The following is a 230,686-nucleotide window of genomic DNA, read 5'->3' as shown; positions in this document are numbered from 1 at the left end:
TCAGGAGTATTAACACCAATTTTTTAAAAAACTACACAAAAAAATCATCCTTTTTAGTAAAATGAAGTTACCACACAACATTCCAGAAAGGATGATTTTTTATGAGCAATCAATTGATTACTAATGAAAATTATAACACGCAAACTTCCCTTTTTCCAGAGTTCGAAGAGGTGAAACTAGAAATTCAAAATGAGGAAAACCAAGAAAGTGAAAAACAAAAAGAACCTAATCCAAGGCGATTAGCTCCTACTTTCAAACCCTACGATAATCGACAAGTTCAAATGATTTATGATATCGAATCCCTTATTCCACAACATCACGAGGCCCGTGTAGTAGACGAAATGGTTGAAGCTATTCCTGATGAGAAACTGTTTTCTTACTATGTAGGTGGTGGCAGAAGTTCGTATCATCCTAAAATGATGCTTAAAATCATCCTTTATGGTTACTCCCAAAAGGTTTATTCCTGCCGTGGAATCGAAAAATTAGCAAATGAAAGTATCCCCGCCATGTGGTTGTCAGCGATGCAACTACCAGATTTCCGTACAATAAATGAGTTTCGTGGCGGACGCATGAAAGATTTTATGGATGAACTATTCGAAGCTATGATTCACAAGTTGATTGAAGAGAACTACATAACATTCGAAAATTACTTTTTGGATGGCACTAAGATTGAGGCCAACGCCAACAAGTATAGTTTTGTATGGAAACAAGCGACTTCAAATTTCGAAGAGAAATTAAAAGAAAAAATTAAGGACACCCTTCAGCATATCCATGAATTAACGCAGTCGGAAGCACAATCAGAACAAAAAATCACTGAACAAGAATTAGTAGAAGTTGCCGAAGAACTTGAGGAAAAAGTAGAGGCATTAACAGAGGTAATTGATAGCGAAACTGATAAAGACGTTCGAAAAGAAAAAAGGCAAGAACGTAGTCAATTAAAGAAATCAATCAAGCAAATCCGAGAGGATTTTATACCTAGAATGACTAAGTACAAAGAACAAAATGAAGTGTTTGGTGATCGGAATAGCTATTCGAAAACGGACAAAGATGCCACCTTCATGCGGATGAAAGAAGATCATATGAAAAATGGTCAACTTAAGCCGGGATATAACGTACAAATAGGAACTGAAAAACAGTTTATTCTTCACTATTCAATCCATCAACGCCCAACGGACACTCGCTGTTTTATTCCACACATGGAGAAACTAGCTAATTCTTCTCTACCAATGCCTAAAGTAGTGAGTGCAGATGCAGGATATGGTAGTGAAGAGAATTATGTATACGCTGTTGGAGATGAGAAAGAGCAACGATTTGAGTTTCTTATTCCTTACGGAAGTTATATACAGGAACAAACCCGCAAATATAAAAAGGACATCAAAAACGCGAAGAATTGGACTTATGTGGAAGAGGATGACTGTTTTATTTGCCCGAATGGAATGAAAGTTACGTTTAAAAAATACATGAACAAAAAGAATAAGTCTGGCTACGAGCAAAGTTTCAAAATATATGAATGTGAAGATTGTACAGATTGCCCACTTAAGGCACAATGTACAAAAGCAAAAGGTAATCGTCAGATTCATTGGAACACAATCTTTGAAGAAATGAAAGCTAAAGCTAAATCAGCCCTTGAATGTGAAGAAAAGGCCGCTATCTACGCTCAACGTAAAGTTGAAGTAGAAAGTGTGTTCGGTCACATCAAGGGCAATAGGTCGTTCCGCAGATTTTCTCTGCGGGGGCTCGACAAAGTATATGTTGAGTTTGGAATTGTGGCATTAGCCCACAATATATTGAAAGTAGCAGGCTTACGCCAGCTACTTTCAGAGAAAAATCGAAAATCTCAAAAAGGCAAGGGAGAAAAACGACTCGTTTTTCTCCCTTGCCTAATTTTTTAGGACTTATGGGACAGCCCCTTTTAATCTATAGATGAGGGGAGTGATCTTATTTGAAACTCAATATTGGCAATTCAAATCATTGTATTTATGTCGATGAACAAACGAATAAAGGGAGGCAGTTGGTAGCAAGCAATGGCATTCTACACCAGAAGATAACTAATGTCTGGAAGGTTGCAGCAATGCAATTTGCACCTGATTTAATAATAGATATTGGGTCTGGATTTGGAGATGTTCTTTTTTCAACAGAATATCATAAAGAAGCTCGAATAATAGGATGTGAAGCAAACAAAGAGCTGGAACCCTTTCTGAAGAAATCAAGAAAAGAACACCCAAATGCAGAACAGATTAAGCTAGAACACTCGCTTGAGCAACTGCTTGACACTGAGAAAAAGTATCGTAAGTTATTATTTAAAATGAATCTTCATGGAACGGGTGCAAAAGCTCTAAAAGTAATCGAGAATCTTACAAAAGACTGTGAGGAAGTTATAGGAATCCTCGATTTTAACAACATCTATCTTGAAGCTTTTGAAATAAGGGTTGAAGATTTCCTAAGCTATTTGAAGACTCATTTTGATGTATATATTCTTAAATCCACTAGAAAATTAATCAAATTACAGCCGCTTACCCTTCCTAATTTTAAAAAAACCCTTAAAAAGCCCTACATCATAACAGATTTATTGCTCGTTTCAGATGCATGTCTAGTAACTCTATTAGGTTACACAGAATCTATCAACTATTTAGATAGAGGAAAATACTATCTAAAAGATTAAAATGGATCTCATTGGGATATGAAGGACTTTTCGTGGCAATGAAAAGAGTAAAAAGGTTTTCATAAAGGGGATGAAGACCAATTCGGCCTTAATTATGGTGCAAACGATCCTTCATCCCCAAACCACTCTAATAGTTTACAATAATTTTATTCAGTGAAAAGATACCCTTTGGCAACTCCTTACTATAGACAAACCCATCGACTACTACTGAATGATTTTCTTCATTTTTTAGTAGATTAATATCAAACTGAGGAAAGACGATTGTGTCATTTGGTTGGAGCGGGTTTGGATCTACATATTTAATCCAGTATTCTCCGTTCTCCTTGATTTTTTCTTTCCAGTTTTCATGTAAAAAGACCCAATCAATATCGGATTCAATAAAGCTTTGTGATTTTTTATTTGCGATTTTTCCACTTAAAGTACCTGCATTTGTAGGAGAAAGTTTGATACAAACGATTAGGTCATGTAAGGCTTTTGTTCCTGTATTTTTAATCATGAAATCTCCAATAATGGTAATATCATCATCCTCTGTAGTAGGTAAGAGGGTTGAATAAGCGAAATAGGCTTGAATGCTCGCAAAAGCTTCAACAGGCTTTTCTTTTGGAGGCTCAGCTAGATGTTTAGACGAAACGACTTTTTGTTGAAGTTGTTTTGATCGTTTTTTTTCTTCCTCAAGCTCGACTTCAAGCTGTGTTAGCCTTTCCTTTAATTCATAGATTTCCTTCTGATATGTCTCCATTTGTTGGTCCTCAATTGAATACAATTTTTCCTGCAAAAATTGATTTCGTACTTTTTCTTTTTCAATGGTTGCTTGAAGGGATTTCAGTTTGTGCTCGTAGGATATGATTTCGGCTTGATAATGAATAATCCGTTGCTTTAATTGGATACTGTCTTCCTGACGTCCTTGCTGCTGTCTTGGTTTCATATGGTATCCCTCCTCTCCTTTTCAAGTTATGTAAGAAACGTTGAATTTGTGTTTTATGACCATCAAAAATAAACTAGACTGTTGATGATTCAACAGTCTAGTTTAACCGGTGCTTCTTAGTGATGAGCAGGAAAAACTTCTGGACATTGTGGTGGGAATTTTTCTGTTGGACATATTACGACTTCTTCCAGAATTTCTTCACGTGGCTGACAATGTCTAGCTTCAATTTGTAGCTTTACATCAGCTTCTGTTTGAACCTCTAGGCAGAGTGTAAGATTGATATCTAGTTGTTGGATACCTGGTTCACAAATTAATGTTGCATCGCATTCAGCTAATGAAACATGTACGTTTAGGTCTGTTCCTTCCGGTGCACATAATAAGAATGTTTGCGTCGTTGCGAATGGAATTGGAGTTTTTGTCATACAGACAACATGATCCATTTCATCTAGAATCTCAACTGTTATAAAGCCTCTAATTAGAACTTTTACTCTTTGCAGAGTCACTCGCTCACCGTTAGGTAAGGTTACAGTAACCGGTTGGCGTTGCCCGATTTCTTGAACAGTAACCTGATTATTATTTTGGAAACCAGTTTCAATTGGATTGCCCATTGAATCACTTAAGAAGCAATTAACTGATACATTGTTAAATTGGTGTAGAAAATTACAAAGTTCCTCTAGTGTGCGCTCTGTTTGACCATTGCATTTGAATTTTACAGGAAGATTGTTTGTGAATGTTAGATTTACGTCAATTTGGCGAGTGATCCAGTCATATATCTTCCTTGTCAGTATACAAACTTTTTCTTGGTCTCTATGATCGTTATGATGATTATGATCGTTATGATGATTATGATGGTTTGAACTCACTTGAGTGTTCCTCCTTTTTGTTGTAATAACCCTTTGGGTATTGGGGCTACTGTATAGTATGTTTCAGGTAGTCAAGTGTGCTGTGACATTAGCGGAATTTTGCTCATATGATATGGAGAATCAATCCTTTATATAGAGTCAAAAGGAAATTTAGGAGGGGTAAACAATGAATCGAAATTCTAGTAATCCAGTGATTTTGCAACAGAAAATCATCCATTTACAGTCTGAACTATCCAAATATAAATCCATTCAAAAAGAGAAATTACTATTCGAAAATCAAACATTAAGAGAACAAATTAACCAACTACGTTCTGAAAATGAGATGCTAAAACAAAAGTTTGTTTCATCTAATATGCATGAAGCAAAACAGAAAAGATCCGCTGAACCAATTAAAAAAAACGAGAAATCACGTCCAGAAAACAAATCAGTAGGCATGGAAAATGGGTGGTTCTTTCACAATCTCATACATGAGAAGAAGAAAAAATAAGCAGAACGTGGAAAACAATATTCGTTAAACGGACATATACTAACACTATACCAATATATGGAGGAATAAAAATGGATAACAATACTAAGAACAATCCTTCAGACAGCGTTAAGGTTTTTTCTTCCTCTAGTAAAAACAAACCTATTAAGAAAAAGTCTGGTGGCTGTGGGTGTAAGAAAGTACGTAAATAGGAATAGAACCTCTCATCAGTATGAGTGTATGGTGAGGGGTTTAGTTTTTTATATGTTAAGTAGAAACAAAAAAAGGAGTTTCTAAACTCCTTTTTTAAATAGGAACCAATGGACAATCCCCTGGTACTTCAGGAGGTGGACAAATGGTTTTTTCCGTTATTTCTTCTCTCGGGTTACATAAAGCTCCAAATAACTCTACCTTTACTTCTCCAATAACCTGGATACTTTGACAAATTTGGATTAAGATTTGGATTTTCAAGCAATTTGTATACTTTTTTGGATGTGGTAGTATCTTTACCTTACAATCAAAATCAGTGATTTCACATTTAAGCATTGTTCCTTCTGGAGCACAAAGATGCAATGTTTCAAATTCTAAAAACGGGAAGGTACATACCATGCAAACTTTATTTTGGGAATCAAGGAATTTTACTGTAATAAATCCAGATTTCAAAACGGTGATTTTTTGCAAGGTAACCTTTTTACCGTTTGGAAGGGTGATTTCTACGTTTTCTCTAGGGTAATCTTCAGTTTGTTCTTCACATGTAATTGAATTAGGATCAAATGGATTCAGTGGATTTCCTTTTTCATCAGATAGAAAGCAAATGGCATTCATTATATCCACTTCACAAGGTTCTTCCTCGTGTGTATAGTGAATGTTTAACTCAAATACTCCACAGCAACAGCTATCGGAATGCTTTCCATTACAATGGACCTCGATGCGTTTAACCTTTCCAATTGTTCCACAAAAGGATTGCCCTTCACAAATTGAATTTATTTTTTCTCCATTAATAAAAATGTCTAATTTACAACCACAAGAGGAGGTTAACTTAATCTTTACTGTTGCGGTTACATGATCAATCCCGTACCCTTGCCAAAGTAGCGTTTTAGAGGAGGAATTGCATTTAATTTTAAAATCACAGCAAATACAATCTTTGAAGTGATCTTTTTTATGAGGAAATGAAATGACTTCTTTTTCCTTGATTTGAACAATTCGATTCACCCAATCGAACACTTTTTTTGTTCGGATACAATGTTTTTTGTCATTTTGTAGTTCTACTAGTTGCAAGTATTACTACCTCCTTTCGTTCAGACTGGTCTTTTTATTATATGGCTATGGACCATTAATTGTACTAGGCAAAAGCTTCAACCGGATTTTAAATTAACAAGGTTATTAACATGTTCCTCAATTGAACAAATTCATTTTTTATTCGCAAATATAGTAAATAAGCCGTTTCAAATCTTGCAAAGTAGAAATACAAATATATGGATTAAATTATGCAGGAGGTGCGAATAGTGGGAAAATGTCATGATTTTTGTGATTGCAATGATTGCTGTGGAAAACATAAGGAGTTCAAAAAGGAATCCTGTGATTTTGTCAAAGACAAAATTTGCTGTGAATGGTGTGTTCCACCGGGTCAAACGCGAGATGTTTATGTTGCAGCAGGTCTAAATGTATTTGCCTCAGGGTTTGTTTCAGTAAACTGTGACGGGGAAAGCGGTGTACAAGTTAGTTTTTTGAAAGACAGTACCGGAGTTGCAGGACCATTTACAGTGTCTGCAGGAAGCTGTATGACATTTACAGCAGCAAACTTTAATAGAATCCAAGTTTTTTGTCCAAATGTAGCAGGTAGTGTTCCTAACGGAGACCACGATTTCTGCTCAGGAAAAATCTGTGTTACTCCACGCTATCAGGTAAAATGCGACCATCATGAACAAGAGGATTGCGGTTGTCACTAGTTTTAAATTTACGGGTATTGGTTTAAAAAACTCATACCCGTACTTATTTTTATCGTGCATTAATGGGGAGTAAAACCCCACTGTATGAAATAGATAAGGTTAGGAGGTACAAAATTTGATCACGATTAGTTTATGCATGATTGTGAAGGATGAGGAGGCAACCCTCTGGAATTGTTTAAACTCCGCAAAAGATATTGCCGATGAAATTATTATTGTAGATACAGGTTCAACAGATCGTTCAATGGAGATCGCAAGGGAGTTTACTGATAAAATTTATGATTTTGAGTGGGTTGGTGATTTTGCACCTGCACGAAATTATTCCTTTAGTCACGCAACAAAGGATTATATATTATGGTTAGATGCTGATGATGTACTTTTTGAAGAAGATCAGAAAAAATTTCTAGAGTTAAAGCAAACATTAGATCCGTCTGTTGATTCTGTTTCGATGATTTATAATTATGGATTTGATAAATATGGAAATGTAACTTTGAGTTTTCGGAGAAATCGACTCGTAAAAAGAAATAGAAACTTCCAATGGTATGGAGATTGTCATGTGTATTTACAGGTAGATGGTAAGATACTCGATACAGACATTTGTGTTTCTCATAAAAGAGTACATCATTCTACAGGAAGAAATTTAGCGATATATGAAAATAGACTTAAACGTGGGGATACATTTAGTCCACGGGATTATTATTACTATGCAAATGAACTTGATGAAAATGGTCATACAGAAAAAGCGATTGAAAACTATTTGACCTTTTTAAATATGAATGCTGGTTGGGTGGAAGATAAAATCGCTGCATGTGGAAGATTGGCAGATTGCTATGGAAAATTAGGAAATACAGAAAAGCAAAAAGAAGCCCTTTATAAATCCTTTGAATATGATGTGCCACGTCCAGAGATTTGCTGCAAATTAGGATATTTGTTAAGAAGTAATAAGAAATATAATGCTGCTAAGTTTTGGTATGACACAGCTGTCAACTATGAGAGACCAAATGGAAATTGGGGATTTTTTAATGAAGCTTATACGACATGGGTGCCTCATTTAAATCTATGTGTGTGTTATTACTATCTTGGGGAATATGAAAAAGCATATCATCATAATGAGATTGCAAGAAAATATCGTCCAGAAGATGAGAGTGTTATAAATAACAAGAAATTGTTAGAGATGAAATTATCAAAACAAGATATAAGTAACATTGAGGCATAGGTCTAAACCTTATGCCTTTTATTTTTTTAAAATAATTATAGTTATGACAATCGTACATTTTTCTATTAAACATCTTTTATTGGTTGAACGCCGAGACATGCATGAACCTTTTTCAATAGAGTATAAAGAAACCATTTGAAAGAGGTGAAAAATAACGTGTCAGGAATTAGATTTCATAATGATCATGACGATGATTGTATGTGTTCAAAATGTTGTATAAGTGGTCCAAGGGGTAAACGTGGTCCAACAGGTCCAACCGGGCCGCCGGGAATAGCTGGTGCAACAGGACCAACCGGACCAACCGGAGCCACTGGCGCAACAGGAGCAACAGGAGCAACAGGAGCAACAGGAGCAACAGGAGCAACAGGAGCAACAGGTCCAACCGGTCCAACCGGTCCAACCGGCCCAACAGGTCCAACAGGTCCAACGGGTCCGACGGGTCCAACCGGTCCAACCGGTCCAACGGGAGCAACAGGAGCGACAGGAGCAACAGGAGCAACAGGAGCGACAGGAGCGACAGGAGCAACGGGTCCGACAGGTCCAACAGGAGCGACAGGAGCAACAGGAGCAACAGGAGCGACAGGAGCGACAGGAGCAACGGGTCCGACAGGTCCAACAGGAGCGACAGGAGCGACAGGAGCGACAGGAGCAACAGGAGCAACCGGAGCGACAGGCGCAACAGGAGCAACCGGAGCGACAGGTCCAACAGGTCCAACCGGTCCAACAGGTCCAACGGGTCCAACAGGAGCGACAGGCGCAACAGGAGCGACAGGAGCAACAGGAGCAACAGGAGCAACAGGAGCGACAGGTCCAACAGGTCCGACGGGTCCAACAGGGGCGACAGGAGCAACAGGAGCAACGGGAGCAACGGGAGCAACGGGTCCAACAGGTCCGACAGGTCCAACAGGTGCGACAGGAGCGACAGGAGCGACAGGAGCAACAGGAGCGACAGGTCCAACAGGTCCGACGGGTCCAACAGGGGCGACAGGAGCAACAGGAGCAACGGGAGCAACGGGTCCGACAGGTCCAACAGGCCCAACAGGTCCAACCGGTCCAACAGGAGCAACAGGAGCAACAGGAGCAACGGGTCCGACAGGTCCAACAGGGCCAACAGGAGCAACGGGAGCAACGGGAGCAACGGGTCCAACGGGTCCGACAGGTCCAACCGGAGCAACAGGAGCAACGGGTCCAACAGGTCCGACAGGAGCAACAGGAGCAACAGGAGCAACAGGTCCAACAGGTCCAACAGGTCCGACAGGAGCAACAGGAGCAACAGGTCCAACGGGTCCAACAGGAGCAACGGGAGCAACAGGAGCAACAGGTCCAACGGGTCCAACCGGAGCAACAGGAGCAACGGGAGCAACAGGTCCAACAGGTCCAACGGGACCAACAGGTGAACGAGGCCCTACGGGTCCAACAGGAGAATGTGAGTGTCCTTCATGCGACTGTTGTACAGAAGGTATGAAAGCTGTATTACAAACATTAGCAAATAGATCCCCAAAAGTTACAGTTGAAATCGCAACACTCGACCAAGGTGGACCAGGTCAGGGTGATACTAACTTCACTATTCAATCAATCGAAAATGACTTTATTGTTGTAGGAACCTTACAAGGTGGAAGTACTTCTGCATTCCCTATATGTAATGTTGTAGGAATCTCTGCCAAAGATGAGACTACTGTTAATATATTAAACAGCCTAGACCTACCAGACCCAGTTGCTGGTTGTGATTGCTGTGAAGAATCGATGAGTGGATTCTTATCTCGTATTACTGGCAGAAACCTTGATATTGATACCAATGCAACTAGTTTTAATAATTTACAAAATGTATTTATTCGAACCTCAACAATTAATCCTAATATTGGTAATGGTGTTGTTAGAGTAACGGATAATGCTTCTGGTACACCAGGTCAAGTATGGATCTTAAGTCTTTGTGAAATATCAAATGTAGCAAAATTTCCAATTCCGGTACCACCACCAACACCATAATTTTCTGCAAATAAAAAATAGAGCTGATTTCAGCTCTATTTTTTATGATTAGGAATTTAACTCTTTCTTATCCCTAAATATCTATTCCAAAGTTTTTCGATTTCTCTCTTATCCAATGTATTTCTACCATCTGCTAATTTTTCAATTATCGGATTGGAAGAGTATTTATGTTTATTAGTGTTGTAGGAAGACATCATCAGCCCTAAGCACTTTCCACTTTTGTCTCATTCCGATATAGAAAAAAATACATAAACTAAAAGTATCGTAAAAATAAGAGGTGTAAATCAGTGGAAAAACTTAAAATACTAATTTTAGTAAGACCGTTTTGGCACAAGTTTCCGATCCATAAAGTATTTTTCGATACCATTCAAACGATTGGTAAGTTTGCAGATGTTCGATACTGGTATCATAATGGGGATATTTATGACATCATCCATGAATTGAATTTTAAGCCTGATTTTATTTTACATTATGACATTGCATGGGGTTCTGTGCTGTCTCCGAGTATATCAGGCCTGGATCAGATTAATATTCCAAAAGGATGCTTTGTGATAGATACCCACTTTAATACAGCGATTAGAAGGAAGTATTTTGATCAAAACAAAACGGATTTAATCTTCTCAGTTACAAAAGCTTCATTTTTAAGGACTTTTCCAGAATATAAAGAGAAGTTCAGATGGCTCCCATTTGCCATTAATCCAGAGGTTTTTAAAGATTGGCATATAAATAAGGAAATAGATTACTTGTTAATGGGAGCAGTAAATGATCCAGAAGGAAAAACTCCTAATCTTTCAAAGACAGGAAAAGGTATATATCCTTTTCGAGAGGAAGTTCTAGTTAAAATGAGGGGAGAAGAGGGTTTTGTGTTTCATCCACATCCTGGTCTACATGGAAAAGAAGAGATGGGTACATTTATTAATAAGGATTACGCGAAAGAGTTAAATCGCTCCAAAACCTTTTTTACATGTGGCTCTAGACGGGAGTATCCGGTGCTTAAATTTTTTGAAGCACCTGCATGCAAAACTCTACTTTTAGCAGAACCTGTTCCAGATATTTTGGATTTAGGATTTGAAGATGGTGTCAATTTTGTGGCTTGTAACAAAGTAAATGTGCATGAAAAAGCTTTGTATTATATTAAAAATGATGAAGAGAGACAGCGAATAACAGAGAATGGATATAGTTTTATTCACAACCACCATACAAATGACGTTCGTGCACAAGAACTAGTAGCTTATATTAAGTCTTATATTGATGTAGGTCGGACACATTAGTTTCGGCCTATTTTTCTTATTGCCAAACAAATGTCCATACCCTTTCTAGTATATTTTCATACGAATAAAAAGGAACACAATACGGAACCTCTTGGCGAGAACACAAGTGATTAAGTTAAAGGAAAAGAGGGATGACTTTGACTGAAGAAAGTTTAATACCGAACAGTGCCGTTATCGGAAAAAATGTCGTTATTGAAGAGGGCGTCAAAATTGGGGAAAATGTAACAATTGGTCATAATAGTGTTATTTTAGAGGGCACTTTCATAGGGGAAAACGTAAAAATCGGAGCAAATTGTGTACTAGGTATACAGCCGGGTGGAAATGCCAAGATGAGAAAAACAGAGCAAACCCCACAACCATTAACCATTCACTCGAATGTTCGAATTGGAAATCTTGTTTCCATCTACACATGCTCAGAAATAAATGAACATGTTTTCATCGGTGATCATGCGAGTATCCGTGAAAATGTAACTGTTGGAAGTGGTTCGGTAATTGGAAGGGCTGCAATTGTAGAATTGAACACCAAAATAGGCGAAAATTGTACGATTCAAACACTGGCTTATGTTACAGGAGATACGGTCATTGAGGATGATGTGTTTATTGGTCCTTGTGTTTCAATGTCGAATGATAAATACATGGGTGCAAAGGATTACACATTAAAAGGACCACATATTAAAGCAGGTGCAAAAATTGGCAATAATGCAACACTGTTACCAGGTGTAACAATTGGAAATCAGACTATCGTTGGTGCTGGTTCTGTTGTTACAAAGGATATTCAAAATCGTTTAATTGTAGCTGGTGTTCCAGCTGTTAAATTAGAGTTGGGGCATAATGGAGGAAACGATAAATGAACATACCAATGGTTGATTTAACGGAAGAACTTAAATTATTGGGGAATACGATCAAAAAATCTGTACTTGAGGTAATAGAAAGTGGTTCTTATATACTTGGAGACAAAGGGAAGAATTTTGAAAAACAGATTTCCGAATATCTTAATGCAAAGTATTCGGCAGGGGTAGCAAATGGCTCAGATGCTCTTCTTTTAGCATTAGAAGCAATGGAAATAGGAGAAGGAGATGAGGTTATTACCACCCCATTTACCTTTTTTGCTACTGCGGAAATGATTGCACGAGTTGGTGCTACACCTGTATTTGTTGATATTGAACCAGAGACGTACAATATTGATCCTAGAAAAATCGAGGCAGCAATTACTGAGAAGACAAAAGCCATCATGGTGGTCCATTTATTTGGAAAAGCGGCTGAGATGGATCAGATTTTAGAAATTGCTGATAAGCATCAATTAAAAATAATTGAAGACGCAGCACAAGCTATTGGAACTGTATATAAGGAAAAAAAGGTTGGACAAATTGGGGATATCGGCTGTTTTTCATTTTTTCCATCTAAAAATCTTGGTGCATTCGGTGATGCAGGAATCGTGGTTACGAATAATATGGAAGCATATGAAAGGTTATGCTGTTTACGAAATCATGGTAGTACTGAGCGTTATGTTCATTCTCATATTGGGGTTAATAGTCGGTTAGATGAGATACAGGCTGCTGTATTGATTGAGAAGCTAAAAATGCTTGAATTTTTCCTAGATAATAGAAGAGAGATTGCTAACAATTATACTTCAGAACTATCAAATTTGCTTAAGACTCCTCCAACTATTCTAGATCGCTCTCATACTTTTCATCAATATTGTATTCAAACAGAAAAGCGAGATGAGTTAATCACATACCTTGAAAAGAAAGGTATCACTTCTTCAATCTATTATCCAATTCCATTACATTTACAACAAGCATTTCATTTCTTGAATTATCAAAAAGGGGATTTTCCAATTAGCGAAAGAGTAGCCAAAGAGATTCTTGCTCTCCCGATTTTTCCGATGATGACTGAATCACAGCAAGAGTATATTATCTCAGCATTAAAAGAATTTAAGGGTGTTCAATCATGAGTATTGTAAAAATAGGGGTAGTTGGTGTAGGACACATGGGTTCCTTCCACTGCAATAAATTAAAAAGCTTAGATGGTGTTGATTTTATTGGAGTGTATGATTCAGATCATAAAAAAGCAAAATTAATGGCAAATAAGGTAAATGTGGAAGCATTTGAAACCTATCAAACATTACTTCAAAATGTAGATGCTGTAATAATTGCAGCACCGACCAAATTTCATTTTGCTTATGCAGAAGAAGCAATTCAGCATGAAAAGCATGTATTAGTGGAGAAGCCAATTGCTGTTTCCCTCGATGAAACTAGCAAACTAAAACAAATGACAAAGGGAAAAAATCTTATTTTTCAGGTGGGGCATGTAGAGAGGTTTAACCCGGTTTTTCGACAATTAAAGGAACTGGCAATAGCCGATGACATCATCTTTATAGAAGCAAAACGAATAGGTAATTCTGGAAGGATTAAAGATGTGGATGTTATTTTAGATGTGATGATTCATGACATAGATCTTATTCTTAGCCTTGCAAGGTCTCCCATTATAGATATTTCTTCCGCTGGAGTATGCCTCCATGAGAAAGGTAAATATGACTACGTGACTACACTGATAACGTTCGCAAATGGAATAGTCGCATCTATAGTGGCAAGTGATATTTCACAAGAAAAAGAACGAACACTAGTCATCACAGAAAAAGACCGTATGATTAAGACGGACTTTATTTCTAGACAACAATTAGTATTAAAGAACAAATCTGATAAGCCGGTACAGTATCCAACAGAACTTTTCTTAGATAAAGTGGCGATTCCCAATACAGATTCTTTATTGAATGAATTAGAACATCTTGTTGGATGTATTCAGCAGAATAAAAGACCAGAAGTTAGCCTTGAGGAGGGAGAAGCAGCGTTAGATGTTGCATTAAAAATAAAAGCAGATCTGCTCAAACGAAACTCAATTAATTAAAAAACAACCAATTTCTTTTGTGGAAATTGGTTGTTTAGATTATTTCTGTTTTTCTATTATTTCTTCCATCTTTTTAACTAAAAACTCAGCCCTTGCTTTAGTTGAATGATGTTCTTTTATAAATTCATATCCAGCATCTGTAATTTTTTGTCGTTCCTCCTCATGCGTTAGGTAGTATTTTGCTTTTTCAAAAAAGTTGTCTTCGTTAATATCGACAAAATGTTTACCAGGTACAAATCCCAAATCTTCTATTTCTTTAGAGGTCGGTGCCATCAAGAGGGTACGACATGCGGGTACCTCAAAATACTTTTTAATGGGATATTTTAGAATGGAATCACATGTGAAAAATATTTTTGCTTGATTAATTATCCTTGCATAATTTTCTCCTACTACTCTTCTTTTTTCATCAGCAGGTGTAAATGTCCTATATCCCGGATGTTTATAATACGTGAATCCTGGTTCATTTTGCATGGTGGAAAGGATTTTTTGACGTAATGGGTACAATCGATCTATTTTTCCTACTAATAAATAATCAATTGTTTTTGGAAGTTGATAGTCTTTGAATACATCTGTATAGACGTGATGAGGGAACCAATACATTTTATCTTCTAAGGCAGGATACTTTCGTACAAAAGAATCTCGTACTACTGGAAAAAGATATTGAATATTATTATCCATTATAAATTTTCCACGCCCCCCCGTATTCTTATGCGGATCCTCAACCATCAAACCAAAGGGAATTGTTACGTCCTTTATTCCACTTATTAAAGGAGCAGTCATAATATCAAGATCATATAAAAGAATGAAATCAGGAGGAGTTGATAGCTGTGTAAGAATATCATGAAGATTTCCAGGTTTGTGCCAAACTGTCAAATTTGTAATTTTTTCAAGCTCTTTAGACAAATAATAGGGTGATTTATCAATGTGTTGCGAACGGTCATTTGTAATAAAAAGTAAACTAATCATTATCTATCCGCCTTTCATAGAGTCATATTATATGTATGTGGCAGGATGATCTGAAGTGTGGATGATAAGGTGAAAATGAGTACAAAGTCTAGCACGATAAGGCTATTTTTGAATAATTTAATAACATTAAAGCGTTGGTAACCCTTATGAAATAAATTTGCAAAGGAGTAAGAATATGACGCTTAATTCTAATAGTGTGAGCCGTCCTAAAATTGCGGTTTATGGAATTTTTAAGAATGAAGAAAAGTTTATTAAGAGATATTTAGAATCTGTGAAAGATGCAGATGAAATTGTGTTATGTGACACAGGTGCAACCGACAAAACAAATGAGTTAATCGATGAATTTCGTAAAAAAAATCCGAACGCCCCGATATCTGTATACGAAATTTGTGTTTCACCTTGGAGATTTGACGATGCTTGCAATACGGCTATGTCGCTAGTTAGCCCTAAAATGGATATTTGCATTAGGTTGGATATAGATGAGTATTTAATGGAGGGGTGGAAGGAACACCTCATCAAAAACTATGAGCCTAGTATTACTAGATATTATCATAAATTTAGTACGTTTTGGCCAGGAGGTGGGAGAAGCCAACATTGGCATGAACGAATCCACAAACGAATAGGGTACCAATGGAAACTTCCAGTACATGAAATATTGGAGTATAACGGGGAGGAAAAAATCAAACGATTAAATGACTTTTGGATGTACCAAAAACCCGATACAGATAAGTCAAGATCGAGTTATCTACCACTTTTAGAGCAGTCCGTTAAGGAACGGAAGGATGTTTGGAAATCCTGGAGTTTTCTTGCAGGAGAATATTTGAGAGCACGGAAATATGATAAAGCGATTTGGGCTACTGATGAGGCATTAAAATTAGGGGATAGTGATAAAGGGTATCTCCATAAGTTAAAATACATTATTTATAAGTCACAAAACAAAAATGATTTAGCGTTAATTGAATTAAATCAAGCAATCCCTCACTTACCTTACAGACGGGAAATACGGTTTGAAAAAGCAAAGTTTCTTCATCAGCTTGGTAGAAATCTCGAGGCATATATGATGATCAAAGAAGCTGAACAATTGAAACGAAAAATCACAGATTACCACTATAACCAACATGCATGGAATGAAGACTTTGAGAAATGGAAAGAAAATCTATTTGAGCTTGCTAAAAAGGAAGGTCTTGGCAATGAATAAGAAATTAAAAGTGGCAGTATATGCAATCTGTAAAAATGAGGAGCAATTTGTAGATAAATGGATGGATTCTATGCAGGAAGCAGATGTCATTGTTGTAGCAGATACAGGCTCAACAGATCAAACAGTTGAAAAACTTAAAGGGAGGGGGGCAAAGGTGTATTCAATTAAAATAGACCCTTGGCGATTTGATCTCCCTCGGAATATTTCATTGAATTTTGTACCAGAGGATGTAGACGTCTGTGTATGTACGGATTTAGATGAAGTTTTCGAACCAGGCTGGAGAGAGAAAATTGAAAATGTGTGGACAGAGAATACGACGAAAATCAATTATATGTATACATGGAAATTCAATCCTGATGGCTCAAAGGGTTCTACCTTTTGGAGAGGGAAAATTCACCGAAGACATGGTTACAGATGGGTACATCCGGTGCATGAAGTATTATATTATCATGGTCCTGGAGAAGAAAAGATTGTGTGGGAAAGAAGTATTCAACTAAATCACTTTCCGGATAATACAAAATCGAGAGGGCAGTATCTCCCGTTGCTAGAGTTATCAGTAAAAGAAGATCCAGATTATCTGGTTAATTTGTTTTATTTAGGTCGGGAATATATGTACTATAACAAATGGGATGAAAGTATGAAGACCCTTGAGATTTTCTTAAACAAGCCAGAAGCCACCTGGAAGGATCAAAGAAGTGCAGCCATGAGATTTATAGCAAGAGGACATTTGAAAAAGGGAAATACTTTAGTGGCAAAATCATGGTTCTATAATGCGATTGCTGAAGCCCCACATTTAAGAGAGCCATATGTCGAGATGGCAAAGCTAGCTCATTCTGAAAAGAATTGGCCACTCGTGTATGCAATGGTAGAAAATGGCTTGAAGATTACAACTAAAAAAGCCACGTATTTAACAGAAGCTGCTGCTTGGGATTATACATTGTATGACTTAGGGTCGTTAAGCTGTTATTATTTAGGAATGCTAGATAAATCGCTCGATTTATCAAAGAAAGCTCTAGAAATGTCCCCGGAAAATGTAAGGTTACAGAATAACTACACTCTGATTAAAAATGCATTGGATAGAAAAAATCAAAACTAATTGCGTGAACACCATTCAATTCCCCTTAAAAATCAACCTTTCAACGTACATCGAACAATACTCATGAGGCTGTTACACACGTACAGCCTTTTTTGTCATTAAAAAAGGCACTTCCCCTCGGACAAACACCGACGCAACTCTCTCTTCTCTTTCATATTTTATTCTAAAGAAAATAGGAGGTGAGAGAGTTGTTTGGATTTTCAATGGTTCAATTTACTAGAACTCATGGTTCAAAGATGGACAAAAACCTCAGAAAAAACTTAGTGAATTTATATCGCCCATTTAAATGGACACCGTGTTTTTTGCACAAAACACTCGAAAAAATAATAAAGAAAACTAGGAAGTTTCAGGTGATTATCGAGTACACAGATCAAAATGAAGTTCGGACCAATGTAAAAAAAGTGATGGATCGTCATTATGGGTGCAAACTCAACTATGAATTTAAAACAATCCCAAGCTGTTCAGCAACTGTTACAGCAGCTGGTTTAGAGGAACTTTTACAAACATGTATAAATGTCAAACGAGTTTATTTGAATTCGGAAGTAAAAGCTCTATTAAATGTTGCGACACCAGCTGGCAGAGCCGACCGAGTTGTTCGAAATGGGACTGAGCTTACAGGAGAAGGTGTAACAATCGCGGTTATTGATACTGGCATTTATCCTCATCAAGACTTAGAAGGAAGAATTTTAGGATTCGAAGATTTGGTTAATGGGAATGTCGAACCTTATGATGATAATGGACATGGTACTCATTGTGCAGGTGATGCAGCTGGGAATGGTATGGCTTCTGAAGGGAAATATAAAGCTCCTGCACCAAACGCAAATGTTGTTGGTGTAAAAGTATTAGACAAACTGGGTTCAGGTTCATTAGATAATGTAATGAAAGGTGTAGAATGGTGTATTCTTAACAACCAGGATTCGATCAAAACGAAGATTGATATTATTTCTATGTCGCTTGGAGCAACTGCTCAACGATTAAGCAATGAAGATGCTGACCCGATGGTTCAAATCGTTGAAAAAGCATGGGACAGCGGGATTGTCGTTTGTGTCGCTGCAGGAAATGAAGGTGACGAACCAAATACGATTGCAAGTCCAGGTATAAGCAATAAAGTCATTACCGTTGGTGCTCTCGATGATAAAAATACGAATGATGATCGCTTGGATGATACGATTGCTGAATTTTCAAGTAGGGGACCGACAATTTATAATGTTCCAAAGCCGGATATTGTCGCTCCAGGTGTAAATATCGTCTCATTACGTTCTCCCAATTCCTATCTTGATAAGTTCCAAAAAGCGAATCGTGTTGATGAGAATTATATCACCTTATCTGGCACTTCAATGGCTACGCCATTCTGCGCCGGTGTTGTAGCATTAATGATTGAAAATAAAAAGAACCAGAACAAAAAAATTACTCCTGATGATATCAAAAAGGATTTGCTGAAAGGAGCAGATAAATGGAAGGGCGTCGATTATAATACGTACGGTGCTGGCTATATCAATGCACAAAACTCAATCAAGTAACTTTTCTTTTAAAACAGGCTCAAATAGCCTGTTTTTAGCATTTAATAGAGTAATTGGAGGTGTAGGTAACTGAGTAGAAAATTTGAGAATGAAATTGAACGTTTTATGACTGATTATTCTAAAGACCATGAAGATGCAATAGGGAAGTTGCATAAATGGGCTGCAGAAAATGAAAAAGGATTAGGGCAACTGGATAAACAGGCTGGCGGATTTGAGAAAGAACTTGAAACCATGATGGGAAAGCTTGATGGAAGGGTTTTAGAACACGAAAGGGAATTAAACCAGTTGGATACACAGGCTCAGGGATTCGAAAAAGAACTTGAACCAAAAATGGAAAAACTAGATCAATGGTTTTCGAAGAAACAAGGAGAGTTAGAAAAAAAGATGGGGGATTAATTATTTTCTTAATTTCCGCAGTTGCCCTGTGCTCCTGTCCTCACAAAATTAACCTGTAAAACATAGTTTATAATGTACTCTTTTAATGAGGAGGTGCAAAATATGGGCTACGGATTCGGTGGTTGTGGATACGGCTATGGAGGCTATGGTTACGGCGGATTCTACGGCGGATCAACTTTTGTTTTAATCGTCGTATTATTCATCCTATTAATTATTGTAGGTGCTTCTTTCTATAACTAATCACAGCATTCAAAAAGTAGAAGTACGAGTCAATCGGCTCGTACTTTCTACATTTTAAAAAAAAGATAGTTTTTTCCCCAACCTGCGCACCACTTGTAGGCGGGGGTCATACGATATAACACAATGTAAGGAGGCTTCGAAATGGATAATAATTTTTTTAAGAATATTGAAAAGAAAACAGGCGTAGATATGCAGGAGGTATTCAAGCTAGCAAACTCTTTGCAAAATGCAAATTTTAAAGATGAGAATACAGTTCGTAATGTAATTAGAAAGGTCTCTAAAATTGCAAAAAAACCAGTAAATCAACAACTTGAAGACAAAATTGTTAATAGCATCGTAAATGGAAAAGAAAAAATGGACTTTAACACCATTTCAAAAATGATTAACAAAAAATAAGGAAAGGGGTCTGGCGAAATGGCCAGACCTTTTCTGTATATACCCCTATAAACACAAGGCTAGTCTCGAATTTTTATAATAAAACATCAAAACGATACATATGTAATAAAAAAGGGAGGAGGGCAAAAAATGGGCTATATTTTACCAATCAACAATGAACAATATACTCAATATGTACACCGTACCACAACCTATAAAACAAACCAAATGAAACTTCATCAAGTGAATCCGCTCATCTTGAATATAAATGAGCGTTCATACGATCTAAATCATGTTGACAGAAAAACAATGACGAAAAAACAAAGCCAATATATTGAAACCATCCGTGCACAATATACCGGCAAAGGCTTACTTTTTAACGAGTCCATATAAAGGAAGGCTAGAATTCTTGAACGTACAAGCCTTCCTCTTCACGCCATTCAGCGTATAGTAAATCCTTATAAGTAGCTACACCTTGGCTTTTCAATTCCGATTGCAACCAACTTTCCGAAAAACCACTTTCCTTTAAATTTTCTTGAATTAACACGCCATCACTTACCAATGTAATTGGGAGTCGAACCTTTTGTTGGGCCATTTTATAATCTTGACGGGTGGGTGGTTCATATGGAGACTTTTTTAGAACACTGATTGAGCCATCTGTTTCTAAAATGGCATACTCAGCCTCTCTAATTGAAAAAACACCCTTTGAACGAAGTAGATGCTGTAATTGATTAATATCCAGCTTGTTTTTCTTTAAATGCTCTCGAATAATTTTCCCTTTGTGAATAATAATGGAAGGCTTTCCCTCAAGAAATGGTCTTGTCTGGCGAATCTTTTGGGTAATCATTTCAATTACATAAATTAAACATCCCCAAATTAGGATTGCAAAAAGAATTTGAATGATCCCAACCTTTTGGTCGAAAACAGCATTTCCAACCAATTCACCTAGTACAAGTGCTGAAATAAAATCAAAAGCTGTAATTTGGGTTATTTGTGTTTTTCCTAATATTTTTGTAAGGATCAGTAACCCTAAAAGCCCAATTACTAAATCAAAAGTGATTTTAAAAAATTCCAACATGCTCACCTCTCTATGGTAGAATGAGCAGGTTTCACTATAATTATCCAAAAAAAGGATGCCTCATAGCAGACATCCTTTCTAAATTTATAATGCTTTTATCATTGTGACATGCGGAATACCAGCATCCATAAAGATACCTGTTACAGTTTCATATCCTAGTTTCTTATAGAAGTTTTCCGCGTGAGTTTGAGCATTGAGCTTTAATTTTGATATGCCTCGCTCTTTTGCAATGTCCTCCATCTTTTTCATAATCAAATTCCCTGCCCCGTTTTTACGGTGTGAAGCAAGGACACAAATACGTTCTACTTTTCCATATCCGTCTAGCTCACGGAAACGCCCAGCTCCAACAGGTTCATTGTGATCATAAAGGACAATATGCGTAGCTTCATCTTCAAATTGATCAATTTCTTCTTCAAGAGGTACATTTTGTTCATCGACGAAGACCACTTTTCGGATTGTAAAGGCATCGTCTTGTTCTTTGTTGTTAGTTACGATTCGTGCTTCCATGCTGTGTCTAATTTTCCTTTCCTAAACGAAATGTTTCATAAACGGTCCATGAACCGTTTTCTAGCTGATAAAGAAGATGGATGCGGTCAATTTGCTCCTCGTGGTCCATTTTTAACATGCGTAATTGACCATACACATCTGAATGCTCATCACTCGATAACTTTTGCCCAATCGTAATATGGGGAACAAACGCATACTCGGGTTCTCCTGCAAAATAACCAGAGTGAAGGGCATTATGTAGTTTTTGTAATTCTTCATTCGGATCTACTTTCAAATAAATGACATTATTTACAGGGGAAAAGGAACTAACCTTTAAGACCTTTAATGAAAATGGTTCAACCTGTGTAGAAACAGCTTCTAATTCCTTTGTAATATCCTGAATTTCTTCATCGGATGCTTCAAATGCATTTTTAACCGTAAGATGTGGTGGAATTAATGCATAATGTGGATCATATCGTTTACGATACGAGTTAACCTTGTCTTGAAGTTTTTTGGACGGGAAGATAACAATGCCATATTTCATTTTTATTGCCCTCCTTATGGATTGAAAATCAAAACATGAAGTACCAAATATAGTTTTTACGAGAAATAATAACACAATTATATCAAATATCTGAAAATGATAGAATACCAATTAGGTTATTTTAACATTTTGGAAAGGGCTCTTGGCAAATCAGGCTGCCAATACTTCCAAGTGTGGTTGCCGTTGAATTCCTCATAAAAATAGGGGAATCCTTTTTTCACAATGAGGTCATGCAACTCACGATTTGGGGTTAAAAAATCTTCAATATCCCCCTTTGTTGTTTTCACTTCGGTTTCACCCGTTCCTATCACATGATATAAATCAAGGAGGTGTGGTTCTTCAAAATTTTCAACCTTCTGAAGGACGTGTTCATTCACAAGAGGTGATTGCAACATCACTTTACCAAAAGTATGAGGGTATTCGAGTGCTGTTAATAGTGATATAGTCGCTGCCAGTGAATCCCCGATTAGGGCGCGTCCTTGGCCCATTTGATATGTTGGGAACTCTTGATCAAGAAATGGCGCCAGTTCCTCTCCTAAAAAGCGCTTATATAAATGGTGCTGCTCACCATCTGGATGGTATTTCCTACGTCGGTCTGTAACGCTTTTATAAGGAACCCCAATAATAATAGTATTGCTGATTTCTCTTCCTTCTAACAGCTTATCAGCAACCCGTGCAACCCTGCCAAGATTAAAATAATCTCGTCCATCCTGTGCGATAAGAATATTGTATTTATAAAGGGGAGAGTAGGATGCTGGTAAATAAACAATCAGCTCAAGTTCTTCATTTAAAATCTTACTATGTATAGTCATTTCCCTAACAGTGCCCTTATTAACCATGATTTTAAATCCTCCAAATCAACAATTTACACCTTAATTATACCGTTTTAAAAAGGAAAGCGACAGGGAAAATCCCTGTCGCTTTATACTGTATTAAGCAGTTGCTTCATCCATGTGTTTCTTTTCAGATTCTGCTACATAAACCGCACATGCCGCATCACCCGTGATATTGATAGCGGTACGTGTCATATCAAGTAAGCGGTCAATACCGATAATTAAACCAATACCTTCTGGTGGTAAACCAACTGCAGTTAGTACCATCGCAAGCATGATTAAACCAACGCCAGGTACACCAGCTGTACCAACACTCGCAAGGACAGCGGTTAAGATTACCACTAAAATTTGCGATAAAGAAAGGTCAAATCCATAGACCTGTGCAATGAAGATGGTTGCAACACCTTGCATAATGGCTGTTCCGTCCATATTAATTGTCGCGCCCAATGGTTGAACAAAGCTACTGATAGACTCAGGTACTTTTAGATTTTTTTGAGCAGTCTCCATAGAAACTGGAAGTGTAGCACTACTGCTTGATGTACTAAATGCAACTGTCATGGCAGGCAAAAATCCTTTAAAAAACTCGATTGGATTTCGTTTTGCAATTAATGCAATCGTACCACCATATGTGACAACAGCGTGGATGAGTAGGGCAGCAAGTACGATCAAGAAATACGCGAGCATTGCTTTAATCGCAGCATATCCTTGGCCTCCAATTGCTGTTGCAATTAATCCAAACGTTCCATATGGAGCCGTCTTCATAACAAGATTAACAAGATACATCAAGATTTCATTTGCTTGTTCAAACAGATTTAAAATTCCCTTTGTTTTTTCACCTAAAACGGTTAAAGCTAAACCTATAAAAATAGCAAAAGCAATGATTTGAAGCATATTTCCATCATTCATTGAGGTAAAGGGATTCGTTGGAATAATATTTATTAACGTTTCCATAACCGGAGGAGCTTCAGTTGCACCATCGTAGGCTGCACCTTCTGTATTAAATCCTCCACCAGCACCTGGTTTGAAAATCGAGGCAAGTGCAATTGCGATTGTAATGGCAATTGTAGTTGTTGCTAAAAAATAAGTAATGGTTTTGGCTCCAATTCTCCCAAGCTTTTTAGGATCACCAAGTCCTGTAACTCCTAGAGTAATAGATACTAGGACGATTGGAACAACTAGCATTTTAATCAAATTCAAGAAGATCTGACCTAGTGGTACAAAGATATAGGTATTTGCAAATTCAAAAGCAGCGGGTGATGTTACATTTAAAATAAGACCAACAACAGCACCTAATCCTAAACCCAATAAAATTTTTTTAGTTAATGACATAAAAAACCTCCTCAAAGATGTAGTTGAATGTGTGTGTTAGAAGCAAAGGAAATGGTGAATTGCGATGAAAAGTATATTTTTGGAGACACAAAAGGCCACGAGAGTATGGCTCGCGGCCTTAAAGTTGATTTACACAACAATGCTCTCTCCAGATGCTTACGAGGTTAGCTGTCGGATTCGGATGAAGAGTATAGTCCTACCTTAATTAATAAGGATTCACCCCGAGTGCATTTAATTTGCACGTTTTGGTTCCCCCGTTTCCCTAAAAAATGGGAATTCAGCGAATATTAAGTTATATTTTGCCTCAGTATTATAAATATACCTATAAAATGACATTATGTCAATTAAAACGCTTTTATACGTTTTTTATCTTGTTAATAATTTTTAAGTGTTAAATAGAGAATTGATAGATTCTAATTGACAAACCTTCACTACACATGTATATTATATATTATTCTAATACTTTGATTCCGTAGCTCAGCTGGGAGAGCGCTACCTTGACAGGGTAGAGGTCGTTGGTTCGAACCCAATCGGAATCATCATTTAAAAGCTCCACCTTCCTTATTTTTTAAGGGGGTGGAGCTTTTTTATCTTTTCAACATATTAGCAAGTTTGAATATAAATGAATAATGTAAAAAAGTAACCCCAAAGTTTTGGTACATCCCTTTGACTATAGTCTATTTATATAGATAAAATCCCTACATAATAAATGTATTTTCTGAAATCCTTGAAAGGAATGTGGTGGAAATGGATCAGGTTGAACTAAAAGAATATTTGATAAAACTAAGGGATGATGCTCAAACAACCATTGTAAAACACACCGAAAACAAAGTCATTGATTCCACAACCCTTAGTAAAATGAATTTACGGGACTTTTTGGCTGTACACAGAATGGCTCATCCCAATTTAAACAATATTTTACTTGAAAAAGGATTTTTGCCACTTTCATACAGTAGCCCCCATATCATGGACACCTTAAATAAAATCATCCAACACCTTTCTAAGGAAGATTCTATCCCTTATTTAAAAAAGGAGTATATTGAAGTAAACACTGCGAATTCATTGAAAGAAGAGCGTAAAGATAACTTGTTTGGAAAAACAATCAATCAAAAACATATTATGGTTACTCTTGACCGTAAAATGCTTAATACCCCTGAAGTTTTTAACGATTTGCTGCAAGCCGGAATGACAATAGCTAGAATAAACTGTGCACATGATAATTTGACTGTATGGAAAGAGATCATTCAAACATTAAAAATGGCAGAAAAAAAGAATAATGCAAAATGTAAAATTTTCATAGATCTTCCAGGACCTAAAATTCGAATTGGGCCAATTATACCTAGTAAAAATAAAGATGGCCTTATAAAAATAAAGAAAAATGATATTTTACGAATTTATAAAAATGATAAATATATTGGAATTCCTAAAACGGGTAATGAGCCAGCATCGGTTGGAGTTACATTACCGAAAGCTTTACGAAATGTGCGGATCGGTGACAGAGTGTATATCGATGATGGGAAAATAGTTGCAAAGGTTTTATCGAGTACAGAGGAGTATATCGAGGCTAAAATCCTTTTGACAAGAAAAAAAGAAGAAACAATCTATCCCGAAAATGGCATTAACTTTCCTGACTCCCTTGTCCATTTAAATGTACCGGCCGTTTCTGAATCAGACTTAACGATTTTGAAATCCATGTATAAAGACATTGATTTAGTTGGAATTTCCTATATTAATCATCCAAAAGATATCCAAATTGTAAAGCATCAGTTAGACATGTTGACTGATGAAAAAAAAGGTATTATTGCAAAAATAGAAACGAAAAATGCCGTAATCTCATTATCCAAAATAATCTTTGAAGGATTAAATTACGGTTTGTTTGGAGTCATGATTGCTAGAGGGGATTTAGTAATCGAAATTGGATTGGAGCAGTTTTTAAGTGCTCAAGAAGGAATTCTAGAGATTTGCCAAGCTGCCCATACTCCTGTTATTTGGGCCACTGGAGTCTTAGAAAATATGAATAAAAAGAATATCCCTTCAATCCCTGAATTAACAGATGCACATGCAGGGTTAAGAGCAGATTGTATGATGTTTAATAAAGGTCCTTATGTTCCAAATTCGATCGAATTTTTACAAAAGCTGAACGAAATTAACCAAGACCCACAATTTCATCTAAGAAATTCATTGGTATCATTCGTTCAATATGATTTTTGAATTTAAGAGTAACAATGGTCGTAGATTTCCTTCATCTGCCCTAAAAAGTTATTACAAATGAAGCCCATTTTAGATAATTGCCCAAGAATTATTACATTCGCGGAATATATTGTAATTGAAAATATGAGGAGGGATAACTTAGTATGAATGTGTATGATCAGCATTATGTAGGAAATCCGCAGGTTCCAATGATTGATTCAAATGATAGTAGGATTTTTGGAAGACCATTTGGATTCGGAAGACCATTTGGTTTTGGAAGACCGTTTGGCTTTGGATTCGGAAGACCGTTTGGTTGGGGATTTGGTGGACCGTTTTTAGGTGGCGCGTTATTAGGGGGATTAGGGGGATTAGCAGCTGGTTCCTTACTTGGCCCTTGGGGATATGGTGGATATGGAGGATATGGAGGATTTGGATATCCTTATGGGTATGGATTTGGATATCCTGGGTTCTATTATTAATATGTATTGGAGTCGGTTACCTATATTTGGTAACCGACTTAATTTTGCATAAAAAAACCACCCAAATTAATGAGTGGTATCAAACATTTAATCAGTGTATTTAAGCTGTCTTACTCACAGCTTTTTTCATGTCTTTTCGCTTTTTCGCATATTCAGCTGTTGCTGTGAAAAGGACATCAGATGATGAGTTAAGGGCGGTTTCACAAGAGTCTTGAAGGACTCCGATAATGAAACCAACACCAACGACTTGCATAGCAATGTCGTTTGGAATACCGAATAAATTTGATGCTAACGGTATAAGCAACAAGGATCCACCCGCAACACCAGATGCCCCTGCAGCAGAAATCGCCGCTAGTATACTAAGAATAAGAGCTGTTGCAAAATCAACTTCAATGTCAAGAGTGTGAACGGCTGCTAGTGTTAAGACAGAAATGGTTACTGCAGCACCTGCCATATTAACAGTACCGCCTAATGGGATGGAAACGGAATACGTATCTTTATTTAACCCAAGTTTTTCACATAAGTTCATGTTTACCGGAATGTTCGCAGCAGAGCTACGAGTAAAGAAAGCAGTCAATCCACTCTCTCTTAAACATTGAAAAACAAGTGGATATGGATTTTTGCGAATGTAGAAATAAACAATCAATGGATTCACAACAAGTGCAATAAAGAACATACAGCCGAGTAATAAGGCAAGAATTTTACCATATTCCATCAGCGCGGTCAGTCCATTCGTAACTAATGCATCGAACACTAATCCCATAATTCCAATTGGAGCTAAACTAATGATCCATTTTACAACTTTTGTGATTGCATCAGAAACATTTGATAATAGAGTCTTTGTTGTTTCGTTTGCACTTTTTAATGCAATCCCTAAAAGAATCGCCCAAGCAAGAATTCCGATGTAGTTTGCATTTATTAGTGCGTTAACAGGGTTGTCTACCACATTAAATAACAATGTTTGCAGCACCTCTAATATGCCACTTGGAGGAGCAAGGTCTTCTGCACCTGTAACAAGTGTCAGTTTAACTGGGAAGAGAAAGCTTGCAACAACAGCAACAAATCCGGCTACAAAAGTTCCTATCGCATAAAGTCCTATAATTGATTTGATATTTGTTTGGGTACCACTTTTGTGTTTAGATATGGCATCAATAACTAAGAATAAGACCAATACTGGTGCAACTGCTTTTAAAGCACCAACAAATAATGAACCGAAGATGGTAACCCAGCTTGCTCCCTTAGGAACAATCAAAGCTAAGAGAACGCCTAAAATAATACCAGCAAGTATTCGTTTAACAAGGCTAATTTGATTCCATTTGTGAAACATTACTTTCATCTTTTTTCCCCCTTTTTCATAGTTGTTCAAAATGATATTGTAAGAATAATATTTGTAAGTTTAACATGAAAATTGTTAATTGTTAATAAATTTTAAAAAGATGGAAATTATTATACTAAAAAATACTTTCGTTAACTCGAATCCAAAAAAATCCACGTAAAAAATCCTATAGTCCAAGTATAGATTGGATATAGGCTTTATTTTAACATAGATTTTTATTGTTTATCGACTCTAATCATGATAAATCTTTACTAACTATTCGCTCGTTTTTCGATATGCTAATATAGTGGTTTTCAAGGAAGCGTAAGATCCGATTGCAGCTGAACCATAAAACCAACCCATGAAAAGTCCAGCTGCTAGATCGTGTCGATGACTATAAAAAACAGAGACCAGTAATCCAATTATAATAGCAAGTGTTGGAACATACCTTTTCGGTATTTTCAAAAGTATTTTTGAAATTTGTGTGATGATCATGACGAAAGGCACTGCAAATACAGCATCCCAAAAATTTGTATGGATAGTTGGAAAATCCACGTAAAATCACCCCTAAAGGTTAGTAGGTTTGTACAAAAATTCCGTCATCTTCCTGCCATTCTGCTAAGAAGATATCTTTATAATCTGTAACGTTTTGTGATTGAAGCTGATTTCTTAACCATTCTTCATTAAATCCTAAATCTTGAATTTCGTCCCATAATACTTTTCCATCTCGAATGAGGGTTACAGGTACAAAGATAGGTTTTTCTGGGAGGTTAAAATCTTCTACTGTTGTTTTTTGATATTTTGCTTTCTTTAAAATACTAATTTTACCATTTGCCTCGAGAAAACAAAACGCTACCTCACGAACGGAAAATGTTTCGCGTTCGCGAAGAAGACTTTGTAATTGGTTAATGTTCAACCTAGCCTTTTTTAAGGCTTCTTTATCAACGGCTCCGTTTTTGATAAGAGCAATCGGTTTTCCTTCAAAAATTCCACGGAAAAATAATAATTTTTGACCAAGAAACTCAACAGTGAATAATAATAATCCCCAAAGGCACATCGAGTAAACGATATAAAAGGTGTTTATCCTATCTTCGTAGAGTGCATTTCCTAATATTTCTCCGAAGACAATCCCTGCAATGTATGTAAATGGTGTAAGGCGGTTGATGATTTTTCTACCAACAATTTTGACGATGAAAAATAGTAAGAAAAAGCCGGTAATCAGTTCGATTGATAAATGGGCAAACTTCATAAATATTACTCCAATCGCTTTTGTAAATCATTTTATTTATCTCCAAATAATGGTGGTTTATCCCGCTTAATCGTGAAAACAAAAAAGACTGAATCCGTCTTGGATCGCAGTCGTAGTCCTTTAACATATTTTTTGAATTAAATTCGGTGAGTTATTTCGAGGTGAGTTGACTAAAGCTGAGACCTCGTAAGCTTCCATCTCTTCTGCGGCCAATGGTTTGAGTAAATCTGTAACCATTGAAATATCATCAAAAGAAGGGTTAAGCCATAGCTTTTCATCTTCCTTTCGCAATATAACGGGCATCCGGTCATGGATATCTTTCATTAGTTCATTTGGAGTGGTCGTAATGATCGAGCAAGAAAACAATGCATTCCCATCAGGGGATTGCCAACGCTCCCAGATTCCCGCCATTGCAAAAAGCTCATCTGATTTTAATTTAATTCGCATCGGTGTTTTCGATTTATCAGTACCCTTTTTCCATTCGTAAAAGCTATCCGCAATAACGAGACAGCGTCTTTGTCTGAATGCTTGGCGAAAACTTGGTTTTTCGGTAATCGTTTCTGCGCGGGCATTGATCATTTTATAGCCAATCTTTTCATCCTTTGCCCAGGAAGGAACGAAGCCCCACCGCAAATAACCAAGGCGATTTCGTCTACCATCATTGATTACAGAAAGGACCGAATGAGAGGGGGCAATATTAAAGCTAGGGATATATAAATTTTGTTCAATTGTGGCTTCAATATCAAACCGATTGAGAATGTCATCGAACTCTGCAAATAGAGTAAATCGTCCACACATTTCTTATCACACCTCATTATTTATATCTATTGTAGATGGTGGTTGGTATGTAGGTAGCTTTATTGTAAAGGTTGTGCCTTTGCCAATGGCACTTTCAACTTCAATTGAGCCTTTTAACTGTTCAATGATTTGAAAACAAATCGTTAGTCCAACACCCGTTCCTTTGTCTTTTGTTGAATAAAAGGGTGTTCCGATTTTTGACAGTTGTTCTTTAGTCATGCCCGGACCATTATCCGTTATTTTTACCGTGATTTCATTCTCTTTTAAAAAAGCTTCAATCATTAGCAATCCGTCGTTCCCAATCGCTTCAATTGCGTTTTTAATGATATTTATTAGAACCTGCTTAATCTCATCCTTATTCCCATTAATAAACAAAAGTTTTTCAATAGAGGTTTCGACTTCAATATTTTGGATATTTGTATAGGATGTCATTAACTCGACGGTTTTTGCGAGTTCTTCGCTGATGTTAATTAATTGTGTACTACTATTATTAGGCTTTGCCAGGGATAAATAATCATTAATAATCGATTGAGCACGATTTAATTCTGAAAGAGTAATATCAATATAATTTCGCTGTTTTTCAGTAATATTGTCATCTCGAATGATTAACTGTAAAAAGCCGTTTACTGTTGTTAATGGATTCCGAACTTCATGGGCAACAGAGGCTGCGAGTTGGCTGATCACATTCATTTTTTCAGAACGTCTTAGTTCCCTTTGTAATTGGATTTGGTGGTTTAAGTTTTCGATTAGTAGAACTACCAATAAAAGTGTAATCAATGTAACCATTGAAAAAACGGATATCTCTAAGATTTGTTCAGTCAGATCATTTTTTACCAAAGTGATTGTTCTCGTTATAAAAATAAAACAGTAAAGGGTTGAAAGGAGTATCAGTTTTTTATTTAATAGCAAAGAATGATATTTTTTTAATAGAAAATAAAAAATGATGGTAATAACTGAGTAGTTCATTAGGGTTATAAAAAAGACAGAATCTCCAAGTACATGTAAATAAACTAACATAATGATAATGACAGAAATTCCTTGGAATAATCCGATATAGAGAAATGCAACGAATATAGGGATGACTCTGAAATCATAAGAAAAGCCATTTGAATAGGTTACGGGAAATGACATTGTCAACAGAAGGATAATGACAATCATTCCGAATAATTTATTCGAATAGTGCTTGGGTGTAAAGCTATTGTCTTGAATGATCAGTAAATAATATAGAAGAATAGGAAAAATGACGATGAGTACATGATAGAGAACATGCCCAATGTGATCAAGCAATTTTGTGATACCCCCTTAGTCTAAACCTTCTGAATACTACATCATTAAATTCGACATAATCTCTAATAATCCTTCATCTTGATACATAGATATTGAACAATATTTCGGAAAAATGTAAAAGTAATTTATTCAATTCATTATTCTTTTTTTCTTGTTCTGGGTATGATACAACTAAACATATCTTTAATTTTGGAGGTCTAGTATGTTTAAAAAATTATTTGGTAGTAAAGATAAAAAAACTGAGGAAATGCTAATTGCCCCAGTGACTGGTAAAATTCTCGCTTTAGAAGAGGTACCAGATCCAGTATTTTCTCAAAAAATGATGGGAGATGGACTTGCCATTGAGCCGTCTGAAGGAAAAATTGTTTCACCTGTTAAAGGAGAAATTATCCAGGTTTTTCCTACGAAACACGCAATTGGAATTAAAACAGAAATTGGTTTGGAACTCCTCATACATATTGGACTTGAGACAGTGAACATGAAAGGGGAAGGATTCACCACTCATGTAAAAGAAGGAGACAAAGTCGAGGTTGGTACTGAACTGGTCACCTTTGACCTTGATTTAGTAAAAGAAAAAGCTGCAAGCACTATTACACCAATTGTCATTACTAATTTTGATGCAGTTGAAACGTTTGAAAAGATCGGAAGCGGGCAAGCAACTGCTGGATCTACAGAACTTGCAAAAGTAAAGAAAAAATAAGAAAACGGTCCCGAACGATGGGGCCGTTTTTCATATAGTACTAATTGTTTATTTCGTTATGGTTTTACATATATAGGAAATGTGGAGCATAGGATTTCTAAGGAATTGATTAAAAAATGTTAACGCCACTTCTGTGAAGATATCTTTGTGACCCATATCCTAAAAATAAGTCTTTTTACCTAATGTAAAAAAGAGGGTTTTTACCATTTTTCTAGAAAGAGAATATATACAGTAAGCCAATGAGAGGGTATGAAATATGGAGATAGGAAGCAGAATACGTTTCTTTCGAATTCAAAAAAATATGACACAAGAAGAGCTGGCAAACGAGATTATCTCAATTTCTTATCTTTCAAAAATAGAAAATAACCAAACCTCAGCAAGTATTGAGGTTCTCGAATTATTATGTGAACGATTAGGAATCAAGCTGATAGAAAGTGAAGAATACGAGCAATTACGGGAGCTTCATGATTGGTACCACTTAATGGTTGCACGAAAAAGGGAACCAGCCGTCGCTTTCTATGAGTCCTATGAAAGTAAGAATACCAATGATTCAAGGGTTGCCATTTTCTTTGTCCTCTTTGAGTTGCGATATTTTATTTTTATCAAACAATTAGACAAAGCCGAAGCGCAAATTAAGAAAATTGAATTGTATAAAGATATATTTGATATCCGTATGAATTATTTTTATGAAAAAATTGTAGGTCAATTTTATTATTTTAAAAGCCAATTTTCTGTAGCAATAGAACATTTTAAGGTTGCCGAAGAAATTTTAACAAGTAGTGTCCACTTTGAAAGCTGGGAAACGGCTGATTTGTATTATTATAAAGGGCTTAATCATAATCGAATGGGGAAACTAGCCTTAAGTATTGTGTATATCCAGAAGGCACTAGCCATCTATCAGTCTCTTTATGATTTAAAAAGAAGTGCTGAATGTCAAATTTTACTGGGGATCAGCTATGAAAAAATAAATGAATTTGAAATGGCCGAAGAAAACTACTTATTAGCAACAAAGGTAGCTGAAGGCATAAATGATCCATCTTTAATAGGATTGATTTACCATAACCAAGCTGTCCTTTATTCGAAACTTGGAAAATCCACTTTGGCTATCGAACAATTTAGAAATAGCCTCGAGCATAAAGAAGAGCATATGGTCATTGGTCGGCTGCGCTCGATCCATGGTTTAATCGAAGAATATTATAAAATCGAGGACTATGATAATTGCAAATTTTGGCTTCACGAAGGATTTGAAATCGTGGAGAAGCATCAAGATCTAACTGAATTCAACATTCATTTTATCTATTATGATTATTTACTCCAGAATTCTGAAAATCTACTAAAGTTTATTGAAAAAGATGCATTGTCATATTTCGAAGGGATTGGCCATCATCTCTACATTGCATATTATTGCGAGGAACTTGGGAAAATCTATCAAGAAAATCATAAATATAAGTTAGCAAGCTATTATTTTTCAAAGGCAATCTCGTCTTTGAAAAAACATAGTCACCTATATCAATAAAAAATAAGAGTTAAAAAGGAGATGGAAAAATGAAAAAATTAATGCTGTTATTCATGCTTGGTCTCGTAACAATTGCAGGTTATCAATTAACGGAAGATACTGCATTGGTGGACAATGACTACCCAGAGTCACAGGAAGTACAGGCATAATGAAAAAAGCAGCCCGTTTTTAATTTCGGGCTGCTTTCTTCATTTATAAAAAGTGATGATAATTGGAATGGTTGTTCTTGACTTCATCGACTTGTTTTTGAATTTTGCGGGAGTCGGTAGAACGATTCTTTTTTGAAATTCGGTCAGCTACAAAACCTACGAGGAGTAACCCTCCAAAAAAGACTAACAGCCAGCCCCATAATGGCATTTTTTCACCCCCATATTGTAGGGTATGTATTTCGGTCAAATCGATGAAGTATATCAGTGAATCGTAATCTATTTTTAAATGAAAAAAAGCAACGTTCATAAACGTTACTCTTTTGGAACAAATGTAAAGATTTCATGTGTTTCGAAGCTGTCTACTAGTCGGTCAAGCCAAAAATAGTATTCTAATGCTTTATTTAACTTTACAATATCACTTTCGGCTTCGGCTTTAATTTCATTGCTTACTTGCTCGTCCTTTATTAGCTCCTTAAGGTCGGATAATGATTTTTGGATGGCGCTGACATTCATGGAAATACCACTTCTCCACTTTATCGTAAAAAAATCAATAAAGGTTTGATACCAATCTTCCTCAACCTCATATAGATCTTTTCGTATCCCTTTTTTCCACACCTTATCGACCATTTTTAATTCCATTAAGTTCCGAACGGAGGTACTCATACTGGTTTTGCTCATGCCTAACTCTTGTTTCATGTCATCAAGTGTCATCGGCTCATCTTGAAAATACATGAGACCCCAAAGTCGGCCGACAGAAGGAGTTACCCCATACAAATTCATATTTTGAGCGATCGCATCAATTACACGTTCTCGAGCTTTTTCTAGTTTGTCTTCGCCTTGCAAATAGATTCACATCCTACAACAAAGTCTTTAATATATATAGCCTACATATTTGGAGATGGAATGTAAAGGGGAGCTGCTAAAAGGATTATGGAGGATATTGGAGGAATTTTAAGAATAAAGAATGTAAAGTATGTACAGTTTTAACTTTACAAACTTTACGACCGAATATCCCGTTATATCCCTTTTGTGAAATTTCAATATTATTAATACAATTAATAGGTCATAGTTACTAATTGCTTTCTACATCGGTATTTTATTAGCTTTGTAAGAATATCAAATAATTGTTCGGGTTAGATCATCAGGAAAAATTGAGGTGACAGAATGGAAAGTGAAAAACAAGTAAAAATAAAGGTTTCTAATGTAACAAAAATATTTGGACGCTCATCTAAAAAAGCAATCCAACTATTAAAAGAAGGAAAAACCAAGTCAGAAATCTTAAAAAGTACAGGCTCAACAGTGGGTGTGAATCAAGCAACCTTTGAGGTTTATCCAGGTGAAATTTTTGTCATTATGGGTTTATCAGGAAGTGGAAAGTCGACTTTGGTTCGTCTTTTAAATAGATTAATAGAACCAACATCTGGCCATGTTTTCATCGATGGAAAAGATGTCGTCTCCATGAATAAAGAAGAAATCCGTGAAGTTCGTCGAAAAAAAATGAGTATGGTTTTTCAGCGCTTCGCATTATTCCCGCATAAAACGGTTCTCCAAAACACTGAATATGGCCTTGAAATCCAAGGCGTACAAAAGCAAGAACGCTCTCAAAAAGCATTGGAAGCTCTTAAGCTAGTTGGCCTAGAAGGCTATGAACATCAATATCCTGACCAGCTTAGTGGTGGGATGCAACAGCGTGTGGGACTTGCAAGAGCCCTTGCAAATGACCCGGATATTTTATTAATGGACGAAGCATTCAGTGCCCTTGATCCCTTGATTCGTAAGGACATGCAAGATGAATTGATTGAATTACAAGGATCAATGGAAAAAACAATCGTCTTTATTACTCACGACCTGGACGAAGCATTACGAATCGGTGACCGTATTGCCTTAATGAAGGACGGCAATATCGTTCAAATCGGAACCCCTGAAGAAATTCTTATGAATCCATCTAATGAATATGTAGAAAGATTTGTCGAGGATGTCGATTTGTCTAAGGTGCTAACTGCCGGACATATCGTCAAACGTGCCGAAACCGTTCTGGTTGATAAAGGTGCAAGACTTGCTCTTAAAATTATGAAGGATAACGGTTTATCAACTGTTTATGTCGTTGATAAGCAGAATAGGCTATTGGGTGCTGTTAGTGCAGTAGAAGCTTCGAAAGCTGTTGAGCAAAATTTAACCTTGGCAGATGTTATGGAAAAAAATCTTAAAACCGTTGAAACGAGTACATTGCTTGTTGATTTATTTGATGATGTATCACAAGCGACGATACCAGTAGCGGTTGTTGATGAACAAAATCGTCTCAAGGGAATTGTCATTCGAGGTGCGGTCATTGGTGCACTTGCAGGCAACAACACATATATAAATGACTTTGGGGCTGAACAACTCCCTCCAAGTGATGAAAGGGAGGTATTATGATGGAAGGTTTATTACCAAAGCTGCCAATCGCAAGTTGGGTTGATACTTTTGTAGATTGGTTAGTTTCAAACTTTGAATTTTTATTTGAAGGGATTGCAGCAGGCCTAGAAGGATTTGTAGAAGGAATTGTTTTAGGATTAGGATTTATTCCTTCAATAGTATTAACACTTATTTTAGGTGCAGTAGCCTGGAAGATTTGTAATTGGAAAATTGCTCTATTTACTTTAATAGGATTACTCCTCATCGATAATTTAGGCTACTGGGACAATATGCTTCAAACAATTGCCCTTGTATTAACCTCTGTTGGAATATCCGTTATCATTGGTATTCCTTTAGGAATCTGGGCATCACAAAGTAAAACAGTGGGCAACATTGTCATACCGATACTCGACTTTATGCAAACAATGCCAGCCTTTGTATATCTATTACCAGCAATCTTTTTCTTCAATATTGGTGTTGTCCCTGGAGTTGTAGCATCTGTTATTTTCGCAATGCCACCTACGATTCGATTAACGATTCTAGGAATCACTCAAGTACCAAAGGATTTAATTGAAGCAACTGAAGCCTTTGGATCAACAACAAAACAAAGGTTAATAAAAGTGCAAATACCACTTGCCAAGCCTACAATTATGGCTGGTATTAACCAAAGCATTATGCTTGCTTTATCTATGGTCGTTATCGCCTCAATGGTAGGTGCACCAGGACTAGGAGCAGATGTATACCGTGCAGTAACACAGCTACAAACAGGAACTGGTTTTGAAGCTGGTCTAGCAATTGTTATTGTTGCAATCATTCTAGACCGGATTACTCAAAATATAGGAAAAAAGAAACAAGGGGGAAATGCTTAATGTTTAAAAAAGTAGTAAAAGCGTCATTAGCAATTGGATTAACGATAGGACTTGCCGCGTGTGGCGGAGGTTCTGAGGAAACGGGAAATAGTTCATCATCCGCATCCGTAGGGGAAAGTGTAGATTATAAGATTGTTGGAATCGACCCAGGTGCAGGGATTATGAAAGCAACAGGATCAGCAATTGAAGAGTATGGACTTGAGGATTGGACGTTAGTTGAAGGTTCTGGAGCAGCAATGACAGCAGCACTGAAGAAGGCTTATGACAAAGAAAAGCCCATTATCGTCACAGGTTGGACTCCACACTGGAAATTCTCAGCTTTTGATCTAAAATATCTTGAAGATCCAAAAGAAGTATATGGTGGGGAAGAGTTTATTCATAGTATTGGTAGACTCGGCATAAAAGAAGATCTACCTGGTGTGTATAAGCTCTTAAGTCAATTTAAATGGGAAGCAGCCGATATGGAAGAAATCATGGTTGATATTCAAGATGGAGAAGATCCAAAAGATGCAGCAGCTAAATGGATCGAAGGAAATTCTGAAAAAGTTTCCGAATGGACAAATGGTGTAGAAGAAGGTAATGGTGAAGAGGTAACTCTTGCATTAGTTGCATGGGATAGTACAATTGCAAGTACAAGTGTCATTACAAATGTCCTTGAAGACCTAGGCTATAAAGTAACACAACGACAAGTTGAAGCTGGTCCAATGTGGACGGGTGTTGCAGACGGAAGTGTAGATGCTTTCTTAGCTGGCTGGCTACCTGTAACACATGCAGATTACGCTAAAGAATTTGAAGGTAAATTCGAAGACATCGGCATCAGCATGGAAGGTGTGAAAATCGGCTTAGTTGTTCCTAAATACATGGACATTGACTCAATCGAAGACTTAAAAGAATAACCTTTCAGAAAAGGTGATTACTAGAAACTGTACACTCAATTTGGGTGTGCAGTTTTTTTGTAATATGGGTATAATGCAATTGTATTGTACTTTTCTAGAAAAGAGGAACAGATCAATGCATATCAGCAAATTTTCGATAAAACGACCCACTTTTACTTTGGTTTCTATGTTTTTAGTGATTATTTTAGGAATCGTTTCCTTAATGAATATACCATTAAAGTTAATCCCGGATATCAATCCTCCTGTTGGGGTGGTTGTTGCGAACTATTTTGGAGCAAGCCCGAATGAAGTCTCTGAAAAAGTCACAAAACCGCTTGAACAAAGCCTGTCTACATTGCCGGGCTTAAAAACAATGTCCTCGACTTCCCAAGAAGGTGCATCATTGATTTTATTACAGTTTTCGTGGACAACCTCAATTGATGACATTGAAAACGAAATTTTAAGCCGCATCAATCAGACACAAATTACGGATGATGCGGAGGCTCCACGATTTTTAAAATTTGACCCTTCACAGTTTCCGGTCATCCAATTATCCCTGAGTATGGAAGGGAATGAAAAAGGGCTTCAAGAGCTTGCTGAAGGGCTGGTTACTGAGCTCAATAAAGTAGAAGGTGTCGCAAATGTAAATCTGTCTGGTGTTATATCAGAAGAAATAAAAGTGGAATTAGATCAAGAAAAATTAGAAGAGTATGCTCTCACACAAACCGATATTGTTAACATCCTACGGGCCAATGCAGTTTCACTTCCTGGAAATACGATTGAATCTGAAGGGAAAGAGCTTACTACAAGGGTCATTAGTAGCTTGAATTCTGTTGACGATTTAGAGGAGCTTGCGATTACAATTGACCCCATTTTAGGTGAAAAAGTGGTTTTAGCGGACCTAGCCGAAATTAAGATTGTCCCTGAATCACAGAAGACCATTACTCGAGCGAACATGGAGCCCGCCATGCTTGTGAGTGTTCTTCAGGAATCAGATGCCAATACAGCTAATGTTTCGCAGAGCTTTCAAAAGGAATTAGAAAAGAAGCTGGCTCAGAAAAAATATAAAAATGTAAAAGCTGATATCCTATTTGACCAAGGAGACTACGTCAAAATAGCAATTGGCAACATCACAAGTACCTTGTTGCTCGGTGGATTATTTGCCATGATTGTGCTCTTTTTTTTCCTCCGAAATGTAAAGAGTCCACTCATCATCGGTATTGCGATTCCATATTCCGTCATTGTTACCTTTGTGCTCATGTATTTTTCAGATTTCTCATTAAATATTCTCACATTAGGTGGACTTGCCCTTGGGATTGGAATGCTCGTCGATAATTCAATCGTCGTAATCGAAAACATTTACCGCCATTTATCCATGGGAAAAGAGCCAAAGCAGGCTGCTGTAGAGGGAACAAAAGAAATTGGAACGGCCATTATTGCCTCAACCTTAACTACGGTTGCCGTTTTTTTACCTGTGGTCTTTATAACCGGTTTAATTGGAGAATTGTTTACCGAATTTGCAGTTACCATTGCATTTAGTTTATTTGCCTCCCTCATTGTCGCGTTAACTGTGGTCCCGATGTTAGCAAGCCGATTTTTAAAAAGACCAAACGAGAACCTCGAAAAAAGGCGTCAGGCATCAAGAGGAATGCGTTTTTTAGAGAATGCAACAAGATGGTCATTGAGGCATCGCTTCATATTACTATTGGTGACGTTAGTGATGTTTGGAGTAAGTCTATTTGGGCTTTTTACGGTCGGAACGGAATTCATTCCGAAAAGCGATGAGGGTTTTTTTACAATAAATATGAAGCTAGAAAATGGTACACCTCTGAAGGAAACACAAAAAACAGTCAAGGGGATTGAAAAGCAACTAGAAAAGGAGCCAGACGTTGATGTCTATGTTAGCTTAATTGGCTCTACTCAAGAAAAAAGCTTTCGAGGAGGGGGCAGTACCAACGAAGCAGAGATTTATGTGAAAATGGTAGGGGTTGAGGAACGAAAGCGGTCAACCTTTGAATTTGTTGATGATACGAAGCAAAAAATCGAATCAAAGGTTAGCGAGCTTCATCCAGAGGCAGTTGTTAAATTCAATCTACAATCTTCGTCAGGTTCAACACCGAATACTTTGCAGTTCCATGTGAAGGATACAGATAAGGGACGGCTCGATGAAGCAGTAGATAAAATTGCGGATGCACTTGTAACGTTGAAGGATGTTACCAAAGTATCAACAGATGTTTCGAAAACGATTGAGGAGCTTCAAATTACGATTGATAAAGAAAAAGCGTTTGAAGAGGGGCTTGCGCCGGTACAAATTGCATCAACGGTCAATGATGTGACAAGAGGTACACGAGCACTTCAGTTAATCGATCAAGAAAATACGATCTATCCAGTCAATGTCGGCTATAGCCGAGACTTTACTAATCATATTGAAGGCCTTAGAGATCTTCTTTTAAAAACACAAGCAAATACATTTGTTCCATTAGATGACGTGGCTGATATTGCAATTGGTGAAGGACCATTAACGGTTCGAAGAATTGACCAACAGCACGCTGTTCAATTTACAGTGAAATACGTGTCGTCAACCAATCTTGGCGCAATTTCGAAAAAAATTGATGAAAAGGTGGAAGGCTTAGGGCTATCAGATGAAACGGATCTTGTTTACAGTGGTGATAAAGAGCTGTTGGAATCCGCGATGGATCAAATGCTATTAGCATTTGTGCTAGCCTTAACATTGATTTACTTCGTGATGGCTGCACAATTTGAGTCATTCAAATATCCATTTGTGATTATGTTTACGGTTCCATTAATGGTGATCGGGGTTGCACTAGGTCTCTTTTTCACAAACACTCCAATCGGAATAACAGCCATCATCGGAATTATTGTCCTAGCGGGTATTGTTGTCAACAATGCGATTGTGATTGTGGATTATATTAATAGGAAAAAAGAAGAAGGTATGAGTTCGTACGAGGCTATTGTTATGGCAGTAAAAGACCGTACACGCCCGGTGATGATGACAGCCTCAACGACAATCTTGGGTTTGTTACCTCTCGCATTTGGCATCGGTGAAGGCTCGGAAATCAACCAACCAATGGGAATTACCGTCATCGGCGGATTATTAAGTAGTACCCTGTTAACATTATTTGTAATCCCACTCGTGTATAGTTTGTTTGATAAGGAAACGAGGAGGAGGGGTGAAGGGGAATAGGGGGTTTAAGTTTATTTAAGGCATAAGTGCGAGATATGATAGATTTTTGGATATTGTTGGAAAAAACGGTAACATAAGAGGTAGATATGAGGGGACTTATGGGTATTGTTGGAAAAAGTCATGGTATAAGAGGTAGATATGCGAGGACTTATGGATATTGTTGGAAAAGGTCTGGTCTTAAGTGCGATATTTCAGTAGATTTTTGGAAAAATAAAGAAAAAGCTATACCAAATGAGTTAGTTGAAGAGGAATTCAAGCCAAGAACCGATCACCGAATCCTCTTCATAAGCCGGATGAAGAGCAATTCAACCCCAAAAAAATCGCCAAATGCTCTTCATCCCTGCTGAATTCTAAAAAAGTCCACTCTAGCCCAACTAAACCAGCGCTCAACCTACTTCTGCCGCAAAAACTCTAACACAGGTTCAAATGGCTGTTCATCTTTTGCATCAAAATAATGTGCAAAGGGGCAGCCTTTTTCATTGATTCGCTCCATAATCGACTCCAACGGAAAATCTTCAATAGACAAATCATCCGTAATCTCTTCCCAATAAAGTGGAGTGGCAACATACGCCCCATCATTTCCGCGTACTGAATATGGAGCAACAATTGTTTTTCCCTCAGCATGCTGCACATAATCGACATACAGGCGGTTGCCGCGGTTCTTTTTAAGTCTTTCCGTTGTAAAAAGTTCAGGTTCCATTGTGGTTAAATAGTTTGCGATAAACTCTGTAAATTGTCTTGTGTCATCATACGTAAACCGGTTTTCTGGAAGTGGTATATAAATCTGTAACCCTTTATTACCAGATGTTTTCACAAATGAAGTCAATTTAAGACCATCAAAAACTTCTTTTAAGATGGTCGCTGCCTTTTTGGCTAATGGAAAAGCATCACGGGACGGAGGATCCAAATCAAAAACAATCTCAGATGGTCCTTTTGAATAAATCGTTTGAAACGGGATATGAAACTCGAAACTCAATTGATTCCCTAACCAAGTTAGAGTTTTTAAATCATTACAGACAATATAGTCAATTCCTTCAGACATCGAAGTTTGGATAAAGTCGGGTGCATAGTCAGGACAATTTTTTTGGTAAAATTTCTCACCATACATTCCATGTGGATATCGAATGACAGTTAATAAACGGTCCTTTAAAAACGGTAGCATATAAAGAGAAACTTCCACTAAATAGTGGATATACTCAAGCTTTGTGATCGATTTATCTTTCCAAAGTGGTTTGTCAGGATGTGTGATTTCAATCTCTTCAGGTAGAAGCGGTGTTTTTCGCACAAGTTTTTCCCATGTGCAGTCCTGCCACTCTACATCAAACCGGAATTTTGAAAAACTTGGCTGCCGTAGTTGCTCTTTATACAATTCTAAATAAAAGAGTTCGACACAAATACCAGGCTCTACCTTAATAAAGCCAGTAGTTTCGTCAATTGCATTTGCCTGAATAACTCCAAGTAAAGCCTGTCGTTCATCAGGAGAAAGACCATGTGAAAACAAGCCAATCTCATATATTCCATTCTTTCTCATTACTCCAACATGGAAAAAGGCATTCTTTTTATCATAGCCCAGAATAAAAAAGGCGCCAACCTGCCAATTTTTAATTTTGTACCAGTTTGTTGTACGCTTGCCTTCATCCCATGTGCTATCAATCTTTTTTGCAATAATCCCTTCTGCATTAGCTTGAGTTGCGACTGCCCAAATTGAATGAAAATCTTGTTCATACGAAACTAATTGAATGAGTTCTTCATTAGATGGATTAACCACTCTAGGCAGTTTTACATCATTAAAGAGATTATATAACGTAAATTTCCTGTCTTGAAAAGGCCTATCCATTAGATTTTCGTTCCTAAACACCAATAGATCAAACACCACATATTGAGCAGGCTTGGATGCAGATGCTTGAGCAATTTTAGCCTTACTCTTCAATCGTCCTCGTTGCTGAATAAGCTCGAAGCTTGCTTTAAAAGGTGATTCTAATATGCAAAGCTCCCCATCGAAAACAAGTGGTAGGTACGGTTTCATTACATCTGATAGTTCTTCACATTGTGTAATAATCTCAGGAAACTGTTCATTAAGCAGGTTTCCGTTCCTACTAATTAACTGGATACGATCATTGTCCCAATGCAACATTGCCCGGAATCCATCATACTTAATTTCGTAGACCCAGTTTGGTCCAGTTGGGGCTTCAAAAATAAGGGTTGGAAGCATTGGCTTTAGCATCATGTCACTCCTTTATTAAACCACTTTAGAGGAGCCCCTATCATGTACCAACTTTTTTACGAGTCGTTCTAGCTTTTGGTTTTACAGAAGTGCCCTTATCCGTACCTGTTGGTGCCTCTTGCTTTGCTTTTGGCTTTGCATTTCCTTTTGGAGCAGCGGCCTTCTTTGATGTAGCTGTTTCCTTGGACTTTGTCCGTTCAATACTTGCTTGCAGGGCACTCATTAGGTCTACAACATTCGTACGAGGAGCTTCTTTAGAGGTCGTTCCTTCATTGTTATTTATTTTCGATTCGATAAGCTCCATAAGGGCAGTGCGGTATTCATCTTTATACTTTTCTGGATTGAATTCAGTTGTTAACTGGTCAATCAGCATAATGGCCGTATCGAGCTCTTTTTCATTAAGGTCGATGTTTTCAGGGACACCAGGAACTTCAGCGACGTTGCGAACTTCATCAGGGTAATGGATCGTTTCCATCACAAGGCTGTTTTTATAGACACGGATAATTGCCATTTGTTGCTTTGAACGTATTGTAATTTCAGCAATTCCAATCTTCCCTGACTTTTGTAAGGCCTCTCGAAGTAGTGCGTATGCTTTACTACCATTTTCACCCGGTCCCATGAAATAAGAGCGGCTAAAATAGATTGGATCGATTTCTTCGAGCTTAACAAAATCAATAATTTCGACACTTTTATCCTCATGCTCGTCCTTAAGTTCTTTTAGTTCCTCATCACTCAAAATAACAAATTTCCCTTTTACATATTCATAACCCTTAACGATATCCTCTGTCCCTACATCTTTTTCGCAATTTGGACATATTTTTTCATATTGAATGGGGGTATTGCATTCTTTATGAAGATTGCGGAGTTTCACGTCTTTGTCTTCAGTTGCTGAAAAAAGCTTTATCGGGATGTTTACCAGTCCAAAGCTGATTGAGCCTTTCCACATTGTATGCATAAGTTTCCTTCTCTCCTTTTTGTGAGTATTGTTTCCTTAAACTGGCGCTGAAATGATGGTAATATAAACCTGAAGCTATTTTCGAAAAAATAATGAGTAAAAAATATATTTACCCCCTCAAAAAGAAAACCGATGACGTAAACTTTAAATGAGTCAAACATTACAAACGAAACTTGGAATGTAACTGAAAAGAAATATATGTTACAAAGTTTGTCACCTTTCAAATAAAGAGTAGTCTTTGGTATTAGTTCTTTTGTAATATTTTTTGCGTAAGTCTCATAATGTGAAAAATTGTTATTGAATCTCGCTTTCATCTCTTGCTACTATTAACAGATAGTAAAGAGAGTTGAGGTGAAACCAGTGCTGAGCCTATTGTTTAAAATTGGAAAGCGAAAAAGCACGCTGGAAGAAACCGTTATTGAGATTCAAAATGGAAATCAAAACCTACAAAATAAATTAATAGAAGACTATAAACCCTTTATTGCAAAGAATGTGTCTGCCGTTTGTAAACGATATATAAGTGATTCGGATGATGAATTTAGTATTGGACTTATAGCGTTTAATGAGGCCATAGAAAAATACTCAAAAGAAAAGGGTAGTTCCTTTTTATCCTTTAGTGAACTTCTCATTAAACGACGAGTGATTGACTACATCCGTAAAGAAGCACGAGTAAGGAATATTAATTTTATCTCGAATGGCGAAACAGATGAGGAAGGGGCACAATCGAAAATTGAGGCTCACCTTTCTGTCGATGATTATCAAAAGAAAGTAGAGCAGGAACAAAGAAAAGAAGAGATTCTCCATTTTCATCATGTTTTGCAGGAATTTGGCTTGTCATTTCACGAGTTGCTTGAAATCTCACCAAAACATGCAGATGCTAGACAAAATGCGATTATGGTATCTAAGGTTGTTGTTGAAAATGAACAGATTAAACGTATGTTGTTTGAGAAGAAACAGCTTCCGATTAAGCAACTTGAATCGAAAGTAAGTGTCAGCCGTAAAACGATAGAAAGAAATCGGAAGTACATTATTGCAATGGCTATTATTTTATCCGGCGACTATGTCTATTTAAAAGATTATCTAAAAGGGGTGCTCGAAAGTTGAAAAAGGGGATCGTTATGGATGTGAACGATGAATATATTACGATGCTAACCCCTGACGGTGAATTCGTAAAAGCCAAGCATATGAAGGAAAGCTATGAAATTGGTGAGGAGATGACTTTTTTTCCAATCAATGAACGAGTAAGCCATACTTCAAAGCGACGTTTCTTTCAGGTAAAGAAATGGCGTTACGCACTTGCAAGTTCTTTAGTTGCAATTTTATTATTATCTTTATTTATACCTTTTTCATCGAGTGATGAAGTGTATGCTTACATGTCCATTGACATCAATCCAAGCTTTGAAGTGGGATTAGATGAAAACCTTCACGTCGTAAGTCTAGAAGCTTTAAACAACGAGGCAAAAGAACTATTGGAATCCATTCCAGATTGGAAGAATAGCACACTTGATTCGATTACGGAAAAAATCATTCAACATAGTAAAGATAATGGCTATCTTAAAGATGGAAAGCAAGTTTTAATTACAACGGTTGTAGCAGACACACATGATCAAAAAATCGACCAAGAGCTCCAGCAAGGAATTAAAGAAATTAAAGAAGAATATGAAAAAGAGCAAATTGCAGTTACCTCTTTAACAAGTACAGTCGAGACTAGAAATGCTGCTAAAGAAAAGGGTATTTCTACAGGTAAACTTCTCATTAAAGAGAATAAAGTTCCTAAGCCAGTAGAAAAAATGAAGACTGAGCCGGCAGAGCAAGAACAAAATACAAAAAAACAGCAGGAAGACGCCCAGCAACAGAAAGAGCTAAACGAGTTTAAGAACTCTCAAAAACAAAGGGCGGAAGAAGTCCAAGAAAAGCTTAAAGAGAAAAAAGAACAGATAAGAGATAAAGTCAAAAACAATATAGAAAACTCCAATATGCCGGACCATATTAAAGAAAAAAAGTTCGAAAAAATGGATGAAAAATGGGAAGAGAAAAAGCGTAAGCAAGAAGAACGAGAATGGAGACAAGAAGAGAAAAGACAAGGTAAACAAAACAACAAATGGGAACATAAAGGCAATAATGGCAATAACGGTAATCATAATAAGGGAAACAACCATAAGGGCAACAACCATAATGGAAGCAATCATTAAAGCCGAGGGATAACCTCGGCTTTTCTCCATTTTATGAAGTTTTTATTCGCCTTTTAATTGGGATTGTGCTTGTGCGACTAGTCGCTTCGTAATTTCTCCGCCTACTGAACCATTTGCACGGGATACTGTATCTGAACCAAGCTTAACACCAAATTCTTGGGCAATTTCAAACTTTATTTGATCTAAAGCCTGTTCGATTCCAGGAACAAGCAATTTATTACTACTTCTAGCCATTACTCTCACTCCTTTTTAAATGATAGAAAACAACGTTAATTCGTTGTATCTTTAGTATAAGAAGTTTATTAATTTCAATACTGGAAATGCATACTAATCTACATAAGAAACAGGCATGAATTTCCCGCAAATATAAAAAAGTCTTTCAAAATGAGAATGAATTCTTTAATATAGAGGAATAGATTCGACAAAGATGTTAGGGTGAAAGAAAATGTGGAAAAGAAAAAATTTGTACATGAATGAACTGTCACCAGCTCAATTAATTTTTGCGTTTTATTTATTAGCTGTTACAGTATCAGTTCTGTTATTGAGTTTGCCCTTCGCAATTCAGGAAGGCGTTGAAGTATCCTTCATCGATACTTTATTCACAGCTGCAAGTGCTGTTAGTGTAACTGGTCTAAGTGTTATTTCAATTAAAGATACATATACGGTCGCAGGTACGTTTATTTTGATTTTTGTCCTTCAGGTTGGCGGAATCGGGGTTATGACGATGGGAACCTTTATTTGGTTATTATTTCGTCGGAAAATTGGCCTGCGAGAAAGAAGATTAATCATGGTTGATCAAAATCAATCACAGTTATCGGGCTTAGTCAATCTGCTTAAACAAGTAATCATCATTATTGTTGGTGTAGAGTTTTTCGGTAGTTTAATTTTAGGCCTCTATTTCATGCAATTTTTTGATACTTGGCAAGAAGCGTTTATTCATGGCATTTTTGCGGCGGTTAGTGCGACGACAAATGCTGGGTTTGATATAACAGGAAGTTCATTAGTACCGTATGCAAATGATTATTTTGTTCAATTCATTACGATTATTTTAATCATTTTAGGTGCCATTGGTTTTCCAGTATTGGTCGAAATAAAAGATTTTCTTCTTCATAAAAAGGGAAGATATCGTTTTTCACTATTTACGAAGCTTACAACCGTTACGTTTTTATCATTAGTTATTTTTGGAACATTCACCGTTTTTTTACTTGAATTCAATCACTTTTTTAAAGGAATGGCTTGGCATGAAACCTTCTTCTATTCATTGTTCCAGTCGGTTACAACAAGAAGTGCAGGGCTGGCAACAATGGATGTGAACCAGTTTTCAGAGTCTACTTTACTGTTTTTAGGTGCAATGATGTTTATTGGGGCTTCACCGAGCTCTGTTGGTGGGGGAATCCGAACAACGACATTTGCGATAAATATATTGTTTTTATTCAATTTCGCAAGAGGAAATAAATCCATTAAAATCTTTAAACGTGAGATCCATGAAGAAGATATAAAAAAATCACTGATTGTGACGATTTTTGCTTTTTTCACATGTTTTCTCTCTATTTTCATATTAACCATTACAGAGAACTTTACGTTTACTGAAATATTTTTCGAGGTTGCATCTGCATTTGGTACCTGTGGATTATCAATGGGGATTACCCCAGACCTAAGTAAGTTTGGGAAGTTTCTTATTATGTTTCTCATGTTTATCGGAAGGGTAGGAATCCTGAACTTTATCTTTATTATTGGTAAGAAAGGTAAGGATGCAAATTATCATTACCCGAAAGAAAGACTGATTATTGGATAATGAAAGAGCACCTGGATGGGTGCTCTTTTTCAATCATTACCGTAGCTTGTGTCCTTGGATGGATGCATAAAAGGCACCCCTTTAGGTTGTTTTTTACTTTCCAATAGTTCACGGTTTTCAGTTGTGTTCCAACCGATGTCATTTGTCGGATGGACCCACTCGTCACCGGCCATGGTCTCTGGGTCTGTTTCATCGCTCCAATTATTAAGTGGTGAATTTGATGAATTATAAAGGCTGTCCCCAATCACGACTCCATGTTCATTTACAAATGGTTCCTGCATTTTAATTCCGGTCCCTTTAAAGGATGGGGCTGAGATTTGATGAGGCAATGTTTCATCTAAAATAGGTGATTCGATTTCTTCCGTTTGCTTTTTCTCTTTGGTCATTTATATACACCTCACACTTTGGGTTTACGTTAGTGTTTGCAATGACAAGATAATTTATAAAGTGGTGGGCAGACGCAAAAAGGAGAACCTGGACGCAAAATAATGTTTAATCGATGCAAAAACGAGAGAACTGACGCAAATCCGTGAGTTACCCCGAAGCTAATCAATGGCTCTAGAGCGCAAATGCAACGTGGAGGTGGATTTTACCAATTATGGACGACGTATTCATGGTGAAAACTATAGATTAAAAGGGGGGTAACACATGAAACGCAAAGTGAAATTTGATGCTGCGAAAAAGAATAATTTTACACCAAAAGAGAGCATGCCTGATACTGAATTTTCAGCAGAAGCAGATTATGAAAACCCAATGAAGGGTGCAAATCGTAATTCGAAAAAAGGAAACAGTACTGGCGAATAAGAATGCAGAAAGCTGCCGCCACTCAGCGGTGTCAAGTAAATATGATTAACCCGACCCATAGAAGCGATTAGGAGCCGATAGCACGAGGGGCTTGAAAATGAAAAAAGAGTCAGCATGGGCTGACTCTGTCTTATGACACTTTTCGTGAAAATACCTTTGCTTGTCGTTCGATAGGATCAAAGTAAACAAGCAAATACGTATCCTGTTGTATAATTTCTCCTGTTTGTTTATAAGTCTCAAGGTCAAATGGGATTTTTTCAACGACAGTATGCTTGTACAAATCTTTTTCCGCAAGCTGTAATTGACTAAATTCCGCACCTAAATCATTCGGATTCTCCACAATCTCCTGATAGAAGGCCCCTCGATCTTGCTTGCTAACAAAGTCCTCCCACCATGGTTTACGTGGTTTGTACTTCTGATTTCTTAAATAATCATATTTCATGATTGCTTCAATTATAGGTAGCTCTTTGATATTTGAGTCTTGCAGAAAATCGTAGAGACGTTTGAATAAATCCTCCAGCTGATGTCCAATTCGTGACCAGCCACGTTCATCCCAATAGGTCCCAAAGTCTTGGAAGAAATCAAATGGTGTTTCAAAACTATGTGTTACCAGATATTCCACGGTTTCATTCATACGATGGTCATTCCAATACTTCTCGAGCACGTCCTCCACCTGTTTAATTCGTGTAATATCATCAAAGCTCAAAACATTGTTTCCAAGAATCTCATATGGTGAATGATCCATATACTGATAATCATGCTCTGCTGCACGAATTCGTACACCAGTTCCACGGAGCATTTTTAAAAAGCCAAGCTGAAGCTCCTCAGGTCGCATCTCAAATACATCGTTAAAGGTTTTTCGGAAGGAGTGATAATCCTCCTCAGGTAGACCGGCAATTAAGTCTAGATGCTGATCAATTTTTCCACCTTCTTTAACCATCATGACAGTCCGCTGAAGCTTTGCAAAGTTTTGCTTCCGTTTCACTAACTCGTTTGTTAGGTCATTTGTTGATTGGACACCAATTTCAAATCTGAACAATCCAGCAGGTGCATTTTTATTTAAAAACTCAATGACTTCAGGTCGCATAATGTCCGCTGTTATTTCAAATTGGAATACCGTTCCTGGTCGGTGCTCATCAATTAAAAATTGGAACATTTCCATCGCATAGCTTCTACTAATATTGAAGGTACGGTCAACGAATTTGATGGTCTTTGCTCCATGGTCCATTAAAAAGCGAATATCGTCCTTGATTTTTTCACGATCGAAATAGCGCACACCGACCTCGATGGAGGATAAGCAAAACTGACAATTAAAAGGACAACCACGGCTTGTCTCGATATATGTTACACGTTTTGATAAATGAGGAAGATCCTCTTCAAATCGAAAGGGTGTTGGCAATTCTTTTAAGTTGAGTTTATTTCGCTGGGGATTGATCTTTAATCGTTCCTCTTTACGGAAGGCGACACCACTGATTTCATCTGTGCTTTCCCCATCACGTATAGCCGTAAGTAGATCCTTAAAAGTTTCTTCACCCTCACCTATGACAATGAAATCAACCTCTGGAATGCGTTCTAGCCATTCATGCACATCATAGGTTACCTCTGGACCACCAAGAATGATGACAAGCTCCGGATTTATTTTTTTGAGCATTTTAATAACTTTAATCGTTTCTTCGATATTCCATATATAACAGCTGAAGCCAATTACATCTGGTTTTTTTCGATACAAATCAGTGACGATGTTCATGGCTGGATCTTTAATGGTGTATTCCGCCAATTTTACATCAAATTCTGGCGCGGCATATGCTTTTAAATACCGAATCGACAGACTTGTATGGATATACTTTGCATTTAATGTACTAACAACAATGTTCATTCTCTTGCTCCTTAATTGTGATTAACTAATATATTTTACCACATGGGGAGAGACGAACCAAATACCGGAAGTTTTTCTTCGACAAATTAACAGAATTTATTTCAAAGTGTGACAATTTCCTCTATAATAAGGATTAGTGAAAGCGATTTTATTTAAGGTGCTTCAAAAAGAGAGAGATAGGTTAATAAAGGGGGCAGAAGATTGAAGGGGTCAAAAAGAAAAAAAGGGGAAAAGACAATACGTAAAAAGTCACCATTTAAACTAACGGGTTGGTGGCATAACTTAAAGATAGGTTATAAATATGGTGTGGCCTTTACATTTACTATTCTACTATTTTGTTTATCAGCTTTAATTATTTTCATACAGCTCTTTACTATTAGCAATGAAATGGAAGAAGTGAAGAAAAGCGGAGATCAATCAATTCTAATTACTGAGATAGCGAGCGTTTTCAATCAACTAGGAAGTGAGATTAGTATTTACATACAAGACAGCAATGGCAAGCATGTGACGGCCTTTCAAGATTTAAGTAAACAATATGATGAATTATCAGAGGAACTAAAACCGTCCCTCACAACAATTGAGCTTCAGCTCTATAACAAAGTTGGTGAAAATAAACAAAAACTCACTACTTTGTTTGATGATAAAGTTTTTCCAGCTGTTGTATCAGCAGATAAGCTAAGTTCAATTGAATCTAGCCAAGAAGCAGAGCAAATAATTAAAGATACTGTCCGACAATTGGATCAGCTACGGGCCAATATAAAAGTGAAAAGTGATCGTTCGATAACAGCGGCAAACTCAAATGTTTCCGGAACGATTGTCGTTTTACTTGTTTCAATTGTGGCATCAACAATTATTGCCATATTGAGCCTAGTCATTATCGGTCGCAGTATTGGTAAACAGCTCAAAAAATTAGTTATCGTTTCAAATCGTATTGCCGATGGGAACCTGAAGGTCGATGAGATTGATGTTAAAGGACAGGATGAAATCGGGTTGTTGAGCAAATCATTAAATGTTATGAATGCGAGTCTTCGTTCAATGATACGTGAAATAACAACTGTCTCTGACCAAGTGGCTTCAAAGAGTTCTGAATTAATGATTTCTTCAAGCGAGGTGAAGGCAGCGAGTCAGCAAATTGCTTCTACTGTCCAAGAACTGTCAACAGGGGCTGAGGAACAAGCACATTCGTCGACGCAATTAGCAAAAATGATGGAGGAATATGCTGGAAAAATCCAATCGGCTAACCAAAATGGAAGTCAAATTAATGAGTCATCACAAAATGTTTTGGAAATGACGAAAAAAGGTCATGAATTCATGAATGCGTCAACAGAGCAAATGAATAAAATTAACAGCATCATGGAATATTCCGTGGAAAAGGTGAAAGGACTCGATGAACAAACGAAGCAAATCTCTACTCTTGTCAAAGTCATTCGTGATATTGCGGATCAAACCAATCTTTTGGCTCTTAATGCCGCAATTGAGGCTGCTCGTGCTGGGGAACATGGAAGAGGATTTGCTGTTGTAGCTGATGAAGTTCGAAAGCTAGCTGAACAAGTATCTCATTCAGTAAAAGACATAACCGAAATTGTTAACAGCATTCAACAAGAATCGAATTCTGTTGCCCGCGTTTTACTTGATGGTTATAGCCAGGTGGATGAAGGGGCAAAGCAAATTCAAGTGACAGGTCAAACGTTTGAGGATATCCACGGTGCGGTTACCGCCATGGTTGAACGCATCCGGAGCATTTCTGAAAATCTAGAAATTATCGCAGGCAGTACGGTCGAGATCAATTTATCAATTGATAACATTGCAGCAGTTTCTGAACAATCTGCAGCTGGAATTGAACAAACCTCTGCCTCTGTACAGCAAACAAATAGTTCAATGGAAACAATCTCAGATCACTCCGAACTTTTGTCAGATTTATCAAGCAGACTGAATACAATGATTAGTAAATTTAAACTGTAGTCAAATAGCCAGTGCTCGTAGAAGAGTGCTGGCATTCCTTTTTTACAGATTATACATACCAAAATATGAAAAGGTCTAGTAAAATAAATGAAAGAGAAGGGAGCGTTTTTGATGTATAAATATAGTGACATGCAGACGAATATTTTTGGTAAAATTTATATCCTCGCGGGCGAAACTGAGTTGCTTGATATCTCATTATCAGAAGACGACTGGGCCCAGGTTAGTAAAAAATATGATGTTACTTATGCACCTGATGATGAAGTCCTTATTGAAATAAAAAAACAACTGGACGAATATTTTAAAGGGGAACGCAAAACATTTAGCTTTCCAATTAAGTTTAGCGGAACAGCTTTTCAAGAGAAGGTTTGGAATGAACTTTTACATATTCCTTACGGTGAAACTCGTTGTTATGCGGATATTGCAAATGCAATTGATAATCCTAAGGCCGTTCGTGCAGTCGGACAGGCAAATCGTAAAAATCCGATCCCAATTGTTGTACCATGTCACCGTGTAATTGGAAAGGACAAATCACTAACAGGATATACTGGCACAAGAACGGACTTAAAAGAAAAGTTGTTGGAATTAGAAGGTGTGTTTTGATCGGGGCAAGTTTTTGACTTTGCTAAAATCTATAGAATGGAAATAAAGTCGATAGAATCAAATTGAAAACGATAGAATCGAAATAAAGTCGATAGAATCAAATTGAAAACGATAGAATCGAAATAAAGTCGATAGAATCAAATTAAGATCGATAGACCAGCCTATCCGAAAAAAATCCAGTGTGGGCCACACTGGATTTCTTTATAAGCCTCCGGGTATTTGATTTATTGATAAAAATCCGGTCGGCGATCTTGAAAAATCGGAATTTGCTTTCTCACTTCTTGTACCTTGCTAAGGTCAATTTCCCCAACTAATGTTGCGCTTTCTGTATCTGCTTCGGCAATAATTGTTCCCCAAGGATCGATAATCATGGAATGACCGCCAAATACATTATCAGGGTTGCTTCCAACACTGTTACAAGCAACAACATAGCATTGATTTTCAATTGCGCGGCTTAGGAGTAAGGTACGCCAATGCTCGAGGCGAGGAAGTGGCCATTCTGCTACCACGAATAAAATTTCTGCCCCACTTGTTGTATGTGCGCGAATCCATTCAGGGAAACGAATGTCATAGCAGATAACTCCGGCAGCTGGTATATTTTCAATGGTGAAATCACCTTTTGCTTCCCCAGCCTGTAAATATAAATGCTCATCCATGAGCTGGAAGAGGTGGAGCTTACTGTATTCACTGATTATTTCTCCTTCTCGATTAAAAACAAACATTGTGTTTGTTACGCCATGTTCAGTCTTTTTGGCAATCGAGCCTGCTACAATATTAACAGAATATTTTTTTGCTAAATCCCTGATAAAAGCATTCGCTTCATTTCCGTTAACATCGGCAATTTCATCTAATCTCGTTAAGTCATACCCAGTTGTCCAAAGCTCTGGAAGGACAATAATATCGGGTGTATCCTGATTCATTGTTTTTTCGATTTCTTTAGAAATAAGTTCAAAATTTTCTTGCGGTTTTCCAAATTGGATATCATACTGAATACATGCAATTTTTAGATTCATTGAGATCCTCCTCTGAAATGATACTTTACAAGTAACAATATATGATATTAGACTAGTATTTCAAGTATTTTGAAGAAGGTGTATACATGAAAATTTTCGAACAATCTGAAATTCTGCAAAACTTACCAAAACAGTTTTTCGCTTCACTTGTTGCAAAGGTGAACAAGGTTGTTGCCGAGGGACACGATGTCATAAATTTAGGTCAGGGAAATCCAGATCAGCCAACGCCACAGCATATCGTTGAGGCATTAAAAAAGGGCGCAGACCAACCGAAATTTCATAAATATTCTCCGTTTCGTGGACATTCTTTCTTGAAGAAAGCAGCAGCAGAATTTTATCAACGTGAATATGGAGTTGAACTTGATCCAGATACAGAGGTTGCGATTCTTTTTGGAGGGAAGGCAGGATTAGTTGAGATTCCACAATGCCTATTAAATCCAGGCGATATAGCGTTAGTTCCGGATCCTGGGTATCCCGATTATTGGTCAGGAGTTGAACTTGCTCGAGCAGAAATGGCTTATATGCCACTGAAAGAGGAAAATGCCTTTTTACCTGACTACTCAGAACTTGAATCGGAAAAGCTTGAAAAAGCAAAAGTCATGTTTTTAAATTATCCTAATAACCCAACCGGGGCAATAGCGACAAACGAATTTTTTGAAGAAACCATCTCCTTAGCAAAAGAACATGATATTTGTGTCGTGCATGATTTTGCATATGGTGCAATTGGATTTGAAGGGAAAAAACCAATCAGTTTCTTAGCAATCGACGGTGCAAAGGATATTGGAATCGAAATTTACACACTTTCAAAGACATATAACATGGCGGGCTGGAGAATTGGTTTTGCGGTTGGAAACCCAAGCGTAATCGAAGCTCTAAATCTCATTCAAGACCATATGTATGTCAGTTTGTTTAGTCCGATTCAAGCAGCGGCAGCAGCAGCGCTAACCGAGTCACAGAACTGTGTAAAGGAACTAGTAGATAAATACGAATCAAGACGAAATGCCTTCATCGGTGCACTTCAGGACATTGGGTGGGATGTAAAAGCGCCTGCAGGTTCTTTCTTCGCATGGCTACCAGTACCTGAAGGATACACATCTATTAGTTTTGCTGATTTATTACTTGAAAAAGCCCATGTTGCTGTTGCACCAGGGGTTGGATTCGGTGAGTATGGTGACCGTTATGTTCGCGTCGGCCTTTTAACGGACGAAGATAGATTAGTTGAAGCCGCAAACCGTATCAAAAAGTTGAATTTGTTTAATTTATAAAAAATGTATGGTAAGAAAATTAATTTCTGTCGTGACTCAGAGCTGAAGATGGAAAGTTTAAAGAGCTTTATGGAGCTTTTTCCATTAAGTCTTTTTTTGAACTTAAATAGTAAGAATATTCTTTACATTGATCAATAAATATGTTACATTTTTGTTCATTAGATTACGGCCTTTTATATGCATATAATAAAGATATTGAAGGAATTCTTCTATATGAAAGAGGAGTGGAGAAAATGAAAATACGCTATAATTTTGTCCAAAAACCAGATGTGAAGTATTGTGATAACAATTACACCGTTCAACAAGCCCTGCAACTTTTAAATGATACAGGATTTCGCTCAGTTCCTGTATTGTCAAAAGATGGTACTGTTTTTGAAGGATTAATTTATAAGGTGGACATCTTAGAGTATTTATACGAAAAAAATGGAGATGCGAGTGCGAGTATATCTACACTTGTTGAAAGCAAGGATGCATTCATTTACGAGGAAGATTCCTTTTTTAAGACGTTTTTAACGATTCGTCGTCTGCCATTTATTGCAGTATTGAATACGGAAATGGAGTTTCAGGGAATCATCACACATGCAAATGTCATGGATGTTCTTGAGGACTCTTTTGGAATGAAAACGGGTGGATATACGCTAACCATCGCTACGATTGAACATAAAGGTGCAATTAAAGAACTTGTATCCCTCATCAGTGATATCAATATAGATGGCATGCTCACGCTAGATAATGGTGAAAAATATCTTCGCCGCATTATTTTAAATCTACCTGGTTCTCTTGGCGAAGAAAAAATTCAGCAGGTTAAACGAAAACTAGAAGAAAAAGAATTTCGCGTTACACATATCGATCGAATTAAATAAAACAATGCATTGACCTATAAGGATTATCCTTATAGGTTTTTTAAATTGAAAATCATGTCGATTTTTGTAAAATTCTTTTTGTCGAAAAAGCATGAAAAGTGAGGTGTAAGCGATGTCGTACACAATTTTGTAAAATTTTCAAAGAAAAAAATGTCTATTTTTGCGAATCTATTTACATAAATAGTAGATTTTGTAATAATTCATAGAGTAACAACTAAGGTGCATCGACCAAAGGTAGTATGGGTTGGATTACGATAGTTGTATACGACGTTAGTATCTCCTAACGTGTGAATAAAGGAGTGGAAGTTTTGGAAACCAGAGGTGTAGATTACAAACAGATACTATTAGACGAAATTAATAGAAAAAGAGAAGAAATGATCACCATTGCTAATAGTACGGGGTTTACTAGTATTGAAACTATCGAATGTAGTCAAGAACTTGATGAACTTATAAATATCTATCAACGAGCAGAAGCAGCAGAACGAAACCATTCACTTTTTCGTCAGTTTTTAAAGAAAGTTATGTTATTTTTCGCACTTCAAAAAGTCAGCTACAAATCATAAATGGGCAATCTCAAACAATTCATCTATATGGGTTGTTTATTTTTTTGTCAAAATTGTACAAGATGAGCAAAGCATATACTTTCAATCCAAATAAAAAAAGGACGCCAAGTGAGCGTCCTTCAAAATCAAGCATGATTCCATTCATTTAATTTCTGATCGGTTGGCAATAAGAAGGCCATGATCCCAAGCAATGGAAGGAAGCCCATCATGATGATGGTTGGTGTCAATCCAATCGCATCAATAATCGAACCGATTGCGACTCCCCCGATCGCCCCCATACCGAAGGCAAGACCGACGATTAACCCTGACACCATGCCGATTTTTCCAGGCATCAGTTCTTGTGCATATACAACGGTAACAGAAAAGCTTGATAATAAGATAAATCCAATCACGGTTACGAGCACTATTGCGATATGCGGTCCGACAAAAGGCAAGATTAAGGCTAACGGTGCGGTTCCTAATAAGGATGCGATAATGACATTTCGTTTTCCAAATCTATCAGCAAGTGGACCTCCAAAGAAAGTACCAAGTGCGCCAGTTGCTAAGAATAGGAAAATATAGATCTGTGCTTGTGAAATGGTATATCCATATTTTTCAATGACATAAAATGAGTAAAAGTTTGTGATACTTGACATATACCAAGTCCGTGCAAAAACAAAAAGCACAAGGACAACTAATGCTAGTTTAATAGCTTTCATGTTTCCTGGTACTGCAGATACTGCTTTCTTCACTTTCTTTTGAATCTCTACTGTTTTAAGAGTTCGAGCATACCAGCCCGCAATATAGAAAAGTAAACCAACTGCAAGTGCTGCAACTAACGAAAACCAGATAGCCCCAAATTGTCCGAGTGGAACGAGAATCAATGCGGTAATGACTGGAGCAAGAGCCTGACCTGAGTTTCCTCCAACCTGATAAATGGATTGTGCCAATCCACGTCTGTTACCTGCCGCCATGTAGGCAACGCGGGAGCCCTCAGGATGAAATACGGCAGATCCGACCCCAATAAATAGAACCGAAAGAATAATCGTTATAAAGTTAGGTGCAAATGCCAATCCAATTACTCCAAAAAAGGTGGAGGTCAAGCCGATTGGCAAAGCATATGGAAATGGTTTTTTATCTGTATACCACCCAACAACTGGTTGGGCAACTGAAGCTGTCATTTGTAGTGCGAAGGAGATTAATCCAAGTTGGGTAAATGTTAACCCCATGGAACGTTCTAAAATTGGAAACATTGCTGGGATAATGGCTTGAATGGAGTCATTCAGCATATGACAAAATCCGATGATAACTAAAATTCCATAAAGCGTTTTGTTCGCATCTGCTTCTGTACGAGTAGCCTGTGTTTTTGCTGCAAGCATTTTATTTATTTCCCCTTTGTTGACTTACCTATTAAAGGTCGATTTAATCCTTTCCTCTATGAAAAACCTTTTTTCCATTTTTGTAAAGTGAAAATTCAAAAATAATCTAGGAAAAACAAGTTAAAAATCTATACGTTTTATTTTTCGAGTAGCGCTTTACCTTGTTTGAAATTTCTGATAAATTTAATGATAAGACAGTATTCGCAAAGTGAGGAGGAGGCATGACATGAAATATAGAAGGCTAGGTCGCTCGGGGCTTAAGGTAAGTGAAATCAGTTTAGGTAGCTGGTTAACCTTTGGTAAAACAGTAGATGAAAACATGGCAGCGAAAACCGTTCATAAAGCATATGAACTTGGTATAAATTTTTTCGATTCCGCAAATGTCTATGAGCGTGGTGAAGGGGAACGAATATTAGCTAGCGCGTTAAAAGAGTACCGACGGGAATCCTATTGTATTACCACTAAAGCATTTGGTGCGATGGGGGATGGACCTAACGACAGGGGGCTATCGAGAAAACATATCATCGAGCAAGTACATGCAAGCTTAAAACGCATGGACTTAGATTACGTGGATGTTTTTTATTGTCATCGCTATGACGAGGATACCCCAGTCGATGAAACCTTGCGTGCAATTGACGATTTGATTCGGCAGGGGAAGATTCTGTATGCTGGTGTAAGTGAGTGGAGTGCTGCTCAAATTCAAGAAGCGATTGCGATTGCCGATAAGTATTTATTAGATCGCATCATTGTTAATCAACCACAATACAATATGCTCCATCGTGATATCGAGGATGAAATCATCCCAGTTTGCGAAAAGAATGGAATTTCACAGGTAGTGTATTCTCCGCTTGCCCAAGGTGTATTAACGGGAAAATATCGAGGTGGTACGATTCCTTCGGGAAGTAGAGGAGCAAATTCCCAAGTGAATACATGGGTAAAAAACATTATTAATGGGATTGTATCAACGAAAATAGACCGTCTTGAGGAATTTTCAAACGAACTAGGCGTTACCTTGCCTGAATTAGCCTTAGCATGGATTTTAAGACAGCATAATGTTGCTAGCACTCTTGTTGGGGCAACGAATCCCGAACAAATCGAGGCAAATGCGAAAGCGTCTGATCTCGTCCTTGGATTTGAAGAGATTAAGAAAATCGAAGCTATTTTAACTGTGTAATTAATAGTATGCCAAAGCCCACTTTTATGTGGGTTTTTTGTATGGGAAAAAGATTGACCAATTCAAAGTTATTGGATAGGGTTAATACGAAGAAAAGGAGGAAATAAATGTGAATTGGAATGAAGTATACCAAATAGCTAAAGAATGGACATATGAAGCGGGTGAAATTCTTCGAAGAGCTACAAAGGAAAGTCTAAATGTAGAGTACAAAACGTCCGCGGCTGATTTAGTCACAAACAAGGATAAAGAAATTGAGCAATTTTTTATTGACCATATCAAGACGAACTTCCCAAACCACTTCTTTCTAGGGGAAGAGGGGCTTGCAAAGAATCAAGAGTTCAACCCTGAAAATGAAATTGTCTGGATTGTCGACCCAATCGATGGAACAACGAATTTCGTTCATCAAAAAAGAAATTTCGCAATTTCAATTGGAATTTATGAAAAGGGCAATCCTCGGATTGGCATTGTGTACGACCCAATCTCTGATGAGATGTTCCATGCAGTAGCAGGGCAAGGGGCCTACCTTAATGAACAGCCATTATCAAAATTAGAATCCAAAGCATTAGAAGAAGCCAATATTAGTATTTGCCAGTATTGGTTAGTTCCAAATGATAGGGTAGATCATACGATTTTTACTGAAATGATTCAAAAAACTAGAGGAACAAGATATCTAGGCTCAGCTGCACTTGAAATTGTGTATGTAGCTTGTGGACGATTGGAAACTTATTTTGATTTTCGTTTGTCCCCATGGGATATTGCGGGAGGAATGGTTATTTTACAAGAAGTGGGTGGTGTCATGAGGACACTAGAAAATCAACCATTCTCTGTATTTTCACCACAAATAACAGTATTTTCGAATAATAATGTGTTAAATGAGATTTTTGATACTTTACACCATGAAAAAAGATAAATGCTAGTATTCTTGTAATATGAATGTTAATAAATTGTAAAAAATTCAAAATATGTGTTGAAATCCGTAATATTTTAATATATAATGAATGGGGTTTTACTTTTACATCATGTTTAGGAGGAGAGAAAATGAAAAAGTTATTAGCACTATTAATGGCAATTGGTATGGTTTTTGTTATTGCAGCATGTGGCTCCGATGATAAAGACAAGAAGAGCGATGACAATGCAAAAGGTGAGGACAAAGGAAAGACTGAAGAAGTGACTGAATTAACAATGGGATTCATTCCTTCTCAAGAAGCTGACACAATTGCAGACAATGTTAAACCACTAGAAGAGTACTTAACTGAACAGCTTGGAGTACCTGTTAAGGCAGAAGTTATGATTGACTTCGTTGGTCTTGTTGAAGGTATGAGAACTGGTAAAGTTGACATTGGTTTCACAAATCCATTTGGTTATGTACAAGCTAAGGAACGTGCAAATGTTGACGTGTTAGTAAAAGCAATTCGTCATGGATCAGATACATACAAAGCACAATATGTTGCAGCAGCTGATTCTAAGCTAACTTCTGTAGACGATGTTGTTGCTACTGAAGGCTTAACTTGGGCATATGGTGACCCACTTTCAACTTCTGGATTCCTATTCCCAGCTTCTCAATTAATGGAAATGGGTGTTGAAAATCTTGATACTTTCTACAAGCAAGTTGCTGTAGGTGGACATGATAATGCTGCACTTGCAGTATTAGATGGATCTGCTGATTTCGCGACAACTTTCACAGACGTTCGTGACAACTTGGAAAAAGATATTCCAGATGTAAAAGAGAAATTAAAAATTATTGGTTACACAGATGCTATTCCTAATGACGGTGTTTCTGTTCGTAGCGATCTTCCAGAAGACATGAAAGCTAAAATTAAAGAAGCATTTATGTCAATCAATGATAAGCCTGAAGTGTTAAAGGTCATGAATGAAGTTTACACATGGGACGGAATTGCGGAAGCATCTGACGAAGAGTTTGATGTTGTTCGTGAAGTTTACGAGAAATTTAAAGACCAATTAGGAGAGTAATAAAGGCATTTATTCTTATTACCTAATAAAAAGTATAAAGAGAGAGGAGACATCTTCTCTCTTTTTTTAAGAGGATTTTTCTTGAAATTTTGTTGAACAAGTTAATGAACATCATACAAGTAGCAAGTAGATTTTTAATGAACGTAAAGGAGCAAGACAATGATTGAATTTAAAAATGTTTCTTTAACTTATCCAAATGGGCATCAGGGGTTAAAAAATATTAATGTTACCATTAATCCTGGTGAATTTGTAGTTGTAGTTGGTTTATCTGGCGCTGGAAAATCCACTTTTATCAGAAGTATTAACCAATTGGTTAAACCTACTGAAGGAGAGTTAATTATAGATGGCAAGAACACCTTGAAATTTAAGGAAAGAGAACTTAAAAAACTACGTACAAATATTGGGATGATCTTCCAAAACTATAATCTTGTAAATCGTATGTCTGTTCTTCGGAATGTATTGACAGGCAGACTTGGACATATTGGAACTTTTAAAAGTTTATTAGGTCTTTTCTCTACGGAAGATAAAGAGTTGGCATTAACTAACTTGGAGCGTGTAGGAATTGAAGAAAAAGCATACACACGTGCTGACCAACTGAGTGGGGGACAACAACAACGTGTAAGTATTGCACGAGCTTTGACACAAAAGCCAAATGTTATTTTAGCTGACGAGCCTGTAGCAAGTCTTGACCCTCCAACTTCACATGTCGTGATGAGAGACTTAAAAAGAATCAATCAAGAACTAGGGATTACGACCATTGTTAACCTTCACTTTATTGATATGGCCATGGAATATGCTGATCGCATTATCGGGATGAGGGCTGGTGAAATTGTGTTTGATGGTCCTGCATCTACCGTGAATGAAAAAACATTTGAGCAAATATATGGTCGTCCAATTAAGGATGGAGATATGCGCGGGAGTGTTGATGATGAGTAAACAAGTGGACTCCTTGAATAAAAAAATTCCTGTTGTGACAATGCGGGCAAAAGCAACAATTGGAAGTATATTAGCTGTAATTATCGTTTTATATATTGTTTCAGCAGTTTTTACTGAAGCCTATCCGGATGAAATTATAAAAGGAATGCCAATTGTTATTGATTTTATCGTAAAGGATTTATTCCCACCTAATCTAGGTTACGCGGATACTGTGCTTTCAAGTTTAATTGAAACTTGGAATATGGCCTTTTTAAGTACAACTTTATCAGCCATTGTAGCATTGCCAATTAGCTTTTTCGCTGCAGCAAACATTAACAAAAATAAAGTTTTTTATAAAGTTTTTCGTTTCTTTTTAAATATCTTACGTACGATTCCTGAGTTGATTTTGGCTGTTATTTTAGTAGCAATAGTGGGTATTGGCGCATTAGCCGGTGTATTAGCTCTTTTTATCTTTTCAGTTGGTATTCTTGCGAAATTGATCAGTGAAACCATTGAAGCGATTGATCCGAATCCATTAGAGGCGATTCGGGCAACGGGTGGTAATATTGTTCAAGTCATCTGGTACGGTGTATTACCGCAAATTATGCCACATTTTACATCATATTCATTATATGTATTAGAAATTAATGTTCGTGCCTCTGTTGTTCTAGGATTTGTAGGTGCTGGTGGTATTGGTTTAATCCTTAAAAAACAATTAGCGATGTTTAATTTTGACAATGTATCTACAATTGTCATCATGACTTTTATAGCGGTTACGATTATTGACTTTATCAGTAACCGAGTAAGGGAGCGATTGATGTAATGCAAAAAGGAGCGCAATTTTTAAAACCACCAGCAAAAAAAGGACGATGGAAGATTGTCGTTATTTCACTTGTCTTACTCTATTTATATTATATTGCATTTACAATGACAGATTTATCCTATCGTGGATCAGTCTTGAGCCCGATGACCATATTTAAGAGACTTTTCTGGGATCCATTCTTTATGCCAGAAATTCACGCGAAAATTCCTGAATATGCCTATTACATGTTAGAATCTATTCTGATTGCATATGCGGGTACACTTATTGCAGCTGTATTAGCTATTCCATTCGGGTTTTTAGCTGCGAGAAATATTTCAAAGGTCTCAACCATCGGAAAATGGATTTTAAATGGAATTCGTGCATTCCCAGAAATTATGCTTGCAATTATTTTCGTTGCGGCTGTCGGCATTGGCCCTTATGCAGGTGTTTTAGCAGTTGGAATCCATTCCATTGGGATGCTTGGGAAGCTGTATTCGGAAGTAGTCGAATCTATTGATATGAAAGTACTTGAAGCATTAAAAGCAAACGGTGCAAACCGAATTCAAGTGATTTGGTTTGGAGTTATTCCACAAATCATTCCACAGTTTTCAAACTATGCGATGTACCGTTTCGAAGTCGATGTTCGTGCGTCAACAATCCTTGGTATAGTTGGTGCGGGAGGTATTGGTGCCCCATTACTTATTGCATCCATGCAACGTAACTGGGAGCAGGTTGGGATGATGTTAATCATCATTATTATTGTTGTAACAATCATTGATGCAATCAGTGGAAAAATTCGTAGTAAAATCGTCTAAATGTGGAGAAACAGCACTTCTTGTATTGAGAAGTGCTGTTTTATATAAAAGTGTATGTTTTTCGTTCACGCTTAATTGGTAAATTTGTGTATACTAAAGATGGATCCTATACAAACGAGGTAACAAAGATGAAATCTATGACAATTACAATTCTAGAAACGAGTGATGTTCACGGCAATATTTTTCCAATTAATTATGGGAGTAATGAAGCTGCTGGGCTTGGTCTTGCAAAAATCGCAACCGTCATTAAACAAGAGAGAAGTCGGAATAAGAACACAATCGTTATCGATAATGGAGATTTAATTCAAGGAACTCCTTTAACCTATCATTATGTACGATCAAATAGTCATAAACAAAATCCAATGATTACATTATTAAATGATTTAAACTATGATGCAGCAGTCATTGGAAATCATGAGTTCAATTATGGAATGAAAGTATTGCAGCAAGCGATAAATGAATCTACTTTTCCATGGCTTTCTGCAAATATTTTAAATGAAAAAGGGGAGCCTTTTATTGGCAAGCCCTATATCATGGTTGAACTTGAGGAAGGAATAAAGGCTGCGATTCTTGGTGTGACCACTCACTATATCCCAAATTGGGAAAATCCTGAACATATCAAAGGATTAACCTTTGAAGATGCGTTTGAATCCACGAAAAAATGGGTGGATTACATTCGCAATGAAGAAAATCCAGACCTCATGATTGTTTCCTACCATGGGGGATTTGAAGCTGATCTTGATACAGGTGAACCTACTGAAAAACAGACAGGTGAAAACCAGGGGTATCGAATTTGTCAGGAAATTGAGGGAATTGACCTCTTATTAACTGGTCATCAACACCGTTCACTTGCCGGTAAAGTAAACGGTGTGCCGATCCTGCAGCCTAGCTTTAATGGTCAAGCAATAGGGAAAGTCACACTATCACTTACGAAGAATGATGACAGGTGGACGATTTCAGATTCAAAACCTGAACTCATTTTAGTAAGTGAAATAGAAGCTGACGATTGCTCTCTTCAGATAGTAAAAGAATATGAAACTGAAACACAGGAGTGGTTGGATCAACCAATCGGTCAGGTAATTGGAAATATGACAATTGATGATCCATTAAAAGCACGCCTAAAGGACAATGCTCTCGTTGAATTTATTAATAAAGTACAGATGGATGTTGCCAAGGTGTCAATTTCAAATACCGCTCTATTTAATAATGTCACAAAAGGATTTCCATCAAATATAACAATGAGAGACGTTGTTTCCAATTATATTTATCCAAACACGTTAGCGGTCGTACGAATTAGCGGCAAGGACATGAAGGAAGCATTGGAAAGAAGTGCGAGCTATTTTATGCTTGAAAAAGGTGATATCACCGTAAATCCTTCCTTCACAACACCAAAACCACAGCATTACAATTATGATATGTGGGAAGGGATTAGCTATATTTTTGATATTTCAAAGCCAATTGGAGAGCGTGTCGTCAAGTTAACCTTTAACGGTGAACCAATTGAACTAGATGGAGAGTATGATGTTGTCATGAACAACTACCGTGCAGGTGGTGGTGGGGATTATGCAATGTTCAAGGATAAGCCAATTATTAAGGATATTCCACTCGATATGTCAGAGTTGATTGCTAATTATATCCTTGAAAGAGGTAATATCGAAGCCACTGTAGATGACAATTGGAAAGTAATTTGGTAATAAAATGCCCACGGATGAAATATTTCCGTGGGCATTCCTATTTCCGCCTTTTGGCGAGATTATTTTGGCTGTTCGACGTTTGGCTGGATGAGTACTTCAACCCGTCGATTCAGTTTTCGTCCTTCTGCTGTTTCGTTAGTGGCAACGGGCTCATATTCACCGAGGCCACGAGCACTAAATAGTCGCGGGTCAAGCTTTTTATTTTCCAATAAGAGACTCATAAAATTAACCGCACGCATGACACTTAAATGCCAGTTGCTTTTAAATTCATGATTATTCATTGGAACCGTATCGGTATGCCCACTCACAATGATATTTCGGGGTGGGTTCATTACTAATAGTTCCGAAATTTCACGTGCTAGCTTAACATCATCAAGTCTCACGTCAGCACTTCCGGGGTCAAAGAATGCACCATCCTGAATTGTAACGAGCAAACCTTCATCAGCTAAACGAGTTTTGAGACTTAAATCTAACCCATTCTCCGTAATGTAGTTATTAATCTTTTTTTGTAATTCTTTTAGTTCTTCTTGTTCCTGTTTTTCTTTTTCTTTTTCATTATCAATCGCTGCATGATCAATTTCAACAGGTACTGGACTCTCATATTCTAAAAAAGAGGTACCCCCCCTAAAGACATTGTTAAAGGAGCTTGCAAGCTTTTGAAATTTCTGAACATCTACATTACTTGCAGCAAATAGTACAATGAACAGCGCGAGCAATAATGTCAGTATATCCGCATAAGGCACCAACCATGATTCATCCATATGCTCATCGTGTTTTGATTTTCGCCTTCTTCTAGCCATCTATCATTTCACCTTCAGTCAAAACATTCCCGCGGTCTTTATTTGAAAGATACATTGAAAGCTTTTGTTCGATTGCACGTGGTGATTGGCCTTCAAGAACGGATAAGACGCCTTCGATCATGACTTCTTTAATTTTAATTTCTTGCTTTGATTTTTGTTTTAATTTATTTGCGAATGGGTGCCATAGCACATATCCTGTGAAAATCCCCAGCATTGTTGCAACGAACGCGGCTGCGATCGCTTCTCCAAGTGCATCGGTATCGTCCATATGCCCCAATGCAGCAATCAGACCTAAAACAGCTCCCAATACCCCAAGTGTTGGTGCATATGTTCCAGCTTGTGAGAAAATTGATGCACCTGAAGCATGTCTTTCTTCGATTGCTTCAATTTCTTCTGTCATGACATCGCGGATAAATTCAGCACTTTGTCCATCAACTGCCATACTTAATCCGTTTTTCAAAAAGGGATCTTCAACTTCCGCGACTTTTACCTCAAGTGCTAAAAGTCCTTCCTTACGGGCAACAGTAGCCCAATTTGAGAACATTGGAATCAGTTCTTCAACACTTAACATCTTTTTTTCTTTGAAAAGGACTCCGAATAACTGTGGCACCCTTTTTAATTCACTGGTTGGGAATGCGATAGTTACGGCTGCAATGGTTCCTAAAATAATGATCAAAAAGGCAGCAGGATTAATTAATGCTGAAAGTGGAACGCCTTTTAAAACCATACCTACAAATATTGCGATTAAACCAAGAATGACTCCTATTAATGACGATTTATCCAAATTGTATCACCTATGCTTTCATACGTTGTTATGTGAATAGTGTTTAAAGACGCAAATTCGTGTGAATCGACGCAGAAATTTTGCTGTGGACGCAAATTTTCGAGATTCGACGCAAAAATCCGGCTATAGACGCAAAAATGCGTGAATCAACGCAAAAATCCGGCTATAGACGCAAAAATGCGTGAATCAACGCAAGAATTTGGCTATCGGCGCAAATTTTCTTGACTCGATGCAATAATCTGGTCATAGACGCAAATCTGCGAAATATGTTTCGAATCTAAAATTCTACTATTCTTTATATCGACAATCAACGCGAAAATTTTAGCGAAACTTATCAATTTCTCTCGAAGGTTTTGTAGTGGAAAAATTATGTAGGAGTGGTTTACAATGAAAGAGTATACATATTTTCTAATCTCTTATTGAAAAGGGGAACCTTCTATGAATTTTAACGATTTTAAGTATGTCCGTCCTAACATGGACGAAGTGGAGCAATCATTTAATGTCGCGCTCGAAAAATTTAAAAATGCGGCAACACCTGCTGCACAAGATGAAGCAATGAAAGAAATCATTGCGATCCAACGAACTGTTGATACAGCTTTTAACATTTGCTATATCAGACATACAGTTGATACGAATGATGAATTTTATAAGGAAGAACAAGATTATCTTGATGAAATTCAACCATTGGTACAAGGCTTAACTACTAAGTACTACGATGCTCTTGTTCATTCAAAATTTCGTACTGAGTTAGAAAACAAATGGGGCAAGCAGCTTTTTGATTTTGCAGAAACACAATTAAAAACCTTTTCACCAGAAGTAGTTGAAGATCTCCAATTGGAAAATAAGCTTTCATCTGAATATACGAAGCTTGTTGCCTCAGCAAAAATTATGTTCGAAGGCGAAGAGCGCACACTAGCACAGTTACAACCGTTTACGGAATCAATAGATCGTGATATGCGTAAAAAAGCAAATGAGGTGCGTTTTGCATTTTTCAAGGAACACCAAGAGAAATTTGATGATATTTATGATCAGTTAGTAAAAGTTCGTACTCGTATTGCTCATAAACTTGGGTATAAAAATTTCGTTGAGCTTGCATATGTGAGACTATCAAGAACCGATTACAATGCAGAAATGGTTGCAAACTTCAGAAACCAAGTGAAGGAACATATCGTTCCATTAGCGGTGAAGCTTCGTGAACGCCAAGCAGAACGTATTGGTGTGGACAGCTTAAAATACTATGATGAATCATTCAGCTTTAAATCTGGTAATGCTGTGCCAAAAGGTGACCCAGAATGGATCATCGAAAATGGGAAGAAAATGTATGAAGAACTATCTGAAGAAACAAAAGAATTCTTCAATTACATGATTGACACGAATTTAATGGATTTAGTTGCGAAAAAAGGGAAAGCTGGCGGAGGCTATTGCACATACATCAGCGATTACCAAGCACCATTTATCTTCTCAAACTTTAATGGAACTTCTGGGGATATCGATGTGTTAACACATGAAACAGGGCATGCTTTCCAAGTTTACTCAAGCCGACATTACGAAGTGCCTGAATACAATTGGCCAACATATGAGGCTGCTGAAATTCATTCGATGAGTATGGAATTCTTCACATGGCCATGGATGGATTTATTCTTTAAAGAAGATACAGATAAATATAAGTTTTCTCATTTAAGTGAAGCCTTATTATTCTTACCATATGGAGTTGCAGTAGATGAATTCCAGCACTTTGTTTATGAAAATCCAGATGCTGCTCCTGCTGAGCGAAACAAAGCATGGAGAGAGATTGAGAAAAAATACCTACCATTCCGTGATTATGATGGGAATGAGTATTTAGAAGCAGGTGGATTCTGGCAGCGTCAAAGCCATATTTACACGACTGCATTCTACTATATTGACTATACATTGGCGCAAATTTGTGCGTTCCAATTCTGGAAAAAATCAAGAGAAAACCATGAGGAAGCATGGGCTGATTATATTCACCTTTGCAAACAAGGTGGAAGCAAGCCTTTCACGGAACTAGTGAAGGTTGCAAATCTCCTTTCTCCTTTTGAAGAGGGAACCGTACAATCTGTCGTAGGTGAAATTGAAGCTTGGCTAAATAGTGTCGACGACAAGCAACTGTAAAACATGAGGACTGTGGGTGTTGTTCCACAGTCCTTTTTGTGGAAATTTTACAAATAAACTATAGTTTATGCAAAAATCCTTTATAAAGGATATAATAAAAACATCAAACTGAAATTGAGGGTGTTTTCATGATTCATTTAAAGACAAAACGAGAAATTGAATTAATGCGTGAAGCGGGACAAATTTTAGCTGCTTGCCATAAGGAAATTCGCAAACTGATTCAACCTGGAATTACAAGTCTAGAGATTGACAGCTTTGCTGAGGATTTTATTAAAAAGAATGGTGCTACGCCTGAACAAAAGGGCTATAAGGGCTATAAATATGCAACATGTGCATCCATTAACGATGAAATTTGTCACGGCTTTCCAAGAAAAACTCCTTTAAAAAGTGGAGATATCGTGACCATCGATATGGTGGTGAACCTTGGCGGCGCACTTGCTGACTCTGCTTGGTCATATGGTGTTGGAGAAATTTCACCAAAAGCCGAAAAGCTTCTTGATGTAACAAAAACAGCGATGTATAAGGGAATTGAACAAGCGGTAATTGGAAATCGCCTTGGGGATATCGGTCATGCGATCCAATCTTATACAGAGGGCGAAGGATTCTCAGTTGTTCGTGATTTTATCGGACATGGAATTGGACCAACAATGCATGAGGAGCCACAAGTTTTACACTATGGCCTTCCGAATAAAGGATTACGTTTAAAAGAAGGAATGGTTTTCACAATTGAACCAATGGTGAATGTCGGTAGATACCAGACCACTATGGACAAAAACGGCTGGACAGCGCGAACTATTGATGGAAGCCTATCCGCACAATATGAGCACACATTGGCGATCACACAGGATGGCCCATACATCTTAACGGATCAAGATGCATAACAAAGAAAAAGTGTCACATCTGCTGTGGCACTTTTTTGCTTAAAGGAATGTTTCAATTAGAATTGGGAAAATGGAGTCTGAAACCCAATGAAAATAAAGTGGAAAAAGAGTGACAAGCAAGTTTCCGTATAAACAGTATCTGCAATAAAACCTCTTAGTCGTCCCTGGCTCCTCTGCAATCGATGCAAAGACAACTCCAACTAAACTAGAGAAAATAAAAATACCATACCCAAATAAAGAGTCAAACCTCAAATCGAACAAGATAAACCCCAATGACGAGCCATTAAAAAACAAAATCAAAAAAGACATCAATAAAAAAAATCTTGCTACTATGGACATGTTTTCCACCTCAATAATGTATATGAAGCCGAAGTAGGGTAGATGACAGGAGAATTTTTGTGCTTGAATGGAGTTGCTTTGTGATTTATCCAGTGGTTTTTGGATAATATTTGAAAAAGTCCTGTGATAAAGAGTGTATATGGCAAGACTTATGTAAAAGTCTTGAAAAAGTTATGGCATAAAGATAGTTTAAGTGATGACTTCTGGATAATATTTGAAAAAGCCCTGTGATAAAGAGTGTATATGGCAAGACTTATGTAAAAATCTTGAAAAAGCTATGGCATAAAGATAGTTTAAGTGATGACTTCTGGATAATATTTGAAAAAGTCCTGTGATAAAGAGTGTATATGGCAAGACTTATGTAAAAGTCTTGAAAAAGTTATGGCATAAAGATAGTTTAAGTGATGACTTCTGGATAATATTTGAAAAAGCCCTGTGATAAAGAGTGTATATGGCAAGACTTATGTAAAAATCTTGAAAAAGCTATGGCATAAAGATAGTTTAAGTGATGACTTCTGGATAATATTTGAAAAAGTCCTGTGATAAAGAGTGTATACGGCAAGACTTATGTAAAACTTTTGAAAAAGCCAAAAGATAAAACAAGGGAATGTGAACAGCTTTCGATAATTCTTGAAAAATTTCCAAAATTTACTTGTAGGGATCCCTAAAATATGATTAAATAAATCGACTAAATGACTTCTTTAAGAAGAGGGGATAAACACATGATTACAATAAAAAGACTATCTGAATGTACACTTGAAGATGCAGTGGTGGCTTGGAATAAAGGCTTTGAAGGTTACTATTTTGATATGACGACAACGGTTGATCTTTTTACAAGACGGATGATTTTGGAAGGGCTTTCTCCAACACTCTCAGTCATTGCCTATGAAGGAGAGCGACCAGTAGGTCTTATTTTAAATGGGATTCGCTCTATTAACGGTAAAAAAGTTTCGTGGAATGGTGGAACAGGGGTTGATCCTGAATTCCGTGGAAAGGGTGTTGGCAAAAAGCTAATGGAAGCTACACTAGCAATCTATGAAACAGAAGGTGTAGAAGTTGCAACGCTTGAAGCGGTTAAGGCAAATGAAACGGCCATCACATTATATGAAAAGGTCGGCTATAACATTGTCGATGAATTAATTCATTTACAACATACTGGTGAATTATCGAGCGATGCTTTTCTATCCGAAAACAACCAATTTACCTTTACAAAAGGAATTCCAATTGACGCTTCACAAGTCCCCTTTTATAAGGCAATGGTTCCGTGGCAAACGCAATGGAATAATGCACGTGATGGAGAATCACTACTTGCACTCGACGAGAATGAAACGATTGTTGGATATGCCATTTTTAAACGGCTATTTAATGAGGATGGAAAGCTTCAGTCAATTATTCTAATGCAATGTGAGGCTGAACCATCACATGATAAAAAGAAAGACATTGTAAGGGAACTTTTACGAAAGGTATTTGGTCAAAGGGATCTTAAAATTGCAAGAACCGCAGCGAATTTGTCAGTGTCGAATAAAATTTTGCGTGATTTATTAGAAAAAGAAGGATTTACTGTAAAAGCAGAGCAAGTCTTTATGATAAAATAAATTATTAGAATATTCCTACCAATCGAGGTCCAAATAATTGTAAAATGGGGGGAGGTACATGAAAAAAATCATTTTACGCGATGTCACGATGGACAATTTGCTTGATGTCATTCGGTTGAAATCAGAAGATAAGGAGTTTGCTTTATTTGAAAAATGGGTTGCCTCCAATGTTTTTTCACTCGCACAAGCAAAAGTTCAGCCAGATTGGGTAACGAAAGCAATCTATGATGGAACTCAGTTAATTGGATTTACCATGTTTGGACTTGAAAATGAGCGCAATCGCTTTGAATTATGCAGGATTATGATTGATTATAAATATCAAAGAAAAGGGTATGGCACCGCTGCGGTGAAGGAAATTATTTCTGAAATGATTCATACCATGCCCTATTGTGATGAGATTTACTTATCAGTTATTCCTACAAACCAAGCAGCTATCCATGTGTATACGAAAGCAGGATTTACGAAAACAGGAGAAATCATCAAAGGCTTTGTTGATGAAGATGTTTATTGTTTTAAGGTCTAGGGGGGAGTATGAACTTTGAAAGCTATTCTAATTGGAATCATCTCGTCACTATTTTTTGCGGTAACGTTTATTCTAAACCGATCAATGGAGCTTTCAGGGGGAAGCTGGTTATGGAGTTCTTCGTTGCGATATTTTTTTATGCTACCCTTTTTAATTGGGATTGTTCTTCTTAGAGGTAACCTGAAGCAACTGTTGTATGAGTTAAAAACGAACCCGTTAAAATGGATTCTTTGGAGTACAGTTGGGTTTGGACTGTTTTATGCATCGCTTACCTTTGCGGCTGCTTCTGGTCCAGGTTGGTTGGTTGCAGGAACATGGCAATTTGTTATTATCGCGGGCCTCCTAGTTGTACCTTTTTTCTATAGAACAGTGGAAACGGCAAATGGAATGCAAAAAGTCCGTGAACATATCCCGGTCAAAGGTCTTATTTTTTCTAGTTTTATTTTTATTGGGATTGTTTTGATTCAGCTTCAGGAAGCAGATGGGGGCATTGGAATGGAAATGCTCTTAATTGGAATTCTTCCTGTAGTTTTGGCTGCTTTTGCATATCCATTAGGAAATCGAAAGATGATGGAGCATTGTAAAAATGACTTTGACACTTTTCAACGTGTCCTTGGCATGACACTAGCTTCGACTCCGTTTTGGTTAATTATTGCCGGTTTTGGTGCTGCGACTGCTGGGCTGCCTAGTAAAGATCAGGTGTTTCAATCGTTTATCGTCGGGATTTCCTCTGGGGTTATCGCAACCGTGCTTTTCTTTTTTGCAACAGAGCTAGTTAAGCATGATCAAAGTATGCTTGCTGCGGTTGAAGCTACCCAGTCAACCCAGATTATTTTTGTGATCTTTGGTGAGGTTCTTTTATTAAGTGCACCTCTGCCAACTATGTATTCTCTTGTTGGGCTATTGATGATTGCGGGTGGAATGGTGTTGCACAGCCTGTTCTCAAATCGTAAGACACCGATAAAAGTAAATGAATTGGAAACAAAATCAATATAAAAAATGCAGAGCTCAACGTGGCTCTGCATTTTTAATGGGTACATTATTTGATTACAATTTTATTTTCTTCGACCGTTACGTTTAAGCTTGTTTGGTCATCATTTTCCAAAAGAACATCAGTGATTTGGTCCTCAAGCTGTTCTTGGATGACACGGCGTAATGGACGTGCACCAAATGCTGGGTGGTAGCCTAGCTCAGCTAATTTTTGTTTTGCGGCATCATCAACTGTGATGGTTACATCTTGTTCTTTAAGAGTTGCTTCAAGCTCATGTAACATAAGGTCAACAATTTGTACTAAGTGTTCTTTTTCAAGCTGTTTGAATTCAATGATGGCATCAAATCTGTTCAAGAATTCTGGTTTGAAGAAGGAACCTAGTGAATCAAGAATAGATGTTTCCTTATATACATCTGTATCAGCTTTCTCAAAGCCAACCGTAATCTTCTTAGGTCCGCCACTTCCTGCGTTACTTGTCATGATAATTACAGTATCTTTGAAGCTTACAGTACGTCCTTGGCTGTCTGTTAAACGGCCATCTTCTAAAATTTGAAGGAACATATGCTGAACATCAGGATGTGCCTTTTCAATTTCATCTAAAAGGATGATGCTATAAGGGTTACGACGAACTTTTTCAGTAAGTTGTCCTGCTTCCTCATGGCCTACATATCCAGGAGGTGAACCGATGATTTTAGAGACAGAGTGTTTCTCCATGTACTCACTCATGTCAAGTCTGATCATAGCATCTTTCGAACCGAATAGTTCTTCAGCAAGTGTCTTCGTTAATTCTGTTTTACCTACACCAGTTGGTCCGACAAACAGGAAGGAACCGATTGGTCGATTTTTAGCCTTCAAACCAGCACGGCTACGACGAACTGCTTTTGCAACCTTTGTAACAGCTTCTTCTTGACCGATTACTTTTTTCGCAAGGTTGTCAGCAAGATGTTTCATTTTTTGTTGTTCATTTTCTTGAAGCTTACCAACAGGGATACCGGTTTTCTTCTCGATAATTTGTTGGATATTGGTTACATCAATCACATGCTCTTCTTTGTTTTCCGGATTACTTAATTGTTTTTCTAGCAGAATTTCTTGATGTCTTAATTTTGCTGCTAATTCGTAGTTTTCTTCCCCGGCTGCTTTTTCTTTTTCAGCAGCGATTTTTGCAAGTTCTGCTTCAATATCCTTTGGATTTGTGCCTCCAGATGCTAAATTCATTTTTGAACCAGCTTCATCAAGCAAGTCGATTGCCTTATCTGGTAAGAAGCGGTCTTGAATGTATCGATGTGATAATGTTACACAGGCACGGATCGCTTCATCTGTATATTTTACACCATGGAAATCTTCATATTTTCCTTTAATACCTTCAAGAATCTGAATCGCTTCGTCAACTGTAGGTTCATCCACTGTTACAGGTTGGAAACGACGTTCAAGTGCAGCGTCTTTTTCAATTTGTCGGTATTCTTTTAATGTTGTGGCACCAACAACTTGAAGTTCGCCACGTGCAAGAGCAGGTTTTAAAATATTACCTGCATCCATTGAACCTTCAGCAGAACCTGCGCCTACTAAAAGGTGAATTTCATCAATAAATAAGATAATATTTTTACGCTTTTGAAGCTCAGCAATGAGTTGCTTCATTCTTTCTTCGAATTGACCACGAATACCAGTGTTGGCAACGAGTGATGCGACATCTAGTAAATAAACCTGTTTATTTGAAAGCTTACTTGGCGCTTTTCCTTCAGAAATTTGTAGGGCTAATCCTTCTGCAATTGCAGTTTTACCTACCCCTGGTTCCCCAATTAGAACAGGGTTGTTTTTATTACGGCGGTTTAAGATTTCAATAACACGGTGGATTTCCTCGTCACGGCCAATCACTGGGTCAATAAGTCCAGCCTTCGCCATTTGAGTAAGGTTTCGACCAAAATGATCGAGAAGACCTCCGCCATTTCCTCCGTGTTTTGGTTGTGTTTGTTGTTGATTGATTCCCATTTGTTGACCAAAAGCATTGCCTTTAAATAGATCATCAAATGTAAAATTAGGGAAACCGTACATTCCTGAAGGTATTTTCATGTTGTTCTTCTCCTTCGCATAACACTCACTGCAAAGTTGAATTTGTCGCTTGTCATTGTTCACTTGTACGTGCAACTGAACCGTAGCTTCATTTTTATTACATGCTTGACAAATCATAAACAACTACCTCCTTGAAATTTGACTATCTTTGACCAATTTAAGATAAAAGACTGACCCACATCGTGTGGCTTAAATAAAATAGGTCGTTTGTGATGTTTGACCATCTTTGACCTTATGTCTATATTATACTTTGACTATCTTTGACTTTCAAGTAAAAAGTACTAGAAATTTTTGCCACGGTTAACGAAGGAATAGCTCGTCTTAATTTTGGAACTTGTACATATAAATCAAGTAAGACAGAAAAATGAGGTGGCTATTTGTGCGAGGAAATTGGGGGGCAGCATTTCAAATCGGTGCTGTTTATGTTGGAACAATCGTAGGAGCAGGCTTTGCAACAGGTCGGGAAATCGTTGAATTTTTTACCCAATATGGTCTATACGGTTTGATCGGAATCGGAATCAGTGGTTTCTTATTTATATGGTTAGGAACTCGAATCATGATCATCGCAAACCGAATTCAAGCTGATTCGTATAAGGAATTTAATGAATATTTGTTTGGAAAAAAAGCAGGGTTTTTTGTGAACGGATTGATGCTTCTTGTATTGATAGGGGTAACTTCGGTCATGCTTTCGGGAGCGGGTGCTGTCTTTTATGAACAATTAGGGCTGTCGTATCAGCTTGGAATTTTTGTGACGAGTGCACTTTCCATTTTTGTATTGATATATGGGGTCAAAGGGTTATTTGGTGTGAACATGTTTGTTGTACCGATCATGATTTTCTTCAGTGTTGTGTTAGCAGTAGAAGTTCTTTTTACGGATGCAACAAGTTTAATAAGTAAACCTGAATTAGAATCATCAAGCTATAATTGGATGATTTCGCCATTTTTATATGCTGCATTTAACTTAACCATGGCGATGCCAGTTTTGGTACCACTTGCTAAAGAAATAGAACATGAAAAAACATTAAGATGGGGTGGATTGATAGGAGGGGGTGCATTATGTCTGATTTTATTAACAAGCCATATATCCTTGTCGGCACTCCCAAATATTCACACCTTTGAGATTCCAATGGCTGAGGTTATGAAAAACTTCATGGCTGCTTTCTCGTGGTTGTACATCCTTGTGATTTATGGAGAAATCTTTACTTCAGTAATTGGTAATTTATTTGGGCTTGAGCGTCAATTGAAAAATGTCATCAAACTCCCGTCAATCTTAATTGTTTTCGGTGTTTTGTCCATCGCCTATTGTCTAAGCCAGTTAGGCTACGGGGCATTGATCTCTTTTTTATATCCATTGTTTGGGTATATGAGTTTGATCTTATTAATTCTGTTGGCAAGGCCAATGAAACAGCTTTCGAAGAAATAAAGAGGTTCGTAAGGGAACCTCTTTATTTTAATGAACCTCATCAGAGTATGCGAATGATTCTTTTAAGTGACAGGCTAACTGGATTTTCAGAAAGTCTTTTGGGTCATTAAAACGTAAATGAAGAATCTCCTCGATTTTTTTTAGGCGTTGATATAACGTATTAATATGAATGTGAAGATGTTGAGCTGTTTCGTTTATGGACTTATTTAATTTTATATAGGTTAACAATGTTAGTTCAAGGTCATTTTTCCTCGACCTTGCCGTATTCAAGGGCTGAAAAAAGCCATTTATGAATTCCTCTATTTCATTCGTGTCCTGATTAATAAATAACCGATTAACCCCAATACTTTCATAGGTAATGATGCCTGTTTCTTTTTTATTAATTAGATAGGCAACGGACTTCTTTGCCTCTTCATAACTTTTCCCTATGTGATAAGCTCCCTTTTTAGTTGAACCGACACCGACACATACGAATGAGTCGTTATTATTCGTCCAGTTGTGAATAATGGTCGTCAGTCTTTTTATCAAATCATCAACTGAAGTACTATCAGTTAATGAAACGAGCACCATGATTTTATTATGAAATCCATAAATGAGCCTCACCTGTAGAATATTCTTTTTAATCAATGAGATGATACTATGAATATCTGCCCCAAGCTTATATAAATCCTTATAATTCACAAGTTCGATTACTGTAACAAAAAAGGAGTGGGAAGGAATTAAATTGAATTCCTTTCTTTTTGCAATAAGAGCTTCTGGATCTCTACTTTTAATAACCTCATTAAAAAATTCATGCGTCTTCTTATAATAAATTTCTTCTAATGTATGTTTCTTTACAAGTTCAAGGGCTAGAATGGCTCCACCTTGCTCAATTACAATCCGATCAATGATCGATAGAGTAGTAGAATAGGGCAAAATAAAACAACCGAGAAAGATGGTACCATTGATAATGGGATATAAATAGTACTTTTCTTCTTTTGGCTTACGTAATTCTACGAAAACAGGATGTCTTCTCCTTTTAAATATTCTAGAAATCTCATCAACGCTAAAATCATTCTTTTGATTGACTTGATTATGGTACCAATCATTTTCTAAGTAATCATAAAAGGAAACTTTCCCATTTATCATTTTGCCTATTTCTTTTACAATTGTCTTTAACCCTTTATTTTGGAGAGAGAATTTAATAAGGGTATTGTGAACTTCGTTTCTTTTTGAAAGCTCTTGTAATTTTTCATTCACTTCTGTATAAAGGCGTGCATTTTGGATAGCAATGGCTACCTGTGATGCAAAACCTTGTAAAAGTCGTACATCACCTTCAGTAAATCTCCCTTTCTTATCAAATTGGTGTATGGTCATCACCCCGATACGCTGGTCCCCAATAGAAATCGGTACACTTACAATTGCTTGAATAATTTTTCCTTTTGATGATGAATTGATAATCTGTAAGTTTTCAGGAGAAATGGAATGATCGCTCATTTTTTTATAAATCTGTTCTGTAGAATGGTAGATTAATGGTTTCCCTTCCTTAAAAACCATCCCAGTTATAGATTCTCCAATGTTCATTCTAAGTTTTCCAATGATGGGTTCAAATCCAACACTTGTTTTCGTAATAATGATCTCTTCACTAGGCTCATAAAGTTGGAGGTACCCTGCATTTGCCACAGGTATTACGGACAATGCGTTTTTAACAATTTTCTCTAACAAATCATCAAGAACAAGTGAAGAAGAGACAGAGCGTATTCCTTCAATCAAAACATCCAATTCCACATCTTTTGCTTGAATCTGGTTTTTTGCGTCCATTAACTCAAAGCAAATATACAAATAATCCAAATCTCTTTTATCGAAGGGAGATGATATACAGTTGGAGCGAAGGATCACTTGATGCCCATTCAAGTAAGAAAATGAGATATACAAATCTTCCTCACACGTAAAAATAGTGTAGTTGTCATCTTTATTCAATTTTAAAAGGTTAACATTTTCATTTTTTAACGTTCCTTTTTTGTGTAAGAGTTGGAAGGTAGTATCATGAGGTTTTTTAACATAAATTTCATACGAACATTTCTCAAATCCTTTTTCTAAAAAAGAGAGGAGCAGTTGTTTTGTTATCATTCTAACCTCCAGGACATTTATATATAGAAAGTTCTGTTTTTTCTGAATTATATATGTATTATAATACATTGTAATAGTTGATTCGATAAATTACTATAAAAATTAGAATATATAGAATTTCATACTTTAAATATTTTGAATGCGCTTACTTTAAAAGGGGGAATTCAAGAAAAGATGTAGGAGAATTATTTTACACTTGGAGAATATGGAAAAGGAGGATGTTTAATTTGGAAAAAGTATTACAAACGGCAAATAGCTTACCACTTTGGATCTTAGCTTCACTGGTAGTTGGTATCGTCATTTTTCAAGGGATTACTTTTATTCGACTTGCTTCAAAGACAAGTCAATCCGTTGGTATGTCATCAGCAGAGGTAAAGTCTGCGATCAGAGCCGGCGCGATTAGTTCACTTGGACCATCTTTAGCCATCATTGTTGTTGCTATTTCTATGATTTCATTAATTGGTAGCCCTACTACACTAATGCGAATCTCGATTATTGGAAATGCTGCAATCGAAACAGTAGGTGCAAGTATTGGGTCAAAAGCCGCTGGTGTTGATTTAGGATCCCCTGATTATAATTTACAAGCCTTTACGAATGCTGTTTGGGTCATGTGTCTTGGGGGAATGGGATGGTTGTTATTTGTTGCTCTATTTACTAAGTCATTAGGAAAGATACAGAAAAAAGCAGAAGCCAATCCTAAAAATGTAACAATGTTAAGTACCGTTTCTGTTGCTGCTATGATAGGGGCTTTTAGTTACCTTGGTGGAGGAGAAATGGTAAAAGGTCTAAGTCATTTCATTGTTTTTATTGTTGCCTTTATTACGATGCCTCTCATTATATGGATTGGAGATAAATCCCAACTAAGATGGTTAAAAGAATGGTCATTAGGACTGGTAATTATTGTCGGAATGATAGCAGGTTATTTAATTTCTTAAAAAGAAAGGTAGGAGAACTACATGCAAGTGAATAGAGGGGAAAATTTATCTATAAACCAAACTGTACCAAGCACGCAAGAGTCAGCTATGGATTTTGATACCTTTCAATTAAAGTCTCATTTTTGGGGACGTCTAACAATCTGGTCAGTCATAGCATTAACATTACTTGTGCCCTCATATCTCTCATTTGTTCTTGGCTATCATCCTGGTTGGTCCACGATTATCTCTGGGTTTACAGCCTATGCAGCCATCATTATGTTTGTTTGGGTACTAGAACCGATTAGCTATTATCCGGTTTTGGGTGTTTCTGGTACATATATTGCCTTTCTTACAGGTAACATTGGAAATATGTGTCTACCATGTGCATCGGTTGCTCAACGAGTCGTTAATGCGGAACCTGGAACAAAAAAGGGTGAAATTACAGCTGCATTGGCCATTTCCACAGCATCAATCATGAACGCGATTATTCTTATTTTAGCTATTTTAAGTGGCTCATTCATTCTCACGATATTGCCGGAATCCATTCTAAATAGTTTAAGCTTTGTTCTTCCTGCTATTTTCGGAGGGGTAATTGCACAATTTGCAATCAAAAAACCACTGTTTGGTGTAATCGGAATTGCATTTGGTTTATTTGTTAATTTAGGTCCTGTACCTCGTGCTTTCCAAACGTTTGTCTGCATACTCGGAACAGTTGTAGTTTGTCTACTTTTAGAGAAGATCAAAAAACAAGAGAAAAATAAGTAAGGTGTTGGTATCGACTTAGTAGATTTGGAAGGAGTGTGAATCCATTAGTAAATGGATATAACGGATGGGTAAACAAAAAATAGTGCAATCGATAAGAAATGATCAGTCTGAATTTACGGAAATGGCTAAAAAGATATGGGAGAATCCGCAAGTTGCATACGAAGAAAGCTATGCTTGTAACTTGCAAGTTTCAAAATTAAAAGAAGAAGGATTTCGTATTCAAGCATCAATTGGTGGAATATCTACAGCTTTTGTAGCGGAATACGGTTTAGGGAAACCAATCATTGGGATACTAGGAGAATATGATGCATTACCCGGACTTTCCCAAGCCGTTAAAACCGTTCAGGAACAAGTAGAAATGGACGGACCAGGTCACGGCTGTGGCCATAATTTACTTGGAACCGCAGGTGTAGAAGCTGTGGTAGCGTTAAAAAACACGATGGAGGAATTTAATCTAGCTGGTACGATTCGGTATTATGGGTGTCCTGCAGAAGAAGTTTTGTCTGGAAAAACGTATATGGCAAAAGAAGGCGTATTTGATGATTTGGATTGCGCTTTAACTTGGCACCCCTGGACATCAAACATGGTGGTAAATAGGAGCATGCAAGCTATGGTGTCCATTAAGTTTCATTTTAAAGGGATTCCAGCACATGCCGCTTCATCACCACATGCAGGGAGAAGTGCACTGGATGCGGTTGAATTGATGAATGTCGGAGCTAATTATTTACGAGAGCATGTTGTAGACGGCACAAGAATCCATTATGTCATTACAAATGGGGGACTTGCACCAAATATTGTCCCAGAGCATGCGAGTGTTTGGTATTATTTACGGGCTGCCACAAAGGAACAAGTGGAAGACATACTAAGAAGAGTTCAAAATATTGCTAAAGGGGCAGCTCTCATGACAGAAACAGAGGTTTATTGGGAAATTGATGCATTTCCTTATAACACTCTGCCAAATGAAGCTTTAAATGACCTCATGTATGAAAATATGATACTAGCAGACCCTTTAGTGTTTACTGTAGAAGAAGAGGAATTTGCTCAGGCATTAGTAAAGACGATAGATCCTACGATCGTAAAAATGGCACAACAGGCAAACAGTGAAATTCTACCGGTCACCTATCAAAATGATAAACAAACAAAGGGAAAATCTTTAGCTGGTTCTACCGATGTTGGCGATGTTAGTTGGATTACCCCGGTTGGGCAAATCATGACAACTTGTGCCCCAATTGGAGTACAAGTACATACATGGCAGGCAACCGCTTCTTTTGGATCGTCGATCGGTTTTAAGGGGATGCACTTAGCCGCCCAAACAATGGCATTATCTGCGTATGATTTATTACTAAATAAGGATCAAGTACTTGAACAAGCTAAAAAGGAGTTTTCCTTATCCACAAAAGATAATCCGTATGTAGCGGGTATACCTGACAACGTGAAACCACCCAAAAATGTAGAAAAAGTTATGTTGGGTTAAATTAAGAAATACATGGAATAGGAAATCGGAGGATGGACTTTTATCATTCTTCGATTTCCTTTTGTTTTTTAAAAGATGGGGAAAAGCACAAGAAAAAATAAGTTGAACACAAGGTGAGAAAGGATTATTAAAAGGATATTGCGTTTCCACATATATAAGGTTCCCCAAACTACTCCTCCAGCAAATGTCGCTAACAAAAAGAGTGGGTTAAAGGTATAAATATTTGCCGACATATATAAAAGTGAGGAAATGACGATCACTAGTAGCTTATTTTCGAAATGAATTTCAACCTTCTTCTGAATATAGCCTCGCCAAAATAACTCCTCACCAGGAATGATGATGAGAAACAATGCAACAAAATGCCAAGTTAGCTGAGGTTGAACCTTCATATATAAAGCAGCAACATCTGATATTTGATTAGGAAATAGGAGTTCGGAGCCTATTTTACCGATAAAAAAGAGTCCGTACATGAGAAGTCCGGAAAGTATAGAAATCGCTATGTTTGAAATTGAAATGTTTTTGGTATCAAAATGGCCGTATCGGATGGCTGCAATTGATAAAAGGAAAAAGGATATACTGAACATGGTCCAAAATGGAAGGTCCGATAGAAAACTAATGGCGAGTAAAATATGTACAAGTATAAATAGTAGAAAAAAGTTTTTTTGCATGTGTGTTTTCCTCTTTTGGTAAGATGTATCGCTGTTTATTTTATCATGAGTGTGATTTTTTTAGAATAAATATCTGGTGGCGACTCATCCTAATGATGATGATTTGAAAGAAGGAGATGTTCGATATGACACAATCTAAACGCCAACAAGAACGCCAATGGACAGTTCGCAAACAATCCCAAAATCCCCATGGCAAGGTAAAATCATTTGAACAGCTGGCTGAAGAAGCAGGGAAGGATACAAAAGAATAGAATGAAGTTGGCGCACACCTCTGTTATGGGGTGTGTTTTTTTGGGGAGGGCGGATTTCCGGGGGATATCGAAATGGTGTGACTGTGAGAGGGGATTTCCGGTTATTCCAGAAGTGGTGGTGTAAAAGAGGTTTATGTGATGGGTTTTCCTAATTATATCCAAAAGTGTTGTGAAAAGCGAGGTTTATAAGCGATGTATTTCCAAATATATCCAAAAGTGAAGGCGATTAAGTGTCTGGAGACCACCAACTTCCTAAAAAATGGAGCGAGGTGTACGTCCAAAGAGCATGGAGTACCACCAGCCTCCTAAAAAATGGAATGAAGTGTACCTCCAGAGAGCATGGAGCACCACCAACTTCCTAAAAAATGGAACGAGGTGTACGTCCAAAGAGCACAGAGCACCATCAACCTCCTAAAAAATGGAACAAAACGCACCTCCAGAGATCGCGGATGACACTCCCATCCATCAATCTCAAATTTCCAATTCATTTTCGTTGAGAAATATCGGGGACCGAAATATAATTAACCAATGGTATAACTTGAATTGGAAAGAAGGTTCAATATGGAACAAGATGACATGAGGGAATATAAATTAGGTATCCTATACACCACGATTGCCTATATTGCATGGGGGGTACTGCCTCTTTATTGGAAGTTAATCGACTTTGTCCCAGCATTCGAAATACTTGGACATCGAATAATTTGGTCCCTTGTTTTTGTGCTTTTAGTAATCCTTGTTTCAAGGAAAGGGAAACAATTTATAAAAAGCCTTAAAGAGGTTGTAAAAAACAAATTGAAACTAATTGGGATAGTGGGTTCTTCCTTCCTTATTACAATCAACTGGGCTACTTATATTTGGGCGGTAAATACGGATCATATTATTGATGCTAGCCTAGGGTATTACATCAACCCATTGGTTAGCGTACTACTGGGAATCATTGTACTTAAGGAACGAATCCTGTTTTGGCAGGGGATTTCATTTGCGTTAGCTGGTATTGGAGTTCTTATTTTGACCATCCAGTATGGAAGTTTCCCTTGGGTGGCGATTACACTTGCATTAAGCTTTGGGTTTTATGGGTTAACAAAGAAACTTGCAAAGCTTGATTCATTGATAGGTTTGGCGATGGAAACAATGGTGGTTGCACCAATTGCACTTATTTATCTGGCAACCCTATATAAGGGAGGAGTCGATTCCTTTTTAGGATCCACTATTGACGTGCAGTTATTGCTAATGGGGGCAGGGGTTGTAACCGCATTGCCGTTACTTTGGTTTGCGGCTGGAGCAAACAGAATTCCACTTTCTGTGGTGGGGATTCTTCAATATATTGCGCCGACAATAAGTCTTCTATTGGGAGTCTTTCTATATCATGAGCATTTCACAAAGGTTCATTTCGCCACTTTTGTTTTTATCTGGACAGCACTATTAATCTACTCATTCTCAAAATCTAGATTTCTAACTTCGCTCGAACCTAAATTTGTGAAAAATAAATCATTAGGGGCATAAATACAAAAAGGGAGCCGATTATTGAATCAGCTCCCTTTTCATTATATTGTTGTGACAATCTTATAGTTTTTGTGATTAACAACTGTACGACTCTCTAATTCAAGATCTCTATAATTGTCCATATATGTTAAGTCTACGATAACCGAGTTTTCGTTAACCTTTTCGACAATGCCTTTTAGGCCCTCTTTGAACTCAATGATATCCCCAATTTCTGCAATTTTCATCATGTCGCCCTCCATCACATTCTATGAATCTTCAATAAAGTTCATAAAGTGCTTTTATTTACAAAAAATCCATTTTTTTATATTTTGCCTTACTTTTGTTATTATGTAAAGCGTTTTCATAGATATTTTATTATAAAAAATTTGTAAATAATGTGACAAGCCTTCATTATTTATTTATAGTTTGGAAGTAAGCCTTGTTAGAAGGAGAGAATAATAGTGAAAGACGTAGGATTGGTTTTAGAAGGTGGAGGAATGCGTGGCGTGTACACAGCAGGCATCCTTGAATATTTTATGGAACAGGATTTATATTTCCCATATGTTGTTGGTGTATCGGCAGGTGCTTGTATGGCAGCGTCTTACCTTTCAAGGCAAATGGGAAGAAATCGTACGGTTAATATTGATTATGTCAATCACCCAAACTATTTATCATTCCGTAATTTTGTAAAACATAAGCAATTATTTGGGATGGATTTTATTTTTGATGAGATTCCAAATAAACATGTCCCATATGACTATGATACTTTTTATCAATCAAAAGAAGAATTTGTTGTGGGAACAACCGATTGTGAAACAGGGGAACCCATGTATTTTAATAAAGAGGATTATGGAAATGACATGCTTAAGGTCATTCGTGCATCAAGTTCATTGCCATTTGTTGCTCCAATCATTGAATTCAAAGGGAAAAAATTATTAGATGGCGGGATTACAGATCCGATTCCGTTGATAAAAGCACAGCAGGATGGAAATTCAAAAAATGTGGTCATTTTAACTCGAAATCGTGGTTATTTGAAAAAGAAGTCTAATATGACTTGGGTTGTCAGACGAGCTTTTAAGCAATATCCTCACCTAGTAAAAGCAATGGAAACACGCTATAAGCGTTATAATGATACACTAGCGTATTTGGATCAAGAAGAAAAAGCAGGAAGGATTTTTGTGTTTAGTCCAACTGTACCACTAGAGGTAGGGCGCGTTGAAAAAAATCCTGCGAAATTAACAAATTTATATGAACTTGGACTGACGGACGCTGCAGAGCAGTTTGATAAGTTTCAGAAATGGTTAATGGCTTAAGCAAAAAGGTGTCCCTAAAAAGAGGCACCTTCATTCCTTATTTACCTTGCACATCATGTCAGGTCTAGCAAATTTAAAATACTATTGTCCACACGTACAACCAGGCCCATGAGGTCCATGTGGTACCCTCATGTTTGGCGTCATTCCATAACCTTGAGGGGCCATCATGCCAGGTATACCGGCTCCTTGAGGAGTGAATCCGCCCATCATAGGTCCAGCACCAGGAGCTTGAGGTCCGAATCCGCCCATCATAGGTCCAGCACCAGGAGCTTGAGGTCCAAATCCGCCCATCATAGGTCCAACACCAGGAGCCTGAGGTCCGAATCCACCCATCATAGGTCCAGCACCAGGAGTTTGAGGAGCGAATCCACCCATCATCTGCCCAGCACCTGGTCCCTGAGTTTGAAATCCACCCATCATAGGTCCAACATCAGGATCCTGTGGATTAAGATCGCCCATCATTCCATGTCCACCCATAGGTGCAAGTTGCTGTTGACCGCAGGTACAGCCAGGTCCATGTGGTCCATGAGGAATCATTATACTTTGTTGCGCGCCAGGTTGTGCTCCGTACATATTCGGATTCATAAACATTTCGTTTTGGTAATTTTTCATAGAATCCACCTCTCTACAGTATTATCAGGATAAAAAAGTTAGCTACTTTAGTAAGTTAACTTTTACCTACTTCATCATAAAGGCCTACTAGACACTTTCCCCACATCATATGCCTATTGGCGTAATGTGTGTAGAATCACAGGATAAATGGGTATTAGCCTTGTTTCTCTTTCTATGAACTACTATAATTTACAAAGAGGTGCTTACGATGAATGAACAATTTGTAAATGAAATATTAAATAAACTGCGAGATGGAGAACTGAGTGAATATTTGGTGAAGAATGATCAATTTTTAGAGTTTCGAAAGACATTGGTCAAAAGGGAAGATTTCAAGCATTTTCGCGGGATTGCCCAACATGGTGGGGATGTGCTTTATCGATATACGGAAGTCGCGAGAAGCTAATGTGACAAAAGTCACAGAACAAAGGTTGACAAAGTACATAATAATTTAGTAAAATTATCTTGAATTCAAGATAATGAAAAGGGTGGAAAGTATGGAAGCGAATGAAGCAATCAATGTTCCTAACCTCTCCTTAAAATTTTTTGTCATTCTATCTCGAGCATTCCGATCTGTGAATGAGCGGGTTGAAGAGGATGTAAAAGGATACGGATTAAACTTAACAGAATTTGCCGTGTTAGAACTTCTTTATCATAAAGGGGACCAGCCAATTCAGCATATTGGTAAAAAGGTCTTATTATCGAGCGGAAGTATAACCTATGTGGTTGATAAATTAGAAAAAAAGAACTTCCTTCTTCGAAAACCATGTCCTAAGGACCGTCGTGTTACATGGGCGTCCATTACGGAGGAAGGTAAACAATTCATGGATACGGTTTTTCCAAAACACGAGGAGGCAATTGAAGAAATTGTCGGAGGTTTGACTGATTCTGAAAAAGAAGAAATGATGGTTCTCTTAAAAAAGTTAGGTTTTCACGCTGAAAAATTATAAAAGATAACTGAAGTGTATATTACTTGACCTCCCTTTAATAAAAATACTATACTTTCAAGACAAAGAAGAGAGAAATTTATTTAGTAGTTGTTGTGAGAAAGGGAGAATGAATATGGTTTCTAAAGAGGTAAAGAGCCTTCTTTTAAATAAAATGAAAATGATTCAAAAACCAGGCGAACAGGATATCTGTTTAGTTGGACCTGTAACGTTACCTGTTCAGTTAGATGATCAAGTCGTGACATTTAAATGGTATACATGGTTAAAAGTTGAGGATGAAATGGGCACTGAGGAAGTGCTGGATTCCCTTTCTAAAACGAACCTAGCCGCTATGCAACAATCATCTGTGCTTGTATATGGTGATTTTGACACTGAAAATGAGGCCCTTATTCGCATGCACAGTATATGTCATACGGGTGATATTTTTGGAAGCAAACGCTGTGATTGTGGGTTCCAATTGCGTGAATCGATGAGAATGATCGTTTCAAATGGTTGTGGTGCCCTCTTTTATTTAGCCAATCATGAAGGTAGAGGGATTGGGCTATTTTCAAAATCACTGGCATACATCCTTCAGCAAGAAGGGCTTGATACCGTGGAAGCCAATCTTGAATTAGGCTTTAAAGATGATAGCCGTAATTATGAGGATGCGATTCGTGTACTCACGGATTTACGTGCGAAACCTGTTACGTTAATTACAAACAATCCGAAAAAATTAGCTGCATTACAAGAATATGGACTTTTATCTGACACACATATCCCACTTTGGGGGGATATCTCTGAATACAACAAAAAGTATTTAGAAACAAAAGTTGAAAAATCAGGCCATATTCCAGTAAAAGAAAAAATAACAGTCATTTAATAATTCGATTCAAAAGGTAAGCCTAAAACTCTGGGCTTACCTTTTTTATATCAGATAGTTGTATTATCTTTGTTTTTTGTAAAAAAATAGAGGAGAATTGCATAGTCTTGTACTATTTATAATGTAGAGTCTCGTTGAAATGGGGGAAACAGTAGTGGAAAGCTATGGGGCGCTTATTAAAAAGCAGCGTGAATTCTTTTCGACAGGTAAAACAAAGGAAGTTTCTTTTCGAATTGACACTCTTAAAAAGCTTCGAAATCTGATTAAAACACATGAAAAAGAAATTATGGCTGCATTACATACAGATTTAAATAAATCGGAATTTGAGTCCTACACGACAGAGATTGGGTTTGTCTTGGAGGAACTGCGTTATACGTTAAAACATATTGAAAACTGGGTAAAGCCGAGAAAGGTAAAAACAAGCTTAACGGGCTTCGGCAGTAAAAATTATATTTATCCTGAACCATATGGGGTGGTACTGATTATTTCACCTTGGAATTATCCTTTCCAATTGGCATTCGCTCCCTTGATCGGAGCAATCGCTGCTGGAAATTGTGCGATTTTAAAGCCTTCAGAGTTAACACCAAAGACGTCGGAATTACTAACAAAACTGATTGGTGAAATTTTTCAAGAGGATTACATCGCAATTGTAGAAGGTGGAGTTGAAACTAGTACGGCCCTTTTAAATGAAAAAACAGACTATATCTTTTTTACAGGAAGTGTTGCTGTTGGAAAGGTGATTATGGAGGCAGCATCCAAGCGTTTAACACCCGTAACCCTTGAGCTAGGAGGAAAAAGTCCATGTATCGTTCATAAGGATGCGAATCTTCCGTATGCGGCAAAGCGGATTGCATGGGGAAAGTTTACAAATGCGGGGCAAACCTGTGTGGCGCCAGATTATTTGTATGTCCATCATGAGGTGAAGGATGAATTTTTGAAGTTATTAAAAGAAGCAATCCAAGAATTGTATGGGAATGCTCTAAGTGAGAAAAGCCAGTTTACTAAAATCGTTAGTGACCGGCATTTTCAGCGCTTAAAAACCTTTATATATAATAGTGGAACCATTTATCTTGGAGGAGAATCAGTTGCTGAGAAGCTCCTGATTGCTCCAACGGTCCTAACTAACATTACATGGGATGACCCAATCATGGAAGATGAAATTTTTGGGCCGATTTTACCTGTGATGGAGTATGAGGACATTTTAAAAATCATCGATGAAATTAACCAGCACCCAAAGCCACTTGCTTTGTATATTTTTTCAGAGGTTGAACGGGTGCAAAACAAGGTGCTTGAGTCGATTTCCTTTGGTGGGGGCTGTGTGAACGACACGGTTTATCATTTTGCTTCGCCACATCTACCGTTTGGAGGTGTTGGGGAAAGTGGAATTGGGGCTTATCATGGCAAGGGAAGCTTTGATGTCTTTTCTCATGAAAAAGGAATTATGAAGCAAACAACACGATTTGATTTACCATTCCGTTATCCAACAACCAAGCATGGGTTAAAGTGGATAAAAATGTTGATGAAATAGCCGTAAAATGGTTGAGATGTTTGTAAAGTTCAATCCGTATTTTTCCCTCATGTCCATAATTTAGGTAGAATTTTAAGTGAGGATTATTTTTCCATGTGTTTTTTCAGACAACGTGTAGCAATGGCTCTCGCATTCTGCCAATTTTTGGACAATGAATCGAAATATTACAGCTGTTACCCTTCTAGTAGAGACAAAAACGACGACTACTAGGAGGAATATAATATGAAAAACCTTAAAAAGATTGGATTTGCAACAGCCCTAACATTTTCTTTATTAGCAACAAGTGTGAGTGCATCGGCAGCAACTCATACTGTTCAATCAGGTGATACATTTTGGAATCTTGGCATGAAGTATGGTGTATCTGTATTAGAACTTAAGAAAATGAACAATCGAACAAGTGATATGATTTATCCAGGCGAAGAGCTTGAAATTCCAGTATTAGTAACGAATGAAGAGAAAGAATTGCTTGCACGACTTGTACATGCGGAAGCAAAGGGTGAACCCTATGCAGGAAAGGTTGCCGTGGCAACTGTAGTGTTAAACCGAGTGGATTCATCAGAATTCCCAAATTCTATTAAAGACGTTATTTACGAAAAAGCTTCAGGAGGATCATATGCATTTAGCCCAGTGGCAGATGGTTCAATCAATCAACCAGCTGATGAAGAATCAAAACGTGCTGTAGATGAAGCTCTTACGTTTCGTGGACAAGGGAACGGATCTTTATTTTTCTTCAATCCAGACAAGTCTTCAAATCCATTCATGATGTCAAGAGAAGTCACAACTATTATCGGTAATCACCGATTTGCAAAATAATATTAAGGCTAAAGCACCTATTTCAACTACACAGAAATAGGTGTTTTTTTCGTATGCCCTTCATATAGTGAGTATTATACAAAAATATTGAAGGGAGCAAAAACGATGGCAGCAGCTAGGGTGTTATTTTTCGGGGACCCGGGAATTGATGATTCACTTGCAATTATGTACGGATTGCTCCATCCAAATATTGAGATTGTCGGCATTGTACCCGGTTATGGAAATGTTGAGCAAGAACAAGCTGTTCAAAATGTGGCGTATTTATTATCCCTTGCTGGTAATAGAGATATCCCGATCATTGCGGGGGCAAAAGGTCCATTATCTGGAGAATTTACTCCTTATTATCCTGAAATTCATGGGGAAAAAGGGCTTGGTCCCATTCGTCCACCCGATACATTACAAGCGGGAGAGTTATTAAATTTTGATAAGATTTTTAAAATTATTCAAAAATATGAAAACGAACTCTATATCGTCGATGTCGGGCGATCAACCTCACTTGCAATTGCCTTCCTCCTAGGCGGTGAAGTTATGAATAAAGTAAAAGGCATTTATGTAATGGGAGGGGCTTTTTTTGTTCCCGGAAATGTCACTGCCGAAGCTGAGGCGAATTTTTATGGGGATCCGATTGCCTCAAACCTTGTTTGTGAACGTGCACAAAACCTTGCGATTCATCCGCTGAATATTACAATCCAAGCCCTCATGACTTCCGATATTGTTGATACGATTGTCCACTATGGAACTCGCAATCCATATCGCGATTTAATACGTCCCATTTTTGATTATTATTATGAATTTTATAAGAAAAGCGTACCTGGAATTAAAGGTACTCCGTTACATGATGTTGTTGCTTTAAGTGCAATTGTGAATCCATCAATTGTGCAATATGCATATCGTAGGGTCAGGGTAGAAATGTTTGGGATTTTAAAGGGAGTGAGTGTCGCGGATTTTCGAGCAAACCCTGATAAGGAACCACCTAAAGCATTAGACCGAATTGCCTTGCGCTTTGATTATAAAACATTCATTACTGATTTTGTTCAAGTAATGACGATGGGGGATGTAGATAGGTAGTAATATGCAGTCCTTTCGGAGTCCGAAGCAATTTTATAAGAGGAATTAGTGCATTAGTAGTATGAATATTTTTTAAATTTTCGGAAAATATACCCAAGCTTTCTTATCAACATTTGGCATATAATGTGAATAAGGAAGCTTCCATATTTGCCTAAGGTCAAGCATTACTAAATCTGGACTTTAGGGGGTGATGACATGTTGTTACATCTCTTGCTAGCAATCTTTATTGGTGGCTCTATGGGGTTGTTGGGACATGCTAAAAAACAGGGGAAAATCGAAAAACCTCGTGTGACAAAACGCTTCATCTACCTCGGCTTCTTAGAAGAAATGATTATCGGAACCGTTGCGGCAGTTTTAGTCGTAGCATCGAGTGACACAGAATCGATTTTTCGAGTGGTGTTCCTCTCTATTTTGGCAGGTTACGGGGGAGAAAGGATCATGCAAAGAGTTGAATTCGTGAGACGTGCTGAAAGACAAACGGAATTGCCAGTGGAAACAAATCAAGAACAGGAGAGCAATAAGAAGAATGATGCCATTTGATTTAAAACAAGAAAAAAAAGAAAAGCGTGATGTATTCTAATCGACTCTTTTTGCAGGAAATCTGTGAAAAGGGTCATTTTTATGTTAATCTAAGCCTTTGAACTGCTAGAACTAGAGTTGTGTCTATTAAAATGGTATAATCAGAAGCAGTGACATGAAATGGAGGATTTATAATATATGATTACAGTTACAAATGTCGGTTTGCGATACGGTGATCGCAAGCTTTTTGAAGATGTTAATATAAAGTTTACACCGGGAAATTGTTATGGTCTGATTGGGGCAAATGGTGCCGGAAAATCTACCTTTTTAAAAATCCTTTCGGGTGAAATTGAACCACAAACTGGTGATGTCCATATGACACCAGGTGAACGTCTTGCTATTTTAAAACAAAACCACTTTGAATATGAAGAACAAGAAGTCCTTAAAGTTGTGATTATGGGACATGCTCGTCTTTATGAAGTGATGCAGGAGAAGGATGCCATTTATATGAAGGCTGATTTTTCTGATGAAGATGGCATGAGAGCAGCTGAACTTGAAGGAGAATTTGCTGAATTAAATGGGTGGGAAGCCGAATCGGAAGCAGCGATCCTTTTAAAAGGATTAGGGATTCCAGAGGAGCTTCACACGAAGAAGATGGCAGAATTAACGGGTTCTGAGAAAGTAAAAGTATTATTAGCGCAAGCTTTATTTGGCAAACCAGATGTCCTATTACTGGACGAGCCTACGAATAACCTGGATTTAAAAGCGATTCAGTGGCTAGAAGAATTTTTAATTAACTTTGAAAATACCGTAATTGTCGTATCCCATGACCGTCACTTCTTAAATAAGGTATGTACGCATATGGCAGACCTTGATTATGGAAAAATTCAAGTCTATGTTGGAAACTATGACTTCTGGTATGAATCAAGTCAACTTGCCTCAAGAATGGCGCAAGATGCAAACCGAAAGAAAGAAGAGAAAATTAAAGAACTTCAAGCTTTCATTGCGCGCTTTAGTGCAAATGCATCTAAATCAAAACAAGCAACATCCCGTAAAAAGCTTTTAGAAAAAATTTCACTGGATGATATTAGACCATCTTCACGTCGATATCCGTTTGTCGGATTTACACCAGAGCGTGAAATCGGAAATGATTTATTACGCGTTGAAGGTCTAACAAAAACAATCGATGGTGTGAAGGTTCTTGATAATGTAAGCTTTATTATGAATAAAGGCGACAAGCTAGCGTTTGTAGGAAAGAGCGAAATCGCAATAACGACATTATTTAAGATTTTGATGGGGGAAATGGAAGCAGACAGTGGTACATTCAAGTGGGGTGTTACAACGTCCCAAGCTTATTTCCCTAAGGATAACTCGAAATATTTCGAGGGGAATGAGCCAACATTAGTGGACTGGCTTCGTCAGTTCTCACCAAATGATCAAAGTGAAAGCTTCCTACGTGGATTTTTAGGAAGAATGCTTTTCTCTGGAGAAGAGGTCTTGAAAAAGCCAAGTGTTCTTTCAGGAGGAGAAAAAGTACGCTGTATGCTTTCAAAAATGATGCTAAGTGGGTCAAACGTGTTATTGCTTGATGACCCGACAAACCACTTAGACCTTGAGTCTATTACAGCATTGAACAATGGTTTAATTGCGTTTAAAGGTTCCATTTTATTTACATCACATGACCATCAGTTTGTTCAAACAATTGCAAATCGCATTATTGAAATCACACCGAATGGTCTTGTTGATAAGCAAATGACATATGATGAATATCTTGAAAATGCTGAGCTTCAAAAACAAATAGAAGCCATGTATGCGTAATATGTAAAAAGCCGTCTTCCACATGGGAGACGGTATTTTATTCTCTTTCTGAAATGGATGAATCGTTGCCATCTGAGTCATACGTTTTGGATGAACTCACACCAGTATGAATGAATATATTAACACCTGTATTTAATGAACCAGCACCTGCATATGTTTTTCCTGTTGATGTGGGAGAAACATTAAAGGAGTTCCCGGCAATAAGTGTTCCCTCATTCCGATTAATCTCGATGGGACCTAAAAAGATTGAAGCCATATGCTCTGTACCACCTTTCAATTCTACGTAGTACTAGCATATGGCTTCTTCGAATATTATGAAAGGTACAAACCCCTAAAATCAAAAAGATAAGCCATAAAGAGGCTTATCATTTACCCAATAAAGCTAAAATACCCTTAAATATAAGGACGAAAGAAAAGACAATGATCGTAAGGACACCTACTAAAATAAATACTGAATGTAAACTTCCTAAAACGGTATCATAGGCAGTTACTTTAATAAGAGCAAAACCTGCTAAAATACACGCAACAAATAAGAATACAAATTTATCCAAGTGATTTCCCTCCTTTACTACACTATATGTCCCACTGATAGGAAAGTGAGGAAATCAAAGAATTTTAATCATTTTTTAATATTTAGGAATAAATAAGTAAAGTGTGAATAGAATGGTTTTGTTGGAAAGAAGCAAAAAAAGATAGGCTTTTAAAACGGATAGGGTGGGAAAGATGGCATTAGTAAAAAATTGTATCATTGTGTTGTTGTTTGCACTTTTGGTTGTGGGCATGATTTTATTTGGGGTAAGAACAATTGAGGCAAAAGAGAGTCCAACTGTGATGATGACGCCAGAGAACATATATGTTGAAAAAACCGTTCACTTCTAAGGAAAGTGACGGTTTTTTTAGTTTCGTTAACAAATAGAGGCCCTCAAATAAGGACCCCTAAAAAAAGATGGTTATTGTTGTGAACCATTTTTAAGCTGTTGCTGTGCCATGGCAACGAGGCGTTTCGTCATTTCGCCCCCAACGGAGCCATTAGCACGTGCGGTCGTATCTGCACCAAGCTGAACTCCAAACTCATTGGCGATTTCTTCTTTCATTTGATCTAGAGCATTTTCAGCACCTGGAACCAATAGTTTGTTTCTTGCCATGATACATCACTCCCGACTAAGTTTTTTGAGTAACCAAACGATTACTCATTTTTAAGGTGTCACGTAATGAGGAAATGATGCTTGGGAATTACGACCACTTCCTCCAAAAGTGATTATTCTATCTTCATACTTTTTTCCTCAAGCTTCTCCATTTCCGCTTTCATCCATTGGGGATCCAATTTTTCACCAATAAATACCAATGTCGCTTTGTAGTTCATTAGTTCTTTTAAATAAATGGGTGTCCCATAGGAGTATTGGAACAAATAAGTATGATTCGAATGGGTAAACTTTAAATAACCCTTAATTCGGTAAATTGTATCAGGCATCTGTCTAAGCCAATCCTCGAACAAATCAAGGTCGAGTGGATTTGTAAATGTATGGACATATGTTTTTATCTTCAAATCAAGATGGACATGGGCACGTTCATGTGGTTTGCGTTCTGTCTTTTTCACTGTACGAAGATCATCAAGCTTCACGGAAGCATACTTCGTCAATAAGCATCTTGCATCACTGTTAATGGACTGAATTTCAAAAAGCATTTGTCCTTGTTCCATCTCTGACAACTGGTCAACTTTATTAAGTAACAGCACATCGGCGTGTTGAACTTGTTCGCGTAAGAGCATATGCAATTGAGCACTTAATGAATGTCTTTCCTTCCAACGATTCACATCAATTAGGGTCACTATCGATTGGACAAATAATTGATCCGCAAATAGTGGGGACATACAGGCGTCCAGCACTTCTATTGGATGGGCAACCCCTGTTGTTTCAATATAGATCGCATCAAGATCATAGTCCTGTAAAAGTCCTTGGAGATGAACTTCAAGCTGGCCTTGAATCGTACAGCAAACACAGCCATTTAATAATTCTTTAAGAGGTGTATTTTCTGAAACGGCATTTGAATCGATAGAAACCTGACCTAATTCATTCATTACAACCGCTACTTTTCGACCTAATTCTTTTTCTTCGTTCAGAATATTTTGCAATAAAGTGGTTTTTCCACTTCCTAAAAATCCAGATAAGATAAAAACTTCAACTTTTTCCATAAAAACTCCTCATTCTTTTATATGATTACTCCTATTATAACGAATTATCGTGGATAGGGAAGAAAAGTCAATTTGACAGATTTTTTCAATGAACATATACTAGAACTAACAAAATTCGAAAGGAATGGGTAAGGGGCAATGGACAACTAATCTTATTTTGTACCGATTATTCTTATATCGAGTATCTAGAGAATAGGATTACTATGCCCATTTCCATGTCCATTTGTGTAAATTTATACAATTGTACGTTTATTTGTGGTGGGAAAAATGTGTCCTCTCTAGGTACTTACTAGGGAGGTTTTTTTATGACGATTTTAAAAATAAGTGGGGTCCACAAAAGCTACGGAGATAAGATCATCTTAAATCATATTGAATTTGACGTCCAAAGGGGCGATCGGATCGGGATTGTCGGAAATAATGGAGCCGGGAAGACGACATTGGCAAACATTTTAACGGGAAAAATGGAGATGGATAAAGGAAATATCGAAATGCCATCTGGACCGATTTCAATTGGCTATGTAAAGCAAGCTGCTGATGTTGCGCTTCATGACCTTGAGGAAGCAACGATGTCAAAAGATATGTTGAAGCAAACTAGTCAGCTTGGGTTAACGAAAGTCCAAACATGGGATCATCATCGCGGAGCTCACTTAAGTGGGGGCGAGAAGACAAAGCTATCACTGGCAAAGGTTTGGGCATCCCAAACGGATCTCTTATTGCTTGATGAACCGACTAACCATCTTGATTTTAAAGGAGTTGAGTGGCTGATTGAGGAAATGAAGGCTTTTCCGGGCGCCATCATTGTCATTTCGCATGACCGCTATTTCCTTGATCAAACAGTAAATCAAATTATTGAGATTGAGGATGGAAATTCGATCATTTACGAAGGAAATTATACTGATTTTTATAAGGAAAAGGAAAGGCAATACCAAAGTCAGCTCCATCGCTATGACAGTCAACAAAAACAAAAAGAGAAAATTGAAAACCAGCTGAGCAATTTGCAAAACTGGTCAGACAAAGCGCATCGCCAATCGACGAAGCAGGAGGGTTATAAGGAATTTTATCGAGTAAAGGCTAAGAAAATGGATAAACAAATTAAGTCAAAAAAGAAGCGCCTTGAAAGAGAACTCGAAAAAAACAAAATTGAAAAGCCAAAGGAAAAAGAGGAACTCCAATTTCATTTCAAACAGAGTAAAAAGCGGGGGAAACGAATTGTTGAAGTGAACAATGGAGGAATGAGATTTGGCGAGAGGCTGTTGTTTCAAGAAAGCCACTTTTATGTGAAGTTTGGAGAACGGATTGGCATTCTTGGTGAAAATGGCTGTGGAAAGACGACATTACTTCGTGTCATCATGGGAGAATCAACACTATCAATGGGGGAGCTCTGGAAAAGTTATTCCTTAAAAATTGGTTATTTGTCTCAGGATGTAACGGACTTGGATGAATTGAAGACAATCCTTGAATATGTTGGAATCACTGCAAAAGACAAAATGAGTGAAGCACGAACTATTTTTGCAAACATTGGGTTTCATGCAGATAAAATCAATCAGCCCATATCGTCCTTAAGCTTGGGGGAACGAACAAGGGTGAAGCTTGTGAAATTGTTATTGGATGAGGTAGATTTATTAATTTTAGACGAACCTACCAATCACCTTGATCTTGCAAGTCGCGAGTCTCTCGAAAATATGTTGCAATCCTTTGAAGGTTCGATTCTTACCGTTTCCCATGATCAATATTTTCTTGAAAAAATGTGTGACAAACTTCTTGTATTTGATAATGGTGTTATTAAAAGAGTCGAAATGGGGCTAGGGGAGTATCAGCGCAGAGGTCAGATAGAACCGAAACTGGTTACTACACAAAACAATGAAGAAGAAAAGCTGCTTATCGAAAATAAGATTAGTGCGATAATCGGTGAATTGTCATTGTTAAAAAAGGATGATCCAAAATACGAAGAGCTAGATAAAAAACTACTAGCCTTAATGAAACAGAAAAGAGAACTATGAAACATAAAAAAAGTTCAGTGCTTAACAACACTGAACTTTACCTATTTGCTTATGCCCCTTTTTGGACAGGGGTGTATGGGATCTGACGCTTTTTCTGTAATATAATAACGAAAATGAATACGATTATACCCAAACTGCTGAATAAAATATGTGGGTAGATAAGCAATAGTCCACTTATGATTAATAGTGTTCGGTCTAGTACGTTAGTTTCTGTTTGGAATCTGCCGATGATTCCGGCACTTAATGAAACAACGCCGACTACGGCAGTAATGAATGCAAGAATGATTTCAACTAGTGAACCATCTAGCAATAATGCAGGTTCTAGCACGAACATAAATGGTACGATGAAACCGACAATTCCAAGTCGAACGGCTTCTAGCCCCACTTGATTAGGGTTACTATCAGAAATACCTGCTGCTGCATAGGCTGCGACGGCAACAGGTGGTGTAATCGCCGAAAATATGGAGAAATAAACGATAAATAAATGCGCTGACATTAAGGATACACCTAACTCCATTAATGCAGGTGCTGCTAACATCGCTGTTAAAATATAAGCCGCCGCTACCGGCATTCCCATTCCTAAAATAACACAAATAAGCATAGTTAGGAATAAAGTTGGAATAAGCATACCTTCCGTTAAACCAAGTACCACACTGGTTAACTTTCCACCGAGACCAGTTGACATGATACCTGAAATTACTAACCCTGCTGCTGCACACGCGGCTGTAACAGGGATAGAGGATTTTGCACCATCGACCATTGCTTCAAAAATTTGCTTAACACCCATTCGCGTTTTTTTACGAAACCAGCTCACAAAGATAATGGCTAATACTCCATAAAAACCCGTTCTTGATGCGCTGTATCCATTTAAAAGAAAAACGAGCAAAACAACGAGTGGAATAAAGTAGTACCAGCCTCCTTTTAAGACGTCCGATACTTTAGGGATATCCTCTTTTTTTGCCTTTGGTAAATCTAATCGTACGGCCTCAAAATGAACCATGGCAAGTAAGGAGAGATAATATAAAATGCCCGGAATAATCGCCGCAATGACGATTGAAATATAAGGAATCTGTGTGATAGCTGCCATTAAGAAGGCAGATGATCCCATAATGGGTGGGAGGATGCTACCTCCTGTTGATGCCGCGGCCTCAACTGCTGCTGCGAACGAAGGTTTGTAACCAGAGCGTTTGCTAACGGGGATGGTAAACGAGCCCGTCGTTACAACATTTGCTGTCGGGCTTCCAGAAATCATCCCAAAAAAAGCACTTGTTAAAACGGCAACCTTCGCGGCACCACCTCGTGACCTTCCTGCCAAAGCAGTTGACAACTGGAAGAAAAACTCACCCGCACCTGCTTTTTGTAAAAAGGTTCCAAACAGTAAGAACATGTAAACAAAGGATGCTGCAACAGCAATCGGGGAACCCCATAATCCATTAAAACTATAAGCTAAATCTTCAACTACCTCTGAGAATGAAAATTCCCGATGCCAAATCAGTCCACCTAAATGATGACCCCATAGAGCATAGCCGATTCCAATGAATACAATGATGACAATCGGCATCCCAATCGTCCGGCGTGCTGCTTCAATACTTAACACGACAAATACGAAGCCAACTAGTATATCCAAAGAAGATAATGGGTCGACAATCGGGATCCGTTCCGATATTCGTTCAGCATGGATGTTAAAATAGATTCCCGCACCTAATGCCAAGAATGAACAGATATAGTCTATAACTGTTGGTGAAGGGCTTGTTCCACTCTTTTTAGAAAAACTATAATACATAAAAGTTAAAAATAGAATGAGAGATAAATGCGTCGCCAACAATTGAATCGGATCTAATTTCCCCCAAATCACGGACCAAACTTGGAACACCGATAGAATGGCTGCGAAACCTATAAATAAATTGAAATGTGGTCCAGTTAAGTGGCGCTTTTCACCTTCCGTGAAGGCTTTTGGTAAAATGTTTTTAAAGCCCATCATGTTGGGAGCTCCCTTCTAGAATTCGTGAATGAGTCCTTTTTCTTTTAAAAATTTTTCCGCACCTGGATGAAGCGGGACTTTCCCAACCTTACTAAAGTTTTCATCTGAAAGATTTTTAAATTCTTTATGAACAGTACTTAAGTATTCAAAGTTTTCATAGATCGCTTTTGTGACACGATACACTTCTTCTTCTGGTACATCTTTATGAACAATTAAAATCGCTGGCGTATAGACGGTACTCACATCTTGATCTAAGAAATGATAGCTACCTTTTCTAATCGTACCTCGTTCCATTCCCAATTTTTCTGCCACCACTTGAAGGATATTTTGATCTATTAATATAAATTTTAAATCATTCGTTGTGGAGGCTTCTAAAATATCACTAGAAGGAACAGATACTGCATCTCCTGTCGTATCGATTCGATTGTCTGCCATCAATTCAAAGGTTGTTGCCCCACTTAAATGATCAACAGACCCACCCCAAGATTCAATGTCTTGATAAGTTACACCGTATTCTTTTAAAATCGCTCGTGTCATAATTTCACCAGCAGAACCTCTTTGGTCAACAGCGAGTCGAATCGGGGCTTTCTTTTGAATTACCTCATCTAATGAATCAAATCCCACATCTCCCCGCGCAATCAGCTGATAATAGTTAGCAGGGATGACAACACTGATTGCCCGAATATCGGGATACGCTTTTTTATATGGCTCTGTTCCACTGAATGCCGCGTACGCTGTCATAGCGTAAGAGATTCCGTATGGGACAGTATTAGTTCCAACACTGGCAGGGTTTTCTACAATTCCGCCCGGTTCGACCGTAATCAGCGATCCTTTATATTCTCGACGAATCGATTCAGCAATCCCTTCCGTAAAAACAGACCAAGCACCGCCTGTTCGTCCACCGATGATGGTCGTTCGAATATCATCTGAAGTACCAACAGAAACCGCGCCAACCTGATTCATGCAACCTGCCAGTAGTAAACTACTTATTAATAAAATGAAAGATAAAGTCCAATTTCTTTGAAACATTATGTTTACCCCCCAATGGGTGATCTTATTGATTAAATAAATCTACACTCAACTTTTTAAATCAGAGGGATTTCTTGTTTCCTTCTTTTACCTGTAAGCTAATATCAAGGGCTTTCACCGAATGAGTTAAAAATCCTAACGAAATATACTGGACACCTGTTCCGGAGTAGGTTGCTAAGTTATCTAAGGTAATTCCCCCAGAGGCTTCGGTGATAATGCCTATTGGAACTAATTGTGTGAATTCCTTCACCTCTTCTGGGCTCCGATTGTCAAACATGATGACATCGGCACCAGCATTTACGGCTTCTAAAACTTCTTCTGCGTTTTCCGTTTCAACCTCAATTTTTACCATGTGACCGATTTTTTCGCGTACGGCTTGAACCGCTTTTGTAATGGAACCACAGTAGGCAATATGGTTATCTTTAATCATGACACCATCATAGAGGCCAAATCGATGGTTCTTGCCGCCTCCGGAGACGACTGCATATTTATCAAGCATCCGGAGTCCTGGAATGGTTTTTCTAGTGTCACAAATATGAATGGAGGGATCGTTTAAAGCCTCGACACATTTATTTGTGACCGTGGCGATTCCACTCATTCTTTGCAAGAGATTTAAAATGACTCTCTCACCAGTAAGCAGGTGAGCAGTTGGTCCGCTAACAGTTGCAATGGTATCACCAACTGAAACTCGATCTCCGTCAGAAAAACGTTGTTCGACTTTGATTGAAGGATCCAACAAATGATACGCTTCTTTAATAACGGCTAATCCAGAAATAATTCCACTTTCTTTCGCAATGAACACACCTTGACTTGTTTGCTCAATGGGAAAGATCGATTGACTAGTGACATCATGTTCACCTATATCTTCAAGTAAAAATTCCTGTAGCATTTTTCGTAATTTTAATAGATTCATAGTTTGCCTCCTCAACTAAATAAGTTTGATAATAATTTCACAAACTTAGGCATATTCCGTTGTAAATTATCTTTTGTTCTCATGGTGAAATTACATCTGTCTTGTCATCTATATTTACATAATACCAACAGAATATCAATAGTATCATTTATAAAATTTTTGGTTGTTATTGCATGTGGATAGGGGGGAGGAATTGAAAAAGCACCATCGGAAGCTAATCCCTGATGGTGCCATCATTGTTTGTCTAGTTCCAGGCGCCATCGGCTTTCTGGACTAGCCAATCGCTTCGGAATGTAAGATGCACCTTCTGTCAGCGCTTGTCTTATGCTTGGACTTGCACAGGACAAGGAAGGCTTCGGCAGCATTATCATCGCACGAAGGAAATGCATGGCATTTTCGAGGAAGTGCTGACATCGACGTTCGCCACAGGACGTGGCGGTAGTTAGTCGATGTTCCGCTACCAAGGCGCTTTGCACATTTCTTGTTAAATAGCCCAGTTTCCGTTGCGGAAGAGAGGTTCAATTTTGCCATCGGCAGTGATGCCGTCGATATCCATTTCACCTGAGCCTACCATGAAATCAACATGCGTGATACTTGAGTTTGCGCCTTTCATCAAAAGCTCATCACGTGACATTGTTTTACCACCTTCAATACAGAAGGCATATGCATTTCCAATTGCAAAGTGATTGGAGGCATTCTCATCAAAAAGCGTGTTATAGAAAAGAATTTTTGATTGTGAAATAGGTGAGCTATGTGGAACAAGTGCAACCTCACCTAAATAGTGACTACCTTCATCTGTTTCCACAAGACGTTTTAAGGTATCTTCACCTGTTACAGCCTTCACATCAATGATTCGTCCATTATCAAAGGTTAATGTAAATTGGTCGATTAGGCTTCCGCCGTAGTTAAGTGGCTTAGTGCTACTGACAAATCCATTTACACCATCCTTTTTAGGAACGGTAAACACCTCTTCTGTCGGCATATTGGCAACGAACTCAATATTTTGTTCGTTTTCACCACCGCCGCCAATCCATACATGGTATTCAGGTAATTCAACGACTAAGTCAGTGCCAGGTGCTTTATAATGTAATTTTTTGTATTTTTTGTTGTTTAAGTATTCAACTTTAGCATGCAAGGCTGCGTTATGTTCCTTCCATGCTTGAACAGGATCGTCAACGTCAACACGAGTTGCTTGGAAAATAGCATCCCATAATTTTTCGACCTGCTCTTCTGAAGAGAGGCTTGGGAAAACTTTTTCGGCCCAACTTTCAGAAGGGACAGCGATGACAGACCAGCTGATTTTATCAGCCTGAGAGTAATTTCGATATTTTTCAAGTGCTTTACCTGCCGTTTTATTGGCATGGGCTATGCGCTCCGGGTTGACGCCTTTTAATAGGTCCGGATTAGAGGAAATGATCGATAAAAAGGCTGCTCCATTTTCCGCTAGTTCTTCCATTCCTTTTGCCTTCCACATTGGATAGTCAAGAAAGGCCTCATCTGGTGCAAGATCAAAGCGTGTGCGGGTAATCTCGTCATCATTCCACTCAATATATACATTTCTCGCTCCAGCCTCATACGCTTTCTTTACAACTTTCCTTACATATTTTACGGCTGAAATAGGTGCATTTATAAAAAGGTTCTGTCCTTTTTGAACATTAACACCAACGCGAACAGCTAAATCAGCATATTTTTCAAGCATTTGTTCGAATTTAGACATATGTATTCTCCTTTTTGGTGGTGCTATACATAGCACGAATGTAAGTGTTACCTTTCTAGTGTATCAGAACCGCTTCGGTCAGCGAAATACAAATTTAACTTTATTCAGTAGGAGTCTCTACTTTTGTTGGAGTGGATGAATGCAAGAAGAGTAACTATCCAATCCAGGACTGAATAAAGTTAAATGCCTCCGGCGGATGCCACAGATTTTCAAAGGAAGTTTTTCGAGCAGTAAGATCAAAGACTAAAAACGCCACTTCCTGTGGCAACGTCTTTGTGACCCACCTCGTGTGGGCCTAAAAAATCTGGGCGCAAATACGCCTTGGTGTATTTGATTAAATAAATAGGCGAACGTATATTGACATGATGATTGATGTGATTTAATGTATTAAGTGTACTATATGATGTGATACACATAAAACACAATTGACATAGAACAACTGAAAGGGGTGTTTTGCTTGTATTTTCAGTTAGATGAACGAAGTAATACACCGATTTGGGAACAAATTGTAAACCAAGTCAAGGAGCTCATTTTAAAAGGAGTCCTTCAGCCGGATGAAAAATTATTAAGTGTTCGCGAGCTTTCTTCAACTTTACTTGTTAACCCAAACACCGTCAGCAAAGCCTATCAAGAGCTTGAACGACAAGGAATTATCGAAACACGAAGGGGAAAGGGTACATTTGTTTCCGAACAGCTTCCAAAGAAAGTGGATGATGAAAAAGTGGAAGAAATCAAACAAACATTAAAGCATTTACTCGTAGAAGCTTCTTATCTCGGGATAAATAAAGAAACATTTGTTGAGTGGATTGAAAAGTATGTAGAGGAGTTAGGAGGGAAGGATAGCAATGCTTAATGTACAAAATCTTTCAAAAAGCATTGAAGGAGAAAAAGTCTTACATGATATTTCTTTTTCAATTGGCGAAGGATCAATTGTCGGCTTGGTCGGTCGAAATGGAGTCGGAAAAACAACATTATTAAGAAGCCTCGTTGGCATTTTAGATGCGGATCAAGGGGAGGTTGTGTTTCAAGGGAAAAACATCGTGACAAACCCTGAGGTGAAAGGGGAAATGGTGTTTGTTCCTGATTCAAATACCACATTTAATGGCTACAGTATCAAAGAGCTTGTCACTCTATATGAAGCGATTTATGTGAATTTCGATAAACCTTATTTTTATCAGCTTTTACAACGCTTCAACCTTCCAGAAAAGAGAAAAATACGTACCTTTTCACGTGGGATGAAGGCTTTATTATTTATCATTTTGGCTATTTCAACAAGAGCAAAACTGATTATATTAGATGAACCAACAAATGGGCTAGATGCGATTGTAAAAAGGAGAATTCTCCAGTTTTTATTAGAGGAAGTGTCAGAATCAAAGATCTCGCTTCTGATTTCTAGTCATCATTTAGATGAACTCGAAAAAATCGCAGATACCATCATCATGCTAAAGGATGGCGAGGTCGAATCGATCGTCACAATGGAGGATGCAAGACTCCATTATAAAAAGATTCAGGTGGTATTCAAAGAAAATGGAATTCCTGAAGAAATCAAGCAACTTTCAAATATTGAAGTCTTATCTCAAATTGGTCGGGTAAACACGCTTTTAATAAAAGGAAATACAGAAGAAGTAGTATCACGTTTAAAAGAGGAGCAACCATTGCTAGTAGAGGAATTACCCATGTCACTTGAAGACATGTTTGTGTCTGCATTAGGAGGGGATGACATTGTTTAACAAGGCACTTTGGCTAAAGAATTATAAGCAATCAAAGTTTGTGGTGTGGGGGCTTTGGTTGGTTTGTCTTTACTTTCCATATAAACTGAATAACTTTTTAAGTATCGAAGAGAATTCACTTTTACACTGGGATGAATGGGGAAATTCAGAGCCATACACATTTTATTTTGGGAATTTCTTGGAGGTAGGATTGTTTCAAGTTCTTGCATCCATACTCTTGGCCACAGCTTTAATTGGATTAGAACGAACAAATCAAAGCTTTGATTTTACACTAGCATTACCTTACAAGAGAAGTGATATCTTTTTCTCCAAGTGGATATTTGGCGTATTTCATCTGACACTAGCAGTGGCAGTAAGTGTGTTAATCTCAATGTTTGTACTCGGCAATTCTGTGATGAATGAATATCTTCCAATAGCGGCACTCGGGTATTATTTTGTGATTGCTCTTGCCACTCTTATCGGGGTCTTTACGTTTAGTTTGTTCATTGGCTTAATTGGAGCAAGTTTTGTTTCACAATTTGCCTTTAGTTTGATCTTTCTATTCTTGCCATACGGACTATATAACTTAGTGATGCAAGGAATTTCTACTCACTATAGAGCAATTACAGGTGACTTTTTCATAAGAGAATACGGTGGAGTCCCAAAGTTTGGTATTTATATCGAGAATCTTTCATTTCCATTACAATTATTGGACTTTGAACATGGAATAAATGAAATTTTTATTTGGAAACAGACCACATTTTTAGGTGGGCTATCAGTCATCATCATTCCGATTCTTGTAACCATTGTCTCGTTATATTTGCTTAAGCGATTATCCACTCGAATAAAAAGTGAAAACAACGGTAAAATTTTGGCTTATGAAAATATGCTGCCATACCTAAAAGTAGGTGTGTTTATCTGTTTCTACCTATTTGGTGGAATGGTATTTGGCTCGTCAAATAGGTACAATGAACCCCCAAGCCTCTTATCCTATCACCTAGGAGGACTTGGATTCAGTATCATTGCCTACCTCATCCTCACCAAAATAGCAGGCGTGAGAATGCAATTCGGAAAGAAATAAGGGACCAAAGGGACGGTTCTCTTGGCTCCTCGTGGGTAGGTTGCCAAAGGGACGGCTCTTCTGGCTCCTTAAGGAAATAAATGTAAATGTGGGACCGCAGGAACCGTCCCCGTGGTCCCAAAGGAGGGATGAGAAGTTGAAACTGTTAAGGATTATACCGTTTGTTCTCATCATGATGTTGCTTGCTGGGTGTAATAAGGAAGAGTTGCAATGGTATGAAATGGTTGTGTTTAAACCAGTTGAGACTCCAGAAACGATTAATACATGGTCCGCTCAACTACAGTATGTGAATTATAGTGAAATGAGTGAGACGCCTCCAGACATTCTTAAACTTACATACAATGGGGTGGGTTCTCCTGTTCCAAATGAGGTTACCTTTCACATCCAAGGGACTTCGATTTCAGGAGAAATTGAATTAACAGATCATGGCACTGGTGAAGCGATTATCGATCGCGATCAGCTATTAGACTTTCTGGATACGATTATTTTAGAAGACGGCACCATTACAGGGTCAATCCCACTAGTTCTAAACTGGGATGATCTAACAGAAGAAATGACCTTACCCTATTTAACTGCCGTTAAAGATTTTGAGGAAACGACATTGGACAAATTGCTAAAATTTCTTTCGTAAAATGAAACCCTTACCACTCCTTTTTCGTATAAACAGGTATGAAGAAGGAGTGGTTTTTATGTCTAAAAAACCAGAATTAAAGCTGCCGAAAACTTTATTTGAAAAAACAATAGAGTTGCTTTCGATCCTATTTTTACTTGGAATGTATGGGTTTATCATCTTGAATTGGAGCGAGATTCCAGATCGGGTACCGACTCATTTTAATATCATGGGGGAGCCTGATAAGTGGGGAGGAAAAGCGAGTGTCCTCATTCTACCGATTATTGCAACCTTATTATTTAAAATGATGTTTATATTAAGTAAGTTTCCACATATTCATAATTACCCTGTAAAGATAACTCCAGAAAATGCGGAAAAGATGTATAGAATCTCTCGAAAAATGCTCATCACGATGAATTTTTGGCTAACTCTCTTTTTTGCGATAGGCACGTGGGAAATGGTCAATGTCGCACAAGGTAATGAAGGGTTAGGTATGTGGTATATGATTGGGCTACTCCTGTCTATTTTTGGACCAATGGGTTATTATATTTACAAGATGATTAAATAGTTACCAGAGGGGCGGTTCTTGTGGTTCCCAGTTAGGGACCACAAGAACCGTCCCCATGGTCTAATGAAAGTAGGTAAACATCGATGTTAATAGAAATTATTGTCCAGCATGCAGAGGATGCAAAGTTAGCAGAAGAACACGGCGCGAACCGTTTAGAGTTAGTGACCGCGATGACGGAAGGAGGTTTGACACCTTCTAATGGCATCATTAAGGATGTTGTTCAGGCCGTCACTATTCCCGTCCATGTCATGGTCCGTCCTCACGGATATTCATTTACATATTCAGAAGATGACAAGCGGGTTATTTTAGAGGATGTTAAAGTGTGTAAGGAACTTGGCGCAACCGGAATTGTGTTTGGTTCTTTAACTGAAACTGGAGAAATAGATGAAGCGTTTCTTCAAAAAGTGATTGATGCTGCGGATGGAATGAAGATAACCTTCCACCGTGCGATTGATGAAGCGAAGGATATTATTGCAGCCTATAAAACCCTTCAAAAATACAGTGATTCAATTCAAGCGGTGCTAACCTCTGGAGGTGCCCAGAAGGCATTAGAGGGTGTGGAAAATCTCAAGGCAATGTTGGCGCTCTCTCGTGAAAAGCCATCACCAGTCATTATGCCAGGATCTGGACTGTCTCATAATAACATTGTAGAGATTCACCAAAAACTACACGCAACCGAATACCATTTTGGATCGGCTGTTCGTATAAATGGGAAGTTTAGCGAACCAATAAATGGGAATACTATTAAAAAGATAAGAGAAATACTAGGATAAAACAACAAGGATGTCTGGATGTATATTTGGACGTCCTTTTGTTTTGTCGAAAATGGCTAAAATCGATAGAACGGCTGCTAACGTCGATAGAAAAGAATTAACGTCGATAGAATTAAAATAAAATCGATAGAACAAAAATAACGCCGATAAGAAACAAAAAAGACATAACATTACACCCAAATTCCCCAAATAGGAGAGTGAAACCAGTGGAAGTTCTCATTAAACACCTCGAAACCATATGTAACCAGCATTTCTTAAACGAAAAAATCTTAATTGTCGATTCATATATGGTAGGCGAGCAAATTTTAAGACAGTTCACTCAGCAAAACAATCATGCCTTAAACATAAAAATCAAAACAATCAGGGACCTTGCCCTTGATTCAACCTCGAACCAACAAAATCAACTTATGAGCGACACACTTGGAGCTCATTTTGTGCACACCCTATTAACAGAACTTAAGCATAACCTCAATTATTTTCATGAGCTCGAAATCACACCAACCTTAAGCAAAAGCATGTATCAAACAATAAACCAACTTCGTCTGGCAGGATTCAAAAGCAGCACAGTTTCAATCGAACCATTCGTCTCACCCAAAAAAGGCGACGATCTGAAACTTATTTTAGAGGCTTACGAACAGTTTCTTCATACACATAAACTGGTAGATGAGGCGGACCTTTATCGAAATGCACTAGGAAAATATGATTCTCGAAATCAGATCTTCATTCTTCAAAGCAACCTAAAGTTAGCTTTTGAACAGGTGGAATTTTTAAAAACGGCCCTTCCAACAACCTATTTTTATTTACCAATGGAAGCAGTCCGCGGTATTGCTATACCTGAGAGTACACCATTTTCAAAAGTCGTATTTGGAGAAGAAACACCTTTAAGCTATTTATTTGATGTGGAGAATTCACCAACAACTATGCCAACTCTGTCGCTTTTTTCAGCCAAGACAGAGGAAATGGAGCTAAAAGAGGTCATCTACCGAATCAAAGAAAGAGGTATTCGCTTTGATGAGGCAGCCATTTTTCACACGTCAAGCGCCCAATATGTAACCGCTATGTACCACATAGCCGAGCGGTTACAAATTCCGGTCACCTTTAGTGAGGGGGTACCGATTGGGTTTACGAGACCAGGAAAGATGGTGGCTGGAATCTTAGCTTGGATGAAGGATTATTATAGTGTCCAGGCTTTTTTAAAGCTTCTTCAGGAAGACGTGCTCGACTTAGGGGATGATCCACCTTCAAAAAGAACATGGGCAACGCTACTACGTGGTGCTGACATCGGCTGGGGAAAAGAGCGCTATCTTACTCAAATCAAAACTAAACTGAAAGAATCGTCTGTGTCAGAGAACCGAATCCGTGATTATGAATGGATGTTAAAATGGTTTGCGACTACCTTCAACCATATGCAAACTGCCGAAAACAACGATACGATCATTTATCGGGACTTGTTAAAAACGGCCAACTATTTTCTGCAGAACCAATGCAAGGTTTCTTCAGCATTTGACCAAGTGGCGAAAGATGCATTACTTGAGCGAATTGAGGATTTGCTACCATATGCCAATGAATCTGTAGCTAATGCCCACCAAAAATTCGAGGAGGATTTCCTCTCCATTCGTATTGGTCATTCACGTCCTAAGCCTGGATTTCTTCACTTCTCTTCTTATAAAAACGGACTTTATTTGAATCGTGAGCATTTGTTTATTGTTGGGATGGACAACAAGCGGTTTCCAGGGAAGGTAGGGGAGGACCCACTTCTACTTGATACTGAAAGAGAAAAACTAGGACGATTTTTACCGTTGGAAAAAGAAAGACTCAAAAACGACCTTTATTCCATGTTGCAGCTTTTTGCTTCAGCAGCGAAAAATGACATAACCATTAGTTTCTGTAGGTTCGACATAAATGAAAATCGAAATATATCACCTTCGTATTTATTTTTACAATGCTATCGAATTCAAACAGGAGATTTTTTTGCAGATTTTAAGACTCTTCAAGAGAATGTACCGACAGTAAACCAAAACCATCCACTTGAAAATGAAGATTGGTGGTATGAGAAAATCACAAACTCTCAAACCATCCAGCTTGATGAACGATTTTTAGCGGATTTTTCGAATATTACGAGAGGGCTACATGCTGAAAAAATGAGGCAGGAACCAGCTTTTACTGTGTACGAAGGTAAAATTGAAAGTGATACCACAGGGTTTGATCCTCGCAAAAATCCAGAAATCACTATTTCGGCTGGGAAACTCGAGAAAATCGCAAAATGCCCTTATGCCTATTTTTTAGAAAATGTGTTGCGGTTAAAAGTAATTGAAGACATTACCTATGACCCGACAAAATGGTTAGATGCCAAAACAAGGGGAACCTTGCTGCATGAAATATTCGAGAAATTTTATCAAGAAATGAAAGAACGTCCCGACAAGCCTTCCTACACAAAGCATATTGACCTTTTAACAAAGATAGCGAGCGAAAGGCTGAATGAAGTAAAAAAAATGGTTCCACCACCAAACCCACGAACGGAAAGAGTAGAGTCAGAAGAAATCATCGTATCATGTGAGATCTTTTTAAAAATTGAAGAGGAAAATAGTGAGCATGGCGAACCTTTGTATTTTGAATATTCGTTTGGGGAAGACGCACCAGCTGTGATCGAGCTACCTTCTGGAACGGTACATGTCAGGGGAATCATTGACCGAGTCGACAAGCTTCCTGACGGGTCCTTTCATATTATTGATTATAAAACGGGAAGCAGTTGGGGCTATCGGACGAAGGAATTTTACAAAGGTGGGAGACAGCTACAGCATCTCCTCTACACTCTCGCAATCGAGGCCCATATGGGGATGGAGGATGGTTCAGTAAAAATCAGTTCTTATCTTTTTCCAACTCGAAAAGGGGCGGGAAAACGCTTTGTGAGGGAGCAAGGGGACACAACACGAACCAATGGAAAAGATATTTTAGACAAGCTCCTTTCGATTGTGGAGCATGGACACTTTACCATGACAGATGATGAGAATGAATGTATATTTTGTGAGTTTAAAAAGATTTGCAGACGGTCCACCTATGACAAGGATGGATTAAAACAGAAGCAACAGGATGAATCGGCAGAGGGATTGAAAAGCTTTAAGGGGGTGCGGGCTTATGACTAAGGTGATTGTCGATCAAGAGGCAAGGGATAAAATTGTTTCTGTCCTAAATCAAAATTTCCTTGTAGAAGCTGGGGCAGGTTCAGGAAAAACAACGAGCCTAGTTGAACGAATGGTGAACCTGATCTATACAGGGACAGCAAAAATGGATGAGATTGTCGCAATTACTTTTACTAAAAAAGCGGCGGATGAATTGAAAACGCGCTTCTTAACAGCTCTTGAGAAAAAATGTAAAGAGGAAGCAGATCTAGATGTGAAATTTTGGCTAGAGGAAGCCTTACAAAACATCGAACAATCGTTTATCGGAACCGTCCATTCTTTTTGTGCACGATTACTGCGCGAGCGACCAGTGGAAGCAGGGATTGATGTTCATTTTTCTGAACTTGAGGATACAGAGGATGACAAAATTGCTGAGGCGGCATGGTTAGTCTACACGCATAAGCTCGAACAGGATCATCCCCAAAAATCTAGAATGATGAATGATTTAGGGCTTCGTGAAAAAGATTTAATGGAACGCTTTTGTGAAATGAAGAATTATCCTGATGTTGCGTGGGCAACTGATGTGATCGAAAAGCCAAATCTTGATGACGTATTTCGCCGTTTCATCGCGTTATTAAAAGAAGCAAGTCGCTGCATTCCGAAGGACATTTCAAAAGGTCCTGACAGTCTCCAGGAAGCGATTGATGATGCGCTTCGTCATGTTAAATACGATGACAAAACAGATGCTTTAAAAATCAAAATTTTTCAGTTATTTGATAAAAAATTGAAGGTTACGCAATACAAATGGACTTCAAAAGAGGATGCAAAGGAATATCTCGAGAGAATTACTAGTTTTTTCGAGACCCACGTCCAGCCTTTAATTGAAAGATGGCGTGAATATTGCCATCCATTTGTGATCGAATTATTTCAAGAGGCATTGGCGGAGTATGAAAAAATAAAGCAGGAACGCTCGTTAATGAATTTTCAGGATTTGTTAATGAGAACCGCAGTCCTTTTAAAGGATAATGCAGAAGTACGATCGTATTTTCAAGGAAAGTACAAAAGACTGCTTGTCGATGAGTTTCAGGATACCGATCCAATTCAAGCAGAAATCATGTTTTATTTAACGGGTGAGGATGTCACGGAACGGAAGTGGACCAAGTGCAAACCGCGTCCGGGCTCGCTTTTTGTTGTGGGGGATCCAAAGCAAGCGATTTACCGGTTCCGACGAGCAGATATTGATATTTACAATTTAGTGAAGCAATTGATTGAAACCCATGGTGGGGAAGTGCTTCAACTTATTATGAATTTCAGAACGGTAGATCGTGTAACAAGCTTACTGAATCAAGTATTTCAAGAGCAACTGCCGGAAGAAGAGACAGTTCATCAGGCTGCCTATCGTCCGCTCATTTCACATAAAGAAGCAGGTACATCAGATTTTTCAGGGATTAAAAGGCTAGTTTTAGCTGATGAATTTGCGAAAAATAAAGCAATTACGGTTGAAGAAGATGCAAAAAGTATTACAGCACACATTCAAAAATTAATAAATGAAGGTCACGAGCCACGGAAATTCATGATTTTAACAAGGCAAAAAGATGGAATCGATGTGTATGCGACAAAACTTGAGGAAGCAGGAATTCCTGTTAGCGTTAGTGGTGAAATGGAAATTGGCACCATTCTTGAATTTCAGGACCTTATTCGACTTCTTGAAGCACTTGTGGATCCTACCGATCAAATTGCTTTCGTTGCAGCATTACGAAGTATTTGGTTTGGTATTAGTGATGAAGAGCTTTTCCAATGGGGACAGGCAGGTGGAGTCTTTTCCCTCTTTGCGTCGTCGCCCGATCATTTAAATTCCGAAACAAAACAGCATTTTGAAGGAGCACTTTCAAAGCTTAAACAATATGTAAAATGGAAGACGTCACATTCACCTTTAGTGGCCATTGAAAAAATAATCGAGGATATTGGGCTGTACCCATTGTTCCTTGTGAAAGGCTATGGAAAAAGGGAGGCGACGAATCTCCTGCAAATTCTTGAAGCACTTCGTTTAAAAGAGGAAGGCGAAGCAACAACCTTCAATCAAGCTGTCGATTATGTTAAGCAGCAAATTGAAGAAAAAACAAAGGTCATCAATCTGGAGGAAGATGAAAACGCTGTGCGAATTATGAATGTCCATAAAGCAAAAGGCTTGGAAGCACCGATTGTTTTCTTGGCCCATCCGGGGAAAAAGCCAGAGGTCTGCAATAAAATATGGTCCCATATTAGACGTGAGGAGCAATCATCGACAGGATATTTTATGTTCGAAAGAAAGCAAGGCTTCGCGAGAAAACCTGTTGCGCAGCCTCTACACTGGGAGTCTTATCTCGATGCCGAGGAAGCCTATTTACTTGCGGAAGAAATACGCATTCTGTATGTAGCGGCAACAAGAGCCGAGAATGCTATGATCATCAGTTCATTCGAAACAAAAAATGATAAAAATCCGTGGAATCTTCTGCTTGATGGTTTACCAGGACTTGAGGATCTTGAAAAGCTAGAGCTAACACATGATGAAAAGGAGCTTCAGAGGCACATCATTACACGTGAGGAATTCATAGAAGACACACAAGGATTACTTGGATGGATTGAAGATCGAAAGCAACCCTCTTTTTCAACATATAGTCCAACTGAAGACAAACAGGATATGTTCACGCTTGAGATTGAGCGTGAGGAAGGTGGAGGCCAGACGTGGGGAACCGCGATCCACGAGGTGTTTGAGAAGATTGCCAAAGGAGAAGAAGCTGAAGAAGCAATTGTCTCCAGTTTACAAAAGCATGAAATTTCGTTAGGAAGAAGAGATGAAGTTGCTGAAGCAGTTGCTCATTTTAAACAATCGATGATTTGGGCAGAGCTTCAAATTGCAGATCATGTGTTAACAGAAGTTCCGTTTACGGTGAAAATTGATGCTCAAGACCCGTTGAGCGAGATTGTTGAAAAAGGGTGTAATGCTGAGACGCTGTTTGTTAGTGGCATTATTGACCTTGCATACAAGCTGAATGGTGCATGGAAAATCGTCGATTATAAAACTGACCGTCCAAAGGACCTAGCCAAGCTACCAGACCTTGCGAAATACTATCAAAAACAAATTGACCTGTACCAGCAAATTTGGCAACGAATTACGGGTGAAAAAGTGGCGGACAAGCAGCTTTACTTTGTTACATCGAACATTATTTTAGGTGTGTAGGAATGGTTGTGTAGGAAATTTGATATTTATTCCAAATGAAGACTCGAATGAAGAGAAGTCGGGTTAGAAAAGGTCTTCATAAGGTGAATGAAGACCCGAACGAAAAAGTTTTCCTTTTTTGACCATTTGATATAATGATAGAATAACCCTAAAGGGGTTGAAACTTTTTGAAAAAGAGGAAAATGATGCTACTTTTAATTGTAATTTTACTTATAGTAGGTGTTATATATTTCGGGAGTATTCATTATAAAATGACGCAGTATGCCGATACAGAACCACCCAAAAATGCTGACTATTTAATTATTCTTGGGGCAAAGGTCAACAGTGAAACCCCATCACTCGCGTTGCAATATCGTATCGATGCAGCTGCAGTGTATGCGAAGGAGAACGAGAATACGATTTTGATTGCTTCAGGCGGCCAGGGACCTGGGGAGGATATTACAGAAGCTGAGGCAATGAGGCGTGAACTAGTGGACAAAGGGATTCCTGAATCAAGAATCTTCCTCGAGGATCGCTCAACAAGCACATATGAAAACATCAAATTCTCGAAACAATTTATCCCTGAGGATGCCAAGCTTGGGATTATTGTGACGAACGATTATCACCTTTATCGGTCCGTTCAAATTGCGAGAGACGCCGGTTTAAAAGTGGAGGGTTTACCTGCAAAAACACCGCAGATTACATTGCTAAAAGCTTATAGTCGTGAGTATTTGTCAGTCTCGAAATATTATTTGGAAAAATATATACTAAATAAAAACAACCATTAAATGACGAGAGCACAGTTCTCGTCATTTTTTTATCAAGATTAGCGATTAAATAAATATGAAAAAAATCCATAAACTAACTAGTAAGGCTGATGATAAAAGGAGGAACTTATGTGGGAAGGTACATCTTATTGATTGTCCTTTTACTGACGATCAATCAAATTCCTGCAATGGCAAAAGAACGCTTTGACTATGAAAAAACGGGGAAAATTACATGGGAAGTGAAGACGAATGAGAAGATGGTCGCGATCACATTTGATGATGGTCCAAACCCCGTATACACACCAGAAATTTTAGATGTGCTATCAAAACATAAAGCAAAGGCCACTTTTTTTGTTGTTGGAAAACATGCAAATAATTACCCTGAGATTATACGTCGTGAAGTATTAGAGGGACATGAAATCGCCAATCACACCTTTAATCATTTAAATATCATTCGAGATGCCCAAAAACTTGAGAATGAAATCGTTCAAACTTCCGACGCGCTTAAGGAAATAACTGGGTTTAGCCCTACTCTTTTTCGACCAGTTGGTGGGAATTATAATGATACGATTATTAATACCGCTGCTGAAAATGGATATCATGTTGTTTTGTGGTCGTGGCATCAAGATACGGAAGATTGGAAAAACCCAGGGGTTAACACGATAACAAAGCGAGTTATTTCAGGTATAAAACCAGGAAATATTATCCTCTTTCATGATTCAGGAGGAAACCGCACTCAAACGATTCGAGCATTAGATCGTATCCTTACTAAACTGGGAAAAGAGGGATATGAATTTGTAACTGTTTCAGAAATGCTTTTTAGAACTCATACGACTCAAAATAATTAGATCATTTAACAAGAATCGCCTTATAAACAAAGACGATTCTTGTTTTTTAACCTTCAACTGCCTCAAGCAATAAATCAACAATATGAATAGCACGCATTTTATCAGATAATCCTTCACGTTCAATACCTAGTTTCATTTGCAATAAACAGCCTGGATTGGCTGTGACAATGGTTTTTGCCTGTGTATCTTTTACGTTTTTCATTTTTGAATCTAATATTTTCATCGACATTTCAGACTCCACGATGTTATAGATTCCAGCTGACCCACAGCAGCTATCTGCATTATTCATTTCTATATAGGTGGCCCCATTAATAGCTTGAAGTAACATTCTTGGCTCATAAGCAGTCTTCATTACATTTCGTAAATGGCAGGAATCTTGGTACGTAATGACCTGAGCAGGAAGGGAAAGCTCTTTTTTATGAAACTCTAATTCTACTAAAACGGACGAGATATCCTTAAGCTTTTTTGAAAAAGCTTTTGCTCGTTCTGCCCAATTGGGCTCATCTTTTAGAAGATGGCCATAATCAATTAAAAAGGCACCGCAGCCACCGGCATTTGTAATAATATAATCTGCTTCAATTTCTTCAAACGCACTAATATTTTGTTTTGCTAGTTCTTTCGCTTTATTTTTTTCTCCACTATGTCCATGTAACGCCCCACAGCATGCCTGAGTTTTTGGAATAACAATCTCACAGCCAGCCAATTGAAGCAATTTCATTGTGGCATCATTCGTTTTCATGAACATCGTATCCATCAAACAACCTGTGAAAAAGGAAACCTTTTTCTTTTGTACACCTATAGGCTCAAGGTGGTATGGTCGGTTCTTGAGTTCTTTTAAAGTAGGTACCTCTGGTAGAACTCGTTCCATCGTTGCTAAGCTATCAGGTAAAAACTTCATTAGCCCACTTTTTTGAACGACTTTTTGCATGCCAGAACGTTGGTAGACCCCAAGTAATCCAGTTAAGGTTCGCATACGATTTTGATGTGGGAAGAGACCTTCAAAGACCGTTTTTCTTACAGTCTTAACTGGTAATGAATGCTTTTTATTTTGATGAACGATATCCCTTGCTTCCTCTAAAAGATGTCCGTAATTGACGCCAGACGGACAAACTGGTTCACAAGCGCGACAGCCTAAGCACATATTTAACGATTTTTCAAAGTCCTCATCGGGCTCAATGAGTCCATCGACAACCGCCTTCATTAATGCGATTCTTCCGCGAGGGGAGTGGGATTCCTGAAAGCCGGATTCGATATAGGTTGGGCAGGTTGGAAGGCAGAACCCGCAGCGCATGCAATTCAGTAATTCATTCTGATCCATCCGAGATTGAAATTCCTCTTTGATTTTTTGTTGTTCGTTCATTGTTGTCACCTTGAAACCACCACACGTTTTCTAGAATCCTTTGCAAACATTTTACCGGGATTCATTATATTATTGGGATCAAGCCCTGTTTTAATGGCTTGCATTGCAGCTATTCCTGCAGCACCTAATTTCATCTCAAGATAGGGAGCTTTCATCACGCCAACGCCATGTTCGCCTGTGATGGTTCCACCGAGTTCAATTGCTGTTTCAAAAATTTCTTCAAATGCTTTTTCGACTCGATCAATTTCTTCACGATCTCTGACATCTGTTAAGCAAGTAGGATGGAGGTTTCCATCTCCTGCGTGACCAAAGGTACATATTCGGAGTTGATATTTTTTCGCGATTTCTTCAATCGCTTTTACCATCTTGGCAATTTCCGAACGCGGAACGGTCGCATCTTCTAAAATAGTGGTTGGTTTTAAACGTGCTAGCGCAGATAGGGCCGCACGTCTAGCTGTCCTTAATGCATCGGCTTCTTCTTCGGATTGTGCCGATTTTACGGACACGGCGTTTTCTTCTTTGCAAATTTCTATGATTCTCTCAATATCACGTTTTACAATTTCTGCTGGACCACCCTGCTCAATCAGGAGAATGGCTTTCGCATCTGTTGGAAGACCGATTTGTGCAAATGCCTCGACTGCTTCAAGAGTAGGCTGGTCTAGGAATTCAAGTGTAATCGGGATGATTTTACTGGCGATAATCTTTGAAACAGTTTTGGCAGCGGCCTCCAAATCCTGATAAAGAGCAAGAATCGTTTCCTTTGTTTCAGGCATAGGTATAAGCTTAAGAGTGGCTTCGGTAATGATACCAAGTGTACCCTCTGAACCGACAAAAAGGCGTGTTAAGTCATATCCAGCCACATCCTTTGCAAGCTTTCCGCCGGTTTTGATGATTTCACCATTCGCTAGAACGACTTCAAGACCCATCACATAATCACGTGTCACACCATATTTAAGTCCGCGTAATCCACCTGAATTTTCGTTGATGTTGCCACCGATTGTGGATATTTTCATCGAACCAGGGTCAGGTGGATAAAATAAACCCTTTGCCTCTACAGCATTTGTTACCTCTTGGGTGATCACTCCGGGTTGGACCGTAATTGTTAAATTTTCCTCATCGATTTCTAAAATCTTGTTTAAATGTTTAAAAAGAAGGACTACTCCGCCCTCGGTTGGACAAGTGCCTGCACAAAGGTTTGTCCCGGAGCCACGGGGAACAATTGGAATTTTATATTCATTGCATACCTTGACGATGCTCGCTATTTCCTGTTTATTTCGAGGAGAAATCACCGCATCAGGCATTGACTGGAATTGTGGGGTTGCATCATAGGAGTATACGAGTTGCCCTGTACTAGAATCATCATAATTTTCCGGACCGACAATTTTTATAAATTGTTGTTTTGCTTGTGAATCAATCATGGTATCGCCTCCAAATTTTCTACTTATAATAAGCATAAAAAAAAGCGGAAGAATCCGCTATGTAGAAACCTACAAATATTAGTGTGATTATTCGACTATTTTTATGGATCTATCCAATAATAAGAGACCGAGATAAAGTGTTGTTAAATCTACAAAATTTCTTGGGTGCAAACCGGTTTTCTCTTCGATTTTATTAAAACGGTATGAAAGAGTATTCACATGAATATGAAGAGCCTCCGCAGTATCTTTGATGGACTGGTTTTGTTTAGTATATTCAAGAAGGGTTAGGAGCAAATCATAATCGCCCAGAAGTTTAGCGATTGTACGCTTCACATATTCGATTTGTACGTTACCACTCGTTTCATGTATGAGCATCTCCAATTTTAAATCATCGTCGAACTGGATTGAATTCGTCCGTTTTGCAACCTGAAGCGCTCGGTCAGCTTCATCAAAAGATTGTCTTAGTAGGTAATCCTCACTACCAATACCAAACGATACCTTAACAGAAAAGGAGTCTTCTATTTCCTTTTTTAGTTCTTGAAGAGCTTTTTGGATTTGTTCTTTTGACCGGTCCGTTAACAGGAGGAGAAACTGTTCATTTCCCCATCTGACAAAGACCTCATTTTCATTTAAGAGTGTGCTTTGCTGGAGTCGATTTGATATTTTTCTGATTGGAACTTCTGTGTCACTTTTAATAGATGCAAAAACTACCTGACGTTTCCTTTCGATATCAATATTTAGATGCTCCGCACGTTTAATAAATTCATCTGATTCTTCTTTTCCCTGAACCCAATCAAAGACAAGGGTTTCAAGTGCACGGGATTCCATTTCGATTTGCTCAGCATAGTAGCTCTCTTGGATTAGCAACTCGGTCATTTTTTTCAAAAGCTCTCCATACGCAGAAACTTGATCAGGAATTCCTGTAATACCAAGTACGCCCACAACTTTTCGCTTAAACAAAATGGGTAAATTAATTCCCACCTTTACACCTTTTAAGTGACTTTCCAATTCTTTTGTTATGATTATTTTCTTTTTGTCTCGACTAGCGAGGAGCGCACCTTCATGAAAACTGCCAATTCGACTTGTGTCCGTACTTGCGATAATGATTCCTGAAACATCCACAATAATAATGTCCTCATCAATTAATCTACGTACTTCGTTAATAATTTTTTTAGCAAGTGATGGGATGAGCATGAAAAATCCTCCGATCCAACGTATAATATCAATTCTATCATTTCTAAAAAAATGTTGTAATTGCATTTTTCAAGCAGATGAAGTTTTTCTGTTTTATAATAGAGAGAGTAAAATGTGGACATAGTGTAGATAGATATGTTTGAAGGGAAGAAAAAAAGATGTTTCAAGATATATCAGTTGATGAATTAAGGGAGTTGCAGAAGGAAAAGCCACTTGCAATTGTTGATGTGCGCTCACCTTCTGAATTCGCCGAATCCAATATACCTGGCAGTGTAAATATCCCGATATTTACTGATGAAGAGCGGGCTGAAATAGGGACGGTTTATAAGCAAATCAGTCCTGATGCGGCAAAGGAAAAAGGACTTGAAATCGTATCTGCCAAGCTTCCGAACTTTATCAAGGAGTTTACAAAACTTCCTGAGGAGGAAAAGGTCGTTTATTGCTGGCGTGGAGGAATGCGCAGTAAGACATCTGCAACACTTATTGATTTGATGGGAATCAAGTCAAAACGGCTGATCGGAGGAATTCGCGGGTACAGGACTTGGGTCGTTGAAAACTTAGAAATGCTTGAGAACGATTTTAAGCCAAAGGCTTTAGTGATTAATGGGTATACAGGTTCTGGAAAAACAAAAATTTTAAATGCACTTCAAGAAAAGGGCTATCCGGTCATGGATTTAGAAGGAATGGCCAACCACCGTGGATCAGTGTTTGGGATGATTGGAAAAAAGCCACATAATCAAAAGATGTTTGATCTAATGTTTGTGGAGCGTGCACTTGAACTAAAAAATTCTCCATATGTCTTATTGGAGGCTGAAAGCAAGCGAGTTGGAAGAGCAACATTACCAGACTTTTTACTAAACATCAAAGAACAAGGGTATCATATTTTTGTTGACCTACCAATGGAGGAACGGGTTTTAAACATTTTAGAAGATTATCGGCCTTGGGAATTTCCGAATGAATGTATGTCCGCCTTCCAACGAATCAAAAGAAGAATTCATACTCCAATTGCAGCGCAGATTGAAAAAGATCTTGAAACCGGAGATTTCAATTCGGCTGTGAAATTACTATTGGAATATTACTATGACCCAAGATACCACTATACAGCTGAACAAATATCTGAAGACAGAAGTACTGTCTTACATGTGAAAAACGTGGAAGATGCTACAAGATTAATTGAAGAATTTATCGCTGAAAAAATAACAAAAGCCACTACAAATTGACGATGCAATAACTAAGACCTAGTGCCCTTAGCACTAGGTCTTTTGGTAATTATTTAGAATTTTAATAGACTTATGAATCATATATTATTTTTCTAGTAACAGACGGACATATACTTGTCAGCTTTCGTCGAATGCTTTTAATGTAATTCAAATTAGGGGGAACGAATACATGACAAAGCGCAAGTTCAAGAAGTCTATCATTAGCGGTACAGTAGCATCTGCACTTATTCTTTCATTGGCAACACATGCTGCATTTGCTAACGAAGACGGAACACAAGAAACGGTTGTCGAAGAAATTCCAGTTAATTACGGTACGGATGAAGATGTCGTAACTGAGGAAGAAGTAGTTGAAGAAAACGTAAGCGAAGAAGCAACTGAAGAAGTAACTGAAGATGAAAAAGCTACCGAAGAAGTAGTTGAAGACGAAGAAGTAATTGAAGATGAAACTTCTGAAGATGTGGCAACAGAAGATGGAGAAGTTGCAGAAGAAGAGGCAACTGAAGAGGAAGTTCAAGATGAAAAAGCACCTTCTTTAGTACCTGGCGATTTCTTTTATTTTGTAAAAATTATGATTGAAAAAGTACGTCTTGCAGTAACTATTGATGATTATAAGGAAGCAAAATTATTAGCTGAATTTGCGGCTGAGCGCATCGCGGAAGCAAATGCTTTATTAGCTGAAGGTAAAACAGAAGAAGCTGAAGAACTTCTTCAAACAGCAATTGAAACTCAGGAAGCTGCAACAGAAAATTTAACGGAGTCTGAAGAGCCTGCAACTGAAGAAACAGAGGTTACTGAAGAAGAGGCAGTTGAAGAAGAAACTGCTGATGTTGAAGAAGTAGTGGCAGAAGATGATGTACAAGAAGAGACTGTTGAAGAAGAATCTGTAGTTGAGGATTCTGAGAAAACAGAAGTAGAAGTAAAGCTTGCAAATAACATTGATGCATTATCTGTAGCTTTAGCAAAGGTTAAAAATCCAACTGCTCAAAAAGCATTAATGAAAAACATTCAAAAATCATTTGCAAAATTAGATAAAAAACTTGCAAAACTAGAGAAAAAAGCAGAAAGATTTGCAGCTAAACATAAAGAAGAAAAGGCGATTGAAGAACCAACTGAAGAACCAGTTGAAAAGCAAGAAGTCGTAGTTGAAGAAGTTGCGACAGATCCAGTAGTGGAAGAAACGGAAACAACTGAAACAGAGGGTCAACCTGTAGTAACCGCTCCTGTTCCTGTAGTAGAAAAGAAACAAGAAAAAATTAAAGAAAAGCGTGAACATGTTCAGCATAAAGCGCAAGAGAAACAACATCAAGCACAAGAGAAAAAAGCTGAGAAACAAAAGAAGGCTAAAGAACACAAGCAAAATCACCAAAATCAAAATGCAGGCAAAAACAACGGCAATTATAAAGGTAACAATGGAAACAATAACGGCCATGGAAACAAAGGCCATGGAAACGGTAATGGTAAAAACTAAAATCTAAAGTAACGGACTGTCTATTCAAAGGATGAAATCAAATCGATTTCATCCTTTTTTTCAATTTCTTCAAGTTCAACTTCTTTACATAATTAGCTAAATATTTTTAATGTGTTATGATTAGAGTGGTAACTACCTGAGGAGGACGGATAAATGATTAACATTAAAAGTAAGGGTTCTAACAAATTTGCGTTTGAAAATGAGCGGGCTCTATGTTTGACACAGGTTATCGATAGGCAGGAAAACAATGTCACCAAAAAGATGGTTGTACGTGATAAAAAAATGGGTATTGATTTTTCCGTGATTATACCTTTAAAACTGAAAAAAAATGGAGATGTTCATCACTATCCTTCAAAGGACTTTACGGTTAGAGGCAAAAAGGTTGGAAAGAAAAATACCATGGCTAAATACTATGAATCCCTAGGTGAGTGGGATTCTTTTAAGAGTGAATTTTTTGATAAGTATAGTTTGACAGTAAATGAATTGATCTATAAGGAAGCAAATGCCAAATAGTTCCATGAAATAAGTGGGTAGCGGAAATTTTAAAAAGAGCGTAGGTTTGAAAATCACTTGGTTGTGATTTAAATCTATGGCTCTTTTTTTACATTATGAGTGGAAAACAGCTTATATCTTTTAACATTCTGTATAATGCAATCATGCCTATAAGAAAGTAAAATAGACACAAAGTTCATATTTTTAGGACAATAGTTTATGATTCTGAAATAAATAGTGCTAATTTTTGAAAACGCTTTCTATTTAAAGGTTTATAAAATTGCAAATAAGTGCCTCTGTCATTTGCAATTTTTACTATAAGAAGGAGGTAAATCTATGAGCCATTCAAACGGAAGAATTTCGTATCAGGATTTAAAATTGAATTTTAATGAAGTGACCCCTGGTCTAACGAACCGTGAAGCAATTGAAGAATCCAATCGCTGCCTATATTGCTATGATGCCCCCTGTATAACTGCATGCCCTACTGGAATCGACATTCCTACCTTTATTAAAAAAATCGCTTCTGGAAATTTAAAAGGATCAGCAAAAACCATTATGACATCCAACCCTTTAGGTGCAAGTTGTGCCCGTGTTTGCCCTACAGAGGAGCTTTGTGAGGGGGCTTGTGTCTTAAATCATTCCACCAAACCAATCATGATTGGTGATTTACAAAGATATGCAACGGACTGGGCTATCCGAAATGAACAGGTACTTTTTGAACCAGGAAAGAAAAACGGAAAAATGGTTGCCATTGTCGGAGGTGGTCCTGCAGGGCTTTCAGCTGCTAGAGAACTTGGATTACTAGGCTATGATGTTACCATTTTTGAAGCAGAGGAGAAGGCTGGCGGTTTGAACACCTATGGCATCGTTTCCTTTAGACTTCCACAGGAAATTTCATTCTGGGAGGTTAAGCAAGTTGAAAGCTTAGATGTGAAAATACGTACCAATACTAGAGTAGGTGAGGATATTTCTGTAGATGAAATCCTTGAAAACTTTGATGCTGTCATTCTAGCAATTGGAATGTCAAAGGTTCCTTCCCTTGGCATCGATGGCGAAGAATTAGAAGGGGTTTATGATGCGATTGAGTTTGTAAAAGAAACAAAAACAAAGCCAATTACAGATCGTTTTCTAGGTAGTAGGGTTGTCGTAGTAGGTGCTGGGAATACAGCAATAGATGGTGCGACATGCTCAGTCAGGCTAGGGGCAGAAAACGTTAAAATCCTCTATCGAAGAACGATAGAAGAAATGACGGCCTATGATTTTGAATATGAATTTGCCAAACAAGATGGTGTTGAATTTAGATGGTTAACGGCACCTAAGAAAGTCATTGGGGATGAACAAGGACGTGTAAAAGCAATCGAATGCATTAAAATGGAGCTTGGTGAGCCGGGAGAGGATGGCAGAAGACGTCCTATACCGGTTGAGGGATCTGAGTTCATTTTAGAGGTTGATGCGGTGATTAAGGCAATTGGGCAAACAAGATATACAGAACTTATAGAACAATTTGGTCTTGAGCATGATGGAGGAGTTGTGAAAATCAATCAAGAGACCCTCCAAACATCCAATAAAAAAGTATTTGCATGTGGTGATGTGATTTTTGGAAAGGGTCAAGGAGAGGCAATGGTTGTTTCTGCTGCACAACAAGGTAAGGATGCGGCATATGCGATTCATAAGGCAATGTTTGGTGCAGTCTCTGAAATTGCGTAATAAATAAAGGCAAAAGGAGGTTTATCGATGGCAGATTTACGAATTAATCTAGCAGGGATCGAATCCCCCAATCCGTTTTGGCTAGCATCTGCTCCCCCAACAAATTCTGGTTATCAAGTCCAACGTGCGTTTGATGCTGGATGGGGCGGAGCAGTGTGGAAGACATTAGGTGACCCGATTTTAAATGTTACGTCACGATTTGGAGCAGTAAGCTTCAACGGGCATCGAGTCGCAGGCTTTAATAATATTGAGTTAATTTCAGATCGACCAATTGAGGTCAACTTAAAAGAGATCAAAGAAACAAAGAAGCTATTTCCAAATCATACGATCATTGCTTCATTAATGGTTGAACCAAAACAAGATAAATGGCATGAAATCGTAAAAAGAGTAGAAGAAGTGGGCGTAGATGGATTAGAGCTTAACTTTGGCTGTCCACATGGCATGGCTGAAAGAGGAATGGGCTCGGCATCTGGTCAGGTCCCTTCACTTGTAGAACAACAAACCTATTGGGTTAAAGAAGTAGCACAAACACCTGTCATTGTTAAGCTAACGCCAAATATTACGGACATCACGGCTACTGCGGAGGCTGCTACCCGGGGTGGTGCTGATGCGATTAGCATGATCAACACGATTAATAGTTTAGCAGGCGTTGATTTGGATACGTGGAACACAATTCCACATGTTGCAGGAAAAGGAGCGCATGGTGGGTATTGTGGACCAGCTGTAAAGCCGATTGCGCTTAATATGGTTGCTGAATGTGCTAGAAGTCCACATATCAATATCCCGATTTCTGGTATTGGTGGAATTTCAACTTGGCAGGATGCGGTTGAATATATGCTAATGGGTGCCTCTGGAGTTCAGGTTTGTACGGCTGCTATGCATCATGGTTTTAGAATTGTAGAAGACATGATTGAAGGGTTGGATAACTATCTCGATCAAAAAGGGATTGCTTCTGTCATGGATATTGTTGGAAAAACAGTTCCGAAGTATTCAGACTGGGGTGAACTTGACCTCAACTATAAAATAGTTGCTCGTATCAATAACGATATTTGTATAAATTGTAATAAGTGTCATATTGCATGCGAAGATACGTCACATCAATGTATCGATATGCTTAAGGACGGAAATGGCTACAACATCCTTAAGGTAAGAGAGGAAGACTGTGTCGGCTGTAACCTATGTTCAATCGTATGTCCGGTTGACGGGGCGATTGATATGGTTGAAGTCCCAAGCGGGTTACCTCCAATGACATGGAATGAGCGCCAGGCAGCTCTTGGTGCGGTTAGTTGTAAAGTAGACTCAGTTAAGTAATTTCTAGGGGAGGGTTATGATGAAGAAGGTTATTAAAAATGGAACCATTGTAACAGCAACAGATACGTATCAAGCAGAAATTCTTGTGGAAAATAGTGTGATCAACCAAATCGGGATGAATCTTTCGACAGAAGGTGCGGAAGTAATTGATGCTAATGGATGTTATGTATTTCCAGGTGGAATCGATCCTCATACCCATCTAGAAATGCCCTTTGGAGGTACAGTCACAAAGGATGATTTTGAAACAGGAACAATTGCCGCTGCTTTTGGTGGAACAACGACAGTTATTGATTTTTGCTTGTCCAATAAAGGTGAGCCATTAAAAGACGCGATTGATACATGGCACGGGAAGTCAAAGGGCAAAGCAGTGATTGACTATGGCTTTCACCTTTCAATTGGAGAAGTAAATGATGCGGTATTAAATGAACTTCCATCCGTGATTGAAAATGAAGGGATCACATCCTTCAAAGTATTTATGGCCTATAAAAATGTCCTTCAGGCAGATGATGAAACCTTATTTAAAACACTACTTGCTGCTAAAGAATTAGGTGCACTCGTCATGGTTCACGCTGAAAATGGAGATGTCATCGACTATCTTGTGAAAAAGGCTCTCAGCGAAGGAAAAACAGAACCAATCTATCATGCATTAACAAGGCCACAAGAGATTGAAGGAGAGGCTACTGAAAGAGCAGCAACCTTTGCAGGTCTTGCGAATTCTCAGCTTTACGTCGTTCATGTTACATGTGCAGACGCTGTAAAAGCTATTACTGAAGCGAGAGAGAAAGGCTTTGATGTGTGGGGAGAAACATGTCCACAATATTTAGTTCTCGATCAATCGTATCTAGAAAAGCCAAACTTCGAAGGAGCGAAATACGTCTGGTCCCCACCATTACGTGAAAAATGGAATCAAGATGTACTATGGAATGCACTTAGAACAGGGCAGCTTCAGACATTTGGTTCAGATCAATGTTCGTTTGATTTTAAAGGTCAAAAGGAGCTTGGTTTAGGTGATTTCTCGAAAATTCCTAACGGCGGACCTATGATTGAAGAACGCTTAACGGTTCTATTCTCAGAAGGTGTCAAAAAAGGAAGAATTACATTAAATCAGTTTGTAGACTTAACTTCTACAAGAGTTGCAAAATTATTTGGACTATATCCAAAGAAGGGTACAATTGCCGTTGGAGCGGATGCAGATATTGTGATTTTTGATCCAACGATTGAGCGAACCATTTCTGCTGAAACACACCATATGGCAGTCGATTACAGTGCATTTGAGGGCATGAAATTTACTGGAGAACCAGTATCTGTCCTTTCTAGAGGAGAGTTTGTTGTTCGTGATAAGCAATTTGTTGGAAAACTAGGTGCAGGTCAATTCATTAAACGTGCAAAATACGGTGAAAATTATGAAATAGCAAAGGATAAAACAGCCACAGTGTAATGTAAGTGAAAGGAGGGAGTGGATGCTCCTTCCTTGTTTAAGAAAAGAAAAAGAGGTGTCAATTGCAACTAAATATTTCTGAATATTTGAAAAAAGAGAAGGAATGTTTATTTAATAAAAAGGTTATTTTATGAGGCCTTTAGAATTAGGAATTTAGCCATTTTAGTAATTCAAAAGTAAAGGGGGAATAGGAATGAGCAGTACAGATTCAAAAAAGGTTGTTTTAGGGATAAATGAGACACCACCTCCAGGGAAGTTTTTAGTATTAAGCATTCAGCACTTGTTTGCGATGTTCGGAGCAACAATCTTAGTACCGTATCTTGTTGGGTTATCCCCAGGTGTAGCCCTTATTTCAAGTGGAATCGGTACATTGACTTTTCTTATTATTACGAAAGGGCAAGTACCTGCCTATGTTGGGTCGTCATTTGCATTTATCGCACCAATCATAGCCGCAACCGCAGCAGATGGTCCAGGTGCAGCAATGATTGGAAGTTTTTTAGCAGGTCTCGTATACGGGATTGTTGCTCTAATTATTAAAGCCACGGGCCATAAATGGCTGGTTAAATTACTTCCTCCAGTTGTTGTTGGCCCCGTTATCATAGTAATCGGACTTAGCCTTGCACCAACAGCAGTCGGTATGGCAATGAATAACGCTAATGGCGAGTATAGTCTTCTTCATTTTTCCGTTGCATTAGTGACTTTGCTTATCGTGATTTTAAGCTCCATTTTCCTAAGAGGTTTTTTAAATCTAATTCCTGTCTTAATTGGAATAGTAGGTGGATATATTTTTGCTGCCATTGTTGGATTAGTTGATTTATCAGGTGTTAAGTCTGCTAACATTTTTGAAATGCCAGATTTCCTATTTCCCTTTGTTCATTATTCCCCTACAGTCACTTTAAGTATCATTGCGTTAATGGTACCAGTTTCAATTGTTACATTATCTGAACATATTGGGCATCAAATGGTATTAAGTAAGGTTGTTAGTAAAGATTTGATTCAACGACCTGGTTTACATCGTTCGATTATGGGAGATGGTATTGCCACTATGCTTGCTGCTTTAATGGGTGGTCCACCGAATACGACGTACGGCGAAAATATTGGTGTGTTAGCGATTACAAGAGTATTTAGCGTTTTTGTTATCGGAGGGGCTGCTGTTTTTGCAATCCTGTTTGGGTTTATCGGAAAAATCACAGCACTTATTAGTTCAATACCAACAGCCGTAATGGGTGGAATTTCCCTTTTATTATTCGGGATCATTGCTGCTTCGGGATTGAGGATGCTCGTTGATAGTAAAGTAGATTTAGACGATAAGCGAAACCTGATTATTTCATCCGTCATCTTAGTTGTTGGGATTGGTGGAGCTATCATGAAGTTTACAGCAAACTTTGAAATTCATGGGATGGCTCTGGCAGCTATTTTAGGGGTTCTGTTAAATTGGGTCTTACCTGGAGGAGGCGAAGCCGAGGAAGAAGTCAATATGTATGAGGTTGAGTTAGATCAGAAAACAACTGCACAATAAAAGAGTAATTGTGATACAAAGGAGTGTCCATACATGTCAGAATACCAAATCTTTTTACAAGAGAGAGACAAAATTGATTTTTTACTTCAAAAAGGCTATAAAATGACGAGTGTAATTGAAAATCTTAGTGGGGCATTCGTAGATTTTGAGAATAACGGTCAAAAAGAAACCCTCCACATTATTACACCAGAAGGGCGAAAGTATTTTGCGGTAATGCTAATTAAGCAACAACAGGAAGGTGCTTAAGAGTCTGTATCCAGATTAACAGGAAAAAGCCAGTGTCTTTAACGTAATCCGACAGAATTCCCCTTCCTCAAGGAATGTGAAGGGAGAAGCCCAATGAGTAGGGAGGGGATGAATGTCGGATAGGCGATAGCCTAAAGGATTATTGTATGCACTTCTTGTTATTCAGTCGTTTACTGAAATAAAGAGGTGATACAGTGAAACTAGACACAAATAATCATTCAGTATTCAAGCTTAACTACCACCTTATTATGGTTGTAAAATACCGAAGAAAAGTCATTGACGATACTATCTCAACTAGATTGAAAACCATATTTGAAGATATTGGGGAAAAGTATCATATCACCGTAACAGAATGGAATCATGATATGGACCATGTTCACGTTCTCCTTACAGCTAAACCCAATACAGAACTATCTAAGTTCATCAACGCCTATAAGAGTGCCAGTTCACGAAAAATCAAAAACGAATTCCCTGAAATCAGACAAAAACTATGGAAAGAATACTTCTGGTCACAAAGCTATTGCCTGCTAACAGTTGGTGGTGCACCATTAGAAGTATTAAAACAGTATATTGAAACTCAAGGACAAAAGGGGGTGTAGGCAATGTTGAAAGCATACAAGTATCGTATTTATCCGAATAAAGAACAACGCATATTCTTTGCGAAAACCTTTGGATGTGTACGTTTCGTGTATAACAAAATGCTTGCTGATAGAATAAAATCTTACAACGAGTCACAAGAAAAAGCAGAAAAAACTATCAAATTTCCTACACCAGCGCAATATAAAGCTGAATTCCCTTTCTTAAAAGAAGTAGATAGCCTTGCTCTAGCGAATGCCCAAATAAATTTAGATAAAGCTTATGCTAATTTCTTTCGTGATAAATCAGTGGGGTTCCCAAAATTCAAAGCTAAAAAAGACGATCATCGTAGCTACAAGACGAATAATCAAAAGGGAACTGTCTTCGTTGAAAAGGGCTATATCAAACTACCAAAATTAAAAACATTGGTACGAATCAAGCAACACAGACAATTCCAAGGTTTGATTAAGTCCGTAACCATTTCTCAAGCGCCGACAGGCAAATACTTTGCTTCTGTTTTGGTGGAAGAAAATGAACAGCTATTTCCTAAGATTGATACTAGGGTCGGTATTGATGTCGGCTTAAAATACTTTGCGATATTATCCAATGGCAAGAAATATGAAAACCCTAAGTGGTTGCGTAAAGTTGAAAAAAGATTAGCTTTCTTGCAACGTTCTTTGTCACGTAAAAAGAAGGGTTCAAGCAATCGCAATAAGATTAGATTGCAAATTGCGAAACTTCACGAAAAAATCGCTAACCAACGGAATGATTTTCTTCACAAAATCAGTAACGAAATCACAAACGAAAACCAAGTTATTGTGATTGAGGACTTAAAAGTGAAGAATATGCAAAAGAATCATAAGTTAGCAAAAGCCATCAGCGAAGTATCCTGGTCTAAATTCAGAGAATATCTTAACTATAAAGCCGTTTGGAAAGGTCGTGATTTGATAATCGCACCTAAGAATTATGCTTCTAGTCAGCTATGTTCTTGTTGTGGGTACAAGAACATGGAAGTAAAAAATCTAAACCTTCGTGAATGGGATTGCCCAGAGTGCAACAGCCATCATGACAGAGATATAAATGCAAGTATCAACTTGCTAAAACTAGCCATGTAAATGGTATCTTCCATAGGGGTAGGGACTACCCTCATAGCTTGGTAAATATAGATAGCTAACAAAAGTATCTAGTTCCCGAGAAGCCCCTTCTTCAATCAGACCGCAAGGTCGATAAGGAGGGGTAGTTCACCTGAAAGATACTGGCTTTTTCGCGGAGGTTGGAAAAAAAGTAGAAAAAGCGTCCCTTTTACTCTCAATATCATATATAATTAAGCTAATCTGAAAATTCAGTATAGGGGAGCTGTAGATTGAAATCATCTATTACCGTTGAAGATATTTTAAGTCGAAGGCATTTTGAAAGCAGTAAAGTCATTGCCGGTAAAGAAGGACTCGGGCGACAAGTAAAATGGGTCCACGTTGTTGAAGTAACAAATATTAGGAATCTTTTAAATGGGAATGAATTAATTCTTTCAACTGGAGTTGCTTGGAGGGATAATAAGGAAAAATTTATCTCAGTCATCGAGCAATTAATTGATTCACAGGCAGCAGGAATCTGTATTGAAATAGGAACATATACCCCATCGATCCCACCAGAAATTATTGATATTGCAAATAAATCATATTTTCCAATCATTGTTTTTTTACAAGAAGTACCATTTGTTGAAATTACCCAAGACATCCATGGACTCCTTATTAACCGCCAATACCAAATGATTTCCAACCTTGAAAGTTACTCACAAGCCTTAAATAAAAGTTTATTAACAATCGATCATTATGTTGACATTCTAAAATTTATTAGAAGCTACCTCCATGTCCAAGTAATCATCCTCTTTAATAACAATGAATCTCTATTTATTCCAGAAGCTACCGAACAAAAACGAATGAAACTATTAGAATGTATAAGGTCTCAGTTTGAAGATTCTACCTATGTGGCAAAAAGCACCATCCATTTATTAGGAGAAAGCTATGCGGAATTGGTGATCATCACTGAGGATAGAGAATTAACCGAATTTGATCACCTGATTTTAGATCGGACAGCAACAGCCCTTGCTCAGCTTTTTCTTCGTAACCTTTATGTCGAGGAAAAGCAAAGGGTAGAAGCAACTGAATGGATCAATGATTGGTTAGAAGGTGAACAAAGCCAAGAGTCAATCAATGAATATTTAGCATTGAATTCAACAAGTAAACCCAAGGGAGCCGTTGTTTGTATTTGTAAAATAGATGCAATTGGCGAGTATTCTACAAGTGATTTAACCTATTTTAAAATGTTTACTAGGGCCATTTTTGAACAGCGGGGCTTTACACTTTTTGTCACTGAAAAAAGAAACACGATTGTTTTAATTATGCTTAATGAGCGAACTACTACGACATGGAAAGCAAGAGTTCAGGAAGGAATTCAGAGGCTATTAAACTCTGACATACATCGTGTGAAAACTAAGGTCCTTCCGGTATTTGGGATTGGGAAATTTGTAGAAGAGTTAACAGATGTGCATAAAAGCTATCAAACGGCATTTGAAACAATCCGAATTCAAAAGCGGATGTCTATTCCAGCACAGAGTTATTTTTATGATGATTTACATATTTTTCGACTTATTTCATTGCTTCATAGACATATTGATTTACAGGAAGTCGTTCTGGAATATTTAGAACCAGTCATCGCCTATGATAAAAAATATAATGGAAAGCTAATGGAAACACTCAAAACCTATTTATCATGTAACGGCTCCAAACAAGAAACTGCAAAGCGCTTATTTATTGTGAGGCAAACACTATATCACCGTATTCAAAAGCTTGAAAAACTACTAGGATCAGATTTTATGAGTCACGAAAAACGACTGGCGATTGAGTTTATGATTTTATCATACGAATTTTTAGTATCATCCAAACAATTAAAAGAGAAAAAGGAAATTTTATAACCCACTGCGTGGGTTTTTTAGTGCAAAGGTATCATTCATAATGTGGAAAAATTACAAGCAGTTATTTTACAGAATGTCTAATGAAAGCACTTTCATTTTAAAGGATAATGAGCTTATAGGGTAAGGGTTTGGAATCGTACGATTACGAAAAGGAGGATATGTAAAATATGACCGTAGTTAAACGTGAAACAGATGTATTAAAAAACTATATAAATGGAGAATGGGTGGATGCGCTAGGAACGGAAACGCTTGAGGTACCGAATCCTGCAACAAAAGAAACATTAGTACGTGTGCCGCTTTCTTCAAAGGAAGACGTAGATCTCGCTGTCAAAGCTGCTAGAGAAGCATTCAAAACCTGGAAAAATACCCCGGTTCCAAAACGGGCAAGGATCTTATACAAATATCACTATTTACTAACAGAAAATCATGAAAGGCTAGCAAGACTGGTTGTCCAAGAAAACGGTAAAGCCTATAAGGAAGCACATGGTGAAGTTTTACGTGGAATTGAATGTGTGGAATTTGCAGCAGGTGCTCCTACGTTAATGATGGGTGAGACATTATCGAATATTGCGGAGGATATAGACTCTGAAATGTTCCGCTACCCATTAGGAGTAGTAGGTGGAATTACCCCATTTAATTTCCCGATGATGGTCCCGATGTGGATGTTTCCATTAGCCATTGCACTTGGCAATACGTTTGTATTAAAGCCATCTGAACGGACACCTATGCTTGCGAATGAGCTTGCACGCTTACTTACGGAAGCGGGGGCACCAAATGGAGTGTTAAACGTTGTTCATGGGGCACATGATGTTGTAAATGGTTTGCTAGATCATCCGAATGTAAGTGCCATATCATTTGTAGGCTCACAGCCTGTTGCCAAATATGTATATGAGCGTGCAGCTGCGCAAGGCAAACGAGTTCAAGCCTTATCAGGTGCGAAAAACCACCATATTGTCATGCCGGACGCAGACATGGAAAAAGCGGTAGCTAATATTATCAGCTCGACATTTGGAAGTGCAGGACAACGTTGCATGGCTTGCAGTGCCGTTGTTGTTGTAGGGAACGGTGAAAAATTTGTGTCTGCACTTAAGGATGCTGCAGATCAGCTGACGATTGGAAATGGAATGGATGATGAGGTGCTACTAACACCTGTTATTCGCGAGTCACACCTGAAAAAAGTTCTGGGCTACGTGGAAAAAGGACTTGAGGAAGGTGCCGAACTTATAAGGGATGGAAGAAAAGAAATGGATGAGATGCCAGACGGAAACTTTTTGGGGCCAACCATTTTTGACCATGTAACTCCAGATATGACGATTGCCAAAGAGGAAATCTTTGCACCAGTTCTAAGTCTGTTACGTGCTAAGGATTTAGATGAAGGTCTTGACTATATTCGAAAGTCACGTTTTGGAAATGGCGCCACCATCTATACAAAAGATGCAAGAGCCGCCAGACAATTTAGAGAGGAAGCGGAAGCAGGAATGCTCGGTATCAATGTTGGTGTACCAGCAACAATGGCGTTTTTCCCATTTTCGGGTTGGAAGGATTCCTTCTACGGTGACCTCCATGTGAATGGTAAGGATGGAGTGAATTTCTATACACGTAAAAAAATGATTACATCCCGTTTTGACTATTAAAAGGAGGGAAGGCGGTATGACAAAGGTTACACACGGGGAAGACCTGTTAACAAAGGATAAGGATTATGTATGGCATTCGATGAAGCCATACAATCCTAATTCAACTCTTGTGATTCAAAAAGCAGAAGGGTCATGGTTAATAGATCATAATGGGAAGCGGTATCTCGATGCAATGTCAGGGCTTTGGTGTGTAAATGTGGGGTATGGAAGAAAAGAGCTTGCGGATGCTGCTCATGAACAGCTTAAAGAAATGGCATATTATCCATTAACACATAGCCATGAACCTGCGATAAAACTAGCTGAAAAGCTTAATGAAATGCTTGGAGACGAGTATGTCATCTTCTTCTCAAATAGTGGTTCGGAAGCGAATGAAACAGCTTTTAAACTAGTTAGGCAATACCATCAACAAAAAGGGGAGCACTCCCGTTACAAATTTATCTCACGCTATCGTGCCTACCATGGTAATTCAATGGGATCGCTTGCCGCAACTGGTCAAGCGCAGCGAAAGTATAAATATGAACCACTCGCACCAGGATTTCTCCATGTGGCACCACCTGATGTATATCGTTCAGATGAAAAAGTAGATGCAAAAGCTTCGGAATTACAATCAGTAAAAGATATTGACCGTGTGATGACGTGGGAACTTAGTGAAACGATAGCGGGAGTGATCATGGAACCAATCATTACTGGTGGGGGTGTCATTGTTGCACCTGACCAGTACATGGCGGGGGTAAAGGAAGTATGTGAAAAACATGGTGCGCTTTTAATTGTGGATGAGGTCATATGTGGGTTCGGTCGTACCGGAAAAACATTTGGATTTATGAACTATGGGGTGAAACCAGATATTATTACAATGGCAAAGGGCATTACAAGTGCGTATCTACCATTATCTGCAACGGCCGTTAGAAAGGAAATTTATGAAGCATTTAAAGGGTCAGAGGAATATGATTATTTTCGTCATGTGAATACATTCGGTGGAAACCCAGCAGCTTGTGCCTTAGCCCTTAAAAATCTAGAGATTATGGAAAACGAAAAGCTCTTTGAGCGATCACAAGTTCTTGGATTTCGATTAAAAGAAGGTCTTACAGCAGCTTTAGCGGACCATCCATATGTAGGAGACGTAAGAGGGAAAGGGTTATTAATTGGGCTTGAATTAGTCAAGGACAAACAAACAAAAGAACCTCTTGACGCTGATCAAGTCAATAAAGTCATAGCGGGCTGCCTAAGAAAGGGTCTTATTATCGGGAAAAATGGAGCTACAGTGGCAGGGTACAATAATGTACTAACCCTTGCTCCTCCACTTACGATTTCAAAGGAAGACTTAGAATTTGTCCAAAGAACTGTAGTGGAAGAAATAAAGGACTTGTAAAAAGATGAAACCAACACTCGTAATCTATTTGTTTATGATCATGGATTACGGGTGTATTTGTCCGAAGAATTTGAAAAGAGAAAGGTGGATGGGGATGAGGATTGGAGTACCTAAGGAAATTAAGAATAATGAAAATCGTGTAGCCCTTACTCCTGCTGGTGTATCACAACTGGTTCAACATAATCACGCGGTTTTTATTGAAACAGGTGCGGGCAAGAACTCAGGATTCTTTGATGAGCTCTACATAGAAGCAGGAGCAACCATTGTCCATTCGGCTGCTGATGCATGGGCTTGCGATATGGTGATAAAGGTAAAAGAACCGATTCAAGAGGAGTATCAATACTTTTATGACGGACTTATCCTATTTACGTATTTGCATCTAGCTGCTGATCGAGAGTTAACGCAAGCCTTGATGCAAAAGAATGTTGTGGCCATTGCCTATGAAACGGTCCAATTAGAGGATCGAAGTCTTCCCTTACTAACCCCGATGAGTGAGGTAGCTGGTCGAATGGCTACACAAATTGGCGCTTCATTTCTTGAAAAAACAAAAGGAGGCAAAGGAGTTCTACTTGGTGGGGTTCCTGGAGTAAGTCGAGGGAAAGTGACCATCATCGGTGGCGGCGTCGTTGGAATGAACGCTGCGAAAATAGCAGTAGGACTTGGTGCACAAGTTTCAATTATGGATGTCAGTCCAACAAGATTACGTGAGTTAGATGATATTTTTGGTAATACCATCACGACACTCATGTCTAATCCTTATACGATTGGCCAAGCGGTTGCTGAATCAGACCTTGTGATTGGCGCTGTATTGATTCCAGGTGCTAAAGCACCAAAGCTAGTGACCGCAGAAATGGTTCGTTTAATGGAGGAAGGCTCAGTAATTGTGGATGTTGCCATTGATCAGGGCGGAATATTCGAAACAGCGACACATGTGACAACACATGCAAATCCTACATATACGAAACATGGAGTCGTTCATTATGCAGTCGGAAATATGCCTGGTGCTGTCCCAAGAACATCCACAATGGCGCTCACGAATGTAACAGTTCCTTATATTCTCCAGATTGCGAATAAAGGCTATGAGCGTGCGTTTGCAGAAAATAGATCCTTACAAAAGGGTCTAAATGTGATTGGTGGAAAGATCGTTTACGAAGGAGTTGCTAAAGCACATAATCTACCATTTGTGACTATTTAAAATAGGAGGCTGATGCTATGAATGTCCAAACACTAACCATTAATAAGGAACGGCTTGAAGAAAGAATAACAGCGTTATCGAAAATAGGGAAAATCGGTGAAACAGGAGTGTGCCGCCTTACACTTTCTAAGGAGGACCGTCAAGCCGTCGAAACGGTGAAAGGTTGGATGGAGGAAGCAGGCTTAACCGCTAGAATCGATGATTTTGGAAACTTAATAGGCAGATGGGAAGGAAAAAATCCAAACGAACCCATTTTAATGTTAGGGTCTCATATTGATTCTCAGCCGTATGGTGGACGATTTGACGGAGCGATTGGTGTATTAGGTGCACTTGAGGTTATTCAAACAATGAAAGAAAATCAGATTGTTCCAAACCAACCCATTGAGGTCATTGCCTTTTCTGATGAAGAAGGATGTCGTTTTAATAAAGGGTTATTTGGGGTCAGGGGAATCCTAGGCAAGCTTGAAGAAGGGGAATTAGAACGGAAGGATAAAGATGGTGTGACAAGAAGGGAGGCTCTTATTGAGTTTGGTTGTGATCCATCAAAGTTTAAAGAATCAGAATATCCAAAAGGAAGCATTGGGTCATTCCTTGAGATGCATATTGAGCAGGGACCAGTTTTAGAAAGTATGGATAAACCTATTGGAATTGTATCTGGGATTTCAGGTCCACTTTGGTTAACCGTTGAGTTAGAGGGCTTTGCAGGGCATGCTGGGTCTGTTCCAATGCCAATGAGGAAGGATGCACTCGTCGGTGCAGCTAAAATCATCGTTGCTCTAAATGAAATTGCAAGCCAAGAACCTGGTGCTCCAACTGTTGGTACCGTTGGAAGCTTACGAGTTTTCCCAGATTCACGAAACATCATTCCTGAAAAAGTAAGCTTTACGGTGGATTTGAGAGATATTGACATAAATAGACGTCATCGACTTGAAGCTCAATTACGTGACAAGATTAAAGCAATTACAGAGGAACATCAGCTACTTTGTACGATTACTGAGGACACGAATAGTGAACCTCGTTATTGCGCCGAGTGGATTAAAGAGATCATGCGTAATGAAATGAAACAGATCGGATTGGAACCAACGGAGCTCATGAGTGGTCCTTTTCACGATTCGCTAGCGATGTCTTATGAATGTGATTACGGGATGATTTTTGTCCGTTGTAAAGATGGAATTAGCCATAATCCAAAGGAATACTCAACTTTTGAGGATATTTCACTTGGAACGGAACTTCTGTATCGCACTACCGTAAAAATGGCATCGGAATAAAAATAAAAAACGAATGTAGAACATCAATCTACATTCGTTTTTCTTCATTATTTATTTGTAAAAAAGTCTTTAAATGCCTGGGTTATTTCAATTCCTTGGAAAATGAAGAGGCTTGTCACCGTTAACGAACATAATCCAATCATAATAAATCGAAACCACATATTTTTTCTCCTCCTTGATTTTTAAAGTGTAAAAAATCAAAGAGCTTTCACCACATAATTCGACTGATAAAAAATGGGCGTAATCCATGTGAATTTTCGAATGAATGGGTTCACATTAATATTAACTAACATTCCTTGAAGGACGAGTAATATGGATGTGATCGAAAAAAGCATCCAAGAAATCTTTAGTTTACCATCATCATTGAAAGTAAGATTGTCATATGAAACTCCACTAATCGTTACCGTATTCTCTTGAATATCTGATGATTTAAACGCATGGGAATGTGCAATTGTAGCTAAAAAAGACATAATTGCTACAAACATAATGATGGCAAAGATTACTTGCTTCCTCATTTTTACCATCTCCCCATTGTTAATGTTACAATCATACAACGGATAAAGTGAAAAATCTACAAAAACCTGTTTACAAAATCTGCGTAAAGTTTTTTCTAGGAAATTGAAAAATGTGGTAATTGTGTTACCCTTAAGGAGGGGTGTTGGAATGAGTAAAAGTAGGCGGAATCTCCTTATTGCCATTATCGGGAGTCTTCTAATTGTAACTTTTGCGGTTGTGAGAATACTAGAAATCAGGGATAACCATAAAATAAACATGCAAATAGCAGAAACATGTATGGACAATGGAGGAACAGTCGTTTTTGAAACAAAACATATTTTTAGTCTAACAGATGTTAGTTGTGAGTAAATATAAGTATCCTTTTGAATAATTACATATATTGGAGTTGTTAGGTTATGGCAATCGAGAGAATTACAGAAAATCAATTTATGGATTCCGTTCGTTTATCAGAGTATGCCTTTCAGTATAAAGTATCTGAAGAACAGCAAGAAGCTATCTTCAAGAATCTTAAAAAACAACAAATATATGGAATCTATGAAAATAGTATGTTAGCCGCTAAGTTTCATCTCATTCCACTTGCAACAAATGTAGGTGAACAGTCTTTTAAAATGGGCGGAATTGCAGGCGTAGCGACATATCCTGAATACCGTAGAAGAGGCTATGTGAAGGAATTGCTAACATATGCACTTGAGACAATGAAGACACAAGGGTTTACCGTATCGATGCTACATCCATTTGATGTTTCTTTTTATCGAAAATATGGGTGGGAGCTTTTTAGTAATCGCTTAAAAACGTTTTTTCAGCGTTCTGATTTAGTCATGCTTGAGCCTGTAGTGGGCTCGGTGAAACGGTATCTTTTTGAAAATGTTAATTTAGATGAACTTAAGAGGATATATGGTCAATATGCTTCACAGTTTTCTGGAATGCTTGTTCGTGAGGATGAATGGTGGAAGAGTGTGGTTGACGACTTACATATTGCGATTTATTATGATGCATCTGCTCAACCAATTGGATATATTCTTTATGAATCCAAGGACAACAAGATGACTGTTGAGGAGTTTGTTGCCATTAATTTTGAAGCACGTCGAGGCTTGTGGAATTTTATATGTCAACATGACTCGATGATATCTGAACTCGAGATGATCACGTATGAAAAAGAACCATTGTTTTTTGCGTTAAAGAAACAAAAAACAGTGAAACGAGAGATTTTACCTTATTTTATGGTTCGCATTGCCGATGTGGAGTCATTTTTAAAAGAATATAAATTTGCTGGAAATGAGACATTGAGGCTTCGAATTTCAGACCCTTTTGCACCTTGGAATGAAAAAACATTCCTTGTAAAAGAGGGTGAGGTTCGTGTTGTGAATGAAACAGAAGGCACAATAAAGTTGTCTATTAATGCATTATCAACGGCACTTTTTGGTCACAAGCGTCCAACTGAATTATTTGCGGCCGGAATGATTGAGGGAGCGGATCAGGATATCAAAGCTTTTGAAAAAATGATTCCGAACCGCGATGCCTATATGTACGATTTCTTTTAAGGAGGAAATCCATGTTTTTAGAGCAAGCTAGGAAATTAGATCGGGAAGATCCGCTCGCTAGGTTTCGAGATGAATTTTACCTTCAACCAAATACGATTTATATGGATGGAAACTCGCTTGGCTTATTATCGAAGCGTGCGGAACAATCATTGCTAGATTCGTTGGAAGATTGGAAGCAAAATGGGATCGATGGATGGACACAAGGGAGGCAGCCGTGGTTTTATATGTCAGAAAAAGCAAGTGAATTACTCGCTCCGCTTGTTGGCGCTTCTCCTGAGGAAGTAATTGTCACGGGCTCAACGACTGTTAATCTCCATCAGTTAGTTGCGACTTTTTATCAGCCAAAAGGCAAACGTACCAAGATTGTAGCGGATGAATTGAATTTTCCTTCTGATATATATGCGCTTCAAAGCCAGCTGCGGATTCACGGGTTTACCCCAGAAGAACAATTAGTTCGAGTGAAAAGCCATGATGGTCGTTATTTGGTCGAAGAGGATATCATTAATGCAATGACGGACGAGATTGCCTTAGTGGTTTTACCATCGATCTTGTATCGTAGTGGCCAAATCTTAGATATGGAGCGCCTAACAGTTGAAGCCCATAAACGCGGAATTTTAATCGGGTTTGATGGCTGTCATTCAGTCGGTGCAATCCCTCATTCTTTTTCCCAATGGGATGTGGACTTTGCGTTTTGGTGCAATTACAAGCATCTTAACGGAGGACCTGGGGCGGTTGCTGGGTTGTATGTAAATCGCAAGCATTTTGGGGTACAACCGGGCCTTGCGGGTTGGTTTGGGTCAAATAAAGAAAAGCAATTTGATATGGAGCATTCGTTTACCCCTGCGGACAGTGCCGGTGCGTTTCAAATTGGGACACCACATGTGCTCAGTTTGGCTCCTCTCCTTGGTTCACTTGACATGTTTGCAGAGGCAGGGATTGAACATATCCGAACGAAATCTCTTTTATTGACGAATTTTTTAGTGAAGTTAATTGATACAGAACTTGTTGGCATGGGATTTACGATCGGTTCACCGCGTGAGGAATCCGTTAGGGGAGGCCATGTTGGGCTAGAGCATAAAGAAGCAGCACGGATTTGCAAAGCGCTAAAAGAAAATGGGATCATTCCAGACTTTCGTGCTCCAAATATGATTCGACTTGCACCGGTTCCTCTTTATAATTCCTTTGAGGATGTTTGGAATGTCGTTCAGATGTTAAAAACAATAATGGAAGAAAAGCAATACGAAAAATTTAAAAATGAGCGGGACGTAGTAGCTTAAGGTATACCAATTTCGGTATACCTTTTACATCTTGAAGGAGGGAATTTAAGTGGCAATTGCACCTTATTCGAAATTTGACACCTATAAAAATAAAATCTTGTCATTGCCAGTGGACTATACTGAAGAGGACTTAAAAAATGAGAGGTTTTTATTGGAAAAGGACGAAAAGAAAAACCTAGAAATCTATTATGCACCGTTTGAATACGTAAATGAAGCGGCGAAGGTTATGATTGTCGGAATTACGCCAGGCATGCATCAGATGAAACGCTCCTATTCAACGATTCTCGATCCGAACAATAAGGGTCTTTCCGATGAACAGCTTCTTCATCAGGTCAAGAAAAACTCGAGTTTTGAAGGACCAATGAGGAAGAACTTAATTCAAATGTTGGACGAGCTTGGCTTGCACTCCCACTTAGAAATTGCCTCTACAAGTGAGCTGTTTCGGGCGGCAAGTCATCTCGTGCAAACGAGTTCTGTGATTACATATCCTGTTTTTTATAAAGGGAAAAACTACAGTGGTTCCACACCGAAAATGTTAAAAACGGAATTATTAAAGAAGTATGTGGTGGAATGTTTTGTAGAAGAAATAAAGAGTCTTCGAAATCCACTTATCATTCCTTTGGGGGTGAATGTGACCGCCGTGTTTGATTATCTTGTGGAAAGTGGCTATGTTTCACCCGATTCCGTGCTATATGGTTTTCCACATACATCAGGCGGGAACGGGCACCGTCATCGCCAATTTGCTGAGAATAAAGAACAAATGAAACAGAAACTGGCGACTTATTTTTCATAAGTAAAACTGCACCCTCTGAATGGGGTGCAGTTTTCGTTTACTCTTCAATTTTAATCGCAATTTTTCCGAACTGTTCTGCCTCATCAATTCGTTTCAGTGCGTTTGCCGTTTTTTCGAGAGGGAACACTTTATCCAAGACTGGTTTTATATTGTGCTCATTCACAAATTGAAGCATTTCATGGAACTCTTCTGTACTCGCCATCGTGGAGCCAAGTAACGTATACTGGCCATAGAAAAATTCACGGAGATTGAAGTCAACCGTATCACCAGCAGAAGCCCCAAATGTGACCATTTTTCCACCTTTTCGGAGTTGTCCGAGGGATTTATGGAAGGTCGCTGCTCCGACTGTTTCAACTACAATATCGACTTTTTCACCATTGAGTGCTTCACTCCAGTCGCTACTAGAGTCAATCGCAACGTCCGCACCTAATTCGAGTGCACGCTTAAGCTTTGCTTCTGAGCGTGAGGTAACAATGACGCGAGCCCCAACTGCCTTTGCAAAAAGTAAGAGGAAAGTAACTGCCCCACTGCCGATTCCTGGTAAAAGTACAGTATCGGTTGCTTTTAATTGTGCTCGAGTGAACAATGCACGATAGGCAGTCATGGCTGCAAGCGACAATACGCCAGCTTCATCCCATGATAAATGTGCTGGCTTTGGACCGACATTATCCGCTGAAAGTGTGATTTTTTCGGCAAATGTTCCGTGGTCAGGTAAGCCAAGGATCTCGTGACCTTCAGGAGGTGCATCACTTTTTTCTTTCCAGCCTAATGAAGGGTTGATGATTACTTCATCCCCAACCTTAATACCGTCTACACCAGGGCCAACTTCTTCAACAACCCCAGCCCCATCTGAACCAATTACAAGAGGTGGCTCTGTTTCTTTATGTCTATGTAAAACAAATAAATCACGGTGATTGAGGCCTGCGCTTTTTAGTTTGACCTTCACTTCTCCTGCTTTTGGTACTACTTCTTCGATATCTGAATAGGAAGTTCCATCCATTCCGGGAACTTTATAATGTACAAACGCTTTCATATTTTGTTACCCCTCCTCATTTGTAAGTATGATAGTTTTATTTTAATGGACCTTTACAGAAGATTTCAACTTATTGGATTGTGAAGGGGGTGTTTATTTGGATAAGGCTAGGAGTTGGTGATTAGGAAAAGTTTTAAGCAAAATGTTGCAATACCCCAAAACAAATATCTCCAACTTTATACTCAAGCTCACTTATCTATCCTATACTTATAACTAATACTAAATCGGAAAGGGTTTTTCACACATGCAAAAGAGATTACGAGATTATGGGATTCAAATAGGTACCTTACCAACGGGACCATTCAATAAAATCACAGATGTAAAAGGTGTCAAAGTTGGTCACTCAACGATTTCAAACGGAGACATCCAAACCGGAGTTACGGCCATCATCCCTCATGAACAAAATATTTTTAACAATAAAGTGGTTGCTGCTTCATATGCTATGAATGGGTTCGGTAAGACGATGGGTACTCTTCAAATTGATGAGCTTGGGACGATCGAAACACCGATTTTGCTAACAAATACACTGAGTGTGGGGGTGGCTGCAAATCATCTCATCGGCTATAGCTTAGCGCAAAATAAAGAAATTGGTGACACCACCGGAACTGTGAATTCTGTAATCGGTGAATGTAATGATATGTTTTTAAATAATATTCGTAAACAGTCCATCACTGTAGAACATGTTAGAGAAGCTATAGAAACTGCGGATACCCACTTTGAAGAGGGCAGCATTGGCGCAGGGATGGGTATGAAATGTTTTGGATTAAAAGGAGGAATCGGGTCGTCATCACGGGTTCTTACATACCCGCACGGGACGTATACTCTAGGCGTATTGGTGCTCTCGAATTTTGGGGAAATGGATCAGTTTCGATTTAATGGAATCCATGTTGGACCCTTGCTTAAAGCTATGCTTCCCTTAAAAAGTCCAGATGGCGACAAAGGCTCAATCATGATCATAATCGCAACCGATTTACCCGTCACATCACGTCAATTAAAGCGTATCATCAAGCGTGCATCAGTGGGACTAAGCAGAACTGGTTCATTTATTGGAAATGGTAGTGGAGATGTTTTCATTGGTTTTTCAACTGCAAATAAAATCAGTCACGAAAACAAGGGCTCATTGCAGAAATTTGAAGCAGTACATGAAGATGACTTGGATCAAGCGTTTTTAGCAACGGCTGATGCGACAGAGGAAGCTATTTTACAATCATTAGTTACGGCAAAAACGACTACAGGTCGGAATGGAAACACACTTTATTCATTAGCTGAATATATGGATGAGATACTTTAAAGTGACGACGCAAAACGCAAATCGCTACTACAAAATTGTGGAAAATGAGGAGGAGTCCAGATGAATAAACCAATAATCGGTGTTACCTCACATGTTGAGTTGGATTCAAAACATACTCTGTCAAATGATTATATTCAAGCCGTCATTCAAGCCGGTGGCATTCCAGTTATTTTGCCAATCGGAATTGACGAGGATGTTTCACAGCTTGTTACTAAATTAGATGGACTACTTTTAACAGGTGGGGGAGACATTGATCCGTTTCTCTTCGGGGAGGAGCCGCATCCAAAGCTTGGGACGATTTCGCCTGGACGGGATGATTTGGAACCGGCCATTATTAAAGAGATGCTTGACGCGGATAAGCCAATCCTTGCGATTTGTCGTGGGATTCAGATTTTAAATATCACCCTTGGAGGGGATATGTATCAGGATATTTATTCGCAGCACGAGACCCAATTGCTTCAGCATTCTCAAAAAGCTCCTAGGTATCATCTTGCCCATTTTGTAAAAGCGAAGGAAGGTAGTTTACTAGCGTCGATTACTGGGACTACCGAGTTTAAGGTGAATACGGACCACCATCAATCGGTCCGCCATGTGCCACATCCACTCGATGTCTCTGGGGTTGCTTCAGATGGAATAATTGAGGCCATTGAAAGCACCGGTCATTCCTTTGTGTTAGGTGTTCAGTGGCATCCGGAAGGCTTGGCGGTGAGAGGTGATCAGATTTCAAAGCATATTTTTACTAGATTTGTAGAAAGTTGTTCAGAAAAAGGAGTTTAGCTTGGCTAAACTCCTATCTCCAGTATTCCAAGTACTCGTAATTATCTGTGGGAACCTTTTTAATCACTTCGTTTGCTTCATTTCGGTAAACCTCATACTCCCGGTAGATTTCTACTTTATTCCCATTCACGATTTCCGTTTTAACGAACTGCATTTCTAATTCAGGGATTAGTCCTTCGATTCCGTTTTTCTCGTCCGAATTTGCTGTTACTTCTTCATCAGAAGAAAGTCCAGAAACAGAAATGGCATTTTTGTATTCGAAGACATCATCTGCTTCAATTACACCTGTCACAAATATGATAAAAACAATGCCAATTGCAGCCAAAAATTTATTCAAGGTTACCAAACTCCTTTTTTCCATGTCTACTACTCATCTATATGCATTCTGAAAAAGGATTAGGACAACTAATCCCACAAGAGTTATTGGTAGTTTGTTAAATAAAACAAGGAGCCAGGAGAACCGTCCCTGCGGCCCCGACCCCCGTGGCTCCTAGTGGATGTTGGCTTTGCGAATTCCGTCAAAGATGTTGATCGCTGCAGATACGATGATTGAAACAAGTACAAGAGCTATGAACCATGTTTTAAAGTCAAAACCATCGATGCCAAATAAATCTGTCATATACAAGACAAAATCTTGATTTAAGATAGTAGGTTTTAAGAAGATTATGATGAATACAATGTTCGAAAATACTTGCAAGAGTGTATTGTAGATTGCCATTCTATTCGTCCATTGCCCTTTGATTAGTTTATATAGAGCTAATGCTATTTCCAAACCAATCACAACTAGAACGATTGGCCAAAAAGAAAGCAAAACCTCATGGTTTAAAGCTGGGATTACAAATTCGAGACCACCATCACCACCTTCATAAACACCTAGTAGTCGATTCGCATAAAAATAAGTGGTTACCCAAATTGAAATCCATAAAAAAGCGCCGAATACTTCAAGTTTTGAAATCGCTTTTTTCTTAGGAATATATGCGATTTTCTTTAAATCATCTGGAGTCCATTTTTGTAGGCTTGTGGTTAGTGGCTGATCATCTTTACTTTTATCCACTCTTTCAATTATGGCGAACACAAGTGTGAACCAAAAGAATGTTTGTATCGAAACCTCAATGATTCTCGCAATCCCGAAGCCTATTGTGTCTAAAACCAAATTAATAATAGCTTCATCACCTTGATACCCGATAAGATATTCTGCAAATATCGAGATGAGAGCAACTACAGCGGCAATCGGTACAATCATTTTTAGTAAGTTGACGTACACGTCGAAATAACGTGGACCAATAAGGTGCATGGGCCGGTCGCGATAATTATTAGCCAATTTTGCTGGGCTTCCTAATTTTTCGAGCACGGTTTTGACATCCTCTTCGATATAATCATCAGGCAACATATCCTCAATGGTCGACCGTAGTTCAAGTGCGATATCGGCACGCATTTTTTCAGGAAGCCGTCTTGTAACCTCCTGAATGTAGATATCAATCAGATTCATAATCTTCCTCTCCCTCTAAAAGGCTGTATAGCTCTTTTGAATTTTGAATCCATTCCTTTTTTAGCTGTAAAAAGATCTCGAGCCCGTATTCACTTAATACATAGTACTTACGGGGTCTGCTTTCAGATGTATCCCAACTGCTCGTCACCAATTCTTGTTTTTCAAGGCGGCGTAGCAAGGGATATAAGGTACTTTGGTCGATTGCAATTCCGGATCCCTCTAATAATTGAACAAGTGAATATCCATATTGAGGGGTTCGTAATTGACTTAATACCGCTAGTGTCAACGTTCCTCTTCTAAGCTCTGTCATTAATGAGTTTAATAAGTTACTCATTCACCCACCTCATTTTTTATTACTATATGTCATACAGTATTTAATTTATACTATGTATCGTACACTATTGTTGTTACGAAAGCAATGACCCATTTTAAAATAATGACAGATTTTTTTCGTATGGTATAATAAAGACAAGTAAATATGAGTAGGGGAGCTCACACATGTGGGCTGAGAGTAAGCGAAATGTAGCTTAGACCCTGTAACCTGATTTGGATAATGCCAACGTAGGGAATTTGTGTAAGTATGTGCGTTCATGCGGTATATCTATTTTAGGTATACCGCATTTTTTATTTTGTATAGGAGGATGAAGGATGTTTGAAAAAATTTTAGCAAATGTTAGGGAAAGCACACCGCTTGTACATAATATTACTAACTATGTGACGGTAAATGACGTTGCAAACATGGTCCTTGCTTGTGGGGGTTCACCAATTATGGCAGATGATCCTAAGGAAGTGGCAGATATTACAAATATTTGTAGCGCTCTTGTCATCAATATTGGTACATTAAACGAGCGTACGATTGAATCCATGATTTTAGCAGGAAAAGCTGCTAATAAAGTTGGGAACCCCGTAATTTTGGACCCAGTTGGGGCGGGTGCATCTAGCCTGAGGACTAATACTGTCTATCGCCTATTAAACGAAGTACAGTTTTCCGTAATCCGAGGGAATCTTTCTGAAATAAAAACCGTTCATGCTGGTAGTGGGTATACAAAAGGTGTGGATGCCGCCGCAGAAGATGTGATTAATGAAGGAAACCTCGATGAAATGGTTCAGTTTGCAAAAAGGGTAAGTGAGCAAACACATGCTGTTATCGCTATTACGGGTGCGATTGATATCGTGGCCAATAAGGATAAAGCCTATGTAATCAGAAATGGGCATCCATTGATGTCAAAAATCACAGGGACAGGTTGTATGCTTACATCCGTTGTCGCTGCTTATTGTGGTGCAAATCCTCAGGAAATTTTAAAAAGTACGGCCGCTGCGGTGAGTGCGATGGGATATTGCGGAGAACTTGCACACCAAAAGGTAGAAGAATTAAATGGTGGAACTTCATCATTTAGAACGTACTTGATTGATTGGATGAGCAAGCTAGACTTTAGATTACTACAAGGTGGGATGAACATTGAAAATCGATAAAAATGCAATGCTTTTATATGCAGTAACCGATCGTGCTTGGACAGGCAATCGGACTTTAGTCGAGCAGGTAGAAGCTGCATTAGTGGGTGGAATTACCTTCCTTCAACTCAGAGAAAAAAATCTCGAGTATGATGAATTTTTACAGGAAGCAGTTGAACTAAAAAAGTTAACGGCTTTTTATCATGTTCCATTTGTTATTAACGATAATGTGGAGGTTGCGCTAGCATGTGATGCGGATGGAGTGCATGTAGGGCAAGAGGATATGCCGGTTGAAAAAGTTAGGGATATGATTGGACCAGATAAAATTCTTGGAGTTTCTGCTCAAAATGTAGAACAAGCCATTGCAGCAGAAAAAGCGGGGGCGGATTATCTTGGTATTGGGTCTGTATTTCCAACGAACACAAAGTTGGATGCAAAACCGATGACTTTTGAAACGGTCCAAGAAATTTGCCAAAGTGTTTCGATTCCGATCGTTGCAATCGGTGGAATTACGAAAACCAATATCTTGGAATTGAGTGGTAGTGGGGTAGATGGAGTGGCTGTTGTATCCGCAATTTTTGCACAGCCTGATATCACCGCAGCAACAAAAGAATTACGAAAACTTTCAACTGAGATGGTAGGGAGAGATTGACATGAAAAAGGTATTGACGATTGCAGGCTCTGACTGTAGTGGCGGAGCAGGAATTCAAGCCGATATTAAAACAATCACCGCTCATAAAATGTATGCAATGAGTGCGATCACGGCTCTGACTGCTCAAAATACAACAGGAGTATACGGGGTGCTTGATTCGACTCCGGAATTTGTTGGCCAACAGTTAGATTGCATTATGACTGATATTTTTCCGGATAGTGTAAAAATAGGGATGGTGTCCTCACCTGAAATTATCGATAAAATCGTGGAAAAGCTAGAAGAATATCAACCATCAAATATTGTCGTGGACCCAGTCATGATTTCTACAAGTGGTAGTAGACTATTGAGTGAATCAGCGATGGATGCGCTCATTACGAGATTGATTCCACTTGCTACGATCATTACACCTAATATACATGAGGCTGAAGCACTTTGTGGTATGGATATTCACTCGAAGGAAGACATGCAGGTGGCGGCTCAAAAATTATCTGACATGTATAAGGGTGCGATTTTGATCAAAGGGGGGCATCTTGAGGATACAGCAGATGATCTCTTATATAGTGATGGGGAGTTCACATGGTTCCCAGGAGGTCGTATCGATAATCCAAATTCCCATGGCACAGGATGTACGCTATCCTCAGCTATCGCTTGTAATTTAGCAAGCGGCTTGAATATAAAATCAAGTATTCAAGAGGCAAAACGGTATATTACGGGAGCTTTAGAAGCGGGACTAGACCTTGGAAAGGGAAGTGGACCGCTTAATCATTGTTATGCCTTAAAGAACTAATAAATGGAGCAGTGGATTTTACGTAAAATTCACTGCTTTCCTATTGTATTTTTCACTTCAGACATGATTGATTCTATTAATGTTTTAGCACTTTGATTTTTGGATAACCGTGGACTTTGTCCAGACCAAAGGGACATGTAGTCCTTGTTATTTTGTGAACCTGAAGCTTTTCGGATATCCTGTGTAAGTGAATTTTGAACCGGAAACTCAGGCAGATCTTTTTCACAATCCTGCAAGCTTAAAATAAAGGGGTTGATGAGTCCTCGTGCCGGCTTTCCCGAGAATGAACGCGTAACTACTGTTTCGTCTTCGCAAGCATGAAGGATCGCATCCTTATGTACTTGATGTGCGCCACTTTCAATACAAGTTAAAAATGCAGTTCCGATTTGAACAGCCTGTGCGCCTAAGTAAATGGAAGCCATAAAACCTCTTCCATCCATTATTCCCCCAGCAGCAATAACGTGAATATTTACGTTATCAGCAATCTGTGGGATAAGGGACATTAAACCGACTATGTTATCCTTCTCCTCATTCATAAAGCTCCCACGATGTCCGCCAGCTTCACTACCTTGAGCAACCACCATATCCATTCCTGATTTTTCAACTTCAATTGCTTCCTTAACAGTCGTAGCTGTCCCGATTAACATCATATTATGTTCCTTTAATTCCGCGACCACACTTTTGGAAGGAATCCCAAATGTAAAAGAACAAATAGGTACCTTTTCTTCAATCACAACTTTGATTTGTTCAACATATTTTTCGCGTGCATCGTGAAAAGAAGGAAGTTCAACATGAAGCTTTGGAGGTAAATTTAATTTTTCTCGTATCGGGTTGAGTAATTGATTAGCTGATTTGACTTTATCTTCGTTAGCGTCAAATTCGTTCGGAACAAATAAATTAATTCCGAAAGGCTTTGAGGTTAAGCGTTTTATTTCTCTAATTTGTTCGCGAATTTGAGCTGGCGTCATATATCCTGCTCCAATCATACCTAAGCCTCCGGAATTTGAAACAGCCGCAACTAATTCTGAAGTTGAAATGCCCCCTGCCATTGGAGCTTGAATAATGGGGTGTTCAATTTTTAACAGATTGGTCACTTGATTCATCAACAAAACGAACGCCTCCTCATGAGGAATAGAGTGGAGGAATTACTCCACTCTATTCCTAAAGTTTTGTTCCTTTTAAAACAACAGCTTCTCCTTGGAAGGAGATGATTGTATTATTCTCCACTTGAATCCGAAACTTTTGTTTGATTTTACTAGAAGCGTTTAGCATATAATCGGTTAATTCTGATTTCTCAGAATCTGACAAATGCATGCGGTCACACCAGCTCTCAAATTCAAAAGTCTTTTCAAAACGATAGAGTTCTTGGATTTCAAATCCTTCATTTTCAAGCATTTGGAACCACTCACTCTTTTTCCAAGCACGGAAATGACTATAGTCTCGCTTTTTTTCTACCATATTATAAAACTCATCAAATTCATCGTTTTCAGGAGCAACATTATCATCTAACAAGAACTGACCACCTGTTTTTAATACTCGTGATACTTCACTCACAAAGCTAGCAATGTTAGGAAAATGGTGAGGTGCAATTCGGCAAGAGACGATATCAAATGTTTGATCAGAGAATGGTAGATTTTCAGCATCACCTTCAACAAATTCAACATTCTGATGACCATTTCCTTTAATGAATTTTTCCGCAGCAGCTAACATTTCAGGCGTTAAGTCAAATGCTATGACCTTCCCGACAAGTGGAGCAAGGGCATTTGCAGTATGTCCACCACCAGTAGCAATATCAAGAGCCAGTTCCGTGCCTTTGGTGTCTGCCAACGATACTAATGTTTGTAAATCTCCACCTTTTCGATGACCTTCACTTGTTACATAAGATGCAGCGCTTCGACCAAATTGGTTTTTTACGTCATTTTTTATGTCCATACTGTTTCCTCCATTCCCTTACTACCTTCATTCTATAGGAAAATTTTACATAAGGATATTATTAAAAGATTATATAATGAGATAAGAAAAGGTTATGGAAGGTGAATTAAAAAACCCCACATATTAGTCGTGGGGCTCACTTAAGGTAAGGGCAGATGGGAATTGGAAGGTAAATTCGGTTCCTTCTCCAACTGTGCTTGTCACACGAAGTGTTCCTTTCATTGCTTTTACAATTCCATAGACAACCATCATGCCTAGACCTGTTCCTTTTGATCCTTTTGTAGAATAATAGGGCTCACCGAGTCTATCAATCTGTTCCTTTGTCATCCCTATTCCTGTATCTCGAATGATAATGCTTACATTTTGCCTGTCATATCGTGTTTCTATGTATAGTTGTCCACCACCGGGCATTGCTTCGATGGCGTTTTTCATCACATTGATAAAACATTGGTGGAACTTCTGACGATCTCCTTGAATCGAGCCAATCAATGCAAAATTTGTAATCACTTCAACGGAGTGCTGATTCGCAGTGGGCCTCAAAATCGAAATCACCTGTTGCAATTCCCGTTTAATTTGAAGAGTTTCCACCGTATCTAACGCAGGTTTTGAGAACGTCAAATAATCTTGAATAACCCTTTCGGCGGATATTAATTCATCTTTAATAATTAATAGGTACTCCTTTTGTTTGTGGCGGGGGAGGCTATTTGACATTAACAACTGTACAAATCCCATTGCAGCCGTTAAAGGATTTCTAATTTCATGAGAAATCGCTGCACCCAATTGTTCGACGGCATGAAGTTTTTCAGATTTTACAATCGTTTGCCGCATAAGAATATTGTTTCGATAAAATTCAGTTATATAAGACAGGATGCCTAAACCAATTGCTGGTATGACTAAATATGCAAACCACGCATCGTAAAAATTGATATTCGGTTTTGAAACTAGCAGTGCTGAAGCGGTGAAAAAGGATAAAACAAATGTCATAAGCACCGAGACCAATACACGTTTCATTGAATGCTGTTTCCAAAACCATGGATATAATTTCCACAAAATGACGGCTAGAGGGAGGTAAAGGGCAATCGTCGCATAAAAACCAAAGTTTATGCCGTAGATTCCTCTAATTACAATGACCGTTAAGCATAAAATCGGTCCAATCCCTAGATAAAGACCTCCTATTAAAACAGGAATCAGTCGAAGGTCAAAATAGTGTGTAGGGGTAGGTCGATAGGAAAATTTAAAGCAAACCAAGATTAGGACAACTAATCCGATGTAAACTTCCCATTTTGAAAGGGTAAGGTTTCTTTTTCGTTCAAACCAGATTAATCCTATAAATGAAAGAATAATTAATAATGAAAGGTTAACCAAAATGTGCTTCGTAATTTCCATAACTCACCTTCCAAAATAGTAATAAAGTTTTATAATATATAAAATAGTTCGACATTATATGATGATTATAATATAGATTTACCTCTTTTGGTAAATATAAGCAAAATTTTTGGCGGAAAACAGAAAAATGTTAATGAAAATGATGCTTTTTACCTATATTTATTACTCTAGTAATTAATCATTATTTACTAAATGTAATTAAAAGAAGAAGAACAAGGGAAAATAGTTTTTTCTTCCGAAGAGATACAAGATATTGGAAAGTGAATAACGTATTAACAGGTGGATATATTCTTAGAAAAACAAGCTCAAAAAAACTGCTCAGTTTTGATCTGAGCAGTTTTTCATTCACACCAATTGATGTTCTTTTACATAACGATTGTGTGGGTGGTCCTTACATTCTTGACTGCAGGCTCTGTAATGCTCGTGCTCACAGTCTTCGCAAAGAAGAAGATGCTTATTGCACTCTGGGTTTCCGCATTTCACGTAACGTTCTTCCGGTTTTCCACAGTGATGGCATTTCCCAACGATCGTTTCCTCACCAGTACGGTTAACAGGTACTGAAATTCGTTCGTCAAATACATAGCATTTTCCGTCCCATAAAGCACCTTTAGCCTCTGGGTCATATCCGTATGTGATGATGCCACCTTCAAGCTGTGAAACATCTTTGAAACCTTCTTTTACAAGAAAACCAGAAAATTTTTCACAACGAATGCCGCCTGTACAATAGGTTAAGATTTTCTTATCCTTGTACTCACCTAAGTTTTCCTCGACCCATTTTGGCAGTTCGCGGAAGGTTTCGATGTCGGGGCGTATCGCACCTCTAAAATGACCAAGATCGTATTCATACGTATTACGTGCGTCAAGAATAATGACATCTTCTTGTTGCATTGTTTTAAGGAAGTCCTTTGGAGGTAGATGCTTTCCTGTGATTTGATTTGGATTTAGGTCCTCCTCAAGACTCAAATTGACAATCTCTGGCTTCACCTTCACTTTTATCTTTTTAAAAGCATGTCCTTCACTTTTCTCGATTTTGAAGATCATGTCTGAGAAACGGGAATCGTTTCGCATAAACTCCATGTATTTTTCTGTTTGCTCCACAGTACCCGAAACCGTACCATTTATTCCTTCTGTTGCAACAAGGATTCTACCTTTTAATCCTAGTTCAGTACAAAATTCAAAATGTGCATCTCTAAACGCTTGTGGGTCATCGATTTCGATGTATTTGTAATATAGTAAAACTTGATATTCCAATTTTATTCACCTGTTTCATTTAATGCTTTTTCTTTTAGTATGATATCAAAAATGTAGGTTCATGTTAAAGTACTTTTTAATTCCTGGTAGCAATGATGCGTATTTAATACGAGTTGTTCCTGTAATTTGTGTTCATTCATTCCATACAATGTGGCAAGTTGACTACTTATTTTCTCTAAAAATAATGGAGTAGTGGGTTGATTTTTAAACTCACCTTCAAATGGCCATGGACCATCGGTTTCGATTAAAAGCTGTGAAAGAGGAACCAGTTTTGCAAGCTTCTGATCGCGGGTGCGGTAGCAAACTTCAGGTGTAACTGAAATATAATAGCCAGCATCAACAATTTTCTTAACGATATCCTGAGGAGCTTTCAACCAATGGAAATGTGCAGTAGGAACTTGTTTTTGCTGCAGTAGGTCAAAAACCAGTTCTGCTTTATCGTGAACGGCATGCAGCGCTACTGGTAACTGATGTTGAACAGCAACTTCAAGACAACGAGACAAAAAATCCAAATAATGCTCGATTGAATAGGGAAGCTTTTCAAGATTGTAATGTGGTAGGCCAATTTCACCGATTGCCACAAGCTTTTCCCTTTCAGCTTGTACTAATCCCGTCCACTCTAAAAAATCTTGTTCATCTGGTAGCGGTTGTTCAGGATGAAATCCAACAGCAGCATGGACAAAGTGTGGAAATTGATCTCTTAATTCAAGCGTCCGATAAGAGGAGGGGAGATCATTGGAAACAGCAATGACCCCATTAACTCCAACTTCCTGCCATTTTTCTATTAGTGCTGGAAGCTTTTTTACATTATATTGTTCAAGATGAATATGGGCATCAATCATGATTTTCACCTTTTAGCGTACTAATCTTATGAAAGGTTTCCTTACTAAATTTTTTAAAAGGAGAATCAGGCAGATGGTCAAATAATTCAAATGCTTTTTTTGCTGCTAATAATGCCTCATCTATTTTTCCAAGTTCAACTAGACATTGTGCCGTATAGGTCTCTTTTAAATAGAATTGAGATAAGTCAAAAGGATGGTGATGATAGGATGGAATAGCCACTTTTTCAAAAAAATGAATGGCTTCCTCGTAACGCTTTAGTCCCTGTAATGCTTTTCCTTTTTCAAGATAAAACCATTCCCTTATACGCTGTTGGTTAAATTCTGGATCATCTAAAAACCGATTAACCATTGTTAAGGCTTCTTGAAAATTTTGCTTCACCGCATTAAGCGATTCAATTTGAAAAAGTTTTGCAGTGATTTTTGCCATTTGGTCATCTGAAAAATCGGCATACTGATTCAATTTAGTTAGGTAATACTCATATTGCTCCCATTTCTCCGACATCATCGAATAAGCAGCTGCAAGTCGATATAAATCATCAATACGATAAAATATTTTATTTTTTTGGGAGAAGGAAATGGCATCTTCCATGACTTTCTTTGCAGCTTCGGTATTGCCTACAGCAAAATAGAAAATGGCCTCATTATAATCAAGGTCTAATCTTGACAATGGATCAATATATGCATGATTTTTTTCTATTTCAGTTCGTTCCTGTAAGATTGTTTTTAATGCTTTTTCATAATCATGGTCAATAAAATAGGCGAGGCAGCGAAACGATGCAATGCTCACTCTTTTTGTTGTGATATTCATTTGATCGTACAGATTTGCTGCTTGTTCAAGTGGTTGTTTCTCGTTACCTTTCTTTTCAAAATAACAACTGTATCCGTACAGCTCCAGCAATCTAGCAGCTTCGTACCCCTGGTTTAATTGGGAAACAAATGGCTCAATGAGAGTTAGCAATTTCGTATATTTTTCAGGGTGTTCGTCGGAATCAAGCATATATATCTTTTCGGCTTGGTCCAATATATCTTGTAATTCATCAAAATTCACTTCATTTAAAAGCTGCGCTAACTCAATGTCAAGTCTCTCTGCAATATAGGTTAAGCTCTCCATGGATGGATTTGCTTTGTTATTTTCAATAAGGCTCAGCATGCCCTTTGTCAGTTTTGTTCCAGCAAGCTCTTCTAGTGTTAATTTCTTTTGTTTGCGTAATTTACGGATGCGTTCACCAAGCATGTGAAATAGGCACTCTCCCTATTTTTTGTATTGTCCAGTTCCAGGCGCCATCGGCTCGAGGTCATAAGCCAATCGCTTCTGAAGGTAAAGGGCACCTTCTGTCAGCGCTCGTCTTATGCTTGACTTGCACAGGAAGTGCTGACATCGACGTTCGCCACAGGACGTGGCGGTAGTTAGTCGATGTTCCTCAGTCGGGCGCCTTTCACTTTTCTACTTTTGTTTAATTATATTAAACTTTTTGTTGAAAAGAAAGTATAATGGTGTTATGATTTGTTTAATTAAATTAAACTTTTCCGTTATTGGAGGAATTTGCATGAATGAACAACAAAAGCTTAAAAGAGCAACGTATCATTTATTTACATTCACGATTAGTAAAATTATTTCCTCATTCGGCGCACAAGTTTACGCATTCGCAATAAGTTTTTATATACTTCAATTGACAGGCTCTGCAACAAGCTTTGCAACGAATCTCATTTGTAATTTATTGCCGAGGGCCCTTGTGGCACCGCTTGCTGGTTATGCGGCAGACAAATATTCTCGAAAAAAAATCGTGATCATCTCACAACTCGTGACGACGTTAGCGATTGTCGGATTGCTTTTTGTAAGTTTGACTTATGGTTTATCACTGTTAGCAATTTACACGACAACGGTTGTCTTATCCATCGCCACTTCATTTACAGGTGTAACCTTTACATCATCAGTTACAGGATTGGTTGATGAGGACCGCATCCAAAGAGCAATGTCACTTAATCAGATTTCAATGTCATTTGCTGCAATTGGGAGTCCCGCAGTTGGCGGGCTCTTATACGGGACTGTATCGATGGAAGTATTTTTAGAAATGTATATTGCCGCTTCCGTACTTGCTGTTCTTCTTGAATCAACAATGAACTTCAACCTATTCTCAAAACGAAAGGCGAAGGAAGAGCAAGATCAAAAAGAAACCATGTGGCAAAGCATGAAAGCAGGCATTGGCTATTTGAAAACAAAACAGGTTCTACTGACGATGATCTGGATTTCATTAATTATTAACTTCTTATTTGGGGCATTTGAGGTCGGTTACTCCTTCATTTTAATTGAAAAATTGAAGTTAGCTTCTCAGCATTTTGGTTTCACACAAGGCGCATTTGCAGTTGGAATGCTGTTATTCTCGATTTACTTCTCAATTCGAAAAGAAGTGAAGTTCCCGTTCCTTGTTTCTAAGCGCGGAATTATTGGATTAGGGATTATTATGGGCGCAATGGCAATTCCCCTAATGATTTCCCTATCCTATTGGTCCATTTTTGCGTACTATTTTATCGCCATGTTTACATTCGGAGCCATGGTTATTGTTGTCAATACACCAATCCAAGTGATGATGCAAAAAATGATTGATGATGATTTCAAAGGGCGCGTGTTTTCTATTCTTGAATCAATGTCTGTTGCATTGATGCCGCTTGGGATGATTATTTTCGGTTATTTGTATGATGTCATGCCAGGTCAATATATTTTAATTACTTCAGCGGTTGTATTAATTGGGGTAGTGTTAGTCCTCGCAAGACCAAGTGTTGTCAGAGATGCACACCCTGAATTAAAAGAGAAAAATTCTGTCGTAGAAAAAACAAGTACAGCACTATAAACCTTTGGCCTTTCTCAAAATTGGGGAAGGCTTCTTATGTGAAGATAATGTGACAATGTGTCATTTTTAATTGACTAGTGACACTGTGTCATCTAAAATTTAAGTAGTGAGGTGACACGATGCCATGTTAAAGAATGAACCGAAAAATGATCTAAACAAACTAAAATTACGAAGGCTTGTTAAAAGGCTGCAAAAAATAGGTGTCAAAGCGTCAATCATAAAGAAACCAATTACATCTCATTAAGGAGACGAATGATGTCTGTAGGTATTAGAATGGAACAGTTAAAAGATATGAAGGTCGAGCTATTACGATTTATGATGTCGTATAAGTTTGCTCTTGAAGAAATGATGACGAAAATTAATATTTTAAAGCAGGAATTTAAATACATTCACGATTATAACCCAATCGAACACGTTTCATCGCGATTAAAGTCGCCGGAAAGTATTTTAAGTAAAATCGACCGCAAAGGGTATGATTATACCATTGAGTCAATTAAAGAAAACATCCGTGATATTGCAGGAATTCGCATCACATGCGCGTACATCTCAGATATTTATAAAATCAGTGAAATGCTGCAACAACAAAAAGATGTGACTGTAATTGAATGTAAAGATTATATTAAGAATCCAAAGCCAAACGGATATCAAAGTTTGCATTTAATTGTCCAAATCCCAATCTTCATGTCCGACCGTGAGGATCATGTTTTCGTTGAAATTCAAATCCGTACAATCGCAATGGATTTCTGGGCAAGCTTAGAACATAAAATTTATTACAAATATAATAAAGAAATTCCTCAGCATATGAAGGATGAATTAAAGGAAGCAGCCATCACTGCATCTCAATTAGATAAAAAAATGGAAAAGCTTCAGCGAGAAATGAACAAGCTAAAAGAATCAGAAAAAGCGGAAGAGCATTATAAAAATGACGAACGAATCCTTCTTCCATACGACTTTCTATCATTAGTCAAATAAAAACAAAAAGGGAGAGGTGGAAGTGCCAAAACTGACATTTTTTAATTTACCTGAGGATAAAAAACAAACGTTAATTGTCGCGGCTAAAAAGGAATTTTCCAGTGCCCCTTTGTTTGACGCCTCGATTTCAAATATTATCAAATCAGCTGGAATCTCACGTGGCAGTTTTTATCAATATTTTGAGGACAAGGAGGATGCCTTTTTCTTTTTATTAGGGGAGTTTGCAAAGGAGAAGAAGGCAGCGTTTCTTACCATGCTCGAAAAGTATGACGGTGACTTGTTTCAGACCTTTATCGACTTTTTTGAGTTGTTCTTAAATGAGAATGAAAACTTGACATTTTTAAAAAATTCACTGCTCAACATGACTCATAAAATTGAGCGTACGTTTGATCGAATGATTAGCGAACATGAAATCAACGAAAATTTTAAAATGCTATGCTCACGAATTAATATCAGCAAAATGAATGTTTCAGACGAGGTAGAGTTATTCCATGCTATGCAAATCATTACATCGGTCTTGTTACGCAATTTAATCCATGCATTTGCCCATGATTTACCACGAGATGTGGCAATGAAAAACTTTATGACGGAAATAAATTTATTGAAAAAAGGACTTGTCCGGTAGGAGACTCCATTGAGCTCCTTCCGGACATTTTGTTTTTTCGAGCCTTTTTTCAATAGAAATGAAGTATAATAGATGGCATTAAGTATGGACTTAGATTGGATGGATGTGTGTGCAGAAACATTTTTTATACGGCATTCTGTTGTTTGTGATGATGGCATGGGGGCTAAATATTGTTGCGATAAAAATATTGGTCCAAAACTTTCCTCCCTTCACCATTACTGGTTTACGAATTTTAGCTGCGGGTCTTGTCATTTTTGTCTTTTTGTATATGAAGAAGGATCTCCAGAAAATGAATCTACATGAGTTCGGCTATGTCGCACTAAGTGCATTTACGGGAATTTTTGCTCACCAAGCTTTGCTTTCCATTGGCCTGGTCAACACAAGTGCTACAAACGGCGCATCCATTCTAGCCCTAATACCGCTTGTCACCAATCTTTTAGCGGTACTCTTCCTAAAGGCGAGGATGACATTGTTAAAAATATCCGGGGTGCTCTTTGGTATAGTCGGCATTTACTTTATCTTGGTCCTTGGTGGTGGCTCTTTTACGGAGCTTTCAAGTGGCGATTTATTTGTGTTTCTATCAGTCATAGCGCAAGGCCTAAGCTTCATTTTTATCCGAAAAGCATCCTATACATTGAACCCTAAAACGATTACTAGTTATGCGCTATTAATGGGGGCTGGGTTTTTGGTCATGTTAAGTTTTGCAGTAGAAGGTCCATCCATCCAACAAATTGGTGCAGCTCCATCTTATGTGTGGTGGGTTTTCATTGCATCAGCGATCATCTCGACCGGAATTGGAAACCTGTGCTATAACTTTGCGATTTCGCAGCTTGGTGCGGGGGAGACGGCTATTTTCTTAAACCTCTCGCCATTCTTTTCATTACTCGGATCGGTACTGTTTTTAAATGAAGCCTTTAAATGGATTCAGTTAGTTGGATTTATTTTAATTGTGATTGGTGTTTTATTGGGAACAGAATTATTTGAACGAAAACCCCGGGTTGAAAGGCAAGTTGGGGTTTCCGTATCAAAATAGATTGGTAGGGGCAGCTCTTTTAGTTGGAGTTGCCCTTTTTTAGTTTTAGGGAGAGGTAATAATTTTCCAAATGTCCACACAAAACGAAAAAAGTGAGCTAAAATTAAAGAATAAACCAATCTAAAGGAGTGACATACATATGGATTTGAATTTAGATGGAAAAACGGCCATTGTGGTAGCATCTAGCCAAGGACTTGGAAAAGCAATCGCAACACAGCTTGTGAAAGAAGGCGCAAATGTTATGCTTGCAAGCCGCAGTGAGGACAAATTAAAAACTGTTCAGTCAGAGCTTTCAGCCTTTAACAAGGGAAGAGTGTCATATCTTCAAACAGACATCACCAATAAAGAAGAGATCGAGGCTTTAATTAAACATACTGCAGATACGTTCGGCACAATCGATATTTTGATTAACAATGCGGGAGGACCTCCAGCAGGAACATTTGACCAGTTAGATGATGAAGCGTGGCAGGGGGCCTTTGAATTAAATCTATTAAGCTATATTCGAATGATCCGTGGAGCACTACCTTACCTGCAAAAAAATGGTGGAAAAATCATCAACATTGCATCTTCATCTATTAAGATGCCGCTTCCTGGATTGATTCTTTCTAATACGTTTCGCCTAGGAATTGTCGGTTTAGCAAAGACATTAGCCGACGAATTAGCTCCATATAATATCTTGATCAATACGGTTGCACCGGGGCGTATCGCGACCGACCGAGTGGCACATTTGGATCAAGTAAATGCCGAAAAACTTGGAAAGCCGATTGAAGAAGTGGAGCAAATGTTCAAAGAAACCATTCCGTTAAAACGCTATGGCACGCCTGAAGAATTCGCAAACTTTGTTACATTTTTAGTATCAGATGCGAATACCTATCTGACCGGTCAAGCCTACCTGGTTGACGGCGGTATGGTGAAGGCGATTTAGAGAATGAAACCTGTTTCCTGAGGATTAGAAGGGAGGCAGGCTTTTTTTGTTTTTGACTTTTAGTATCCGAGGCTGTGGTTCAAATAAAGGATGGTGAAAGATATTCCGTCATTATCCTTTTCATCTCGGCTATGACGGGGATTTAAGGTGAGATTCTTCGCCGTTTTCCCCTTCATCTGAGCTATGAAGAGGATTTCAGTCAGGATTTCTCACGGTTTTCCTTTTCATCTGAGTTATGAAGAGGATTTCAGTCAGGATTTCTCACGGTTTTCCTTTTCATCTGAGTTATGAAGAGGATTTCAGTCGGGATTTCTCGCGGTTTTCCTTTTCATCTGAGTTATGAAGAGGATTTCAGTCGGGATTTCTCGCGGTTTTCCTTTTCATCAACGCAATGAAGAGGATTCCATGCGAGCAACCTCGCAGATTTCCTCTTCACCTGGGTAGAGATAACAATAAAAAAAGGTATCATTTCTTCACTTTAGTGAGTAATGATACCTTTATTAAAAGGGACGGTGATCGTCCGTTAATTAATTTCTCTCCAGCAACGATGCTCCCGAAATCCCAGGTTCTGTCATTTCATAAGGGTTTAATATTAGATCTAATTCTTCTTCGGTTAACACATCATATTGCAAGCAAAGTTCACGTACTTGTTTACCATTAATTATCGCTTCTCTTGCGATACGAGCCGCGACTTCATAGCCGATATGTGGATTTACAGCCGTAATAATACCAACGCTTTTTTCTACGTACTCCTTCATACGGTCCTCATTTGCTTTGATTCCAGTTAAACAGTATTCAGTAAATACATGAAAGGCATTTTTCATAATGCTCAGTGATTGAATTAAATTAAATGCTAACACCGGTTCCATTACATTTAACTCCAATTGACCTGCTTCTGAAGCTAAGCAGATGGTATGATCATTTCCAATCACTTGGAATGCTACTTGGTTTATCATTTCAGGCATAACAGGGTTTACTTTACCTGGCATGATGGAGGAACCCGGTTGTCTAGCTGGTAGGATGATTTCCCCAAGTCCAGCACGCGGCCCTGATGCCATTAACCGCAAATCATTGGCGATTTTAGACATATTCATCATACTTATTTTTAATGCTGCGGAAACTTCCGCGTATGCATCAATATTTTGAGTGGCATCGACGAGGTGTTCTGCACCAACTAAAGGAAGCCCAGTAATTTTAGCTAAATGTTTGACGACATTTTCAATATAACGAGGGGAAGCATTTAGCCCCGTTCCAACGGCAGTTGCCCCCATGTTCACCTCATACAAATGTTGGCGAGATTGCTGAATACGTTTTATATCGCGTTCGACAACTCGGGCATATGCAGCGAATTCTTGTCCAAGACGAATGGGCACGGCATCCTGAAGATGAGTTCTACCCATTTTGATAATATGATCAAATTCCGTTGCTTTTTGCTGAAAAACATCTTTCATATGTTCCATCGTTTTAACCAATTTCTCAACTAAATTGAGTGTAGCAATATGAAGTGCTGTTGGAAACGCATCATTTGTAGATTGGGACATATTTACATGGCTGTTTGGGCTTAATTCGTAATACTTTCCTTTTTCATGTCCGAGTATCTCAAGTGCACGATTAGCTATGACTTCATTTGCATTCATATTAATCGATGTCCCTGCACCACCCTGGATTGGATCTACGATAAATTGGTCATGCAGTTTTCCATTTATGATTTCATCAGCGGCTTGTACGATTGGATTGCCAAGCCCTTCATATAAATGCTTCACATCCATGTTTGCTAATGCCGCAGCTTTCTTAACCATTGCTAGTGCGATAATTAATTCCTCATGAATTCGGTAACCGGTTAGCGGGAAATTTTCAACTGCCCGAATGGTTTGGACACCATAATAAGCATCAACCGGAACCTCTTTTTCTCCAAGAAAATCTTTTTCAATACGATATTGACCCATGACGTTCTCTCCCTTGTCCAAGTGCATTCAAGTTATCTATTATTTTTAAAAAGATGGATACAAATCATCCACCCCATTATATCATTTATTTTCTTTTTACAAACTAAAACGCTTTCATAACTTTGAATTTCAATTAATTGGAAGTTAGTAAGGATCTGTTCTTGTCCGGACTAAATGATAAAAATGCGGAATAGGATGATACTAAGTATTCTGAAACTTTTCTCGTGCTTATTCGTAAGTAAGGGTATCAGCAGTTTGAGGAAGGGGATGAAAAAATGGTGCGACACATGACATATGCGCTTCTGATTACTGCCGTAGAGGTAGCGGTCTGTTTTGTGATTTCCTTGTATTTTGATGCAAATATGTTACCGACCATGTTTTTCGGCTCTTGTTTCTTTATCCTAGTTGCATTCCTAATGGGCTCCTCGGACGATATTTTTACAAAAAACTCGGAGGTTGCCGTTTTTAATTCATTTCTAGGAAGTTATAAACCAAGACATAAAAAAGCAAAACTAACCATCAGTCCATTTTTAACAGGATCGCTTCTGTGTCTACTTTCGTATTTTGTAGCGGACTATTTTCTATAAAAGCTAGATAAGTTTTAGCACCTTTCCGTTTGGAGGGGTGCTTTTTGCTTGTACCCATTGCAACCTCTCTATTCTAAATAGATAATTTAAGCAGATATCATTTTACAAAATTTAAATCCTTTTACAAATCTTTTCGTCTTACTAATTGAGGTGATAAAAATGCCCGAGGATCAGGAACTGATCGAGGAAATCTTGCAAGGTAGCCAAGCCGCGATGGAGGTACTAACTAGGAAGTACTACAAACCCATCTATGCGTTTGTATATCGAAAAGTAGGAAACAAAGAAATGGCCTATGATTTGACACAGGAAATTTTTATAAAAATGATGCAGCGAATCAAGTCGTATTCAAATAAAGGTAGTTTTAAAAGTTGGCTCTATACAATCGCCGTGAATCATTGCCGTGATTACTGGAGAAGTGCGGACTACAAACAGACATCTAAGCAAACAGAGCTTCAGGAAACAATTAAAAGTGAACACAGTAATGTTCCTTACATATTTGAACGAAAGGAAACGAGGGAGCAGGTGAAGGCAGCGATTAATCGTCTACCAGATATCCAGCGGGAGGCCGTGATTCTGAAATATTATCATGACATGAAAATTCAGGAGATTGCAGATATCACAAAAGCGAATGTGTCGACTGTCAAATCAAGGTTGAAGCAAGGTCTCGGAAAAATTGCAACAGCTTTAGAAAGAGGTGAGGGCTATGAACAACGACAAACAAAACGATAACTACGATGATGAAATTTTTGAGCTGGAACAGGAAGTAGGGGTGTCACTTGATGAATTTGATGTGGAATTTCCAAGTGAATCCGAACTTATGATGACCATTGATGCAATGAGACCATATGTCCCTACGAAAGAGAGCAAGTGGGAAACTCTAGTAGCCAGTGTATCAAATGTCATCATGCATTCAACAAGAGAAGTCTTTTATTTTTCGGGGATGTTCTGGGGGTTAAATCTATTATTTTTAGCAATCGGTGTATTATCCGTTTTTATTTACAAAATAGATCCCTATCTCATCATGTTGTATGTTGCACCTCTCCCAACAATTGTCGGGTTTATAGAGGTGTTTAAAAGTAGTAATACCGAAATGGTGGAATTAGAGTTGTCCTTTAAATTTAGCCTGCAGGAAATTATTTTTTCAAGGATGTTGGTCGTAGGCCTTTTAAATGTCACATTAAACGTTCTTTTAACGATAAGCTTCGCCATCCTATTACCAGAGCTTATGCTAGGAAAGTTCATTCTATATTGGGCAACGCCGTTAGCCATCATTGCTGCCATTATGTTAGTAGTATCTTCGAAGTATCGCAGTGCGCACACGTTTAGCGGTGGACTTGTCCTTTGGACTTTAGCAGCAATCGCGCTCACAAAGCAAGAGGTCATTGAACGAATCGAAACCATCTCTTCATTGGCTTATATTTTAGTCACGGTTGTGGCAATGACTTTTATCGTTCTTAAAATGTTGAATATTTACAAAAGGGGAATTTCATATGAATTTAACGATTGAGAATGTGTCTAAAGAGTTTGATGATAAAAAGGCACTGGACTCCATAAATTTGGAATTTACAACCGGGGTGTACGGGATTTTAGGCGCAAATGGATCAGGGAAAACGACATTGATGCGCATTCTCGCGAGTGTGATGAAACCAAGCTCTGGGAGAGTTTTACTCGATGGTGAGGACATCACAGTAATGGACTACCGATATCGAGATGTGATTGGGTACTTGCCACAGCATGTTGGTCTGTATAAAAATTTCACAGCTGAAAAATTTCTATTCTATATTGCTACGTTAAAAGGGTTATCTAAAGAAGAGGCAAAGGTGAAGGTTGCGGATACATTAGAATTGGTTGGGCTAGCAGATCAAGCAAAGAAAAAAGTAGGTAAGTTTTCAGGCGGGATGAAGCGCCGTGTTGGTATTGCACAGGCTCTGTTGAATGACCCGAAAATTTTAATCGTGGATGAGCCGACAGCCGGGCTTGATCCAAAAGAGAGAATCCGGTTCCGAAACCTGTTATCGCAAATCTCAACAAATCGAATCGTTTTGTTATCCACACATATTGTCTCAGATATTGAGTTCATTGCGAAGGAAGTGTTGATATTAAAAGCAGGGAAACTGGTTCAAAAGCAGTCACCGAAAGATTTGTTAAAAGGAATTGAGGACAAGGTCTGGTCAGTTACTGTTCATAATGAGTCGGAAATCACGAGATTCCAATCGATTTACAAGGTTGGCAATATTGCACGTGTCGGGGACAGCTTCCAGCTACGTATTTTGAGTGACGTCAAACCACATCTAAGTGCTGTGCAGGAGCATCCAAATTTAGAGGATTTATATCTCTACTATTTTGATGAGGAGGTGGCGTAAATGGACTTGTTGAAATTTGAGTTATATAAAATTTTTAAGCAAAAGATGGTCTATATTGCGTTCCTATTGTTGATCGTGTTCTCGACGGGCTTTACGTATTATCCTAGTGCTCATGAAGAAAAAGAATTGTATAAGCCCTGGGAAGGGACGCTTACAGAAGAAAAGGTAGAGCTTGCGGCAAAGGAAAATGATGCTTTTAATAAAAAAATGGAAGATATGGATGAATTCTCGAAGTTGTCTGATGAGGAATGGACCAAGAGTGGAATTTACGAAACCATCGTATGGGGTAAACAGGTAGAAAGCAATGCAAATCAAAAAATAAAAGAGCTTGCAAAGGAAAGTAAATATAATTCCGAACTTGAAATCGCCATGCTAAAAGAAATTGATACAACCTATTTTGCTTATAACAAAGGACCGAAACAAATTATTGATTATGCGAGTATTTTTTCGTTGATGATAACAGGAGGTATGCTGCTAGTTGGGCTTTCTACCGTCTATACACAGGAATATAGCTCTGGAGTAGATAACTATATTCTTAGCTCAAGAAATGGGAGAAGGACGCTATTATGGTCAAAGCTAGGCGCGGCTTTAATCTACACGGTTTTGGTTGTCATTGGATGGGAGATCTTCAATCTCGCATGGAATCTTATTCAATATGGCAATGGTGGTTGGGAAACGTCACTACAGTAATACTTTAAATACTACTTCTCACCTTATAGCTTTACGATGCTAGAATTCCATTTGCTTCAATTGGGATTCCATTTACTTGGGGCATGTAGCTTTGCCATCATGATTGTGCTTGTATCGGCTTTATGTAAAAATGCGTTGATTTCTCTTATCATCAATGGCGCTATTTTTGCGATCCCATACTTCCTAGTCGATTTAGCTAGATTACCTGGATGGGTAGAGGATATTTTCCAATTTTCCTTCCTCTACTTTATGAATGTCGAGCCATTCTTTGATGATTTTAAAACAATTAATCTGTTTGGGTTGCCCATCCTATACTCAATCGTTGCGGTCGTTGTGATGATTGTCGTCATAATCGTGGTTCCTCTCCTAACATCACTTGTTGTGAAACATAAAGAAGTCACTTCTTGAATGTGATCACCTGCTCCGAGGAGCGGGTGATTTTTAACTTATTCTTCGTAGCTTTGGATTAGATTGGCTAGATGGGCATAAGCACCACCTGCCCGAAGTGCTGCAGTTACCAGAATTGCTTCCGCAAGCTCTTCACTCGTTGCCCCTAGCTTTTCTGCATTTTTTGAATGAACATCAATGCAGTATGGACATTGAGTTGCGTGTGCAACGGCAACGGCAATAATTTCTTTAAACTTCCTGCTTAATTTTCCTTCTATTGTGGCTGCAGCACTAAATGTACCATACGCTTTGAAGCCATCTGGGGCAAACTTTCCTAATTGGCCAAGATGTTTTAAATTTGATCGAGAGTAGAGTGTATCGGGAGCATCTTGATTTTTTGCATTATGTACATGTGTACTATGGGTTACAGCTCCACCGGCTTCAATCGCAGCTACAACAAAGACGGCCTCGGTTAACTCTTCTAAGGATGCACCAGCTTTTTTCGCACCTTTTGTATGCGCATCAATACAATAAGGACATTCTGTCACATGTGCAATCGCAACCGCAATAATTTCCTTTTCTTTCTTAGATAATGCCCCTTCTTTCATAACTGCCTCATCAAATGCATTCATCGCTTTTAATTGTTCTGGCGCAAGGTCCTTTATTTTTGTAAAATGTTTTACATTTTCTTTCGGATAAAAGCTCGAAGCCATATGGAAACCTCCTTTTCTATTCAGGATATTTTTACCCTTAATTATGAATAGCATTCAATGAGTGGTTCTTGTTATAAGAAACGGGTGATTGGTTCCGAACGGTGGCTTGTTGAACCAGGAAAGTTCTTGATTAGCTGGATGAAGACTCGAACGGAGTAAAGATGATTCAGGAAGTGTCATCATAAGCCGGATGAAGACTCGAACGGAGCAGAAACGATTCAGGAAGTGCCATCATAAGCCGGATGAAGACCTGAACAGAGCAAAGACGATTCAGGAAGTGTCATCATAAGCCGAATGAAGACCCGAAAGGAGCAGAAAGGATTCAGGAAGTGCCATCATAAGCCAAATGAAGACCCGAACAGAGCGGAAATGAGTCAAGAAATGCCCCCATAAGACGAACGAGTTAAAATAATCCTTCATTTCACGGACCATTTTTAAATGGTCTTTTTTTATACGCACTTCAAATCCTTCCCCCATGTATGATACCTAAATTACTGGAAAACCTAATGGCAAAATTACTTTTTTAGGAAATGAGGGTTTATTGTGGCAAATGAGAAGAAGCTTCCTGAAACACCTGAGCCGTTATGGAGGGTTGATGTTGACATTCCAACCTTTTCTTCGCTTGAGGAGGATCTTGAAGTTGATGTAGTGATTGTGGGTGGGGGGATTGCCGGCCTAACCTCTGCTTATGTATTAGTAAATGAGGGACTGAAAGTTGCTGTATTGGAGGCGGACCAATTACTCAATGGAACAACAGGTCACACCACCGCGAAGGTAACTGCACAACATGATCTCATCTATGATGAATTCATCACGAATTTCGGGAACAGCACGGCAAGGCTTTACTATGAAGCAAACACGGACGCCATTCAATTCATCGAAAAAACAGTAAACGAGCATCAAATTGATTGTGATTTTAGCAGGCAAGATGCCATCATCTACTCAACAACCGACGAATATGCACAAAAGCTGGAAAAGGAAGCACAAGCCTATGAAAAAATAGGAATTGATGGTGAACTTGTTGGCAGTATTCCTTTTAAAATTGAAGTGAAAAACGCACTGATCATGAAAAATCAAGCCCAATTCCATCCGGTCAAATATTTAGCACATCTTGTTAACATCATAAAAGAAAAAGGTGGACTCATCTTTGAACATACAGTTGCCGTAAATGTTGAAACAGGAGAAAAGCCAGTAGTTCTGACTCGCAATAACAAGCGGGTTAAAGCCGGATTCGTCCTCGCTTGTTCTCATTTCCCATTTTATGAGGGCGCGGGTCTTTATTCTGCAAGAATGAAAGCAACACGTTCATACATAGTAGCTATAAAAGCAAAGGAACATTATCCTGGTGGCATGTATATAAGTGGGGATAAACCGAAACGTTCGATTCGAACCGCGTCAAAAAATGGTGAAGATTATATTTTAATTGCAGGGGGGGACCATCAGACTGGCGAAAGAAATGACACAATGGAAGACTACCATGCATTAGGTTCGTTTGGGGAACAGGTATTTGACTTAGAAGATATTCAATATCGCTGGTCGGCACAAGATCTTCAAACATTGGACAAAATCCCTTATATTGGGGAAATCACAACGGGTGAACCTAATATTTTGGTGGCAACGGGGTTTCGCAAATGGGGTATGACAAATAGTACAGCGGCTGCTCTTTTATTTAGAGATATCATCCTTAAAAGAAATAACCCGTATCGTGACTTGTACTCACCGGCACGTTTCTATGCACATCCTTCTCTGAAAAATTTCTTTGTCAACAATGCGAAAGTCGTCAAGCACTTAATCCAAGGGAAAATGGAAATCCCACAAAAAAATGTGGCTGATATTCCAAATGGAGAAGGGGCGGTCATCTCAATTGATGGCCATCGAAAAGGCGCGTATAAAGATGAGAACGGAAAGCTCTACATCGTGGACACAACATGTACTCATGTCGGCTGTGAAGTTCATTGGAACAATGGTGAAAAATCATGGGATTGCCCATGTCATGGTTCCAGGTTCTCCTATACGGGTGAAGTTCTCGAAGGTCCAGCCGAAAAACCATTACAGCAATACGACTATACAATGCTTGATAACCTTACCTCGGAGGATTCTGGTTATTAGGCCAGCCATAGGGACGGTTCCTGTGGTCCCCAAAATGGGGACCACGAGAACCGTCCCCGTGGTCTCTTTTAATGCATAACAGCGGTGAATGAATATGAAAGACTATTATACTATCAGTTTTAGATATTTGGGCTTGTATAGCATTGGAGTGAGAAAAACTTTGTGGTAACAAATAACTGAATATTGCAAACGATATTGACGTATGCGATTGAAAAATTGTAGTGTAATGGAGGGCAGAGTCCATTACACTTTTCTATCCACGAAATTCAACAAATCTTCTAAATCCAAACTTTCCCATTACATAATTCACGGCAGTCAAAGTAAAAAAGCAAAAGATGTCTTTTTTACTTTTTAACTGTAGATATGATACATAGAAGGGAGCGTGCCGTTTACAAATACCATAATTTTTGTCTGACCAAACTAAAAAGTGGAGGTATGTGAATGAAGAAGTTAGTTAGTTTTTCAATCGTTCTTTTACTCATGTTATCGATGTTTGCGGGGGTAACCTTTGCCAATCAGCCAGACAATGTTGGGAAAGGGAACTTAGATTTTGTTGAAGGCGAACTCATCGTTTCGGTTGAACCGAAACAAAAGGGAAAGAATGATCTCACCATTCAAAGTGCAGATAGTCTTAAGGGACAGGAAGATGTCCTAAAAACGAAGGGATTCTCAATCATTGACACTCTCCATGTAGAAGATACTTCAGTCAAACCACTTATAAGCAAAAATTTCAACAAAAAAGTAGTCGACAAAATGGGCTTGGTCTACTTAGTGAAATACTCTCCAGACAATTTCAAATCTAGCGCTCTTGCAAAAAATGAATTGCGCAAAGAGTTAATGAATCTTGGTTTCAAAGTTAGATATATTTCAGAAAACTATAAGATGATGGCCATTGAAGGAACAGCCACAATTCAAGCTGTTCATCAAAATCAAAAATGGCATTACGACATGATTAAGGCGCCACAAGCCTGGACGATTACGAATGGGTCTAGTGCGGTTAAAGTTGCTGTATTGGATACAGGGATTGACCATAATCACCCTAGTCTAGCAAACTTTGTAAATACTAGCTTAGGTAGAAGTTTTGTAGGTGGAACGACGATGGATGTTCAAGGCCACGGCACCCATGTGGCAGGAACGATTGCGAGCTATGGCTCAGTTTCAGGAGTAATACAAAATGCAACTCTTATCCCTGTGAAGGTTTTAGGTGACGATGGCTCTGGTTCTTTATACGGAATCACACAGGGAATTTTATATGCTGCCGATATTGATGCAGATGTCATTAATATGTCTTTAGGTGGCGGTGGGTATAATCAAAGCATGGATGAAGCAGTTCAAACTGCAACTGCCCAGGGAACCATTGTGGTAGCAGCGTCAGGTAATGATGGTGCATCCAGTATTTCCTATCCGGCAGCGTATAGTAGTGTAATTGCGGTTGGATCTGTAACTTCAAGCGGAACGCGCTCAAGCTTTTCTAACTATGGATCTGGTCTGGAGCTAATGGCACCAGGCTCAAGTATCTATAGTACTTATCCAAATAGTCGATATGCCACTTTATCCGGAACATCGATGGCGACGCCGCATGTTGCTGGGGTAGCGGGCTTAATACGGGCGGCCAATCCGAACATTTCAGTCTCACAAGCCAGACAAATTTTGCGTGATACTGCACAAGAGGCTGGTAGCTTTACGCAATACGGCTATGGAATCGTGGATGCTCATGCAGCAGTTGTTGCCGCATCTGGAGGCGGTGGTACAGAACCTCCACCACCATCCTCAACAGAAACAGTCACAGCAGTATCAACAAACTACAGCTATTACTACCGTGGGGAAACAGTGTATGTCACAAGCACGGTAAAAGATTCGAATGGGGCGGCGGTTGCCAATGCAACCGTTAATTTTAAAATTACAAGACCAAATGGCACAACTGTTACATCCTCCGCAACAACAAACTCATCAGGCGTAGCCACTTGGTCAATTGGAACAAACTATTCAACAGCAACGGGAACTTATCGCTTGGATGCAACTGCATCAAAAAGCGGATTTTCAAGCAGTACCGCTTCAACTACGTTTAGAATTTATTAGGGACGACAGGGGTCATAGGTGCCATAGGGACGGTTCCTGTGGCTCTTGAAAATTTGGAGCCACAAGAACCGTCCCCGCGGCCTAAAAATAATATTTGCTATTTATAATCATATCTGTTATTCTTAAGAAGAATTATCTTTGTTCTTTTTCAGATTAAGAATGTATTTTTGTTTTTCGTCTAAGGTATTTGAACACTGATAGTAACAAATGTGTGGATCGCCACACCAGGAGGCAAATTAACATGGAACAAGGTAAAGTTAAATGGTTTAATGCAGAAAAAGGTTTTGGATTCATCGAGCGTGAAGGTGGAGAAGACGTATTCGTACATTTCTCAGCTATCCAAGGCGAAGGCTTCAAATCTTTAGACGAAGGTCAAAGTGTAACATTTGATGTAGAACAAGGACAACGTGGTCCTCAAGCATCTAACGTTAGAAAAGCGTAATAGTAGCCATTAACAACCAAGGGGTGTACCGATTTTCGGTATGCCTCTTTTTTGTAGTAACCAGAGGGACGGTTCCTGTGGTTCCGTTGGGAACCACTAGAACCGTCCCCGCGGTCCAAAAGGAAGTTATATATGAGAAGAAAATTTGTGGTTAGTGGTCTCGTAATTTTGCTTATGTTCCTTATGTTATTTGGTACATATAGGTTAATGAATTCAAGGTCATTCCAGATATTTGGAGGGCTTACACAGCAAGTTGATACAGATCGAAAGGTGGTTGCTCTTACATTCGATGATGGTCCATCTGATAATGTGAATGGGATCCTACCGATATTGGAGAAGTATGATGTGAAGGCTACATTCTTTTTAATTGGACAAGATATGGAGAAATTCCCGGAAGAAGCAAAGAAAATCGTGGAAGCGGGTCATCAGGTTGGGAATCATACGTATTCTCATAACCGAATGGTGTTCAAATCACCTTCTTATATAAAGGAAGAAATCGACAAAACGAATCAACTCATTCGTGATGCAGGGTTTGAGGATCAAATTGATTTTCGCCCGCCAAACGGCAAGAAGCTCGTCGGTATGCCTTACTACCTTCATAAACAGAATATAAACACCATCACGTGGAATATAGAGCCGGATAGCTATTTCACAACTCCTGAAGAAAAAATAAAGTATGTTAAGGAAAACATTACACCTGGATCCATCATTTTGCTTCACCCAATGTACGATGATATTGATAAGGTGCTAGCGGGAATTGAAGGTGTCATCCAAGTATTAGTGGAAGAAGGATATTCGTTCGTAACCGTTAATGAACTTCAAGGGCTGTGATAAACCACACTTATCTTGTAATAAGTAATAAAAAAGAACCAAATTTATATAAATTGGTTCTTTTTCCTTTTTATGTTGTACGGGCATCAGATTGCTTGTTAAACACCCATTTTTCTGCGAGTATTGCTAGGTTTTTTTGTTTGCTGGCTTTTCATCTTTTTTGTTGAAAGGTCTGCATTCATTTTTCCTTTACCAGTAGAGGACTGGTTCTTTTTATTTGCAAGCTGCTGCTTCATTGCTTCTTGCAGGCTGATTTTCTTTTTTGGTGCTTCGGTTTGATTATTCTCGGTCATAGGAATGACCTCCTTTTATAAAAATGGTAGTTAATCCAGTATAATCTATTTTCGTTTAATAAGAAAGAAGGGACTAAAAGAAACAAATCCCTCCTTTTTGGAAAAAGGTTCCTCAATTCCGATATATGAAACCTTTCACGTTTCAAAACGTATAAAAGGTAGGACACAAAACGGAGGGGATTATTTGAAGAAAGGTTTTTTGGTGTTTTCTCTAATCGGGTTGCTTTTTCTTGGCGCTTGTTCCGTCTTAGAGAATGTTAATAATACAGTAACATATGTGAATGAAGCGACGGATTATGTCAATGAAGTGAGTACCTTTATTAATGAGGCTCCAACTCTGGCAGAACAGGCGGTTACCGATGAGCAGGCTAGAGCCGATCTGGAGACAATGCTAACTGAAATTCAGACGGATATGGTAGCATTCAACGAACTACAGCCACCAGAAATGGCTGCAGACCTTCATCAGCAAATCGTAGATTATAACCAACAGGCAGAAGAAGGTATTGCTCTGTTTTTAGAAAATATCGAGAATGGACAAATAGATCCAGCTCTTTTTGAAAATAGTGAAGTATTTCAAACGTTACAGAACGTAACCAATACAATTGATCAGATTAAACAAATAGGTGAATAAAAAACGAGGCGCATCTTTATATAAAAAGGTGCGCCTTATTTTTTAATACACAAAATAAATCAAAATCGATGTCACAATCCCAATCCATACACTTAGTAGAATACAATATCCCATAATGTGGCGGATATGCAGTCCGACAATACTTAAAATCGGAAGCGCCCAGAATGGTTGAATGAGATTCGTCCATGCATCACCCCAGCCTACAGCCATGGCAACAACCGCTGGGTCAGCACCAAGCTCAATACCGGCAGGAACTTGAAGTGGTCCCTGAAGTGCCCATTGGCCACCACCAGATGGTGCAAGGATGTTGACGAGTCCTGCGGTCCAGTAAGTGAACACACCAAATGAATCGGCGCTCGAAATCGATGTCATACCGGTAATAATCGCATCTGCAAGCCCAGAGCTACCTAGTAGTGCAATAATTCCCGCGTAGAATGGAAATTGTAGAATAATAGGGGAGATGGAACCGGCTGCTTCTTTAAAAGCCTTTCCGTATTGGCCAAGCGAACGATGGAAAATCAAGCCCAGTGATAAGAATAGAATATTAATAAGGTTTAAGTTTAAATCCACACTTTTTGAGAACTGTAGCAACACATAAATGATTCCAACTAAACCAATTAAAATTCCCAAAATAGGTGTGTTTTCTAACCGTATGGCAGGCGAGTTCTTTTCATCATTTGATACCATCTCTACCTGTGGCTTTTCTTGTTTTGCCGTATATGGGATGATATTCTTTTTCGGCGCCATGAGTAGAATAAAAATAGGAATGGTAATAAGTAGTGTAAAGAAAATGATAATCGTACCCGGGTGGAAGATCGTTTCTGAGGTTGGGATAACACCCATTACATCAGCTAGAAAGTGATTTTCTGTAGCGATTGTTAGAAGGATGGAGCTGGAAAGTCCTGCTGTATAAAGTACGGTAGGTGCGTAGGCACATGCGACCAAAAGTGGAAAGTGGGCATTCATATTTCGTTTTCCGACTTCACGAGCAACGATGGCACCAACAACAACTGCAAGTCCCCAGTTAATGTAATACGCAGCAGCAGAAATCAAAAACGTAAATAAATAGGCCTTTGTTGCCGTATTAGCTTTAGCTGAAATAGCCTCTAAGCCTCTCCGGACAAATGGAACCGAAGCGAGCACCATCCCCGTCATAAGCAAGAGTACCATCTGCATTGTAAAAGCTAAATAAGTCCAAAATCCATCTCCATACGACTGAAACAAATTCATCGGATCAGCAGGGGCCGTAAAAAAGGCCAAGACAAATACAAACAATGTCATCAACACAGCAATAACAAATGCATCCGGCAAATACCGCTGAATCACACGAGAAAAGCGTTCTGACACCCTGTTTAACATGTTTTCCCCTCCTTTTACTACAAAAGGTATGAGGGAGGGGATTTTAATATGCCTGGTTAAAATGGAGAAAACGCGTTGTCCTTTAAAAGCATATTCATGTTTGGAATTTACGATTATTCCTTACATATTTTTCCCCATTCAAGAAGAAAATACGTTAGATGGAAAAATTGGGAAGGGATGTAAGGGTTTATGGATGAGTTATTTATAGCACGATCCTTATTCGGAACAACAATGGCATTTCATATCATATTTGCAACAATTGGTGTTGGGTTACCTTTTATGATTCTTACTGCGGAGCTAATATATCAGAAAACGAAGAACTATGAATATGTTGTGATGGCAAAGCGTTGGACTAAAGCTTTTGCGGTTCTACTTGGAGTTGGTATTCCGACAGGCACCATAGCAGGTGTTCAGCTTTCTTTATTATGGCCAGGTTTCATGGAGGTTGTTGGACGTGTTATGCCACTTCCTTTTCAAATTGAAATTTACGCTTTCTTTGTTGAAGCTCTTTTTATGTCCATTTATGTGTATGCTGCAGAACGAATAGCCCCATGGATGAGGATTGTCAGTTTAATGTTAGTCGCTTTAGGTGCACTTGCATCTGCAGTATTAATTACAAATGTTCATGCGTTTCAAGGAACCCCAGCAGGATTTCGTTATGAAAATGGTCAATTTGTAGATATTGATCCATGGGCTGCCTTTTTTAATCCAAGCTTTTTTGTCACTGCTTTACATGTTGCATTATCAGCCTATGTCGTTGGTGCATTTGTAGTAGGTTCTGTCTCTGCATACAAAATGTTAAGAAATAAATATGGATCAAGACTATATTTGTTCCATCAAAAAGCATTAATGATCAGTCTTGTCGTTGGCGGTATTTTTTCTTTTCTAACGGCTATTAATGGGCATGAATCAGCGCAATACTTACATAGATATCAACCTGAAAAACTTGCTGCTGCTGAAGGTCTGTTTGATACTCAATCACATGCCCCTTTAGCAATTGGAGGTTTTACTGATAGGGAAACAGAAGAAGTGAAATGGGCCGTAGAAATACCTTGGGCTTTAAGCTTTCTAGCTGGGAATAGCTTTGATACAGTCGTTGTCGGATTAAATGATTTTCCTGAAGAGCTATGGCCCCCATTATTTATTCACACTCTTTTTAATGTAATGGTTGGAATTGGTTCTCTACTCATTCTTATTTCTTTATTTGGACTGATATGGAAAAAAACATTAAAGAAAAAACGATTTCCAAAAATCTACCTTTGGATCATGGTTTTTACAGGACCACTAGCAATTGTTGCAATCGAAAGCGGTTGGATTTTCGCTTGTACCGGCCGTCAACCATGGGTTATTTATCACGTATTAAAAACGGCTGATGCTGCAACTACGGCATCAAACCTGGGGATTCTTTCCTTATTATTCTTTAGTGTCTACCTTATATTAGGGATATCGGTTGTTTCCGTTCTTTTGTACTATTTTAAAAAGAATACAGTGTTTGATGATTTCAATAGAGCTGAAAAAAAAGGTATTCCTTTATTCGGTTCAAATTCTTAGGAGGAAGTCAACATGGCTGATGCTCTTATTGCTATTACTGTTCTATGGGGATTTGTGTTTATCTATGCTGTCATGGCAACAATGGATTTTGGAGCAGGTTTTTGGTCGATGATTTATTTAAATCGAGACAACGTAAGTGCTACTAACATTGCAAACCGTTATCTATCCCCTACGTGGGAAGTAACAAACACATTTATCGTTGCGTTAGTAGTAGCTATATATAGCCTTTTTCCGAACGCAACCTATACATTAGGGACCATTCTTATACTACCAGGAAGTATGATTTTACTTTTATTAGCACTACGGAGTGCGTTTTTGGTATTTTCGAATATTGCTACGGAATACCGGAAACCGTTAACTTATATATCAGGGATTACGGGTATTATAATACCCGGAATATTAATTAGCGTCCTACCTATCACTCATGGGCACTACATTGATTATGAGAATGGGACGGCTAATTTAAACCTACAAACCCTTTTTACAAGCCCCAATGAGTATGCTTTTATAGGGTTTGCAATTACCAGTACATTGTTCTTATCCTCATTATTATTAGCGGACTATTCGAAGGTATCAAAGGAAATGGAGGCATATAAGGTGTACCTAAGAGATGGACAAATATTAGGACCTTTATCCTTAGTCATGGCTTTCTTCATTATGTTCACGTTAAAAGATGAGGCACCCTGGCTATATGCTCGGATGATCGAGGACCTTCCTCTACTCCTTTTATCAGTAGGATTATTTTTAATTGGAGGATTAGGCTTATTTCTTCCATCTTTTTTTGAAAAAGGAGTACGTGGAATGCCAAGAATATCTGTAATCGCGATAACGATTCAATATTTGGTTGCTAGTTACGTTTATGGTAAAGCACACTTACCCTATATCATCTATCCAGATATTACGATTGAATCGGCTTTTACCGATCCAAATTCATTCCGAGCTGTTTTTACAACCTATATTATTGGATTTGCTATTCTATTTCCTGGATTTATCTATTTCTGGACCATCTTTATGAAAGATAAAAAATACTTACAGAAAGCTAAATAGGGACCAAAGGGACGGTTCTTCCGGTCCCTGGGGACCACAAGAACCGTCGCAGTGTAAGGATTTACTTTATTCCATTATGGGACAGCCACCTTTTTGAGATAGAGACCTTATGACGACCATAAAATATAAGGTGGACGAATTAATTGAACGATGGATGCCCTACATGCAATTGTAGGGGAAGATGGAGAATATCTTATTTATAAGAGTGCGCGTTTACGCGCCATGGAGTTATGCTACGATATCCGCCATTCCTTATTAGGGGATAGAGAATTCAATTTAAAAGATAATGGCATAACAACAGAGATGATGAAATATCATTCACTAATTAGCAGGAGTCGTAAAAAAGGCCAAGGCCAAGACCAAGACAAAGACAAACAAGATCATCAACACAGAAATAGCAAACGCATCAGGCGAATACCGCTGAATCACACGAGAAAACGGCTCTGACACTCTGTTTAACATTTTTCTCCTCCTTTTTACTACTAAAAGTATGAGGGGGGACAATTCTCCTGTGAGGAAAACACTTCCAAAAGCGAAGGGGATATATTGAGGTGTGGGGTATTGTACACAAAAGGCTGCCTACCCAATGGTCTAAAACGTGGGAGAAGCAGCCTTTCTTATAATCTACTTTGTTTTATGATTTATTTTTATATCATGTTTTTTCACATATTCATAGATCTCTTGATTTGTTTTATTATCATATTTTTTTACCCATTCCTTATTAGATAAATCAACAATTTCATTTCGTAGGGAGTGATATTCATCTTTCGCTTTTTCTTTTAAATCAAAGGTGAATTTTGAAGTGAAGTATAACACTGCGCCTAAAAATAAGTCCCTAGCTATATGTTTATTTGAAAACAGCATTTCAAAAAATGCAGAATTTCCAAACGAAAATGGGGTGTATACGAAATACTTAATAATTGTGTAGAAGGCATATCCAATTAACGTATACAAGAAAAATCTATGCATCGTTTTTTTTCTATTATGCTTTTCGTTAAAATCAAGTAATCGATCCAGTGAATCTCCATCAGCCCTTGATATACTAGTTCCTTCCTGATGCCAAGGTGCTGAAAAACTATTATCTGACATTGTACTCCCCCTTACATGAACTTTAATTCATCCACAAATCTATTCGTTTGGTACATTTTATTTTTAGTTCAGTAGGAATATGACAAGCTTCCTGTGAAGTGATTGAATAAGCAGGATTTTTCGATGCGAATATGGAAAATAACTACCAATCATGAAAGCTGTCGAAGTGAAAACATATGCTAAATGTTGCATTTAAAGAAAGTGGGAATGGCCATGATACGCAGTCACAGAGATGTCAAAACCAAAACTAGTAGTCTTTAAATAATTAATGTTGAATAAAATTATTAATAGGTGAAACTGGAAAGGAAAAATGGACGTTGCAATTAGTCCAACAATTTTAAGAAAGAAATACGTAACTAGGGAGGGGAAGTTATGAATTCAATATCAAGTGTTTATATGCCTAGAGCCATTTTTTATGGAAATGGATCCTTTAAACAATTAGGGGCTGAAACTAGGAAACTTGGAACCAGCGCTCTAGTCATCAGTGACAAGATTATGGACAATCTTGGTTATGTCGATCAATGCAAAAAAATGTTAAATGAAGAAGGGATTCTTTGTTCAACCTATTTAGGAATAGATTCCGAACCGACTGATCTATTTGTAAATGAAGCCCTGGAAATATGTATACAAAATAATTGTGACGTCATCATTGCATTAGGTGGGGGTAGCTGTATTGACACTGGAAAAGCTGTTGCGGTTTTGGCAACGAATGGTGGAGATATCAGTGATTTTATGGGGAATAAAAAAATTCTTGATAAAAAGGCGATTCCTCTAATTGCCATTCCAACCACTGCAGGTACTGGCTCTGAAGCAACAGATGTTACAGTCATAACAAATACAAGTACTGATGTAAAAATGATGATTAAACAACCGATGTTTTTACCAGAAGTAGCAATTGTTGATCCTAAACTCACACTTTCATCTCCTAAACATATCACTTCAGCAACTGGGGTAGATGCCCTCACTCACGCCATAGAAGCATACATTTCAAGACGTGCACATCCATTTACAGACACCCTTGCTTTATCCGCAATCAAATTGATTTACGAAAATATTGAAGAAGTATATAAGAATGGAAATCATATAGCAGCGAGAGAAAAAATGTCATTAGGGGCCTTAAAGGCGGGTATCGCATTTTCAAATGCATCTGTTTGTTTAGTTCATGGAATGTCTAGACCGATAGGAGCCATCTTTCATGTCCCGCATGGAGTTTCAAATGCCATGCTGCTACCGGCCATTTTGGAATATAGTAAACCAGCATGCATTAATAGGTTAGCTGATATTGGACTGTTTATTAAACCAGAGTTACGCAGTTATTCTAATGAAGAAATAGCAAATATGGTTGTACAAGAAATAAAGAAACTTTGTCTGAATTTGAATATCCCTAACATGAAGGAGTGGGGGATCAACAAACAAGAATTAGACAAAGTAGTAGGAAAAATGGCGAAAGATGCTCTTGCAAGTGGGAGCCCTTCGAACAATCCAAGAATTCCTATTGAAGAAGAAATTATTGAATTATACCAACTTTGTTTTGATTATGATATGAGTGAAGGTATGAATGAATCGATAAAGTAATCTCAAAAAACTAGTTCACGGCCTCTGAACAAGTTTTTTTATTTCATATCACTACATTCTTATTATTTTTAGGACTAAAAGAAGGATTTTTCGACACGAGAATGGAAACTATTTAACAAAAGATAAAAATTTACGAGGTGACTCCATGCTTAAGCAGGGGTATACTAAGAAATTACTTCAAAAAAATTAAAGAAGGATCTTGCTAATCTAGATATGAGAAAAATACCACATTGGTAAGGAACCATTGATACAGAAGAGGCTAGAAAACTTCTTTCCTCATACATATTTACGGTGACAAGAAGATCTCTCAAATTTGTGCGGGATAGCCAAATGCTGATAGACAGGCTTTACTTGAACAAATTCGGAACCGTAATGAAATCATAACAGTTTTACGTTAAACAGATTAATTGAAACGAGCTTATGCCATGAAAAAGAACGAACTGATAAATAAAATAGAAAACCTATCCATATGGAAAAAAGGCGGCCAACGTGCCCCGCATAAACCATTATTAATATTGTTAGCATTGGGTGAGTTCCAATCAAAGAAATCCAATATGTTTCTTTATGAAGAAATTAAGCCAAAGTTGACACAATTATTGGTTGATTTTGGGCCAATTCGAAAGTCTTATCATCCTGAAGAACCATTTGTTAGATTGACAAGAGATGGAATATGGCAACTAAATAAAGAAGTAAATAAAAGCGATCCTTCAAATAAGACTTTGTTACAGAATGATATTAAAGGTGGATTTACAAGTGAAGTAGTCGATTTATTAAAAGTGGATCCATCACTAATTTCTAAGATGGCCCAAATAATTTTGGAAAAACATTTTCCGGATACAATTCATGAAGATATTTTAGCTGCAGTAGGTTTAGATTTAGAATATAGTGCTAAGAGAAAACGAGATCCAAAATTTAGAGAGAAAATTTTAAGAGCATATGGCTATAGTTGTGCTGTATGCGGATTTAACGTTCGTTTAGCACATACATTAGTTGGTGTAGAAGCAGCTCATATTAAATGGCATCAAGCTGGAGGACCAGATTCCGAAAACAATGGAATCGCGCTATGTTCACTTCACCATAAGTTGTTTGATAGAGGAGTATTCACAATATTAGATAATAGGCAAATGATTGTATCCCAGGAAGCGCACGGAACTCATGGGTTTGATGGATGGTTAATGAAATATCATGGTGAGATAATAAGAGAGCCGATAGAGACTTATTACAATCCGGATACTGCTTTTTTGGGCTGGCATATACGGGAGGTTTTCCGAGGACCCGAAAGATATATTATAAGTTAATCTAAAAGTCGAGGAACTTGAATAATATTCAATTCGGCTTCTTTGCAGTAAGCTCTAGCACTATTCTTACATAGTATTACCTTCGCCTTAATCCAACTCAAATATAGATTTGTCAGGTTATGAGTTTTCATGGAGCCAATCCAGAATGAAGTGATACTGGATTGGTTTTTATTATGGTTTGCTGATGCTTTTGGCTCTTATGGGCAAGGCGTATGTCAAGCGTTTTATCAAGAGTCTTATAGCATCTTATCTTCAAGTTTCTTAGTGCAACAGCTTTGTAATTACATCTGTGTAAATTATTTTCTACTCCCAGTTTTATAGCCTTTTGGACAAGTTTGCTAGAAAATTTAACCCACCATGTTTTTTCATTTTCCGCAGAATTGTTTCCGATTTTTCCATTTCCACTTAAATTTAAAAAAAGAAGTGACTTTTCTTCTTTGGCATTTGCTAGTTTCGAAGAAGAAGAAGTCTCTGATGAATTCTTTGTAGTAATCTCTGTAGAAATCTCTGGTATTGCTTTGCTCATTTTGGGCACATCGTCTGTCCAAGTTGAACACATCGTCTGCCCAATTTGGACAACTCGATTTGTCTTCATCGCTAGACAACGAAGCACCGTTCTCTACCCGGTAGCCTTCACTCGTTTGTTGGCAGCGGTTTCCACTGCAATGGATCTCATTATATCAACAAATGTGTTTCTTACACCTGGTGGTGCGATTGTCGAGAAAAAAGGCGCACGCGTTGTCGAGCGTAATGTTGAAACAGTGGAAATGTAAGGAAATGGGCCAACTCTCTACTAGGGAGCTGGCTCTATATTTTTAATGAAAGGAGGAGGTATGGTGGAGCAGCTACTGCCTTTAATTCAAGAGGTTGGCTTTCCTGTCGTCGTGACATTCTATCTTTTGCACCGGATTGAAAGGAAGCTTGATAGTCTCATTGACGGCATTCAAATGCTGCCACAAAGCATGAAGGCCGCCCCACCGTATGAGACGAAGAAAAGTATATCGTAGAAATGAGGTACCTGAAATGCAAGAGCAAAATTGATCCGTTATGAGGATTACTCGTACAGAGTCCTTGCAGTGAAGATGCAGAACTCTGTACTTTTTTATGGTCTAGAAAATAATAAAATTTATCATTGTGGATAACTTTTAATGGGTGTATCCAAGTCCAGCTCCAACGCCTAGCCCCTCGAGGTCATAAGCCAATCGCTTCGGAAGGCAAGAGGCGCCTTCTGTCAGCGCTCGTCTTATGCTTGTCGGGGCTGATCAAGGCGCTTGCGCTTTTGTTCTGTGGTTTTATGATTTTACTAGCTTTTCAACAGGTTGGAAGCCTTTTGTCTTTAAAAACTTCATGTTATGCTCAAAATTGTTAAGCGAATCGGAACAATCAATGGCTTCAAAATTTAAACTCTTAAAAGTTTCCTTATCTATTTTGGCTGATACTATCGTTTCCTTTTCTGTATGCCCGGTAACGGTATTGAGTCGTTCGTCGTTCGCGTGAATATATACATAATCGATAGGTAATAAAGCAAATAGATCACCAGCTATCCGAAGAACACAGCTACACACATAATCCTGTTCAATGTCTAACTTTTTGGTTTTTGGCATGGCCCTTTTTGAAAGCTTACCTGTTTTCGTTAATGATAAGATTTCATTTGGAACGACAGAAGAAGAATGGACGTCAAATTCAACCTCAAGATACGATGGATCCTCCATGAAAAATTCAAATCCACTACCAAATTCGGCTAAGTCATCAAGCGGGGCAAATTCCTCTAACACTTGGAAATAGGTATCAGGGTCACCTTCCAATACCTTGGAAGCGATTTGAACTAAATGTTCCCATTCGTCGTATTCATCTTGGTCCTTTTTCTTTCCGGTTTCAATGGCAGATTGTAACGCTACTCTTTTTTTCATGTCTTGTTTAAATAATTTTTCGAAAAAACCAGGCTTATAGTTGTTTGCTGCTTTTCTTGCAATAGTCTCATTCGGTCCTGTTTGTCCAGGTAGAAAGGGTGGAGGTGCCTGTCTTACTTCTTCCCAATCGACATGTGTGTCGCATTCCTTATGAATCGACTTAATCATTTCAAGCTTATTCTCAAAAAGCTCCACCTGATACTGATTGTATTCGATCTCCTGTCGTTTTTGAGCTTCACGTTGCTGTTTTTTCAGTTCATTATGTTGTTTATACGCATTAGAGCGGTAGTTTCGTCCCGAACTAGTGGTTGTATAATAAATACCACTTCCAGGAATGCCAGCAGTTGCTCTTCTTTGACCACGCGAATTTATGGAATAGCGAAGACCTTTCCCGCCAAAGCTAGCACCAACTCCACGTTTTGATACATTTACTCGCACACCGGGTGCAATCTTAAAGCTTTTCCGAAAGTTAAGCCCCATATTACATCACCCCACAACTTATTTTTACTTATTATACCAAGAATTAATAAGGTTAGGAGAATATACCACGGGTGTAACGCTTTTTGGAAGCAGAAAGAGAGAAAAAACAGGAAAACTCACCATTAAGGGTGAGTTTCATGTGTTATTCTACCTTATATTTTAAAACGATCATCGTTCTTTCGGGAAAACGCACCGCCTTCACGAAGGGTTTCAGCTAGAGCGCGTTCGGCAAGCATTTCCATACTTACTTCTTCTTTATACTCATTTCGAGTAGAATTGTTTTTCGATTTGTTTTGAATGTTTTTCTTATCTGTCACGGTTGCTCCTCCTTTCTTTTGTTAGTATGTTCTCTATATGAAGCTATCATGATTTTTACAATTTATTAATAAGACGGTTATGGTATTTGCTGAAAATAAGTAATGCAAGAATTGCTCCTATAAAGCTTAAAGACATATCCCATTGAGTATCCCATATATCACCCTGAGTACCTAAGAAGTCTCTCGCAGCCTTTCCTCCATGTGCTATTTTAGAAACCAACCACTCAATAATTTCATATAGGGCTGAAATTGCTAAGGAAGCACTTAAAACAAAAGTTATTACCCAAAAACCTTTCTTCAATTCGGTTTTCCTTATTATGATTTCTCTAATGACAATTGCTAACAGCCCTTTTAGAAAATGTCCAAACCGATCATAGTGATTCCGGTTTAGATGGAATTCCTCTTTAATCCAATTAAAAAGAGGCACTTTAGCATAAGTATAATGACCGCCAACAAACGTAAGAATGCAAAGTATTGCAATAATCACATAGGCTAAGGTTGTAAACCGGAATTTATTGTATGTTAATAGTAGAATAACTAGACCAATAACTGCCGGAATTACTTCTAAAGCCCAATCTCTATATGTGTCAGGTTTTATTCCCGACCAAACCAGTACAGAAAGGACGATGAATAGAAGGATAATGTGTATTCTCGTGCTATTTTTTTCTCTCTTCAATGGTTTCACTCCGGATAAAAGGGATTTTACTTATTAGTATTTCAATACAAAGATAATACAATACCTTGCTGGGGTTGATGAAGATAGAAACATATTCCAAGATGCTTCTATTTCGTAATCACAATGATACCTGAGAATTGCGTCAGGTGTTTTTTGGTGGCAATCATTCTTTAATCTCGATTTTTCGATTTTTGAATGAGCCTGAATGTTCGAGTGTAATATGGGCTTCTATCGACTTTATGCTGTCTTCTTGAAGTAAGGCATCCTGATTTTTTAGCTTTTTCCATTCAGCAGGACGCTTTCTGTATAGCTGATGCTCTAAGTTCAAGAAATCAACATCATGCTCTCGACCAAATTGATATAATTGTCTTATTTCAGAAATGACTCCCTTTTTAACGAATTTCTCCATTGCGTTTACATTAATCGTATTATTCGATATGCGATTACTTACTTGTCCATCTGCCAGGAAGAGGATGGTAAAACGGAACCGTCCGTCTTGTTTTTCGGGATGAATGTTTACCATTGGGTGTTCAAGGACCGTTATAAATTCGGGTTGTGTTTCGTTCGGTACTAGTAAGGATGCGCGTACTGTTTCTGGTGTCAGCCAGCGCAAACCTTTTATTTTCTCATATGGAAAATAGCCTTTGTATTTTTGGTTACCTAAAAAAAAGGCTCCATCAATTGCTAGTTTCCCCTCATCTTTTTTGTTTTTCTTCCACTGAGTATCATCAATTGTGAGTGAAGGGATATACGTAGTTCGACCCGGGTCAAAAAATTCACGTACAAATTGATTTAATTTTACAGACCTGATTGTCGAGCTTTGCTCGTAGGAACCTTTTGGACTATGAAGTATTGTATTTAATGAATTTTGATTAAAAAATCCAGTTGTCGATAAAACATCAAGAATGGAATCCTTTGTCCCAAAAATCCATGGAGTAGGGCGGAATTCGTAGTATCGTGTCAAGCCATCAAATATACTATCCAATCCTTGTTCTAATGCACTTTCGCTTAAGACAATTGCGGTGACATGTGCCCAAAGAAATCGTTCCTGTGCGGTATGATAGGCTTTAAAAAACGCGTCGATAAAGGTTTTCCCACCCGTTTCGGAAACATAAACTTCAGGTGGTCCTTTATCACCACCTTCTCTTTTTGCAACAGACGTTAATCCAATCATCTGAATCGAGAGTAAATATTTCCCATCTTGGTAATCGACGCCGATAGCAGTGGCAAAGTTTTGATTTTCAATTTCACCTATGTCATTGTTACATGCGGTTACAAGGACAAGACATAGAACAAGAGTAATTGAACAGGTTATTTTTCGCTTCATCTTACTTTCTCCACTTCTGAATGAATGATATTCCAAATTTTTTCCGTTTGAAGGGATCCACAAATAAGGCTGCTAAATATTCTTTAAATGTTAAAGAAGCAACTGGTTCAAGATAAGCCACCCCAAAGGACTCCAATTTAGAAAGATAAATTAGAACACTAAAGAATCCAACAAAAAGCCCGTATATTCCTAAAAAAATTGACAGTATTATCGTATAAACGCGAAGGATACTGACTGTTCCCACTAATGATTGATTCACGAGTGTGTAACTTGCGACCGCTGTTAAAGCAATGACAACAATCATCGTCGGGGATGCAAGACCTGCCCGAATTGCTGCATCACCGATAATGATACCGCCGACAATGGATACCGTTTGTCCGAGAATGGTCGGCATTCGGACTCCAGCTTCTCTTAACAATTCAAACAAACCGAGTATAAAGATCGCTTCGAGTCCAATAGGTAAGGGCAACCCTTCACGTGAGACAACGACAGTGGCTAACAATGCAAACGGAAGTTGGTCTATATTGACAGAAGATAGCGAAACCCAAAATCCCGGTAGGAAAATGGCGATTAGTAAACCGACCATTCGAATAAACCGTCCAAACAGAACAAAATAGTATGGAAAATGGACATCCTCTGGCGATTTAATGAGCTCAAAAACATTAATAGGTCCAATTAACACAGAAGGTGATCCATTGACAATTATGATAAATCTTCCGCGGATCATGCATTCAATGATATAGTCTGGGCGTGTCACATAATCAAATAAGGGAAACAACGAAAATGTACGATCGGAAAGCCATTGTTCTAATTGACCACTGCTAACAACGCTTTCCCCTTGAAAGGTAGCGAGTCGTTTCCTAACTTCCGCAATGATGTCCTTATTGGCTTTATCATGTAAATAAAGCAATGAGACCTCTGTTTTACTCAGCGTTCCTAAGGTGAACTTCTCGGAATAGAGTTGAGCTGACTTCATTCTTTTTCGAATTAAGGAGATGTTTACATTCAATTCTTCGGTAAAACTATCCTTCGGTCCCTTAATTGAAACCTCTGTCGTTGATTCTTGTGGGTTTCGTTGTGGCACTTTGCTAATATCGAACACATGAAAGAATGGAGTTCCTTCTCTAAAAATAATCAGAGAACCAGAGAACACAAGATTCACCATTTCTTTCATGCTTTTTATATGCTGGACAGGTGGGAGCTCTTGGGAAAACTTGCGTGGTTCCTGTAGCCCAATGCTTAAGAGGATTCGGTTGAAATACTCGTTTAACTGTGAGGAATCAAGCATACCTTTGCAATAAAAAGCTTGGAGAAACTCGTCGTTTTCAATCGGTATAAATTCAATATCAGCATAATGACGAAAAAAATCTTTGATTTCATCGCAAGACAAGGTTTCGTTTGCTAATAAATGATCAATTTCGTTCATGTTCATAGGCTTTGGGTTCCTTTCTTCATTGGCAAGTAGCAAATAATCAATAATGCCAACGAAATTAACACAGCACTTATAAATGCAGCTGGATAAAAGTATCGTCCGATAAGTGTTTGTACCCACATGTCACTTAATGGAAGGATTGTTAATAATCCTAAGAGAATGGTGGTGACCATGAACATCTTCTTTTTTTTAGAAGGAGAGGTATGGCATTTAACCATATCTGCCAATAAATAAAGTCCTAATGAAACCCGGATAAGCTCGCCACTAAGTAATTGAAACACCGCCAAAAAGTCAACATGCGAAATATAATTTCCTAACGTAATGAGTCTCCATTGTTCAAAAGCTGGAAATCTCATATCTGAGGCAACTGCTGGACCAAATGACGCCAAGGATCCCGTGGTTGGACCTAGGATCAGACCAGCTAAAATCGTGATTAATATGACAAGGTTAAAAAACGTAAACGATTTTTTTAAGTGATGCTGAAGTAGTAACAATACAAGGAAATCCGCACTTCCTCCAAGAATAATCATGGACCCTTTAATTACGGGTTGATAACCATCAATAAGAACAGGAAATAGGTAGGAATAATCTTTTTCGTTATAAGTAAATAAAGCTACAAAAATCCCAAGCATCCAAACAATCGGCAATAATATCGCGGACACAGAAACAATCGATTTTAAGCCACTATATGCTGACCACATACAAATCAAAAGGAAAGGGAGCATCACCACAAAGGAAGGTGTGCGCGGCAAAAAATAAATATTGACGGATTGTATCAAATCATAAAAAGAAATCGCACTAATCGTGAAAACATAAACCACAAGGAAAGCAATGATCACACGAGATATCGTGACTCCTGCACGTGTTGTGATCCAGTCATAAAGACAGAGTCGCTGTTGATTTTTTTTCATGATTAAATAAAGGATGAATCCCCAAAACAGGAGGATCGCATAGGCAAATAATGCCGATACCCATGCATCACGTTTTCCTGCTGTAAGCAAATGGGGCATGATGAGCACATGATTGGAGATTCCAATAAAAAGTATCAGAACAAAAAATAACTGAGTACGCGAGAAAAGCATTTCACCACCACCAAATAGGTTCCACTTCTGTTAGGATTTGATTGTGTTACCAAATTATGCATAATGAGAGGGTGATGCAGAAATTTAAAGTGGGGGAGGTGGGTTTGATTTGACCTCTTTCGTGGTACAATGGAGTCAATTCCGTCGGCAAATAAAACAGAATAATGAGCTACCTTGGTTATTAATGTTATCTGCAGTTGATTATCCAGAAAATAAATTAGACGATGAATTGATGTCCGAATTGGAGGAATGGGCAATGAACATCGAGCAAGTAAGAGAAGCACTCATCGAATGGGAAACAATTAGTGCAAACAAAGAAAATTGTGTCATTTATGAAGCACGAGCAAAAGAACTACGAGATTTGTTAAGTAACCTTGAAGGTGAGCGGAGATTGGGAAGAGAAGAAGGTAAAGAGCTAGGAAGAACAGAAGAAAAATATCAGCATGCTTTAAAGATGATTAAAAAAGATTTGGACCTTTCTTTAATTGAGGAGATTACTGGTTTATCAAAAGATGAAATTTTGAAACTGAAAAGTAAATAAAGCAGATCATCGTAAACAAGCCACTCGTAATATTGAGTGGCTTGTTTTGAATGGGTAACCTAGTTAGAGCTTTTCAGAGATGGTGAATTCGGCATCATGTAGTAAATGGGTCATTCCTTAAGCTGCCGTATAAAATAAAGGAGTTCTCCACCATTAGTTTCCGCTATCAATACTCCTGAATCATTTGTACGAAACACAGCTGTTCCTTTTGGTAATTTGGTTGCTGAAAAATTCCACATGAAGAGTAACGCTTTATTTGATTCACCCATTTTCTCTTCTTTTTGAAATTTCCCTTTTTCTTTTTCAAACCAATCTAGCTCCGTTGCATTAGAGTACACATTTCCTTTGTACAAGAGAATATCCCTATCTTTAGTCATAACACCAACAAGTACATATCCGATCATAAGCAACAGGGAAATTGACAGCAGAACCATTATCATTTTCTTCATAGTATCCCTCGAAATAACAAGTCCTTTACCATTTTTCATCTACTTTAAACCTCAAGCATTTCGTATACACAGGAATTCGCCCCACTATAGATGAGCTTTTTCGGACCCTTGAATGGCCTGTTCTCTTTCTTCCTTTACTTTCTGTTGAAGACGTTTTGTTTCATAAATGATAATGCCGGATAGTCCTAGTAACCCAATTAAGTTTGGTATTGCCATTAGACCGTTCAATACATCAGCTAAAGCCCAGACTGCATCAATGGACGCGGTGGCACCAACAAATATAAACAATACAAAAACAATACGATATATTTTTACCGCGATGGGCTTATTAATTAAGTATTGAAAACATTTTTCCCCATAGTAACCCCAACCAAGAATGGTGGATGAAGCAAAGAACAATAGACCAAATGTGATCAGGTATGGACCAGCACCACCCAATAATGTTTCGAAAGCAGCTGAGGTAAGTACACCAGCTTTAATGGATTTATCTTCCCATTGACCTGACATGACAATTGTAATTCCGGTTATCGAACAAATAATCAATGTATCAATCAGAACCTGTGTCATAGATACTAATGCCTGTCGACCTGGTAAATCTGTTTTAGCCGCGGCTGCTGCAATTGGAGCGGATCCAAGTCCGGCTTCATTCGAGAATAATCCACGAGCAATTCCGAATCGAATAACAGCACCAATGGTACCACCAACAGCAGCTTCACCTGAAAAAGCATAAGAAAAAATAGTTGCAATGGCTTCAGGGACAAGATTAATATTCATTACCATCACAATTAATCCGGAAAGGATATAAAATACCGCCATAATTGGGACAAAAAAGGCAGTTACACGTCCAATCCATTTAATTCCACCAAGTATAACCAACCCTGCAAAAAGAACAAGGGCTACACCTGTAACCCAAAAGGGTACGGAAAAGGTATCATTCATTAAATCAGCAACGGCCTTTGCTTGTGTACCATTTCCAATCCCAAATGCTGCAAGGGCTCCAAAGAGTGCGAATAATACACCAAGCCATTTTTGTTTTAAACCATGTTCTAAATAGTACATGGGTCCTCCAGCCATATTACCTTCAGAATCTTTCACACGATATTTAACAGCGAGAATCGCTTCCCCATATTTTGTGGCCATTCCGAATAAGCCTGCAAGCCACATCCATAAAACTGCACCAGGACCGCCCATAACAATAGCGGTGGCAACACCGACAATGTTCCCTGTTCCAATAGTAGCTGCTGATGCTGTCATAAGTGCCTGAAAGTGGGAAATATCCCCGTCTGATTCGTTATCCTGACTTCTGGAAAAAGCAAGTTTTAACGCATAAGGCAATGACCGAATTTGGAGGAAACCCAGTCGAACTGTTAGGTAGATACCCGTACCAACCAAAAGAACAAGTAATGGTACTCCCCATACGATATTACTCATTTCACCTAAAAATTCTTCGATTTTCTCCATCTGTTTCCCTCTCTTTCTTCATATGTATTGAGATTTTTAAATTATCCAAGTATTTCAATTAAAACGAAAATTAACAATTTGGTCAAGGGTTACAGAAGGATATAGTTATTTTGGTCTAGAGCCAAAGGGACCACAAGAACCGTCCCCTTGGTGCCCTTGGCGCCATGGGTGCCCCTGACCCCCTTGGCACCAAAGGAAATTCCCAAATGCTTTAATGCATGATTTATCCTTTTTTCGAATAGCTATAAGCAAGGTGAATTTTGGACGTGCAATGAAGGGGGACCAACAGTGGTTGAAGCGATTTTGAGGTTATTTGTGAGTGAAGAGCAGGCAGAGGCAGTATTGGCAAGTCCATTGGTTGAATTGATTTTTATGGTGCTTTTTGTTGGGTTTGTCGTAGCAATCTTGGTTCATTTTACGTTGTACAGCAAATTGCGGAGAATCCGGAATTTTATCCGTGATAGGAATACGCTTGAGATTGATCCGCTCAATCGAATTCAGGGAGATTTTGAACAAGTGAGCCAAAAGGAATCAGTGAAGGTTGAGACGTTTGTTCAAAACAAAATATCTGGGTGGCGTGTAATGAATGTACCTGTTGTGAATCTGATTAAAATTGTTCAAATGACGGTGTCCATTTTTATTTTAATCGGTGTGCTTGGGACGTTCATTGGATTGGCAATGTCACTTGGGAGCATTGACACAACAGGTGATATGCTTGTGGAGAATGTCGCAACAGTGCTTGCGGGGATTGATGTTGCATTTTACACAAGTATTGCTGGAATGGGGTTGTCGTTGGTCATGACGGTTGTTACCCGGGTCGCCAATACTGAATTTATGTTGACTGATATCATGTTGAAAACGGAGTCCATTTTAGAAGGAAATGAACAGGATGGAATGGGGCGACTTATTGCTGTTTCAGAGACGATTAATTCGTCGATTCTCGAGCTGCGGAACACGAATCAAGAGTCGCTTCAAAGTATCGTAAATTCATTCAAAGGGTTCCAGGAATATACAGTTGGTTTACAGCAATCAGCTAAGGATCTGGCGAAATTTAATGAGGGACTTACGGAAAATCTTAAACAGTTTTCTGTTATTTTTCACGGCGTACAGGAATTAACAGATGGCTTTGATCAAGGTGTGAAAAAATTAAATCACAACTTCGATCAACTGTTTACATATTTTGAGAACATGGACCAGCGCAACGAAAAAATGCGAAGTGCTTTTACGGAGACGTATAAAAAGATAGCGGAATTAACGGTGGCGCAGAAGGAAACGATGAATCATTTTCAACAATCCGTTGTCGATCTTAGGGAATATTTCTCCACCATCGCCGAGAGACAGGAATCGATTTATAGTGCGTTTGACAAAATGAATGAACAAAGTGAACATCAGATTAAATTGATGAAAGAAAACAATCTTCAGTTTGAACGCATTTTTGGAACGGATGTAAGCTCTAAGCTAACCGATATTATTTCTTCGCTACGAGATGTTCGGAATGATTTTAAAGCGCTGGGAACCTCTATTGGACGCCTGCCACATGCGCTAGATACAATTAACAAAGCTCAAAGTGAATATAAAAATCTTTTATCCTATCGTTTCGATGAATTGACTCATTTCACTCATGAATTCAACTCGCATTTACAAGTTCATTTAACAAATTCCCAAGCGATTGAAAGCTACTTAAGTGAGGCGTCTCGTTCAAATGAGCAGGTGGGGATGAAGTATATAAAGCTATTAAATGAAATCAATCGGACGATTACCCAAATGGGAGATTCCTTTCAATATAAAGAAAACCAAATTGACGCGAGTGTGAATGCTTTACGCGATACGCTTTCGAAATATGTGACAAATTTAGAAGGGACTCTAGGAGAAAAACTTGATAAAATAAGCAGAAATTTGAATGAGTACATCCTGGAAATGAATGAGTCGGTAAAAAAGGAGTTTAAACAGATTGGCGAGATCACAGGGGATATTGGGCAAAGAAATGCGCGTCAGTTACAGCAATCTCTGGGGGATATCGGTCAGGAATTTCAACAATTGAATCGACAGCTCCAGTCGATTACCCAAAGGACGGTTCAGGAAAATAGTCGAGTAAGGATTGGATCGAATGATTAGTAAATACCAAAGGCTTTTTCATCGGGAGCAAGAGGAGAGTTCGTTTTGGCCATCCTTTACGGATTTGTTAACATCGGTATTGCTATGTTTTATTCTGATTTTTATTATCATGATGGTGATCAAGTCGTTTCAAATTCAAGAAATGAAAAAAACAATTGATCAAATCATGGGAGTCAGGGTTGGGCTCATTGAGGATTTAAACGAGAAATTCAGTGATTCTAGCATCGAAATTGATGAGAAAACGGGTGCATTGATTTTTAATACGGATATTTTGTTTGAGTATGATTCAGCCGTGTTGAAGCCCGAAGCATTCACATTTTTGGATGAATTTGTCCCGGCCTATTTGGATGTGCTGCTTGAGAATGGGTATGAACAATATATTTCTGAAATTATCATTGAAGGGCATGCAGATAAGGATGGTTCATATCTGTATAATATGGAGCTCTCCCAGCAACGCGCCTATAGTGTGGCAGAATATATTTTAAGTGAGGAATTTCCGTATAAAAATATTCAGGAACATTTAAAATCAAAGCTGACCGTAAATGGTCGTTCCTTTACGGATGGACGAGTGGATCAGAATGGAAACTACGATGGTCAAGCTTCTCGGAGGGTAGAGTTTAAATTCCGCTTGAAAGACCAAGAAATATTGGAAAAAACAAGAGAATTGTTGGGGAGATGATGGGGAATTCGGTTTTAGCCGGATTCTTTTTTTATTGTTTAAGGAACATGCTAATGTCATAGGTTTTTGTTTTTAAATGAAGAAGGTTTTTGGAAAAATATGTCGAAAATAAACTTAGGAGAAAATAGTATTTTGGGGCGATATCCTTTAAACAATCTTGATCCCTACCATACAAAAGTAACCTCACCTCGAAACCTTCAACATGCAAATGTAACCAATACTCTACACACCATTTCCTAAATAAATGGATTTCCTATAAAATAATACGTATAGATTACATACCCACGGATCGAAAGTGGACGAGGAACATGTTGCCGTGACCTACCGAAAGGATGATTGTTTTTGGACATGACTATGAAGAAAGTAATAGAGGCAAGTTATTTGACGGCAGATTCTGCTGCTCAGTATCGGACAATCTTACGCTATTTTTATCATCAGCATGAGAGAATGCGAGATTTTATTGCACCGGAAGAAATTTTAGAATATATGCGTTCCATTCCTCATTTTTCTGATTATCAGGAAGAACAGCTCCATCAACAATTGGCGCAACTCGTAAAGTGGAACAATTTGATTGCCAGACAAGATATGACGAATGCGAAAACAGTTGAAGAATATAAAAAGAAGCGTTTTCGCTATCAGTCTACTCCTTATACAATAGAGATTGAAAGAATGCTTGTGGTTCTTGAAAAGAAGGTTGGAGATACTTTTCAAGGTTCATTGGAACGATCTCAATTTGATAGACTCCTCCAAGCGATTACCGGTTTACAACATGAAATTGAACACCTTTTACCTAAGAATGCAGAAGAATATATGCGAATGTGGGAGGATGTCTTTCGTTATTTTCAAACCATCCGAACAAGTACTGCTGATTATATTGCTTATATTAATAGTGAACAAACCGATCAAAGGATGCAAACAGAAGCCTTTCTTGTTTATAAAAATCAGTTTACTACCTATTTACGCGATTTCATTGTTTCACTTCAAAAAACTTCTCTCCAAATTGGTGAAAGGTTACATGAGTTATCAGCGCAGAAATTAGAAGTGTTTTTTGGAAAATTGATTGAACATCGAAAGTCAATTCCACGCTTAGAGGATGTTTCATCATCAATTGATGAGTGGCGAACGGAGTACGAAGAATATTGGGATTCCTTAAGGCAATGGTTTTTAGGTTCAAGTACCCAGCAGAGTGAATTGGACATGCTCCAATGGCAAACAAATGAAATGATCCGTCGTATGACACGATATGTACAACGAATCGGAGAAAGACAACAGCATTTTCGAAGTAGGAAAAATGATTACCTGCACTTAGCAAATTGGTTTGCGAATAGCACTTCCTTAGATGAAGCACATAAGTTATCCTCTGTTGTTTTTGGCGCAATGACGATTCAACATCTTCAACTTGAGGAAGGGACAACCGATAATTTGCATTCTGATACGTGGGATGAGGATCCTATTCATTTATCTATCAAACCAAGAACCAATCGATATCGAGAAAAGACAAAACCTGGTGCGATGACGTCAAACGCATTAAAGAAAATGCAACAGCGCGAACAGTATCTAGAAGAACGTAGGCAGGAACGAGCCCTTATTGACCAATATATGAATGAGGGAATCATTCAGCTTTCTGAAATTTCAAAGGTAGATCCTTTTGTTCGAAAGGTTTTACTAAGTTGGATTGGAAAATCAATGGCAAGTAAAAATCATAAGGTGAAAACAGATTATGGAATGGTTGTTAAGGTAACAATTGATAACAGTAAAAGAATTTTACTAGAATCTGAGGATGGAACTTTAAAGATGCCTGATGTACGGTTTGAATTTGTAGAGCAAGGAAGTGGGTTAGGATGAGGGAGCAAACACTAGAGTTTGATGAGAAAGCGAGCCTTGGCATGGATCTCTTATTTAATCATTACTGGATTTTACGGGTGGAAAATCCGGAATGGTATCAACTTATTCGTGAACGTGAAAAGGTCCTTCGTCGTTACATTAATGAAAAATTTGGGTTGCGACTTATCGTTCATCAGCATTTTATCAAACTTGAAAAAATCCCTGTTGAACCTCAAAGCTGGATGGGAATTAACCATTTTCAGGAGCCGATGGATTATGCCATTTTTTGCTGTGCTTTATCTTTTTTAGAGGGTAAATCTGTTGATGAACAGTTTTTACTGTCGGATTTAAGCCAAGAGATCCAGGCGGATTATCCAGGGGAGTTTGAACTTGATTGGACTCTGTATGTTCATAGAAAATCACTTATTCGAGCGATTAAAGTCTTACTCGATTTCCAATTAATCCGAACCATTGATGGGGATATTGGTAGATTCGACCACGATGAAGAACAGGAAGTATTGTACGAAGCAACGGTTTATAGCCGCTATTTTATGCGCTCCTATCCAGATGATTTTGTTGCTTATAAAAATTGGGAGGAGCTATTAAATGAGGATTGGAAACTCAATCAAGAAGATGAACGTCGAAAGAGAGTATATCGAAAACTATTTTTTTCACCTGCTCTGCATCGTGTAGACCTTCAAGATCCTGATTTTATATATATTCGAAATTACCGAAACCGATTAGCAGAGGATATTGAGAATCATAGTGATTACAAATTACATGTTTATAAAAATACAGCTTTTTTATCAGTGGCTGAGCCGAAAAAGTACCAACAAGTATATCCAAATTCAAAGGCGTCAACAGATATTCTCTTACAACTATCAGACTATCTTCATCATCATCTCGAACAGTTTATTCCAAAAGAAAATGGAGAAATTGTGATGACTGAGGGGGAACTAGATGGTGTTCTAGAAATTCTACGTAAAAAGTACGAAGGTGGCTGGGCCAAATATTTCCGTGAGAAAACAACGAGCGCTGTTCGTTCTGAGTTAATAGACGCCATGAAGGACTGGATGATGGTTGAAGTTGAGGAGGAAAGCTCTTTAATAAAAATGAAACCAATCTTAGGGGTGTTAACAGGATCGTACCCTAATGATTTTGAAGGAGGAGAGGTCTAATGGCAACCAATAGATGGATGATGAATCGTGCAGGGCTATTAAACTTTTGGTACTACGATCATGAAATCTTTCATTTCGAGGATGGAAAGCTCTTATTAAGAGGGTCGAATGGCTCCGGAAAATCAGTAACGATGCAAAGCTTCCTGCCAGTTTTGCTAGATGGGAAAAAGTCACCGGATCGTCTTGACCCTTTTGGCTCAAAGGCTAGAAGAATGGAAGATTATTTATTAGGTGAAAAAGAAGTGGTGGATAGAGATGAACGGACAGGCTATTTGTTTATTGAATACAAAAAAAGAGATTCAGAGCAGTATATTACAACTGGGATTGGTATGCAGGCGAAGCGAAACAAAGGGATCAAATCCTGGTATTTTCTGATTACAGATAACAGAAGAGTGGGTCACGATTTCCACCTTTCACAGAAATACGCCGGAGATATGGTGCCACTTTCAGCTAAAGAATTGGAAAATCGAATTGGCAATGGTGGCTATGTTGTAAATACACAACGCGAATACATGGAGCTTGTGAATAAATATGTATTTGGTTTTAATTCGATAGATGCTTACGAGGATTTAATTAAATTATTAATTCAACTAAGAAGTCCAAAGCTTTCGAAGGATTTTAAACCTACTGTTATTTATGAAATCTTAGAATCCGCTTTACCACCATTAACGGATGATGAATTACGACATCTTTCAGATACCATTGAAAACATGGATCAGGCAGCCCAGCAGCTGGAACAGTTAGAAAGAGAATATGAGTCCATCGGAAGGCTCGAGTCTGTTTATGATGCGTATAATCAATTTATTTTAGCGGAACGGGCTAACCAGTGGCAACGGGCTGAAAAGAAGAGTACCTCTGCTAAAAAGCAGGTTCAGGAATTATCCAAACAGCTTGAAGAATTTGATGAAGAAATAGAGAAGCTTACTGAAGATAAAATAGTATACCAACAACAAAAATATATTGCGGAACAGGAGAAAAGCTCCTTACAAAAGCATGAGGTATGGTCTTTAGAGGAGAAAAAATCAGAAAAAGAAAAAGAATCTACCTCGTTATCACTAGAAATAGGTAAGCTTGAAAATAAGTGGTCCGATCAAAATAGCAAATTAAATTGGTTTTGGCAGGAAAAAGAAAAATACGAAACGAAGCTGGCTCAGCTTGAACGGAAAGCTTCAGAATTACTTGAAGAACTTGATACAGATGCTCTAGAATCGGCTTTTTCACAGCATAAAGTTAATGTAAATGACTTTGAACGTGCACGGGCTGACAGTTTTGATTTTACCGTTTGGTTAAAAGAAGCAAAGGAGCATCGAGCGCTTTTGGTCCAATTGGAAAAACTGGCTGAAGAACAAACACGATTGGGGGAGGAACATTCACGTCTCATGCGCCAATCCTCAGAAAAGAAACGGATTGTAGATGAATGTTTAAAAGAATTGGATCACCTTCAAGACTGGTTTGAGGAACAACAGCAACAACTTGAGAATGACATTTTTCAATGGATGGAAAAACGTCCAAAGCTCACTTATACTGTGGAAATGCGTCAGGAAATAGCAAGATCGTTACAAGGTCTTTACGAACGGAATCGTTTTGATGTGGTTCGTGATCTGTTATTTTCGGCAATCCATGATTATGAAGCAGATGTAAAAAAGAACATCGCCATTACATCAGAAAAAATGGACCGTAAGAAAGAGGAAATAAAGGAAGCGGAAGAAGAGCTTTTCCGTCTTAAAAATCAAAAAATGGTCGACCCGGAAAGATCAGAGGGAACGAAAGAATCTCGAGGACAACTGCAGGAGGAAGGACAAGCATTTCTCCCATTTTATGCAGCAGTAGAATTTCGCGAGCATGTTACAGAAGAGCAAAAGGAACGAATAGAATCAGCCTTGAAAAGGGTTGGGATTTTAGACAGTTTGATAATTGACCAGCCACTATCACCTGAACAGGATGCAGTGATTGTCACTGAACCACGCCTTTTGGGTTACACATTAGCTGATTATTTAATGCCAGATGTTGATGAAGACAGCCCAATTTCAATTGAAAAAATTGATGAAGTACTCAGAAGCATCTCACTTGAAAGAGATGGAAGTGGATTTCACGTCGATATTGACGGTTCCTACTCAGTAGGCTGTCTAGTCGGTCATGCACCTTATGAAGAAAACTCAAAGTTTATTGGCCGTGCTTCAAGGAAACGTCATCAAAAGGAACAAATTCGACTTTGGACGGAAACCATTTTTAAATTACAAACAGAGTTATCTGAATTACAAAATGTGTTAAACGAATATGAAGAAGAACAACAGATGGTCGATAGATGGAAGATAGAACTTCCTGATGACAAGGATTTAGCGGAATTAAATGAACAAATTATTCAAAAGAAGCAAGAATTAACACGCGAACAGGATTTTCTTCGTCAAATTGATGAGCAATGGAAAAAAATATATGATCGCCTAAATGAAGTGAAAAAACAATTGCGTGAACAAGGTATTCACCTGAATATTACACTGACAAAGGAAGAAATTTCACATGCATTCGAGGCGTCGGAAAATTATTCAGAACACCTTAATCTGTTTCAAAACGTCTCCATCCAAATCGCTTATACAAAGAAAGAAGTTTCAGATGTTATGTTGCGGATTGAAGAAACAGAGGACGAATTGGATGAAATTGCTGGTGAACGAAACATTCGAAAAACACAGTTGAATCAAATTAAAGCTGAAATTGATTCAATTGAACAACAGCTTCAGTTAAAAGGGATTGATGATGTTAGAAGACGTATTCAAGAAGTTCAGGTAGCTTTAAAAGAGGCTGAAGACAAGATTCAGCTCATTACGAATACCTTACCGCAAACGAAAGCGAACAAAGACCGATGTTCTGATAAATTACAAGATGCACAGAAAGACCTTGCCTTTTGGCAGAAAATGAACCAAGAATGGGAAAAAATAGTTGAGAAGGAAAAGCAACAAGGCTTTGTCCAAGTTGAAGGCAACGATGCTACAACCATTTTTGAACAACTGCAACCTGTTTTTACGAAACATGATCGTTCAAAGTTACTGGAGCAACTAACAAAAGTCTTTTTCAATGAGCAGACGCATCTAACAGAATATAGAATGTTTGAATATACAGATGAAGCAAACTTTCCAGAATGGTTTCATGAGGATTTTGGTGAGCAATATGAACCGTTTAAATCTGAATGGAACTCCTTAAAAGGAAGACGCGTGATTCAGATGGAATATAGGGGACAACGGGTTAATCCTTATTATGTTTCATCTGCTTTAAAGAAAGAACTTGAGGAACAAAAAGGATGGCTCGATGAACAGGACCGGCAACTTTATGAGGATATCATTGTAAATACAGTAGGGACTATTCTCCGCAATCGGATTCAAAGAGCTCAGCAATGGGTCAAGGAAATGGACAGAATTATGGCTGAGCGTGATAATTCTTCCGGCTTAATTTTCTCGATTGCCTGGAAACCATTAACTGCTGAATCTGAAAATGAGATGGACACAAAAGAACTTGTTCAGCTTTTACAAAGAAATAGCAAGTTTCTCAGTGAAGACGATTTAAACAAAATCACAAAGCATTTCCAATCGCGGATTGCCAAAGCAAAAGAGCTCATCCAGTTAAGGAATGAAGGTTCAACACTTCATCAAGTTCTTAAAGAGGTTCTTGACTATCGCAAATGGTTTACATTTGTCCTATCTTTCAGTCGCGTAAACGAACCAAAGCGTGAGTTAACAAATAATGCGTTCTTTAAATTTAGTGGTGGCGAAAAAGCGATGGCGATGTATATTCCGCTTTTCACTGCAGCTTATTCACGTTATAAAGAAGCGGGTGATATGGCACCATATATTATTTCTTTGGATGAAGCATTTGCTGGTGTGGATGAAAATAATATACGTGACATGTTTGAGGTTGTTGAACAACTTGGCTTCAACTACATTATGAACTCTCAAGCCCTATGGGGGGACTATGATACGATTTCAAGTCTGTCTATCGCTGAACTAGTTCGCCCGAAAAACGCTGATTTCGTAACTGTTATCCGTTATCAATGGGATGGAAAACAAAAATCCCTGGTCATTGATGGGGATGAGCTTATGGAGGAGCTTGTGACGAATGAACAGTAGAGTAAAAATATTTAGGGAAGAGCCAGGATTTATTAAACTTTTTCTCTTATTTAAAGAGAAATATCGCTCTCTAGGTAGAATTGGTGGAACGGTAGGCATAAAAGGCTTTGAGAGTAATGAACTAGATTCCATCGCAGGGTTTTTTGGCGTACCGAAGGAGAAGATTTTACAAAAAGGAACGATTTCCTTAATTGAATTTGAAAAAGAGTTAGCCAATACCGGATTTGAAGATTACAATTTACTAACTTTATTAGAGGAACTCTTCCAAGAAAGAATTTGGACGAAACAGGAAGAATTAGAGGTAGCTCGAGAACAAGAGGAAGCTTTTTTCCAATCAATCAATCATCCTGAATTGACCTGGTGGGTTGATTGGATTCGGTCTAAGGGGCCGGATACAAGATGGATTTGGTCATTATATAAAGCGGATAAGGACAATCTTCGTGAAAAGATTCAAACGACTTGCAAGGCATTCACATTGCTTCCAAAGGAAGGAGAGTTTGAAAGGCTCCCCTTCTTTTCTCAAAGGATCACTGGAAACCCTCACTACTTCGACAATAACGAGGTTGGTGGCAAACTATTTGTACATTGTTTGTATGTTGATCAAATGATTCACGGGAACACTGAAGCGGTTATGCCCAAGAGTGTTGAGGAATTAAATGATTTATTGTCAGAATATCGAATTATGCGGGATGATTTATGGAATTTTGTGACTTGTCAAGGGCTGCTTGCATCGCGTAATGGTAAAGTCCACCCCGTTTGGGAAGCAGCTGCCTTGACTCGGACGGTTATGAACATTCCGATGAAAGAGTTAGCAAAAATAGATAAGGTTGTACCTGTAAAAGGGACTAAAGTTTGGGTGGTTGAAAATTCTAGTGTTGCTTCAACAATAATGGATGTAGTTCCTGAAGCTGCGATTATCTGCACGCATGGCCAAGTTCGGATGGCAGGCTTGCGATTATTGGACTTGTTAGTAGCAGAAAATTGCATTCTATATTATTCAGGTGATTTGGACCCAGAGGGGATATCCATAGCAAATCGACTCAAAGAAAGATACAAGGAAAATGTCCACTTATGGCGAATGGATAAAAAATCCTATTTAGATTCACTTTCTAGTGAAGATATTTCAATAAGACTTAGTAAACTGGATCGAATCACTTCTCCTGTATGGGTTGAGGTTATTACTGCCATGAAAGAAACAAAGCTTGCAGGATACCAAGAAGCGCTCGTACATGAAATGATTGATGACATTAAGGGATTAAACACAACCGATTTATAGAAATAATGATATATGGGCATGTAACCTTTTGTAAGGTACAAGCCTTTTTGGTGATTAATTTAACTTAGAAAGAGAGTGCGATTTGGACAGTAAGAGTTCACAATTGCTGTAATTAGTCCAAATCAATTTCTCATTTTAACACAAACTGAAAAACCAAGATTGATAGTGCCAAAAAAACAATCGGTAGTTAGACAACAAGGTGACATGGAACCACAAGAACCGTCCCCACGGTTTCCGCGGCAATGTTACCCCCAGGCGGAACCACAAGAACCGTCCCTGTGGCCCCTGGCACCTGTGGCCCCAAAAACTTACAACTAATTCCCTATGTCGATTTGTGTAAAATATAGTAGAATGATAGGTGGAGATAAAAGATATTGAAATTAGGGAAGAGGAATAACATTGAAGAAAGTAATCATCGGGTTGGTACTTGTATTGGTGGCGTCCTCTCTATTTTTTACGAGGGAAGCTTTTTCTGATATTTTACAAGAAAGCTATACTTCGATTAAGGAAGTTGTGGTTGGGAAAATTGCCTTGAGCAAAGAAAGCAATGGGGAAGCATTGCCGGAAAAAGTAGATGCGCCGGAAATCCAAACGGCAGGGGAGCAGACAGAAGTGGCTCCTGATGATGCGAAGCCAGTCATTGATCCAAATGATCCATTTTTATTGTTAGTAAATAAAGAGGTTAGGGTTTTGGATGAATCATATGTCCCACAAAATCTTTCAGTTCCGAATGTAGCATTTTCTACTTCCGTAGCTGAACGTAAACAGATGGTAAAAGAGGCTGCGGATGCTCTTGAACAATTGTTTGCCGGAGCAAGTAATGAAGGAATTACACTTCATGCACAATCTGGCTACCGTTCATATGGTACACAGAATATGCTTTATGATTCTTATGTGCGTGCACATGGGGAAGAAGAAGCAAGTACATTTAGTGCAAAACCGGGGCAAAGTGAACACCAAACGGGTCTTGCGATGGATGTGACAAGTGATAGTGTTGACAACCAACTTGTCCAAGAATTTGGAGAAACCGTGGAAGGAAAGTGGGTTGCCGAGCACGCGGCTGAATTTGGATTTATCATTCGTTTTCAACAAGGTAAAGAAGATATCACGGGTTATATGTACGAGCCATGGCATCTTCGCTATGTAGGTGTAGAGCATGCCAAATATATCACAGAACACGGACTTACATTAGAGGAATATCTTGGCGTTATAGAAAAATAGAGTAGAAGAGCTCCTAAAAAGAGCTCTTTTTCTTTTGCACATTGATTTACATATTCAACTTACCTTACAATTATTGTAATCGATAAAAGTTACAAACATACATATCTAAAAATGGGGGTGTTAAAAATGAACATCGAACGTCAAGTTGAGATCTTTAATAAGCAAGCGGGTAAGTATTATAAACGAGCCAAACAAAAAAATATGGATTTTCGACTGAGGAGTAAGCTTCTACAGTCAGCTACAGGTGATATCTTGGAATTATCGGTTGGAGCGGGAATGAACTTTCAATTTTATCCAAGATCATCGAGAATCACTGCGGTTGATTTTAGTCCTTTAATGATTGACCAAGCAAAGATCGTGGCAGCGGAACAAGGACGTCAAGTCGATTTTCGACTTGGAAATGTGGAAGAGATCGCTCTTCCTGAAAAAACGTATGATACCGTTATCTCAACATTGTCTCTTTGCTCATATCCACATCCTGAAAAGGTACTTAAGAGAATGGCTTCCTGGTGTAAGGAGGATGGGAAGATTCTTCTCTATGAACATGGGATTAGCACCAACTCATTCGTTGCCTGGCTTCAACATAAAACAAACTCTTTTCATATGAAGAAGGTAGGGTGTCATATGAATCGCGACATTCTGAAGCTTGTGCAACAATCTCCACTATCCATCGTTAAATCAGAGCATTACCTGTTAAATGCTGTTCATCTTATTTGGGCAAAGTCAGTTCAGTAAAACAACCGTATTAATTACCATTAAAAGACTCCTTAATCGCAACAAATTCATTGATATTCTCCAAAAAGAGGTCGACTAGTTGAGGATCAAAATGTTTTCCTTTTTGTTCCCTGAAGTATTCCATTATCCTTTCAATTTCCCATGCCTTTTTATAAACTCGATCGTTGCTTAAGGCATCAAATACATCTGAAATCGCGGCAATTCTTCCGTATAAGGGGATTTCTTCACCTTTCAAGCCTCCTGGATAACCGCTACCATCATATTTTTCATGATGGGTCAACGCGATTATCGCTGCAGCCTCCAAGATTTTACGGTTCGAATGTTTTAACATTTGATACCCAATGGTTGTATGAGTTTTCATCATTTCAAATTCTTCTTTTGTTAATTTTTCAGGTTTGGTTAAGATTGAATCAGGAATACCTATTTTCCCAACATCGTGTAAGGGTGAAGCACTTTTTAGTAGTTCTGCCTCTTCATGGGACAAGCCATATTTTAATGCCAATAATTTAGAGAATTCGGCTACCCGTCTAACGTGGTTACCGGTTTCTTTTGAACGGGTTTCTGTTATTTCCCCGAGTGTAAATAAGATTTCCTTTTGGGTGGCTTCAAGTTCACTTGATAGCATTTCATTCTCAGAAAACGAGACAGCATATCTTTTTGTTATGATAATGGATTGGGCCCCAATAAAGGCAACAATTCCAAGTGGTGACAAAATGGTGGTATTAATCATTTGGGCGTCATACATAAGATCATTGATCACTGTACCAATCAATATTAAAAGCGATAGACCAATTACATATGCGCCAACCTGCTTCAATTTGATGCCTTTCATGATTAGGTACAGTAGGTAAGAAAACGTGATAAGTAATAAAAGATAGAGAATATAAACTAGGTTTGTAAAAAAAATTGGTTCCGTAACCATGACGATTACTATACAAAATACGGAAAGAAACATCACGATCTGAACCGGGAGTTTCTTTTGTCCATTAGGGAATTTTAACGAAAAATACTTCATAAAAAGGAGTACACTACAAAAAATGGCCATGAAATTTAATTTAAGCACAACATTCCAGCTTAAATCAGGAAAAAAGTCCAAAATTGAGGTTTGTCCTACTAATAAGATTCTAAAACCATAAACGAGACAAAATAGTCCAAAATAGAGAGGCACACGGTCTTTTCTTCGGTTAAAAAATAGATTTAGATGATTAAAACTGATAATTAGAAAAGCACCAATACTAAACCATTCAATAAACGTATCACGTTTCGACTTATATACAATTTCAGAGGGATTTCCTAATAAAACTGGTCCCATAATTCCAGTATCACGAAAATGAAAATTGGATACTTGCAAGAGAACCTGTGTATTCTCCTTTTCAACATTGAAAAAGATTACTTTTGGAATCCCTTTAGGTACCATTTGGCTTTTTGTTTTTGCAACCTTCCCGTTTTCTATAACCAGTTGATTATTAATCCATAATGTATAAGCACTGAAAACTTGAGGTATATAGATTGCCTTTGTTTGCCCAAGCGAATTTATAGGAAAGTAAATATCCAATTGATAGGTTCCGTACCCATTATGAGTACCCCAATAACCTGGAACTTTCATAGAATGTTTCGAAGGATTTTTTTCGGACTCTAATTCACTCGGTCTCAATAATTGATGAGGATAAAAAGTCCAGTTTCCGGCTAAATTTATTATCTCATCTTTTGGTTGGATCACGATTTCTCCATTTTTGATTGGTGTTTCCTGTTGGTTTTGACATCCTCCCATAAAAAACATAAAAAGGGAAATGAATAAAATAAGGGATATTTTATGTAGCATAATCCTACTCCATCTATTTCAAGTTAGTTGATTACATATTGCCAATTACCCCTTCATTTTTTCCTTCTATTCAAAAAACATGCAAAATGCCAGGAACCTTTGGGGCACCTGGCACATCTATGATTCTATACTGATGCTTTCTGTATATTTGAGCTTTCTGTTGTATTTACATCTATTATTTGCCTTCGCAGGATGAATACATATGCAAAAAATGCGAAGATCATACTTAATGCACTATATAAAAAGACCGCTTTGAAGCCAGCATGAAGGGAAATAAAGCCTAAACATAAAGCTCCGATTCCACTCCCCACATCTTTGGCAGTGAAAAACGTCGAGTTCCCTGCGCCTCTTCGATTAGGAGGGCAAAGCTTAATCATGACAGCATTTAAAGCTGGCTCTACAAAACCTAATCCTAATCCGTATAGGATGCCTGATAGGATGAAATCACTTAAGGAATTAGCATAGGCTAAAACCACGAATGAGAGCGTCATAATGATTAATCCAGGGATAATGACCAAAGAACTTCCATATTTATCGGCCAATTTCCCTCCAACAATTCTCGTGAATAATAGGGAAATAGAATAAACCGTATAATAAAAACCGATGTCTTCGATTCCTAAAGATAGGGCGAAGGTTGGGATAAAGGTTAACGCTACACCCATTCCAACATAAACAAAAGCTGTTACTAAAGCTGTTGGAAGAGCTGTTTTTTCATAGAGCAGTTCTGAGATTTTTCGTTTTCGAGTTGATGTTTCACGTTCGATGTTTGTTTTTCCTTTTTCATATGTAATAAATAAGCTACAAAGAATCGAAATCAAGCCAATCAAACCGGCAACGATGAAAAGTACTTGATAATTAAATTGTTGAATAAGATAGATACTTAAAGCTGGTCCCACTGCCGTTGCGAGTGTATTGGATAACCCAAAATAACCAACACCTTCTGCCAACCGACGTTTTGGCACAATATCCGAAATAACAGTCCCGGATGCATTGGTAGTGGCACTGAAACCTATGCCGTGTAAACTTCTCATAACCAACAGAAGGCCAATCGAAAATGCAACAACGTATGAAAGAGTAATAAATGCGGTTACCACAGCTCCAATAATTAACACAATTCTACGACTCTTTTCATCTATTATTTTTCCGAAAAGAGGTCTAAATAGGATCGCTACAAACATGAAGAAACCAAAAAGCATACCTGAAATCGAATTATCGCCACCTAGATGGATTGCATATAAGGGGAGACCCGTCATAAGCATATTATTTGCAATTTGTGTAGACATCGCATAAACAAACGTTAGAAAATAATATTTCGTCCATAATTTTTCTGAATGATTTTTTGTTTCTTCCAATGGATTTCCCCTTTTCCTAAAAGTGATGCTGATAATGATTATATCAGCATTATATATAGAATCGAAAGAAATCTCTTAAAAAAGCGCTTAACATTAAACTTTACTATAAAAGAGATTTTTTAAAAAAGTATTGCAATATATTTTTATTAGAAAATTCGAAATAATGTTGAAATTAGTAATTGGATACAGTATCCTATTTATAGGAATGAAATTAACAAGAAGCTTACTGGAGGAATATATTCAATGAATGTAGTTGATCAGGTAAGTATTAATGAGGTAGGTTTAAGGGACGGACTACAATTAGAGCCAAAAACTCTAACGGTCGATGAGAAGGTAGAAATTTTTCAATTACTAAAAGAAGCAAAAATTCCAGAAGTTGAATTTGGCTCTTTTGTTCACCCAAAGCTTGTACCTCAAATGGCAAACACTGCAGATTTCTATTCAAGATTAAAGGTTCTTTTCGGTAATCCTAAATTAGTTGCTCTTATTCCGAATAGTAAAGGATTAGAGATTGCTAAAGAAAATGGTGTTACATCTGTCAATTATGTGCTTTCTGCAAGTGATTCACATAATTTACAAAATGTCAGTCAAACAACTGAACAATCATTAGAAGGCTTTAAATACTTAATGGATTACGCAACTAATCACAATATGAGAATGAATGTTACAATTGGCACTTCGTTTGGCTGTCCATTTGAAGGGACAGTTCCCCCAGAACGCATTTTAACTATCATAGAAAACTTGCTTCAATACAACATCAATCGAATCACACTCGCAGATACAACAGGAATGGCTAACCCAAAACAAGTATATCACTTAACAAAAAGTGTACTTGCTGAATGGAAGCATTTTGAATTTGGTTGCCATTTTCATAATACCCGAGGTATGGGATTAGCAAATATTGTTGCAGCCCTTGAATCAGGGATTACTGTATTTGATGCCTCATTAGGTGGTATAGGTGGTTGTCCTTTTGCACCAGGAGCTACTGGGAATGTTTGTACTGAGGATGTTGTAAATATGCTCGAAGAAATGGGTGTTGGAACAGCTATTGATCTTGATAAATTGATACAAGCGTCTCAAAAGTTAAGTGATATTTTAGAACATGAACTGCCAGGTCAAGTAGCCAAAGCTGGAAAGAGCTCTAAATTGTATCCGCTTCCAAGATAACCATTAAAAATAGGGAGATGATGATCTTATGTCTGTAAAAACATTTGAAACAATCCATCTTGAAAAAAAACAAAATATTGCCATTTTGACTCTTAACAGACCAGATTCCATGAATGCGATGAATACCCAGATGGCACTAGAATTAATCGATATTCTTCAAGACTTAAAATATGATGAGAATATTCGTGTATTAGTACTTACAGGTGCTGGTTCAAAAAGCTTCTGCGTAGGTGCTGATTTGAAAGAACGGAATGGCATGTCTCAAAAGGACTGGAAAATACAGCATGATGCTTTTGAAAAAGTGACCGAAAGTCTTAGAGACTTTCCATTTCCGGTAATTGCTGCAATAAATGGCTATGCGCTAGGCGGAGGTTTAGAAATATCATTGAGCTGTGACCTTAGAACAGCATCTGAAAACGCTAGCCTAGGTTTGCCTGAGGCAAAACTAGGAATTATTCCCGGTATTGGTGGAACACAGTTATTATCACGTCTTGTTCCGATTGGAATTGCCAAAGAAATCCTCTATACAGGCAAAAGAATTACCTCTAATGAAGCAAAACAATGGGGCTTAGTAAATAAAGTCTGCTCAGCTGACAATCTTCTCGAAGAAACGCTAGTGCTAGCAGAAAGCATCGCTAAAAACGCGCCATTATCGTTAATTTCTTTAAAGAAAGCGGTGAATAAAGGTACTGAGACGGATTTAACGACAGGGATTGCGCTAGAGCTTGAAGCGTATTATAAATGTGCGAATTCAGAAGATAGGGTAGAAGGAATACGTGCTTTTAATGAAAAACGTGCTCCGCAATGGATGGGCAAATAAAATATAGAGTCTATAAAAATATCATTTTAATAAAAACGAATATTATTGGAGGGTACTAATATGGTAAAAACATTTATAGCTGAAACAGATGAACAGGAAATGATTCGTAAGAGTGTTCGAGCTTTATGTGAGCGCTTTCCTGAAGACTACTGGAGAGAATTAGATGAAAGGGATGCATACCCAACTGCATTTGTTAAGGCGCTAACAGAGGAAGGATGGCTTTCAGTATTAATTCCCGAAGAGTACGGTGGTGCTGGTCTTGGAATGAAGGAAGCCGGAATTATTTTAGAAGAAATCAATCGTTCTGGTGGGAATTCAGGTGCTTGTCACGCACAAATGTATACAATGGGCGCAGTTCTTAGACATGGGAATGAGGATCAAAAGCAACGTTATCTTCCTAAGATTGCTAGTGGTGAACTTCGCCTACAAGCCTTTGGAATTACAGAGCCAACGGCAGGAAGTGATACAACAAGCATAGAAACATTTGCAGAACGTAGAGGAGATAAGTACATTGTAAATGGTCAAAAAATATGGACATCAAGAGCAGAGCACTCAGATTTAATGCTTTTACTAGCACGAACAACTCCAAAGGAACAGGTGAAAAAGAAAACAGATGGCTTAAGTCTCTTTTTACTAGATATGAAGGAGCAAGCTGCCAACATTGATATTCGTCCAATTGATGCCATGATTAACCATGCAACAACGGAAGTATTTTTTGAAAATGTAGAGATCCCAGTTGAGAACTTAATTGGTGAAGAGGGGAAAGGATTCAAATATGTATTAAGTGGAATGAATGCAGAACGTATTCTTATCGCTTCTGAATCTGTAGGTGATGGCCTTTACTTTATTGATAAGTCTGTACAGTATGCAAACGAACGTGTTGTATTTAATAGACCGATTGGACAAAACCAGGGTGTTCAGTTCCCTATTGCTAAGGCATATATGGATATCCAAGCTGCAAAATTGATGAGAGATAAAGCGGCTGAAATGTTTGATGAAGGAATTAATTGTGGCGAAGAGGCCAATATGGCTAAGTATCTTACTTCTGAGGCGACTTGGCGCGCAGCAAATGCAGCAATGGACACGTACGGTGGTTACGGTTTTGCAAAAGAATACAATATTGAGAGAAAGTTCAGGGAAGCTCGTCTCTTCATTGTTGCACCAATTTCAAATAATCTAGTAGTTAGCTTTGTTGGTCAGCATGTTCTTGGATTACCACGCTCATATTAAGCCTTAAATTTACCAGGTGGGCCTTAATAGGTGCACTGGATGGAGGGAGGAACTAAGAATGGCTGGGCCATTGAACGGAATAAAGGTAGTAGATGTAACAACAAACATATCTGGTCCTACTTTAACTATGATTTTAGCGGACTTAGGTGCAGAAATTATTAAAGTAGAACGACCGAATACAGGGGATGATTCAAGAGGAATGGGTCCGTTTTTGGAAGGCGAAGGTGTTTATTTTCTCCACATTAACCGGAATAAGCAATCAATTGCAATCGACCTTAAACAAGAAGAAGGTCGAGAAATTGTGTATGAATTGGTAAAAGATGCTGACATATTTGTGGAAAACTTCCGATACTCTAAAGCTGAAAAAATGGGATTAGGTTATGAAAAGTTAAAAGAGATGAATCCTTCTTTAATCTATTGCTCACTTTCGGCATATGGCCAGGATGGACCGATGCGCAACCAACCTGGATATGACGCAATTGCACAAGCCGATGCAGGTATTATTGGTATTAATGGAACAGAAGGTTCTGATTTAGCACGGGTTCCAGTTTCTGTACTCGATCAAGGTAGTGCTATGTGGGGGGCAATCGGTATTATTTCTGCTCTACTTCACAAGGAAAAAACTGGAGAAGGCCAATTGGTTACGACATCTTTATATGAAACAGGTGTTTTCTGGGTCGGATATCATATGCTTTCTTGGCTTGCAACTGGTAAGGAACCTAAAAAGAATGGGGCAGGTCATACAGCATTTGCACCATATGGAGCGTTCCTTGCAAGTGACACTCATATTATGATTGGTATTTCAAATAACTCATTGTTTGCTAAGTTATGCAAGGTTATAGGGAAAGAAAATTGGATAACAGAACCACGGTTTTCGAGTAATTCAAAGCGTGTTGAAAACCAAGAGGAATTAAAAGAGGCTATTGAAAATATTTTACAATCTAGGTCAGCAGATGAGTGGATTGATTTATTGGCTGATGCAGGAGTTCCAAGCTCAAAAGTAAAGAAGATTTCCGAAGTTGTAGAGGATGAACAAGTGAACGCATTAAACATGTGGAGTGAAATTTCACATTCAAATATACCAGATTTAAAGCTTCCAAGATTGCCTTTTGAATTAAGTACTTCAGAGGTCAAAATCACAAAAGCTCCACCGGTGTTGGGTGAAGATACAAGAAGCATAATGGAGAGTCTTGGATATAGTCAAGACAAAATAAACCAGCTATTAATGAGAGGGATTATCCAGAACGAGAAAGATAGTAGTAAAGCACATTAACAATATCCCTTTTTGCTAAATGAAAGGTTTGAGGTGCTTAATGATGGAAAAAATGCCATTGCGATTAAGTAATCAAGACATGTTACCCACGAAGGTCGTTAATATATTGCGTAATAAAATATTAAATGGAGAATATCAACCAGATGAAAAGTTGGTCCAATCTACTTTAGCTGAACAATTAGGTGTTAGTCGAATGCCTATTAGGGAGGCTTTAAAAAAGTTAGAGTTAGAGGGGTTAGTGACGATTGAACCTCACAGAGGTGCGATTGTTAAGTCAATCACCATCGAGGACATAAAGGAGATTTACACACTTAGAGCAGAATTAGAAAAACTTGCTCTTTCGCTAAGTATTCCTAGATTAACAGAATCGGACTTAAATCAATTAAAAGAAAAGCTTTCAGAAATGGAACAAAGTGAAAATGTAGAAGTCTTTGTTTCAGCAAATATAGAATTTCACCGTTTAATGATTAAAGGTTGCTCATGGAATAGGCTACTTTCTTTTATCGAAACGTTGTGGAATGGATTCCCACAGCACACACCTCATTTACTACCTGAACAAGTACAAAAATCCAATGCCGAGCATAAAGAAATATTAACCGCAATCCTTAACAAGGATAGCGAGAAGGCATCTATGTTGCTAGGTATGCATATTGAAAGAACTGGAAACAGTCTTGTTGAAAAATTTTTGAGAAACGCTAGCGGGGAATAGATAAATGACAATTTTTCGATCATGGATGTTCATTCCTGGAAATCAACATAGAAGGGTCAGAAAAGTAAAAGAACTAGATGCGGACGTTTACATCTTTGATCTTGAAGACTCAGTCCCATACACAGAAAAGGATCGAGCACGACAGATTGTTGCAAACAGTATTCTAGAATATAGTCATTTGCAAAACTTTGTTCGGGTAAATGATATAAATACAAACTATTTTGTAAAAGATATCCAATCTGTTTTTGTAAAGGGTTTAAAAGGTATCGTCCTTCCCATAGTAAATGGTCCGGAAGATATACTAAGTGTAGAAACGATTCTAGATGAATTAGAAGACATCCATGGAATTAAGAAAGGTTCTACTAGCATTGTTCCACTAATTGAGTCAGCACTAGGAATTTACTATTCTGTTGAAATAGCTAAATCTTCGACAAGAATTAACCATTTAGCCTTTGGCGCAATCGATTATACACTTGATATTAACGCAACAATAACTGCATCAGGTATGGAGTTACTATATGCCCGCTCACAACTAGTTATTGCTTCAAGAGTAGCAGGTATTGAAGCCCCAATAGATACTGTTTTTATTGATGTTAATGACAATACATCATTAAAACATGAGTCTAAATTTGTCAAAGAGTTAGGATTTCAAGGTAAATTGTCAATCCATCCTAACCAAATTTCGATAATAAATGAGGTATTTACTCCGAGTGAAACTGAAATTATGGAAGCAAAAGAAGTGATTTCAGCTTTTAATAGAGCAAGTAATGAAGGAAAAGCTGCTATCCAATTAAATGGGAAAATGATAGATTATCCTGTAGTTAAGAGGGCTCAAAAGATTTACGCAAAGGCTAAATTACTCGGATTAACAGAATAGGTGAAATGGGAGTGAAATGAAAATGCTAAGTGAAGCATTGGCGAAGTTTATTAAGAAAACCACATATGAGGATTTGTCTTCTGACGTTGTAGAGTTTACAAAACTTTGTATTCTAGATTGGTACGGTTCAGCAGTAGCGGGAAAGGATAAAGTACCGATTCAGATGATTGCTGAGTTTGTGGATGAAATGGGTGGAAAATCTCAATCTTCTCTCGTAACGGGTGGGAAGTCGTCGATGGTAAATGCTGCCTTGCTTAATGGTGCCGCTAGCCATATTGTCGAATTAGATGATATTCATAAACAATCAATTGTACATGCTGGTACAGTAGTCATTCCTGCTGCATTAAGTATCGCTGAGGCGAAAGGAAAGAGCGGCAAAGACTTAATTACAGCGGTAGCATTAGGATATGATGTCTGTTACCGAATCGGAGAAGCAGTTTCTCCGTCACACTATTATTATTGGCACAATACTGCAACCTGTGGAACTTTTGGTGCTGCTGTGGCAGCTGCGAAACTATTAGACTTAAACGAGGAACAAATAATTTATACACTTGGTAGTGCAGGAACTCAAGCTGCTGGATTGTGGGAATTCATAGAAGACGGGGCGATGTCCAAACAGCTTCACACTGCAAAGGCAGCAGCTAATGGCGTAACCGCAGCACTTTTAGCTGAGAAAGGTTTTACTTCAGCAAGTAAAATCCTAGAAGGAAAAAGAGGATTCTTTCATGCCATGTCCTCTGAATTTAATGAATCTCGGATAACCGATGGTTTAGGAGAAATTTTTAAAATTATCGAGAACTCATTCAAGATTCATGCTTCATGTCGACATACTCATCCTTCAGTCGATTTAATGATTGATTTAAAAAATGAACACCAGCTTCAAACAAAAGACGTAAAGAAGATTAAAGTAAAGACGTATCAAGTTGTATTAGATATTACAGATAATCCTAACCCAACAACTATTTACGCAGCGAAATTTAGCGTGCAATATTGTGTAGCTTTAGGATTAAAAAACGGTAGTGCAGGACTTCATGATTTTACACAAGAGGCACTAGAAGATCAGGAAATCCGTCAAATCATGGAGAAAATTGAAGTCTCTGTGGATTATGATATTAACGAAGCCTATCCAGAAAAATGGGGATCAAAGGTTGAAATTGAACTGAATAATGGAGACTTGCTATCTTTAGAAACGAATTATCCAAAAGGTGATCCTGAAGTGGGAATTACTGCCGACGAATTAATAAAGAAATTTCGAACACTTGCCAGCGCATTGTCGATAAATGAACAAGAATCGATGGTTCAAAAAATAATGAATGTAAATAAAATCCTAAATGTGGAGACGTTTTTCTCTACAAATGAGGTGCTAAGTTAACAGTAAAAAAGAAATGCAATTTTCTACATGGAGGAAATTGTATTTCTTTTATTTTATTGATTTGGATAAAGGAAAGTAGGACAAATATGAAGAAGATTCTTTATCAAGATATTGTCGAAAAAGTAGCTGAATTATGTATCAGCGCAAACTACGATTTAGGCAAAGATGTATTGAGTGCATTTAAAGACGCCATAAATAAAGAACGTTCAGAAATTGGGAAAGACGTGCTTAAACAACTCATTCGTAATGCAGATTTAGCTACCTCTAATCGAGTTCCAATGTGCCAAGATACAGGTGTAGCGGTATTTATTGTTGAATACGGACAAGAAGTCTTCGTTGAAGGTGGAACCCTTCATGATGCTATAAATGAGGGAGTGAAAAAGGGGTATAGAGATGGATTTTTAAGAAACTCTATCGTTAGCCATCCATTAGAAAGAAAAAATACAGGTGACAACACCCCTGCTGTCATCCATGTAGAATTTGTTCCAGGAAACCAATTAAAGATTATGATGACTGCCAAAGGCGGCGGTGCGGAAAATATGAGCCGATTGAAAATGCTTATGCCCTCAGATGGTATAGAGGGAGTAAAAAAGTTTATTTTAGAAACAGTTGAAGAGGCAGGACCAAATGCGTGCCCACCTTTAGTTGTTGGTATTGGAATTGGCGGCAATTTTGAGTATTGTGCATATCTGGCTAAGAAAGCATTATTCAACCCAATTGGTGAAAGAAGTAAACTGCCAGAGATTGCTAAATTAGAGGAAGAATTAATTGTAGAGATAAATAAGTTAGGAATTGGGCCGCAGGGATATGGGGGTACTACAACAGCACTTGATGTAAAAATCGAAATGGCTCCTTGTCATATTGCTGCACTTCCAGTTGCTGTTAATCTAAATTGCCATGCGAGTCGACACAAAGAAGCAATACTTTAAGGAGAAAGAAAAATGTCAGTCAAAAAAATAAAAGTTCCATTTGAGGATGGAGTCGTCCAAACATTAATTGCCGGAGATCGAGTTTTATTAACTGGCACATTATTTACAGCTAGGGATGCAGCACATAAAAGAATGATTGAGTCATTGGAAAAGAACGGTCAACTGCCAATTCCCATAGAAGGTCAAGTCATTTATTACGTTGGTCCAACACCTGCAAAGCCCGGACAGATAATTGGATCGGCTGGCCCAACAACCAGTGAAAGAATGGATAAATATGCTCCTACACTACTAGATTTAGGATTAAAAGGGATGATTGGTAAGGGATTCCGGAATGATGAAGTCATTCAATCCATCAAGAAAAATAGAAGTATATACTTTGGTGCTATTGGTGGTTCTGCAGCGTTAATTTCAGAAAAGATAAAAAGTGTTGAGGTAATCGCATACGACGATCTTGGCCCAGAAGCCATTCAAAAAATTGAAGTCGTTGATTTTCCAGTGATTGTGATTAATGACTCTTATGGTAATGATTTGTATAAAAAGGGGAGACAGCAATTCAAATTATAATGAATTCAAATTAGTTCTTATAAAATTTGTAGAAAGTATATTAGTCCCATTAAGTTTCTCCTTACATAAAAATATTAATTTATCTTTCCATGATTTTTAACCAAAATCATGGATTTTTTATAAAAAATTTAAAAAACATTTTAAGATAAATAGTAAGAATTTATATTATCAAATAATATTTCTTTGAAATATACAAGTTTTAAAAATCTTATTGTTCCTTATATTTACAATAACGCTTTCGATAATATAGAGCGAAAGAGTTTTGATGACATAATGATTTTAGAATATTATAAATAAAATAAATAATTTGACAATTGTAAAAACCCATGATAAATTACAGGTAAATCGTTACACTACAACGTTTCACTGAAACCATTTACTAAATGTCTAAAAGTACTTTTATCTGGAGGAACTAATGTCTACGTTAAAAAATGTGGCTAAAGAAGCGGGGGTGGGTATAACAACCGTTTCCCGATTTTTAAATAAAGATCCTACTTTGGTTATTGCAGAAGATACAAAAGAAAGAATTTTGCAGGCTGTTAAAAAGTTAAATTATAAACCAAATGCTTACGCAAGGGCATTGAAATTAGGTAAAACTTCAACATTTGGTTTGGTTATTGGAAATTTTTATAATCCTGCCTACAGTCAAATGATCAAGGGTGTTGAAGAAGTGTTGGATCAGCATGGATACCACCTAATTGTAACAAGTGCAGGGGAATACAGAACGAATAAGTCTTACTTTAATTTAATAAACGAAGGTCGAGTAGATGGAATAATAATAGCCATTACAAATATAGATGACCAAGATATTAAAAGGCTAGATGCTTTCGATATTCCATATGTTCTGATGAACAGTTTACATAACAAAGCGAAGTATTGTGTTGGTAGTGATGATGAGTCGGCAGCAAAAAGTGCGGTTAGTTACCTAATCGAAAATGGACATCGACAAATTGCTCATCTATCTGGTAAATTTTATTCCGATATAGGATTTAGAAGGCTAAGTGGTTATAAAAATGCATTAATAGAACATGGTATTCCAGTAAACGAAAGTTTAATTGTCGAAACCGATTTTACAGAAGACAGCGCTTATGATGGGATTGAAAAACTTTTAGAACAAAATGAAAACCCTTTCACGGCGGTGTTTACTGCTAATACTAGAACCGCATTTGGAGCAATGGCGTGTTTTAGAGATAAAAGTATAAGAGTTCCTGATGATTTATCAATAATAGGATTTAATGATGTACATTTTAACTCGATTTTAAATCCACCCCTTACAACAGTGAAATTTTCACTCGAAGACATGGGTAGAAAAGCTGCCAGTACTTTGCTGAAATTGATAAATAAACAAGAGGTAAATAAAATAACCATTCTGAAAGATCACCAATTGATTATCAGAAAGAGTGTAAAATCAATTAACTAATAACCAATCATTCTAGGTGAATCTTCAACGAATAAGTATTGAAACTATTTTATACAACATGTTTTCTCATAGATAGTCTTTGTATTGCTTCGTTTTACAAAAAACAATAGAGGTGATGGAAAATGAAATTTGAAACAAGTATTGGTGCATCAGAGAAAGACGCAGTATATAACCATGGATTTAATTTAGCAGAAGATTTAATTGGAACTGCTACTCTTGCAGATATGGCTTTCGTAGGTGCAACCCATAGAATGCCAACAAAAAACGAATCAGATATGATAAATGCGGTAATGGTCGCAATTGCTGAACACGGTTTCACCCCTAGCTCTGTATCAACCAGACTTACATACCTAGGTGCTCCAGAATCTGTACAAGGGGCAATCGCTGCTGGGCTCCTCGGTGCAGGGACAGTATACCTTGGAGCGATGGAATATGTTGCCGAAATGGTGCAAAAAGCCGTTCAAAAACATGAAGGAAAATCAATTCCTGAAATTGCAGCACTTACATTAGACGAGTACACTGCTGCTGGAAAAGCATTACCTGGATTTGGACATCCAATTCATAAGCCTAAGGATCCCAGAACCATTAAACTCTATCAATTAGCGGAAGAGTATCAGGTTAAAGGAATTCACCTAGAATTACTTCAGGAAATCAGTAGACAATTTAATGAAAGAAGAGGAAAGGAAATTACAGTAAATGTAGTGGGAGCTATCGGAGCTATCCTATCTGATATGAATATTCATTATGGAATCGTGAAAACGTTTGGGGTTGGTGCTCGTGCAATTGGATTAATTTCTCATATTACGGAGGAAATCGAGCATGGAAGAAAAAATAGTATTGGCCAACGACTTTTTGAGTACATTGAGGAAAATACAGATTATCAGCCTCACGAACAAACTAGCTTAAAAAACAGCTAACTAGCTTGCTAGATTCATATTATTTGGGGGTGGTTATTTCAAGCAAAAAATAGGAAATTTCACCATTCAATTTTAGAAATTACATTTACATTAAAAAAAGGGAGTTGAAAAAATGTTGAAAAAATTAAAAGTTATTGCAATTCTGTCTTGTATCTTATTACTATTCGCCGCTTGTTCTTCAGGACAACAATCAGCTAAGGGAGGCGATGAAGGGTCTAGCTCAAATGAAAAATCAGGTGAAAAAATCACGTTAAAATTAGCTACTATACAACCAGAGACACATACGTTGACTCAAAATTTCTTTAAACCTTTCATGGAAAAAGTTGAAGAATTAACAGATGGTCAAGTTGAATTTGAATTTTATCCAGCTGAGCAACTAGGAAAAGCAGCTGACTATCTTGACCTAACAAGAGATGGCGTTATGGACGTTGCTTACTATCTCTCGACATATTATCCAAGTAACATGCCAATCAATGCAAATATGTTCGGTTTACCAGGAATGTATCAATCGGCCGAAGATGGTGTAGCATTACATACGATTTCTCAACAAGAACCAATGCTGACAACAGACTACTTAAATAATGGTGTTAGACCAGTTGCAAACTTTTTAGTTTCTCCTTATCAATTTTTTACAACTGGTAAAGAAGTTAGAGTACCTGAAGATTTGAAAGGTGAAAAAGTTAGAGCACCTGGTGGAATCGCTACAAAAGCGATTGAAGCTCTTGGTGCAACTCCAGTAAGTACATCATCAACGGAGGTTTATGAAGCTGTCGAACGTGGTGTTATTGATGTTGTTAACTGGTATGGCCAAGGTGTACGCGATTATGGGGTAAGTGAATTAATCAAGTACGGAATTCAAAATGTTAATTTTGGTGGACTTTCAGGCGGTCTTGTAATCAATGAGCAGGTCTATCAAAGCCTTCCACAAAATGTAAAAGATGCATTTAAACAAGCTGGTGATGAAGTTTCCGCAAGCTTTGCAAAGATTTATGAAGAAGATGAAGTAAAAGTTTTCGAAGAGTTTAAGTCTACTGGAAATATTAAAGTAGTTGAGTTATCAGAAGATGAATTGGCTGAGTGGGAAAAATTTTATGAAGAATTTACTGAACCAGCAATTAATGAACTAAAAGATGTTGATAAACTGAAAGAAGCTATTGATCAGTTTAATGCTGAGCTTGAAAAAATACGATAATTGTAAGGTAATATGAATGTTTGAAAATTGTTTTACACTTGATGGAAGTGCCACTTCCGATATACCAATATACCGGACGTGGCATTTTCATTATATATGAAGGGAGTGGAATAATGGAATTTTTAAATAAATGGCTTAATCGAATTGATACGTATTTGAATTATATTTCAGCTGCAGCAATTTTTGTTATGATGCTGTTAATTGTTCTCGATGTAGCTTTACGTGCAGCAATCAATAAACCATTAGTAGGTGTACTCGAATTCACTGGTGAATATTTACTTGTCACAATTGTTTTCTTTGGTATTAGCTATGCGTACCTTCATAAAGAGCACGTACGAGTAGAAATAATAGTAGATCGTCTATCAAAGTCTGTTCAAAGAATTCTTCAATTAATTTCAAATGTGATTGGAATCGTTGTCATTGCTGCATTAGGTGTGACAAACTTTCAAAAAGGGTTAGATATGTTCGAAAGGAATATTCGTTCAGTAAGTCTACTGGAGTACCCATTAGCACCAGCCTACATGATTATTACGGTCGGCATTGCAATGCTAATCATTCGTTTGCTTTTTGAAACCCTAACTATTCTTTTAGAAATGAAGGGAAGCAAATCACATTAATAATGTTGGAAGTGAGGTGACCTTATGGTTGCAGGAGTTTTTATTCTATTATTACTAGTTTTACTTTTTATTGGAATGCCAATTGGATTTGTATTGTTAGCTGTTGGAGCGTTAGGATTGATTTATCAATCCGGACTAGACACCGCTTTAGGTATTTTATCCGCAACAGCATTTAGTAGTGTTAATAGTTTTACCTTTAGTACGATTCCATTGTTTATATTGATGGCACATTTTATTTCGAAAAGTAATATTGCTGCCGAGTTATTTGAAAGCATTATAAAATGGGTAGGCCATAAACCTGGTGGACCAGGAATGGCAACCGTCTTAGCAGCAGCTGGATTTGGAACTCTATCCGGTTCAAGTGTTGCAGGAACTGCAGTAATGTCTCAAATAGCCGTACCTCAAATGGTGAAAGCCAAATATTCCCCCTCACTCGCTTCAGGTCTTGTTGCGTCAAGTACGGGTACATTGGCTGCTTTGATACCGCCGAGTATCCCTTTAATTTTGTACGGAATTCAAACTGAAAATTCAATCGGAAAACTGCTTATTGCGGGTGTTGTACCTGGTATAATCGTAGCTTTCTTGTATTGTATGTACATTGTATTTGTTGGAATTAGAGATAATACAAAAGGTGAAAGATATTCTTGGGGTGAAAGGTTTCGCTCGTTGAAGAATATATGGCCGGTTGTACTACTAGTGGTCATAATCGTAACTGTAATCTACATGGGAATTGGTACTGCAACAGAGGCTGCAGCATTTGGTGCCTTCGGAGCTCTATTAATTGGCATCTTTATGAAACGATTAAATTTCAAAACAGTAGTAGATGCTTTGGTTGAAACAACGAAACAAACTGCAATGATTTTTACTATTATAATTGGTGCTCACGTTTTTGCCTATTTTATCGCCGTTACAAGAATTGGTAATCAGTTAATTACTGCAATTGAACAAAGTGGATTGTCAGCATGGGGAGTATTAATTTTAGTTATTCTACTTTATCTAGCAATTGGTATGTTTGTAGACCTAGTTGGAGCAATGTTGTTAACGCTTCCACTTATTTACCCATTAATGATGGGATTTGGATTTGATCCCATATGGTTTGGAATAATAGTGGTACTGCTATTAGAAATAGGGCTCGTTACTCCACCGGTAGGATTGAACCTATTCATTGCAAGTAATTCATCCGGGGTACCAATTAAAAAAGTATTCTTTGGAACGCTACCGTTTATTGGAATATTGTTATTTACCATTTTGCTTTTTGTTCTCTTCCCACAACTAGTATTATTTTTACCGAATGGTGCGGGATCGTAATCTAGAAAAATATGAATACTTTCACAGCTGATAAAAAGGAGATATAAGACATGAAAGAATTTATTTATCATGCACAACCAAGTAAGGTTTATTTTGGTGAGGGTGTTGTTAATAAGGTTGGAGAATGCGTTAATGATTTAGGCTTAAAGAATTTTCTTATTATTACCTCACCTGGCCAAAGTGGCAAAGCAGTTGCAGAAAAGATTTCGAATGAACTTGGTGATCGCTGCTATGGAGTCTATCCAAAAGCAATCCAGCATGTGCCAAATGAAATTGTTGAAGAAGCTTTAACGTTTTTACAAGATAAAGAGATTGATGGATTGATCTCAATCGGAGGAGGCTCATCTGTTGGTTTAGCTAAAGCGATTGCATTAAATACAAATCTACCAATCATTGCGATTCCGACAAACTACTCTGGCTCAGAATTGACCCATGTGTGGGGTATAACAACAGATGGAATTAAAACTACTGGTCGTAATCCAGTTGTTAAACCTAAAGTTGTGTTATTTGATTCGGAATTAACAATGCATATGCCAATTAAACTAACTGTGGTAAGTGCAATTAACGCCATGGCCCATTGTGTAGAGGCTCTTTATTCTGAAAATCCAAATCCAATTTCATCTATTATGGCCGGAGAAGGAATCAGAGCGATTGCAGAGGGTCTACCAAAGTTATATGAGAATCCACTGGATATTGAAGCACGTACAAAGGTGCTATTTGGTGCATGGCTTTCAGGAACAGTACTAGATACTGTGCCAATGGGTGTGCATCATCGTATTTGCCATACGCTTGGTGGAACATGTAATCTATCGCATGCAGATACACATACAATGATCCTTCCCTATGCGATTGCTTACATTAAGGATTATGCGCCTGAAGCAATAAAGGCAATTGCTCGAGCGATAGGGACTGAAACCGATGATGTTGCTGGATTCTTATTTGATTTTATCCAAGACCTAGGTGGACCCAAATCACTTAAGGAACTTGGTTTGAAAGAAGAGGATATAAAGAAAGCAGCTGCGGTTGCATGTAGAAAACCATTAACTTATCCCCGTCCTATAGATGAGGAGTCAATTGAGATTCTAATTCGCAATGCTTTCTCAGGTAAGCGACCATCACGGGAAATGGTCTATTAAAGAAAAAATGGGCTATCAATAAAATAAGAGCTGGGGGATATCGGAGAATGATTAATAAAGTTGCCAATTCAATTGAAGAGGTTATAAGTACGATTGAAGATGGAAGTACAATTATGTTTGGTGGTTTTGGGGGTGCAGGAGTACCATACGAATTAATTAATGGATTATTAAATCAAGGTGCTAAAGATTTAATCGCTGTAAGTAATAACCCAGGATATCATTACGAAGGAATTGCTGCACTGATTGAAAATGACCGTATCGCTAAAATTATGTGTTCATTCCCTATTTCTAAAGATAGTTATGTATTTTTGGAGAAATTCAAGGAGAAAAAGATTGATTTAGAGTTAATCCCTCAAGGGACGCTGGCAGAGCGATTACGAGCAGGTGGTTCAGGGATTGAAGCCTTTTATACTCCAACTGGGGTAGGTACAGAAATTGCCAAAGGAAAAGAAGAAAGAGTCATTGACGGTGTTTCATGTGTCTTAGAGAAAGCTATCAAAGGTGATTATGCTTTTGTAAAAGCGAAAAAAGCAGATCGATGGGGAAATCTTGTTTACAATAAATCGGGTCGTAACTTTAATCCTTTAATGGCTATGGCTGGAAAAATAACCATTGCAGAAGTTGATGAAATTGTTGAGGTAGGGGAATTAGATCCAGAATGTATAGTAACACCCGGAATATTTGTTCAACATGTTGTGAATAGGAGAGGATTGTAATGGCGAACAGCTTGAATGTTAGGGAACAAATTGCAAAACGGATAGCACAGGACCTCCACGAAGGATTTGTTGTCAACTTGGGTATCGGTATTCCGGTTTTGGTAAGTAACTTTGTATCTAAGGATAAAGAAATTATTTACCACAGTGAGCAAGGCGTTTTGGGTATGGGATCGGTAGCATCTGAGGAAGAAGCAGATCCTGATCTAGTAAATGCGTCTAAAGAGCCCGTAACCCTTGTTCCGGGTGGAAGCTTCTGTCACTCAGCAGATTCTTTTGCCATGACAAGAGGTAAGCATATTGATGTTGCGATTTTAGGTGGAATGCAGGTTTCTGAAAAAGGTGACCTAGCTAACTGGAAAGTAAAAGGTGCTAAGCTGGGGAGCATTGGTGGGGCGATGGATATTTCAATCGGCGCAAAGAAGCTATTTATTGCAATGACACATACAACGAAAGATGGCCAACCCAAAATTGTTAATGAGTTAGACTACGCAGTAACTGCGTTAAATTGTGTTAACCGAATATATACGGATATGGCAGTAATTGACGTAACTCAAGATGGCCTAATTTTAAGAGAGGTTAGTCCTGGTTACACAGTAGAGGATGTACAGAATGCGACAGAGCCTAAGCTTATTGTTTCGTTACAATAAAATTGTCACGTTGGAAGAAGGGGTAAGATGAGGAATCATATTCTAAGCTCAGTAATATTTCAGGATATAGTATCTACTAATGAAATGCGGGACGTATTTTCTGAAGAAGCAATGGTACAAAAATGGATTGATGTTGAAGTTGCCCTTGCTCTAACACAGGCAGAATTAGGGATTATTCCTAAAAATGCAGCAAGTGAAATTAAAGATAAAGGGAATGTAAAATTCTTTAATCTTGCAAATATAAAAAAAGGTGTCGATACAACTTGGCATCCTTTACTCCCGTTTATTAGAGAATATAAGGCACTTTGCCAAGGAGATAGTGGTGAATATATTCATTGGGGTGCAACTACTCAAGATATCATTGATACAGGACTCATATTACAAATTAAGGAAGCAATGAATATTATTGAAAAAGAATTGAAAAGCATCGAAACCATTTTATGTGATTTAGCAGAGAAATATAAAAATACGATTATGCCGGGTAGAACGCATGGTCAGCATGCACTACCTATTACATTTGGGTATAAGGTGGCTGTTTGGGCAGATGAAATAAATAGACATTTAGAGAGAATTGCTCAAATGAAGAATTGAATTTTTGCAGGCAATCTAACGGGTGCAGTTGGAACATTAGCTTCTATGGGTGATCAAGGACTAGGGGTTCTTGATGGGGTAATGAAAAAATTAGACTTATTAACCCCAACAATTTCATGGCATGTAGCTCGGGATCGAATTGCGGATATTACTGTAATACTTGGAATGATTGGAGCCACGATTGGAAAAATTGCCAAAGAGATCATTAATTTACAAAAGACAGAAATAAATGAGCTAGAAGAACCTTTTGAATTTGGAAAAGTGGGTAGTAGCACTATGCCTCAAAAAAGAAACCCTATGGCAAGTGAGTTTGTTTTGGGCAATAGTTTGTTACTGAGGCAAAGAGCTGCCTTTGGAATCGAATATATGGTACAGGAACACGAACGTGATATGGGACCATGGACGGCAGAATGGGAAACAATTTCAGAGATGTTCCAATTGTCATCAGGATTACTGCATCATATTAAAGGAATTCTTTTAGGACTAAAGGTAAATGAAGTCGTGATGGCTGATAACTTAAACAAGTCCAATCAATTGATTATGGCAGAAGCTGTCATGATGAAACTTGCTGAAAAGGTTGGTAGGCAAGAAGCACATGATATTGTTTATAGAATATCCATGAAAACATTTGAGGAAGGTAAGATGTTTTCTAATGCTTTAAAGGATGATGAAGTTATTAAGAGTTTATTCACGAATGATGATATCGATAGAATCCTAAATCCTATTAATTATGTTGGTCTTTCTCAAAAATTTGTAGAAGATGTGGTTTCTAAAATCAGAGGTTTCGATGGAGAAAGTTCTTTAGTTAAAAACTCCTTGTAGTTAATACAAGGACATTTCTATATAAACTCAGTTTATATGCAGGTAGAGGTGGTACTTTGGAAATGAATCGAATGTGTAGTACAGATGATGAACGATTACAAACAATTGAAAGAATAGAAGAAATGCTCCATGATTTATCCCCTAGTAAACTTGTACATCTGGAAAATGTATTAAAGAGGGAAAAAGAAAAGTTTCCATATATGCATTATATAGGTAAGTGGTTAGGAATATCTGAAAGTGAAGATTGCATGATTATGGAACTCGGACCTCAAAATGATAATACGTCTGGGGTGGCTCACGGTGGAGCCTTATATTCATTAGCTGACACAGCCATTGGATTTGCGATACGTAAGCAACTACCTCCAGATAATGCTGTTTTCACACTCGAAATGAAAATGAGTTTTATCAAAAAAGGTGAGGGGAAAAAGTTAATCGCAAAACCAACTATATTACAGTTTGGTAATAGGATTGTCTATTCTGAATGTACAATATTTGATGATGAAGGAGATACGGTTGCAAAAGCAAATGGATCCTTTTATATAACTAAAAAAGAGTGGTTAAAAAAATAAGAAAATGTGGTGAATGAATTGAAAGAAACATATATTGTGGATTCTGTTCGAACTGCTGTTGGGAAAATGGGTGGAGCTTTAAAGGATGTGACAGTTGATTTATTGGCTGAAAAAGTTATTCGTGAAATCTTATTGAGAACAAATCCTACTATTGAAGTTGATGAGGTTATTTTAGGGCAGGCCAAACAAAGTGCTGACACATCGAATTTGGCTAGGTTGGCGTTATTGCGTGCTGACCTACCAGTGGAAGTTGCTGGGTATACCGTACACCGCCAATGTGGGTCAGGCTTGCAAGCCATTAATAATGCGGATATGCAAATAAAGCTTGGGATTTCGGCTGTTATTATTGCAGGTGGAGCAGAAAGTATGAGTACTGCTCCTTATTACATAAGAGATGCTCGTTTCGGTTACAAAGCAGGAAATGGACTATTGTTAGATCCTAACACTGAAAGTCAACCCTCTTCTCAGCCTAGAGAAAAGTATGGTGAACTAACTATGGGATTAACGGCTGAGAATCTTGCTGAAAAATATAATATTTCTCGAAATGAACAGGATCAATTTGCCCATCGTAGTCAGGAATTAGCAAATAAGGCGATAGAGTCTGGCCGATTTGAAAACGAAATAGTTCCAATTGGATTTAGGAAAAAAAAGGAGACAATTTCTTTTAAAGAAGATGAACATCCATTCCTTAGCTCTGTAGAAAAACTTGGAAGATTACGCCCGGTCTTTAAAGAAAATGGTACGGTAACAGCAGGTAATTCTAGTGGTCGGAATGATGGTGCTGCAGCATTAATGTTAATGAATGAACAGAAATTAAAGGAATATGATTTAAAGCCAAAAGCAAAGATTATTTCACATGCAGTCAGTGGTGTATCGCCAGAAATTATGGGTATTGGTCCAGTTACCTCAACATTTAAAGCATTAAAAAATTGTGGATTAAGGATAGAGGATATTGGCTTAATAGAACTAAATGAAGCCTTTGCAGCACAAGCATTATCCGTTATAAAGGAGACAAATATGGATTTAAATAAGGTAAATGTTAATGGAGGTGCAATTGCATTAGGTCATCCTATTGGAGCAACTGGTGCTATTTTAATGACTAAACTTTTACACGAAATGCAAAAACGGGGAGACAAATATGGATTGGTTACATTATGTATAGGTGGTGGACAGGGGATATCAACTATTATTGAGCTTTTAGATCAGTAATTTTCTTTCTAAAAATAAGAATATGATTATTTCCTTACCTTTCAATAGAAAGCTGGGGTTCTATGTTTCACTTTTGTATGGTAATATCCATGTGCTTGTTGTACATACTTTCAAATATTTTCAAAATCTCTATTATTAATCAGTGTTTTATGGTTAGTTGTATTATAGTGTTTTTTATTGCGTTTTTTAATTTAGATAAGAGAGGGAAAGTATTTACAGGAACATTATTTTCTCTCGGTTTTTCGATTCATTTTTATTATGGATATACCGGATTAGAACTTTTTGATGGCATCTCACAAAATATGGCAATCTTAGCGATTGTGTTACTTGCTCCTTTATTATCGATTCCATTAAAACTTGAAGGGATTACTAAATTTGTTGTTTCTGGGTTAAATAGACTCAAAGACGATAGTCGGAAGCTATACTATAGTGTCACGAGTTTCATGCTTATTCTTTCTCCTA

At 38.0% G+C, this 230,686-nt stretch carries 219 protein-coding genes, 1 tRNA gene, 2 pseudogenes and 2 riboswitches (1 of these 224 cut by a window edge); of the genes and pseudogenes, 154 read left to right on the top strand and 68 right to left on the bottom strand.

The annotated features are described in order from the left end of the window. Positions 1–101 precede the first annotated feature (101 nt). Positions 102–1,892: an IS1182 family transposase gene (locus tag ABC371_RS21160; protein WP_412898604.1), complete on the top strand. Its 1,791-nt coding sequence runs from the start codon at positions 102–104 to the stop codon at positions 1,890–1,892. Positions 1,893–1,942: 50 nt separating this feature from the next. Further along, on the top strand, positions 1,943–2,662 hold the full coding sequence (locus ABC371_RS21155) for a hypothetical protein (RefSeq protein WP_412898603.1): 720 nt from the start codon (positions 1,943–1,945) through the stop codon (positions 2,660–2,662). Between the two features lie 127 nt (positions 2,663–2,789). Here ABC371_RS21155 and ABC371_RS21150 read toward each other — a convergent pair whose 3' ends face one another. Together ABC371_RS21150 and ABC371_RS21145 are read right to left on the bottom strand one after the other, a co-directional pair. Beyond that, the gene (locus ABC371_RS21150) at positions 2,790–3,587 is read right to left on the bottom strand and encodes a hypothetical protein (RefSeq protein WP_412898602.1); all 798 of its coding nucleotides are present in this window, start codon (positions 3,585–3,587) and stop codon (positions 2,790–2,792) included. 116 nt (positions 3,588–3,703) lie between these two features. Continuing rightward, positions 3,704–4,450: a BMQ_0737 family morphogenetic spore coat protein gene (locus tag ABC371_RS21145; protein ID WP_412898601.1), complete on the bottom strand. Its 747-nt coding sequence runs from the start codon at positions 4,448–4,450 to the stop codon at positions 3,704–3,706. A 166-nt stretch (positions 4,451–4,616) separates the two neighbouring features. Here ABC371_RS21145 and ABC371_RS21140 point away from each other — a divergent pair, with 166 nt between their 5' ends. Continuing rightward, positions 4,617–4,937 (top strand): hypothetical protein, encoded by a 321-nt coding sequence (locus ABC371_RS21140; RefSeq protein WP_412898600.1) that lies wholly within the window; start codon positions 4,617–4,619, stop codon positions 4,935–4,937. A 285-nt stretch (positions 4,938–5,222) separates the two neighbouring features. Here ABC371_RS21140 and ABC371_RS21135 read toward each other — a convergent pair whose 3' ends face one another. Further along, positions 5,223–6,194: a BMQ_0737 family morphogenetic spore coat protein gene (locus ABC371_RS21135; RefSeq protein ID WP_412898599.1), complete on the bottom strand. Its 972-nt coding sequence runs from the start codon at positions 6,192–6,194 to the stop codon at positions 5,223–5,225. Between the two features lie 227 nt (positions 6,195–6,421). Here ABC371_RS21135 and ABC371_RS21130 point away from each other — a divergent pair, with 227 nt between their 5' ends. From ABC371_RS21130 to ABC371_RS21100, 7 genes are all read left to right on the top strand, one after another. After that, entirely contained in the window at positions 6,422–6,865 is a 444-nt protein-coding gene (locus tag ABC371_RS21130; protein ID WP_412898598.1) for an S-Ena type endospore appendage, read from the top strand. A 115-nt stretch (positions 6,866–6,980) separates the two neighbouring features. Beyond that, positions 6,981–8,078, top strand: coding sequence for a glycosyltransferase (locus ABC371_RS21125; protein ID WP_412898597.1), 1,098 nt, complete (start codon positions 6,981–6,983; stop codon positions 8,076–8,078). Positions 8,079–8,234: 156 nt separating this feature from the next. Next, positions 8,235–10,064: a hypothetical protein gene (locus ABC371_RS21120; RefSeq protein WP_412898596.1), complete on the top strand. Its 1,830-nt coding sequence runs from the start codon at positions 8,235–8,237 to the stop codon at positions 10,062–10,064. Positions 10,065–10,351: 287 nt separating this feature from the next. Beyond that, entirely contained in the window at positions 10,352–11,335 is a 984-nt protein-coding gene (locus tag ABC371_RS21115) for a glycosyltransferase family protein (RefSeq protein ID WP_412898595.1), read from the top strand. A 131-nt stretch (positions 11,336–11,466) separates the two neighbouring features. After that, the gene (locus tag ABC371_RS21110) at positions 11,467–12,186 is read left to right on the top strand and encodes an acyltransferase (protein WP_412898594.1); all 720 of its coding nucleotides are present in this window, start codon (positions 11,467–11,469) and stop codon (positions 12,184–12,186) included. Beyond that, positions 12,183–13,289 (top strand): DegT/DnrJ/EryC1/StrS family aminotransferase, encoded by a 1,107-nt coding sequence (locus ABC371_RS21105; protein ID WP_412898593.1) that lies wholly within the window; start codon positions 12,183–12,185, stop codon positions 13,287–13,289. Before ABC371_RS21110 ends, ABC371_RS21105 begins: the two co-directional genes overlap by 4 nt. Beyond that, a complete protein-coding gene (locus tag ABC371_RS21100) occupies positions 13,286–14,242 on the top strand; it encodes a Gfo/Idh/MocA family oxidoreductase (RefSeq protein WP_412898592.1) in 957 nt (318 codons plus the stop codon). The genes ABC371_RS21105 and ABC371_RS21100 overlap by 4 nt, the downstream gene beginning before the upstream one ends. A 39-nt stretch (positions 14,243–14,281) precedes the next feature. Here ABC371_RS21100 and ABC371_RS21095 read toward each other — a convergent pair whose 3' ends face one another. Further along, entirely contained in the window at positions 14,282–15,208 is a 927-nt protein-coding gene (locus tag ABC371_RS21095; RefSeq protein WP_412898591.1) for a glycosyltransferase, read from the bottom strand. Between the two features lie 175 nt (positions 15,209–15,383). On the opposite strand from ABC371_RS21095, the gene ABC371_RS21090 reads away from it, so the two are divergent. The 7 genes from ABC371_RS21090 to ABC371_RS21060 all read left to right on the top strand — a co-directional run bounded on the left by ABC371_RS21090 (position 15,384) and on the right by ABC371_RS21060 (position 20,426). Continuing rightward, positions 15,384–16,406, top strand: coding sequence for a glycosyltransferase (locus tag ABC371_RS21090; protein ID WP_412898590.1), 1,023 nt, complete (start codon positions 15,384–15,386; stop codon positions 16,404–16,406). Further along, positions 16,399–17,502 carry a tetratricopeptide repeat-containing glycosyltransferase gene (locus tag ABC371_RS21085; protein ID WP_412898589.1) on the top strand — a complete coding sequence of 368 codons (1,104 nt, stop codon included), beginning with the start codon at positions 16,399–16,401 and terminating at the stop codon, positions 17,500–17,502. Before ABC371_RS21090 ends, ABC371_RS21085 begins: the two co-directional genes overlap by 8 nt. A gap of 188 nt (positions 17,503–17,690) precedes the next feature. Then, positions 17,691–19,022, top strand: a complete 1,332-nt coding sequence (locus tag ABC371_RS21080) for a S8 family peptidase (protein ID WP_412898588.1) — start codon at positions 17,691–17,693, stop codon at positions 19,020–19,022. Positions 19,023–19,091: 69 nt separating this feature from the next. Continuing rightward, complete coding sequence (locus ABC371_RS21075; RefSeq protein ID WP_488192752.1) at positions 19,092–19,418, top strand: hypothetical protein; 327 nt, start codon at positions 19,092–19,094, stop codon at positions 19,416–19,418. Positions 19,419–19,520: 102 nt separating this feature from the next. Beyond that, the gene (locus tag ABC371_RS21070; protein WP_026021714.1) at positions 19,521–19,658 is read left to right on the top strand and encodes a YjcZ family sporulation protein; all 138 of its coding nucleotides are present in this window, start codon (positions 19,521–19,523) and stop codon (positions 19,656–19,658) included. Positions 19,659–19,799: 141 nt separating this feature from the next. After that, entirely contained in the window at positions 19,800–20,054 is a 255-nt protein-coding gene (gene spoVIF, locus ABC371_RS21065) for a sporulation-specific transcription regulator SpoVIF (RefSeq protein ID WP_116351067.1), read from the top strand. Positions 20,055–20,183: 129 nt separating this feature from the next. After that, complete coding sequence (locus tag ABC371_RS21060; RefSeq protein ID WP_412898586.1) at positions 20,184–20,426, top strand: hypothetical protein; 243 nt, start codon at positions 20,184–20,186, stop codon at positions 20,424–20,426. Positions 20,427–20,433: 7 nt separating this feature from the next. Here ABC371_RS21060 and ABC371_RS21055 read toward each other — a convergent pair whose 3' ends face one another. The 5 genes from ABC371_RS21055 to ABC371_RS21035 all read right to left on the bottom strand — a co-directional run bounded on the left by ABC371_RS21055 (position 20,434) and on the right by ABC371_RS21035 (position 24,303). Further along, positions 20,434–21,111: a DUF421 domain-containing protein gene (locus tag ABC371_RS21055; RefSeq protein WP_412898585.1), complete on the bottom strand. Its 678-nt coding sequence runs from the start codon at positions 21,109–21,111 to the stop codon at positions 20,434–20,436. An 84-nt stretch (positions 21,112–21,195) separates the two neighbouring features. Then, positions 21,196–21,618: a GNAT family N-acetyltransferase gene (locus ABC371_RS21050; protein WP_412898584.1), complete on the bottom strand. Its 423-nt coding sequence runs from the start codon at positions 21,616–21,618 to the stop codon at positions 21,196–21,198. Between the two features lie 7 nt (positions 21,619–21,625). Further along, entirely contained in the window at positions 21,626–22,141 is a 516-nt protein-coding gene (locus tag ABC371_RS21045) for a YjcG family protein (protein WP_412898583.1), read from the bottom strand. Positions 22,142–22,257: 116 nt separating this feature from the next. Then, positions 22,258–22,980, bottom strand: a complete 723-nt coding sequence (locus tag ABC371_RS21040) for an alpha/beta hydrolase (RefSeq protein WP_412898582.1) — start codon at positions 22,978–22,980, stop codon at positions 22,258–22,260. 93 nt (positions 22,981–23,073) lie between these two features. Continuing rightward, a complete protein-coding gene (locus ABC371_RS21035) occupies positions 23,074–24,303 on the bottom strand; it encodes a dicarboxylate/amino acid:cation symporter (RefSeq protein ID WP_412898581.1) in 1,230 nt (409 codons plus the stop codon). A 137-nt stretch (positions 24,304–24,440) separates the two neighbouring features. Then, positions 24,441–24,596: riboswitch (cyclic di-AMP (ydaO/yuaA leader) on the bottom strand. A 173-nt stretch (positions 24,597–24,769) separates the two neighbouring features. On the opposite strand from ABC371_RS21035, the gene ABC371_RS21030 reads away from it, so the two are divergent. The 3 genes from ABC371_RS21030 (at position 24,770) to ABC371_RS21020 (ending at position 26,972) form a co-directional block, all read left to right on the top strand. Further along, positions 24,770–24,842 (top strand) — tRNA-Val (locus ABC371_RS21030). Positions 24,843–25,050: 208 nt separating this feature from the next. Beyond that, positions 25,051–26,514 carry a pyruvate kinase gene (locus ABC371_RS21025; RefSeq protein ID WP_412898580.1) on the top strand — a complete coding sequence of 488 codons (1,464 nt, stop codon included), beginning with the start codon at positions 25,051–25,053 and terminating at the stop codon, positions 26,512–26,514. Between the two features lie 143 nt (positions 26,515–26,657). Beyond that, positions 26,658–26,972: a hypothetical protein gene (locus tag ABC371_RS21020; protein WP_412898579.1), complete on the top strand. Its 315-nt coding sequence runs from the start codon at positions 26,658–26,660 to the stop codon at positions 26,970–26,972. A gap of 100 nt (positions 26,973–27,072) precedes the next feature. Here ABC371_RS21020 and sstT read toward each other — a convergent pair whose 3' ends face one another. The 5 genes from sstT to ABC371_RS20995 all read right to left on the bottom strand — a co-directional run bounded on the left by sstT (position 27,073) and on the right by ABC371_RS20995 (position 31,621). Next, positions 27,073–28,308, bottom strand: a complete 1,236-nt coding sequence (sstT, locus tag ABC371_RS21015; RefSeq protein ID WP_412898578.1) for a serine/threonine transporter SstT — start codon at positions 28,306–28,308, stop codon at positions 27,073–27,075. Positions 28,309–28,563: 255 nt separating this feature from the next. After that, the gene (locus tag ABC371_RS21010; protein ID WP_412898577.1) at positions 28,564–28,842 is read right to left on the bottom strand and encodes a hypothetical protein; all 279 of its coding nucleotides are present in this window, start codon (positions 28,840–28,842) and stop codon (positions 28,564–28,566) included. Positions 28,843–28,861: 19 nt separating this feature from the next. After that, positions 28,862–29,536, bottom strand: a complete 675-nt coding sequence (locus tag ABC371_RS21005) for a YetF domain-containing protein (protein WP_412898576.1) — start codon at positions 29,534–29,536, stop codon at positions 28,862–28,864. A gap of 120 nt (positions 29,537–29,656) precedes the next feature. After that, positions 29,657–30,334: an SOS response-associated peptidase gene (locus ABC371_RS21000; RefSeq protein WP_412898575.1), complete on the bottom strand. Its 678-nt coding sequence runs from the start codon at positions 30,332–30,334 to the stop codon at positions 29,657–29,659. A 6-nt stretch (positions 30,335–30,340) separates the two neighbouring features. After that, positions 30,341–31,621 (bottom strand): ATP-binding protein, encoded by a 1,281-nt coding sequence (locus ABC371_RS20995; protein WP_412898574.1) that lies wholly within the window; start codon positions 31,619–31,621, stop codon positions 30,341–30,343. A gap of 202 nt (positions 31,622–31,823) precedes the next feature. Here ABC371_RS20995 and ABC371_RS20990 point away from each other — a divergent pair, with 202 nt between their 5' ends. Both ABC371_RS20990 and ABC371_RS20985 read left to right on the top strand, forming a co-directional pair. Continuing rightward, on the top strand, positions 31,824–32,321 hold the full coding sequence (locus tag ABC371_RS20990; RefSeq protein ID WP_412898573.1) for a PTS sugar transporter subunit IIA: 498 nt from the start codon (positions 31,824–31,826) through the stop codon (positions 32,319–32,321). A gap of 256 nt (positions 32,322–32,577) precedes the next feature. After that, complete coding sequence (locus ABC371_RS20985; protein ID WP_412898572.1) at positions 32,578–33,837, top strand: tetratricopeptide repeat protein; 1,260 nt, start codon at positions 32,578–32,580, stop codon at positions 33,835–33,837. Between the two features lie 192 nt (positions 33,838–34,029). On the opposite strand, the gene ABC371_RS20980 is transcribed toward ABC371_RS20985, so the two are convergent. Next, entirely contained in the window at positions 34,030–34,194 is a 165-nt protein-coding gene (locus ABC371_RS20980; protein WP_154670425.1) for a hypothetical protein, read from the bottom strand. Between the two features lie 104 nt (positions 34,195–34,298). Continuing rightward, positions 34,299–34,829, bottom strand: coding sequence for a choline uptake/conversion transcriptional regulator CudC (gene cudC, locus ABC371_RS20975; protein WP_412898571.1), 531 nt, complete (start codon positions 34,827–34,829; stop codon positions 34,299–34,301). 321 nt (positions 34,830–35,150) lie between these two features. Here cudC and proV point away from each other — a divergent pair, with 321 nt between their 5' ends. The 5 genes from proV to ABC371_RS20950 all read left to right on the top strand — a co-directional run bounded on the left by proV (position 35,151) and on the right by ABC371_RS20950 (position 41,676). Beyond that, positions 35,151–36,401, top strand: a complete 1,251-nt coding sequence (proV, locus tag ABC371_RS20970; RefSeq protein ID WP_412898570.1) for a glycine betaine/L-proline ABC transporter ATP-binding protein ProV — start codon at positions 35,151–35,153, stop codon at positions 36,399–36,401. Further along, entirely contained in the window at positions 36,401–37,249 is an 849-nt protein-coding gene (locus tag ABC371_RS20965; protein ID WP_412899413.1) for an ABC transporter permease, read from the top strand. Before proV ends, ABC371_RS20965 begins: the two co-directional genes overlap by 1 nt. Beyond that, the gene (locus tag ABC371_RS20960) at positions 37,249–38,145 is read left to right on the top strand and encodes a glycine betaine ABC transporter substrate-binding protein (protein ID WP_412898569.1); all 897 of its coding nucleotides are present in this window, start codon (positions 37,249–37,251) and stop codon (positions 38,143–38,145) included. The genes ABC371_RS20965 and ABC371_RS20960 overlap by 1 nt, the downstream gene beginning before the upstream one ends. Before the next feature lie 115 nt (positions 38,146–38,260). Continuing rightward, entirely contained in the window at positions 38,261–41,329 is a 3,069-nt protein-coding gene (locus tag ABC371_RS20955) for an efflux RND transporter permease subunit (RefSeq protein WP_412898568.1), read from the top strand. Positions 41,330–41,427: 98 nt separating this feature from the next. Further along, entirely contained in the window at positions 41,428–41,676 is a 249-nt protein-coding gene (locus ABC371_RS20950) for a hypothetical protein (protein WP_412898567.1), read from the top strand. A gap of 44 nt (positions 41,677–41,720) precedes the next feature. Here ABC371_RS20950 and ABC371_RS20945 read toward each other — a convergent pair whose 3' ends face one another. Further along, complete coding sequence (locus ABC371_RS20945; protein ID WP_412899412.1) at positions 41,721–43,553, bottom strand: DNA ligase D; 1,833 nt, start codon at positions 43,551–43,553, stop codon at positions 41,721–41,723. 40 nt (positions 43,554–43,593) lie between these two features. Beyond that, on the bottom strand, positions 43,594–44,508 hold the full coding sequence (gene ku, locus ABC371_RS20940; protein ID WP_412898566.1) for a non-homologous end joining protein Ku: 915 nt from the start codon (positions 44,506–44,508) through the stop codon (positions 43,594–43,596). A 351-nt stretch (positions 44,509–44,859) separates the two neighbouring features. Here ku and sigI point away from each other — a divergent pair, with 351 nt between their 5' ends. After that, positions 44,860–45,612 carry an RNA polymerase sigma factor SigI gene (gene sigI, locus ABC371_RS20935; protein ID WP_412898565.1) on the top strand — a complete coding sequence of 251 codons (753 nt, stop codon included), beginning with the start codon at positions 44,860–44,862 and terminating at the stop codon, positions 45,610–45,612. Then, positions 45,609–46,700 (top strand): anti-sigma factor domain-containing protein, encoded by a 1,092-nt coding sequence (locus ABC371_RS20930; protein WP_412898564.1) that lies wholly within the window; start codon positions 45,609–45,611, stop codon positions 46,698–46,700. Before sigI ends, ABC371_RS20930 begins: the two co-directional genes overlap by 4 nt. A gap of 42 nt (positions 46,701–46,742) precedes the next feature. Here ABC371_RS20930 and ABC371_RS20925 read toward each other — a convergent pair whose 3' ends face one another. Continuing rightward, positions 46,743–46,934 carry an alpha/beta-type small acid-soluble spore protein gene (locus tag ABC371_RS20925; protein WP_116351043.1) on the bottom strand — a complete coding sequence of 64 codons (192 nt, stop codon included), beginning with the start codon at positions 46,932–46,934 and terminating at the stop codon, positions 46,743–46,745. Positions 46,935–47,145: 211 nt separating this feature from the next. Here ABC371_RS20925 and ABC371_RS20920 point away from each other — a divergent pair, with 211 nt between their 5' ends. Beyond that, positions 47,146–48,495 (top strand): TrkH family potassium uptake protein, encoded by a 1,350-nt coding sequence (locus tag ABC371_RS20920; RefSeq protein ID WP_412898563.1) that lies wholly within the window; start codon positions 47,146–47,148, stop codon positions 48,493–48,495. Between the two features lie 29 nt (positions 48,496–48,524). Here the strand turns inward: ABC371_RS20920 and ABC371_RS20915 are convergent, their stop codons facing one another. After that, entirely contained in the window at positions 48,525–48,881 is a 357-nt protein-coding gene (locus ABC371_RS20915; RefSeq protein WP_412898562.1) for a DUF3905 domain-containing protein, read from the bottom strand. Between the two features lie 262 nt (positions 48,882–49,143). Between ABC371_RS20915 and ABC371_RS20910 the strand changes: the two genes are divergently transcribed. Beyond that, positions 49,144–49,299 carry a hypothetical protein gene (locus ABC371_RS20910; protein ID WP_335423238.1) on the top strand — a complete coding sequence of 52 codons (156 nt, stop codon included), beginning with the start codon at positions 49,144–49,146 and terminating at the stop codon, positions 49,297–49,299. 130 nt (positions 49,300–49,429) lie between these two features. On the opposite strand, the gene ABC371_RS20905 is transcribed toward ABC371_RS20910, so the two are convergent. Next, the gene (locus tag ABC371_RS20905; protein ID WP_412898561.1) at positions 49,430–51,175 is read right to left on the bottom strand and encodes a B12-binding domain-containing radical SAM protein; all 1,746 of its coding nucleotides are present in this window, start codon (positions 51,173–51,175) and stop codon (positions 49,430–49,432) included. Positions 51,176–51,562: 387 nt separating this feature from the next. Between ABC371_RS20905 and ABC371_RS20900 the strand changes: the two are divergent. The 3 genes and pseudogenes from ABC371_RS20900 to ABC371_RS20890 form a co-directional block, all read left to right on the top strand. Further along, positions 51,563–52,180: pseudogene (locus tag ABC371_RS20900) on the top strand (HAMP domain-containing protein); the annotation flags it as partial. 9 nt (positions 52,181–52,189) lie between these two features. Further along, on the top strand, positions 52,190–53,137 hold the full coding sequence (locus ABC371_RS20895; protein WP_412899411.1) for a methyl-accepting chemotaxis protein: 948 nt from the start codon (positions 52,190–52,192) through the stop codon (positions 53,135–53,137). A gap of 111 nt (positions 53,138–53,248) precedes the next feature. Continuing rightward, on the top strand, positions 53,249–53,737 hold the full coding sequence (locus ABC371_RS20890) for a methylated-DNA--[protein]-cysteine S-methyltransferase (protein WP_412898560.1): 489 nt from the start codon (positions 53,249–53,251) through the stop codon (positions 53,735–53,737). Between the two features lie 224 nt (positions 53,738–53,961). Here ABC371_RS20890 and ABC371_RS20885 read toward each other — a convergent pair whose 3' ends face one another. Then, positions 53,962–54,750, bottom strand: coding sequence for a carbon-nitrogen family hydrolase (locus tag ABC371_RS20885; RefSeq protein ID WP_412898559.1), 789 nt, complete (start codon positions 54,748–54,750; stop codon positions 53,962–53,964). 86 nt (positions 54,751–54,836) lie between these two features. Here ABC371_RS20885 and ABC371_RS20880 point away from each other — a divergent pair, with 86 nt between their 5' ends. The 3 genes from ABC371_RS20880 (at position 54,837) to ABC371_RS20870 (ending at position 57,441) form a co-directional block, all read left to right on the top strand. Further along, positions 54,837–56,015 (top strand): pyridoxal phosphate-dependent aminotransferase, encoded by a 1,179-nt coding sequence (locus ABC371_RS20880; protein WP_412898558.1) that lies wholly within the window; start codon positions 54,837–54,839, stop codon positions 56,013–56,015. Positions 56,016–56,248: 233 nt separating this feature from the next. Continuing rightward, entirely contained in the window at positions 56,249–56,878 is a 630-nt protein-coding gene (gene cbpA / locus ABC371_RS20875) for a cyclic di-AMP binding protein CbpA (RefSeq protein ID WP_412898557.1), read from the top strand. Positions 56,879–57,186: 308 nt separating this feature from the next. Then, a complete protein-coding gene (locus ABC371_RS20870) occupies positions 57,187–57,441 on the top strand; it encodes a Spo0E family sporulation regulatory protein-aspartic acid phosphatase (RefSeq protein ID WP_412898556.1) in 255 nt (84 codons plus the stop codon). 125 nt (positions 57,442–57,566) lie between these two features. On the opposite strand, the gene ABC371_RS20865 is transcribed toward ABC371_RS20870, so the two are convergent. Then, positions 57,567–58,799: an MFS transporter gene (locus ABC371_RS20865; RefSeq protein ID WP_412898555.1), complete on the bottom strand. Its 1,233-nt coding sequence runs from the start codon at positions 58,797–58,799 to the stop codon at positions 57,567–57,569. A 226-nt stretch (positions 58,800–59,025) separates the two neighbouring features. Here ABC371_RS20865 and ABC371_RS20860 point away from each other — a divergent pair, with 226 nt between their 5' ends. The 7 genes from ABC371_RS20860 to ABC371_RS20830 all read left to right on the top strand — a co-directional run bounded on the left by ABC371_RS20860 (position 59,026) and on the right by ABC371_RS20830 (position 66,170). Next, a complete protein-coding gene (locus ABC371_RS20860; protein WP_412898554.1) occupies positions 59,026–59,973 on the top strand; it encodes an aldo/keto reductase family protein in 948 nt (315 codons plus the stop codon). Positions 59,974–60,082: 109 nt separating this feature from the next. Further along, positions 60,083–60,883 (top strand): inositol monophosphatase family protein, encoded by an 801-nt coding sequence (locus ABC371_RS20855; protein WP_412898553.1) that lies wholly within the window; start codon positions 60,083–60,085, stop codon positions 60,881–60,883. A 128-nt stretch (positions 60,884–61,011) separates the two neighbouring features. Further along, complete coding sequence (gene phnD, locus ABC371_RS20850) at positions 61,012–61,944, top strand: phosphate/phosphite/phosphonate ABC transporter substrate-binding protein (protein ID WP_412898552.1); 933 nt, start codon at positions 61,012–61,014, stop codon at positions 61,942–61,944. Between the two features lie 159 nt (positions 61,945–62,103). Then, positions 62,104–62,880, top strand: coding sequence for a phosphonate ABC transporter ATP-binding protein (phnC, locus tag ABC371_RS20845; protein ID WP_412898551.1), 777 nt, complete (start codon positions 62,104–62,106; stop codon positions 62,878–62,880). Continuing rightward, positions 62,870–63,682: a phosphonate ABC transporter, permease protein PhnE gene (gene phnE / locus ABC371_RS20840; protein WP_412898550.1), complete on the top strand. Its 813-nt coding sequence runs from the start codon at positions 62,870–62,872 to the stop codon at positions 63,680–63,682. Before phnC ends, phnE (ABC371_RS20840) begins: the two co-directional genes overlap by 11 nt. Next, positions 63,682–64,476 carry a phosphonate ABC transporter, permease protein PhnE gene (gene phnE / locus ABC371_RS20835; RefSeq protein ID WP_136379148.1) on the top strand — a complete coding sequence of 265 codons (795 nt, stop codon included), beginning with the start codon at positions 63,682–63,684 and terminating at the stop codon, positions 64,474–64,476. Before phnE (ABC371_RS20840) ends, phnE (ABC371_RS20835) begins: the two co-directional genes overlap by 1 nt. Positions 64,477–64,604: 128 nt before the next feature. Continuing rightward, complete coding sequence (locus ABC371_RS20830) at positions 64,605–66,170, top strand: bifunctional metallophosphatase/5'-nucleotidase (protein WP_412898549.1); 1,566 nt, start codon at positions 64,605–64,607, stop codon at positions 66,168–66,170. Positions 66,171–66,229: 59 nt separating this feature from the next. Here the strand turns inward: ABC371_RS20830 and motB are convergent, their stop codons facing one another. Then, the gene (gene motB, locus ABC371_RS20825; RefSeq protein WP_412898548.1) at positions 66,230–66,970 is read right to left on the bottom strand and encodes a flagellar motor protein MotB; all 741 of its coding nucleotides are present in this window, start codon (positions 66,968–66,970) and stop codon (positions 66,230–66,232) included. Then, on the bottom strand, positions 66,963–67,754 hold the full coding sequence (gene motA / locus ABC371_RS20820; protein WP_412898547.1) for a flagellar motor stator protein MotA: 792 nt from the start codon (positions 67,752–67,754) through the stop codon (positions 66,963–66,965). Before motA ends, motB begins: the two co-directional genes overlap by 8 nt. 438 nt (positions 67,755–68,192) lie before the next feature. Here motA and ABC371_RS20815 point away from each other — a divergent pair, with 438 nt between their 5' ends. The 5 genes from ABC371_RS20815 to ABC371_RS20795 all read left to right on the top strand — a co-directional run bounded on the left by ABC371_RS20815 (position 68,193) and on the right by ABC371_RS20795 (position 74,221). Beyond that, the gene (locus tag ABC371_RS20815; protein ID WP_412898546.1) at positions 68,193–69,887 is read left to right on the top strand and encodes a M3 family oligoendopeptidase; all 1,695 of its coding nucleotides are present in this window, start codon (positions 68,193–68,195) and stop codon (positions 69,885–69,887) included. Positions 69,888–70,015: 128 nt separating this feature from the next. Further along, positions 70,016–70,768 (top strand): type I methionyl aminopeptidase, encoded by a 753-nt coding sequence (gene map, locus ABC371_RS20810; protein WP_412898545.1) that lies wholly within the window; start codon positions 70,016–70,018, stop codon positions 70,766–70,768. Between the two features lie 1,061 nt (positions 70,769–71,829). After that, positions 71,830–72,702, top strand: coding sequence for a GNAT family N-acetyltransferase (locus ABC371_RS20805; protein WP_412898544.1), 873 nt, complete (start codon positions 71,830–71,832; stop codon positions 72,700–72,702). Between the two features lie 58 nt (positions 72,703–72,760). Continuing rightward, positions 72,761–73,225, top strand: a complete 465-nt coding sequence (locus tag ABC371_RS20800) for a GNAT family N-acetyltransferase (RefSeq protein WP_412898543.1) — start codon at positions 72,761–72,763, stop codon at positions 73,223–73,225. Between the two features lie 15 nt (positions 73,226–73,240). Beyond that, positions 73,241–74,221, top strand: a complete 981-nt coding sequence (locus ABC371_RS20795; RefSeq protein WP_412898542.1) for a DMT family transporter — start codon at positions 73,241–73,243, stop codon at positions 74,219–74,221. 43 nt (positions 74,222–74,264) lie between these two features. On the opposite strand, the gene ABC371_RS20790 is transcribed toward ABC371_RS20795, so the two are convergent. Further along, on the bottom strand, positions 74,265–76,400 hold the full coding sequence (locus tag ABC371_RS20790; protein WP_412898541.1) for an ATP-dependent Clp protease ATP-binding subunit: 2,136 nt from the start codon (positions 76,398–76,400) through the stop codon (positions 74,265–74,267). Between the two features lie 262 nt (positions 76,401–76,662). Here ABC371_RS20790 and ABC371_RS20785 point away from each other — a divergent pair, with 262 nt between their 5' ends. Beyond that, positions 76,663–77,706 carry a YkvI family membrane protein gene (locus ABC371_RS20785; protein WP_412898540.1) on the top strand — a complete coding sequence of 348 codons (1,044 nt, stop codon included), beginning with the start codon at positions 76,663–76,665 and terminating at the stop codon, positions 77,704–77,706. A gap of 27 nt (positions 77,707–77,733) precedes the next feature. Here ABC371_RS20785 and ABC371_RS20780 read toward each other — a convergent pair whose 3' ends face one another. Then, complete coding sequence (locus ABC371_RS20780; protein WP_412898539.1) at positions 77,734–79,815, bottom strand: helix-turn-helix domain-containing protein; 2,082 nt, start codon at positions 79,813–79,815, stop codon at positions 77,734–77,736. A 218-nt stretch (positions 79,816–80,033) separates the two neighbouring features. Here ABC371_RS20780 and ABC371_RS20775 point away from each other — a divergent pair, with 218 nt between their 5' ends. The 3 genes from ABC371_RS20775 (at position 80,034) to ABC371_RS20765 (ending at position 82,968) form a co-directional block, all read left to right on the top strand. Continuing rightward, positions 80,034–80,750, top strand: coding sequence for a DUF5058 family protein (locus ABC371_RS20775; protein WP_412898538.1), 717 nt, complete (start codon positions 80,034–80,036; stop codon positions 80,748–80,750). 21 nt (positions 80,751–80,771) lie between these two features. Then, positions 80,772–81,494 carry a small-conductance mechanosensitive channel gene (locus ABC371_RS20770; RefSeq protein ID WP_412898537.1) on the top strand — a complete coding sequence of 241 codons (723 nt, stop codon included), beginning with the start codon at positions 80,772–80,774 and terminating at the stop codon, positions 81,492–81,494. 64 nt (positions 81,495–81,558) lie between these two features. Continuing rightward, positions 81,559–82,968, top strand: coding sequence for an amidohydrolase (locus ABC371_RS20765; protein WP_412898536.1), 1,410 nt, complete (start codon positions 81,559–81,561; stop codon positions 82,966–82,968). Positions 82,969–83,036: 68 nt separating this feature from the next. Here ABC371_RS20765 and ABC371_RS20760 read toward each other — a convergent pair whose 3' ends face one another. After that, positions 83,037–83,636 carry a CPBP family intramembrane glutamic endopeptidase gene (locus ABC371_RS20760; RefSeq protein WP_412898535.1) on the bottom strand — a complete coding sequence of 200 codons (600 nt, stop codon included), beginning with the start codon at positions 83,634–83,636 and terminating at the stop codon, positions 83,037–83,039. Between the two features lie 125 nt (positions 83,637–83,761). On the opposite strand from ABC371_RS20760, the gene ABC371_RS20755 reads away from it, so the two are divergent. Continuing rightward, on the top strand, positions 83,762–83,887 hold the full coding sequence (locus ABC371_RS20755; RefSeq protein WP_010283238.1) for a DUF6254 family protein: 126 nt from the start codon (positions 83,762–83,764) through the stop codon (positions 83,885–83,887). 561 nt (positions 83,888–84,448) lie between these two features. Beyond that, the gene (gene rarD, locus ABC371_RS20750; RefSeq protein ID WP_412898534.1) at positions 84,449–85,390 is read left to right on the top strand and encodes an EamA family transporter RarD; all 942 of its coding nucleotides are present in this window, start codon (positions 84,449–84,451) and stop codon (positions 85,388–85,390) included. A gap of 41 nt (positions 85,391–85,431) precedes the next feature. On the opposite strand, the gene ABC371_RS20745 is transcribed toward rarD, so the two are convergent. Next, entirely contained in the window at positions 85,432–85,614 is a 183-nt protein-coding gene (locus ABC371_RS20745; RefSeq protein ID WP_116351004.1) for a YkvS family protein, read from the bottom strand. Between the two features lie 213 nt (positions 85,615–85,827). On the opposite strand from ABC371_RS20745, the gene ABC371_RS20740 reads away from it, so the two are divergent. Beyond that, complete coding sequence (locus tag ABC371_RS20740) at positions 85,828–86,682, top strand: patatin-like phospholipase family protein (RefSeq protein WP_412899410.1); 855 nt, start codon at positions 85,828–85,830, stop codon at positions 86,680–86,682. Positions 86,683–86,763: 81 nt separating this feature from the next. Here the strand turns inward: ABC371_RS20740 and ABC371_RS20735 are convergent, their stop codons facing one another. After that, positions 86,764–87,294, bottom strand: a complete 531-nt coding sequence (locus ABC371_RS20735; protein WP_412898533.1) for a hypothetical protein — start codon at positions 87,292–87,294, stop codon at positions 86,764–86,766. A 208-nt stretch (positions 87,295–87,502) separates the two neighbouring features. Between ABC371_RS20735 and ABC371_RS20730 the strand changes: the two genes are divergently transcribed. The 8 genes from ABC371_RS20730 (at position 87,503) to ABC371_RS20695 (ending at position 94,843) form a co-directional block, all read left to right on the top strand. Then, on the top strand, positions 87,503–87,697 hold the full coding sequence (locus ABC371_RS20730; RefSeq protein ID WP_116351001.1) for a hypothetical protein: 195 nt from the start codon (positions 87,503–87,505) through the stop codon (positions 87,695–87,697). A 91-nt stretch (positions 87,698–87,788) separates the two neighbouring features. Further along, on the top strand, positions 87,789–88,241 hold the full coding sequence (locus ABC371_RS20725; protein ID WP_136379128.1) for a MarR family winged helix-turn-helix transcriptional regulator: 453 nt from the start codon (positions 87,789–87,791) through the stop codon (positions 88,239–88,241). A gap of 112 nt (positions 88,242–88,353) precedes the next feature. Beyond that, entirely contained in the window at positions 88,354–89,097 is a 744-nt protein-coding gene (locus ABC371_RS20720; protein WP_412898532.1) for a GTP cyclohydrolase II, read from the top strand. A 154-nt stretch (positions 89,098–89,251) separates the two neighbouring features. Then, positions 89,252–90,625 carry an aldehyde dehydrogenase gene (locus tag ABC371_RS20715; protein WP_412898531.1) on the top strand — a complete coding sequence of 458 codons (1,374 nt, stop codon included), beginning with the start codon at positions 89,252–89,254 and terminating at the stop codon, positions 90,623–90,625. Between the two features lie 222 nt (positions 90,626–90,847). Further along, positions 90,848–91,438, top strand: coding sequence for a cell wall hydrolase (locus ABC371_RS20710; RefSeq protein ID WP_412898530.1), 591 nt, complete (start codon positions 90,848–90,850; stop codon positions 91,436–91,438). Between the two features lie 105 nt (positions 91,439–91,543). Then, positions 91,544–92,506: a nucleoside hydrolase gene (locus tag ABC371_RS20705; protein ID WP_412898529.1), complete on the top strand. Its 963-nt coding sequence runs from the start codon at positions 91,544–91,546 to the stop codon at positions 92,504–92,506. Positions 92,507–92,701: 195 nt separating this feature from the next. Beyond that, a complete protein-coding gene (locus ABC371_RS20700) occupies positions 92,702–93,046 on the top strand; it encodes a DUF4257 domain-containing protein (protein WP_412898528.1) in 345 nt (114 codons plus the stop codon). 177 nt (positions 93,047–93,223) lie between these two features. Further along, the gene (locus tag ABC371_RS20695; RefSeq protein ID WP_412898527.1) at positions 93,224–94,843 is read left to right on the top strand and encodes an ABC-F family ATP-binding cassette domain-containing protein; all 1,620 of its coding nucleotides are present in this window, start codon (positions 93,224–93,226) and stop codon (positions 94,841–94,843) included. A gap of 37 nt (positions 94,844–94,880) precedes the next feature. Here ABC371_RS20695 and ABC371_RS20690 read toward each other — a convergent pair whose 3' ends face one another. Continuing rightward, positions 94,881–95,099 (bottom strand): spore germination protein, encoded by a 219-nt coding sequence (locus tag ABC371_RS20690; protein ID WP_412898526.1) that lies wholly within the window; start codon positions 95,097–95,099, stop codon positions 94,881–94,883. A gap of 109 nt (positions 95,100–95,208) precedes the next feature. Next, complete coding sequence (locus ABC371_RS20685; RefSeq protein ID WP_136379120.1) at positions 95,209–95,394, bottom strand: hypothetical protein; 186 nt, start codon at positions 95,392–95,394, stop codon at positions 95,209–95,211. Between the two features lie 172 nt (positions 95,395–95,566). Here ABC371_RS20685 and ABC371_RS20680 point away from each other — a divergent pair, with 172 nt between their 5' ends. Continuing rightward, entirely contained in the window at positions 95,567–95,722 is a 156-nt protein-coding gene (locus tag ABC371_RS20680; protein WP_412898525.1) for a hypothetical protein, read from the top strand. Positions 95,723–95,793: 71 nt separating this feature from the next. Here ABC371_RS20680 and ABC371_RS20675 read toward each other — a convergent pair whose 3' ends face one another. Further along, the gene (locus ABC371_RS20675) at positions 95,794–95,988 is read right to left on the bottom strand and encodes an alpha/beta-type small acid-soluble spore protein (RefSeq protein WP_057996587.1); all 195 of its coding nucleotides are present in this window, start codon (positions 95,986–95,988) and stop codon (positions 95,794–95,796) included. A gap of 113 nt (positions 95,989–96,101) precedes the next feature. Continuing rightward, positions 96,102–97,034: a CobW family GTP-binding protein gene (locus ABC371_RS20670; protein WP_412898524.1), complete on the bottom strand. Its 933-nt coding sequence runs from the start codon at positions 97,032–97,034 to the stop codon at positions 96,102–96,104. Between the two features lie 305 nt (positions 97,035–97,339). Between ABC371_RS20670 and abc-f the strand changes: the two genes are divergently transcribed. Further along, complete coding sequence (gene abc-f / locus ABC371_RS20665) at positions 97,340–99,034, top strand: ribosomal protection-like ABC-F family protein (protein WP_412898523.1); 1,695 nt, start codon at positions 97,340–97,342, stop codon at positions 99,032–99,034. Between the two features lie 49 nt (positions 99,035–99,083). Here abc-f and ABC371_RS20660 read toward each other — a convergent pair whose 3' ends face one another. The 4 genes from ABC371_RS20660 to ABC371_RS20645 all read right to left on the bottom strand — a co-directional run bounded on the left by ABC371_RS20660 (position 99,084) and on the right by ABC371_RS20645 (position 104,674). Next, complete coding sequence (locus ABC371_RS20660) at positions 99,084–101,015, bottom strand: TRAP transporter permease (RefSeq protein WP_412898522.1); 1,932 nt, start codon at positions 101,013–101,015, stop codon at positions 99,084–99,086. Positions 101,016–101,030: 15 nt separating this feature from the next. After that, positions 101,031–102,044: a TAXI family TRAP transporter solute-binding subunit gene (locus tag ABC371_RS20655; RefSeq protein ID WP_412898521.1), complete on the bottom strand. Its 1,014-nt coding sequence runs from the start codon at positions 102,042–102,044 to the stop codon at positions 101,031–101,033. Between the two features lie 61 nt (positions 102,045–102,105). Further along, positions 102,106–102,957 (bottom strand): carboxylating nicotinate-nucleotide diphosphorylase, encoded by an 852-nt coding sequence (nadC, locus tag ABC371_RS20650; protein ID WP_412898520.1) that lies wholly within the window; start codon positions 102,955–102,957, stop codon positions 102,106–102,108. A gap of 484 nt (positions 102,958–103,441) precedes the next feature. Beyond that, entirely contained in the window at positions 103,442–104,674 is a 1,233-nt protein-coding gene (locus ABC371_RS20645; RefSeq protein WP_412898519.1) for an aminopeptidase, read from the bottom strand. Positions 104,675–105,131: 457 nt separating this feature from the next. Here ABC371_RS20645 and ABC371_RS20640 point away from each other — a divergent pair, with 457 nt between their 5' ends. The 10 genes from ABC371_RS20640 (at position 105,132) to ABC371_RS20595 (ending at position 117,348) form a co-directional block, all read left to right on the top strand. After that, a complete protein-coding gene (locus ABC371_RS20640; RefSeq protein WP_412898518.1) occupies positions 105,132–105,527 on the top strand; it encodes a GntR family transcriptional regulator in 396 nt (131 codons plus the stop codon). Continuing rightward, positions 105,520–106,404, top strand: a complete 885-nt coding sequence (locus ABC371_RS20635) for an ABC transporter ATP-binding protein (RefSeq protein WP_412898517.1) — start codon at positions 105,520–105,522, stop codon at positions 106,402–106,404. Before ABC371_RS20640 ends, ABC371_RS20635 begins: the two co-directional genes overlap by 8 nt. Then, positions 106,397–107,464: an ABC transporter permease subunit gene (locus ABC371_RS20630; protein WP_412898516.1), complete on the top strand. Its 1,068-nt coding sequence runs from the start codon at positions 106,397–106,399 to the stop codon at positions 107,462–107,464. The genes ABC371_RS20635 and ABC371_RS20630 overlap by 8 nt, the downstream gene beginning before the upstream one ends. A 136-nt stretch (positions 107,465–107,600) precedes the next feature. Next, positions 107,601–108,095: a hypothetical protein gene (locus ABC371_RS20625; RefSeq protein ID WP_412898515.1), complete on the top strand. Its 495-nt coding sequence runs from the start codon at positions 107,601–107,603 to the stop codon at positions 108,093–108,095. Positions 108,096–108,153: 58 nt separating this feature from the next. Then, the gene (locus ABC371_RS20620; protein ID WP_412898514.1) at positions 108,154–108,642 is read left to right on the top strand and encodes a DUF1648 domain-containing protein; all 489 of its coding nucleotides are present in this window, start codon (positions 108,154–108,156) and stop codon (positions 108,640–108,642) included. 83 nt (positions 108,643–108,725) lie between these two features. Beyond that, entirely contained in the window at positions 108,726–109,415 is a 690-nt protein-coding gene (locus tag ABC371_RS20615) for a copper homeostasis protein CutC (protein WP_412898513.1), read from the top strand. A 206-nt stretch (positions 109,416–109,621) separates the two neighbouring features. After that, the gene (locus ABC371_RS20610; RefSeq protein ID WP_412898512.1) at positions 109,622–112,558 is read left to right on the top strand and encodes a PD-(D/E)XK nuclease family protein; all 2,937 of its coding nucleotides are present in this window, start codon (positions 109,622–109,624) and stop codon (positions 112,556–112,558) included. Continuing rightward, on the top strand, positions 112,551–115,754 hold the full coding sequence (locus ABC371_RS20605; protein ID WP_412898511.1) for a UvrD-helicase domain-containing protein: 3,204 nt from the start codon (positions 112,551–112,553) through the stop codon (positions 115,752–115,754). Before ABC371_RS20610 ends, ABC371_RS20605 begins: the two co-directional genes overlap by 8 nt. Before the next feature lie 167 nt (positions 115,755–115,921). Then, on the top strand, positions 115,922–116,521 hold the full coding sequence (locus ABC371_RS20600; protein WP_412898510.1) for a YdcF family protein: 600 nt from the start codon (positions 115,922–115,924) through the stop codon (positions 116,519–116,521). Between the two features lie 89 nt (positions 116,522–116,610). Then, positions 116,611–117,348, top strand: a complete 738-nt coding sequence (locus ABC371_RS20595) for a polysaccharide deacetylase family protein (protein WP_412898509.1) — start codon at positions 116,611–116,613, stop codon at positions 117,346–117,348. Between the two features lie 46 nt (positions 117,349–117,394). Here ABC371_RS20595 and ABC371_RS20590 read toward each other — a convergent pair whose 3' ends face one another. From ABC371_RS20590 to ABC371_RS20580, 3 genes are all read right to left on the bottom strand, one after another. Further along, on the bottom strand, positions 117,395–118,717 hold the full coding sequence (locus ABC371_RS20590; protein ID WP_412898508.1) for a (Fe-S)-binding protein: 1,323 nt from the start codon (positions 118,715–118,717) through the stop codon (positions 117,395–117,397). Then, complete coding sequence (glcD, locus tag ABC371_RS20585) at positions 118,714–120,126, bottom strand: glycolate oxidase subunit GlcD (RefSeq protein WP_412898507.1); 1,413 nt, start codon at positions 120,124–120,126, stop codon at positions 118,714–118,716. The genes ABC371_RS20590 and glcD overlap by 4 nt, the downstream gene beginning before the upstream one ends. Before the next feature lie 87 nt (positions 120,127–120,213). Continuing rightward, complete coding sequence (locus tag ABC371_RS20580; protein ID WP_412898506.1) at positions 120,214–121,320, bottom strand: CdaR family transcriptional regulator; 1,107 nt, start codon at positions 121,318–121,320, stop codon at positions 120,214–120,216. Between the two features lie 158 nt (positions 121,321–121,478). Between ABC371_RS20580 and mnmH the strand changes: the two genes are divergently transcribed. The 15 genes from mnmH to ABC371_RS20505 all read left to right on the top strand — a co-directional run bounded on the left by mnmH (position 121,479) and on the right by ABC371_RS20505 (position 139,734). Next, on the top strand, positions 121,479–122,540 hold the full coding sequence (gene mnmH, locus ABC371_RS20575; protein WP_412898505.1) for a tRNA 2-selenouridine(34) synthase MnmH: 1,062 nt from the start codon (positions 121,479–121,481) through the stop codon (positions 122,538–122,540). A gap of 169 nt (positions 122,541–122,709) precedes the next feature. After that, positions 122,710–124,008, top strand: coding sequence for a DUF5667 domain-containing protein (locus ABC371_RS20570; protein ID WP_412898504.1), 1,299 nt, complete (start codon positions 122,710–122,712; stop codon positions 124,006–124,008). Positions 124,009–124,161: 153 nt separating this feature from the next. Next, positions 124,162–124,521, top strand: a complete 360-nt coding sequence (locus ABC371_RS20565) for a hypothetical protein (protein ID WP_412898503.1) — start codon at positions 124,162–124,164, stop codon at positions 124,519–124,521. Between the two features lie 315 nt (positions 124,522–124,836). Beyond that, entirely contained in the window at positions 124,837–126,207 is a 1,371-nt protein-coding gene (locus ABC371_RS20560) for an NAD(P)-dependent oxidoreductase (RefSeq protein WP_412898502.1), read from the top strand. A 27-nt stretch (positions 126,208–126,234) separates the two neighbouring features. Next, positions 126,235–127,518 carry an NAD-dependent dihydropyrimidine dehydrogenase subunit PreA gene (gene preA / locus ABC371_RS20555; protein WP_412898501.1) on the top strand — a complete coding sequence of 428 codons (1,284 nt, stop codon included), beginning with the start codon at positions 126,235–126,237 and terminating at the stop codon, positions 127,516–127,518. A 19-nt stretch (positions 127,519–127,537) separates the two neighbouring features. Then, positions 127,538–128,956: a dihydropyrimidinase gene (gene hydA / locus ABC371_RS20550; RefSeq protein WP_412899409.1), complete on the top strand. Its 1,419-nt coding sequence runs from the start codon at positions 127,538–127,540 to the stop codon at positions 128,954–128,956. Between the two features lie 193 nt (positions 128,957–129,149). Continuing rightward, complete coding sequence (locus tag ABC371_RS20545; RefSeq protein WP_412898500.1) at positions 129,150–130,475, top strand: solute carrier family 23 protein; 1,326 nt, start codon at positions 129,150–129,152, stop codon at positions 130,473–130,475. 33 nt (positions 130,476–130,508) lie between these two features. Beyond that, the gene (locus tag ABC371_RS20540) at positions 130,509–130,721 is read left to right on the top strand and encodes a hypothetical protein (RefSeq protein ID WP_136379093.1); all 213 of its coding nucleotides are present in this window, start codon (positions 130,509–130,511) and stop codon (positions 130,719–130,721) included. 194 nt (positions 130,722–130,915) lie between these two features. Further along, on the top strand, positions 130,916–131,320 hold the full coding sequence (tnpA, locus tag ABC371_RS20535; protein WP_412898499.1) for an IS200/IS605 family transposase: 405 nt from the start codon (positions 130,916–130,918) through the stop codon (positions 131,318–131,320). 3 nt (positions 131,321–131,323) lie between these two features. Then, the gene (tnpB, locus tag ABC371_RS20530) at positions 131,324–132,412 is read left to right on the top strand and encodes an IS200/IS605 family element RNA-guided endonuclease TnpB (protein WP_412898498.1); all 1,089 of its coding nucleotides are present in this window, start codon (positions 131,324–131,326) and stop codon (positions 132,410–132,412) included. A gap of 248 nt (positions 132,413–132,660) precedes the next feature. Further along, on the top strand, positions 132,661–134,268 hold the full coding sequence (locus ABC371_RS20525) for a PucR family transcriptional regulator (RefSeq protein ID WP_412898497.1): 1,608 nt from the start codon (positions 132,661–132,663) through the stop codon (positions 134,266–134,268). Between the two features lie 167 nt (positions 134,269–134,435). Next, entirely contained in the window at positions 134,436–135,902 is a 1,467-nt protein-coding gene (locus ABC371_RS20520; RefSeq protein ID WP_412898496.1) for a CoA-acylating methylmalonate-semialdehyde dehydrogenase, read from the top strand. A 16-nt stretch (positions 135,903–135,918) separates the two neighbouring features. Further along, complete coding sequence (locus tag ABC371_RS20515) at positions 135,919–137,271, top strand: aspartate aminotransferase family protein (RefSeq protein ID WP_412898495.1); 1,353 nt, start codon at positions 135,919–135,921, stop codon at positions 137,269–137,271. A gap of 94 nt (positions 137,272–137,365) precedes the next feature. Continuing rightward, positions 137,366–138,466 (top strand): alanine dehydrogenase, encoded by a 1,101-nt coding sequence (ald, locus tag ABC371_RS20510; RefSeq protein ID WP_412898494.1) that lies wholly within the window; start codon positions 137,366–137,368, stop codon positions 138,464–138,466. 17 nt (positions 138,467–138,483) lie between these two features. Then, positions 138,484–139,734 carry a M20 family metallo-hydrolase gene (locus tag ABC371_RS20505; protein WP_412898493.1) on the top strand — a complete coding sequence of 417 codons (1,251 nt, stop codon included), beginning with the start codon at positions 138,484–138,486 and terminating at the stop codon, positions 139,732–139,734. A gap of 197 nt (positions 139,735–139,931) precedes the next feature. On the opposite strand, the gene ABC371_RS20500 is transcribed toward ABC371_RS20505, so the two are convergent. After that, on the bottom strand, positions 139,932–140,249 hold the full coding sequence (locus ABC371_RS20500) for a hypothetical protein (protein WP_412898492.1): 318 nt from the start codon (positions 140,247–140,249) through the stop codon (positions 139,932–139,934). A 148-nt stretch (positions 140,250–140,397) separates the two neighbouring features. Between ABC371_RS20500 and ABC371_RS20495 the strand changes: the two genes are divergently transcribed. The 4 genes from ABC371_RS20495 to ABC371_RS20480 are packed head-to-tail and all read left to right on the top strand — an operon-like array spanning position 140,398 to position 143,861. Continuing rightward, positions 140,398–140,598, top strand: coding sequence for a hypothetical protein (locus ABC371_RS20495; RefSeq protein ID WP_412898491.1), 201 nt, complete (start codon positions 140,398–140,400; stop codon positions 140,596–140,598). Between the two features lie 47 nt (positions 140,599–140,645). Beyond that, positions 140,646–141,791: a GNAT family N-acetyltransferase gene (locus tag ABC371_RS20490; protein ID WP_412898490.1), complete on the top strand. Its 1,146-nt coding sequence runs from the start codon at positions 140,646–140,648 to the stop codon at positions 141,789–141,791. Between the two features lie 11 nt (positions 141,792–141,802). Continuing rightward, positions 141,803–143,068: a kynureninase gene (gene kynU / locus ABC371_RS20485; protein WP_412898489.1), complete on the top strand. Its 1,266-nt coding sequence runs from the start codon at positions 141,803–141,805 to the stop codon at positions 143,066–143,068. 49 nt (positions 143,069–143,117) lie between these two features. Beyond that, positions 143,118–143,861, top strand: coding sequence for a hypothetical protein (locus ABC371_RS20480; protein WP_412898488.1), 744 nt, complete (start codon positions 143,118–143,120; stop codon positions 143,859–143,861). Positions 143,862–143,898: 37 nt separating this feature from the next. Here ABC371_RS20480 and ABC371_RS20475 read toward each other — a convergent pair whose 3' ends face one another. Beyond that, complete coding sequence (locus tag ABC371_RS20475) at positions 143,899–144,894, bottom strand: zinc-binding dehydrogenase (protein ID WP_412898487.1); 996 nt, start codon at positions 144,892–144,894, stop codon at positions 143,899–143,901. 244 nt (positions 144,895–145,138) lie between these two features. On the opposite strand from ABC371_RS20475, the gene ABC371_RS20470 reads away from it, so the two are divergent. Next, the gene (locus ABC371_RS20470) at positions 145,139–146,185 is read left to right on the top strand and encodes a DmpA family aminopeptidase (protein WP_412898486.1); all 1,047 of its coding nucleotides are present in this window, start codon (positions 145,139–145,141) and stop codon (positions 146,183–146,185) included. A gap of 60 nt (positions 146,186–146,245) precedes the next feature. Continuing rightward, positions 146,246–146,962: a gamma-glutamyl-gamma-aminobutyrate hydrolase family protein gene (locus ABC371_RS20465; RefSeq protein ID WP_412898485.1), complete on the top strand. Its 717-nt coding sequence runs from the start codon at positions 146,246–146,248 to the stop codon at positions 146,960–146,962. 13 nt (positions 146,963–146,975) lie between these two features. On the opposite strand, the gene ABC371_RS20460 is transcribed toward ABC371_RS20465, so the two are convergent. The 3 genes from ABC371_RS20460 to ABC371_RS20450 form a co-directional block, all read right to left on the bottom strand. Next, the gene (locus ABC371_RS20460) at positions 146,976–147,299 is read right to left on the bottom strand and encodes a hypothetical protein (RefSeq protein WP_412898484.1); all 324 of its coding nucleotides are present in this window, start codon (positions 147,297–147,299) and stop codon (positions 146,976–146,978) included. Positions 147,300–147,452: 153 nt separating this feature from the next. Beyond that, the gene (locus tag ABC371_RS20455; protein ID WP_412898483.1) at positions 147,453–148,451 is read right to left on the bottom strand and encodes an HAAS signaling domain-containing protein; all 999 of its coding nucleotides are present in this window, start codon (positions 148,449–148,451) and stop codon (positions 147,453–147,455) included. Further along, the gene (locus tag ABC371_RS20450; RefSeq protein ID WP_412898482.1) at positions 148,438–148,785 is read right to left on the bottom strand and encodes a PadR family transcriptional regulator; all 348 of its coding nucleotides are present in this window, start codon (positions 148,783–148,785) and stop codon (positions 148,438–148,440) included. Before ABC371_RS20450 ends, ABC371_RS20455 begins: the two co-directional genes overlap by 14 nt. 140 nt (positions 148,786–148,925) lie before the next feature. Further along, a riboswitch (TPP riboswitch) is annotated at positions 148,926–149,036 on the top strand. A 63-nt stretch (positions 149,037–149,099) separates the two neighbouring features. On the opposite strand from ABC371_RS20450, the gene thiM reads away from it, so the two are divergent. From thiM to thiD, 3 genes are read left to right on the top strand one after another with little or no spacing between them, the layout of a single operon-like run. Next, positions 149,100–149,924, top strand: a complete 825-nt coding sequence (gene thiM / locus ABC371_RS20445) for a hydroxyethylthiazole kinase (RefSeq protein ID WP_412898481.1) — start codon at positions 149,100–149,102, stop codon at positions 149,922–149,924. Then, positions 149,911–150,555, top strand: coding sequence for a thiamine phosphate synthase (thiE, locus tag ABC371_RS20440; RefSeq protein ID WP_412898480.1), 645 nt, complete (start codon positions 149,911–149,913; stop codon positions 150,553–150,555). Before thiM ends, thiE begins: the two co-directional genes overlap by 14 nt. Before the next feature lies 1 nt (position 150,556). Then, entirely contained in the window at positions 150,557–151,342 is a 786-nt protein-coding gene (thiD, locus tag ABC371_RS20435) for a bifunctional hydroxymethylpyrimidine kinase/phosphomethylpyrimidine kinase (protein ID WP_412898479.1), read from the top strand. 29 nt (positions 151,343–151,371) lie between these two features. On the opposite strand, the gene ABC371_RS20430 is transcribed toward thiD, so the two are convergent. The 6 genes from ABC371_RS20430 to ABC371_RS20405 all read right to left on the bottom strand — a co-directional run bounded on the left by ABC371_RS20430 (position 151,372) and on the right by ABC371_RS20405 (position 157,987). Next, positions 151,372–152,451 carry an NAD(P)H-dependent flavin oxidoreductase gene (locus ABC371_RS20430; protein WP_412898478.1) on the bottom strand — a complete coding sequence of 360 codons (1,080 nt, stop codon included), beginning with the start codon at positions 152,449–152,451 and terminating at the stop codon, positions 151,372–151,374. A gap of 52 nt (positions 152,452–152,503) precedes the next feature. Then, positions 152,504–153,274 carry a class I SAM-dependent methyltransferase gene (locus ABC371_RS20425; protein WP_412898477.1) on the bottom strand — a complete coding sequence of 257 codons (771 nt, stop codon included), beginning with the start codon at positions 153,272–153,274 and terminating at the stop codon, positions 152,504–152,506. 123 nt (positions 153,275–153,397) lie between these two features. Further along, positions 153,398–154,660 carry an ATP-binding protein gene (locus ABC371_RS20420; protein WP_412898476.1) on the bottom strand — a complete coding sequence of 421 codons (1,263 nt, stop codon included), beginning with the start codon at positions 154,658–154,660 and terminating at the stop codon, positions 153,398–153,400. Between the two features lie 345 nt (positions 154,661–155,005). Continuing rightward, entirely contained in the window at positions 155,006–155,917 is a 912-nt protein-coding gene (trhO, locus tag ABC371_RS20415; RefSeq protein ID WP_412899408.1) for an oxygen-dependent tRNA uridine(34) hydroxylase TrhO, read from the bottom strand. A 53-nt stretch (positions 155,918–155,970) separates the two neighbouring features. Next, complete coding sequence (locus tag ABC371_RS20410) at positions 155,971–156,753, bottom strand: TatD family hydrolase (protein WP_412898475.1); 783 nt, start codon at positions 156,751–156,753, stop codon at positions 155,971–155,973. Further along, a complete protein-coding gene (locus ABC371_RS20405; RefSeq protein WP_412898474.1) occupies positions 156,746–157,987 on the bottom strand; it encodes a helix-turn-helix domain-containing protein in 1,242 nt (413 codons plus the stop codon). Before ABC371_RS20405 ends, ABC371_RS20410 begins: the two co-directional genes overlap by 8 nt. A 313-nt stretch (positions 157,988–158,300) precedes the next feature. On the opposite strand from ABC371_RS20405, the gene ABC371_RS20400 reads away from it, so the two are divergent. From ABC371_RS20400 to ABC371_RS20380, 5 genes are all read left to right on the top strand, one after another. Beyond that, a complete protein-coding gene (locus ABC371_RS20400) occupies positions 158,301–159,602 on the top strand; it encodes an MFS transporter (RefSeq protein WP_412898473.1) in 1,302 nt (433 codons plus the stop codon). A 255-nt stretch (positions 159,603–159,857) separates the two neighbouring features. Next, positions 159,858–160,574: a GTP pyrophosphokinase gene (locus ABC371_RS20395; RefSeq protein ID WP_412899407.1), complete on the top strand. Its 717-nt coding sequence runs from the start codon at positions 159,858–159,860 to the stop codon at positions 160,572–160,574. Positions 160,575–160,596: 22 nt separating this feature from the next. After that, positions 160,597–161,199, top strand: a complete 603-nt coding sequence (locus tag ABC371_RS20390; protein ID WP_412898472.1) for a TetR/AcrR family transcriptional regulator — start codon at positions 160,597–160,599, stop codon at positions 161,197–161,199. A 109-nt stretch (positions 161,200–161,308) separates the two neighbouring features. After that, the gene (locus ABC371_RS20385) at positions 161,309–162,232 is read left to right on the top strand and encodes a DMT family transporter (RefSeq protein WP_412898471.1); all 924 of its coding nucleotides are present in this window, start codon (positions 161,309–161,311) and stop codon (positions 162,230–162,232) included. A gap of 139 nt (positions 162,233–162,371) precedes the next feature. Continuing rightward, positions 162,372–163,157, top strand: coding sequence for an SDR family oxidoreductase (locus tag ABC371_RS20380; RefSeq protein WP_412898470.1), 786 nt, complete (start codon positions 162,372–162,374; stop codon positions 163,155–163,157). Between the two features lie 527 nt (positions 163,158–163,684). Here ABC371_RS20380 and aspA read toward each other — a convergent pair. Next, a complete protein-coding gene (gene aspA / locus ABC371_RS20375; protein ID WP_412898469.1) occupies positions 163,685–165,103 on the bottom strand; it encodes an aspartate ammonia-lyase in 1,419 nt (472 codons plus the stop codon). Positions 165,104–165,378: 275 nt separating this feature from the next. On the opposite strand from aspA, the gene ABC371_RS20370 reads away from it, so the two are divergent. From ABC371_RS20370 to ABC371_RS20345, 6 genes are all read left to right on the top strand, one after another. Next, complete coding sequence (locus ABC371_RS20370; protein ID WP_412898468.1) at positions 165,379–165,690, top strand: hypothetical protein; 312 nt, start codon at positions 165,379–165,381, stop codon at positions 165,688–165,690. 159 nt (positions 165,691–165,849) lie between these two features. Next, the gene (locus ABC371_RS20365; protein WP_412898467.1) at positions 165,850–166,419 is read left to right on the top strand and encodes an RNA polymerase sigma factor; all 570 of its coding nucleotides are present in this window, start codon (positions 165,850–165,852) and stop codon (positions 166,417–166,419) included. Continuing rightward, complete coding sequence (locus ABC371_RS20360; RefSeq protein ID WP_412898466.1) at positions 166,394–167,197, top strand: hypothetical protein; 804 nt, start codon at positions 166,394–166,396, stop codon at positions 167,195–167,197. Before ABC371_RS20365 ends, ABC371_RS20360 begins: the two co-directional genes overlap by 26 nt. Further along, complete coding sequence (locus ABC371_RS20355; RefSeq protein ID WP_412898465.1) at positions 167,181–168,053, top strand: ABC transporter ATP-binding protein; 873 nt, start codon at positions 167,181–167,183, stop codon at positions 168,051–168,053. The genes ABC371_RS20360 and ABC371_RS20355 overlap by 17 nt, the downstream gene beginning before the upstream one ends. Continuing rightward, positions 168,054–168,743 (top strand): hypothetical protein, encoded by a 690-nt coding sequence (locus ABC371_RS20350; RefSeq protein WP_412898464.1) that lies wholly within the window; start codon positions 168,054–168,056, stop codon positions 168,741–168,743. Positions 168,744–168,779: 36 nt separating this feature from the next. Beyond that, positions 168,780–169,151, top strand: a complete 372-nt coding sequence (locus ABC371_RS20345; protein WP_412898463.1) for a hypothetical protein — start codon at positions 168,780–168,782, stop codon at positions 169,149–169,151. A gap of 38 nt (positions 169,152–169,189) precedes the next feature. On the opposite strand, the gene ABC371_RS20340 is transcribed toward ABC371_RS20345, so the two are convergent. After that, positions 169,190–169,843: a carboxymuconolactone decarboxylase family protein gene (locus tag ABC371_RS20340; protein ID WP_412898462.1), complete on the bottom strand. Its 654-nt coding sequence runs from the start codon at positions 169,841–169,843 to the stop codon at positions 169,190–169,192. Between the two features lie 543 nt (positions 169,844–170,386). Between ABC371_RS20340 and ABC371_RS20335 the strand changes: the two genes are divergently transcribed. The 4 genes from ABC371_RS20335 (at position 170,387) to ABC371_RS20320 (ending at position 175,304) form a co-directional block, all read left to right on the top strand. Continuing rightward, positions 170,387–171,952, top strand: a complete 1,566-nt coding sequence (locus ABC371_RS20335) for an FAD-dependent oxidoreductase (RefSeq protein WP_412898461.1) — start codon at positions 170,387–170,389, stop codon at positions 171,950–171,952. Positions 171,953–172,393: 441 nt separating this feature from the next. Beyond that, positions 172,394–174,031 (top strand): S8 family peptidase, encoded by a 1,638-nt coding sequence (locus tag ABC371_RS20330; protein WP_412898460.1) that lies wholly within the window; start codon positions 172,394–172,396, stop codon positions 174,029–174,031. A 241-nt stretch (positions 174,032–174,272) separates the two neighbouring features. Further along, positions 174,273–174,473 carry a cold-shock protein gene (locus ABC371_RS20325; RefSeq protein ID WP_136381765.1) on the top strand — a complete coding sequence of 67 codons (201 nt, stop codon included), beginning with the start codon at positions 174,273–174,275 and terminating at the stop codon, positions 174,471–174,473. A gap of 132 nt (positions 174,474–174,605) precedes the next feature. Continuing rightward, positions 174,606–175,304 carry a polysaccharide deacetylase family protein gene (locus ABC371_RS20320; RefSeq protein WP_412898459.1) on the top strand — a complete coding sequence of 233 codons (699 nt, stop codon included), beginning with the start codon at positions 174,606–174,608 and terminating at the stop codon, positions 175,302–175,304. 98 nt (positions 175,305–175,402) lie between these two features. Here ABC371_RS20320 and ABC371_RS20315 read toward each other — a convergent pair whose 3' ends face one another. Next, on the bottom strand, positions 175,403–175,597 hold the full coding sequence (locus ABC371_RS20315) for a hypothetical protein (RefSeq protein ID WP_412898458.1): 195 nt from the start codon (positions 175,595–175,597) through the stop codon (positions 175,403–175,405). Positions 175,598–175,781: 184 nt separating this feature from the next. On the opposite strand from ABC371_RS20315, the gene ABC371_RS20310 reads away from it, so the two are divergent. Further along, positions 175,782–176,228 carry a DUF6376 family protein gene (locus ABC371_RS20310; RefSeq protein ID WP_412898457.1) on the top strand — a complete coding sequence of 149 codons (447 nt, stop codon included), beginning with the start codon at positions 175,782–175,784 and terminating at the stop codon, positions 176,226–176,228. A gap of 42 nt (positions 176,229–176,270) precedes the next feature. Here ABC371_RS20310 and ABC371_RS20305 read toward each other — a convergent pair whose 3' ends face one another. Continuing rightward, a complete protein-coding gene (locus tag ABC371_RS20305) occupies positions 176,271–177,587 on the bottom strand; it encodes a short-chain fatty acid transporter (RefSeq protein WP_412898456.1) in 1,317 nt (438 codons plus the stop codon). Between the two features lie 189 nt (positions 177,588–177,776). Between ABC371_RS20305 and ABC371_RS20300 the strand changes: the two genes are divergently transcribed. The 3 genes from ABC371_RS20300 to ABC371_RS20290 all read left to right on the top strand — a co-directional run bounded on the left by ABC371_RS20300 (position 177,777) and on the right by ABC371_RS20290 (position 180,632). Beyond that, positions 177,777–179,138: a cytochrome ubiquinol oxidase subunit I gene (locus tag ABC371_RS20300; protein WP_412898455.1), complete on the top strand. Its 1,362-nt coding sequence runs from the start codon at positions 177,777–177,779 to the stop codon at positions 179,136–179,138. Between the two features lie 12 nt (positions 179,139–179,150). Next, positions 179,151–180,185, top strand: a complete 1,035-nt coding sequence (locus tag ABC371_RS20295) for a cytochrome d ubiquinol oxidase subunit II (protein WP_412898454.1) — start codon at positions 179,151–179,153, stop codon at positions 180,183–180,185. 150 nt (positions 180,186–180,335) lie between these two features. After that, positions 180,336–180,632 (top strand): DUF6904 family protein, encoded by a 297-nt coding sequence (locus tag ABC371_RS20290; protein WP_412898453.1) that lies wholly within the window; start codon positions 180,336–180,338, stop codon positions 180,630–180,632. Between the two features lie 177 nt (positions 180,633–180,809). Here the strand turns inward: ABC371_RS20290 and ABC371_RS20285 are convergent, their stop codons facing one another. Next, positions 180,810–181,274 carry a DUF2663 family protein gene (locus tag ABC371_RS20285; protein WP_412898452.1) on the bottom strand — a complete coding sequence of 155 codons (465 nt, stop codon included), beginning with the start codon at positions 181,272–181,274 and terminating at the stop codon, positions 180,810–180,812. A gap of 372 nt (positions 181,275–181,646) precedes the next feature. On the opposite strand from ABC371_RS20285, the gene ABC371_RS20280 reads away from it, so the two are divergent. Together ABC371_RS20280 and ABC371_RS20275 are read left to right on the top strand one after the other, a co-directional pair. Continuing rightward, entirely contained in the window at positions 181,647–182,849 is a 1,203-nt protein-coding gene (locus ABC371_RS20280) for an iron-containing alcohol dehydrogenase (protein WP_412898451.1), read from the top strand. Positions 182,850–183,274: 425 nt separating this feature from the next. Continuing rightward, a complete protein-coding gene (locus ABC371_RS20275) occupies positions 183,275–184,147 on the top strand; it encodes a phosphorothioated DNA-binding restriction endonuclease (RefSeq protein ID WP_412898450.1) in 873 nt (290 codons plus the stop codon). A gap of 127 nt (positions 184,148–184,274) precedes the next feature. Here ABC371_RS20275 and ABC371_RS20270 read toward each other — a convergent pair whose 3' ends face one another. Continuing rightward, a complete protein-coding gene (locus tag ABC371_RS20270; RefSeq protein WP_412898449.1) occupies positions 184,275–184,673 on the bottom strand; it encodes a hypothetical protein in 399 nt (132 codons plus the stop codon). Between ABC371_RS20270 and ABC371_RS20265 the strand changes: the two genes are divergently transcribed. Both ABC371_RS20265 and ABC371_RS20260 read left to right on the top strand, forming a co-directional pair. Continuing rightward, positions 184,666–184,920 carry a DUF2922 domain-containing protein gene (locus ABC371_RS20265; protein ID WP_412898448.1) on the top strand — a complete coding sequence of 85 codons (255 nt, stop codon included), beginning with the start codon at positions 184,666–184,668 and terminating at the stop codon, positions 184,918–184,920. The two genes, ABC371_RS20270 and ABC371_RS20265, sit on opposite strands and share 8 nt — an antisense overlap. Positions 184,921–184,983: 63 nt before the next feature. Continuing rightward, positions 184,984–185,154 (top strand): YvrJ family protein, encoded by a 171-nt coding sequence (locus ABC371_RS20260; protein ID WP_412899406.1) that lies wholly within the window; start codon positions 184,984–184,986, stop codon positions 185,152–185,154. Positions 185,155–185,439: 285 nt separating this feature from the next. Here ABC371_RS20260 and ABC371_RS20255 read toward each other — a convergent pair whose 3' ends face one another. From ABC371_RS20255 to ABC371_RS20230, 6 genes are all read right to left on the bottom strand, one after another. Beyond that, positions 185,440–186,537, bottom strand: coding sequence for a DUF4236 domain-containing protein (locus tag ABC371_RS20255; RefSeq protein WP_412898447.1), 1,098 nt, complete (start codon positions 186,535–186,537; stop codon positions 185,440–185,442). 152 nt (positions 186,538–186,689) lie between these two features. Then, a complete protein-coding gene (locus ABC371_RS20250) occupies positions 186,690–186,854 on the bottom strand; it encodes a hypothetical protein (protein ID WP_412898446.1) in 165 nt (54 codons plus the stop codon). A gap of 55 nt (positions 186,855–186,909) precedes the next feature. Further along, complete coding sequence (locus tag ABC371_RS20245; RefSeq protein ID WP_412898445.1) at positions 186,910–187,530, bottom strand: DUF2238 domain-containing protein; 621 nt, start codon at positions 187,528–187,530, stop codon at positions 186,910–186,912. A gap of 163 nt (positions 187,531–187,693) precedes the next feature. After that, the gene (locus ABC371_RS20240) at positions 187,694–188,857 is read right to left on the bottom strand and encodes a Ger(x)C family spore germination protein (RefSeq protein ID WP_412898444.1); all 1,164 of its coding nucleotides are present in this window, start codon (positions 188,855–188,857) and stop codon (positions 187,694–187,696) included. A 1-nt stretch (position 188,858) separates the two neighbouring features. After that, the gene (locus tag ABC371_RS20235; protein ID WP_412898443.1) at positions 188,859–190,289 is read right to left on the bottom strand and encodes a spore germination protein; all 1,431 of its coding nucleotides are present in this window, start codon (positions 190,287–190,289) and stop codon (positions 188,859–188,861) included. Then, positions 190,286–191,371 (bottom strand): endospore germination permease, encoded by a 1,086-nt coding sequence (locus ABC371_RS20230; protein ID WP_412898442.1) that lies wholly within the window; start codon positions 191,369–191,371, stop codon positions 190,286–190,288. Before ABC371_RS20230 ends, ABC371_RS20235 begins: the two co-directional genes overlap by 4 nt. A 109-nt stretch (positions 191,372–191,480) precedes the next feature. Here ABC371_RS20230 and ABC371_RS20225 point away from each other — a divergent pair, with 109 nt between their 5' ends. Continuing rightward, positions 191,481–191,912 carry a hypothetical protein gene (locus ABC371_RS20225; protein WP_412898441.1) on the top strand — a complete coding sequence of 144 codons (432 nt, stop codon included), beginning with the start codon at positions 191,481–191,483 and terminating at the stop codon, positions 191,910–191,912. Between the two features lie 110 nt (positions 191,913–192,022). Here ABC371_RS20225 and ABC371_RS20220 read toward each other — a convergent pair whose 3' ends face one another. Further along, a complete protein-coding gene (locus tag ABC371_RS20220) occupies positions 192,023–192,400 on the bottom strand; it encodes a hypothetical protein (protein ID WP_412898440.1) in 378 nt (125 codons plus the stop codon). A 45-nt stretch (positions 192,401–192,445) separates the two neighbouring features. Beyond that, positions 192,446–193,822 carry an alanine/glycine:cation symporter family protein gene (locus tag ABC371_RS20215; RefSeq protein ID WP_412898439.1) on the bottom strand — a complete coding sequence of 459 codons (1,377 nt, stop codon included), beginning with the start codon at positions 193,820–193,822 and terminating at the stop codon, positions 192,446–192,448. A 288-nt stretch (positions 193,823–194,110) separates the two neighbouring features. On the opposite strand from ABC371_RS20215, the gene ABC371_RS20210 reads away from it, so the two are divergent. The 8 genes from ABC371_RS20210 (at position 194,111) to ABC371_RS20175 (ending at position 206,965) form a co-directional block, all read left to right on the top strand. Next, a complete protein-coding gene (locus ABC371_RS20210) occupies positions 194,111–195,937 on the top strand; it encodes a MotA/TolQ/ExbB proton channel family protein (protein WP_412898438.1) in 1,827 nt (608 codons plus the stop codon). Continuing rightward, positions 195,930–196,616: an OmpA family protein gene (locus tag ABC371_RS20205; protein WP_412898437.1), complete on the top strand. Its 687-nt coding sequence runs from the start codon at positions 195,930–195,932 to the stop codon at positions 196,614–196,616. The genes ABC371_RS20210 and ABC371_RS20205 overlap by 8 nt, the downstream gene beginning before the upstream one ends. A gap of 342 nt (positions 196,617–196,958) precedes the next feature. Further along, complete coding sequence (locus ABC371_RS20200) at positions 196,959–198,461, top strand: TIGR02677 family protein (protein ID WP_412898436.1); 1,503 nt, start codon at positions 196,959–196,961, stop codon at positions 198,459–198,461. Beyond that, positions 198,458–199,618, top strand: coding sequence for a TIGR02678 family protein (locus ABC371_RS20195; protein WP_412898435.1), 1,161 nt, complete (start codon positions 198,458–198,460; stop codon positions 199,616–199,618). Before ABC371_RS20200 ends, ABC371_RS20195 begins: the two co-directional genes overlap by 4 nt. Then, complete coding sequence (locus ABC371_RS20190) at positions 199,618–203,733, top strand: TIGR02680 family protein (RefSeq protein ID WP_412898434.1); 4,116 nt, start codon at positions 199,618–199,620, stop codon at positions 203,731–203,733. Before ABC371_RS20195 ends, ABC371_RS20190 begins: the two co-directional genes overlap by 1 nt. Continuing rightward, the gene (locus tag ABC371_RS20185) at positions 203,723–205,009 is read left to right on the top strand and encodes a TIGR02679 family protein (protein WP_412898433.1); all 1,287 of its coding nucleotides are present in this window, start codon (positions 203,723–203,725) and stop codon (positions 205,007–205,009) included. Before ABC371_RS20190 ends, ABC371_RS20185 begins: the two co-directional genes overlap by 11 nt. Positions 205,010–205,408: 399 nt before the next feature. Beyond that, the gene (locus ABC371_RS20180; protein ID WP_412898432.1) at positions 205,409–206,230 is read left to right on the top strand and encodes a M15 family metallopeptidase; all 822 of its coding nucleotides are present in this window, start codon (positions 205,409–205,411) and stop codon (positions 206,228–206,230) included. Between the two features lie 126 nt (positions 206,231–206,356). Further along, on the top strand, positions 206,357–206,965 hold the full coding sequence (locus ABC371_RS20175) for a class I SAM-dependent methyltransferase (protein ID WP_412898431.1): 609 nt from the start codon (positions 206,357–206,359) through the stop codon (positions 206,963–206,965). Between the two features lie 10 nt (positions 206,966–206,975). On the opposite strand, the gene ABC371_RS20170 is transcribed toward ABC371_RS20175, so the two are convergent. Both ABC371_RS20170 and ABC371_RS20165 read right to left on the bottom strand, forming a co-directional pair. After that, positions 206,976–208,787, bottom strand: coding sequence for an HD domain-containing phosphohydrolase (locus tag ABC371_RS20170; protein WP_412898430.1), 1,812 nt, complete (start codon positions 208,785–208,787; stop codon positions 206,976–206,978). A 125-nt stretch (positions 208,788–208,912) separates the two neighbouring features. Continuing rightward, positions 208,913–210,139, bottom strand: a complete 1,227-nt coding sequence (locus ABC371_RS20165) for an MFS transporter (protein ID WP_412898429.1) — start codon at positions 210,137–210,139, stop codon at positions 208,913–208,915. Positions 210,140–210,382: 243 nt separating this feature from the next. Here ABC371_RS20165 and ABC371_RS20160 point away from each other — a divergent pair, with 243 nt between their 5' ends. The 22 genes and pseudogenes from ABC371_RS20160 to ABC371_RS20055 all read left to right on the top strand — a co-directional run. After that, the gene (locus tag ABC371_RS20160) at positions 210,383–211,306 is read left to right on the top strand and encodes a hydroxymethylglutaryl-CoA lyase (protein WP_412898428.1); all 924 of its coding nucleotides are present in this window, start codon (positions 210,383–210,385) and stop codon (positions 211,304–211,306) included. Positions 211,307–211,334: 28 nt separating this feature from the next. Then, positions 211,335–212,126: an enoyl-CoA hydratase/isomerase family protein gene (locus ABC371_RS20155; protein ID WP_412898427.1), complete on the top strand. Its 792-nt coding sequence runs from the start codon at positions 211,335–211,337 to the stop codon at positions 212,124–212,126. 60 nt (positions 212,127–212,186) lie between these two features. Then, positions 212,187–213,356 carry an acyl-CoA dehydrogenase family protein gene (locus ABC371_RS20150; RefSeq protein ID WP_412898426.1) on the top strand — a complete coding sequence of 390 codons (1,170 nt, stop codon included), beginning with the start codon at positions 212,187–212,189 and terminating at the stop codon, positions 213,354–213,356. Positions 213,357–213,414: 58 nt separating this feature from the next. Next, positions 213,415–214,629, top strand: a complete 1,215-nt coding sequence (locus tag ABC371_RS20145; RefSeq protein WP_412898425.1) for a CaiB/BaiF CoA transferase family protein — start codon at positions 213,415–213,417, stop codon at positions 214,627–214,629. 40 nt (positions 214,630–214,669) lie between these two features. After that, positions 214,670–215,338, top strand: a complete 669-nt coding sequence (locus ABC371_RS20140; protein ID WP_412898424.1) for a GntR family transcriptional regulator — start codon at positions 214,670–214,672, stop codon at positions 215,336–215,338. A gap of 4 nt (positions 215,339–215,342) precedes the next feature. Further along, positions 215,343–216,215, top strand: a complete 873-nt coding sequence (locus tag ABC371_RS20135) for an HpcH/HpaI aldolase/citrate lyase family protein (RefSeq protein WP_412898423.1) — start codon at positions 215,343–215,345, stop codon at positions 216,213–216,215. A gap of 22 nt (positions 216,216–216,237) precedes the next feature. Next, complete coding sequence (locus ABC371_RS20130) at positions 216,238–217,587, top strand: MmgE/PrpD family protein (protein WP_412898422.1); 1,350 nt, start codon at positions 216,238–216,240, stop codon at positions 217,585–217,587. A gap of 86 nt (positions 217,588–217,673) precedes the next feature. Then, positions 217,674–218,516 (top strand): fumarate hydratase, encoded by an 843-nt coding sequence (locus tag ABC371_RS20125; protein ID WP_412898421.1) that lies wholly within the window; start codon positions 217,674–217,676, stop codon positions 218,514–218,516. Positions 218,517–218,528: 12 nt separating this feature from the next. Next, positions 218,529–219,080, top strand: a complete 552-nt coding sequence (locus tag ABC371_RS20120; RefSeq protein WP_412898420.1) for a Fe-S-containing hydro-lyase — start codon at positions 218,529–218,531, stop codon at positions 219,078–219,080. Positions 219,081–219,495: 415 nt separating this feature from the next. Continuing rightward, entirely contained in the window at positions 219,496–220,500 is a 1,005-nt protein-coding gene (locus ABC371_RS20115; RefSeq protein WP_412898419.1) for a LacI family DNA-binding transcriptional regulator, read from the top strand. Between the two features lie 122 nt (positions 220,501–220,622). Next, a complete protein-coding gene (locus ABC371_RS20110) occupies positions 220,623–221,417 on the top strand; it encodes a citryl-CoA lyase (RefSeq protein WP_412898418.1) in 795 nt (264 codons plus the stop codon). A 112-nt stretch (positions 221,418–221,529) separates the two neighbouring features. Beyond that, on the top strand, positions 221,530–222,609 hold the full coding sequence (locus ABC371_RS20105; protein ID WP_412898417.1) for a TRAP transporter substrate-binding protein: 1,080 nt from the start codon (positions 221,530–221,532) through the stop codon (positions 222,607–222,609). A 113-nt stretch (positions 222,610–222,722) separates the two neighbouring features. Beyond that, positions 222,723–223,226, top strand: coding sequence for a TRAP transporter small permease (locus tag ABC371_RS20100; RefSeq protein ID WP_412898416.1), 504 nt, complete (start codon positions 222,723–222,725; stop codon positions 223,224–223,226). 24 nt (positions 223,227–223,250) lie between these two features. Beyond that, positions 223,251–224,534: a TRAP transporter large permease gene (locus tag ABC371_RS20095; RefSeq protein ID WP_412898415.1), complete on the top strand. Its 1,284-nt coding sequence runs from the start codon at positions 223,251–223,253 to the stop codon at positions 224,532–224,534. A gap of 50 nt (positions 224,535–224,584) precedes the next feature. Next, the gene (locus ABC371_RS20090) at positions 224,585–225,670 is read left to right on the top strand and encodes a maleylacetate reductase (protein ID WP_412898414.1); all 1,086 of its coding nucleotides are present in this window, start codon (positions 224,585–224,587) and stop codon (positions 225,668–225,670) included. A 47-nt stretch (positions 225,671–225,717) separates the two neighbouring features. Further along, positions 225,718–226,386 (top strand): 3-oxoacid CoA-transferase subunit A, encoded by a 669-nt coding sequence (locus ABC371_RS20085; protein WP_412898413.1) that lies wholly within the window; start codon positions 225,718–225,720, stop codon positions 226,384–226,386. Next, the gene (locus tag ABC371_RS20080; protein WP_412898412.1) at positions 226,386–227,033 is read left to right on the top strand and encodes a 3-oxoacid CoA-transferase subunit B; all 648 of its coding nucleotides are present in this window, start codon (positions 226,386–226,388) and stop codon (positions 227,031–227,033) included. Before ABC371_RS20085 ends, ABC371_RS20080 begins: the two co-directional genes overlap by 1 nt. A gap of 27 nt (positions 227,034–227,060) precedes the next feature. Further along, positions 227,061–227,933 (top strand): annotated as a pseudogene (locus tag ABC371_RS20075) (class-II fumarase/aspartase family protein); the annotation flags it as partial. After that, positions 227,922–228,446: a lyase family protein gene (locus ABC371_RS20070; protein ID WP_412899405.1), complete on the top strand. Its 525-nt coding sequence runs from the start codon at positions 227,922–227,924 to the stop codon at positions 228,444–228,446. The pseudogene ABC371_RS20075 and the gene ABC371_RS20070, both read left to right, overlap by 12 nt. Positions 228,447–228,508: 62 nt before the next feature. Further along, positions 228,509–229,015, top strand: coding sequence for a PaaI family thioesterase (locus tag ABC371_RS20065; RefSeq protein WP_412898411.1), 507 nt, complete (start codon positions 228,509–228,511; stop codon positions 229,013–229,015). Positions 229,016–229,033: 18 nt separating this feature from the next. Beyond that, positions 229,034–230,224, top strand: coding sequence for a thiolase family protein (locus tag ABC371_RS20060; RefSeq protein WP_412898410.1), 1,191 nt, complete (start codon positions 229,034–229,036; stop codon positions 230,222–230,224). Positions 230,225–230,391: 167 nt separating this feature from the next. Next, positions 230,392–230,686, top strand: the 5' portion of a protein-coding gene (locus tag ABC371_RS20055) for a hypothetical protein (RefSeq protein WP_412898409.1). 932 nt of this gene lie beyond the right edge of the window; only the first 295 of its 1,227 coding nucleotides appear in the window; the start codon lies at positions 230,392–230,394; the stop codon falls past the right edge of the window.

The sequence above is a fragment of the Bacillus jepli genome (genome assembly GCF_047238305.1).
GTDB lineage: Bacteria > Bacillota > Bacilli > Bacillales > Bacillaceae_L > Ferdinandcohnia.
The sequence above is the reverse complement of the archived record's forward strand: the minus strand, read 5'-3'. Positions and strand labels throughout refer to the sequence as shown.

Excerpts from the sequence above, each read along its gene's own strand:
- ABC371_RS21160 (WP_412898604.1), top strand. The coding sequence starts at position 102 with ATGAGCAATCAATTGATTACTAATGAAAATTATAACACGCAAACTTCC.
- ABC371_RS21150 (WP_412898602.1), bottom strand. The coding sequence starts at position 3,587 with ATGAAACCAAGACAGCAGCAAGGACGTCAGGAAGACAGTATCCAATTA.
- ABC371_RS21140 (WP_412898600.1), top strand. The coding sequence starts at position 4,617 with ATGAATCGAAATTCTAGTAATCCAGTGATTTTGCAACAGAAAATCATC.
- ABC371_RS21110 (WP_412898594.1), top strand. The coding sequence starts at position 11,467 with ATGACTTTGACTGAAGAAAGTTTAATACCGAACAGTGCCGTTATCGGA.
- ABC371_RS21105 (WP_412898593.1), top strand. The coding sequence starts at position 12,183 with ATGAACATACCAATGGTTGATTTAACGGAAGAACTTAAATTATTGGGG.
- ABC371_RS21100 (WP_412898592.1), top strand. The coding sequence starts at position 13,286 with ATGAGTATTGTAAAAATAGGGGTAGTTGGTGTAGGACACATGGGTTCC.
- ABC371_RS21095 (WP_412898591.1), bottom strand. The coding sequence starts at position 15,208 with ATGATTAGTTTACTTTTTATTACAAATGACCGTTCGCAACACATTGAT.
- ABC371_RS21090 (WP_412898590.1), top strand. The coding sequence starts at position 15,384 with ATGACGCTTAATTCTAATAGTGTGAGCCGTCCTAAAATTGCGGTTTAT.
- ABC371_RS21085 (WP_412898589.1), top strand. The coding sequence starts at position 16,399 with ATGAATAAGAAATTAAAAGTGGCAGTATATGCAATCTGTAAAAATGAG.
- ABC371_RS21070 (WP_026021714.1), top strand. The coding sequence starts at position 19,521 with ATGGGCTACGGATTCGGTGGTTGTGGATACGGCTATGGAGGCTATGGT.
- spoVIF (WP_116351067.1), top strand. The coding sequence starts at position 19,800 with ATGGATAATAATTTTTTTAAGAATATTGAAAAGAAAACAGGCGTAGAT.
- ABC371_RS21060 (WP_412898586.1), top strand. The coding sequence starts at position 20,184 with ATGGGCTATATTTTACCAATCAACAATGAACAATATACTCAATATGTA.
- ABC371_RS21055 (WP_412898585.1), bottom strand. The coding sequence starts at position 21,111 with ATGTTGGAATTTTTTAAAATCACTTTTGATTTAGTAATTGGGCTTTTA.
- ABC371_RS21050 (WP_412898584.1), bottom strand. The coding sequence starts at position 21,618 with ATGGAAGCACGAATCGTAACTAACAACAAAGAACAAGACGATGCCTTT.
- ABC371_RS21045 (WP_412898583.1), bottom strand. The coding sequence starts at position 22,141 with ATGAAATATGGCATTGTTATCTTCCCGTCCAAAAAACTTCAAGACAAG.
- ABC371_RS21040 (WP_412898582.1), bottom strand. The coding sequence starts at position 22,980 with ATGGTTAATAAGGGCACTGTTAGGGAAATGACTATACATAGTAAGATT.
- ABC371_RS21035 (WP_412898581.1), bottom strand. The coding sequence starts at position 24,303 with ATGTCATTAACTAAAAAAATTTTATTGGGTTTAGGATTAGGTGCTGTT.
- ABC371_RS21025 (WP_412898580.1), top strand. The coding sequence starts at position 25,051 with ATGGATCAGGTTGAACTAAAAGAATATTTGATAAAACTAAGGGATGAT.
- ABC371_RS21020 (WP_412898579.1), top strand. The coding sequence starts at position 26,658 with ATGAATGTGTATGATCAGCATTATGTAGGAAATCCGCAGGTTCCAATG.
- sstT (WP_412898578.1), bottom strand. The coding sequence starts at position 28,308 with ATGAAAGTAATGTTTCACAAATGGAATCAAATTAGCCTTGTTAAACGA.
- ABC371_RS21005 (WP_412898576.1), bottom strand. The coding sequence starts at position 29,536 with ATGAAGTTTGCCCATTTATCAATCGAACTGATTACCGGCTTTTTCTTA.
- ABC371_RS21000 (WP_412898575.1), bottom strand. The coding sequence starts at position 30,334 with ATGTGTGGACGATTTACTCTATTTGCAGAGTTCGATGACATTCTCAAT.
- ABC371_RS20990 (WP_412898573.1), top strand. The coding sequence starts at position 31,824 with ATGTTTAAAAAATTATTTGGTAGTAAAGATAAAAAAACTGAGGAAATG.
- ABC371_RS20985 (WP_412898572.1), top strand. The coding sequence starts at position 32,578 with ATGGAGATAGGAAGCAGAATACGTTTCTTTCGAATTCAAAAAAATATG.
- ABC371_RS20980 (WP_154670425.1), bottom strand. The coding sequence starts at position 34,194 with ATGCCATTATGGGGCTGGCTGTTAGTCTTTTTTGGAGGGTTACTCCTC.
- proV (WP_412898570.1), top strand. The coding sequence starts at position 35,151 with ATGGAAAGTGAAAAACAAGTAAAAATAAAGGTTTCTAATGTAACAAAA.
- ABC371_RS20965 (WP_412899413.1), top strand. The coding sequence starts at position 36,401 with ATGGAAGGTTTATTACCAAAGCTGCCAATCGCAAGTTGGGTTGATACT.
- ABC371_RS20960 (WP_412898569.1), top strand. The coding sequence starts at position 37,249 with ATGTTTAAAAAAGTAGTAAAAGCGTCATTAGCAATTGGATTAACGATA.
- ABC371_RS20955 (WP_412898568.1), top strand. The coding sequence starts at position 38,261 with ATGCATATCAGCAAATTTTCGATAAAACGACCCACTTTTACTTTGGTT.
- ABC371_RS20950 (WP_412898567.1), top strand. The coding sequence starts at position 41,428 with ATGGGTATTGTTGGAAAAAGTCATGGTATAAGAGGTAGATATGCGAGG.
- ABC371_RS20945 (WP_412899412.1), bottom strand. The coding sequence starts at position 43,553 with ATGCTAAAGCCAATGCTTCCAACCCTTATTTTTGAAGCCCCAACTGGA.
- ku (WP_412898566.1), bottom strand. The coding sequence starts at position 44,508 with ATGCATACAATGTGGAAAGGCTCAATCAGCTTTGGACTGGTAAACATC.
- ABC371_RS20925 (WP_116351043.1), bottom strand. The coding sequence starts at position 46,934 with ATGGCTAGAAGTAGTAATAAATTGCTTGTTCCTGGAATCGAACAGGCT.
- ABC371_RS20920 (WP_412898563.1), top strand. The coding sequence starts at position 47,146 with ATGTGGAAAAGAAAAAATTTGTACATGAATGAACTGTCACCAGCTCAA.
- ABC371_RS20915 (WP_412898562.1), bottom strand. The coding sequence starts at position 48,881 with ATGACCAAAGAGAAAAAGCAAACGGAAGAAATCGAATCACCTATTTTA.
- ABC371_RS20910 (WP_335423238.1), top strand. The coding sequence starts at position 49,144 with ATGAAACGCAAAGTGAAATTTGATGCTGCGAAAAAGAATAATTTTACA.
- ABC371_RS20905 (WP_412898561.1), bottom strand. The coding sequence starts at position 51,175 with ATGAACATTGTTGTTAGTACATTAAATGCAAAGTATATCCATACAAGT.
- ABC371_RS20895 (WP_412899411.1), top strand. The coding sequence starts at position 52,190 with ATGAATGCGAGTCTTCGTTCAATGATACGTGAAATAACAACTGTCTCT.
- ABC371_RS20890 (WP_412898560.1), top strand. The coding sequence starts at position 53,249 with ATGTATAAATATAGTGACATGCAGACGAATATTTTTGGTAAAATTTAT.
- ABC371_RS20885 (WP_412898559.1), bottom strand. The coding sequence starts at position 54,750 with ATGAATCTAAAAATTGCATGTATTCAGTATGATATCCAATTTGGAAAA.
- ABC371_RS20880 (WP_412898558.1), top strand. The coding sequence starts at position 54,837 with ATGAAAATTTTCGAACAATCTGAAATTCTGCAAAACTTACCAAAACAG.
- cbpA (WP_412898557.1), top strand. The coding sequence starts at position 56,249 with ATGAAAATACGCTATAATTTTGTCCAAAAACCAGATGTGAAGTATTGT.
- ABC371_RS20865 (WP_412898555.1), bottom strand. The coding sequence starts at position 58,799 with ATGCTTGCAGCAAAAACACAGGCTACTCGTACAGAAGCAGATGCGAAC.
- ABC371_RS20860 (WP_412898554.1), top strand. The coding sequence starts at position 59,026 with ATGAAATATAGAAGGCTAGGTCGCTCGGGGCTTAAGGTAAGTGAAATC.
- phnD (WP_412898552.1), top strand. The coding sequence starts at position 61,012 with ATGAAAAAGTTATTAGCACTATTAATGGCAATTGGTATGGTTTTTGTT.
- phnC (WP_412898551.1), top strand. The coding sequence starts at position 62,104 with ATGATTGAATTTAAAAATGTTTCTTTAACTTATCCAAATGGGCATCAG.
- phnE (WP_412898550.1), top strand. The coding sequence starts at position 62,870 with ATGATGAGTAAACAAGTGGACTCCTTGAATAAAAAAATTCCTGTTGTG.
- phnE (WP_136379148.1), top strand. The coding sequence starts at position 63,682 with ATGCAAAAAGGAGCGCAATTTTTAAAACCACCAGCAAAAAAAGGACGA.
- ABC371_RS20830 (WP_412898549.1), top strand. The coding sequence starts at position 64,605 with ATGAAATCTATGACAATTACAATTCTAGAAACGAGTGATGTTCACGGC.
- motB (WP_412898548.1), bottom strand. The coding sequence starts at position 66,970 with ATGGCTAGAAGAAGGCGAAAATCAAAACACGATGAGCATATGGATGAA.
- ABC371_RS20815 (WP_412898546.1), top strand. The coding sequence starts at position 68,193 with ATGAATTTTAACGATTTTAAGTATGTCCGTCCTAACATGGACGAAGTG.
- map (WP_412898545.1), top strand. The coding sequence starts at position 70,016 with ATGATTCATTTAAAGACAAAACGAGAAATTGAATTAATGCGTGAAGCG.
- ABC371_RS20805 (WP_412898544.1), top strand. The coding sequence starts at position 71,830 with ATGATTACAATAAAAAGACTATCTGAATGTACACTTGAAGATGCAGTG.
- ABC371_RS20800 (WP_412898543.1), top strand. The coding sequence starts at position 72,761 with ATGAAAAAAATCATTTTACGCGATGTCACGATGGACAATTTGCTTGAT.
- ABC371_RS20790 (WP_412898541.1), bottom strand. The coding sequence starts at position 76,400 with ATGATTTGTCAAGCATGTAATAAAAATGAAGCTACGGTTCAGTTGCAC.
- ABC371_RS20780 (WP_412898539.1), bottom strand. The coding sequence starts at position 79,815 with ATGATAACAAAACAACTGCTCCTCTCTTTTTTAGAAAAAGGATTTGAG.
- ABC371_RS20775 (WP_412898538.1), top strand. The coding sequence starts at position 80,034 with ATGTTTAATTTGGAAAAAGTATTACAAACGGCAAATAGCTTACCACTT.
- ABC371_RS20770 (WP_412898537.1), top strand. The coding sequence starts at position 80,772 with ATGCAAGTGAATAGAGGGGAAAATTTATCTATAAACCAAACTGTACCA.
- ABC371_RS20765 (WP_412898536.1), top strand. The coding sequence starts at position 81,559 with ATGGGTAAACAAAAAATAGTGCAATCGATAAGAAATGATCAGTCTGAA.
- ABC371_RS20760 (WP_412898535.1), bottom strand. The coding sequence starts at position 83,636 with ATGCAAAAAAACTTTTTTCTACTATTTATACTTGTACATATTTTACTC.
- ABC371_RS20755 (WP_010283238.1), top strand. The coding sequence starts at position 83,762 with ATGACACAATCTAAACGCCAACAAGAACGCCAATGGACAGTTCGCAAA.
- rarD (WP_412898534.1), top strand. The coding sequence starts at position 84,449 with ATGGAACAAGATGACATGAGGGAATATAAATTAGGTATCCTATACACC.
- ABC371_RS20745 (WP_116351004.1), bottom strand. The coding sequence starts at position 85,614 with ATGAAAATTGCAGAAATTGGGGATATCATTGAGTTCAAAGAGGGCCTA.
- ABC371_RS20735 (WP_412898533.1), bottom strand. The coding sequence starts at position 87,294 with ATGAAAAATTACCAAAACGAAATGTTTATGAATCCGAATATGTACGGA.
- ABC371_RS20730 (WP_116351001.1), top strand. The coding sequence starts at position 87,503 with ATGAATGAACAATTTGTAAATGAAATATTAAATAAACTGCGAGATGGA.
- ABC371_RS20725 (WP_136379128.1), top strand. The coding sequence starts at position 87,789 with ATGGAAGCGAATGAAGCAATCAATGTTCCTAACCTCTCCTTAAAATTT.
- ABC371_RS20720 (WP_412898532.1), top strand. The coding sequence starts at position 88,354 with ATGGTTTCTAAAGAGGTAAAGAGCCTTCTTTTAAATAAAATGAAAATG.
- ABC371_RS20710 (WP_412898530.1), top strand. The coding sequence starts at position 90,848 with ATGAAAAACCTTAAAAAGATTGGATTTGCAACAGCCCTAACATTTTCT.
- ABC371_RS20705 (WP_412898529.1), top strand. The coding sequence starts at position 91,544 with ATGGCAGCAGCTAGGGTGTTATTTTTCGGGGACCCGGGAATTGATGAT.
- ABC371_RS20700 (WP_412898528.1), top strand. The coding sequence starts at position 92,702 with ATGTTGTTACATCTCTTGCTAGCAATCTTTATTGGTGGCTCTATGGGG.
- ABC371_RS20695 (WP_412898527.1), top strand. The coding sequence starts at position 93,224 with ATGATTACAGTTACAAATGTCGGTTTGCGATACGGTGATCGCAAGCTT.
- ABC371_RS20690 (WP_412898526.1), bottom strand. The coding sequence starts at position 95,099 with ATGGCTTCAATCTTTTTAGGTCCCATCGAGATTAATCGGAATGAGGGA.
- ABC371_RS20680 (WP_412898525.1), top strand. The coding sequence starts at position 95,567 with ATGGCATTAGTAAAAAATTGTATCATTGTGTTGTTGTTTGCACTTTTG.
- ABC371_RS20675 (WP_057996587.1), bottom strand. The coding sequence starts at position 95,988 with ATGGCAAGAAACAAACTATTGGTTCCAGGTGCTGAAAATGCTCTAGAT.
- ABC371_RS20670 (WP_412898524.1), bottom strand. The coding sequence starts at position 97,034 with ATGGAAAAAGTTGAAGTTTTTATCTTATCTGGATTTTTAGGAAGTGGA.
- abc-f (WP_412898523.1), top strand. The coding sequence starts at position 97,340 with ATGACGATTTTAAAAATAAGTGGGGTCCACAAAAGCTACGGAGATAAG.
- ABC371_RS20660 (WP_412898522.1), bottom strand. The coding sequence starts at position 101,015 with ATGATGGGCTTTAAAAACATTTTACCAAAAGCCTTCACGGAAGGTGAA.
- ABC371_RS20655 (WP_412898521.1), bottom strand. The coding sequence starts at position 102,044 with ATGTTTCAAAGAAATTGGACTTTATCTTTCATTTTATTAATAAGTAGT.
- nadC (WP_412898520.1), bottom strand. The coding sequence starts at position 102,957 with ATGAATCTATTAAAATTACGAAAAATGCTACAGGAATTTTTACTTGAA.
- ABC371_RS20645 (WP_412898519.1), bottom strand. The coding sequence starts at position 104,674 with ATGTCTAAATTCGAACAAATGCTTGAAAAATATGCTGATTTAGCTGTT.
- ABC371_RS20635 (WP_412898517.1), top strand. The coding sequence starts at position 105,520 with ATGCTTAATGTACAAAATCTTTCAAAAAGCATTGAAGGAGAAAAAGTC.
- ABC371_RS20620 (WP_412898514.1), top strand. The coding sequence starts at position 108,154 with ATGTCTAAAAAACCAGAATTAAAGCTGCCGAAAACTTTATTTGAAAAA.
- ABC371_RS20615 (WP_412898513.1), top strand. The coding sequence starts at position 108,726 with ATGTTAATAGAAATTATTGTCCAGCATGCAGAGGATGCAAAGTTAGCA.
- ABC371_RS20605 (WP_412898511.1), top strand. The coding sequence starts at position 112,551 with ATGACTAAGGTGATTGTCGATCAAGAGGCAAGGGATAAAATTGTTTCT.
- ABC371_RS20595 (WP_412898509.1), top strand. The coding sequence starts at position 116,611 with ATGATAAAAGGAGGAACTTATGTGGGAAGGTACATCTTATTGATTGTC.
- glcD (WP_412898507.1), bottom strand. The coding sequence starts at position 120,126 with ATGATTGATTCACAAGCAAAACAACAATTTATAAAAATTGTCGGTCCG.
- ABC371_RS20580 (WP_412898506.1), bottom strand. The coding sequence starts at position 121,320 with ATGCTCATCCCATCACTTGCTAAAAAAATTATTAACGAAGTACGTAGA.
- mnmH (WP_412898505.1), top strand. The coding sequence starts at position 121,479 with ATGTTTCAAGATATATCAGTTGATGAATTAAGGGAGTTGCAGAAGGAA.
- ABC371_RS20570 (WP_412898504.1), top strand. The coding sequence starts at position 122,710 with ATGACAAAGCGCAAGTTCAAGAAGTCTATCATTAGCGGTACAGTAGCA.
- ABC371_RS20565 (WP_412898503.1), top strand. The coding sequence starts at position 124,162 with ATGATTAACATTAAAAGTAAGGGTTCTAACAAATTTGCGTTTGAAAAT.
- ABC371_RS20560 (WP_412898502.1), top strand. The coding sequence starts at position 124,837 with ATGAGCCATTCAAACGGAAGAATTTCGTATCAGGATTTAAAATTGAAT.
- preA (WP_412898501.1), top strand. The coding sequence starts at position 126,235 with ATGGCAGATTTACGAATTAATCTAGCAGGGATCGAATCCCCCAATCCG.
- hydA (WP_412899409.1), top strand. The coding sequence starts at position 127,538 with ATGAAGAAGGTTATTAAAAATGGAACCATTGTAACAGCAACAGATACG.
- ABC371_RS20545 (WP_412898500.1), top strand. The coding sequence starts at position 129,150 with ATGAGCAGTACAGATTCAAAAAAGGTTGTTTTAGGGATAAATGAGACA.
- ABC371_RS20540 (WP_136379093.1), top strand. The coding sequence starts at position 130,509 with ATGTCAGAATACCAAATCTTTTTACAAGAGAGAGACAAAATTGATTTT.
- tnpB (WP_412898498.1), top strand. The coding sequence starts at position 131,324 with ATGTTGAAAGCATACAAGTATCGTATTTATCCGAATAAAGAACAACGC.
- ABC371_RS20520 (WP_412898496.1), top strand. The coding sequence starts at position 134,436 with ATGACCGTAGTTAAACGTGAAACAGATGTATTAAAAAACTATATAAAT.
- ABC371_RS20515 (WP_412898495.1), top strand. The coding sequence starts at position 135,919 with ATGACAAAGGTTACACACGGGGAAGACCTGTTAACAAAGGATAAGGAT.
- ald (WP_412898494.1), top strand. The coding sequence starts at position 137,366 with ATGAGGATTGGAGTACCTAAGGAAATTAAGAATAATGAAAATCGTGTA.
- ABC371_RS20505 (WP_412898493.1), top strand. The coding sequence starts at position 138,484 with ATGAATGTCCAAACACTAACCATTAATAAGGAACGGCTTGAAGAAAGA.
- ABC371_RS20500 (WP_412898492.1), bottom strand. The coding sequence starts at position 140,249 with ATGAGGAAGCAAGTAATCTTTGCCATCATTATGTTTGTAGCAATTATG.
- ABC371_RS20495 (WP_412898491.1), top strand. The coding sequence starts at position 140,398 with ATGAGTAAAAGTAGGCGGAATCTCCTTATTGCCATTATCGGGAGTCTT.
- ABC371_RS20490 (WP_412898490.1), top strand. The coding sequence starts at position 140,646 with ATGGCAATCGAGAGAATTACAGAAAATCAATTTATGGATTCCGTTCGT.
- kynU (WP_412898489.1), top strand. The coding sequence starts at position 141,803 with ATGTTTTTAGAGCAAGCTAGGAAATTAGATCGGGAAGATCCGCTCGCT.
- ABC371_RS20475 (WP_412898487.1), bottom strand. The coding sequence starts at position 144,894 with ATGAAAGCGTTTGTACATTATAAAGTTCCCGGAATGGATGGAACTTCC.
- ABC371_RS20470 (WP_412898486.1), top strand. The coding sequence starts at position 145,139 with ATGCAAAAGAGATTACGAGATTATGGGATTCAAATAGGTACCTTACCA.
- ABC371_RS20465 (WP_412898485.1), top strand. The coding sequence starts at position 146,246 with ATGAATAAACCAATAATCGGTGTTACCTCACATGTTGAGTTGGATTCA.
- ABC371_RS20455 (WP_412898483.1), bottom strand. The coding sequence starts at position 148,451 with ATGAATCTGATTGATATCTACATTCAGGAGGTTACAAGACGGCTTCCT.
- ABC371_RS20450 (WP_412898482.1), bottom strand. The coding sequence starts at position 148,785 with ATGAGTAACTTATTAAACTCATTAATGACAGAGCTTAGAAGAGGAACG.
- thiM (WP_412898481.1), top strand. The coding sequence starts at position 149,100 with ATGTTTGAAAAAATTTTAGCAAATGTTAGGGAAAGCACACCGCTTGTA.
- thiD (WP_412898479.1), top strand. The coding sequence starts at position 150,557 with ATGAAAAAGGTATTGACGATTGCAGGCTCTGACTGTAGTGGCGGAGCA.
- ABC371_RS20425 (WP_412898477.1), bottom strand. The coding sequence starts at position 153,274 with ATGGACATAAAAAATGACGTAAAAAACCAATTTGGTCGAAGCGCTGCA.
- ABC371_RS20420 (WP_412898476.1), bottom strand. The coding sequence starts at position 154,660 with ATGGAAATTACGAAGCACATTTTGGTTAACCTTTCATTATTAATTATT.
- ABC371_RS20410 (WP_412898475.1), bottom strand. The coding sequence starts at position 156,753 with ATGATTGATGCCCATATTCATCTTGAACAATATAATGTAAAAAAGCTT.
- ABC371_RS20405 (WP_412898474.1), bottom strand. The coding sequence starts at position 157,987 with ATGCTTGGTGAACGCATCCGTAAATTACGCAAACAAAAGAAATTAACA.
- ABC371_RS20400 (WP_412898473.1), top strand. The coding sequence starts at position 158,301 with ATGAATGAACAACAAAAGCTTAAAAGAGCAACGTATCATTTATTTACA.
- ABC371_RS20395 (WP_412899407.1), top strand. The coding sequence starts at position 159,858 with ATGTCTGTAGGTATTAGAATGGAACAGTTAAAAGATATGAAGGTCGAG.
- ABC371_RS20380 (WP_412898470.1), top strand. The coding sequence starts at position 162,372 with ATGGATTTGAATTTAGATGGAAAAACGGCCATTGTGGTAGCATCTAGC.
- aspA (WP_412898469.1), bottom strand. The coding sequence starts at position 165,103 with ATGGGTCAATATCGTATTGAAAAAGATTTTCTTGGAGAAAAAGAGGTT.
- ABC371_RS20370 (WP_412898468.1), top strand. The coding sequence starts at position 165,379 with ATGGTGCGACACATGACATATGCGCTTCTGATTACTGCCGTAGAGGTA.
- ABC371_RS20365 (WP_412898467.1), top strand. The coding sequence starts at position 165,850 with ATGCCCGAGGATCAGGAACTGATCGAGGAAATCTTGCAAGGTAGCCAA.
- ABC371_RS20360 (WP_412898466.1), top strand. The coding sequence starts at position 166,394 with ATGAACAACGACAAACAAAACGATAACTACGATGATGAAATTTTTGAG.
- ABC371_RS20355 (WP_412898465.1), top strand. The coding sequence starts at position 167,181 with ATGAATTTAACGATTGAGAATGTGTCTAAAGAGTTTGATGATAAAAAG.
- ABC371_RS20350 (WP_412898464.1), top strand. The coding sequence starts at position 168,054 with ATGGACTTGTTGAAATTTGAGTTATATAAAATTTTTAAGCAAAAGATG.
- ABC371_RS20345 (WP_412898463.1), top strand. The coding sequence starts at position 168,780 with ATGCTAGAATTCCATTTGCTTCAATTGGGATTCCATTTACTTGGGGCA.
- ABC371_RS20340 (WP_412898462.1), bottom strand. The coding sequence starts at position 169,843 with ATGGCTTCGAGCTTTTATCCGAAAGAAAATGTAAAACATTTTACAAAA.
- ABC371_RS20330 (WP_412898460.1), top strand. The coding sequence starts at position 172,394 with ATGAAGAAGTTAGTTAGTTTTTCAATCGTTCTTTTACTCATGTTATCG.
- ABC371_RS20325 (WP_136381765.1), top strand. The coding sequence starts at position 174,273 with ATGGAACAAGGTAAAGTTAAATGGTTTAATGCAGAAAAAGGTTTTGGA.
- ABC371_RS20320 (WP_412898459.1), top strand. The coding sequence starts at position 174,606 with ATGAGAAGAAAATTTGTGGTTAGTGGTCTCGTAATTTTGCTTATGTTC.
- ABC371_RS20315 (WP_412898458.1), bottom strand. The coding sequence starts at position 175,597 with ATGACCGAGAATAATCAAACCGAAGCACCAAAAAAGAAAATCAGCCTG.
- ABC371_RS20305 (WP_412898456.1), bottom strand. The coding sequence starts at position 177,587 with ATGTTAAACAGGGTGTCAGAACGCTTTTCTCGTGTGATTCAGCGGTAT.
- ABC371_RS20300 (WP_412898455.1), top strand. The coding sequence starts at position 177,777 with ATGGATGAGTTATTTATAGCACGATCCTTATTCGGAACAACAATGGCA.
- ABC371_RS20295 (WP_412898454.1), top strand. The coding sequence starts at position 179,151 with ATGGCTGATGCTCTTATTGCTATTACTGTTCTATGGGGATTTGTGTTT.
- ABC371_RS20290 (WP_412898453.1), top strand. The coding sequence starts at position 180,336 with ATGGATGCCCTACATGCAATTGTAGGGGAAGATGGAGAATATCTTATT.
- ABC371_RS20285 (WP_412898452.1), bottom strand. The coding sequence starts at position 181,274 with ATGTCAGATAATAGTTTTTCAGCACCTTGGCATCAGGAAGGAACTAGT.
- ABC371_RS20280 (WP_412898451.1), top strand. The coding sequence starts at position 181,647 with ATGAATTCAATATCAAGTGTTTATATGCCTAGAGCCATTTTTTATGGA.
- ABC371_RS20275 (WP_412898450.1), top strand. The coding sequence starts at position 183,275 with ATGAAAAAGAACGAACTGATAAATAAAATAGAAAACCTATCCATATGG.
- ABC371_RS20270 (WP_412898449.1), bottom strand. The coding sequence starts at position 184,673 with ATGAGCAAAGCAATACCAGAGATTTCTACAGAGATTACTACAAAGAAT.
- ABC371_RS20255 (WP_412898447.1), bottom strand. The coding sequence starts at position 186,537 with ATGGGGCTTAACTTTCGGAAAAGCTTTAAGATTGCACCCGGTGTGCGA.
- ABC371_RS20240 (WP_412898444.1), bottom strand. The coding sequence starts at position 188,857 with ATGAAGCGAAAAATAACCTGTTCAATTACTCTTGTTCTATGTCTTGTC.
- ABC371_RS20235 (WP_412898443.1), bottom strand. The coding sequence starts at position 190,289 with ATGAACATGAACGAAATTGATCATTTATTAGCAAACGAAACCTTGTCT.
- ABC371_RS20230 (WP_412898442.1), bottom strand. The coding sequence starts at position 191,371 with ATGCTTTTCTCGCGTACTCAGTTATTTTTTGTTCTGATACTTTTTATT.
- ABC371_RS20220 (WP_412898440.1), bottom strand. The coding sequence starts at position 192,400 with ATGAAAAATGGTAAAGGACTTGTTATTTCGAGGGATACTATGAAGAAA.
- ABC371_RS20215 (WP_412898439.1), bottom strand. The coding sequence starts at position 193,822 with ATGGAGAAAATCGAAGAATTTTTAGGTGAAATGAGTAATATCGTATGG.
- ABC371_RS20205 (WP_412898437.1), top strand. The coding sequence starts at position 195,930 with ATGATTAGTAAATACCAAAGGCTTTTTCATCGGGAGCAAGAGGAGAGT.
- ABC371_RS20195 (WP_412898435.1), top strand. The coding sequence starts at position 198,458 with ATGAGGGAGCAAACACTAGAGTTTGATGAGAAAGCGAGCCTTGGCATG.
- ABC371_RS20190 (WP_412898434.1), top strand. The coding sequence starts at position 199,618 with ATGGCAACCAATAGATGGATGATGAATCGTGCAGGGCTATTAAACTTT.
- ABC371_RS20185 (WP_412898433.1), top strand. The coding sequence starts at position 203,723 with ATGAACAGTAGAGTAAAAATATTTAGGGAAGAGCCAGGATTTATTAAA.
- ABC371_RS20175 (WP_412898431.1), top strand. The coding sequence starts at position 206,357 with ATGAACATCGAACGTCAAGTTGAGATCTTTAATAAGCAAGCGGGTAAG.
- ABC371_RS20170 (WP_412898430.1), bottom strand. The coding sequence starts at position 208,787 with ATGCTACATAAAATATCCCTTATTTTATTCATTTCCCTTTTTATGTTT.
- ABC371_RS20160 (WP_412898428.1), top strand. The coding sequence starts at position 210,383 with ATGAATGTAGTTGATCAGGTAAGTATTAATGAGGTAGGTTTAAGGGAC.
- ABC371_RS20155 (WP_412898427.1), top strand. The coding sequence starts at position 211,335 with ATGTCTGTAAAAACATTTGAAACAATCCATCTTGAAAAAAAACAAAAT.
- ABC371_RS20150 (WP_412898426.1), top strand. The coding sequence starts at position 212,187 with ATGGTAAAAACATTTATAGCTGAAACAGATGAACAGGAAATGATTCGT.
- ABC371_RS20145 (WP_412898425.1), top strand. The coding sequence starts at position 213,415 with ATGGCTGGGCCATTGAACGGAATAAAGGTAGTAGATGTAACAACAAAC.
- ABC371_RS20140 (WP_412898424.1), top strand. The coding sequence starts at position 214,670 with ATGATGGAAAAAATGCCATTGCGATTAAGTAATCAAGACATGTTACCC.
- ABC371_RS20135 (WP_412898423.1), top strand. The coding sequence starts at position 215,343 with ATGACAATTTTTCGATCATGGATGTTCATTCCTGGAAATCAACATAGA.
- ABC371_RS20130 (WP_412898422.1), top strand. The coding sequence starts at position 216,238 with ATGCTAAGTGAAGCATTGGCGAAGTTTATTAAGAAAACCACATATGAG.
- ABC371_RS20125 (WP_412898421.1), top strand. The coding sequence starts at position 217,674 with ATGAAGAAGATTCTTTATCAAGATATTGTCGAAAAAGTAGCTGAATTA.
- ABC371_RS20120 (WP_412898420.1), top strand. The coding sequence starts at position 218,529 with ATGTCAGTCAAAAAAATAAAAGTTCCATTTGAGGATGGAGTCGTCCAA.
- ABC371_RS20115 (WP_412898419.1), top strand. The coding sequence starts at position 219,496 with ATGTCTACGTTAAAAAATGTGGCTAAAGAAGCGGGGGTGGGTATAACA.
- ABC371_RS20110 (WP_412898418.1), top strand. The coding sequence starts at position 220,623 with ATGAAATTTGAAACAAGTATTGGTGCATCAGAGAAAGACGCAGTATAT.
- ABC371_RS20105 (WP_412898417.1), top strand. The coding sequence starts at position 221,530 with ATGTTGAAAAAATTAAAAGTTATTGCAATTCTGTCTTGTATCTTATTA.
- ABC371_RS20100 (WP_412898416.1), top strand. The coding sequence starts at position 222,723 with ATGGAATTTTTAAATAAATGGCTTAATCGAATTGATACGTATTTGAAT.
- ABC371_RS20095 (WP_412898415.1), top strand. The coding sequence starts at position 223,251 with ATGGTTGCAGGAGTTTTTATTCTATTATTACTAGTTTTACTTTTTATT.
- ABC371_RS20090 (WP_412898414.1), top strand. The coding sequence starts at position 224,585 with ATGAAAGAATTTATTTATCATGCACAACCAAGTAAGGTTTATTTTGGT.
- ABC371_RS20085 (WP_412898413.1), top strand. The coding sequence starts at position 225,718 with ATGATTAATAAAGTTGCCAATTCAATTGAAGAGGTTATAAGTACGATT.
- ABC371_RS20080 (WP_412898412.1), top strand. The coding sequence starts at position 226,386 with ATGGCGAACAGCTTGAATGTTAGGGAACAAATTGCAAAACGGATAGCA.
- ABC371_RS20070 (WP_412899405.1), top strand. The coding sequence starts at position 227,922 with ATGGCAAGTGAGTTTGTTTTGGGCAATAGTTTGTTACTGAGGCAAAGA.
- ABC371_RS20065 (WP_412898411.1), top strand. The coding sequence starts at position 228,509 with ATGAATCGAATGTGTAGTACAGATGATGAACGATTACAAACAATTGAA.